A 224,427-nucleotide genomic window follows, 5' to 3' on the forward strand; every position below is an offset into this window, starting at 1 on the left:
CAAAACTGTCTGATTGAAAATGCCCCATGCGGTGCTCCCTGTACTCATAGAACGACGTGCCGTTGGGTGAGACATAGAGCGCGCGACCGCAACGTCAGCAAACTTGTTTATTATTCCCTTGTGCATAACGGAAACCGCCTGCCATCGGCAAACAGTCTGTTGGGCAAAAGCGCGATTGTGAACCGCAAAACACCTCCGGTTATGTCATTTTACGCAAGCAGGCGGAAGTTTGCCGTGAAAATGGGGGCGCGTATGCAAAACGCCCGTCAGGGGGAACCTGACGGGCGTTCTTTTCAAGGCCGTGCGAAACGGCCAGTGGCCGGTGGTTAGGCCGATTTCGCGAGGTTGCGCAGCACGTAGTGCAGAACGCCACCGTGTTCGATGTATTCAATCTCGATCGCGGTATCGATCCGGCATTTGATCATGATCTCTTTGACCGAGCCATCTGCCATTGTGATCGTGCATGGCACTTCTTGCAGCGGCTTGATGGTGTCCAGACCGCTGATCGAAACGGTTTCCTCGCCCGTCAGACCCAGGCTCTTGCGGGTGTCTCCATTGGTGAATTCGAACGGGATAACCCCCATGCCAACCAGGTTGGAGCGGTGGATACGTTCAAAGTTCTCGGCGATGACCGCCTTGACGCCCAGCAACGCCGTGCCTTTGGCCGCCCAGTCACGGGACGAACCCGCGCCGTATTGTTCACCACCGAAGATGACCAGCGGCGTGCCGTTTTCCTGATGCGCCATAGCCGCGTCAAAGATCGAGGTCTGTTCACCATCGGGGCCTTTGGTATAGCCGCCCTCAACACCGTCCAACATTTCGTTCTTGATACGGATGTTGGCGAAAGTGCCGCGCATCATGACTTCGTGGTTACCACGACGGCTGCCGTACGAGTTGAATTCACGCACAGGCACCTGACGTTCCACCAGATACTGACCCGCTGGCGTGGTTTCCTTGAAGGAACCGGCAGGCGAAATGTGGTCGGTTGTGATCATGTCACCCAGAACGGCCAGTACCTTGGCGTTGTCGATGTTGGTGATCACGCCCGGCTCTGGCGACATGCCCTGGAAGTAGGGCGGGTTCTGCACGTAGGTCGAGGTTGGCGGCCAGTCATAGGTCTTGGCGTCGGTGGTTTCCACGGACTGCCACTTTTCGTCGCCCTTGAAGACATCGGCATATTTTTCCTGGAAGGCTTCGCGGGTCACGGTCTGCTCGACCAGATCAGCGACTTCCTTGGATGTTGGCCAGATGTCTTTCAGATAGACGTCGTTGCCGTCCTTGTCCTGACCCAGCGGGCTGTTGGCCAGATCGACGTTCATGTCACCAACCAGCGCATAGGCCACAACCAAGGGAGGCGACGCCAGATAGTTGGCGCGCACGTCAGGCGAAATCCGCCCTTCGAAGTTCCGGTTACCCGACAGGATCGACGTCCCGATCAGGTCGTAGTCGTTGATCGCCTTGCTGATCGGTGCCTCGAGCGGGCCGGAGTTACCGATACAGGTGGTGCAGCCATACCCGACGAGGTTGAAGCCGATGGCGTCCAGATCCTCTTGCAGGTTTGCGGCCTCAAGATAGGCGGACACAACCTGGCTACCGGGGGCGAGCGATGTCTTGACCCAAGGCTTGCGGGTCAGACCCAAGGCGCGCGCCTTGCGTGCAACCAGACCGGCACCGATCATCACATAGGGGTTGGATGTGTTGGTGCACGATGTGATCGACGCGATCACGATGGACCCGTCATGCAGCTGGTAGTTGCCATCTTCGGTCTGGACGTAGCCACGCTTGTGGTTGCCCTCGTCGCCGGGGATGTCGCGTGGTTCGGGCTGGCCGCCCTCGCCTTCCCAACGGACTTCGGCGTTGGCTGTGGTGTCTTTACCTTCGCGCACGCCTTTGACGTATTCAGCAAATGCGGTGTGTGCCGAGGTCAGTGCGATGTAGTCTTGTGGACGCTTCGGACCCGAGATCGCAGGTACGATGGTGCCCATGTCGAGCGACAGCGTGTCGGTGTAAACCGGCGCATAATCATCGCCGCGCCACATGCCGTTTTCCTTGGCATAGGCTTCGACCAGCGCGATGCGGTCTTCATCACGGCCGGTGGTGCGCATGTAGCGCAGGGTTTCGGCGTCGATCGGGAAGAAGCCACAGGTCGCACCGTATTCGGGGGCCATGTTGGCGATTGTCGCGCGGTCCGCCAGAGGCAGGCTATCAAGGCCAGCACCGTAGAATTCAACAAATTTACTAACCACGCCTTTTTCGCGCAGCATCTCGACCACTTTCAGCACCAGATCGGTCCCGGTGGTGCCTTCCATCATGGCACCGGTCAGCTCAAAGCCGATAACCTCGGGGATCAACATCGAAATCGGCTGACCCAGCATCGCGGCTTCGGCCTCGATCCCGCCAACGCCCCAGCCCAGAACGGCCATGCCGTTTACCATTGTGGTGTGGCTGTCGGTCCCGACGAGCGTATCAGGATATGCGACTTCGACGCCGTCTTGGTCCTTGTCGGTCCAGACGGTCTGCGCCAGATATTCAAGGTTCACCTGGTGGCAGATGCCGGTCCCGGGGGGCACAACGCGGAAGTTGTTAAACGCCTTCTGGCCCCATTTCAGGAAGGTGTAGCGTTCGATGTTGCGCTCGTATTCGCGGTCAACGTTCATCTGGAACGCACGCGGGTTGCCGAATTCGTCGATCATGACCGAGTGGTCGATGACAAGATCAACAGGGTTCAGCGGATTAATCTTGTCGGCATCGCCCCCCAAGGCAACCAGCCCGTCGCGCATCGCCGCAAGGTCGACAACCGCGGGAACGCCGGTGAAATCCTGCATCAACACGCGTGCGGGACGGTAAGCGATCTCGCGCGGGTTCTGGCCGCCCTTTGCACCCCATTCGGCGAAGGCCTTGATGTCATCGACGGTGACAGTTTTGCCATCTTCGAAACGCAGCATGTTCTCCAGCACCACCTTAAGCGCGGCTGGCAAGTTGGAGAAATCACCCAGACCGGCTTCCTGCGCTGCAGGAATCGAATAATAAGCGATGGATTGGCTGCCCGAAGATAGAGTTTTGCGGGTTTTGGCGGTGTCCTGGCCAACGAAGATGGTCATGGATGGCTCCCTTTATGGGTTAAAAAAGGTCGGTGACTTGGGGCCTAAATGCCTTATTGCGCGGGTCGTTTCAACTGCAAACACGCGCTTCTGGCGCTTTTGTATACCGTTGTGTACTGGATTGAGGCATTTCATACGCAATCCCGTGACGTTACAGCGCCTCAACAAAGGTTGAGTGGTAATTACAACGGGTGCAGTCTACGAATTGAGCATCCAAACCGAAAGTACCCTGCGATGCCCCGCCTGTTTACGTCCCTGATCGCCGCTGGCCTGCTGTCCATAGCGCCCGCCTTTGCTCAGGATCGCCCCGTTGTCGTCGAACTCTATACCTCGCAAGGGTGCTCATCCTGCCCTCCGGCTGACGAGATGTTTGCCGAGCTGTCCAAACGGGACGACGTGATCGCGCTGGCGCTCCATGTGGATTATTGGGACTATATCGGCTGGCAAGACCCCTTTGGTGCGCCTGCGCACGCCAAACGACAGCGCGCCTATGCGCTGACCGGCGGGCGGACGTCGATTTACACGCCCGAGATGATCGTCAACGGCCAGTCCGATGTGGTAGGTGCCAAACCCATGAAGTTGATGGAGGCGATCAACAAGCACAAAGAAGACGCCCCGCAGGTCGACCTATCTATCGCACGCGACGGGGAAACCCTGCGCATTAACGCGCATACCGTATCGGGTGCCGCCGGACCGTTTGACGTTCATCTGCTGCGCTATCACCCGATGGCGGTCACGCAGGTCAAACGCGGCGAAAACGCGGGCCACACATTCGAGAATTATAACATCGTCGAAGGCTGGCAGACGGTTGACCAGTGGGACGGGCAAACGCCGCTATCACTCTCTGCCGCCATCACCGGCGATATGCCGGTGGTTGTGCTGGTGCAGCGCAGCAACGCGGGGCCGATCGTGGCAGCGGCGCGGATCAAGTAGTCGTTCAAAATACCTAGATGTTTAGGCATTAATTGTCGTGGATGCGCCAGCGACGATGGACCCAGAACCATTGCTCGGGATCCGCTTTGACCCGGGCGGTAAGACTGTCATTCAAAGCCTGCGTCATCGTGACAGCATCACTGTGTGGCACAGGGGCCTCCAGCACCGTTTCGAATGAGACCCCATCAGCCTGTCGTATGCCGTAGAACGGGATCAACAGCGCATTATAGCGCAGCGCCAGCTCGGCGGCAGAAAGCGCTGTATTGGCAGGTTGCCCCAAGAAATCGAGCGCCGGCGCGCCAAAGACGTGTTGATCAAACAGCAGTACCAGCTGCCCGCCCTCTTTTAGATGCCGTACGAAACCCGCCGTGCCGCGCCGGCCTTGCGGGAAGACGGGGCCGCCGAAAGCCTCCATTGTTTGGACGTAATGCGCGTTGAAATAAGGGTTCTTCATGTTGCGGTAGAGCCCGCCAATGTCATACCCCCGCGCCACAAGACAGGCGCGCATCGCTTCGTAGTTGCCATAGTGGCCCGTCACCAGAATGACCGGCTTGCCTTGCTGCGCCGCCTCTTCCAGCGCCACTACACCTGCGCCGGTCGGCGTATTCTTTGCCATACGCTTGGGGAAATCGCGCGCCGAATAGTTTTCGATAAAGCTGCGCCCCACGTTATTTAGGCACTTTGAAGCAATTTCTGCGCGCCGTTCTCGCGGCATCTGCGGCCAGATCATCGCGAGATTATCAAGCGCCCGCGCCCGATATCCCGCTACCGGCCCGATCACATACTGAACAACCCAGCCGACGAAAGCTATGCGCGCTTTATACGGCAGCACCAAAGCCAGCCGAATAAGCCCGACAATAAAGGCATTGGTCAGGTAGTGCCCTGCACGTCGGCTAAATCGAACTTTCTTGGGATATTTCGGACTGGCCATGCGCATCTGCCTGCAAGGAAAAGCGCCCCTAAGGGGCGGGGCCTGCCGTTCATACCGCGCAGGGCCCCGCGCAACAAGCGTGTTTCACCCCGCAAGCAATGCGCCTCCGGATGTAACAGCGGCTGGTTAATAGCTAAATGTCTGACCGGTTGCGATCGCTGTCCGCAAGGAGGTTTCGGCCCATGTCCCTGCCCCGCCATGCGCGCGGATTGCGCGAAGTTCGGCCAATGCTTCGGGGATATCGCCCTGCTCTACCAAAGCTTGCCCGCGATAGGACCGCGCGAGAACATTCGCAGGGTTGGTTGCCAGCGCCCGTGCATAGAATGCCATTCCGCCAGCTTGGTCGCCCATCTTGCGCGTCGTGAACCCCATGTAGGTCAAGCGACGATCGTCGTGCTCAGGCATAGCGGCAAGTACGATCTGCGCATCCGAATATGCCCCTGCATAGGCCAATTCACGAACAGTTTGATAAAGGTCATCCGGCGTCAGCCGGCTATCCTTTGCATCGATACAGGTCTTTGACTTCTTGTCATACACCTGCCCGCCTTCGCATTTCACAACGGGCTTCGGTGGAGACGTATCATTGGAGCCAGCGGCAAAGGCCGCGAAAGGAATAGCCAATGACAGGACGGACGCAAACACAACACGCATACTCAAACACTCCTGAACTAAATACACGGCTGATGTTAGACGATCCGCGCCATAGGTAAAGCATTAGGTTCAAGCTTAGCGTCACGATGTGGCGCGAGATAGGGCAGTAATACACAGTTTTTGAATTAAAAAGGCTGCACCGCCGTCAAGCGATGCAGCCTTGAATGCCTGCGCGTGTATCAGTCCTTGAAGACGCGCTTAAAGATCGTATCAACGTGCTTGGTATGGTAGCCCAGATCGAATTTTTCTTCGATCTCTTCTGCACTTAGTGCGGCCAGAACTTCTTCGTCAGCGAGCAGCTCGGTCTTGAAATCCTTGCCGTCTTCCCAGACCTTCATGGCGTTGCGCTGAACCAGCTTGTAGCTGTCTTCGCGGCTCACGCCGGCCTGCGTAAGCGCGAGCAAGACACGTTGCGACATCACAAGACCGCTAAACTTGTTCATATTTGCCAGCATGTTGTCTGGATAAATCAGCATATTGTCGATGACGCCGGTCAAACGGTGCAGCGCAAAGTCAAGAGTGATGGTGGTATCGGGCCCGATCGTACGCTCCACGCTGGAGTGGGAGATATCGCGTTCATGCCACATGGTGACGTTTTCCATCGCGGGAATCACAGCCATCCGAATTGTACGCGCCAAGCCGGTCAGGTTCTCGGTCAGCACAGGGTTTTTCTTGTGTGGCATCGCCGAAGACCCCTTCTGACCCGCCGAGAAAAACTCAGCCCCTTCCAAGACTTCGGTCCGTTGCATGTGCCGCACTTCGGTCGCAACGTTCTCGATAGAGCTGGCGATCACACCAAGGGCCGCGAAGAAGGCCGCGTGACGGTCACGGGGGATGATCTGCGTGCTCACAGGTTCGGGCGACAGGCCCAGCTTTTCGCAGACATGTTCCTCAACCCGCGGATCGATGTTCGCAAATGTCCCCACGGCGCCGGAAATCGCACCAGTCGCAATCTCGGAGCGCGCTGTTTTCAGCCGCGTCAGGTTGCGGTCCATTTCCGCGTAAAAGCGCGCGAAGGTAAGGCCCATCGTCGTGGGTTCAGCGTGAATTCCGTGGCTGCGCCCGACGCGCACGGTATTTTTATGTTCCATGGCACGACGCTTTAGCGCCGCGAGCAGCAAGCCCATGTCATCAATCAGAATATCAGCTGCACGGGTTAATTGCACGTTAAAGCAGGTATCCAAAACGTCAGAAGAGGTCATCCCCTGGTGCACGAACCGCGCCTCGTCGCTCCCCACGTGCTCTGCCAGATGTGTCAAAAACGCGATAACGTCATGTTTTGTAACGGCTTCAATCTCGTCGATCCGCGCGACGTCGAATTCGACGTCCTTGGCTTTCCAAACCGCTTCCGCATTTTCACGCGGGATCACCCCAAGGTCAGCCATGGCATCACAGGCATGCGCCTCGATCTCGTACCAGATGCGGAACTTGGTTTCGGGGGACCAGATCGCAACCATCTCGGGGCGGGAATAACGGGGAATCATGTGGTGATACCTTTGTTTTGGGGTGTTTTGATGTACGCGCGGGATAGACCGCGGGGGGGTAAAGAACAAGTCTGAACCCTTGTGCCACCAAGGCAGGGACGCATGCTGCGTCGCCCATAGGCGCCTCCGGCGTGAGTTTTTGGGGCAAAATGAAGTAGAGGCGGGTTTGTCCCATTCGGGGCTGGCGGTTTACCTTCGGACAAGCAAAGGTGTCGCAAATTGAATACATTACGCCATTAGGGAATCGCTAAGAAATGTCTGATACGTCTCGTTTAAGCCCCGCTACGATTGCTGCCCAAGCAGCGGGAGCGGTTGATGCGCAAACCGGCGGGGTGGTCCCGGCGTTGCCTATGGCGACGACATATCTGCGGGATGAAGCATACCAACCGCTGCGTGCGGACAACATATATCTGCGCGATCAGAGCGATATTGTACGCGTCGCAGAAAAAGTGCTCTCTCAACTGGAGGGGGCGAAAGAATCGCTGCTGTTCCCGTCGGGCATGGCAGCGCTTGCCGCTGTCTTCCGTACCCTCCCAAATGGCGGGCGCGTGCTGGTGCAAAGCCAGATTTACTGGGGCACAACCAAGTGGATTCGGGATTTCTGCACCCGGCGTGACATTGACCTGCGAGAGGTCGAAGCCTCTGATGTGGCGGCGTTTGCCGACGCCTGCGAGAGCTTTAGACCAACTTTGGCGCTCATCGAAACGCCATCAAACCCGTGGCTTCGCGTGGTCGATATCCAAGCTGCGGCTGATGCGGTGCATAGCGCGGGTGGGTTGCTCGTGGTGGATAGCACGGCCGCGACGCCGATTCTGCAACAGCCGCTCAAACACGGTGCCGACGTTGTGATGCATTCTGCCACAAAGGGTATTAATGGCCACTCGGATGTATTGGCCGGTGTTTTGGCGACCAATGACGTCACGGGTCGCATGTGGGAAGATATCAAAGCGGACCGACATGATGCAGGCGCGGTTATCGGCCCGTTTGAAGCATGGTTGCTGGTCCGAGGGATGCGCACCCTGCCCCTGCGCGCCAAGCAAATGTCGCGCAACGCCATGGAATTAGCAGAATTTTTGCAAAATCATCCGAAAATTGAAGAGGTTCTCTATCCGGGCCTTGCTGCACATGCGGGTCATGGATTGGCGACGCAGCAAATGTCGGGAGGATTTGGGTCGCTTTTGTCGTGCATTGTAAAGGGGGGCGGCGCAGCGGCGTTGGCGGTTGTCGGCAAGCTGGAAGTATTCCATCGCGCAACATCTTTGGGCGGGGTCGAAAGCCTTGTCGAGCATCGCCACACGATCGAACCCCACACCGGGATTCCCGAAGGGTTGCTGCGTTTATCGGTGGGGATTGAAGATATCGAAGATCTAAAACGCGACTTATGCCAAGCGCTTGATGCATAAAGATACTTCGGGGCGTTCGCGCCCCGGGACCCCTGTCTTTCGAAGATGATTTGAAGGATACAACCAGTGGTGCGGTCGGAGAGACTCGAACTCTCACGGGTGTTACCCCACAGCGACCTCAACGCTGCGCGTCTACCATTCCGCCACGACCGCACGCCATGGTTGGTGAGGGTCGTTTAGACAAACTCTTTCACAAAGTGAAGAGCAAAATTGCGCCAGATTAAGTCGTTGTTCAGATTCGTGTGATTTATCATTCAATCGGGCGGGGTGGCTTGAAAAACAGCGCGAAGACGTAAACTTAAAGGAGGATATGAATCGAGGAACAATATGACCCAAGCGCCCACAGCTCCCCCTGCCCTGCAGATCGACATCGTTTCTGACGTGATGTGCCCTTGGTGTATTGTCGGGTACCGCCAGCTAGAGCAGGCGCTAGCCGCCTTGAACATCGGCGCGTTCATCCGCTGGCACCCCTTCGAGCTTAACCCACAAATGGGCCCTGAAGGTCAGAACCTGACCGAACATATTGCCGAAAAATATGGTGCATCGCCTGAGCAATCCGCGCAAAACCGTGCGCATCTTGTTCAGCTTGGCACCGAACTTGGATTCGACTTCAATTTCGACGCCGATAGCCGCATCGTCAACAGCTTTGCCGCGCACCAACTGCTGGATTGGGCTCAAGATCAAAACCTGCAGCACCCCCTTAAACTTGCTTTATTTGAAGCACATTTTACGAAAGGACTGGATGTTTCAGACCGTGAAGTTCTTGTTGATGTCGCAGCAGACGTTGGATTGGATCGTAGTTCTGCGCAGGACGTTCTCGACAGCGGCAGCCACGTAGAACGGGTTCGCGAACGCCAATCGGTTTGGACATCGCAAGGAATTTCTGGCGTGCCTTCAATTATCTTCGCGGGAAAATACCTTGTGACTGGTGCGCAGGGTGTCGATAATTATGTGCAAATTCTCCAAAAAGTAATTCAAGAGGTAAGCGCCGCGGAATGACTGTCTCGTTTACCTCGGCTCAACGGTGCGCAGAGAATGGTTGAATGGATCACGTCCAAGGGGCTTGTCGATTACCGGGAAGCCGAAGCATGGATGGAGGAACGCGCGTCCCTTATCGCCGCGGGGAATGCCGATGAATGCGTCTGGCTTGTAGAGCATGCTCCGCTATATTCTGCCGGCACCTCAGCAAAATCAGAAGATTTGACCGACCCCACGCGTTTTCCAGTATATGAAACGCACCGCGGCGGGCAGTACACATACCATGGGCCGGGGCAGCGGGTTGTTTATGTGATGCTGGACGTCGGTAAACGCGGCCGGGACGTCAGACGTTTTGTTCAAGACCTTGAACATTGGGTGATCGCGACCCTTGCAAGCTTTACCATCAAAGGCGAGATCAAGGAGGGGCGCGTCGGCGTCTGGGTGGAACGTCCCGAGAAACCGCTCGCGACGCAGGGCGGCATTCGCGAAGATAAAATTGCGGCGATCGGTATCCGGCTTCGAAAATGGGTCAGCTTTCACGGAATCAGCATTAATGTTGATCCAAATCTTGAGCATTTTTCCGGAATCGTCCCCTGTGGGATCCAAGAACATGGCGTTACGTCTTTAGTAGACCTTGGCCTGCCAGTTACGATGGAAGACGTTGATATCGCCCTGAAAGCGCAGTTCGACACGGTTTTCCCTCCGCTGTCTTAATACGCGCCCAAAGACGGATAATGTACCTCGCCGCTCAAACGTTTCACTGCGCCTGTGCTATTTCGGCCGCTGCTTTACGGTTTCTTCATCGCTAGAGGCGTATGTCATCCAGCATGATGATCCTGATGAGCACTTCTGACACCTCCTTACCCCGTCACTACAGGGCTGTGCGCCTCCGACACAGTTTGATAAATGATCTGTCTTTTTTCGTGCCCTGCGTCAAAGGCGGCCATTGCCCATATTGGCAAGCCGCACTAGAACGAACCTTAATTCAATGCGCGCCCCCTGTCGGGGCGTGAGTTGACAACCCAATCTCAGGAGGCACCGCATGGCAGACGCAGCCATTCACGGGCAAGACCATCACGACGAGCGCGGATTTTTCACGCGCTGGTTCATGTCCACAAACCACAAAGACATCGGGCTATTGTACCTGATCGTTTCGGCCCTCGTTGGCTTCATCTCTGTATGCTTCACCATATATATGCGTTTGGAGCTTATGCACCCAGGTGTGCAATATATGTGTATGGAAGGCGCGCGGTTTATCGCTGATAGCGCAGCGACCTGTACGCCAAACGGCCACCTTTGGAACGTTCTGATCACCGCGCACGGCATCTTGATGATGTTCTTCGTGGTTATCCCCGCTTTGTTCGGTGGTTTCGGTAACTACCTGATGCCATTGCAAATTGGCGCGCCTGACATGGCGTTCCCGCGGATGAACAACCTCTCCTTCTGGCTATATGTCGGCGGCACAACGCTTGCAGTCTGCTCGGTTCTGACACCCGGCGGAAGCGGCCAGCTTGGGTCAGGTGTGGGCTGGGTTCTCTATCCGCCGCTCTCCGTTCGTGAAGGCGGCATGTCGATGGATTTCGCGATTTTCGCCGTGCACGTATCCGGCGCGTCGTCGATCCTGGGTGCGATCAACATGATCACAACATTCCTCAACATGCGCGCCCCTGGCATGACCTTGTTCAAAGTGCCGCTGTTCAGCTGGTCCATCTTTGTTACAAGCTGGTTGATCCTTCTGTCCCTGCCCGTTTTGGCCGGTGCCATCACCATGCTGTTGATGGATCGCAACTTCGGATTCGCATTCTTTGACCCAGCAGGCGGTGGTGATCCGGTTCTGTATCAGCACATTCTGTGGTTTTTTGGTCACCCCGAAGTGTATATCATTATCCTTCCAGGGTTCGGCATCATCAGCCACGTCATCGCCACTTTCAGCCGCAAGCCTATCTTCGGATATCTTCCGATGGTTTGGGCGATCATCGCGATTGGCGCATTGGGCTTCGTCGTTTGGGCGCACCACATGTACACCGTTGGTATGTCCCTGAACCAACAAGCCTACTTCATGTTGGCCACCATGGTTATCGCAGTGCCGACGGGCGTTAAGGTGTTCAGCTGGATTGCGACCATGTGGGGTGGTTCGGTTGAATTCAAAACACCTATGCTGTGGGCTTTCGGCTTCCTGTTTCTTTTCACCGTTGGTGGTGTGACAGGTATCGTTCTCTCCCAGGCAGCCGTGGACCGCTACTACCACGACACATACTATGTGGTTGCGCACTTCCACTATGTGATGAGCCTTGGTGCCGTCTTCGCGATCTTCGCCGGTATCTATTTTTACTTGCCGAAGTTCACGGGCCGCATGTATCCTGAATGGGCTGGCAAGCTGCACTTCTGGGCGATGTTCATTGGCGCGAACCTGACGTTTTTCCCACAGCACTTCCTGGGCCGTCAGGGCATGCCACGTCGCTATATCGATTACCCTGATGCTTTTGCATATTGGAACCTGTGGTCGTCGATCGGCGCGTTCCTCAGCTTTGCGTCCTTTATCTTCTTCTTCGGCGTTATGTTCTACACGTTGACACGTGGGGCCCGCAGCCCAGCTGCGAACCCTTGGAACGAATATGCGGACACTCTGGAATGGACGCTGGCAAGCCCCCCACCAGAGCATACGTTCGAAATTCTTCCCAAGCAGGAAGAATGGGACAAACAGCCTAGCCACTAAGCTAGAACAACATTGAAATGAGAGGCTCCAACGGCGGTTGGGGCCTTTTTTCGTTCTACACCGACTCTCGGTACAGTTTCATAAAGACGAATGTTTATCGGCGGTTAGCCGAAATCTTTCCGCGTCCCCCAGTAAAATAAGGGCTTCCCAAAATTGACTTAAATTAATTTCGATAAATGTTATTTTTCCTCTTGCGGCTCACCGCCGCTATGGGTATTCCACGCCCTACCAGAGGATGCGGGCGTAGCTCAGGGGTAGAGCATAACCTTGCCAAGGTTAGGGTCGGGCGTTCGAATCGCCTCGCCCGCTCCAACTGGTTCTCTGCTTACCCAGCAGGACAGCAAGGCCACCTTCGGGTGGCCTTTTGCTGTTTTGAGGCTCCGACACAATAAGACCTCGCAAAACCTTGCATAGGACCAGCGTGCTTAGATTTCCCGGGCAACCTTTCGATCTTGGTCGCGCGGCTCTGGACCTGCCGCAAACACCCTCGGAGGCATCGGCTTCGCGCAGCTCGCTTTGCCGCTACACCTATATCTTATAGGACACTATTCGACGTCAGCGGTCAGCGATGAATACGCATGGTGCCCTACAGCCGTCGCACCCAGCAGTTGCCCGAAACCGCGATGTAGTTTCCCCCGCCTCACTTTCGCACTGACATAGATCGCCTTAAGCAGATTGAGATGCCCCAAGATTGGTAGTAAGCGGTGCGCCAGTCACACCGGCTTCGTATAGTTCCAGGGCAATAGGTCGTTGATGTCAGCTTGTTTGTGCCTTGCGGCGATGGCCGTCAGTACGCCGGATAGGTAGCTATGAGGTTCGCTCCCGTTGAGCTTGCAGGACTCGATAAGGGACGCGATGCTGGCCCAGTTTTGGGCACCTGCGTCATGGCCTGCGCAGAGCGCGTTTTTACGGCTTAGGGCAATGGGGCGGATCCTGCGCTAGACGGGATTGTTGTCGAGTTCGATCCGACCATCATGAAGGAACAGGATCAGCCCGTCCCAGTATTTGGCGATGTACTTCAGAGCTTCCCCTGTCGGTGACTTGGCAGAGACGCGGGCGCGGCTTTGGGCCAGCCAAGTCCCGAAGGTTTCCATGATGGGTTTTGAGCGGTCTTGCCGTGCAGCGTATCGTTGGTCTGCAGGCAAACCGCGCAGATCTTTTCCGATGCGATAAAGTGCCTGGGTTTGAGCCAAGCCTTCCTGCGCGATCGGGGCTGCACCGGATTGGGTGACGTCATCCAATTTGCGGCGGGCATGGGCCCAACAATAAGCCAGTGTCACGTCCTGAGCTGGGCGTTTGAGCAGGCGGTTGTAGCCTGCGTAGCCATCCGCTTGCAGAGTGCCGCTGAAGCCGTTCAAGATGTTATCCGCATGCTGCCCTGACCGACCGGGCGCATAGGTAAAGCCAACGCCGGGAGGATCGTCGCGGCCCCATGCTCGGTCATCGCGGGCAAGGGCCCAGAAGTATCCAGTTTTTTGTGCATTTGCGACCTCGTGCCAGAGCTGGCACAGGGGTCTCTTCTATTACCCGTCAGGCGCATGCAAAGCATGCTGCCGAGAGGGCATGAAGAGCTTGGTGGAGCGTTTCAGATCGGCCATGAGCACCTCTTAGACCGGGATCAATTCGAACGCCAATTTGCCTACCCACACGGCCAAGTTGGAGCGATCCAGATCAATGCCTTTGCGGCTGTAGATTTGCGCCTGCCTATAGAGCGGCAAGTGGTCCGCATATTTTGAGACGAGCACATGGGCCAAGGTCGCCTCAGTCGGCATGCCGCCCGCGATGATGTGGGTGGGTGTTGGATAGTGACCTGCCCCCCGAGGCTCCCTCATTCATAGTGAGAGTTTGCGGGTTTGGATTTCATATTCTTCATCGTCATTTTGGGCAAGCGCGTCGTGTGCGGTGCCCTCAAATTGCTCAAGCGCACGGCGCGCTTCAGCAGGTGCTTGGTTTCCGAGTGATGAGTGCGGTCTGACGTTGTTGTAATCGTATCGCCAGAGAGCCAGCTTGCGGCGAGCATCATCCAAGGTGTCGAAGATCTCCTCGTTGAGCAGCTCGTCGCGCAGACTGCCGTTGAAGCTTTCGATGAAGGCATTCTGCTGCGGTTTGCCCGGATCGATATAATGCCAATCAACATCGTTATCGCCAGCCCACTTCAGGATCGCACGACTGGTGAACTCTGTGCCGTTATCACTGTTGATTGTCACCGAGAACTGACCCGGCAACTGTAGAAATTGTCATTGAGAATTGACCCATGTGCAACCTTGCCCCTGCTTGAATCAGCTGGGAGCTATTGGAGTGTTAGACATGGGATTTCTGAGGATTATTCGGAAATGGGCTCTGCGAGACAAGATGCCCATCCGCGAGATTGCGCGCCGGACAGGGGTGTCTCGCAACACGATCAAGAAGTATCTGCGGACAGGGATAGTTGAGCCCGAGTTCCAGATTTTGAACCGACCGAGCAAGTTGGACCCTTATGCTGATAAGCTGACAGGCTGGTTGCTGTCTGAGCAGCGTAAATCACGGAAGGAACGGCGAACGGCCAAGCAGATGCATGCGGATCTGGTTCAGCTCGGTTTTGATGGTTCATATGAGCGTGTCGCGGCCTTCGTGCGGAACTGGAAGGGCGAACGACAGCGTGCTCAACATACGACTGACCGTGGTGTTTTCGTGCCGTTGGTCTTTCAGCCAGGCGAGGCGTTCCAATTCGACTGGAGCGAGGACTGGGCCTATGTCGGGGGCGAACGCCTCAAGCTTCAGGTCGCCCATATCAAGCTGTCTCATAGCCGCGCATTTCTGGTCCGGGCCTATCGGCTGCAAACGCATGAGATGCTGTTCGATGCCCACTGGCATGGCTTTCGAGTGTTTGAGGGTGTTCCGGGGCGTGGCGTCTATGACAACATGAAGACAGCCGTCGACCGGATTGGCGTCGGAAAGAAGCGCGATGTAAACGCACGGTTCCTTGCGATGACCAGCCATTATGTCTTTGACCCTGAGTTCTGCAATCCCGCGGCAGGGTGGGAGAAAGGTCAGGTTGAGAAGAATGTGCGCGACGCCCGCCATCGGCTTTGGCAACTCATGCCCGCCTTTCCGAACCTCAATGCGCTGAATGAATGGCTGGAGGAGCGCTGCAAGCTTCTGTGGGCCGAGACACCGCATGGCAGATTGCCTGGCAATATTGCGGATGTCTGGGACGCCGAGAAGGCCGCGCTGATGCCACTGCCCACAATGTTTGACGGCTTTGTCGAGCAGAGCAAGCGGGTATCCCCCCACTTGTCTGATAGCATTCGACCGTAATCGCTACTCAGTGCCTGCCAGCTTTGCGAACCGCCCTGTCAGTCTCCGCATCTATCCTGAACGGCTGGTCATCGTCGCCGAAGGCCATGTGGTCTGCACGCATGAGCGCATTATTGAACGCTCACACCGTCAGCCAGGGCGCGTTATTTATGACTGGCACCATTATCTGGCGGTGGTTCAACGCAAACCCGGCGCGCTGCGCAACGGGGCGCCCTTCGTTGAGATGCCAGAAGGGTTCCGGAAGCTGCAGGATCATATGTTGCGTAGGCCAGGTGGTGACCGCGAGATGGTCGACGTTCTGTCCTTGGTGCTCCACCATGACGAACAGGCCGTGCTTTGCGCGGTGGAAATGGCGCTGGATGCGGGCGTACCAACAAAAACCCATGTCTTGAACCTACTTCACAGGCTGGTGGATGGCGCACCGATAGACCAGCCCGATGTGACCCCGCCTGCGGCCCTTTCTTTGAATAAGGAGCCCGAGGCCAATGTCGCACGATATGACGGGCTACGCACTACAGGAGGAACACGTCATGCGTCATGATCCCGCAGGCGCTGCCATCGTCATTATGATGCGCAGCCTGAAGATGCCGGGCATGGCACAGGCCGTGCAGGACCTGCATGAGCAGGGATCGCCCGCTTTCGATGCAGCGATCCCCATGTTGTCGCAGCTGCTTAAGGCCGAAATAGCTGAACGTGAGGTGCGTTCCATCGCCTACCACATGAAGGCAGCACGCTTTCCGGCATACAAAGACATCTCTGGCTTCGACTTTAGCGCCAGCGAAGTCCGTGAAGCTTTGGTCCGTCAACTTCATCGATGCGAGTTCATGGAGGCGGCTGAGAATGTAGTGCTGATCGGAGGCCCTGGAACGGGAAAATCGCATGTCGCTACCGCCCTCGGCATTCAAGCAATCGAGCATCATCGCAAGCGTGTGCGCTTCTTCTCCACGGTCGAGTTGGTCAATGCGTTGGAGCAGGAAAAGGCCCAAGGCAAGGCAGGAAAGATCGCCGAGGCGCTGGTGAAAGCCGATTTGGTGATCTTGGATGAGCTGGGATATTTGCCGTTCAGCGCTTCGGGTGGCGCGCTGCTGTTCCACCTTCTGAGTAAACTCTACGAGCGCACCAGCGTCGTTATCACAACCAACCTGAGCTTTAGCGAATGGGCCAGCGTGTTCGGTGATGCCAAGATGACCACCGCGCTCCTCGACCGCCTCACACATCGTTGCCACATTCTCGAGACCGGCAATGACAGCTATCGGTTCAAGGCCAGCTCGGCGACAGCCAAACAAAAACGAAAGGAGAAAGCGGCATTGACGCCATCATAAAGCAAAGAACATAACAACTGGGTGGGTCAAGTCTCAGTGACAATGCCGGGTCAGTTATCAGTGACAATCAACAGTCTTACGGTCGGGTCGCGGCTTTTATGCGTAACTGGCGGGTTGATCGGCAGCGGGAGCAGCAAACGACAGGGCGCGGCCTTCCAGTTTGATTGGAGCGAGGATTTTGCCGTTCTGGGTGGCGAGCGCACCAAGCTACAAGTCGCCCACATCAAGCTGTCGCACAGCCGAGTTTTTCTGGTTCGGGCCTATCTGCTGCAAACGCATGTCCCTCTCGTGACATTTCCTTTGCAAATGCACTGCCGGTCAATGGATGCTGTTCGATGCCCACTGACACGGAGTCCGTGTAATTGGCGGCATCCCGGTGCGCGGGATCTACGATAACATGCGCACTGCGGTCGAACGCGTCGCTCGCGGGAAGGAGCGACAAATCAACATGCGCTTCCTCGCGATGGCGCTCCATTATGTGTTCGAGCCTGCGTGCTGCAACCCGGCGGCGGGCTGGGAGAAGGGGCAGGTCGAGAAGAACGTGCAGGATTCTCGACACCGATTGTGGCAACCCATGCCGGACTTCGCCGATCTTGCGGCCCTGAACGACTGGCTGGAACAGCGCTGCTTTGCGCTGTGGAACGAAATCCCGCATGCAATACTGCTCGGGAGTGTTGCTGACGTCTGGACCGCAGAGCAGACCGCGCTGATGCCGCTGCCACCCGCCTTGGATGGGTTTGTCGAGCACAGCAAACGGGTCTCCCCAACGTGCCTGATTAGCTTCGAGCGCAATCGGTATAGCGTTCCGGCGTCCTTTGCGAACCGCCCGGTGAGCCTGCGGGTTTATCCGGACAGGCTGGTAGTCGCTGCCGAGGGTCAGATCCTGTGGGAGCATGTGCGGGTGATTGAGCGCAGCCATCAACTCCCACCACGGACAATCTACGGCTGGCTGCATTATCTGGCGGTCCATCAGCTCAAATCAGGGGTGCTCAGGAACGGCGGACCTTTTGCGGAATTCCCTCCGGCCTTCAAGCAGCTGCAAGACCTCATGCTGCGAAAGCCTGGTGGGGACCGGGAAATGGTCGATATCCTGGCGCTGGTTCTGCATCACGTCATGCCGGAGGCATGCTTTCAGCATGATGGACAGGCCGTGCTGGTGGCAGTGGAAATGGCCTTGGCCGAGGGTGTCGCCACAAAAACCCATATCCTGAATCTTCTGCACCGGCTGATCGACAGAAAGACGATCGGCGGGCCTAACATCGACACCCCACAAGCCCTTGTTCTGCGGAGTGAGCCAAAGGCCAATGTCGAACGCTATGATGATCTGCGGGCGCAGGCCGCCGGAGGCCGCCATGCGTCATGATCCTGCCAGCGGTGCCATCATCGTCATGCTGCGCAGCCTGAAGATGCACGGCATGGCACAGGCCGTCTCCGACCTGATGGAACAAGGCGCACCGGCATTTGACGCCGCGGTGCCTATGCTCGCCCAGTTGCTGAAGGCTGAGGTCGCAGAACGTGAGGTCCGGTCCATTGCCTATCATATGAAGGCGGCCCGCTTCCCAGCTTATAAGGACCTCTCCGGCTTCGACTTCGCCGCCGGTGAGATCAACGAGGCCACTATAAGGCAGCTTCATCGCTGTGAGTTCATGGACGGCGCGCAGAACGTTGTCCTGATCGGCGGCCCCGGCACTGGAAAAACCCATATTGCAACCGCCCTCGGCGTGCAGGCCGTCGAACATCATCGCCGCAAGGTCCGCTTCTTCTCAACAATTGAGCTCGTCAACACGCTCGAACAGGAGAAGGCCAAAGGCAAAGCTGGGCATATCGCCGAAAGCCTTGTCCGTCTTGATCTCGTGATCCTGGACGAACTTGGCTACCTACCGTTCAGCGCATCACGCGGCGCGTTACTCTTCCATCTGCTCAGCAAACTTTACGAACGCACCAGCGTCGTCCCTCTCGGGACATTGCTGCGCAATGCCCTGCCGGGCAGTGATCACCACGAACCTGAGCTTCAGCGAATGGGCCACGGTCTTTGGGGACCCCAAAATGACGTCCGCGCTCCTCGACCGCCTGACCCACCGCTGCCACATCCTTGAGACCGGCAACGACAGCTTCCGCTTCAAGGCCAGTGCAGCCGTCGCAGCGCGGAAAAAAAGGGAGGGCAATGATGTCTTGTCCCAACCCTGAAACCTGCAACATAACCTAAAGGTGGCTCACTTCTCGATGGAAAACCCGGCTCACTTCCGCGTGGAAATCTACACACTGCCGTTTTATCTCCGACAGCCCCGGCATCCGTGGGTGGCTAGTGTCCGTCGTATGCCGCCATAAGTTCCTATCTTTAAACAGGGAAAGTACGCGGCACCGGTCGCCGAAGTACCTGCCAAATGCTTCTTTTGGTCACCCCCGCGAAATGCCCCCCCAGCGAGCACGCCCGCAGCACGCGGTTATCGGGTTTAGAGCAATGATATCGTCGATCTTGCTGACAGTGTTTCGCGCTCCATCTGTTCGATAGCGCGAATGTGCCACTCCAAGCCGGTTTGCCCTTGATCAGCGGCTGCAGCGAGGTTGCTTTGCGCCAGCTTCGCCTGCTTTGATGACAGCACCAATGCCTCGGCGACCTCCGCCCGATTGGTACGAATAGCGGCGAGCTGCGCGTCATACTCATCGTCTGAAATTCCGCCAGAGGACTTGAGCTGCGTCAACGTTGCCACATCTTCTTCTTGCTGCGCCAGCATTTGGGGCAGATCGGTTGTGATATGACCCAGCTTGTCATTTGACTTACGAATACTGCGCACCAGTTCATTCGCGGAAACCAGCTCCATCCGCTGGGCAACTTTGCGCTTCCCTGCGAGATTCCCGCTAACAGCGCCAACGACCCCACCGGCCGCAGCCGCACGCAAGCACCCAGAGGCGTTGGATGCAGCAAGCACAGAAATGCCGCAGCCCACGGCGGCCCCGACAGCGGCATGCTTGATGGTGGAATCGCGCACGATATCCCGCATCAGCGCATCAAGCGCGGCGGTCTGCTCTAGCATCGCATTGTCGCTCTCGCGGCTTTCTTTGAAGCTCATCGTGCCAACCGATGTACCGAATTGGGACGTCCGGTCCGCTACCGGAGCGGTACATCCAGACGTAAGAATAGCGGTGACTAGGAAAATCGTTAAAACTGTACTTTTCATTGCATGGGTCCGTTGGGCTAGGCGTGTTTGCGATCACTAGATTAAAATTACGCCGATTTTACGGCATCTGTCATATGAAGTTTTCCTCGGCCAGTATTTTATCTATTCACCTTCGCGGCACAAACGCGCATAATTCCCGCACAGGGTGAATTTTTCGATTAGTCTTATTGTTGCCGGTTTTGTTCACTATCGTTTAGGGAGTTCGACATACGTTGCCTCGGAACCTCGAAGCAATCCTCGGAAGGAGACCAAATTGAAAATTCTAGCCGTCGACGATGATCCATTCATTCTAGAGCTCCTTCCCGCGATGTTTGAACAAGCAGATTTGAACGATCTGCATACTGCGCCATCGGGCCCCGCTGCGCTTGAAATGATCAGCGCACAGAAGGTGCCCTTTGATTGCATGCTGCTGGACGTCGACATGCCTGAAATGGACGGGATTGAGCTTTGCCGCAGAATTCGCGCCCTCCCCGGCTATGAGAATAAGCCAATCTTGATGCTGACGGCCAAGACAGACTCGATTTCGATTGAGAAAGCGTTTGCTGCCGGGGCGAATGATTACATCGCCAAGCCATTTAACCTAAAGGACATCTACAACCGGATTCGCGTTGCCGAACGCCTGCTAGTATCGTCGAAGACGATCAAACGCATCGACGCGAGCGACCTCTCAAAAGAGGGCACGTCGGTAGCGGAAGATTTCATATTGGCGGACAAGGTCTTTTTGGCGAATGTCGGCCGGCTGATCCTATCGTTCTCCCTTGGCAACTACATCACGCAGCTCGATCGTAGTGAGCTCGACAACTATCAAGTGTTCTGTGTCTCGATTGATGATGCAGAAGGTATTTTCGAAGAAACCTCCCACCAAAATTTCCTTCATCTCCTCACTACCTTGGCAGAAACTCTGACCGATCTCATCACCTGCCCCCACCTGCTGATGTCGTACGAAGGCAACGGGGCTTTCTTGTGTATTACCCGTGACCCCAACCTGCCCGAATGGGACAGGATGGAGGCGGGACTGCAGGCGAAAATGGATGCCATGGATTTGCTGCCGGACAGCGAGACGCAGCATAAAATAAGCTTGTCGGTCGGCACGCCTATTTCGCCTAACGCAAACCGAACTCAACGGGTGAAAAAGACGTTCGAGCGAGCGCTTTCGCGCGCTGAAATGCGCTATGCAACCAAATGCGCCGCCGCCTAACTCTAGTTGATCGGGAACTGCACCAGACACTGCGCCGCATGCTTGCGGTAGTCCTCTAGGGTCTGATCAATTGTGCGGCGGTCACGCATTTGGGCCATAGCCGCTTTCTTTTGCGCCCGCGTTCCGCTGACGTGTCGCTCTAGGATCAGGACGGTGACACCCAGCATGATAATCTTTTCATCATCGCCGATCATGTCAGCGCGCGACAGTGTCACGCCCGTATAGGCAATCATATTGGCGCAGCGCAACGCAGCGGCCTCTTCCCCTTCATAGGTAAGCGCATGTACCGGACCCGAAAAAACAGCTCCGCAAAGGAGTGTCGAAAACAGGAGCCTCAAAATGCTTTGAACGTCATCGTCGTAAGCGAACGTTCAATCCCTTCGATGTCCAGAAGGTTGTCGTTGATGTAAACACCAATATCTTTTCCCGAAGGAATATAAAGCTTCATCAAAAGATCGTAATCCCCGGACGTCGAATACAGTTCGGAGTGTATTTCCCGCAGCGCAACCTCTTCGGCGACGCGATAGGTACTGCCGGGCCGGCACCGGATCTGGATAAAAACGCAGGTAGACATGAGCAGGCCTTCGGCTGGTTGCGACACGCCCAAGCTGACATAAGGGGACAACAGCCGCAATCGCTGATTGGGGCCGATCGGCATCGAAACGCTTTGTCTTGGCGCGACGGCCTGCCCTGCTATAAGAGCCCGAAAGACGGAGATATTCATATGCGCCAGACCACAATCAATCGCTCGACCGCAGAGACCAAGATCAGCGTCGAAATCAACCTAGACGGGACCGGATCGTACGCCAATCACACCGGCATCGGGTTCTTCGATCACATGCTGGATCAACTGGCGCGCCATTCGCTGATCGATATGAAAATCAACGCAAAAGGCGATCTACACATTGATGACCACCATACGGTTGAGGATGTGGGCATCGCACTCGGCCAAGCGCTAAGCACCGCGTTGGGTGATAAACGTGGCATTCGCCGGTACGGCGCGTGCCTGCTACCGATGGACGATGCGTTGGTCCGCACCGCGCTTGATCTGTCGGCACGGCCGTTTTTGATCTGGAATGTGGACCTGCCGACCGCAAAAATCGGGAACTTCGATAGCGAGCTCGTGCGTGAGTTTTTCCAAGCGCTCAGCACGCACGGGGGTATCACATTGCACATCGATATGCTGCATGGCCTGAACAGCCACCACATCGCCGAGGCGGTCTTTAAATCTGTCGCCCGCGCTCTGCGCGAAGCGGTAGAAACCGACCCTCGGAAATCTTCTGATATCCCCTCGACCAAGGGTGCGCTGTAACGATGTTAACTGCGATTATCGATTACGAATCGGGCAACCTTCATTCGGCGCATAAGGCATTTGAACGGATGGCGCGTGAATGCAATGCTGGCGATGTGGTGGTCACCGCTGACGCCGATGTCGTGGCACGCGCCGACCGCCTTGTCCTGCCCGGCGATGGCGCATTCCCCTCCTGTATGGCGGCGCTGAAAGGCCAAAGCGGCATCTATGCCGCCATGGTCGAATCCGCCGTCGACAAGGGCCGCCCCTTCCTCGGGATATGTGTTGGCATGCAGTTGATGGCCTCCATGGGGCGCGAGTATGAAGACACAGCGGGCTTGGGTTGGATCAGTGGCGAAGTGACCAAGATCAAGCCTCGCGATCCCTCCCTAAAAGTACCACATATGGGATGGAACGACCTTGTCATAGACCACCCTCACCCTGTTTTCGAAGGAATAGAAAGCGGGGATCATACGTATTTTGTCCATAGTTACCATATGGATGTACACGATGAGGCCGAGCGGCTGGCGCATGTCGACTATGCTGGTGACGTCACCGCTGTTATCGGCCGTGACACCATGATCGGCATGCAATTCCACCCAGAAAAAAGCCAGACAACCGGCCTTCGTATGATTGCGAACTTCCTGAACTGGCGCCCCTGAACCGGGCACCGTCTTCTAACGAAGGCGGGTCCAGATCATTTCGTCGCAAGCATTTCCCGTGCAGGTCTGTAACCGCATTGCATTCCCGTCGACCAGCATCGTCGCCTTATGCTTCTTAGAGGCAGAAGGCTCCAGCAACGTGCCGACATAGCTCCCGTCAGGTTGCGGCTTCATATCCCAGAAGACCCGTTTACCAACCGCTGTAGAGCGCTTGTCATATCCGCGCCGGTCCTTAGCACGCTCAACGGTCCCGCAAAGCGCAGAGCCGCAAGGCTTTGCTCTCACGTGAACCACTAATCCGTTAACATCCGGCGCAGACCTCCAGACACCTTCAACGACATCAGCAAATACAGTGGTCGAAGACGCTGCAAAAATAGCAGCAAAGAAAATATATTTTGGTAAAAACATCGTATCACTCCCCCAAGCGACACATGCCTTACAGCTTTTTAGCAACGCACCAAAAAACCAAGGCGCGGGTATAGAGTACACCCGCGCCCCGATTCGCACAAATCCCACTAAAATGGGACGAAATTAGAAGAGTTACTGGACCCGTTGCCAATCCTGCTTTGAACACAGTAATCCGCCAGCGACACAGCCCGAAAGCTTCAGGCTGTTGCCCGCCACAGTCATTTTGCCGATGTAGATCTTGTTGTTGGAAGGCCGCCAAACCTTACCGGCATATTTACCGCTTCCATCGGGTTTCATGTCGATGACCAACTGTTTTCCGATGTTTTCGGACTTATACTCTCCCGACGCATTGAATGTTCGCTGAATTGTACCGCAGACGGCGCCGCCACAAGGGGTCATTTTCACATGTGCGTATGCCCCGTCGTCCGGCTGCGTTTTCCAAACGCCAACCGCGGGGTCAGCAGCCATAGCTGTCCCAGCAAAACCCATGCCAACAATGGCCGCAAAAATCGTTCTTTTCATGATATATCCTCCCGATATGCCGTCAGATTGAAGCCAATACGATGATTCAAGCAAGCTTGACGTAGGGGACACCTCTGCTGCGTTGCAAAAACCCGCGCGTCATGGCAATTGGAACCAACTCCCCCAATGCCAAGGGCAATGCTATGATCCTCTACCCTGCTATCGATCTTAAAGACGGCCAAGCCGTTCGTCTCGTGCACGGCGACATGGAAAAATCCACTGTTTTCAACGATGACCCCGCTGCTCAGGCTCGAGAGTTTGTGGATGCAGGCTGCACTTGGCTGCACCTGGTGGACCTGAACGGCGCCTTTGCGGGGACCCCGGTCAATGCCGCCCCGGTTGAAGCGATTTTGAAGTCTTGCAACGTCCCCGCCCAGTTGGGAGGCGGCATTCGCGATATGGCGACGATCGAAGCTTGGCTAGACAAGGGTCTGGCACGCGTCATTCTGGGCACTGTCGCAGTTGAAAACCCCGCTTTGGTGCGTGAAGCAGCGCGTGCTTTTCCGGGCAAGGTCGCGGTTGGCATTGACGCCAGAAATGGCCGCGTGGCGACCAAGGGATGGGCTGAGGAAACCGACGTAATGGTTACAGATCTCGCTAAATCCTTCGAAGATGCAGGTGTCGCCGCGCTGATCTACACCGATATCATGCGGGATGGGGCCATGGGCGGTCCAAACATCGACGCCACCGCCGCTTTGGCACGTGCCGTTAATATTCCTGTCATCGCCTCCGGGGGGGTCAGCTCCCTTGCAGACCTTGAGGCGCTGAAAGAAACTGGCGTGATATCCGGTGCCATTTCCGGCCGGGCGCTTTATGATGGTGCGATAGACCTCAGCGAAGCTTTGACGGCCCTCGCCTAAGTTTCCAAATGGTTTAAAATCCTCGGGTGGTTTGGAGGGCAGACAGCCCTCCAACGGTTTATTCCGCTGCCCCGTCGCGAGAAAGAAGACATGCTAAAGACCCGTATTATTCCCTGCCTCGACGTCGCCGATGGTCGCGTTGTCAAAGGCGTTAATTTTGTTGGCTTGCGCGATGCCGGTGATCCGGTTGACGCAGCCATCGCATATGACGCTGCAGGGGCAGACGAGCTTTGTTTTCTTGATATCCACGCCACCCATGAAAACCGTGGTACCATGTTCGACCTGGTCACACGCACTGCCGAACACTGCTACATCCCGCTTACCGTTGGTGGCGGTGTACGCACCGTTGCAGATGTTCGCGCGCTGCTTTTGGCTGGTGCCGACAAGGTTAGCTTTAACTCTGCCGCGGTGGCTAATCCGGACATTATTGCGCAGGCAGCAGACCAATTCGGCAGCCAGTGCATTGTCTGTGCCATCGATGCGAAAACCGTCGCTCCCGGAAAATGGGAGATTTTTACCCACGGTGGCCGCAAACCCACGGGCATAGATGCCGTCGAATTCGCAAAGACGGTTACAAAGAAAGGCGCAGGAGAGATTCTGCTTACCTCTATGGATCGTGACGGTACCAAGCAAGGGTTTAACATTCCGCTAACGCGCGCGATTTCCGACGCGGTTTCTGTGCCTGTCATCGCCTCTGGCGGTGTCGGAACGCTTGATCATCTTGTCGATGGCGTCGTTCAGGGCGGCGCTTCAGCGGTGCTCGCAGCCTCGATCTTTCACTTCGGCGAATTTACAGTCGCTCAAGCGAAACAACATATGGCCGATGCCGGTATCCCAATGAGGCTCTCATGACGCTCGACGATCTATTTGTAACAATCCAATCAAGAAAAACTGCGGATCCGGCAAGTAGTTGGACGGCGCAGCTTTTGGCAAAAGGCCCCGAGAAATGCGCCGAAAAATTCGGTGAAGAAGCGGTCGAAGCGATCATTGAGGCCGTGAAGGACGATAAAGCTGGTCTGACATCGGAAGCCGCAGATGTGCTGTACCACCTGCTTGTCATGCTCGCGTCCCGCGACGTCGCGCTGTCAGATGTACTGGATGAACTGAGCCGCCGGCAGGCGAAAAGCGGCCTCGCTGAAAAAGCCGCCCGCTAATACGGGGCTCGTTTACCACAGTAAATTTCGTGACGCCTAGTAAACTGGGATCAAATCTTGTTGGAGATTATTTCCGTTGCGAAGCATCCCATGCGCTATTCCCCGAAAAGCCGTTGATATTCAATCTTCGGGCATCTGTTTTGAATGACGGTCACCCCCTTTGCTTCCGCTTTTGCGGAAGCTTCAGGATGCTGCACCCCGATTTGCATCCAGATCGTCGCCAGATCAGGAAACACCTGTAGTGCCTCGTCAACGATTTCTGGCACAGTCACTGACCGTCTAAAAATATCGACCATGTCAACGCCACCCTCGATGTCCGACAGCTGCGACACCACCGTTGCCCCAAATAGTGTCTTCCCCGCATGCTCCGGATTTACCGGGACAATTTCGTACCCCTTGGTCTTCAAATATCGCGTGACATAATAACTTGGCCGAACCGGGTTCAGCGAAGCCCCCACGACCGCGATACGCTTCGTCTGCGTCAGAATATTTTTCAGTTGGGCATCGGTGTAAGTCATGCGTCTTACTAAACCTTTAGCGGTTCAAAAAAAAGCGCCCTCGACGATAAACGTGAGGGCGCAAAGGTATGGAACGAGGGACAGTTAGGTGATCGGCGAGAGTTCCAAACTCACCGTCATACACAGTAGGTAGGAACGATTTGCTCCATTCAAAGAGCATGTGACAAATCCGTGAAGAAACGATGAATGCGCCGGCTGTTTTCCGCCGCGTCTTGCTTCTGGCAACCTAAACTAGTCAAATATATCGTCGAGCACATCCGCGACCTCACTCGCGATTTTCGTAATCCAGGTTTTCTTTTTCTTCACTTTTCGATGCTTAGGCTTGCGAATAGCAGCTGCCGGTTGGGCATGTGGAAATTTCCGCAGCCCCGCCGCAGGCCTGCTGCAGTTATTGAGCTTTTCAGAATCGCGAGGGAGCGGAATTTGTTTCAAATCATGCAATGGTGCGCCGCATTGTGCGCAAGCCAACTCGTGCCGCCCTGCCCCCAATGTCAGCGCGGCCTTGCTGCCGCAAAAACAGCATGTCGCGATTTTTGTCGGGTAATTCATGCAATTATGCTCAGCTGTGATCCCGCGACGCATATAACGCGATTGCCGCTGCATTCGACACGTTTAGCGAACCGAACCCGCGCCCTGCGTCGATTCGGACCAACGCATCGACGGTTTCTTTGGTTTTTTCACGCAGACCTGGCCCTTCGGCCCCCAGCACAAGCGCCACCGGACGGTCGCGCTTGCCCTCCAGCGCAGATTCGACGGTCATATCGGCTTCGCCGTCCAGACCAAGAACAAGATACCCCATCGATTGAAGCTCCTTGATCGCATCGGCCAGGTTCCGGACACGCAAATACGGCTGCCGCTCCAGTGCGCCACTCGCTGTTTTCGCAAGCGCACCGGTCTCGGGCGCAGCGTGATGACGCATGCCCACAACCGCCGATGCGCCCAACACCTCTGCGGACCGCAGAATTGCACCAACGTTATGCGGGTCTGTCACCCGATCCAGCAGCAACACCCGCGGCGCTTCAGCCCCGATGCAGACATCCTTGAGCGATCCCCAGCTTAACGGTTTGACCTCTAGTACGGCTCCTTGATGCACCGACCCGGGGTCCAGCGGCGGGCGAAATTTTCGCGGATCAACGACCTCTGGTTCAATGCCGGCTTTGGCAATCGCTTCTTCCAGCTTGATCTGAGCATTCGGCGTAACCATCAGCTTAATCTTTTCACGCGCGGGATTTTCCAGCGCGTCGCGCACTGCATGAAGGCCAAACAACCAAACTGTTTGGTTCGCATCTGCCTTCTTTTCCTGCTCTTTTTGCACAACCCACTTAGGTTTTTTCATCGCCGAACCTTCTATCTTTCATCGCAAGGTAAAATTCCCTGCATTTCGCGCCGGTTTTCGCCTTGACGCCTATACTGCCCGCTTGTAATCACGCCTTCACATCCGGTGCAATGCACAGGGTGAAAGTGGGCGACAGGCCGCAAGGTGTGGCAGGGGACTGTAACTCCCTCGCGGAGACGCACGCCTGGTTCGATTCCAGGGTCGCCCACCACTTTCCCCTTTCGACTATACTAAAGTATAGCGGCACAGCCGTTTGATCCGTTGTGTTCCAATGCGAATTTGTGACACATCTTATGTGTTCTGTACGCATACGAAAAGATAGGGGTGACCCGTGTCCCATGCTTCCCGGCCGGATCAGGCTTTCAACATTGCGATCGTCGGGCAACACGGGCGGCTGGCCTATGAGGCTCTGCTATTTGCCGCATCGCTGCGCCACCACAGCCCCCATTTTTCGGGCGACCTCTATGTGATGGAGCCGCAGCCCGGCCCGCTTTGGTCGGAAGATCCACGAATCAAGAACCCCGATGTTATCAGCGCGCTCCACAACCTTGGCGCAGAGGTGATCCCGTTTGACACAAAGCACTTCGGCGAGAGCTATCCATATGGAAATAAAATCGAAATGCTCAATGCGCTTCCAAAAGCTGAGCCCTTCGTTTTCTTCGATACGGACACGTTAATCACAGGTGACCTGCCGTCGGTGCCCTTCGACTTTGACCGCCCGATGGCATCCATGCGGCGCACGAACACATGGCCTGTTCCCCAGCTCTACGGACCACAATACGCCGGTCTGTGGAAATCCCTTTACGATAAATTCAACCTAGATTTTGACAGCAGCCTCGATCTGTCTCAGCCCGACGACTATTGGCAACGGTACCTGTACTTCAACGCCGGCTTCTTTTTCTATCGTTGCCCTCACGAATTTGGTGAAAAGTTTCTGCACTATGCGCTTGCGATCCGGGATGACGCACCAGAAGAGCTGTGCGCGCAGTCATTTGACCCATGGCTTGACCAAATCGCCTTGCCGCTGGTGATTCATTCGCTTGGTGGGGGGCGCAATACATTGCCTGACGGGCTGATCGACGGATCGGTTAGCTGCCACTATCGCCTGCTGCCCCTGCTTTACGCACGCGAACCGGACCACGTCGTTGACACTTTAGAAACGATTGCAGCACCAAATAAACTGAAGAAAGTTTTAAAGGGTTCGGAGGCGATCAAGCGGATGGTGTACCAAGGCCGCGGTCGCAAGGCACGGGCCCTCTTTGATCAGGACAACTTGCCGCGCAAAGAGCAGGCCATTCGGAATCGTTTGAAATCAAACGGCTACTGGATGCGGTAGCGTCGACTTCATTTTTTCCTAGTCTATATACAACCTTCTATGCGTGACAGACGCGACCTACAGCTTGTGCGTTTACATCGGTTCACCTAACCATATTGAAGACAATTTTAGGGAGAGCAACGATGACAGATAGCCCCAACTATGGTTTTGATACCCTGCAGATACACGCAGGGGCCAAACCTGATCCGGCGACCGGTGCGCGGCAGACGCCGATCTACCAAACCACGGCCTATGTGTTTCGCGATGCGGACCACGCGGCGGCGTTGTTCAACCTGCAAGAAGTGGGGTTCATCTATTCCCGCCTGACGAACCCGACCGTTGCTGTCTTGCAGGAACGCATCGCCACGCTTGAGGGGGGCGTTGGTGCCGTGTGTTGCTCTTCCGGGCACGCGGCACAGATTATGGCATTGTTCCCGCTGATGGGGCCGGGCAAGAACATTATCGCCTCTACCCGTCTATATGGGGGCACGGTGACGCAGTTCAGCCAAACGATTAAACGTTTCGGTTGGTCTTGCAAGTTTGTCGACTTTGACGACGTTGATGCCGTGAAAGCAGCGGTTGACGACGATACCCGCGCGATCTTTGGCGAAGCCATTGCCAATCCTGGCGGCTACATCATGGACGTACGTGCCATTGCCGACGTGGCGGATGCGGCAGGCGTTCCGCTGATCATCGACAACACAACGGCGACGCCCTACCTGTGCCGCCCGATCGAACTTGGCGCGACTCTGGTGGTACATTCGACGACGAAATACCTGACCGGCAACGGCACGGTAACAGGCGGCTGTATTGTGGATTCAGGCAAGTTCGATTGGTCCGCGAATGATAAATTCCCGTCGCTGAGCCAACCGGAACCTGCTTACCACGGTCTTAACTTTCACGAGACCTTTGGCGGCTTGGCCTTTACCTTCCACGGCATCGCCATCGGTTTGCGGGATCTTGGCATGACAATGAACCCGCAGGCCGCGCATTACACCCTGATGGGGACAGAGACACTTTCGCTGCGCATGGAACGCCACGTAGAAAACGCGCAGAAAATCGCGACTTGGCTCGAGAATGATGACCGCGTTGACTATGTCACCTATGCGGGGCTGGAATCCTCGCCCTATTTCGAGCGTGCGAAAAGCGTTTGCCCCAAGGGGGCCGGCGGGTTGTTCACCTTTGCGGTGAAGGGCGGATACGACGCCTGCGTCAAATTGGTAAATGCGTTGGAGATTTTCAGCCATGTCGCAAATCTTGGCGACACCCGGTCGCTGATCATCCACTCTGCCTCCACCACGCACCGTCAGCTTAGCCCCGAGCAGCAAGAAGCCGCGGGCGCCGGCGCGAATGTTGTGCGCGTTTCCATCGGGACAGAGGATGCCGCCGACCTTATCGCCGATCTTGATCAAGCGCTGGCCAAAGCGACGGCTTAGGGTAGGCCCCATAAAAGACCCCCGCCAAAGCAACCCTTTGGCGGGGGTATGTTTACCTATTCAAATCGTCAAATGCCTCGGGGCAGCAGAGGGTTAGTCAGCCTCGGCGATTTCGAACTGCAGCGTGACCTGCGCGCTGATGTCGATCTCTCCGGTCTCGATGGGCATATCCATACTTTTCATCTGGGCACCCCGCATTTCCATCGGGCGGAAACCCTGGCTCGATTCGGACATGCTGGTGAGTTTACCAAGCTTAACGCCAGCGGCATCTGCAAGCTGCTGCGCACGCGCCATCGCATCCTTAACGGCCCCCTCTCGGGCCTTAGCCAGCGCCGCTGCATTATCTTGCAATCCGAATTGCAAGCCGTTGAAATCATTCGCGCCCTCGGCCACGACCGCATCAAGCAATTGCCCGAGTTTGCTTAAATCGCGAACCGTCACGCTGACGGTGTTACCCGCCTCATAGCCCGATACTTCCACCGGGGACGCATCTTCGCGGGGGCGATTGTCATAGACGGGCCGCAGATAAAGCCCGCTGGTCTGACGGTCGAGGCCCGCGATCTTCAATGTGTCCAATTGGTCTAGAATGCCGCGCACTTTTTCAGAAGTCTGCGCCATTGCGTCCGAAGCAGAGGCCGCCCGCTCGCTCACGCCCAAGCGGATCGTCGCGGTATCAGGGGCAAGCGATACAATGCCCTCGCCATTCACGGTGATCCCCTGAGGTGCTTGTTGCGCCAACGCCCCTGACGCAAAACCGGCACAGACGATCGCAGCAATTTTCAACATTCGCATATTCATGACCTTTTTTACTGTGATATCCCTTGGCAACATATGTGGCCTCCCGCCTAAGTTGCCGCAAGCCTCCTCTGCGCTCCGCTCTTTTCATGAGCAAACTACTGCTCTATTCTTTTGCTGTGAACGGGCGCTCTGTTTTGCAGGCGATCCCCATGGTATTGGCAATCTGCAGCCGTCCGAATGTCCCACCGTCCCAATGCCTCTAGTCAAAAGCGTTCCAATGAAGCCCAATTTTGCACTGTCTCTCTCCTTCGAAGGTATTCGCCTCCTGCACCGCGCCCCTGATGGATGGCGGCAGGTGGGTGAAGTGGCCGTCGACGCGGAGGATATGGCCGCCCAACTGGCCGCCTTGCGAAGCACCGCCACCGCGCTAGAGCCGAGCGGCCTGCGCAGTAAGCTGCTGATTCCGAGCGATCAAATCAAGTATATGACGATCGACACCGCAGGGCTTAGCGATCAGGCGCGGCGCGAACAGGCCGAGGTGGCGCTTGATGGCGCGACGCCCTACGCCGTCGAAGATCTGGTCTTTGACACTAGCCATGATGGCCCCCGCACCCATATCGCCGCCGTCGCCCGCGAAACACTAGCCGAGGCCGAAGCGTTCGCGACCGAGCATCGTTTTCACCCCGTCAGCTTTGCCGCGCAGTCCGACGATCATGATTTTACCGGCGAGGCGTTTTTTGGCCCAACAGATACCGCCCCCAAGTGGTTGGAACCGGGCGATTCTGTGGAGCGTGACAAAGGGCCATTCGTTATCCTGGGCGATGTGGAGCTGCCTCCGGAGGATACTTCGCCGCCGAAAGGCGATGCGGCTGCTGATGCGGAAAACCCCGGGAAGGCCGATGATGTGACGGCGGATGCGTCGCAGGAGGGTGACAGCACGTCGGATGCTCCGGCGGCTGATGCCGCAAAGCCGGAAGCAAAGACGGCTGATGCGCCTCAGCCTGCAAGCCAGAAACCAGCAGACGGCCCCGCGCCCAAAGCGGCAAAGCTTGACGCGCCTCGCGTTGCACCCGCGTCCCCATCGGTGACGCCCCCGCCAAGCAAGTCGTCGCCCCCCGCCAAAACGCCCGAAGTGTCAGCTGGCAAGGCACCGGCACCCGCCGTACAGAAACCAGCTGCTCCATCGGTTGAGAAAAACGCGGCAGCGACACCCAAGCCCGCGCCCGCCGTGTCCAAATCCCCGCCCGCGGCACCTGCCGCAACGAAAGGCCCCGCAGATTTTTCTAGCCGACGCAACGCACCTATCGTCACCGGCACCGCCGCGCGCGGTAGCGTGCAGCCCTTGTCGCACACGGGCGGGCCGGTCCCCGATAGCAGTTCGTTAACCGGGGCCAAGCCCGCGCAGCCCGTCAAGTCGTCGCCTTTCGGCTTTCTGAAACGCCGCAAGCCCCGCGCAACACCACCTCCGCCCAAACCAATGGCGGCAAAAGCGGCACCCATTCCCGGCAAGGCCCTTGCCACGGGTGCCAGCGAAGTCGACCAGATGACCGTTTTCGGGGCCCGCAAAGAGCAGTCCATCGGAGGCAAGCCGCGCTTTTTGGGGCTGGTCCTGACCGCAGCTTTGCTGGTGTTCCTCGCGGGCGTCGCGGCTTGGGCGTCCGTCTTCCTTGATGACGGGTTGGCGCTATCGCGTCTCTTTGGCAGCCGTGACACCACGCAGTCCGCTTCTGCCCCGCCGGAGCCGGCGGTCAAACAGCAGGTGGAAAGCCGCGAGGACCCCATCGTGCCGCAGGCCCCGCCCGAGGATACGGCCGACACCACCGTCGCCGCGCTTGATCCCACGCTCAGCGATGAGGACGGTGCAGTTTTGGACGCGATGCGCGTGCCACAGCAGTTGCAACCACGCGAGCTGACCGCGCAGGAAATCGAAGCGAAATACGCGACGACCGGCATTTGGGCCATCGCACCAAAGACACCAAAAGCGCCGTCAATGGTGACGCTGGATGATCTGTTCATGACCAGCATTGATCCCGTCAGCACCTCAAATGACGCTGTTGCACTGCCGACGCTCGCGTCCTTTGGCGGGGATACGGTCGATATCAGCTCGGCCCCTCCGGCGGCGGCGGGCACGTCGTTCACGCTGGATGATCGTGGTCTGGTTGCTCCAAGTGCGAATGGCACATTGAACGCGGATGGGGTTTTGGTTTTCGCCGGGCAACCGGCCCGTGTGCCCCCTGCGACCCTCGCCCGCCCCGGTGTGGTCGAAGAGGAAGAGGATACGGTTGTTGCCGCCCTGCTCGGCTTTCGCCCCAAGCTGCGCCCCGAGGATCTGCCCGAACAGAACGAGCGCGCCAATCTGGGCGGGGTGACCCGCAACGAGCTTGCCGCCTTCCGCCCGACCCTGCGCAGCGCCGACGTCATCAAGGCCGCCGCTGCTGCCAAGCAGGCCGAGGTTGACGCCGCAGCAGAGGCCGCCGCTGCCGCGATCAAAGCCGCATTGCCGCAAGAGCCCGTGAACAACGCGACGCAATACGCGACAGAAGTGTCCAAGCGTCCAGACACGCGCCCCGGTAACTTTTCGCGCATCGTACGCCGTGCCGAACGCGCGCAGCCTGCGCCTGTGACGGTGGCCAGCGCGCCGACAGCCGTCACCCCGCAGGTGGTACAGCCATCGGTGCCGTCGAAAGCCTCCGTATCGAAGCAGGCAACTGTGAAAAATGCGATCAAATTGCGTCAAATCAATCTGATCGGGGTGTACGGCAAACCCTCAAGCCGCCGCGCCTTGATCCGGCTGAGCAACGGGCGGTACCAAAAGGTTGCGGTCGGGGACCGTCTGGATGGTGGCCGCGTCTCCGCGATTGGCGAGGCCGAATTGCGGTATAACCGCCGCGGGCGCGATGTCGTGCTCAAGATGCCCCGCGGCTAAGCTTCTGTTCTTGTTCCGGCCGTTTAGTTCCGGTTTATACTGCCGCATTGAACGCTTCGGCTTTCTGTCATTTTGACGTCCGGCTTGCCGCGTTGCCTCGGACCTGATCTGTATCGGGTCACCCACCCTTTCCGAACTTGCCCCATTTCATAAGCGCTGTGGTGACGTTGTGTACGTAGGGTCGTTAAATATGTGCCACGGATGCTCATTGTGATTGAATTCCCACTCATTCACGCGAGGTTGACGCATGGTTTTATCATTCTATGTGAGAATACCGCATGGCATTAGATGATATCGATAAACGCCTGCTGGCGGCGCTGCAAAAGAACGCGCATCTCACGGCTCAGGAGTTGGGAGAGAAGCTGCACCTATCCCCGTCCCAAGCAGGTCGGCGGCGGCAACGGCTTGAAACCGAAGGGTATATCCAAGGCTACACGGCTCGGCTTAACCCCGAACGGTTGGGGCTGACGGTACAGGGGTTTGTGCAGGTCCATCTGGGCACCCACGGGCCCGAACATTCCGCCAGTTTTGCGCGGCTTTTGGCCACCCGCCCCGAAATCGTTGGCGCCTGGACGATGACGGGGGATGCGGATTATTTGCTGCGCGTCTATTGTGCAGACCTGCCCAGCCTGAACCGCCTCATCCATGATGTGCTGCTCCCCCATGGTGCTGTCGCAAAAGTGCATAGCCAGATCGTTATGGATCAGCTTAAACGAGACGGGCCCTTGCCCACCTGATTGACCCGTTCGGGGCCTGCCCGACACAAAGAAAGTATGCCCCCTATGGAAGGTTTCCTGTTTCAAGCCTCGATCTATCTCGCTGCGGCGGTGATTGCGGTTCCCATCGCATCGCGTCTGGGGCTGGGGTCGGTGCTGGGATATCTGGCGGCGGGGATCCTGATCGGGCCGGCCTTCGGGCTGGTCGGATCGGAAACCAAGGATTTGCAGCACTTCGCCGAATTTGGCGTGGTGATGATGCTGTTCCTCATCGGGCTAGAGCTTGAACCCCGCGCCCTATGGAACATGCGCCACCGGCTGCTGGGGCTAGGCGGGATGCAGGTCGTGCTCAGCGCTGCGGCGTTGATGGGCATCGCGATGGCCTATGACCAGCCGATGGGTGTGGCGATTGCGATCGGTCTCACGCTGTCGCTGTCATCCACCGCGATCGTGCTGCAAACCCTGTCAGAAAAGGGCTTGATGCAAACAGCGGGCGGGCGGTCCGTGTTTTCGGTGCTGCTGACGCAGGATATCGCGGTGATCCCGATCCTCGCGTTCCTGCCGCTGCTTGTGGCGCAGCTGCCCGCGCAAATGCGGCCCGACGGATCGATCTCGGTGAACCCCGAGGATGCCGCCCACGGGGCAGAGGCAGCCTCGGGGCACGGTCCTGCGGCGGCGGGTCATGGTGCCGAAACCGCGCAGGCGGCGATTTCGCTGGTGCAGGGGCTGCCGGGCTGGGCGATCACGCTGGTCACCTTGGGTGCTATTGCCGGGATCATCATCACCGGCGTGTTTTTCACCCGCCCCGTTTTCCGGTTTATCCACGCCGCCAAGCTGCGCGAGATGTATACCGCTTTGGCCCTGCTGATCGTCGTCGGGATTTCCTTTCTGATGATGCTGGTGGGCCTGTCGCCCGCACTTGGGGCCTTTCTTGCGGGCGTGGTACTGGCCAGCAGCGAATTCCGGCATGAACTGGAAACCGACCTTGAGCCGTTCAAAGGGCTGCTGCTGGGGCTGTTCTTCATCACCGTGGGGGCGGGTATCAACTTTGACCTGCTGTTCGCCGATACGATCATCATCGTCGGGATGGCGCTGCTGGTTATTCTGGTGAAGGGCCTGATCCTTTACGGGCTTGGCACCCTGTTCAAGCTGCAAGGGCGCGACCGCTGGCTTTTTGCGCTAGGTCTGGCGCAAGCGGGTGAATTCGGCTTTGTGCTGGTCAGTTTCTCGGTCGCCACGGGGGTTATGCCCAATGACGTGGCCGAGACATTGTTGCTGGTCGTTGCCCTATCGATGCTGATCACACCGCTGCTGTTCATCACCTATGACCAGATCAGCAAACGGATGGATACGAAATCCGGTCCCATCGTCGCAGACGAGATTGACGAGCAAGGCACCGTGATCATCGCGGGTGTCGGGCGGTTTGGCCAGATTGTGAACCGTCTGGTGCAGGCTAGCGGCTTTCGCACCGTTGTTCTGGACCACAACCCCGAAACCATCGCCGTCATGCGCCGCTTTGGCTTCAAGGCGTTCCTGGGCGATCCGACCCGCGCTGATATTCTGCGCAAGGCCGGTCTGCGCGATGCCAAGGTTCTGGTTGTCGCGCTGGATGATCCCAAGTCGGCCTTGCAGCTTATCGCCTATGCGCGCAAGGAACGGCCCGACCTGCATATCGTAACCCGCGCCCATGACCGGACGGATGTGTACCAACAATACCAGGCCGGCGCGAATGACATCGTGCGCGAAATGTTCGACAGCTCGCTTCGGGCGGGGCGCTATGTGTTGGAAAACCTCGGGCTCTCCGACTACGAGGCGGCAGAGGCGCAGCGGATGTTCTATTCGCACGACCGTGCGTCTGTGCGCGAGCTGGCGGCCCTGTGGCGCCCTGACATCCCACCAAGCGAGAACAAAGCCTATGTGGCGCGCGCGAAAGAGCTACAAAAGGATCTGGAAACCGCTTTCCTGAACCGGATCGACCAAGAGGATAAGACCCAAGGGTCGTAGCCCCCCTCGCCCTTCAGACACCAAAAAGCCGCGCCCGATATGATATCAGGCGCGGCTTTTCAAAATTTAACGGTTGCGATCAGGCCGCGGCGACGCGGCTTTCCAACACATCACCGACCTGCTTGGAGGCCGCCAGTTCGTCCCCACCGGCGACGGCGGCAACTTCACGGGTCAGACGCTCAAGCGCGGCTTCATACAGCTGACGCTCGGAATAGCTTTGCTCGCGCTGGTCGTCGGTGCGGTGCAGGTCGCGTACGACTTCGGCGATGGCGATCAGATCACCGGAGTTGATCTTTTGCTCATATTCCTGCGCACGGCGCGACCACATGGCGCGTTTGACCTTGGCCTTACCCTTCAGGGTTTTCATCGCATGGCTGATCACGTCAGGGCTGCTGAGCGCGCGCATGCCAATTTCTGTCGCCTTATGGGTGGGGACCCGCAGCGTCATCTTGTCTTTTTCGAACGCGATCACGAACAGCTCCAGCGAGATGCCCGCGACTTCCTGCTCTTCGACCGAGATGATCTGACCAACGCCATGCGCCGGATAAACAACGAATTCATTCGGGCGGAAATCTAGCTTCTTCGACTTGCTCATACAGTGGCTCCTTGGGCGCGGGGACGGCCCGCATGGGTAAATATGCTGTCACGACGACAAAGGCCGACCGGCCCAAAGAGCCGTCAGCCTCATTTCATAACTTCAGATGTTCTGGTTCAACCTGTGCAAAACGGTTGAGATTTGGCGCGTAGGTATCATCATTTGCGACAACGTATATCACAAAATTGCCCCCCCCGAAAGCGGGGGGCGGCACAGATTCGATCAAATACGTGTTAATCGAATAAATAAAGGGGATCAGGTGGCGTCACACGCAGCGATCACCCCATGCGCCCAAGTGCGAATCGCTTAGCCGCCTTCGCCGGGTGCTTCAGAGAAATACTTCTCAAGCTTGCCCTCTTCACCATCGCGTTCCTCTGCCTCGGGCAGCGGGTCTTTCTTGGTGATGATCACGGGCCACAGTTCGGAGTATTTGCGGTTGAATTCAACCCACTTCTCCATGTCCGGCTCTGTATCGGGGCGGATCGCGTCGGCGGGGCATTCAGGTTCGCAAACGCCGCAATCGATGCATTCATCGGGATGAATGACCAACATGTTTTCGCCCTCATAAAAACAATCCACCGGACATACTTCAACGCAGTCAGTGTATTTGCAGGCGATACAGGCATCGTTAACGATATAGGTCATAACATCATCTTTTATGGCAGGTTTAACGCAGGAGATACGTCAGCACAGCGTATCATTCAAGGTGGCGCGCCCGAGAAAGATCAAGCACGCGGCGATCACGCTTACTGGGGCGCCCTTTTCCCTCAAATGCCGGATTTTCAGGTTGTTTTTTCTCGGATCGGGGGACCGGCGGGGACAGATCGGTGTAAAGTGTGTGCGCCTCGGGGGCCGGACCACGGCGGGTGCCGATGCCCTCTATCTGGATCACCCGCACATCGTCGCCCATAGCAAAGGTCAGCACGTCGCCAACCCCAACCAGTGTCGCACGCTTTTGCGCGACGCTGCCGTTGACCCTGACGGCCCCCGCTTGCACGCGGGCGGCCGCCAGAGAACGCGTTTTATAAAACCGCGCATGCCACAGCCACTTATCAAGCCGCAGCTTTGTCGGCGCTTCGGACAATTACTTGTTGTCTTTCAGCCCCATCAGCGCAGCGGCGAATGGGTTGTCAGGGTCAATCGGCTTTTCAGCACGGGCGGGCTTGCTGCTGAACTTCTGGGCTTTGCCGCCCTTATCTCCACGCGGTGCACCCTTTTTGCCACGCGGTCCGGGCTTCCCCTTCCCTTGTGGGCGATCCCCGCCGCCGCGACGCTGGCCTTGGGCATTGCCACGGGGCGTGCGCCCCCAGGTAAAGACATAATATGTCTCAAGCTCGGCACCTGCGATATCGGCGTCAGGCGCTGTGCCTTGGGGGTTTTCCTCGGCGGGGGTGTCCGGGATGTGATCGTCCACCTCTGGTGTCTCGGCCAGTTCCTCGACCATCGGGGCGATCCCGTCATCGGGCATATCCGCGGTTGCGGGCACGATGTCATCCGCCTGAGCAGCCGCTGGATCTTCGACGATACCACCGGCTGGTTGCTCGGCCGCGACGTCCATCACGGGCGTCTCGGCGTCCGCGCCCTTGTCGGCAGCCATCGGTGCACCGTCATGGGGCACGACGGTATCAACGGCTTTCACCTTGGTGCGCTCAGCCTTTTCGGCCTTGTAGCCCAGACCTTCCATCAGCGTGGCAAATTGTTCGAGCGTCATGCCCGTGATCGACAGCATATCGGCCTTCGCCTCGAACCCGCCGCGCGAATCTTCGGAGCGCAGCATATCGGCCAGACGTTCCAGCATATCGATACGGATCGCGCGTTCACCAGCATTACGGTACCCTGCCATCGTCGCAGCGCCTTCGGGTGCGCTGGTGTCGACGGGGATGGTGACCAGACCGGGGGGCGGCGATTCAGGGAATTCGTTCAGCCCCTTGGAAATCGACCACAGCACCAGACGCAAACGTGTCGGCGCAGGCTTCAGCAACAAAGGCATAAAGATGGTGAACTGACCAAAGCGCAAACCATGCTTGCGCAGCGCGCCACGGGCGTCCTGATCCAGGGCTTTCACCTCGTCCGCCACATCAGCGCGTGGCAGAATACCAAGGTTTTCAACCATACGGAAAGCAAAGCCACGGGCCAGACCGGTGAGCGCTTCGTCCTTGGACAGGGCGAGCAGCGGCTCGAACAGGGCCGCGACCTTGCGGTCAATGAAATGCTGCAACCGGCGCTGCACTTTTTGTGCGACCTCGGGGCCTGCAACGTCATCGACGAAGACCTCGACACCGGGCTTCAGCGGATCGGAGCCCGCAACCAGTTTACCCACGGCAGAGCTGCCCCACATGAGGCCGCCCTGCTCTGTGAAATCAATCTCTGTATCAGGCGCGTTGTAGAAACGATCCGCCCGCAAATGGAACTGAGGAGCCAGCGCCTGCAACGATGCAGCTTTGATCGTTTTATCTTCGGCAACGCCTGCGCCTTTGTCTTGGCGAAAGCGGAACCCGTCCAGCTTGCCAACAAATTCGCCTTCAACGGTTACTTCACCGGTCTCGTTTACTTCGGCCACCATGGCTTCCTTCTGTCCTAGCCGGCGCAAAAGCACGGATGTGCGCCGATCTACAAATCTTTGGGTCAGACGCTCGTGCAGCGCATCCGACAGTCTGTCTTCTACGACACGCGCCTCGTGTCGCCAATGGCTTTCGTCACCTGTCCAGCCTTTGCGCTGTGTCACGTAGGTCCAAGTGCGAATAAACGCCAATCGTTTGGATAACGCATCAATGTCGCCATCGGTTCGATCTATGCGTTTAATTTGCCGCGCCAGCCAGTCGTCGGGTATAGAACCGCGCTGATGCAGGAAGTTAAAAATCTGCTCCAGCAGGCTGGCGTGCTCTGCATGGCTTATACCACGAAAGTCGGGAATCCGGCAGACATCCCACAATAGACGTACTGACGGCCCATCGGTACAGCGCGCCGCGATCTCGGCATCAACGGCGAGATTCTTGAGCGCCCGCAGATCATCGGCCTCGCGCGCTTTGAACAACCGCTCATTGTCTGGCGACGTCTCAAGCGTCTGGATCAGCCGATCAATAGACCCGAACTGCAGCGCCGGGTTGCGCCAGTTAAGCTTGTTCTGCGGTGTGAACTGGTGATCCATAATGGCCCGCGCGACACCATCATCAAGCGGAGACGCGTCGCCCGTGACACCGAATGTACCGCTCTTGAACCCGCGCCCTGCCCGACCGGCAATCTGCGCCAGTTCGTTCGGGGCCAAGGGTCGCATCCGCCGCCCGTCAAACTTGCTGAGCGCCGAGAAAGCAACGTGGTCCACGTCAAGGTTCAGCCCCATCCCGATGGCATCCGTGGCCACCAGATAGTCGACCTCGCCATTTTGATACATGGCGACCTGCGCGTTGCGTGTGCGCGGGCTGAGCGCGCCCATCACCACCGCCGCACCGCCCTTCTGACGTCGGATCAGCTCTGCAATCGCATATACATTTTCAACCGAAAACCCGACGATTGCACTTCGCGGACGCATCCTGCTTATCTTTTTCTGACCAGAATAGATCAATTCGGACATCCGCTCGCGTCGGATGAACTGCGCCTCTGGCACCAGCGCCGCGATTGAGCCGCGCATGGTGTCGGACCCCATGAAAAGCGTCTCGTGTTGACCGCGCGCACGCAAAAGACGGTCGGTAAAGACATGCCCCCTCTCAGGATCAGCACAAAGCTGGATTTCATCGACCGCAACCAGATCAGCGCCCATGCCTTCGGGCATCGCCTCGACGGTGCAGACCCAATATTGGGTGCGCGGCGGCACGATCCGTTCTTCGCCCGTGACCAGTGCCACGATGGACGGGCCACGCAGGGCAACGATGCGGTCATAGACCTCGCGCGCGAGCAAACGCAGCGGCAGCCCGATCACCCCCGTGCGATGCGCCAACATCCGTTCGATTGCATAGGTCGTCTTGCCTGTATTGGTCGGGCCTAAAACGGCCACGACCCTGCTGTCACCTGCCACCAGAAATTCCTTAGATCGTTAAAGCGTGCGCCCGATGCCGTCGCGCCGCAGCCCGTCGAGCGCCCTTTGCGCGTTATCATGGTGAGGGTTAATGCTTAACACTCGGCGATAGAGATCGGCAGCCGCCCGCAGATCGCCAAACTCCTGCAGGATCGCCCCCAGACCGAAGATGGCGTTATACTGCTGCGGGTTCAAGGCAAGCGTAGTATCCAGATCATCGATTGCAGGGCCATAGAGACCTGCGGCGAAATAGGCCTGTGCACGGGCGTGATAGCCTTCGGCAAAATCAGGGGCGTGATCCGTCAGAGCCGTCAGATGGGCGATGGCCAAGGTGGTGTCCCCCTCTGACATGGCATCGCGACCACGGGAATATAGCAAATCCATCGCGGCCGAGCCGGACCGCGCCCAAGCGCGCTGCACATCACGTTCGATTCGCGGCGCCTCTGCCGCGGGGGCATCGCGTAAATCCTGCAGCAATTCCGCCGCCGCAGGCGGCGACATTTGCGCGAAACTTATACCCCCAAGCAACACCCAGAGACCAAGTGCCGCGACGGTATGTTTGAGGTTGACGATGCGGTTGCCCATAACAAGAGTGAATGTAACAGGCTGCCGCCACAATTCCAGACGTGTCGGCACCATTTGCCAAGAAAAGGGCCTATGATGAGCGATATTGTGAACCAAGCTGTAACAGTGCTGAACGAAAAACTGGCGGGGGCCGACTTTGACGGCACAGCCAAGTTCGACATCGAAGACGAAGGCGCTGTCATGATGGATTCGACCGGCGCACGTGCCGCGGATGAAGAAGCGGATGTAACCCTTTCTGCTGACGCAGAAACTTTCCAGGCGATCCTGTCCGGCGACACCAACCCGACCGGCGCCTTCATGAGCGGCAAGCTCAAGATTGACGGCGACATGGGCATGGCGATGAAGCTGGCGTCCGTCCTCTCCTAATATGCTGGAAACCGCGCCCTTTTTCACCGACATTGCGCCGCTGCCCGAAACGGGTCAGGCGCATTGGGCCGAGACATCGGATGGTAAGAAGCTGCGCGTCGCGCATTGGCCGCTGGACGGGGCAAAGGGCACTGTGCTGCTTTTCCCCGGCCGCACCGAATACGTGGAAAAATATGCGATGACCGCAAGCGCCTTTGCGAAAAAGGGGCTGGCGGTCATGGCGGTTGATTGGCGGGGGCAAGGTCTGTCGGACCGGTTGATCCCCGACCGTAACATCGGCCATGTCGATGTCTTCTCTGACTATCAAAAAGACGTGGCGGCCATGATGCGGACAGCCCGCGCCTTGCAGCTGCCGCGCCCGTATTTCCTGCTGGCGCACTCCATGGGCGGGGCCATCGGCCTGCGCGCCTGTATGGAGGGTCTGTCGGTGCAAGCCGCGGCCTTTACCGCGCCGATGTGGGGCATCCATATCGCGCCGCATATGCGTCTGGTGGCCGCGGGGCTTTCCAACCTGATGCCGCGCATCGGTCAGGGCTACAAGCTGCCCATGGGCACGCAGGCGGCATCCTATATCTCGACCGCGCCGTTCGAGAACAACATGCTCACCACCGACCCCGAGATGTACGAGATGATGCGCACGCAACTCGCGGCCCATCCCGAACTGTCTTTGGGCGGGCCCAGCTTTATCTGGCTGCGCGAGGCTTTATCCGAGACCAAGCATCTGTCCCTGCGCGCCGCCCCCAGCCTGCCCTGCGCCACATTCCTCGGGTCTAACGAACGTATCGTGCACAAGGGCCGCATCCACGAACGTATGGAAACTTGGAAAGGCGGTAAGCTGCATATCATTGACGGCGCAGAGCACGAAGTGCTGATGGAGATCCCCACCACCCGCGACAAAGCGGTGGATGAGATGGCGGCTCTGTTTTTTGGAAACGCCAAAAAGTAGCGCGGATCGCGGGATGAACTTCCGCCTGCAACCAACTGTTATTTCGACGGTAAGCTCGGCATCGGCGAGGATTTTTTCACCCCCCCTGTTCAAACGCGCACGCCCCGCTAGCTTATGCGCATGGCCAAGCAACCTGTTCTGACATTCAACGAAAACGGCATTTATTGCCCCGCGGGTGATTTCTATATCGACCCGTGGCGGCCTGTGGACCGTGCCCTGATCACCCACGGGCATTCCGATCACGCCCGCTGGGGCATGAACCGCTACCTTGCCACCGACATCGCACTGCCCGTCATGCGCCACCGTTTGGGCGACATCACCGCTGACGGCATCGCATATGGCGAGGTGCGGCAGATCGGCGGGGCGCAGGTCTCGTTTCACCCCGCCGGCCACGTCCCCGGCTCTGCCCAGATACGCGTTGAGGTCGACGGCGAGGTCTGGGTCGCCTCGGGCGACTACAAGGTGGTCGATGACGGGCTATCCAACCCGTTCGAGCCGGTCAGATGTCATCACTTCATCACCGAAAGCACCTTTGGTCTGCCAGTGTTTCGCTGGGCCGATCAAGCTGCTGTCGCGGCAGAGATCAATGCATGGTGGGCTGGCTGCGCGGCGCAGGGCAAAACGGCGTTTCTGGGGGCTTATGCCTTGGGCAAGGCACAACGTTTGCTATCGATGCTCGACCCCGGCATCGGCCCGATCCTGACCCACACTGCGACGGAGAACACCAACCGCGCCATGCGCGATCAGGGGATCACCCTGCCCGACACGATCCTCGCCGATGCGGATCTGAACCCCAAGGATCACCGCGGCGCGATTGTACTGGCCCCACCCGGTGCCTTGGGCAGTGCGTGGTCGAAAAAGTTCGGCCCGCAGGAAACCGCCTTTGCCAGCGGATGGATGGCCGTGCGCGGCGTGCGCCGCCGTCGCGGTGGGGATCGCGGCTTTATCATCTCGGACCATGCGGATTGGGATGGGCTGCTCTCGGCGATCAAAGCGACAGAAGCCGAAAACATATATGTGACACATGGTTACACCGATGTCTTCAGCCGTTTTCTGGCCGATAGCGGGTGGCAAGCACAGGTCGTGCCGACCCAGTTCGAAGGTGAATCCTTGGATAAGGACGCAAGCGAATGAAACGGTTTGCAGCGCTGTTCAACGCCATCGACCAAAGCACCAAGACGACAGTGAAAGTCGCCGCACTCGCCGATTATTTCAGCGCGGCACCGGATGACGACCGGCTATGGACCATCGCCCTATTTTCCGGCCGCCGCCCCAAACGGGCCGTCACCACCACCAAGCTGCGCGAATGGGCCGCCGAGCGCGCGGGCATCCCCCTGTGGCTGTTCGAGGAAAGCTACAGCATCGTTGGCGATCTGGCCGAGACGATCACGCTCGTTCTGCCCCCCAACCCGACGCAGGATGATCAATCGCTTGCCGCGTGGATCGCGGCACTGCGCGAGATTTACACGCAGGATGAAGAGGCCCGCAAAGCCTTTGTGCTTGACGCATGGGCGACGCTTGGCGGGACCGAACGATTTATCTTCAACAAGCTGATCACCGGCGGGTTTCGGGTGGGCGTCAGCCAAAAGCTGATGACCCGCGCCCTGTCTCGCGCCACAGGCAAACCCGAGCCCGAACTTGCGCATCGCCTCATGGGGAACTGGCACCCCGACGACACCACATGGCACGGGCTGGTAGAGGCCGAAGATGCCTCTGCCGACGCATCGCGCCCCTATCCCTTCTATCTGGCCTATGGGCTGGAAGCCGAGCCGCAAGAGCTGGGTGATCCGCACGACTGGCGTGCCGAATGGAAATGGGACGGTATACGCGGCCAGTTGATCCTGCGCGACGGCGAATATTTCGTCTGGTCGCGCGGTGAAGAGCTGATGACCGACCGTTTCCCCGAGCTCGCCCGTGCGGTGGATTTCATGCCCGACGGCACAGTGCTGGACGGCGAGCTGTTGGTCTGGCCCGACGGACAGCCTGCGCCATCCTCCTTCAATGCGCTGCAAGCCCGCATCGGCCGCAAGACCGTGCCGAAGAAACTGCTGGCCGAAGCCCCCGTGGTGCTGCACGCCTACGACCTGCTGGAATGGCAGGGCGAAGATATTCGCTCCCGCCCCTTCGCCGAGCGCCGTGCGCTGCTGGAACAGGCCTGCGCCGCCCTGCCCGACGATGCGCCGATCCGCCTGTCGCCGCAACTAGCCTTTCCCACATGGGATGCGCTGGCCGACCAACGCGCCACCGCACGCGAAGCGCAGGCCGAAGGGGTCATGCTGAAACGTGCCGACAGCCCCTATCTGGCGGGGCGCAAGAAGGGCGATTGGTGGAAATGGAAGCTGGACCCGCTGACCATTGATGCGGTGATGATCTATGCCCAATCCGGGTCAGGACGACGTGCCAACCTGTTCACAGACTTCACTTTTGCAGTCTGGAACAGCAATGATCTGGTGCCCTTTACCAAAGCCTATAGCGGCCTGACGGATGCCGAGTTTCGCAAGATCACGGCTTGGGTGCGCAAGAATACGCTCGAACGGTTTGGTCCTGTGCGCAAGGTCACCCCGCATCATGTGTTCGAGATCGCCTTCGAAGGCATCCAGCGCAGCACGCGGCATAAATCCGGCGTCGCGTTGCGCTTTCCGCGGATGCTGCGCTGGCGGCAGGACAAGCCCCTGCAAGAAGCCAACACATTGGCCGATCTTGAAGAAATGCTGCGGATTTACGGCTAATCCGCGCCGCCATCGCCTTGCTTTGCCGCGGCCCCGTGCTTAGGTAGATTTAACGTCAAAAAGAGGTTTTTCATGTTTCAACTGCCCGTCCCCGTCCTTGATGCCAACGCCGGTTCCGGGGCCTCTGCCTTCGGCAAGCTGCCTGAATGGAATCTTGACGATCTGTACACCGGTGAAGACGCCCCCGAGCTCAAGCGCGATCTGGACTGGCTTGAAGAGGCCTGCCGCAGCTTTGCCGAAGATTACGAAGGCAAACTGGCCGAACTGGATGCGAACGAGCTGCTGGAATGTGTGCTGCGCAATGAGAAGATCAACCAGATCGCCGGGCGCATCATGTCTTACGCGGGGCTGCGCTATTACCAGCTGACCACGGATTCCGGCCGTGTGAAATTCATGTCGGACGCGCAGGAAAAAATCACCAACTTCACCACGCCGCTGGTCTTCTTCACGCTGGAACTGAACCGGCTGGAGGATGATCACCTTGCCAACCTGCTGAGCCAAAAAGCGGATCTGGCGCGGTATAAGCCGGTGTTCGACCGTATCCGCGCGATGAAAGATTACCAGCTTTCCGACGAGATGGAGAAGTTTCTGCACGATCTGAGCGTCGTCGGCGACGCATGGGAACGTCTGTTTGATGAAACCATCGCCGGGCTGGAATTCGAGGTGAACGACGAGCCGCTGAACATCGAAGGCGTGCTGAACCTGCTGACCGACCCGTCGCGTGATCTGCGCGAAGCCGCGGCGCGCGAATTGGCAGATGTGTTTCAGGCCAATATCCGTACCTTTGCCCGCGTGCACAACACCCAAGCCAAGGAGAAAGAGGTCATCGACCGCTGGCGCGGGATGCCCACACCGCAAACCGGCCGCCACCTGTCGAACCACGTCGAACCCGAGGTCGTCGAAGCGCTGCGCGATGCGGTGGTCAACGCCTACCCCAAGCTCAGCCACCGTTACTACGAACTGAAGCGCAAATGGCTGGGCCTCGACACCATGCAGGTCTGGGACCGCAACGCGCCCCTGCCGATGGAAGACCCCAAGACCGTCAGCTGGGAACAGGCCGAAAAGACCGTCATGGACGCCTATAACGCCTTCGATCCCCGTATGGGCGAGATCGCGGCCCCCTTCTTTACCGAAGGTTGGATCGATGCGGGCGTCAAACCGGGGAAAGCTCCCGGTGCATTTGCCCACCCCACCGTGACCGATGTGCACCCTTATGTGATGCTTAACTACTTGGGCAAACCGCGCGACGTGATGACACTGGCCCATGAGCTGGGCCACGGCGTGCATCAGGTGCTGGCCGCTGGTCAGGGCGAGATGTTATCGTCCACACCGCTGACCTTGGCCGAAACCGCCTCTGTCTTTGGCGAGATGCTGACCTTCCGCAAGATGCTGGACGGGGCCAAAACCAATGCCGAGCGCAAAGTGCTGCTGGCCGGCAAGGTCGAGGATATGATCAACACGGTCGTGCGCCAGATCGCTTTCTATGATTTCGAATGCAAACTGCACGACGCCCGCCGTGGTGGAGAGCTGACACCCGACGATATCAACGCGTTGTGGATGTCGGTGCAGGGCGAGAGCCTTGGGCCAGCGTTTGAGTTCATGGACGGCTACGAGACCTTCTGGGCCTATATCCCCCACTTCGTCCATTCGCCCTTCTATGTCTATGCCTACGCCTTCGGCGACGGCTTGGTAAACGCGCTGTATGCGGTCTACGAAGAAGGCGAGCCGGGTTTTGAGGACAAGTATTTCGATATGCTGAAAGCGGGCGGATCGAAGCACCACAAGGAGCTTCTGGCCCCCTTCGGACTGGATGCCTCTGACCCCGCGTTCTGGGATAAGGGCCTGTCGATGATTTCGGGCTTCATTGATGAGCTGGAAGCGATGGAGGATTGATCCTGCGGGAAGGCATAAGAGTTTAATGCCTTCGGCGAGGATTTAAGACCATTTGGAAATTGAGCGGGGCGGTGCAGATGCAGCGCCCCGTTTTGCTTTTGGCTATTTCAGCTGGCTATCTTTGCTGCCGCGACGGTTGATACCACCGCGGGCCTGCGCCAGACCGTCCCGTTCGCGCACGCAATCAATGCAGAGCTTTACGCCAGGCAAGGCTTGGCGGCGCGCCTCGGGAATCGGTTCTTCGCATTCGGCGCAATGGGTGCGGCTTTCGCCCTGCGGGGCCTTGCGCGCCTTGAGGCGGGCCAGTTCATCGTTGATCGATGCTTCGATCTGTTCACTGACAGCGCCGTCTTTCGCCCATCCTCCAGCCATGATCGTCCCCCTTGCGTGTTACGCCTTATACTTAGGGCGCACGTGCCAAGGCTCAACCCCCGGCGGCAAAGGCCATATCCGTCATGCGCTGCGTGCCGCGGCTGAATTCAAGCGGACAGGGATAGGCCTTACCCTCGGTCACTGACGCGCCAAAGTTTTCGACCTGCTGCACATAGTGGTTTACGCCGGGGAAGCGTTCGACGGTGGTGCTGTTCTGTGTGGTCTCAAGATACAGCTCGGCTTGGGAATAGACCGTCGGGTTGAACGGGCAGGTCAGACGCAGGATGCCTTTTTCGCCGTGGAGAATGACCTGCTGAAACGGGAACATGCGCATGGACACGGTTGCGGACAGGTCAAACCCGTCAAAGCGGGCCGCGACCTGCGCGAAGACATCGACATCGTTTTCATAGTCGATCTTGGCATGGGGGATCGCGATAGGTTCCTGCCCCGTAACGAAACGGGTGCAGCCGAAGGCATATGTGCCGATGTCCGGCAGCACGCCCCCACCTGCCTTGGGGTCGTTGCGGATGTTGCCGGTATCGTCGTTGAAGAACGAGAAGTTGACCGCCACGTGGCGCAGACGCCCCAAGCTGCCCGATTGCACAATCTCTCGCGCGCGTATCCATTGGGGGTGGTGGACAATCATGAAGGCTTCGGCCGCGAGCAGGCCCGCGGCATCGCGTGCGGCGATCAATTGATCATAGTCTTGCGCCTGCATCGCCATCGGCTTTTCACATAAGACATGTTTACCCGCCTTCAGCGCCTTGAGCGTCCATTCCACATGCAAATGATTGGGCAACGGGATGTAGACCGCGTCGATATCCGGATCGGCGAGCAGCGCCTCGTAGCTGCTGTGCACGGTAAGCTGCGGGGCAAAGGCCTGAAAGGGCGCGGCTTTGTCAGGATGAGATGTGGCGAGGGCAACCAGTTCGGCCCCTTTGGCCGCGTGGATGGCCGGGGCCATCTGTTCTTGTGCGAATTGGGCAGCCCCGAGGATGCCCCAGCGTAGCGTTTTCATCGTGATCCCCTGATGTTTGGTGTCGCGCGACTGTAGGGGGAGCCGCGGCAGAGCATCAAGGGGCGCATAAAAAATCCCCGCAAAGCGACGCGCTTTGCGGGGATCAATATTCAAAACCGTGGCTGGCGATCAGGCGGTGCCCATCAGACCCTTTTCACGGGCGAGATCGCGCATGCGTTTCTGCAGCTTTTCAAAGGCGCGCACCTCGATCTGGCGGATACGCTCGCGGCTGACGTCGTACTGGCTGCTCAGATCTTCGAGCGTGACCGTTTGGTCCGACAAGCGGCGTTGGGTCAGGATGTCTTTCTCGCGGTCATTCAGCACATCGAGCGCCTCTGCCAGCATCTCGCGGCGGGTTTCCAGCTCGTCACGTTCCTCATAGTCGGTGGCCTGGTCGGCGTCTTCGTCTTCCAGCCAGTCCTGCCACTGCATCGTCCCCTCGCCTTCGGAGCCGACCGTGGCGTTCAAGGACGCATCACCGCCCGACATACGGCGGTTCATGGAGATGACTTCGGTTTCAGTCACGCCCAAGTCCGTCGCAATACGTTTGACGTTATCGGGGTGCAGATCGCCTTCTTCCAGCGCGCCGATACGGTTCTTGGCCTTGCGCAGGTTGAAGAACAATTTCTTCTGCCCCGAGGTCGTGCCCAGCTTCACCAGCGACCACGACCGCAGGATATATTCTTGGATCGAAGCGCGGATCCACCACATGGCGTAGGTCGCCAGACGGAAGCCTTTTTCGGGGTCGAAGCGTTTGACCGCCTGCATCAGGCCGACGTTGGCTTCTGAAATCACCTCTGCCTGCGGCAGACCGTAGCCGCGATAGCCCATAGCGATCTTGGCCGCCAAACGCAGGTGCGATGTGACCATACGGTGCGCCGCTTTGGTGTCTTGTTCTTCGACCCACCGTTTGGCGAGCATGTATTCTTCTTCCGGCTCCAACAGGGGAAACTTGCGGATTTCCTGCATATAGCGGTTCAATCCGCCTTCCGGTGTTGGCGCTGGCAGATTTGCGTAATTAGCCATCTTTGTCCCTTTCCCCAATTTCCGGGGCCCATGTTATTTGGATTAACATAGATATGGAGAGGACCCCGCTCCGTTTCAAGTGTCCAGCCTAACGCATGGGACGGTGAATTGGGCCCAATAATCCTTAAAAAACCGTTTTACTACAGGTCGATCACACAACTGTGCACTAGTGCAAGTCGTAGCCCACGGCCCCAAGCAGGTCGGTCATGTCGCCGGGCAGCGGCGCTTCGAAGCGTACGTAGTCGCCCGTGACCGGATGATCGAACCCCAGTACCGCCGCATGCAGGGCCTGGCGCGGAAAGCTGCGCACCGCTTCGGCGGCGGTGTCAGAGACCGCGCCTTTTGCGAGCTTACGTTTGCCACCGTAGGTCGGATCGCCCACCAATGCGTGACCGGCATGGGCCATATGCACCCTGATCTGATGGGTACGGCCGGTTTCAAGCCAGCATTCCATCAGCGCCAGAACCTCTGGATTGCCAAGCCGCGCAACGGTGCGCGCACGGGTCACGGCGTGGCGGCCGCCCTGAAAGAACACGGCCTGACGCTGGCGGTCGGTGCGATGACGCGCAAGCTGCGTGGTGAGCTTGAGGATATTGCCCGGCTCGAAACTGGCCCCTTTCACCCCCCGTAGGCGCGGATCGTTGGCATCCGGCACGCCGTAGACCAAGGCCTGATAATAGCGCTCAACGGTGTGTTTCTCGAACTGTTTGGCCAGCCCGTGGTGGGCTGCGTCAGACTTGGCGACAACCAGCAGACCAGAGGTATCCTTGTCGATCCGGTGCACGATGCCTGGACGTTTCATGCCGCCCACCCCCGACAGATCATCGCCGCAATGGGCCAGCAGCGCATTGACCAACGTCCCCGACGGGCTGCCCGGCGCAGGGTGAACCACCATGCCTGCGGGCTTGTTGATCACGATCAGATCCGCGTCTTCAAAGACGACCTCCAACGGGATTTCCTCGGCGAGGATATGACTGTCTTCGGCCTCTTCCACATCGACGGTGATCTGCTGCCCCGCTTCGGCACGGCTGCGCGGATCGGTTACCACTGTTCCGTCAACCCGCACGGCACCTTGTTCCAGCAAACGCCCCAGTCGTGTGCGCGACAGGTTCGCATCCTCTGGTACATCGCGCGCAAGCGCCTTATCAAGGCGAGGTGGCGGGCTGTCCGCGATGGTAAACGTAATTTGACGGTGCGACATGACTGATCCTTCCGAGCCCCCGAACATCAAATTCCTGCGGCGGCTGGTGACGGTGCTGACCGCCACAATGATTTTCGGCCTTCTAGTCGTGATCGGGCTACTTGTCATCCGCTTCTCGAACAAGAGCCCCGATTTACCGGCCTCTATCACCCTGCCCGACGGCGAAAAAGCGGTGACCTTCACCCAAGGCCCCGACTGGTATGCTGTGGTGACGCAGGAAGATGTGATTCTGATCTTTGACCGGATGACAGGCGAGCTGCGTCAGAGCGTTACGATCGAGTAACGCGCGCAGCCTATGCGCCACAGTGTCGAGGCAAGGCGCACAAATACATCACGCCAATCAGACATATGGTCTAATTTTTTTTTTGGGGGGGGGAGTGGTACCACCTCCTGGTCTCGAACCAGGGACCTCCTGATCCACAATCAGGCGCTCTAACCAACTGAGCTAAGGCGGCACTGCGGTCGATCTAGCGTTCATGAAAAAGGAATGCAAGCACATATCCGTCGCAAACTTCGATTTGTCCTGCCGCAGGTGAGAATGGCAAAACTTGCCATTTCCAGCGCCGCAGGGTACGGGACCTGACACAGTTTCGGAGAAACCTCATGGGCATCGACACAGAACGCGACATTGAAGCCAACCTGCAAATCGGGCCAACCGATAAGGGCATGGTCCGGCTGTTCATCGAAGCGGAAGGCGGGATCGAGATCCCGATGGATTTCACCACGGATGAAGCCGTTGAAATCGCGGAAGAGATTATGGCCGCGGCCCATCGTGCGGGCAAAGCTGGCAAGAACAAGCGCTAAGGCACGTTGCCCGGTCGGGATGGGGGCCAGCCCCCGCCGCGCCTTTGCGCGGCACCCCCGGGATATTTTCCATTTGGAATATTGATGTCCCCTACCCCCACTGCGGCATGGCATGGGGGTCGCGCAACATATGCAGCCTGCGTGCGGCATGGGTGGCAAAGAGATGGGTCATCTTTTTGCGGCGCGCGGCAGCCAGTCGGGTTTCCGGTCCCATGCGCACAAGCTCTGCCCCGTAGCTGTCGCCGATGAACAGGCCAGTGTCCTCAGGCAGCAGGTCGATGTCGAAATCCGCATCCACCGCCCAAAAGAATCTGTCGGCCCATTCGAGGTACCCTTCCCATTTGCTGTCGGACATGAAATCGGCGCGGCTGGATTTGCATTCGACGATCCAGATCTCCCCCTTGGGGCCAAGCGCCATCACATCCACCCGCAGGCCGCGCGTCGGCACCAGTTCCTCAACGCTCGCAAAACCGAGTGCGGCAAGCTGGCGGGTCACACCACGGGCAATCAGCTGTCCGGGTTGCAAGGTCGGGGCGGTCATCAGGTCAGTCTGGGTCATGGGTGCAATATGAACAATTCATGAACATCAGGCAAGCGCTTGGTAATCCGCAGCGCGCAACCTATCTAGTTCAAAAGAAAACAGGGTGGGCATATGGCGCGCGACGGCGAAAACTCGACACATCAGCAGCGCGGCATCCGTTATGCCCGCGAACTCGAAGGGCATCTGGGCTGGCTTGATACATTCTCGGGCACAGCGCTTGGGGTGCTGGCGGTGGCGTCGGGCATCTACACCTATCTTGGGGTCTCGTCCTTGCTAGATGACAATGGGGCGATGTCGGCCTTTGCCGCGATTGCCTATTCCGCTGCTGTGTCCGTGGGCATCTTTGTGTTCTGGTCCTATATGCTGCGTCTGTTTCCGGCGGTTCGTAGCGCCCGCGCGCGGGTCGGGCTGTTGGGGGCCATGTCGCTGGGAAGCGTCGCGATTATCGCCATGTCGAGCTGGCTGAACGCCGCCGCCCTTGCCGGATCTGCAGCGGTGGAACAGCATCTGGCCGAGACCGTGCAGGATTACCAAGGCTCGCTAGAGCGCGCGCATGAGATCACCCTTTCCGCCCAAGGCTTGGAGCGGGACGTCGCCCGTGTGCGTCAAAGTTTCGAGGATCTGAGCGAACAGGAGGCCACGGGCGGACTGTCAGGCTTGGCCGGGCGTGGTGCCGTGTTTCGCGTGCTGCGGCAGAAATCGGCAGAGCTGTCCGGGCTGGAGGCACAAATCGCCACCCAGACCCCGCTGGTCAATGACGCCTTTGTCGAGGGCAACCAGATTCTTAGCCGGATGCGCGCGCTGACGGTCGAACCCGGTCCGGTGGAAGCGCGATCGGTCGAATTTTCCGAACAGGCCGTACGGCTTGCCGGGTTGATCACGCGCTTGCGGCAACTGTCAGTCGCCCCGCTGGTCGAACGCGCCGCGCAGGATCTATCGGCCTCTGTCGTGCTGCCCGAACTGGATGGCAGCAGTGTCGAAGTGCGGGGCAATCAGGCCTCGACCATCAGTGCCGTGCTTGAGGTGCTGGCCCAACGTGCCGCCACACTGGAGCGCGCGGCCCAAGACGTGCTGGCCATGGCCCCGCCAACGGAGACGACCTACACCCCGATTTCCAGCGCCGATGCGGTGATCAAATACGCGCGCAACTTCGTGCCCTCCTGGGCTGGCGCGATTGCCATTGATCTGTTGCCCGCCGTGCTGGTCTTCATTCTCGCCATCACCCAAGGGGCGATCCGCGAAGGCCGCGAGGGCAGCGCGATCGAGGAAACACTCACCCTTGCCGAACTGCGAGCTGCGGTGCTGGCGATGCGTGACATGGATGCGGCGATGAAGGGCACATCTATTGATGAGGACGCGCATGATGACCGCGATGACATTGCGCGCCATGATATCGTGACCGAGAACCCTGCCCTTAGCACGCCATCGAAAACCACATGAAACTGCGGCGTGATCCTTCCAAACGCCCACCCGTGGCACGGGTTCTGGGCGGTGTTCTGATCTTTCAGCTGGGGTTGGCGGGGCTGCTTTTTTGGGGCGATCTGGACGAGGGACTGCGCCTGCCCGGCTTTGGCCCGCGTTCCCCGGGGCTGACCGAGCCCACGCGCCCCGGCGACCAAACCCGCCGGTTTCAACCCGACCGCGCCCGCCCCGGTGGCCGCCCCATGCCGGACACGCCCCTGCCCGAACGGCTGACCCTGACCGTGGTCGAAGGCGGTGCCCGCGTGCTGCTGGAAGGGGGCATCATGGCGGGTGATGCCGAACGCATCGAGAAACAGATCACCGCGCTTGATCCCCAACCCGAGGGCGTGATCCTGAATTCCCCCGGTGGGTCGGTCAGCGACGCGCTGCGTCTGGGGCGGTATCTGCGGGATGCTGAGCTTACGACCGCCTTGCGCAGTGGCGATATCTGCTATTCCGCCTGCCCCTATCTACTGGCCGCAGGCACCAGTCGCGACGTGCCAGACGATGCCTCTGTCGGGGTGCACCAGCATTTCTTCGGTGAAAGCACCCTGCTCCCCGCCTTTGTCGCGGTAGAGGACATCCAGCGCGGCCAAGGCGAGGTCATGACCTATCTGGATCAGATGGGCATCGACCCGCTGGTCATGCAGCACGCGTTGGTCACGCCGCCCGATGAAATCTATCTGCTGCTGCCCGAAGAGCTGACCCGCTACCGCTTTGTCGAAAACACCGAGCCAAGCTAGAATACCCCTTGTCGCAGCCTGTGGTCGCGCCTACTTAACGGGGGTGACGGGTTCTGCCCTGTTTGTAAAAGTTACATTCCAGTGGCCTTAAGCAAATCCGAGGGAGCTGGCTCTGTTCGAGCCCTGGTTCGTTTATCTGGCGCCCACCTGTACATACAGGTCCTCGGGAATATAGAACAGAACGGCAGCGGTGGTCCCGTCACACTTTCCCGAAAATATCAGGCTTTTCGCGGGTCCCTAGCTGTCGACCAAAGAAGATGAGCTGAGCCTTTCCGACTCAGAACTCTTCCGGACGGGCTTCGCGGGCCATATGATCCAGAACGGCATTCACGAACTTCGGCTCGTCGCCCCCCTCAAAGAAGGCACGGGCCACGTCGACATATTCGTTGATCACAACCCGCGGCGGCGTTTCCTGCGCGCGCAGCTCGGCACCGGCGGCGCGGAACAAGGCACGCAAAGTCGGGTCGATCCGCGCGATGGCCCATTTAGCCACCAGCGCACGGTCGGTCATCTGGTCAATCGCCGCCTGATAGTTCACCGCTGTCTCAAGCAAGTCTGCAAAATGCCGGATGTCACCGTCGACCATTTCCTGACCGTCGTAACTCGCGCCAAAGCGGTGCTCAAGGAACTCCTTGCGCACGGTGTCAAAGCTTTGCGAGGAATGCTCCATCTGGAACAGAGCCTGCACGGCATAAAGCCGCGAAGCTGATTTCATCTTGCGTTTTTGATTGCCCGAAAGGCCGGCGGAGGATGTCATGCTGTCTTGGGTCCGTCATTGTCGCCCGCCATCAGATATTCATCCGAGCGCGGCTTGAAACCGATGTCTTTGCGAATGTCGCCCCACTTACGGCTCAGCGCGATCAGATGCAAGGCCGCAGCTGCCGCACCGCCCCCCTTGTTTTGCCCCACCGGATCGGCGCGCACGGCGGCCTGTTCGTGGTTCTCGACGGTCAGGATGCCGTTGCCGATACAGATGCCCTGCAACCCCATCAGCTGCAAGGCGCGGCTGCTGTCGTTGCACACGGTCTCGTAATGGGTCGTCTCGCCGCGGATGACACAGCCAAGCGCCACGTAGCCGTCAAAATTGCTCTTGCGGTCAGAGATACCGATTGCGGTCGGGATTTCCAGCGCGCCGGGCATTTCCACCACGTCCCATTCAGCCCCGGCGGCCTCAAGCTCTGCCTTTGCCCCCCTCAGCAAGCCCTCGGCGATGTCCGAGTAATAGGGTGAAATGACGATCAGAACCTTGACCGGCGTATCAAAGCGCGGCGTGGTCAGCGTTGTATGATTTCCAGCAGCCATTGCATTTACTCCTGCGTGATGGGGCGCGTGCCCACGATGCTAAGGTCATAGGCGTCCAGCCCCAGATAGCGCGTATCGGGGTTATCCGTCAGCAAGATCAGTTTGTGCAAGCCAAGGCTCGCCATGATCTGCGACCCAAGGCCGGTACGCTTGACGGTACGGGGGCGATCATCCTCTTCGTCCTCGAAACGCAACCGCGGGTCGGGATCGCGGAACAACAGCACCGCGCCGCGGCCTTCGTCCGCGATGATCTGCATCGCGCGTGGCAATTCGTCGGCGGGGCTTGGCCCGAGGCCGAGGATATCCTCAAGCGCGTTGATCGCATGGGTGCGGACCAGAACCGGCGCATCCGTTGTGATATCGCCCTTGGACAGGACCACATGATCGGTGCCGCTGATCTCGTCGGTGAAAATCTGCATCTTCCAATCGCCCCCATAGGCAGAGGTCACGGTGCGGCTGTCGCGCTCCACCAGCAGGTTGTCATGCTTGTGGCGATAGGCGATCAGATCGCTGATCGTGCCGATCTTCATGTCGTGCTGCTGACAGAATGCAACCAGATCCGGCAGACGGGCCATGGTGCCGTCTTCCTTCATGATCTCGCAAATCACACCGGACGGATGCAGCCCCGCAAGACGTGAGATATCGACGGCAGCCTCGGTGTGGCCCGCGCGGACCAAGACACCGCCATCGCGTGCGCGCAGCGGAAACACATGCCCCGGCGTGGCGATATCCACCGCGCCTTTATCCTCGTCGATGGCGACCTTGACGGTCAGCGCACGGTCGGCGGCGGAAATACCGGTGGTCACCCCCTCGCGCGCTTCGATCGACACGGTAAAAGCCGTCTCGTGGCGGGCAGAGTTATTCACCGCCATCATCGGCAGACCAAGCGTGTTGACCCGTTCCTCGGTCATCGGCAGACAGATCAGCCCGCGCCCGTGGGTGGCCATAAAGTTGATCGCATCCGCATCCGCGAACTGCGCGGGGATCACCAGATCGCCTTCGTTCTCGCGGTCTTCGTGATCGACCAGCACGAACATGCGACCTTGACGGGCCTCTTCGATGATCTCTTCGATGGGCGCGATGGCATCCGCCAATTCAGCCTCGACCGGTCCGGGCGTTTCAAATTGCATGGGGTCACCTCAATCGTTGTTGCAGTGGCACATACCCCACCCCACGCGCCTTTGCCAGAGCAGGGCCGCCCCCCTCCCTGCTTCATTTTGCCAAATAAACTCAATTCCGCACCGTCACCCCGCGCGACGGTCCGCGTTAAGCCCCGAAATAGCGCGCGGCCTCCACATAGCCCGCCGCCTTGCTTGCAGTGGCCCAGTCCCGTTCCAATCCGGTGTCGCCGATGATCAGCACCTGATCGCCGACCAGTTTGCGCCCGTGAACCACCTGCCCAAGATGATCGCGCATCGCGCTCCAGCTGTCGGTGAACTTGGGAGCCTCGGCCACGTGATCCAGCACGGGATTCGCCTGCGCCACCATGTCGGGCCGCAGCGGGCGATGCACCAGCACCAGCTTTTGCGCGCGCTGCACCTTGTCCAGCACCTCAGCCTCGCGCAGAGGGATATGCGGTGCCCTCGCACGGACCACCCGCAGCGCATTGGACGAGAACAGCAGCGCCAGAATATCGCGCCCCGTGGCCTGACGGATCGCGGCATAGGCCTTGTAGTCCAACCCCAGCTCGCGGGCGCGCGCCACGCGCATCTTCACCACCATCAGCGGGATCGCTGAAGGCATCGCCGCAGCGCGTGCCTTTTGCCACTGGAACGCGCGCCATTTATGGCCGCGTTCAAGGCTGGGCCCCTGATTATGTCCGATCCCAGCGATCATGACATTTCGGCCAGCCGCGCGACATAGCGGGCCAATGTGTCGATCTCTAGGTTGATGCGGTCCCCGACGGCGACATCGCCCCATGTGGTCACCTCTTTGGTGTGGGGGATAAAGTTGATGCCGAAATCGCAGCCGTCGACCTCGTTCACGGTCAGCGAGGTGCCGTTCAGCGCGACAGAGCCTTTTGGGGCAATGAAACGCGCCAGATCCTCGGGCGCGCGCAGGGTCACGCGGGTGCTGTCGCCCTCGTCGCGCAGCGCCACCACTTCGGCCACGCCATCGACATGGCCCGACACGATGTGCCCGCCCAATTCGTCCCCGACCTTCAGCGCGCGTTCAAGGTTCAGACGGCGTCCGACCTCCCAAGCGCCAAGGTTGGTCTTGTCCACGGTCTCGGCGCTGATCTGCACCTCGTACCAGTCGGCCCCCAGATCCACCACGGTCAGGCACACGCCATCACTGGCGATAGAGGCCCCCATGTCGATGCCGCTGGTATCATAGCCCGTTTCGATCCGCGCGCGCAGGTCGCCTTGCTGTTCAAGCTTGGTGATCTTTCCGATGTCCGTGATAATGCCTGTAAACATGCGCCTGCCTCTTCTATACTGGTCGCTACCGAAGTAGACCTCTGCCCGCAGCATGACAAGTCCACAGACACGCCACATTTTCGCCGGTATCCGGTGTTTGTCTGCCCGATGACCAAGATAAACCGAAAGCAACCGATGAACGCCGCAGCACCCCGTGAACGGGTCTTCCTTTTCCTGCAAGGGCCGCATGGTCCCTTCTTCAACCGTCTGGGCAAGATGCTCCGTCTGGCGGGGGCCCAGGTCTGGCGTGTGGGGTTCAACGCAGGCGATCGGGCCTTCTGGTTCCACCCCCGCAGCTATATCCCGTTTCGCGGCGCAGCTGACACGTGGAAAGACACCTTTGTTGCGCTGCTCGCCGACAAGGGTGTCACAGATATCGTGCTTTATGGCGACACCCGCCCGATCCACGCCCAAGCCGTGGCCGAGGCCAAGGCCCGCGGCCTGACCGTGCATGTCTTTGAAGAAGGCTACATGCGCCCCTATTGGGTCACCTATGAACGCGGCGGGTCCAACGGCAATTCACGGCTGATGGATATGTCCATCGAACAGATGCAGACCGCACTGGCCAATTCGGATATGGAGGCCCCCCTCCCCCCCGGTCATTGGGGTGATATGCGCCAGCACGTGTTCTATGGTGCGCTCTATCACTGGTTTGTGCTGTTCCGGAACGGCGACTACCGCAACTTCCGCGCGCATCGGAGCTTGCCGGTGACCAAGGAGTTCAAGCTGTACCTCAAGCGGCTGCTACTGATGCCCGCGCTGGCGCTGGACCGGCTGATCGCAACGCTGCGTATCCGGCTGGGCGGCTTCCCCTACCATCTGGCGCTGCTGCAGCTGGAGCATGACAGCTCGTTCCAAGAACACTCCCCCTTCGAGACAATGACCGATTTCCTGAACGTGGTGCTGGAAGGCTTCGCCAAGGGCGCGCCGCGCCACCATCATCTTGTTGTAAAGGCCCACCCGCTGGAAGACGGCCGCGCACCGCTGCGCCGTGTAGTCAAACAGGTGGCGCGGGATTTGGGTGTCGCGGATCGGGTACATTTCGTGCGCGGCGGCAAGCTGGCGCAGCTGCTCAACGATGCCCGTACGGCCGTTACCGTGAACTCCACCGCTGGCCAGCAGGTTCTGTGGCGCGGAATTCCGCTCAAGGTGTTTGGCTGCGCCGTCTATGCGAAACCCGAATTCGTCTCGGACCAGCCGCTGGCGCAATTCTTTGCCGCCGCCTCGCGCCCCGATAACAAGGCCTACAAGGATTATCGACGGTATTTGCTGGAAACCTCGCAGGTTCCGGGCGGATTTTATGCGGCACGCGCGCGCACGCAGTTGATGCGGCAAGTGGTCGATATGATGCTCGCCCCCGAAGACCCCTACGACGCGCTAGAGCTGGGAACCGCGGCACCAAGGCAACAGTTGCGGGCCGTCACCTGAGCGTTTTTCGCCCCGACAGTAGCTTTTCGATCCAATCTGCGCTAAGCCGATGATAATTACGCCGAAAAAATCGGCGAATTCGAGGCAGAACAAGAACAGGTCGAGGAGACCGGGCAGTGAAATCCGTACCCTTCCGGTGGGCGCGTCCCATCGCATTACTGGCGGCTATGGCCGTGGTATCTTCATGTGGCCTTCCGCAGGTTGGCCCGAACAAACGTCAAATCTTTGCCGGATCGGTCCAGAAGGAAGGCGACGCATTTGTTGTCGCCGTCAATGACCGCGTGACCCGCGCCACCGCCGTCGCCCCCGCGCTTGGCTTTAGCCCGGGGTTCATCAACGCCGGTCAGCTTGGGTCGGACACGATCAACCCCGGTGATACGCTGGGGCTGACGATCTGGGAAAACGTCGATGATGGCTTGCTGGCCGCCCAAGGGGCCAACGCCACCGTGCTGGAAGAAGTGCAGGTCGACGGGTCCGGGTTCATCTTTGTGCCCTACGCGGGCCGGATCAAGGCCGCTGGCAATTCCCCCGAAGCGATCCGCCGCATCATCACCAACAAACTGTCCGAACAAACCCCGGACCCGCAGGTTCAGGTGCGCCGTCTGGCCGGTGACGGGGCGACCGTGTCGCTTGTCGGCTCTGTCGGTGCGCAGGGTGTCTATGCGATTGAACGCCCCACCCGCACGCTTGCCACCATGCTGGCGCGTGCCGGAGGTGTAACAATCACCCCCCAGATCGCGCAGGTCACCGTGCTGCGTGGCAATCAGCGGGGCAAAATCTGGCTTGAAGATCTTTACAGCCACCCAGAGCTCGACATCGCCCTGCGCGGCGGGGATCGCATCCTGATCGAGGAAGACACTCGGTCCTTCGTGGCCCTTGGCGCCACCGGCGCGCAGCAGAAAGTCCCGTTCGAGACCAAGAACCTGTCGGCGCTTGAAGGCATCGCACAGGTGGGCGGGCTGAACGCGGGCACCGCTGACCCGACAGGTGTTTTCGTCTTCCGCAACGAACCCGAAGCGGTCGTGGCACAGGTTCTGGGCCGTAACGACCTCCAAGGCGCACAGCGCATGGTCTATGTGCTTGACCTGACCAAGCCCAACGGCATGTTCATGGCGCGCGATTTCGTGATCCGTGATGGAGATACGCTGTACGTTACCGAAGCCCCCTTCACCCAGTGGAGCAAGGTCATCTCCTCGATCACGGGGTCGGCCGGGTCGGTCAACAACCTGACGTCGCTTGCGTCGGGCAGCTGATCTGGACCGATGGCTTTAGGGCCTGAAATATACGACACACCCGCCGCCGGTTCCCCACGGGACCGGCGGCTTTTTGTGTTTAACGGCGGCTTCATCACCAACCGACGGGTGCGGCGCATCTTGCAGCTGTCGGGCTATAGCCTGCATCTGGGCATACCGCGCGACGGGGATGCCATCGCCGTATGGGGCAATGCAGGCACCGCGCATCGTGGGCTGGCCGTCGCATCCAAAAAGGGGCTACCCGTTGTCCGTGTCGAAGACGCGATGCTGCGGTCGCTGTTTCCCGGTCGCGCGGGTGAGCCGCCGCTGGGACTGCTGGTCGATCACAAGGGGCTGCATTTCGACCCGGCACAGCCCTCCGAGCTGGAGGACATCCTGACCAGCCACCCGCTGGATGATACGGCATTGCTGGACAGGGCACGCGGTGCCATCCACCGCATCACCGAAACCCATCTGACCAAATACAGCGGGTTCGACACCGCGCACCCCGCCCCGGATCCCGGCTATGTGCTGGTGATCGACCAGACCCTGGGTGATGCGTCGGTCGCGGCCTCGGGCGCGGACCGGTCGCGGTTCCTTGAGATGCTGGTCTTTGCCCAACAAGAGAACCCCGGCGCGCGGATCATCATCAAGACCCATCCCGAAACCGCAAAGGGCTATCGCAGCGGTCATTTCGGGCCTGAAGACGCCAACGACCGCATTACTCTGCTGACCGCCCCCATCAGCCCTTGGACCCTGTTTGAAGGGGCCGTGCGTGTCTATACCGTGTCGTCACAAATGGGGTTCGAGGCGATCTTTGCAGGTCACAAGCCCCGGGTCTTCGGGCAGCCCTTCTATGCGGGCTGGGGCCTGACCGAAGACGAATTCCCCGTGCAGCGGCGGCAACGTGCGCTGACCCGTGCGCAGCTTTTTGCGGGGGCGATGATCCTGTATCCAAAATGGTACGATCCTCACCGTGACCGCCTGTGTGATCTTGAAACCGTGATAGAAGCGATGGCCGCGCAAACCCGGGCCTGGCGCGAAGACCACCGGGGCTGGGTCGCCTCTGACATGCGCCTGTGGAAACGTCAGCCCTTGCAGCGATTCTTTGGCCGCTGGTCGCCGGTGACCTACCAGAATGATCCCGAGGCCGCCCGCGCCACGGGCAAGCCCTGGATGGTCTGGGCGTCGAAAGCGACGCAGGCGCACGCTGGTGCCTTACGGGTAGAGGACGGTTTCCTACGCTCGCGCGGATTGGGGGCCGATCTGGTGCCGCCCCTGTCGCTGGTCTGCGATGATTTAGGTATCTATTATGACCCGCGCAGCCCCAGTCGGTTGGAACAGCTGATCGCGTCGCGCGCCAAAATGCGCCCCGACCAGTCGCGCCGCGCGGCACGGTTGATTGCGGCTCTGCACGAGGCGGGGCTGAGCAAGTATAACCTTGGCGGTGGTGGCGATCTGGACGCCCTGCCCGCCGGACGGCGCATTCTGGTACCGGGTCAGGTGGAGGACGACGCCTCCATCCGTGCGGGCACCGATGCGGTATCCACTAATCTGGCGCTGCTACAAGCCGCGCGCACCGCACATCCCGACGCCGTGATCTTGTATAAGCCCCATCCCGATGTAGAGGCCGGGCTGCGCCGCGGCGCCATTGACGCAGGCGGGCTGGCAGACCGTGTGCTGACCGATGCCGACCCCATCGCCCTGCTGGCGCATGTGGATGAGGTTTGGACCATGACATCGCTGCTGGGGTTCGAGGCCCTGCTGCGCGGCGTCAAAGTGGTGACATTGGGGGCCCCTTTCTATGCCGGCTGGGGGCTGACCGAAGACCGCGGCGATATCCCGGCGCGGCGCATGACAGAGGTTAGCATCGAAGGATTGGCGCATGCCGCCCTGATCGATTATCCGCGGTACTTTGATCCGCGCAGCGGCACCGCCTGCGCGGTCGAGGTGGTGGTGGAGCGGTTGGCCTCGGGTGATCTGCCGCGGCGCGGGGTGGCGAACCGGGTGCTGGCGAAACTGCAGGGCGTGTTTGCCACGCAGGCACATTTGTGGCGGCGGCATGGGTGAGAGGTCGGGGTTCCTGCTGATCGCAGGCGGGGGCTGGCCCATGTGCAGGTCAGAGGCGGGGGCCAGCCCCCGCGCCCCCGGGATTTTATGCCATTTGGACGGGGTTAGGCGGGCGTGTTGCTGCGGGTCCAGATGTGGAGCAGGTCCGGGCCGATGCGCGAAGTTTCGGTCAGGGTGAAGCGCGGGGCCTGTGCCAGCCGTTGAAGCTGCAGCGGCGCGATGGCGGGCAAGCCGTCCGCGCCAAGGGTCAGACCCGCCGTAAACCCGACGAGTTGATCCACGAGACCCGCCTTTAGCAGCGTCGCAGCCAGTCCGCCGCCACCCTCGCAGAAGATGCGTGTCAGACCGTGGCGTCCAAGCTGCTGCAGCATGTCGTGGGCGTCGATCTGGCCCATCTTTGATGCGCAAGAGATCAGCGTCGCGCCAAGGCTTTCCCAGGTCTCGATCAGCTCTGCCGGGGCCTTGGGGCCGTGGCAAAGGATCAGGGGGATGTCATTGGCGGTTCTGGCGAGCGTGCCATTCAGGGGGATGTCCAGCCCGTTCGACACAACGATCCGTGTCGGCTGGCGCGTGGTGCCAAGGTCGCGCACAGTCAGGCTAGGGTCATCCTGCCGCGCCGTGCCACCACCCACCATGACCGCGTCATGGCGGGTGCGCATGGCATGGACCACGCGGCGGGCGGGCGGGTCTGTGATCCATTGGCTTTCGCCCGACGCGGTGGCAATACGGCCGTCAAAGCTGCTGGCGAGTTTGAGCGTCACCATCGGACGGCCTTCGTCGACACGCAGGAAAAAGCCAAGATGATCCGCGCGGGCTTCATCTTCGAGCACGCCGACGTCAACGAGAATGCCCGCCGCGCGGAGGATCGCAATGCCCTTGCCACTGACGCGAGGATCGCTGTCGGTGCAGGCGATCACCACGCGCGCAGGCTTGGCAGTAACAAGCGCATCGGCGCAGGGAGGCGTCTTGCCGGTATGGGCGCAGGGTTCGAGGGTGACATAGATTGTCGCCCCCTGCGCCGCTGGCCCTGCCTGACGCAGCGCTTCGGGTTCTGCATGGGGCCTGCCGCCCGGCTGGGTCCAGCCGCGGCCGACGATGCGGCCTTGCTGCACGATGACGCAACCCACGGCGGGATTGGGCCAGACAGTCCCCTGCCCGCGCCGGCCCAGCGACAAGGCCAGCGCCATAAAGCGCGCGTCGTCAGACATGCTTATTCGTCCGCAGGGGTATCGGGCCGCAGTTCCTGCACGAACTTGTCGAAATCATCTGCCGCCTGAAAGTTCTTGTAGACGCTGGCAAAGCGGACGTAGGCGACGGTGTCTATGCGGGCCAGTGCCTCCATCACGATCTCGCCGATCTGCTTCGACCCGACGTCGGTTTCGCCCATGCTTTCCAGACGGCGCACGATGCCGCTGATCATCTGATCGATCCGTTCGGGATCAATCGGGCGTTTCTGCATCGAGATACGGATAGAGCGTTCCAGCTTGTCGCGGTCGAAATCCTCGCGCTTGCCCGAGGTTTTGACGACAACCAGATCGCGCAGCTGCACCCGTTCATAGGTGGTAAACCGACCCCCGCAGGCGGGACAGAAGCGACGGCGGCGGATCGAGACGTGATCCTCGGCCGGGCGGCTGTCTTTAACTTGGGTGTCGATATTTCCGCAAAACGGGCAGCGCATGGCCGGTCCCCTTATCTTAAACCTGCTCAATAGGGGGTGAAACACCCCCATTCCCCAAAACTATAGGACCAACGCGAGGTTTTGGGTAGGGGCGAAATGCCCATCTATATGTTGTAGCGGGCAAAACTGCCCTGAACTTTGGCTGATACCATGCGTTACCCCTGCAAGACGACTGATCTGAAAGGAATTCACTATGACCAAGACGCTTTTCATCACCGGCGCCTCAAGCGGGATCGGTGCAGCCACCGCCCGCGCTGCTGCCAAGGCCGGCTGGAACGTCGGGCTTTTCGCCCGCAGCGAAGACAAGCTGAAAGATATCGCGCGCGAAATCGGGGGTCAGGCACTGGTACTGACCGGGGACGCCACGCAATACGACGATCAGGAACAAGCCATGAGCCGCCTTGCGCAGAAGTTCGGGCAGATTGATGCTGTCTTTGCCAATGCGGGACGGGGGACATCGCCGGGGGGCACCGAAAAGGGTGACCCGGAAGACTGGAAATCGATGATCGATCTGAACGTGATGGGCGCGCTCTATACGGCCCATGCCTCGATGCCATATCTGCGCAAGACCACGGGGCAGTATGTGGTGACCGGTTCCGCCGCAGGACGCCGCCACATCAAAGGGTCGATCTACGGCGCCACCAAGTTCTTTATCCACGGCTTTGCAGGCAACCTCGCCGATGAGATGGCGGAATGGGGCGGGCGCTGCATGGTTGTGTCCCCCGGCATGGTGGACACGGCATTCTTTGACGAAGCCAAGCCCGACAAGCTGAAACCAGAAGACGTCGCATCGGCCGTGATGCACGCGCTAAAGGCACCGGCCCATGCGGTCGTGCGCGAAATCCACCTGATGCCGGTGGACTGAGTTCAGGCGAAATGCACCGCGATGCGCCTGCTATGGGGCGCGTCGCGGTGTTCGAACAGATAAATGCCTTGCCATGTGCCCAACACCATGCGGCCTGCAACCACGGGGATGCTTAGCGTGACGGGCAGCACTGCCGCTTTGATATGCGCGGGCATGTCATCTGGTCCTTCCAGTGTATGCCGCAGGTAGGACATTGACGGGTCATCCGCAGGCGGCACCAGACGCGAGAAGTAGGCCAAGAGATCGCGCTGCACATCCGGGTCCGCGTTTTCCTGAATAAGCAGCGAAGCGGAGGTATGGCGCAGGAACAGCGTCACCAACCCGTCAGAGCGTTGCCCCGACAGCGCTCGATCCACCTGATCTGTAACCTCGTAGAGCCCCTGCCCGCCTGTCTTGACCGTAAACTCGCTGTTCATTCTGCCCGCCTTTTGCTGATGCGTCAGGCTAGCCTCAACGCCCGGGCGATTGCAAACCACCACAAAGCGTGATCCCGTGGCTGATGGTCATGGCCGACCCGGCCTTCGTCAAGGATCCGCCCAGGATCACGACCGGCGATGGGGTCAGCCCCGCGGGATCCAGTGTGAACGTGACACCGCCATCGCCGCCAAAACCACGCGCGCGCGGCTCGCTCACATAAAGCTTTTGGCTGTCCTGCGCGCCCATTTCACGCAGCGCATAATCCGCCGCGGCACACCAATGACCGCGCGCACCAAAGCCGGTGCTGCCGCTAATATGCACGCCGCCCTCGGTCGGCGTGAAGGTCAGACGGTCATTCGGCACATAGGCCTGTGCGAGGGCTGGGGTCGTAGCCAATGCGGCCAGTACAAAAGCGGTAGTCAGGGTTTTCATCGTAGTATTCCTAATATTCAAAAGTCTTTAAGCTCAAGGATGTAGTCCTTGCAGAACTGGATGGCGTGGCCCACGGGCAGGGCCTGACCCGCGTTGCGCACCGATACCGAGTAGGATTTGAATGCAGACTTCGAAAGCTCTGCATCATTCAGGGTAAAGACAACTCCCGTGCGGCCTACCCCGCTGATAGATGGCCCGCGCGGCGACTTGACGTAGATCGCAGCGGCGCTTGACGTGCCGAGCCTTTCCTCGGCATATTCGGCGGCGGCACACCACATGCCCCGGGCCCCTTCGCCATGATCCTCGATCACCTCGAAGGATGCGCCCGACAAAGGGATGACCTGCAGCTCGTTCACCGCCGTAAAGGACTGCGCGAATACGGCGAGCGGGGCGGCGGAGAGAATGGCGGCAAGGGCAAGGCGTTTCATGGCGGCTCCTGTTTGGTGCGTCTTTCACAGATAGGCTGCGCAGCGGGATTTTAAATTCACAGCTTCGAGATCGTCGTTTCAGCGCATGAAAAAAGGCGGGTGCCTGAACACCCGCCTTTCGAAACTCTCGTGATCCACCGCTTACTGATCGAGGAACGACCGCAGCTTGCGAGACCGGCTTGGGTGCTTGAGCTTGCGCAGCGCCTTCGCCTCGATCTGACGGATACGTTCGCGGGTCACGCTGAACTGTTGGCCGACTTCTTCCAGCGTGTGGTCGGTGTTCATACCGATGCCGAAGCGCATCCGCAGTACGCGTTCCTCGCGCGGGGTGAGGCTGGCCAGAACCCGTGTCGTGGTCTCCTTGAGGTTTTCCTGAATGGCGCTGTCGAGCGGCAGCACGGCATTCTTATCCTCGATGAAATCACCAAGCTGGCTGTCTTCCTCATCACCGATGGGGGTTTCAAGGCTGATCGGCTCCTTGGCGATCTTCATCACCTTGCGAACTTTCTCAAGCGGCATCTGCAGCTTCTCGGCCAGCTCTTCAGGCGTCGGCTCCCGGCCAATCTCGTGCAGCATCTGGCGGCCGGTCCGAACCAGCTTGTTGATCGTTTCGATCATGTGGACCGGGATACGGATGGTGCGCGCCTGATCCGCGATCGAACGGGTGATCGCCTGACGAATCCACCATGTCGCATAGGTCGAGAATTTATAGCCGCGACGGTATTCGAACTTGTCGACGGCCTTCATCAGACCGATGTTCCCTTCCTGAATAAGATCAAGGAACTGCAGGCCACGGTTGGTGTATTTCTTGGCGATGGAGATCACGAGACGCAGGTTCGCTTCGACCATTTCTTTCTTGGCCTGACGGGCCTCTTTCTCGCCCTTCTGAACCTGCTGCACGATGCGGCGGAATTCAGAGATATCAAGACCGACGTATTGACCAACCTGCGCCATATCGGCCCGCAGCTCGTCCACCTTGTCAGAGGACCGTTCGATGAACATCTGCCAGCCGCGACCGGACTTCTCGGCCATCCGCTCCATCCAGTTGGGGTCAAGCTCGTAGCCGCGATAGGCGTCGACGAATTCCTTGCGGTTGATGCGCGCCTGGTCGGCAAGCTTCACCATCGCAGAGTCGATCTGCATGATGCGGCGGTTGATGCCGTAAAGCTGGTCAATCAGCGCTTCGATACGGTTGTTGTGCAGGTGCAGGTCGTTGACCAAGGCCACGATCTCGGACCGGACGCGCTGGTATTCTTCCTCATCGGTCTTCGAAAAGGTGCCATCCTCGCTCAGCGTGGCCGCGATCCGGCTGTCCTGTATCTGGCTCAGCTTGACGTAGTCATCGGCAATGATGTCCAGCGCTTCCAGCACCTGTGGCTTGAGCGCGGCTTCCATCGCGGCTAGCGACATGTTGGCCTGTTCGTCGTCATCCTCGTCGTCGTCATCGTTCGAGATCGGGTTGCCATCGGCATCCACTTCGCTGGTGCTTTCGGCGGGCTTTGTCTCGGTGCCCGCGGTTGGCACAACCGGTGTCGTTTCCTCTTCGTCGCCCATCTGGGTGCCGAATGTCGCCTCAAGGTCGATGACATCGCGCAGCAAAATGTCTTCCGACAAAAGTTCGTCGCGCCAGATCGTGATCGCTTGGAAGGTCAGCGGGCTTTCACACAGCCCCGCGATCATCGTGTTGCGCCCTGCCTCGATCCGCTTGGCGATGGCAATCTCGCCCTCGCGGCTCAGCAGCTCGACGGACCCCATCTCGCGCAGATACATGCGCACAGGGTCATCCGTGCGGTCCAGCTTTTCGGACGTGCCAGAGGACAGCGCCACATCACGGTTGCTTTCCGTGGTCGCAACTTCGGTCCCGCCCTTGGCGTCTTCTTCTTCGGCTTCTTCGTCTTCGATCACGTTGATGCCCATTTCGGACAACATCGACATCACATCCTCGATCTGCTCCGAGCTGACTTGGTCAGGGGGCAGAACGGTGTTCAGCTGATCGTAGGTGATATAGCCCTTTTCACGGGCTTCGCCGATCATCTTTTTGACGGCGGCTTGGCTCATATCAAGCGAATGGCCGGCATCCTGGTCGTCAGACTTCGCGTCTTCGTTCGTGTCTTTGGCGGCCATGAAATTTCCTCCAGCGAATGGGTGCGAATCACGTGACGTGATTCGGTTGTTCGAATCATGCGGGGTTCTGGGTGATTCTTAAACCCGTTACCCTGTATTTTGTTAAACATCCCGGCGAAAAAGCCACGCCGGGTTCATTTTTTATCTTTCGCATCACCCTTCAGGATCGACCCCAGCAATGCGTCAAAAGCGCTGCGTTCGTCCCGGCTGATGTGGGCACCGTTCTCGGCAATGTCGTATTCTGCGGTATCTTCCTGCCCGCTGCGCTGTGCGCGATCGGCGTTGCGTGCCGCTTCGCCCAACCGCCATGTCAGCCCTTCATCCGCCGTGCCGGTCAGATCTTCGACCGCATCGGCAATCTCTTCGTCCAGCCCGCGCACGGCTTCCAGCTTGCCCAGTTCTTCAGCGACAGTCATGCGCGTCTTTTCCAGGTTGCCAGGGCTGCGGATGCAGGGCGTGATGGCTACGTGGCGCTGCGCCAGCATGTTTTCAAGGGTGTACTCCCCCACGGCGTCATAAATCTTTTCGCGCAACACCGCCGGGTCGTGATGCACATGGCGCAACATCAAATCGCGAATACGCCCGTGATCAGGGTCCTGACAGCGCATCGCGGCAAGCCCGTTCTCGAACTCCTCCACCAGCTGCGGACAGCCCAGCAGGGCCATCAGAATCACCGCCTCGCGCAGATGCTCGGTCGCCCCTAGCCCGGCTGCGGTCACCAGAATAGAGGATTTCGCACTCGGGGACGGCCCCTGCGGCGCGGGGGTCCATTTGCCCCCAGCGGAGGCGCGCGCGACGGGGCTAAATTCTTTCTTAGGCTTATGCGGTCGGAATAGCTGCCAGCGCAGATCCTTGATTTCCTGACCATAATGGCTGCGGATCGACGGGTCTTTGATCATCATGATCTTTTCGCGTAGCGCCTTGTCCAACCCTGCCTTACGCTCGGGGCTGTCGAAAACGCGGCCGTCGGTCTCGCGCTGCCACAGCAGACGCACCATTGGCATCGCGTTATCCAGTAACTTTTGCAACGCTGGTGCCCCGTGGGCGCGGAGCAGATCATCCGGATCCTGCCCGTCAGGCATCACGGCAAAACGCAAGGATTGCCCCGCCTCTAGCAGCGGCAGCGCCAGATCGATCAAGCGCATTGCCGCACGTTGCCCTGCCGCATCCCCGTCCAGCGTGATGATCGGCTCGGGCGAGATGCGCCACAACATCTGCAGCTGGCTCTCGGTGATCGCCGTGCCCAAAGGGGCCACCGCCGCACCAAAACCGGCCTGCACCAATGCGATCACATCCATATAGCCTTCGGCCACGATCAACGGCTTGCCTTGCCCTGCGGCTGTCCGCGCATCGCGCACATTGTAGAGGCTGCGGCCTTTGTCAAAAAGCTCCGTCTCGGGGGAGTTCAGATACTTGGCGTTGTCATTCGGGTCCATTGCCCGCCCGCCAAAGGCAATCGCACGCCCCCGCGCATCCCGGATCGGATACATGATCCGGCCCCGGAATGTATCATAAGGCCGCCCGCCCTTGGACGAAGGCTTGGCCAGCCCCGCCCCAAGGATCAACGCATCCTCGACATTCTTGGCCTTTAGGTGATCCCAAAGCCCTTGCCACTGGTCCGGCGCGAACCCGATTTCCCATTGCTCCAAAGCCTGCGGCGTCAGCCCGCGCCCGGCAAGATAGTCGCGCGCGGCCCCTGCCGCAGCGGTGCGCAGCTGCAGCCGGAAGTACTGCACCGCCAGCTCCATCACCTCGGCCAGTTGCGTGCGCTTATCCGCCTTCTCCTGCGCGCGCGGGTCTTGTTTGGGCATGGGCATCCCCGCCTCACGCGCCAGTATCTCTACCGCTTCCATAAAGCTGACATTCTCGGTCTCGCGCACGAAAGAGATCGCGTCCCCCTTGGCGTGACACCCGAAACAATAGTAGAATCCCTTGCGGTCATCGACGTGGAAGCTGGCGGATTTTTCCTGATGGAACGGGCACGGAGCCCACATATCGCCCTTGCCTTGATTGGACTTGCGCGGATCCCACATCACTTTGCGCCCCACCACCTGTGACAGGCTGGCACGGCTGCGCAGTTCATCCAAAAATCCAGGGGGCAGGCTCATACTGTTATATATTGGGTCGGCAGGGCCAAAGTCCAGCACCCAAAGCCTGTGCGGCGGGCTTCATTTTGCCAGATAAACTCCGGTGGGATCGTCCGTCAGGGCGATGGGGGCTGGTCCCCGTCTTACCGCCCCGACAGGGATTACGGCGCGATCAAACGACGCGCGCGGGCGTCACTGGCTCAAACACATCTCGTTCCAAGCGGCAGAGAGATCGTTGCTTTTGACCTCGCGCATTTTCATCTCGTAAACCCAAGGGGCGACGAGCGGGACAACCGCGTCATAGCGATCGGGCCATTCGGGGTTCTTGGAGGCAACGTGATCCGGCACGTCACGCTCTTTCACGCGGTCGATCCGCGCTTGCCGGACCGCCTGCACGACATCAGCCTGATACTGGCAATCGGTTTCAGCGCTGGTGGCGGCGAAGACAGGCGCGCTGGACGTCGCCAGTGCTGCGGCAATCATGAGTTTACCAAATTTCATCGTCACATCTCCTAAATGTTTCTTTGCAAGCCCGCCGCAATTCCACTGCCTACGCCGTTTAAAGGCTGCAGCGGACACGAGAGCGGATGCTCATTGCGCAGGAACCTAGCCAGCCCCCGTTGGAATACAAGTGATAGGGCGGTTTTCCGCAGTACGCGCCTGTGTGGTTTGGCGCGTCTTTGCCGAAAGCCGCTATCACAGCGGCTTTCGGGGAACTTTTCAGGGGCGCAGCATAGGGCCCGCGCGGGGTTAAAGTCCCTTTGCGCGGTAGCTAGCGGCGACCTTGCCGATGCTGACCAGATAGGCGGCGGTGCGCAGGTCTTCGACATCGTCGCGGCTGTGCCAGACTTCCGCCATCGACCGGTAGGCGTCGCTCATCGTGTCGTAAAGACCGGAGCGGACCAGCTCGAGCTCCCCCGCGCCGCGCAGGTATTTGTCCTTGAAGTTCGGGCTTAACTGCCAGCCGACACCGCTATCGGCGCTCAGACGTTCCAGCTCGTCCACTAGCAACTGGTGGCGGCTTTCCTCGTTGCGGCGCTGCATACGGCCAAAACGGATGTGGCTCAGGTTCTTGACCCATTCGAAATAGGACACCGTCACACCGCCGGCGTTGGCATACATGTCAGGGATGATCACCACGCCTTTTGCACGCAGGATATCATCGGCACCGGCGGTTACGGGGCCGTTGGCGGCTTCGACGATCAGCGGGGCCTTGATCTGATGCGCGTTGGTCAGATTGATCACCCCTTCCAGCGCCGCAGGGATCAGGATGTCACATTCCGCTTCCAGCAGCTTGGCACCGTCTTCTTCAAGGGGCGCATCGGGATAGCCCTTGATCGTGCCGTGCATGGAAATCCAGCGGTGCACCTCTTCCACATCAAGACCACGGTCATCGAACAACGCGCCATCACGTTCAATGATCGCGGTGATCTTGCAGCCATCCTCTTCGCTCAGGAACTTGGCGGCGTGGTAGCCCACGTTGCCCAAGCCCTGCACCACAACGCGTTTCCCGTCCAGCTCGCCGCCCAGACCGGCCTTTTCCATCCCCTTGGTGTCGCGGAAGAAAGCGTGCAGCGCATATTGCACGCCGCGGCCCGTCGCCTCGGTCCGACCGTGGATACCGCCCGCGTTGATCGGCTTGCCCGTCACACAGGCAACCCCGTTGATGTCCGTGGTGTTCATGCGTTTGTACTGATCCGCGATCCAGGCCATCTCGCGCTCGCCCGTGCCCATGTCGGGGGCGGGAACGTTTTGCGCGGGATTGATCATATCGCGCTTGATCAGCTCGTAAGCGAAACGGCGGGTGATCAGTTCCAGCTCGTGTTCATCGTAGTCGCGCGGATCAATGCACAGCCCGCCTTTGGAGCCCCCGAACGGCGCTTCGACCAGCGCGCATTTATAGGTCATCAACGCCGCCAGCGCCTCTACCTCGTTCTGGTTCACGCCAGGGCTGTAACGGATGCCGCCCTTGACCGGCTCCATGTGTTCGGAATGGACCGAGCGATAGCCGGTGAAGGTCTGGATACCACCGCGCAGGCGCACGCCGAAACGCACCGTGTAGGTCGCGTTGCATACGCGAATCTTCTCTTCCAGACCCGGCGACAGGTCCATCAGGGCCACCGCCCGGTTAAACATGATGTCGACGCTATCGCGAAAGCTCGGTTCGGTTCCGGGGTTCATTCTACGCTCCTAAATTGGCTCTGCGACCCTGATGCGGGCCGGTTCATCGCCTCGCCTTTTGAACATGGCACCTGCGTCAAGCAAAGCTGTAAATCACCATATTTCGAAGTTTTCGCACAAATTTTAATCAGTTTGAAAACTTATCGCCTAAGGCGAGCAATCACCGCACATCAGACAAGCAGTGCGCGAAGTTTCCTGACAGGGGACAGTCCGGCTGCGCCCGCGGGATCTGCCCTGAAAACGGCCTGAGTATACACTTTTTTAAACGTATTTCGCCCTATTTCGGCCAACTTCACCCCGCATATCTGCTGGCAACGCCGATCCGCCCGAAATGCGTCTGTCGCATGGGTCGCACGAATAAGGACATGGAAATGCCGGTTAACGATACAGTGAGTAAATGGGTAACCCTCCCCCTGCGCAAGCAGTTGACGCGGTTCGCCCGTGAAGACGACGGGTTGGTGACGATCCTCGCGCTTTTCATGATCATGATGATGATCGCCGTAGGAGGCATCCAACTGGATTTCATGCGCCACGAGATGGAACGCTCGCGCCTGCAAGCTGTATCCGACCGTGCTGTTCTGGCCGCTGCCGATCTGGATCAGATGCGCGACCCCAAAACGGTGGTGGAAGATTACTTTTCCAAATCGGGCATGACCGAGTTTCTGTCGAATGTCACTGTCGACGACGGTCTGAACTTTCGCACCGTGACGGTCGACGCAAGCAAAGACATGGACACCCAGTTTATTGGCCGATTTGGTTTCCCCACGCTCGAAGTGCCCGCCCATAGTCAGGCGGAAGAACGCGTTGCGAAAGTCGAAATTTCGCTCGTGCTCGATATCTCGGGGTCGATGGCCACCAATAACCGTCTGGGCGAAGTACAGGACGCCGCCGACATCTTTCTGGACACCGTGCTGAAGGACGAGAACGAAGACCTGATTTCAGTCTCCCTGGTCCCCTACTCGGAACAAGTGAACGCGGGCCCGCTGATCATGGACCGTATGAACGTGAACAGAAAGCATGACTATTCCCACTGCATTGATTTCGACAATGGTGACTTCGATTCAATCGCGATGAATAGCAGCACCCGGTATGACCAGATGCAGCACTTCCAGTGGAACTACGATGGCCGCAACAACTACCGTGACGATACGGTTTGCCCGCGCTACGATTACGAGCGTATTACCCCGTTTTCGCAAGACAAACTCACGTTGAAGAACCAGATTGATGACCTTGTACCGCGCGCTGGTACGTCGATCTTCCTTGGCATGAAATGGGCCGCAGCGATGCTTGATCCGGCGTTCCGGGACATCAACAACTCGCTGGTGAACGCCGGGCATGTCGACCGTGAATTCTACAACCGCCCCGCCAGCTATGACGATTCAGAAACGCTTAAGACTGTTATCCTTATGACAGATGGCGCGAATGATAACTCGTTCCGCATCAGCAATACGTACTACAACGAAGATAGCGAGTATGTTCACTGGAATAGGTACAACCTTTGGTGGTACCTACGCCGCGAGGTAAACTCGCGCTACTGGAGCTATTTCTATTATCAGAAGTACAACAAATCGCTGGGCAACACCTTGCTGTCGAATATCTGCGACGCTGCCAAAGCCAAGCGGATCGTGATCTGGTCCATCGGGTTCGAGGTCGATGACGAGGATGTCGACGCGATGCAGGATTGCGCCTCCTCGCCCAGCCACTTCTTCCGCGTCGAAGGCGTCGAGCTTTCCGAGGCTTTCCGCGCCATCGCCCGCCAGATCAACCAGTTGAGATTGACCCAATGATCGCCCGCATTTCACAAGCGCTGCGCCGGTTCCGCCGGGGTGAGGATGGCGCGGTTGTCCTGATCGAGTTCGTGATCCTCTTTCCGGTCATCTTCGGCATGTTCCTCGCGTCGGTCGAGGTCAGCCTTTATTCCCTGCGACAGTTCCACCTGAACCGCGGGCTGGAAACGGCAGTACGGTACATCCGGCTGAACACACGCACGACGATCACCCACGACATGATTAAAACGATGATCTGCGACAACGTGGGCTATATCGGCGACTGCAAGGATACCCTGCGCCTAGAGATGGTGCTGGTGGACCCGCGCAACTTCGCGGCGATGAACGCCTCGCCCGACTGCGTGGACACATCCCTACCCGTCAATCAGGAACGCGGCTTTACCCTTGGGGCGCAGCACCAGTTGATGCTGCTGCGGGCCTGCGTCAAGTTCGATCCGATGCTGCCGGGCAGCGCTATGGGCTTCAAGTTCGAAACTGATGGCGCGGGACAGGGCAGCATGTACGCCGTATCCTCCTTTGTGCAGGAGCCAAGCTAATGGTTATCTCTTATCTCAAACGCCGTGTATTGGCGCGTTTCCTGCGCGATCAGGACGGCAGCGCCTCGATCGAAGCGGTGATCATGATGCCCATGGTCTTCTGGGTCTATCTGGCGATGTTTACCTTCTTCCAGACCTATCAGGAATATTACACCAACCAGAAAGCGGCCTATACCATCGGCGATATGATCTCGCGCGAGACGCTGCCGATGGACACCGAATATATGGACGGCGTTCAGGATCTGCTGGACTATATGACCCGGTCCTCGGGCGAAACGACAGTGCGGATCACCTCGGCGCAATACGATCAGAAGAACAAGCGGTTCCTGCTGCATTGGTCCCGCGCCCGCGGCAGCCTGAGCGACGCGACCCAGGCCGATGTGACGGCCTGGACGGATAAAATTCCGGAGCTGGAGGATGGTGAATATATCACCGTCACCGAGACATGGACGTCATTTGCCCCGCCCTTCAACATCGGGCTGCCGGTGCAAGAGGTGAAGAACTTTGTCTTTACCCGCCCGCGCTACGCCCCTTGGGTGCTCTATTCGGACGGGGCTTAAAAGCTAACGATCACGACAAAAAGAAAAGGCCCGTGGCGATCTGCCTGCGGGCCTTTTGCTTAGGATCGTTCTGCCATCATGGCAGAGATGATCTCGGACATGAACTTGGTCTGACTGCCGGGAGTCATGCCGCCGACACCGATGCGCCGGCCAATCCGCCACCACAGGCCCGGGCGCCAGATGCGGTCACCGCCGGTGCCCGGCTTGGTGCGCAATAGAAAACCGTTGGACGGCTTGAACGCAAAAACGCCGCGATCCAGCCCGATGATGTCTTCGACCCGTGCAATCACCGTACCGTCGCTGTCGCGCAATTCGGTGGCGGTCAGCTCGATCGCGCCCGCGGTTGCGCGGCGCATCTTGTCAGCCATCCAAAGCGCCAGCCCCCCCATTGCCAGCAAGAACACCTGCCAGCCCAGACCGGGCGACGACGTGAACGCGACGTAGATCAGGAACAACCCCAATATCCCAAGCGCCGTCAGCCCAATGGCCCGCCGCCCAGAGGAGGCACGCGTGGTGGCAAGAACTTCGTTGGGATCGTTGAATTCAGGGAGCATGGGGCGCGACTTTCGTTAAGGTCGCTTTGCCTACCGCGCCGGGCGCGCATTTGGCAAGCCCGCGCCGCGCAATCCCGCACGGCAGGCCCTGACCGCTTGTGCCAGTTGCCAGCCTATTGACCGGCCTTCGGAGGCTTTGCGCCGTCGCGTTTGCCTTTTTTGCCGCGCTTGAGCATTTCCTCGACTCGGTCGGCATAAGCTGCACGCTCGGTCGCCGACATCTGAGCCAACTCGGCCAGCCACGCGTTTTGAACGGTCTGCTGAACGGTCAGTGTGGCGTCGCGTTGCAGGTCCAGCACGCGGCGTGCCTCTGCGGGGGCGAAGGGCTCTGCGCGGATGGCGGTCAGCGCCTCTTGATACAATGCGCGGCGTGCGGCACGGCTGACGGATTTATCCTCGCGCCCCTTGCGCGCATCGGCAAAAACGGCGCGGCGGCGTTCTTCGGGCAGCGCCATGACGTAGGGCGTGCCATAGTCGCGCATGTGCCGCATCGCGCCACCATGCGGCCCGTCAAAGCGATAGGCCGCCCCCGCAACCAGCCCCAACACCAGCAGGTTCACCCCCAGCGACAGCCCCAAGGCCCATCGCAGTGTCTTCGTGCTTTTGAATGCAAAGCCTGCCATTTTCTATCCCTCGTCCAAGTCCCAGCCAAACGCCGTCAGATCTGACGTATAGGTGTCCAGCGATGTCGCATCGGCTACGATGTAATCGTCGCCGCCGGTGATGATCTGCGTCGCAACATCCGGCAGGCCACTTGGTGGGGCGACCCCGATCCAGAACCCGACAGCCGTTGCCGTGATCAGCCCGCCCAAGGCAGGTGCGCCGCCGATGGCGCGCCAAAAACCACGCCAGCCCCCTATTGCGGGGGCAGGCTGTGCCGCCAGCGCATCGGCGATCATCCGGTCCATCATGCCGGCAGGCATCTGCGGCGGGGTCGCCCGCGCCTGTTCGAAATGCGCCTCTAGCGTATCTGTTTCACGTTTTGTCATCATCGTATCCCAAGGCGTCACGTCTTGCGCCCAAAAGTTTCGCCAAAGCCCTTTTGCCCCGAGCGGTCAGGCTTTCAACCGCTTCGACCCCGACATCCAGAATGGTCGCGATCTCGGGGTTCGCCAACCCGTCTATGTGGCGCAGCACCACCGCCTGCCGCTGCCGCTCGGGCAAGGTGTCCAGCGCCGCTTGCAAGGCATCCTCGCGCGCCGTGCGCTGCAGCCGTGCCTCGGCGCTTTCCGCCGGATCGGCGGGTTCCGCGATGTCCTCGAGCGGGACACCACGGCCGCGTTTGCGCAGCCGGTCGGTGCACAGGTTGGCGGTTACACGGTACAGCCAAGTTGTTACCTTCGCTTCTCCATCGCGCCAGTCCGGTGCGATCTTCCACAGGCGCATCAGCGCGTCTTGCGTCACGTCTTCAGCCTCGGCCGCGTTGCCCAGAATGCGGAAGGCGTGACCAAAGATGCGCGGTGTCAGCTGAACCGTCAACAGCCGTGCCGCCGCCGCATCCCCCTGCACATAGCGGTGCAGCAAGGCGCGTTCGGGGTCATCCGCCGTACCGGCATCAGAGGTATCCTGCATATTCATCAAGCCGGAGGTAGCCTTTGCGGGCGCGCCGTTCAAGCGCGCCCGCATGCTTGCCTTATTCCGTTGCAGCCGCGTCGCCGTCATCGGACTTGTCGTGCTTCATGTGTTTGCCGGGTTTGCCGTGCCCGTCTTTGCCGTCATGACCACCGCGCTTGCCGTGATGTTTGCCACCCATGCGGGCCTTGGCGAACTCTTCCGCGCTCAGCGAGCCGTTTTCGTCAGCGTCCAGCTTTTCGATCATCTGCTCGGGGCTGTGACGCCCGGCCATTTCTTCCATCGACAGCTTGCCGTCTTCATTGGCGTCCATGCGCTTGATCATCTTGCCGTGACGCTTGGCCATTCGGTCGCCTTTGCCCTTGCCCATGGCTTCAAGCTCGGTCGCGGAAAGCGACCCGTTGCCGTCTGTGTCCAGCTTCTCCAGCAGGCGCTGGCTGCGCTCAGCGTGGCGTGCCTTGGCTGCGGCGGCAAGTTCATCCTGTGTCAGGAAGCCGTCGCCATCGGCGTCAGCAGCCGCGAAACGTGCCGCAGCGTGGGCTTTCATTTCTTCGGCAGTGACTTCACCGTTCATATCGGTGTCCAACTGGACAAAGTGGCTTTGCTTGCCGCCCTCTGCCTTATCGGCATTCTGCGCGACCAGTGTCGTGCCGCCCAATGCGATCAAGCCGCTCAAGAGTGCGATCTGAAGATTTGCTCGTTTTGTCATCTGTTTCTTCCTTTGGTGATCTATCTAACGCCCACCGTTTTCAGCGTGGCGATACCGGTTCAAACGACAGCCGCCCGTCATTCCGTCGCAAAAAATGTGAAAAAGTTTTGGGCACCCCTGCACGGGCTTTGCGACATGGCGACGCAACTGCCCCAAGATCTCTTTATTTCGCGGCGTTTTGGCCGCATGTAGGATGGGAACAAGGAAGCCAAGATGACTGACCAGACCGTAGATATGCCTCACGTAGACACCGATGAACGCAGCATGAAGAAATCCCTGCTGCGCGGCTGGCGGCGTAAATGCCCCAACTGCGGGGCTGGACCGATGCTGAAAAGCTATCTGAAGGTTAACGATACCTGTACCGTCTGCGGCCAAGAACTGTTCCATCACCGCGCCGATGATGGTCCGGCCTATCTGACGATCCTCGTTGTCGGGCACCTGCTGGCCCCGGGGCTGCACATCGCCTTTGTGGTCTGGCGCCCCGAGCCGCTGACGTTGTTTACAATCTTTTCGGTTGGCTGCGTCGGATTGTCCCTCTACCTTCTGCCTAGAATGAAAGGGGCCATGATCGGCTTCCAATGGGCAAAGCGCATGGGCGGGTTCGGCAGCACCAGCTGACCGGCACCCCAAAAGCCCCGCTAGAAAAACAGGACATGGGGCAAGGCGATGACCATCGATAAAAGCAAAATCCGCAACGCAGCCACGGTGATCGTGATCCGCGACCGGCATACCGCACCGCGGATCCTGATGGGGCAGCGCGGGGCGACGGCGGCCTTCATGCCCAATAAATTCGTCTTTCCGGGCGGTGCTGTCGATCTGGGCGATGCGCAAGTGCCGCTGGCAAGCATGGTCGATGAAACCTGCCAGAACCGTCTGGCCGAAGACGCCGATGGCAGCCTTGCACACGCCTTGGTGGTGGCCGCGATCCGCGAGCTTTGGGAAGAGACCGGCCTGATCCTTGGCCAGAAAGGCGCATGGGAGGGCACGCCCCCAGCCGATTGGCTGACCTTTGCACAGCGCGGCTACCTGCCCCACGCGGCCCCGCTGCAATTTGTTTTCCGCGCCCTGACGCCTCCTGGCCGTCCGCGCCGCTTTGACGCGCGTTTCTTTCTAGTCGATGCCGAGGATATCGCCACCGATCTGGACAATTTCGACGACGCCTGTGACGAGCTTTCGCATCTGCAATGGGTGGCCCTGTCGGACGCGCGCAAATTCGACATGCCCTTCATCACCGAGGTGGTGCTGGCCGAAGTCGAGGCCCGCGCCCGGCAGCTTGACCCGCCCGCCTCGGTCCCGTTTTTCAAGAATAACGACGAAGAAAGCCTGTTCCTGCGTTTGCGCGGGCGCCCGATGCCAATCTAGGCGACCATCACCAGCATCAGGATCGACGCGATCAGCACCGCCATGCCAGCCGCCTCACGGGGGCTAATTTTCTCGCGGAAGATCAGGGTGGAGGCCGCAACGCTCAGGATCAGCTCTACCTGACCAAGGGCTTTGACATAGGCCGCGTTCTGCAAGGTGAAGGCGATGAACCAGCACAGCGATCCACCCATCGAGGTCAGCCCGATCCAGAGCGCGACCCGGCGCGCGCGCCAGACATCGCGGATCTGCCCCGGTTCGCGCAGCCGCAGGTACACCGCCATGATCAGCGATTGCATCGTCACCACCGCCGCGAGGGTCACGCCTGCGCGCAGCACCGGCAGATCGGTCTGCACCGCCAGCGACGCCCCGCGATAGGACACGGCTGACACCGCAAAAAGCGCGCCTGACGCGATCCCCAACCCCGCCGCGCGATTGCGCAGGTCGCGCAGGTGAAAGCCCTTGGCCTCTGCCCCGCCGGACAGCAGCAGCAACCCCACCACGCCAAGGGCAATCGCGGCGAACCCGGTGGCGCTGACGCCCTCGCCCAGAATGATCCAGCCCACCAGCACGGTCAGGATGACTTCGGTCTTCTTGAAGGTGATGCCCACGGCAAAGTTGCGCTGTTTGAACAGTAGCACCACACAGACCGTCGCGAGGATTTGCGCCGTGCCCCCGACCAACCCATGCGTCCAGAACCCCGGCCCAAGCGGCGGCAGCGGTGTCGCGCTGAGCGCCAGATAGGCCGCGAGCCCCACTAGGATGAAGGGCGCGGAATACAGAAACCGCGAGAACGTCGCCCCCGCCGCCGACAGGGTCGCGGTGGCGAGGTATTTTTGCAGCATGAACCGCCCGGTCTGAAAGACCGCGGCGGCCAGCGTCACAAGGATCCACAGGTCCGGCAGCGTGTCAGCCATGGGCGCTGACCCCGATCACCGCAGCGCGCCCACAAAGCGTGTCGACGCCGTAATTTCTGCGCGCTTGGTCATTGGGTCAGCCTTAGCAGATCCGTGTCATAGCCGTTAAAATCCAATATCTCGCGCGCCGCTGTTATCCGGTCCGCGCCGCCTGTGGCGCTGCGGTCGAGGATCCAACCAAAGTCGCCAGCGGGATTGCCGACCACCGCGGTGCGGAACCCTTCGTCGACCCAAAGCACCCAAAGCGTGCGCGTGCTGCCATCGGGGCGCGACAGCGCATAGCGCCCCTGCCCCTGCTGCTGCGCCAACCACAGCGTTCCGCCGTCGCCACAGCCGACCTGTGTGCACAGCTGGAACGCAGGGCCCTTCGTCGTCTCGACCAAGGCCACCTGCGCCACGCCGTCACCAAAGCTGTCGCGGACCAGCCACGCTCCTTTAAAGCGCGCCGCGTCATAGCGGCTGGTCGCACCGATCAGCGCGCGCGTATCGCGCAGACCTGGTGCCGTTTCAGGTGCGGGTCCGGCGCACCCGGCCAAGACCGCCAGCGACAGCAGCGCGCGCTTCATGCCGCGGCCCTTATGGTGAGGCCAAGCGGTGCCGGGGCGCTGACCTGTGCGCCCATATAGTTGATACCCGCGACCGAGCAGGTGATGAATACGTTCTTGTTCATGGTGAGTTGCATCCAAATCTACCAGTGACGGTTGCGCAACAGCGGCTCTGTATCAATAGGGCATCGGATGCGCTTTATGCGCGGCATCCAGATCGGCCATCACCTCTTTATCCAAATGCAGGTCGATCCCGCCGAGGATCACCTCGAGCTGATCCAGCGAGGTCGCGCCAAAGATCACCGAGGTCATGAAGGGCCGTTGGCGCGTGAAGGCCAAGGACATCTGCACCGGATCCAGCCCATGTTTCTGCGCGATCTGCAGATAGGCGTCCACCGCATCGAACACGCGATCCGTTTTGCGCCCGCCCAGATCCCCGTTGATCGCCATGCGCGACCCTTCGGGCAGCGCGCCATTCTGGTATTTGCCCGTCAGCAGCCCCGCCGCCAGCGGAGAATACGACAGCATCCCGATATCTTCGTTGTGGCACGTCTCGGCCACGTCGGTATCGGCGATGCGCGCCAGCAGCGAATATTCGTTCTGGACCGAAACGGCACGCGGGCCGCCCGTGCGTTCGGCGGCATTCACCCATTGGGTCAGCCCCCAAGCGCTTTCGTTGCTCAGCCCGAAGGCGCGAATGGTGCCGCGGGTCACCTCGTCTTGCAGCGCGCCAAGGCAGTCCTCCATATGGGACATCGTTTCGGCACGGTTTTGCGACGAGGGGTCATATTGCCAGTTCTTGCGGAACATGTAGCTGCCGCGATTGGGCCAGTGGAACTGGTAAAGGTCAACATAATCGGTGTTGAGCCGCTTGAGCGATCCCTCAAGTGTGCTGCGGATCGTATCGGGCGAAATCCCCGCACCGTCACGCACCGGAGCCCCCGCGCCTGAGTGTTTCGTCGCCAGCACAAAGTCATCGCGCCGTCCGGTCTTGGCGATCCACTGGCCGATGATCTCTTCTGTGCGGCCAATGGTTTCCGCCTTGATCGGGTTAACCGGATACATCTCGGCGGTGTCGATAAAATTGATCCCTGCATCAAGGGCGCGTTCAATCTGCGCATAGCCTTCCTCGGGAGTGTTTTGCGTGCCCCAAGTCATTGAGCCCAGACAGAAATCAGTCACTTCGATACCCGTGTGACCCAGCGTGTTCTTTTGCATCGGAATTCCTCGTTTAGATTTGCGCCTACCCTTTCTGTTCCGCCACGTCACCGCAAGCGCATTTTCCGGGCAGCCGTGCCGTGCAAAAGCCGAAGTGTAAAAATTTTCGCGTGACTGTCGCTTTGGCCATTGGTCTTGCCCGAAAATGGGCACAGAGTACTGCGATATGCGCCTTCTCATTTCCTTCGCCGCCCTGTTTCTTTCTATCATTCTGCTGCAGCTGTCGTCGGGCGGTGTGGGGCCGTTGGACGTGCTGTCGGGCACGCAACTGGGGTTCACAAATCAGCAGATCGGCCTTTTGGGCTCGGCGCATTTCGTCGGCTTTTTCTTAGGCTGCTGGGGCGCGCCGCGTCTGTTGGGCACCGTCGGGCACAGCCGCGCCTTTGCCGCCTTTACCGCGGCGGGGGCGATCGGGCTGCTTTCGCATATGATGGTGCTGGATCCTTATGCCTGGGCGCTCATGCGGGTCGCGTCGGGGTTCTGCGTCGCCGGATGCTATACGGTGGTCGAAGCATGGTTGCAGGCCAAGGTCACGAACGAGACACGGGGCCGTACGATGGGGGCCTACCGCGTGGTCGATACCAGCGGGTCACTGGCGGCGCAGATGATCATTGGCGTGCTCGCGCCTGCGTCCTACGTGTCCTACAATCTGCTGGCGATCCTGTGCTGTGCCGCACTGATACCGCTGGTACTGACCCGCCTGCCCCAACCCGAAACCCCCGAAAAAGGGCGGCTGCGCCCCAAGCTCGCGATTGATCGATCCCCGTTGGCCGTCGCCGCCGTGGTTGTCGCGGCGCTGTCCAGCGCGTCCTTCCGGATGGTCGGGCCGATCTATGGGCAAGAGGTCGGGCTGACCGCCGGTCAGATCGCGTGGTTCTTGTCGGCTTTCGTGCTGGGGGGCGCTTTGGCGCAATTCCCCGTCGGCTGGCTGGCCGATAAATTCGACCGCCGCTGGGTGCTGATCTGGCTGTCGGCTGCATCAATGCTTAGCTGTGCGGTCACTGTGATGTCGGCGGGCATGGGCACGCAGGCGATCTTTCTTGCCGCGACCTTCTTTGGCCTCACGACCTTTCCGATCTATTCCGTCGCGGCGTCCCACGCCCATGACTTTGCCAGCAGCTCGGAACGAGTAGAGCTTTCGGCGGCGCTGATGTTCTGGTTCGCGGTCGGGGCGATCTTTGCCCCCTACATCGCCTCGGTGCTGATCGAAGGCTTCGGCCCCGCGGCGCTGTTTACCATGATCTCGGTCGGGCATGGGGTGCTGGTGCTCTTCGGGCTGACGCGGATGCGCGCCCGCCCTACGGCTACAAAACGCACCCCCTATGTCTATGCGCCGCGCACATCCTTTACCATTGGCCGCTTGATGCGCCGCAGCCGCGAACGCGACGCCCCCTAGCCCTTGCCCCGCCGCTGCGCTAGAGACGTGCAAAAGCAGTTTCGGGGTCCAAGTCATGACGCGCCACCTTATCACCTCCGCCATTCCGTACATCAACGGGATCAAACATCTGGGCAACCTTGTGGGCAGCCAGCTGCCCGCCGATCTATACGCCCGCTATCAGCGCGGGCGCGGACACGAGGTGTTGTTTCTCTGCGCGACGGATGAACATGGCACGCCCGCTGAACTGGCTGCTGCCAAAGCAGGTAAACCGGTGGCGGAATACTGCGCCGAGATGCACGAGGTCCAGGCCCGCATCGCAGACGGGTTCGGCCTGTCCTTCGATCACTTTGGCCGGTCCTCCAGTGCGCAGAACAAGGCGCTGACCCAACACTTTGCCGCAGCTCTTTATGATCAGGGCCTGATCGAGGAAGTCGAACAGCGCCAGATCTACTCCGAGACCGACGGGCGGTTCCTGCCCGACCGCTATGTCGAAGGCACCTGCCCCAACTGCGGGTTCGAGGATGCCCGCGGCGACCAATGTGACAACTGCACCAAACAGCTAGACCCCGAAGATCTGATTAACCCGCGATCGACCGTTTCCGGTGCCACCGACCTTGAGATGCGCGCGACCAAGCATCTGTTCCTGCGTCAATCGCAGATGAAGGACAAGCTGGACGAATGGATCAACAGCAAGGCCGACTGGCCCGTGCTGACCACCTCTATCGCGAAGAAATGGCTGCACGACGGTGACGGGCTGCAGGACCGTGGTATCACGCGCGATCTGGACTGGGGTGTGCCTGTCAAACGCGGCGACGCCGATTGGCCGGGGATGGAGGGCAAGGTCTTTTATGTTTGGTTCGATGCGCCCATTGAATACATCGCCTGCGCGCAGGAATGGGTCGACGCCGGCAAAGGATCGGATTGGGAAAGCTGGTGGCGCACCGACAAAGGGGCCGACGATGTGCGCTATACCCAGTTCATGGGCAAGGACAACGTCCCGTTCCACACGCTCAGCTTCCCTGCCACGATTATGGGCTCGCAAGAGCCGTGGAAGCTGGTCGATTACATCAAATCGTTCAACTACCTCAACTATGACGGCGGCCAGTTCTCGACCTCGCGCGGGCGTGGGGTGTTCATGGATCAGGCGCTTGAAATCCTGCCGGCGGACTACTGGCGCTGGTGGCTGCTGTCCCATGCGCCCGAAACCTCGGATGCGGAATTTACGTGGGAGAATTTCCAGTCGTCCGTGAACAAGGATCTGGCGGATGTCTTGGGCAACTTTATCAGCCGCATCACCAAATTCTGCCGCTCGAAATTCAGCGAAGACGTGCCAGCGGCGGGCGAATACGGGCCTGAAGAACACGCGCTGATCGCGGACCTGACCGAACGGGTTGCTCGCTATCAAACCGCGATGGAGGCGATGGAAGTCCGCAAATCCGCCGCCGAACTGCGGGCGATCTGGGCTGCGGGTAACGAATACCTGCAAGCACAGGCTCCTTGGACGACCTTCAAGACAGACCCCGACAAAGCCGCGGCGCAGGTGCGTTTGGCGCTGAACCTGATCCCGCTTTACGCGGTCTTATCTGCGCCCTTTATCCCCACCGCTGCGGCCAGCATGCTGGACAGTATGAAGGTTGAAAACGCCGCATGGCCAGATGATGTGCCTGCCGCCTTGGCGCAACTGGCTCCCGGTCACGCCTTCGAGGTGCCAGAGGTGCTGTTCGCGAAAATCACCGACGACCAGCGCGATGAATGGGCCGAGAAATTCGCAGGCGTGCGCAGCTGATCTGCAAAGGCTCCGCCGTCTGGCAATCTGTAAAGCAACAAAGGCCAGCGCACCGCGCTGGCCTTTGGTTTAGTCCCACAAGATACCCTAATCGCGTTCAGGCCGCCAGCAGCGGCAAACGGAACGCAAACGTCGTTACCCCATCCTCACAGGCCACGTCGATCCGTCCGCTATGCGCCACAGCGATGGACGATGCGATATGCAGACCAAGGCCCAGCCCCTCCACCTTGGTTTGGTCGCCACGCTGATAGGGCTGGAACAGCTTTTCTTTCAGCCCGTCGGGGATCGGCGCACCGCGGTTGGCAACAGATATCTCTGCCTCCGCATCGGTAACAGAACCGCGCACCGCGATCTCGCTGCCCTCATCGGCATAGCGCACCGCATTGGACAACAGGTTCGACACCGCCTGCGCGACCCGCGCCGCATCACAGCTGACGGGGCGGTCAAAATTCAGATCGACAGAAATCTCGTGATCGGGCGCGGCGGCGCGCACCTCTTCGATCACGTGGTTCAACGCCTCTTCCAGCGCCGCGTCCGGCGTGGCCGAGATGCGGATCCCCCCGCCCAACCGCGATTTTGCGTGCAGCATGATATTGTCGATAAGCTCGCTCATCCGGTGGATAGAGCTCCCCATCAGCGGCAGGATTTTGCGCGCCTTGTCTGACAGCGGCTCCCTGTCAAGCTGGCGCACACCCGCGTTCAGCGCCGCGACCGAATTGCGCAGGTCGTGGCCCAAGACGGCGACGAACTCCTCTTGTACGGCGGCCATCTGGCGTTCGTGCTCTACCAGTCGCTCCTGCGCTTCCAGCCGCTCTTCCGTCTCAAGGCTGCGCCCGATGGTATCGGCGAACAGCTCGAGCATTGCGACAACGCGGGGGTTCTTCACATCACGCGGTTCTGTGTCGATGGCGCAGAGTGTGCCAAAAAAACTGCCGTTGCTACGGCGGATCGGAATAGAAGCATAACTGACGATGCCGAATTGCGCGGCAATCGGATGGTTGCGATAGACTTCATCCGTCGCGACATCGTTGAACAGCACCTTTTCCGAGGTCTCGCGCACCGACTGGCAAAAGGTCTGGTCGATCCCGATCTCATCCCCTTCGGACAAGCCAAAATTCACTTCGTCCACCGTGCGACAGGCGACCCAGCGATCGGTCGTCACCCGCGCGACAGCGGCAAAGCGCATATTCGTGGCCAGCATCACCGTTTCCAGCAACGTGCCCACAGTTTCACTGCCCGCCAGCATTTCAATATCCGACTGGAAATCATGCGCACCGGCCAGATAGGCCTGATGATCCTGAATGACCGCGCGCATATCTGTCTCGTCGTCCACCCGATATCCCCCAGTTGTTTCGCATCCGCTACCATATGCACAGCCAATAGCAACGACAATGCCATGACTATCGCCGCGTTAGGCGTTTATGCGTTAGATATAGAAACGGGCAAAAATGGTGCGGGCGGTGGGACTCGAACCCACACGGGCACAAGGCCCAACAGATTTTAAGTCTGGTATGTCTACCATTCCATCACGCCCGCAGTGCCGCGCACAATAGCTAGGTTGCGGGCGGTGTAAATGGTCTGATGCAGAGCAGCCGGCATCAAAATTACGATCGGCCTCGTGCGCGTTCGCGGCTTAGGCCATGTCCGCGAGCATGATTTCCTTGACCGCTTCCATCGCCACATAGGTAGAGGTGTTGGCGACATAGGGCAGCGTGGTCACCGTTTCGCCCAGAAAACGACGGTAGGCGGCCATGTCACGGGTGCGCACCTTAAGCAGGTAATCAAAGTTCCCTGCGATCATATGGGCCTGTTCAATTTCAGGCACACGGGACACGGCCTCGTTAAAGGCGCGCAGGGCGACCTCGCGGGTGTCTTCTAGACGGACCTCTACGAAAGCCACGTGATCCAGCCCCAAACGGATCGGGTCCAGCAGAGCGCGATAGCCCAGAATGACGCCACTTTCCTCCAGTCGCCGCAAGCGCGCCTGAGTAGGAGATTTTGATAAACCGATCCGCTTTGCAAGGTCGGTGATGCTGATGCGCCCGTCCTCGGCCAGAACCGAAAGAATCGCCGCATCGAAGCGGTCCATTTTGAAGTCGTCGTTTGTCACGCAAGAGGCCCAATAATAAAGCGGTTTACCCACCAAACTGGCCGGAATCAGGAACTAATACTACTATTCGCGCGCTATTCTACAGCAATTGTTAGTTGGAGTACCTAATGGCACGCGATTCGTCCCCTATTTTGCGCCACCAGATTGACGCAGGCACCTACACCGACCAAGACAACGTCTTGCGTGAACTGGTGCGCAATGCGCATCTGTCGCCAGAGGAACGGGTCAAGATCACGCAAGACGCGGCACAGATCGTGCGCGATATCCGTGGGCATACCTCCCCCGGTATCATGGAGGTGTTTCTGGCTGAATATGGCCTGTCCACCGACGAAGGCGTGGCGCTGATGTGCCTCGCCGAAGCGCTGCTGCGTGTGCCCGACGCCGAGACCATTGACGCCTTGATCGAGGACAAGATCGCGCCCTCTGACTGGGGCCGGCATATGGGGCACTCCACCTCGCCGCTGGTGAACGCTTCGACATGGGCCCTCATGCTGACCGGCCGCGTGCTGGACGATGACCAACCCGGCCCCGTGCGCCACCTGCGCGCAGCCATCAAACGTCTGGGCGAACCGGTGATCCGCACCGCCGTCAGCCGCGCGATGAAGGAAATGGGCCGCCAGTTTGTTCTGGGCGAAAACATCAACGCCGCGATGGAACGCGCCAAGGGCATGGAGAAGAAGGGCTATACCTACAGCTATGACATGCTGGGCGAAGCCGCGCGGACTGAAGCCGACGCCAAACGCTACCACCTGAGCTACAGCCGCGCGATCTCTGCCATCGCGACGGCCTGCGTCCACAAGGACAGCCGCAAGAACCCCGGCATCTCGGTCAAACTGTCGGCCCTGCATCCGCGCTATGAGGTAGCGCAAGAAGCCTCCGTCATGCGTGATCTGGTGCCGCGTCTGAGGGCGCTCGCCTTGCTGGCGAAATCCGCCGGCATGGGGCTGAACGTCGATGCCGAGGAAGCCGACCGTCTGGGCCTGTCGCTGGATGTGATCGAAAAGGTGCTCTCCGAACCTGCGCTGTCCGGCTGGGACGGTTTTGGCATCGTGGTGCAGGCCTATGGCCCCCGTGCTGGAGTGGTGATCGACGCGCTCTATGACATGGCGATCCGCCACGACCGCAAGCTGATGGTCCGCTTGGTGAAAGGTGCCTACTGGGACACCGAGATCAAACGCGCACAGGTCAAAGGTGTCGAAGGTTTCCCCGTCTTCACCCAAAAAGCCGCGACCGATGTGTCCTATATCGCCAACGCACGCAAACTGCTGAACATGACCGACCGGATCTATCCGCAGTTCGCCACACATAACGCACATACGGTCGCCGCCGTACTGCATATGGCCGAGGATAAAGAGAAGTTCGAATTCCAACGTCTGCACGGCATGGGCGAAACCCTGCATAACATCGTGATGGACAAGTATGGCACCCATTGTCGCGTCTACGCCCCCGTGGGCGCACATGCCGATCTGCTGGCCTATCTTGTGCGACGCCTGTTGGAAAACGGTGCGAACTCAAGCTTTGTGAACCAGATCGTCGACGAAGACGTCGCCCCCGAAGTCGTCGCTGCCGACCCCTTCGACAGCCTCGCGGAAAGCGGCTTGCACATCCCCACCGGGCCCGAGCTTTATGCCCCTGCGCGCGTGAACTCGATGGGGTTCGATCTGATGCATACGCCGACGCTGGATGTGATCGAATCTGCACGCGCGCCGTGGAAAGCCCACCGTTGGGCGGCCGTGCCCCTGTTGAACGGCGAGGCAAAGCCCAAGAAATCGGCACGCCTGATGAACCCTGCCGCCTCTGGCCGCAGCCCCGGCACCGTGCGCAACGCGTCCGAGGCCGATGTCGCCAAAGCGTTGGACAATGCCGCCGTTTGGGACGCCTCGCTAGAGGAACGCCGCGAGGTCCTGCTGCGCGCAGCCGATATGCTGGAATCGCACTACGGCGAGATTTGCGCCCTGTTGTCGCGCGAGGCCGGCAAAGGCTTGCCCGACTGCGTGGCAGAACTGCGCGAGGCGGTGGATTTCCTGCGCTATTATGCACAGCAGGCCACCAACACGCCCCCCGCGGGGATTTTCACCTGCATCTCGCCGTGGAACTTCCCGCTGGCGATTTTCTGCGGGCAGGTCAGCGCGGCACTAGCTGCGGGCAATGCGGTGCTGGCCAAGCCAGCGGAACAGACTCCGCTGATCGCCTTCCTTGCCGTGACCTTACTGCATGATGCGGGCGTGCCCCGTCACGCGTTGCAACTGCTGCCCGGCGGTGGCGAGGTCGGCGCGGCGCTGACCTCGGACAAACGGATCGACGGCGTGGCCTTCACCGGCTCGACCAACACGGCGCAGCGCATTCGGTCCGCGATGGCTGAACATTGCGACCCCGGTGCGATCCTGATCGCGGAAACGGGGGGGCTGAACGCTATGATCGTCGACAGCACCGCCCTGCCCGAACAGGCTGTGCAATCGGTTGTCGAAAGCGCGTTCCAATCGGCCGGGCAACGCTGCTCTGCCCTGCGCTGCCTCTATATCCAGGAAGACATCGCCGAAGATGTGATCGAAATGCTCGAAGGTGCGATGGACGCACTGGTCATGGGCAACCCTTGGGACATCTCGACCGACGTGGGCCCCGTGATCGACGAGACCGCGCAAAAAGGCATCGCCGAGCATATCGAAACCGCCCGCACCGAGGGCCGGATCATCGCCGAGCTGACCGCCCCCACCGTCGGCACTTTCATCGCGCCGACAATGATCCGTGTGAACGGGATCGCTGATCTGGAGCGCGAGATTTTCGGCCCCGTCCTGCACATCGCCACGTTCAAGGCGACCGAGCTCGACAAGGTGATCGACGCGATCAATGCCACTGGCTACGGACTTACCTTCGGGCTGCACACCCGCATCGATGACCGGGTGCAGCATGTCTCGGAACGGATCGAGGCGGGCAACATCTACGTCAACCGCAACCAGATCGGCGCGATCGTCGGCAGCCAGCCCTTCGGCGGCGAAGGCCTTTCGGGTACAGGTCCGAAAGCGGGCGGTCCGAACTACCTCCCCCGTTTCAGCGCGCCCGACCTCAAGGTCGTTGAGGACCAATGGGACAGCACGCAGAAAGACCTGCCCAAGCTGCCCGGCCACAGCGGGGCCTTCCTCGAAACCATCACCCTGCCGGGGCCCACGGGCGAATCCAACCGGCTCAGCACCCTGCCGCGTCCCGCGCTCTTGTGCATGGGGCCGGGCAAGGACACTGCAGCCGAGCAAGCCCGCGCGGTCACGGCCCTTGGTGGGAATGCGGTGGAGCTGTCAGGCAGCATCGACGCGACCGCTCTGACCGACGGGCCAGCCTACGGTGGTGTGCTCTGGTGGGGTGACGAGGCCACGGCGCGCAAACTGGAACAGGCCCTGTCTGAACGCGACGGGCCGATCATCCCGCTGCTGCGCGGGCTTCCCGATACCGCCCGCGTCCGCGCCGAACGCCATGTCTGCGTCGACACTACCGCCTCTGGCGGGAACGCGCAGCTGCTGGGGGCTGCCGGCTGATCCAACTCAAGGGCGGGCGTTCCGACGCCCGCCCTTGACCACGCCCGCGCAATGGCTAAGGGTCAGCTCATGTTCCCCATTCGCGATCACAACCCGTCCGGCCGCACGCCCTATGTCACCTATCTGCTGATGGCGCTGAACATCGGCGTTTTCCTGAGCTATGTCGGGCTGTTCAGCGACGACCGCGCGCTCAATATCTTCTTCTTCGACTGGGCGCTCATTCCCGGCCGCGTCACCACGGGGGATGGCTATACCGGCGTCTTCACTTCGATGTTCCTGCATGGCGGCTGGATGCACCTAGCGGGTAACATGCTGTTTCTCTACATCTTTGGCGACAATATAGAGGACGAGATGGGCCACGGCGGCTATCTGCTGTTCTATCTCGCCTGCGGGCTGCTGTCGGCGCTGGCCCATGTGATCTCTGCCCCCTATTCGCCGGTCCCGACCGTCGGGGCATCGGGCGCGATCGCGGGGGTGATGGGCGGCTATCTGTTGCTCTACCCCAAAGCCAAGGTCGACATCCTGATCATCTTTATCGTGTTCTTCCGCATTTTCCCGATCCCCGCATGGATCATGCTCGGCTTGTGGCTGGGGATGCAGTTTATCGGCGGCGTCGGGGCGGACCCAACCGTGGGCGGTGTCGCCTATTGGGCGCACGCGGGCGGGTTTATCGTGGGCATGGTGCTGACCATTCCACTGTGGCTGCGCTTGGGCGGGCCGCGCTTCTGGTCGTCCACCGACGGCCACCCGCCGCACCCGCAAGCGACCTACCCCACCTCGGCCAGCCGTATCCCGAAAGTGAAACGAAAATGACCGCCAGTACCCATAGCGCGACCTGTCACTGCGGCAGCGTCACCCTGACCGCCACCCTGCCAGAGGGGCTCTCTTCGGCCACACGCTGCACCTGTTCCTTCTGCCGGCGCCGCGCGGCACCGGCGGTGACGGCGCTCACCAGCGCGCTCAAGGTGACCAAAGGGGCCGAGCATCTGACGCTCTACACCTGGGGCACCCATACGGCGAAACATTATTTCTGCAAGATATGTGGCATCTACATGTACCACCAGCGTCGATCCGACCCCGCGCAATGCGGCGTCAATCTGGGGTGTATCGACGGGGCCGCGCCTTGGACACAGGAACCGATCCCCTACACCGACGGTATCAACCACCCGTCAGACAAATAGCCGACGGGTGCTTCCAAATGGTTTAAATCCTCGCCGAAGGCATCCAGCCCTCGGCCACAGGATCACCCGCGTGCGATTTTTGAAAATCCGCTGAACAACGCCTCATTGGCGCAGACGATCTCGCCATCGTCCAGGATGTTGCCCTCGGGGTTCAGCGGCTCGACCATGCCGCCAGCTTCGCGCACGATCAACATGCCCGCTGCCAGATCCCATTTGTTCAACCGGCGCTCCCAGTAGCCGTCATAGCGACCAGCGGCCACATAGGCCAAATCCAGCGCGGCGGAGCCCCAGCGACGCACACCGGCGCAGACCGGCAAGATGCGGCCCAGATCACGCAGGGTGTCCGGCAAATCTCCGCGACCGCCAAAGGGCAGACCGGTGGCAAAAACCGATTCAATCATCCGCGAGCGGCCCGAGACGCGCAAACGGCCTTCGTTCATCCAGGCACCGGTGCCTTTTTCGGCAAAGAACATCTCGTCCTTGGCGGGATCAAAGACGACGCCCGCGACGATCTGGCCTTTATGCTCCAGCGCGATGGAGACCGCCCAATGGGGCAGACCGTGCAAAAAGTTTGTTGTCCCGTCCAGCGGATCGACGATCCAGCGGCGTGTGGGGTCTTGCCCCTCTTCTTCGCCACCCTCTTCGGCCAGCCAGCCATAGGTCGGGCGTGCGCCCATCAGCTCGGCCTTGAGCGTCTTTTCTGCCTGAATATCGGCGCGGCTGACAAAGTCGCCGGCCCCCTTCATGGACACCTGAAGGTTCTCGACCTCACGGAAATCCTTGACCAACCCGCGTCCCGCCCGGCGGGCCGCCTTGATCATGATGTTTAGATTTGCACTGCCAACCATATTTCCGTGTCCTTTGATGGATCAGGCCGTGCGTATAAGCCCCCATGCCGCATTTGCCAAGGGGGCAGCGGCATCTGACGCAACGTGGCGCGCGCGGTTGCCTTGCTTGCCTTAGATTTCCATATAACGTGCCAGAAACATTGCTAAGGAGGAAAGCAAAATGTCCGACCAGATGAAACGAATTGTGCTTGCATCGCGCCCTGATGGGGCCCCGACCGCCGATAACTTCCGCCTTGAAGAAGGGCCCGTGCCCACCCCCGGCGACGGCGAAGTGCTGGTCCGTGTGAAATACATGTCGCTTGACCCCTATATGCGTGGCCGCATGGACGATGCGAAATCCTATGCAGCACCGGTGCCTGTCGGCGGCACGATGGAGGGCGGTTCGGTCGGGGAGGTCATCGCCTCTAACAGCCCCGACTTCAAACCCGGCGATCATGCGTTCGGGATGCTGGGCTGGGCCACACATGGCGTGCTGCCAGCGAACCAACTGCGCAAGGTCGATCCGGATCAGGTGTCTATCACCACGTCGCTTGGTGTTCTGGGCATGCCCGGATTTACCGGCTGGCAAGGTTTGATGGAATATGGTCGCCCGAAGGAGGGTGAAACACTCGTCGTCGCGGCGGCAACGGGTCCGGTCGGCTCGATGGTTGGCCAGATCGCCAAGTCGCACGGGCTGCGCGTCGTGGGCATTGCGGGCGGCGCGGACAAATGCGCCATGGCCAAGGACCACTTTGGCTTTGACGAATGCATCGACCACCGCGCCTATGACGACGCGAAATCCCTGCGCGTCGCGTTGAAAGACGCCTGCCCCAAGGGGATCGACATTTATTTTGAAAACGTCGGTGGCAAAGTGCTTGAGGCCGTGATCCCCATGATGAACCCGCATGGGCGTATCCCGATCTGCGGTATGATCGCATGGTATAACGCCGGTGGTCTAGGTGCCGGTGCCGCCGAAGAGGCGCTGACCGCGCCGAAACTCTGGCGCACGATCCTTGTGAACTTCCTCAGCGTGAACGGCTTCATCATCTCGAACCACTGGAACAACTTCCCCAATTTCCTCAAGGAAGTCGCCCCCAAGGTCGCCGACGGCACCATCGCGGTGAAAGAGGACATCACCGAGGGTCTGGAAAACGCGCCACAAGCGTTCATGGACCTGTTGACCGGTGGCAACCAAGGCAAGGCCATCGTCAAGGTTGGCTAACACCCTACCGGCGGGGGCGTGCGCGCCCCTGCCCCTTTTTGCGTGAACGCGCGCCTCCCCCGCCCCCTTGAAAAACGCCGCGTCACGTGTCATATATTTTACGACACATGACGAAAAGGAGTTCAGCCATGGGTGCGACGGCCTTTCAATCCGACAGCGGTGCAATCCCCCTGATCGACGTGGATGCGGATGACGCCGTGCGTGCGTTCCATCTGCTGGGCGGGCGCAAGGTGATCAACCAGACGGTGCGCAACTCGCTTGATGCGCATGATGTGATCGTCAAAGGCATCTCGTCCAAGGCGCTGCTGCATCTGGTCGATACCGTGTCGGTGTTGTCCTCGGGTGATGCGCTGAACAAGGCGATCGGGATGAGCCTGCGCACGCTTCAGCGCAAGAAAGCCGACAAGGGCAAGGACCGTCTGTCCCCCGAACAAAGCAGCCGCGCATGGCGCTTTGCCGAGCTGCTGGCACAGGCGACGGATGTCTTGGGCGATCAGGACGCGGCAGAAGCATGGATGCTGGCCCCTGCCATCGGCCTTGATAACCGCCGTCCGATTGACCTGCTGTCGTCGGCAGCGGGGGCGGAAGCCGTTGAAAACGCGCTCACCCGGATGGAGTACGGGGTCTACGCTTGACCCCTCTGCCCCCGCCGCTTGGGACGGGCGAGCTGCGTTTTTGGCGACTGGATCAACGGCAGCATGCGCCCACATGGCACAGCGGCGAAGGGGCTTACCGCGTCGGTGGACGCTGGAACAGCAGCGGCGTGCGGGCGGTCTATACCGCGCTCGACCCTGCCACCGCGATCCTCGAGGTTGCGGTGCACAAGGGGTTCAAGGCGCTGGACACCGCGCATCACGTGCTGACATCAGGCCGCGTGATCGACCCGAGAACGGTGCATATGGTGCAAGCCGCGGATGTCCCCAACCCGAACTGGCTGGTGCCCGGTGCCCATGGTGCGGGGCAAAAGGGATTTGGCGACGCGCTGCTGCGCGATCACCTGTTTGTGCTGATCCCGTCAACGGTATCACGGCACAGCTGGAACCTGATCTTTGACGCCCAAAAGGCAGCCGATCACTACGACGATGTGGTGCAGGAAGACTTCGCGCTCGACCCGCGGCTGCACCGCTAAGGGCAGCAGCGATCAGGCCCGCTGCAGCTTGCGCGCCTCTTCCCCTGCCAACCCCAAGAGCTTGGTCATAAACGGTTTCTCAAGATCATCCTCGCGCACGGCAGCATACAGCCTGCGCGTGATGCCATTTTCGGTGAGCGGACGCGTGACGTAATCATTGCTGTATTTCACCTCGCGCACGACCCAATCGGGCAGCACCGACACGCCTCTGTTTGACGCGACCAGCAGCAGGATCACGGCGGTCAGCTCCACCTGCCGGATCGCGAGCGGTTCGACCTTGGCGGGGATCAAGAGCTGACTGAACACATCAAGACGGGTCCGTTCCACCGGATAGGTGATCAGCGTCTCGCCCCGGAAATCCGCCGCCTCAACGAAGGGCTTCTGCGCCAAGGGATGCGTGCTGGAGGCGACAAAGACCGCCTTGTAATCAAACAGCTCGACGAATTTCACGCCCGGCAGTTCTTCGGGGTCGGAAGATACCACCAGATCGACCTCTTCGCGCAGCAAGGCAGGCAAGGCGTCAAACGCGAGACCGGGGCGGATATCGACATCCACATCGGGCCAGCTTTTGCGGAATTGTTCCAACACGGGGAACAGCCATTCGAAACAGGCGTGACATTCGATCGCGATATGCATGCGGCCTGTGCTGCCCGCGCGCAAACCCATGAATTCGGCCTGCGCTGCTTCAAGCTGCGGCAAGACCTGCTGCGCCAGCTTGAGCAATCGCAAGCCTGCGGGCGACAGTTTCAGCGGCTTGGACCGGCGCACGAAGAGCTCCACGCCGGCCTGATCCTCCAACCCCTTTACCTGATGGGACAGGGCTGATTGGGTGATGTTCATCGTCTCTGCCGCGCGGGCCAGCCCGCCTGCTTCGTGAATCGCCTGAATGGTGCGCAGGTGACGGAACTCAATATGCATATGAGGCGTTCCTCATGTTGAAAATGAAAGTTATGAGTTTGTTTCACAACCGCATCTGTGCGACAAGAGACGAAAGCTAAAAACAGGATCGTAAAAATGACCAGTCCCGCCGTTTCATTCGAAGTCTTCCCGCCCAAATCCGTGGACGCGTCGTTCCGTCTTTGGGACACGGCGCAGGCCCTGGCACCGCTGGCCCCACGTTTCTTTTCCGTGACCTATGGCGCGGGCGGGTCTACCCGTGACCTGACCCATGATTCTGCCCATGTGCTGCGCCGCACCTCTGGCCTGCCCGTTGCCGCGCATCTGACCTGTGTGGGGGCCAGCAAGGCCGAAACGCTTGAGGTCGCCGACAGCTTTGCCGAGATCGGCGTGACCGATATTGTCGCCTTGCGCGGGGATCCTGAAAACGGTGCGCCGACCTTCACGCCCCACGCTGACGGCTTTGCCGACAGTGTCGAGCTGATCGAGGCGCTGGCAAAGACCGGCAAGTTCACCCTGCGCGTCGGGGCCTACCCCGAACCGCACCCTGAATCCCACGATCAGGCGCAGAACGTCGAATGGCTGAAACGCAAATTCGACGCTGGCGCGGACGAGGCGATCACCCAGTTCTTCTTCGAGACCGAAACATTCCTGCGGTTCCGCGACGCCTGTGCGGCGGCGGGGATCACCAAGACGATCACCCCGGGCATCATGCCGGTGACAAACTGGAAATCGGCGCGCAACTTTGCCACCCGCTGTGGGGCCAGCGTGCCAGCAGCATTGGACGAAGCCTATGCCGCCGCGATCCGCGATGACCGCCACGATCTGCTGTCCACCGCGCTCTGCACCGAAATGTGCAGCGAACTGGTGTCGGAAGGTGTCGAGAACCTGCATTTCTACACGCTCAACCGGCCCGAGCTGACCCGCGCTGTCTGTCGTGCCCTTGGGGTGACGGCGCAAACATCGCTGTCCGACGTGGCGTAAAACCACCGCACAACTTGCCCTTGGGTCAAGAACAGAACAGTCTTCTCCGGCATTCAACTGCCGGAGATTTTTTATGCCACGCCTCGCCGAAACACCCGAAGATTTGCTGAGCCAGTCCGAAGCGCTCTCTCTGAGCGGGTTGGAATTCATGCAGAAGATCCTGGACGGCACCAATCCCGGCCCGCCCATTGGCGGCACCTTGGGCTATGCGCTGCATGACGTGGCCGAGGGCCGCGCGGTATTTCGCGGCACGCCCGAGTTCAACGTGACCAACCCGATGGGGACCGTGCATGGGGGCTGGTACGGCACCTTGCTCGATTCCGCGATGGCCTGCGCCGTGATGACCAAAGTCCCGCGCGGGTCGGTTTATACGACCTTGGAATACAAGATTAACATTCTGCGTTCGATCCCCTTGGGCATGCAGATCGACTGCATCGGCACGACCGATCACGTGGGTCGTTCTACCGGTGTCGCGCATGGCGAAATTCGCGGGGTCGAGGATGGCAAGCTTTATGCCACCGGTTCAACCACCTGCATCGTGATGAAGATCGCGGGCTAAACCCCTGTCTCGGGGCGGGTGATGCGCCCCGAGAAAAGCCAAGCTCACTCTGCCGCGATGGCGCTGTCGTTCAGCAAGGCCCAGACTTTATGCGGCGTGAACGGCATGTCGGCCTGACGCACGCCACGCTCCCACAGCGCATCCTGTACCGCGTTCGACACGGCCGCCAGTGCGCCCACGGTCCCCGCCTCGCCACAGCCCTTCATCCCCATCAGGTTCGCCGTGGATGGCACGGGTTCGGAGCTGAACGACACGAAGGGCACATCCGCCGCGCGCGGGATCGCGTAATCCATGAAAGAGGCCGTCAGCAGCTGGCCGTCTTCGTCATAGACCACATGCTCCTGAATAGCCTGGCCGATGCCCTGCACCACCCCGCCATGCACCTGACCTTCGGCCAGCATCGGGTTGATCAGATTGCCGAAATCATCCACCACCGTATAGCGGTCGACGGTCACAACGCCTGTTTCGGGGTCAATCACCACTTCTGACACATGCGCCCCGTTGGGATAGCTGCGCCCCGGCAAGGTCGCCCGTTCGTGGTGCACCAGTAGATCGTCGCGGCCTTTCTGGCGGGCCATCTCGGCGACCTCCAGCATGGTGGGGGTCATGTTCGACCCGTCCGCGCGGAAGCGCTCGTCGTCAAAGCTGATCTGCGCCGCAGGCACGCCCATTTCTTCAGATAGAAAGGCGGTGAAAGCTTCGGTCATCTTGGCCACCGTCGCCAGCGTTGCCGTGCTTTGCGTGGTGACAGAACGCGAGCCGCCGGTCCCGCCGCCCTGTTTGATCAGATCGCTATCGCCTTGAATAACGTGGATCAATTCAGCCGGGATCCCGGTCTGATCCGACAGGAATTGCGCATAGACGGTTTCATGCCCCTGCCCGTTCGATTGAGTGCCAACATAGATGAACACGGTGCCGTCTTCGTTGAACGCGACCTTGGCCCCCTCTGCCGGATCGCCAAGGATGCTTTCGATGTAATAGCAAAGCCCCTGCCCGCGCAGCAGCCCCTTGGCCGCATCCGCCGCCTTGCGCGCTGCAAAGCCATCATGATCCGCCTCGACGGCGACGCGGGTCAGCAAGCGGTTGAATTCGCCTACATCGTAAAGCTCGCCCGTGGCAGAGGTATAGGGAAACTGTTCGGGTTTGATAAAGTTGATCCGGCGCAGCTCCCACGGGTCGACACCCAATTCGCGCGCTGCGCGGTCCATCAGCCGCTCCAGCACATAAATCGCTTCGGGCCGGCCAGCACCGCGATAGGCGTCGGTCTGAACGGTATTGGTGTAATAGCCTTCGACCTGCAGCCATGTGGTCTGAACGTCATAAACCCCCATCAAAACCTTGCTGAACAGCAGCGCCTGAATGGGCTGGCCGAACTGGCTGTTATAGGCCCCGAGGTTGCACTTGGTGCTGACACGGTAGGCGGTGATCTTGTTGTTATCGTCAAAAGCGAATTCCGCAAGCGACGTCAGATCGCGGCCGCCATTGTCGCTGAGCATGGCTTCGGTCCGATCCGACATCCAGCGCACCGGACGCCCCAAGGCCCGTGCCGCCTGCGCAACCGAGAAGTATTCGGGATAGGCCGCGGCCTTCATGCCGAAACCACCGCCCGTATCGGGGTTGGTCACCTGTACGTGGTCGTCATCTAGCCCGAACACCCGTTTGAGGTTGCCTTTGTGCACCCAAACGCCCTGCCCGTTGTTAGAAACATGCACCTTGCCGTCGGCCCATTCAGCATAACAGCCGCGCGGCTCCATCGCGTTGACGATGATACGGTTGTCTCCGACGTTCAGGCTGACCGTTTTTGCCGCCGCATCGAATGCCTTTTGCGTGGCCTCCTCATCCCCCATGCCCCAGTCGAATGCCATATTGTCCGGCGCTTCGGGATGCAGCGTCTCGCCGCCACGCTCCAGCGTCATATGGGTGGGCAGATCGTCTACATCGAACATGATCAGCTCTGCGGCGTCACGCGCCTGGTTCATCGTCTCGGCGATCACCACCGCAACAGGTTCCCCAACGAAACGCACACGGTCCTTGGCAAGCATGGGGCGCAACGGCTTGGCCCCTTCGCTGCCATCGCGGTTCTGCAACACCGTCGCCGCCATAGAGATATCCATGCCGGCAGCTTCCAGATCCTTGATTGTCAGGACAGCGTGCACGCCCTCTGCCTCGGCCGCATCCGTGACATCCAGTGTGGTGATCACCCCATGTGCGACAGGAGATCGGAAGAAATAGGCATGCAGCGCGTCGGCAGGCGCGATGTCATCCACATAGCGCCCCTCGCCGGTCAGAAACCGCACATCCTCAACCCGTTTGACCGGTTGGCTTTTCCCGAACTTTTCCATCTGGCGGCATCCTTTGATCATCATCTTGGTGTTGCGCCCGACCTTAAGCGCCAAACCGGCGATGTCCATACGACGCGGGGCGAAAGCTGGGGCTGCTACGCCAAGTTTTCGGCCCCCCAGCCTTCCCCTTTACGCCCCGCTCGGCTAGATCATCCCAAAGCTCAAAGCGCTACGTGAATAGAAGGACGCTGATCATGGCCCTCGACAAGAATTTTGACGCCGCCCAGGCCGAAGCCCGCCTCTATGCCGCATGGGAAGAGTCCGGTGCCTTCAAGGCCGGTGCCAATGCCTCGCGCAAGGAAACCTTTTCGGTCATGATCCCGCCGCCCAACGTGACAGGATCGCTGCACATGGGCCACGCGTTCAACAATACATTGCAGGATATTCTGGTGCGTTGGCACCGGATGCGCGGCTTTGACACGCTGTGGCAACCCGGTCAGGACCACGCCGGTATCGCGACGCAGATGGTGGTGGAACGCGAGCTTGCCAAAGACGGCAAACGCCGCACCGATTTCACCCGCGAGGATTTCACTGCAAAGGTCTGGGAGCAAAAGCAGAAGTCCGGCGGCACGATCATCGGCCAGCTTAAACGTCTGGGCACCTCGCTTGATTGGTCGCGCAACGCCTTTACCATGTCCGGTGCCCCCGGAGCGCCGGCGGGCGAGGAAGGCAACTTCCACGACGCCGTGATCAAGGTCTTCGTGGATATGTACAACAAGGGCCTGATCTATCGCGGCAAGCGCTTGGTCAACTGGGACCCGCATTTCGAAACCGCGATTTCCGACCTCGAGGTCGAATCCACCGAAGTCGACGGGCACATGTGGCACTTTAAATACCCGCTGGCCGATGGCGCGACCTACACGTACGTCGAGAAAGACGAAGACGGTAACGTGACGCTTTCCGAGGAACGCGACTATATCTCTATCGCGACGACCCGCCCTGAAACGATGCTGGGCGATGGCGCGGTCGCGGTTCACACCTCCGACGAACGCTATGCGCCGATCGTTGGCAAGCTGTGCGAAATCCCCGTCGGCCCCAAGGCGCAGCGCCGCCGTATCCCGATCATCACCGACGAATACCCCGACAAGAATTTCGGCTCGGGCGCGGTCAAGATCACCGGTGCCCATGACTTCAACGACTACGGCGTCGCGAAACGCAACAACATCCCGCTCTATGCGCTGATGGACACCCGCGGTGCCATGCGCGCCGACGGCCTGCCCTATGACGCCGCCGCCGCACGCGCGGCCGCCATCGCCGAAGGCCGTGAAGACGCGCCCGCGGACGCGACAGAAATCAACCTCGTCCCCGAAGAATACCGCGGCCTCGACCGGTTCGAAGCCCGCACCAAGGTCATCGCCGACATCACCGCCGAAGGCCTGGCCGTCATGGTGCCGCCGACCGATCCACGCCTTGGCAAGCCCGTCAAAGCCCCCCTCGCCCCCGAAGAAGGCGGCGAAGAGCGGGACGAGACACTGGTCCCGTTGGTCGAGCCCAAAAAGATCATGCAGCCCTTTGGCGACCGATCCAAAGTGGTGATCGAGCCGATGTTGACCGACCAGTGGTTCGTCGAGACCTCGAAAATTGTGCAACCCGCAATCGACGCGGTGCGCAACGGAGAGGTGCAGATCCTGCCCGAACAGGACCGCAAGGTATATTTCAACTGGCTGGAAAACATCGAACCCTGGTGCATCTCGCGCCAATTGTGGTGGGGGCACCAGATCCCGGTGTGGTACGGACCGAAGAAAAAAGACGGTTCTTACGATTATCGAGAAACCGAAGCGTTCTGTGCATCCTCCGAAACTGAGGCTGTGAAGATTGCACAAAGTTTCTACGGCGATCACGTAAAGATTGGTGTGGAACCCGAAGGTGCTAGAGAGCCATACGATCCCAATTCCGCAGTAGTAGAAATTCGCCGCGACCCCGATGTGCTCGACACGTGGTTCTCCTCGGGCCTTTGGCCCATCGGCACGCTCGGCTGGCCCGAACAGACGGATGAGCTGGCGAAATACTTCCCCACTTCAGTGCTGATCACCGGCTTTGACATCATCTTTTTCTGGGTCGCCCGGATGATGATGATGCAATACGCCGTGGTCGATCAAAAGCCGTTTGATACCGTCTATGTCCACGCGCTGGTGCGCGACGAGAAGGGCAAGAAGATGTCCAAATCGCTTGGCAACGTGCTGGACCCACTGGACCTGATCGATGAATACGGCGCGGATGCGGTGCGCTTTACCCTGACGGCGATGGCCGCCATGGGGCGCGACCTGAAACTGTCGACCGCGCGCATCGCTGGTTACCGCAACTTCGGCACCAAACTGTGGAACGCCCACCGTTTCGCCGAGATGAACGGCGTGTTCGAGGACAACGTCGCGGCAGTGACCTACACCAGCCACACCCAGGTCGATCACACGCTGAACAAATGGATCATCGGCGAAACCGCCCGCGTCCGCGAAGAGGTCGACGCCGCATTGGACAACTACCGTTTCAACGACGCGGCCAATGCGCTTTATGCCTTTGTCTGGGGCAAGGTCTGCGACTGGTACGTTGAACTCTCCAAACCCCTGCTGCAAGACGATGCGCCAGAGGCCGCCGAGACTCGCCAAACGCTGAAATGGGTATTGGATCAATGCCTTGTGCTGCTCCACCCGATCATGCCCTACATCACCGAGGAACTGTGGCAAACCACGGCGACCCGTTCCAAGATGCTGGTGCATGGCGACTGGCCGACCTACAGCACCGCCGAGATGCTGGACGCTGATGCCGACCGCGAACTCAACTGGGTGATCGGCCTGATCGAATCCATTCGTTCAGCACGTCAACAGATGCATGTGCCTGCGGGGCTCAAAGTACCCATGCTTTATACCGATATGGACGACGCCGGCCAAACCGCATGGGACCGCAACGAGGCGATGATCAAACGTCTAGCGCGGGTCGAAACCCTTGAGAAGGCAGAGAGCTTCCCGAAAGGCACCGTCTCCATCGCCGCGCCGGGCGCGAGCTTTGGCCTCCCGCTTGCGGGGCTGATCGACATCGATGCGGAAAAAGCCCGTCTGCAAAAGTCGCTCGACAAGCTGGGTAAAGAAATCGGCGGCCTGAAAGGGCGTCTGAACAACCCCAAATTCGCCGCCTCCGCCCCCGCCGAGGTCGTCGCCGAAGCCCAAAGCAACCTTGATGCGCGTCAGGAAGAAGCAGACCAGCTTCAGGCCGCTCTGAACCGTTTGGCCGAGCTGGAATAATCAGCACCGCTTCCAAATGGCTTTAAATCCTCGCCGAAGGCAAAAATCTCTTTTGACGCTCCAAAAGATGCCTTCGGCGAGGATTTTTTTACCATTTGGAAACGAATACCGGTGCAAGATACGCCTGCGGTCCTCGCTGGGAAGCAAAGATCGTCCATTTGGAAGGCCCCGTCTGAGCGATCAGGCGGGGCTGACTTTTTTGCGGCGCTAGTCGTTGAAGACCGCCGGGCGTTTACCGAATTCTGCGGCGATGACTTCCATCTGGTGCGGGCGTCCCAGCAGCGCCGCCTGTTCACGGGATTCGGCGCGCAAAACCTCTGTTTCGGTTCCCGTCTCTGCCAAGGCAGTCAGGCGCTTTGCAGCCTTTATCGCGCTCGGGCTTTTGCCCGCGATGATGGTGGCAAGCGTCATCGCGGCGGCCAGCGGGTCTTCGGCGATCTGGGTGATTAGCCCCCAGCGTTCGGCTTGCTCTGCCCCGATGGGTTGCGCGGTATAGGTCATCAGTCGCAGCACGTCGCCGCGCACCAGTTTGGGCAGTAGGACCATACCGCCCATATCCGGGACGATGCCCCATTTCATCTCCATCACCGCCATTTCGGTATCAGGGGCCGCGATGCGGATATCGGCCCCGAGCGCGAGCTGCAGGCCCGCGCCGTAGGTCTTGCCATGCAGCGCTGCGATCACTGGCACGCCGACGCGGGTCCAGACCATCGCGACCTCTTGCCACTGATTGGTGGTGCCGTCGCCATGGGTGCGCGTCATCATCCGTTCCGTCGGGTCACCGCCCGCCAGCGCCCCCATATTGCCGATGTCGATCCCCGCGCAGAACGCCCGGCCCTCGCCCGAGATCACCACGGCACGCGCGTTCGATGCAGCGACCTCGTTCCCGGCGGCGATGACGGCGTCGATCATATCCTGATCAACGGCATTCATTTTATCGGCGCGGGTCAGGCGCACATGGGCGATGTGATTGTCATAGGTAACGGAAACGCGGCTCATGGGGTCCTCCTTGAATTTTCGTGAGTTTGGGCATGAAGCCCGCGTGTTGCAAAGGGAAACGCTACGGCACCCAAAACCGCGCGCGGGCATGCTGATGTCACTTGCCCGAAGCAGGGCAGATGCAGTAGCTGATCCCCATGACACAGTATCGCCTCACCCCGCTTGCCGACGCCCTGCCCTCTACCGTGCCCTTTGTCGGCCCCGAAACGCAGGAGCGCGCCATGGGCCGTGCCTTTGATGCGCGGTTGGGGGCGAACGAGAACGTCTTTGGCCCCTCTCCCCGCGCGATAGAAGCGATGGCGCAGGCCCAGCAGTGGATGTACGGCGACCCGGAAAGCCACGACCTGCGCGCGGCACTTGCGACGCATCATGGCATCTCGCCCGCCAACATCATTGTGGGCGAAGGGATCGACGGGTTGCTGGGCTATCTGGTGCGGCTCATGGTGACGGAGGGTGACGCGGTCGTGACCTCGGACGGGGCCTATCCGACATTCAATTATCACGTGGCAGGCTTTGGCGGTGTGCTGCATAAGGTGCCCTATGCCGGTGATCACGAGGATCCCGCGGCCCTATTTGCCAAAGCTGCCGAGGTAGACGCCAAGCTGGTCTATCTGGCGAACCCCGACAATCCCATGGGCAGCTGGCATGAGGGGCCCGTCATTACCCGCGCGCTAGAGGCCTTGCCGCAGGGCTGTCTGCTGGTGCTGGACGAGGCCTATATTGATTGCGCCCCCGAGGGCACCGCCCCCGATCTTGCGGCCGATGACCCGCGTCTGATCCGGATGCGGACCTTTTCAAAGGCCCATGGTCTGGCGGGGGCGCGGGTGGGCTATGCCATTGGCGCACCGGATCTGATCACGGCCTTTGGGAAAGTGCGTAACCATTTCGGGATGAACCGCGCGGCCCAGGCCGGGGCACTTGCGGCCTTGCAGGACAGCGACTGGCTGGCGAATGTGCAGGCTCGAATCGCTGAGGCGCGGGACCGGATTGCGCAGATCGCTGCGGATAACGGGTTGGTTGCCCTCCCCTCTGCCGCGAATTTCGTGGCGATCGATTGCGGGGCGGACGGCAGCTTTGCCAAGGCCGTGCTGGACGGTTTGGTGGCACGCGGCGTCTTTGTGCGCATGCCCTTCGCCGCGCCGCAGAACCGCTGTATTCGGGTCAGCTGTGGCACGCCAGAAAACCTTGATGCCTTTGCCGCGGCGTTGCCGGGTGCCCTTGAGGATGCGAAAAAAGGCTGACGTCGCGCATATCTGGCCTATGCTGGGCCATGATCCAGTTGCGAGGTGGCACCATGCGCTCTTCCGACCGCGGCCAATCGGCCCCTAACTATACCAGCGCCTGCGTTGTGATGTTCGGCGTCAATATCCTTTGGGTGTTTGTTGTCATCTGGGCGCTATGGGGCCTGCTGGCGGTGGCGCTGTCAGGCTGGGCCGTCAATGCCATGATCGATCGCATAGCCGCGCGACGGGGCTAGGCCCCGCCGATCACCTTCGCCGCCGCCTCTAGCGCGCCGGAGCCGCGTCTGATCCCGAGTGCGGACATCCCGGCCTCTATCCCGCCAAGCATCCCCATGATCATCTGTCCGTTCACGTGGCCCATGTGGCCCAGACGGAAGAACCCGTGGCTTTCGGGGCTGCCTTTGGGGGCCATGCCCAGACCGATGCCGAGGGTCAGGCCGATGTTGCCTTCGACCCAGTCGCGCAGATCTGTCGCTTGGGGGGCCTTGAGCCGCAGCGCTGTCACCGCATGGCTGCGCAAAGCGGGATCGGCGATGTTCAAGGAAAGATCGCCATCTGCACCCCATGCGTCGCAGGCCGCCCACACGGCGCGGGCCAAAGTCTCGTGACGCTGCCAGACGGCTTCCAGCCCCTCGTCGTGGATCATATCCAGCGCCGCGCGCAGGCCGTAGATATGGTGCGTTGGGGCCGTGCCGCAGTGGTACTGATAAAACTCCTCGGGGTTGGCGCGCGGGGTCCAATCCCAGAAACGGCTGACCCGTGGCATCGCATCGCGCACCGCAGCCGCGCGGTCGTTAAAGAAGACAAAGCTGACACCGGGCGGGACCATCAGCCCTTTCTGGCAGGCGGTGACCATGACATCGGCCCCCCAATTGTCCATCTCGAAGCGGTCACACGCGAAGGACGCGATACAGTCCACCATCAGCAGCGCGGGGTGATCTGCCGCATCCAGGGCCGCGCGCAGACCGGCGATGTCGTTGACCACCGAGGTCGAGGTATCCACATGCACAGCCAGCACGGCTTTGATCTCGTGGTTGGTGTCCGCCTCAAGACGATCGGCGATCTGGTCGATGTCCATTGTGGATTGCAGGCCGAAATCCATCACCTCGACATCTGCCCCGATTCCCGTGGCGGCATCGCCCCAGCCGTGACCGAAGCGCCCTGTCGCGGGCACCAGCACCTTGTCACCGGGGGCTACGACATTGCTAAGCGATGCCTCCCAGGCGGCGTGGCCGTTGCCAATATACATCGCCACCTGATGCTGCGTGCCCGCGATACGGCGCAGATCTGCCATCAACGGGGGCATCATATCGACGATCTCACCGGCATAGATATTGGGGGCCGGACGGTGCATCGCGTTCAACACAGCCTCGGGCATGACCGACGGACCGGGGATCGCGAGGTAACCGCGCCCTTGTGACAGGTTGGAAAGTTTCGACATGACACGGGGGCCCTTCAGCAGGAAAAAAATCTCTTGCAACTTATCCGCAGCCAGCGCCGCGTCAATCACACAAAGCGCGCAGGCAGCTTGCCCTGCCCCTAAGGGCTGCGTAAACCCGTAACTGTATATGCCCAAAGGAACCGGCCTTTATATGAGTGATGTGACCTATACCTCGCGCGAACTGCTGACCTGGCTTTGGCGCGACTATCTGAAAAAGCATATGTGGGTGCTGCTTGTCGCGATCATCTTCATGTCGATCGAGGCCTCGACCATGGGCGGGTTGGCAAAGCTGATGCAGCCGATGTTCGATCAGGTGTTCGTCGCTGGTGAGAAAGGCGCATTGCTGTGGGTTGGTTTGGTGCTGGTGGGCATTTTCGTCCTGCGCGCCGTGTCGGGTGTGGTGCAGAAGGTGCTGCTGACACGCATCAAGCAGAAGTCGGCGGCTGATATGCGGATCGATCTGCTGGACCGGATGATGGTGCAGGACGGGGCCTTTCACCAACAGAACCCCCCGGGTTTTCTGATCCAGCGCGTGCAATCGGATGTGAATGCCATCGGGTCGGTCTGGCAGGCGGTGATCACCGGTGCCGGTCGCGACTTGATCGGGCTGATCGTGTTGCTCGGCGTCGCGATCTCTATTGACCCGGTCTGGGCGCTGCTGGCCTGCATCGGCTTGCCGCTGATGGTCATGCCCGCAGCATTGGCGCAGCGCTTTGTGCGCGCGCGGTCGCGCGAGGCACGAGATCTGGGCGCGACCCTGTCGACACGGCTGGACGAGGTTTTCCACGGCATCGTGCAAATCAAGCTCAACGCGCTTGAGAAGTATCAGGCCAAGCAATACCGCGACCTGACCAGAACATATATCCGCACCGAGGTGCGCGCGTCTTTCGGGAACTCGGCCATTCCGGGGATGATCGACATCATCTCGGGCATCGGGTTCATGGCCGTGATCCTTTATGGCGGCAACGAAATCATCGAGGGCGACAAGACCATCGGTCAGTTCATGACCTTCTTTACCGCGATGGGGTTCACCTTTAACCCGCTGCGGCGTCTGGGGGCGATCAGCGGGTTGTGGCAAACGGCTGCTGCCGCGCTGGAACGTCTGAAAGAGCTGATGGACGAGCCGGTACACCTCACTTCGCCTGCCAACCCCACGCCTGTGCCCACCACCCCACCGCATATCGTGCTGGAGGGAGTGAGCCTGTCTTACGGTGATGCCAAGGTGCTGGACAATCTCACACTGCATGCGGCGGCAGGCGAGACGACGGCGCTTGTCGGTGCATCTGGCGCGGGGAAATCGACGATATTCAACCTGCTGACCCGTCTGATCGACCCACAAGAGGGCAGCGTCAGCATCGCGGGCGTCCCTCTGACAGAGATGGACATCCCCGCGCTGCGCGGCTTGTTCTCTGTCGTGACGCAAGAGGCGCTTTTGTTTGATGAGACCCTGCGCGAGAATATCGTATTGGGCCGCGAGAATGTATCTGACGAAGAGCTGCAGCAGGCGCTGGATGCGGCGCATGTGTCTGACTTTTTGCCCAAGCTTGAACATGGGCTTGAAACCCGCGTCGGTCCGCGCGGCTCTGCCCTGTCGGGGGGGCAGCGCCAACGTGTCGTGATTGCCCGCGCCCTGCTGCGCAACACACCGATCCTGCTGTTGGACGAAGCCACCAGCGCGCTGGACGCGCAGTCAGAAAAAGTCGTGCAGCAAGCGCTGGACCGTCTCTCTCAGGGGCGCACCACCTTGGTCATCGCCCACCGTCTGTCTACCATCCGCGGCGCGGATAAGATCGTTGTGATGGACCGTGGTCGCGTCATGGATGAAGGCAAACACGAAGACCTTTTGGCCCGTGGCGGCATCTATGCCGATCTCTATCGGCTTCAGTTCGAGGATGGAAAAACCGTCAGCGACGGGCGCAATCTAGCGGCGATGCGGCGCATGGAACGCGGCCTCAAACCTGTCGAGCCGAACCTGCTGCAACGTATCGGGCTCCGGCTGTTCGGCAACTAGGCCAACATCCGGCACGCTGATCACTTGGCATAGCCTTCGGCCAGCTTGGCCGGGGCGACCCCTGCGAAATAGCGGATCAATGTCCATAGGTTCCGCGTCCCGCGACGCAACCAGCCCTGCCGCGCGTATTTGTCGGCCGACGTCACCGCGGTGACCTCCAGCCCCAGCAGATGGCCACGCAGGGCACGCGCCAGCGCTACATCCTCCATCAGCGGCTGATCAGGATACCCGCCAACCGATTGATAAAGCGCACGTGGCAGCAGCAGCCCCTGATCCCCATAGGGAAGCCCCAACCGACTGCGCAGGTTCGCCCAAGCGGCCACCGCTTTGCCTGCCATGCCGCCTTGGTCAAATTGAAGCTGGCACCACCCCGCTTTATGCCCCCGCAGATGCGCTGTGACAGGCCCTGTCCACCCCGGTGCCAGCCGCGTATCGGCGTGTAACACCAGCAGCCAGTCGGATTGCGCTTTCGCACAGCCGCGCCGCAACTGTCCGCCCCGCGATGCCGGACCGCTGACGATCTCTGCGCCCCATGCCTCTGCCAAGGTCAGGGTCATGTCGGTTGATCCCCCGTCGCTGATGATCAGCTCGCGGATCAACCCTGCCTCCAGCCCCTCCATCAGGGCGGTCAGGCAGCCGGTCAGGGGCGCTTCGGCATTCAAGGTCGGAATGACAACAGATATAGGCGCGCGCATGGTTGCCCCTTTCAGCTTCGAACTGCGCTGCTATATGTCATGTTAACCATTGAAAGGACAAGCGATATGACCAGCCGCCGCATCCTGAGACTGTCAGGCCCCGACACCCGCGAGTTTCTGCAGGGCCTTGTGACCAACGATATCCGCAAGCTGGATCAGGCCCCGATCTATGCCGCGATCCTGACGCCCCAAGGCAAATTCATCACCGATTTCTTCCTGTCCGCCGACGGGGACAGCGTTTTGCTGGACGTGGCCGAGGCAGATGCCGACGCGCTGGTGCAACGCCTGACCATGTACAAGCTGCGGGCTGATGTCACCATAGACGCGACCGGCCTGCATCTGCACCGCGGGCTAGAGAGCGCGCCCGACAATGCCTATAGCGACCCCCGCGATGCCCGCATCGGCTGGCGCGCCTATCGCGACACACCGCAAACCGATGACACCACCGATTGGGACGCGCTGCGGGTGACCTACATGATCCCCGAAACTGGGGCAGAGCTTACCTCGGACAGCTTCATTCTCGAAATGGGGTTCGAGCGGCTGAACGGTGTGGATTTCCGCAAGGGCTGCTATGTCGGACAAGAGGTAACGGCCCGCATGAAACACAAGACCGAGCTGCGCAAAGGCTTGGCTAGGGTCGAGATCAGCGCGCCCGTAGAAACCGGCACGGACATCACCGCCGATGGCAAACCTGCCGGTACGATCTTTACCCGCACCGGCACCCATGCGCTGGCCTATCTGCGGTACGACCGCGCAAAGGCGGCGATGCAGGCGGGGGATGCCACGGTGACCATGGTGACCGACGGCTAGGGCCCCGCGGCGGCGCTGCGCAAATATGAGGCAGCCCGAGATGACAGCGTGCGCGGCCCGCCGAAAAAGTTGCATATTAGCAACAAATACCCGCGATGAGGGAGGGGTGACGCCGCCGAGCCCAGTGACCCGCCTGCCCCGCAACGCAAAAGAGCCCCGGCGTTCACCGGGGCTCTGCACTGCAGCGAAGCTATGACGTAGCGTCACACCACAACTTACGCGCGTTCGGAATATTCCATCGTTTCGGTGTTCACGATGATGTCTTCGTCCTGTCCGACGAAGGGCGGGACCATCACTTTGACGCCGTTATCAAGCACCGCTGGCTTGAAGGAATTCGCCGCTGTCTGGCCTTTGACGACCGGTTCAGTTTCGACAATTTTACAGGTTACTTTTTGTGGCAAGGACGCGTTCAGCGCCTCTTCCTCGTGATACTCGACCACGACCATCATACCGTCCTGCAAGAAGGGGCGACGTTCGCCCAGAAGCTCGGCTGAAAGCTGCACTTGCTCGTATGTTTCGGTGTCCATCAGAACCAGCATACCTGAGTCTTCATACAGGAATTGTTGGTCTTTTTGCTCTAGCCGGACCTTTTCAACCTTGTCGGCGCTGCGGAAGCGTTCGTTCAGTTTCGACCCGTTGCGCAGGTTGCGCATTTCGACCTGAGCAAAGGCACCGCCCTTGCCCGGTTTGACATGATCGACCTTGACCGCTGCCCAGAGACCACCGTTATGCTCGAGCACATTTCCTGGCCGAATTTCGTTCCCGTTAATCTTTGGCATGTATCAGCACCATAGCAATGAAGTTGAAGAGAGATTGGACCGACCTATATATATCAACGTCGACCCCCGCAAGACAGCGCACCCGATGCTGCAACTGCGAAAGCCATGCAGATAACGCATGAGTGTTATGCAATAAAGGTGTATCCGAATCGCGCTCTTTCGGTCATAAGGAACCCCACGCCTAAATGACAAGAGCAAGAATAATAGAAAGGACGACGAGATGAAAGATTTCGTTGATGGCACTGCCTTTAACAATGAACAAGGTAACCGTGCCCGCAAACTTTTCGCAGCTGTGGTACTGGCTGCATTGGACGATGCGATTGCCGATGACAAGAAATACGGTAACGGTCCAGAACAGATTGCCCGTTGGGCTCGCTCCCGCGATGGCCGCGAAGTCTTGAGCTGCGCGGGCATCGACCCCAACGAGCGTGTTGTCGAAGGTCTGATGGACTTTGTTGGCAAAGGTGTCCGTACCTCTGTCGCCCTGTCCCGCGAAGAGTCCGAGCGTCGCCACGCTGCACAACAGGCTGAAGCTGCCTGAAGACTGCCAAAAGTTTGAACAAAAAGACGCGGCCTACGGGCCGCGTTTTTTTATGGTTAAATGTGATAGTGTCGTGCGGTCTGGCATTGCGACCACCTGATGCGCAAAAGGGCAAAGCGTAGCGCCCTGCCCTTTCATACGCACGAAGATGCGCCTGCGCGTGTAGGCGTTTATTCCAGATCTTGCGACGTAAGGGCGCGGTGAATTTCACGGCGCACCAGTTTGCGGACGTTGCGGGTGATCCGTTCACCCAAGGCCCCCTGCAGCTCTGTGCGCACAATTTCAGACACCAGATCACGCAGCATCTCTTCGTCCAGATATTCATCCGGCCCGAAACCAAGCGTTGCATCATCATCCTGCGCCGCTTCGGTGGTATCGGTCACAGTCGCATCTGCTGCGGTCACGCGGGTGGCAAAGGGGCCGTCCACAACACGGTCTTGGGGTTCGGCATGCTCTTGGGGTGCATGGGGCTCGACTGCATCGTGCCAACCCATATCCTCGTCCAGCAGACCCTCTTCCGCATCGTTTGGGGCGACATCGGACACAGGCGCGCCGGTGGCGTCGAATTCAACGTCGTCTTCCCAGGCCATCGCGGGGTCTTCGCTGCCGGAATAATCGCTTTTGCCGGGCTCGTCAGGTTCCCAGTTTTCGGGAATGCGGCTGATCGCTGTTTCAAGGGCAGCGATTTTCGCGCTCAACCGGTCCGGCGTCGGTGGCACGTCATCGACCAGCTCGGATGAGCCAAGGTTGAGCATATCGGTGGAGTATGCCGCAGCACGTGGCGCACTAAAGGCCAACTTGCGCGGCGGCTCGGCCGTATCCTGCGGCTTGCCATCCCCTGCGGGCGTAGCAAACTGGGCGCGAAAGCGCGGTTCGCGGCCGGAAATAAACTTAAAATCTTCGGCAACTTGATTGCGATCCGAGGCGGACAAATCCGCCCCCTCGCCCGTCTCAACGTCGGCATCCATGTCCTGCATCGCATCCTGATAGGACGCCGACCGGGGTTGAACCGCCTCTGGTTTCGCCTCTTTCCGAGGGGCGGCCACAGGCGCGTCATTGGACACGCGCAAGGACGGCGTCAGCACCAGTTTCTCTTCAATCGCAGGTACTTCCGACGGCTTCTGCGCCGGCTTGCGATCTTCTGAGACCAGACGGCGGATCGAAGACAGAACGTCTTCGACCTCTGCGTTTGTGACGGTTTCGGACATATTTAATCACCACTCGTTCTTCGCGAATAGTCTAACCCGAAGGTTGGCTTCTCACAATGGGGGTGGTGAAAATGTCAGTCTTTTTGCAGCGCCCGCAGTACGCGATCCAACTGCTTCCCCTCTTTTGAATATTTCGTGGGGCCATCCTTAACCATATTGTAATAGGCGGAGGGATCATAGATTTGCACCGGCAGTTTCAGGTCCTGCGCGGTCAGCTGACCCGTCGCGGAAAGCACGGAATATGCCGCTACATAAAGCAAGGACTGCGCCGACACACTGGCGGAGCGGGCGTCGAGCAAGGACTGCTCGGCATCCAGAACGTCCAATGTGGTGCGCGCGCCAAGGCTGGCTTCCTCGCGGATACCGTCAAAGGCGATCTGTGCCGCGCGTACCTGACGCTGGGAGGCTTCGATCTGTGCCCGGGCAGAGGCAAGCCCCGCATAGGCATCGCTGACCGCGCGTTCCACGTCTTTAACCACCACATGCAGGTTGCCGCGCTGCGCGTCACGGTTCGCCTGGCTTTGTCGTACACCGGCAGACAAAGCACCGCCTTGGTAAATCGTTTGACCGACCTGAAAGCCGATCGACCCACTGCGTGTCGAGGCTTGGGAATCAAACGTCTCGGTTAGCCCGTATGACCCCTGCACCGAAACATTGGGCTTCAGTGCAGATTCGTTGCTGCGTACCAGCAGATCAGCAGCGGCGACCTGGTGCTGGACGGTCAGGATATCGGGGTGCTGCCGCACCGCCAGTGCTTTGGCCGTCGCGATGCTGTTGGACAGCTTCGGCAGGCTTGGTGGGGGGCTTAGGCGACCTGGCTCACGCCCCACGGCCACCTTGTAATAGGCTTTCGCGCTGATGAAATCGCCCTGCGCACCGGCAAGGTTGCTGCGTGCGGCGGCAAGTTCTGCTTCGGCCAGCGATACGTCGGTGCGGGTCACCTCGCCTACTTCGAAACGGTCACGTGCGGCGCGCAACTCCTGCGTCAGAACGCGCACGTTATTCTCGGCCAGAGAGACAAGCTGCTGCGTCTGGATCACGGTCATATAGGCATCGACAGCGCGCAGCAGAATTTGCTGTTCGGCACTGACCAGCGTTTCGCGCGTAGCTAGCACGGTTTCCTTTGCCGCCTCGATCGAATAGCGCGACGATCCAAAGTCATAGACCAGCAGCGACGCCACAAGGTTCACCGATGTCGTCAGTGAATCGGTGGAGCTTCTGAAACCCGCCGGAATAGAGGTGGTGCCCCCGCTGACCGACTGGTTGTAGGATTGCGTCAGGTTCCCCGTCCACTGCAACACGGGCTTGAGCGCGGATTTCGCGATCGCCACATCTTCATCTGCGGCGCGCAACACGGCACGGTTCTGGTCCAGCAGGCCCGAGTTGTTATAGGCCCCAACCAGCGCATCGGCCAATGTCTCTGCCTGTGTGGCCATCGGTGCCAGCAGACCCAAACCGACGCAGGACGCCGCGATCATGCTGCGGACGGACCGCATCTTGCCCGTATTCATCATATCTCACACTCCATCGGTGTCACTGCTTCTGCCGTCATCTGCAGCAGTTCTGATAGCTTAAAGCTGGAATTCTTTCGCACGGGTAAACCCGTCCAAGACAGGGGCGGCGGCGTTGAAACTTTTGCGCCAGCTGATGCCACGTTCGCTTTTGTAGCCCAAACGCACCTCGCCCAGGGGGCCGTCCATGAACAAACAAGCGATCCGCCCGCCATCCTTGAGCTGCGCCAGCAGCGCTTCGGGCACCTCATCGACGCCGCCTTGCACAATCACCACGTCATAGGGCCCATGTTTCTGCGCCCCTTCGGCCAGCGGTCCATGGTGCACGATGACATTGTCGATATCCGCGTTAATCAGGGTTTCCTGCGCTTCTTTCGCCATCTGCTCGTCATCCTCGACGGCGACGACCGCTTCGGCCATATGCGCGATCACGGCAGAGGAATAGCCGTAGCCACAGCCGATATCGAGCACCAGCTCGTCATTCTCGACCCCAAGATCGTCCAGCATTTTGGCCAGCGTCCGCGGCTCAAGCAGCACGCGTCCTTCGCCCAAGCTAATGTTTTCGCCCAGATAAGCTGCCTCGCGGCGGGCCACCGGCACAAAATCCTCGCGCGCCACCTTGAGCATCGCATCAATGATAGGGAACTTGGTAACATCCGAAGGGCGCACCTGAGTATCAACCATCATGGTGCGGCGGGCTGTGAAATCTGTCATCAGCTAAACTCTTTCGTTCAGTTATTTGTCTCGTGAGATGCCACATCACCGCCCGCCGGGCAACGGCCAGTCAGGGCAATAGGCGCAATTTTCCGTGTTTGGCAGATAATACGGCTAAAACATAGCAGATGCCATAGCCGGGGCGCACAGAGTGCGCGACGCCACCCCCAAACGAAAGCAAGAATCGAACGATCTACCCTAAAGCCCATCGGAAACGTCGCGGCGTCCAAGGGTGCCAGTTTCGAAAGCGCCCCCAGATCGGGTCAGCCGATGACAATCTGCCCGTCTATTTGCGCCACCGGCACGGGTATCAGATCGCACCCAAGGCCGTTTCCCCCGACGCCTGCGCCCGTGCCGGCGTCAAACATCGCGCCATGAGCGCTGCACATCAGCTTACTGCCATCCACCGACAGCACCTGATTTGAACGATAATCAAGAGGCAGGAACTGATGCGGACACATGTTAACGAAGGCAATGACACCGTCATTCCGTCGCACCAACAGCAGGGGAAAATCCCCTGCTGCCGTTGTAACCGTCAACACCGTGGCCCCGTTAACGTCCGCCGCCAGCGCGACGAACGTGCCTTTTTCAGGGGCAGACGACAAATCTGTCCAGATCATTCTGCAGGGGATGCCTGCAAGACACCGCGGCGGACTTGGTCTTCCTCGATGGATTCGAACAGCGCGCGGAAATTGCCTTCGCCGAACCCGTCATCCCCCTTACGTTGGATGAATTCGAAGAAAATCGGTCCGATCACAGTTTTAGAAAAAATCTGAAGCAGCACGCGGGTTTCGCCTCCGCCAACAACGCCTTCGCCATCAATCAAAATGCCGCGCTTTTGCATCTTGTCGATCGGCTCTTGGTGCCCCTTCACACGTGCGTGGCTCATTTCATAGTAGGTAGCGGGCGGCCCTGGCATAAATTCCATACCTGCGTCAGCGATGCTTTCGGTACCGCCATAGATGTCGTTAGAGGCGATCGCGATATGTTGGATGCCTTCGCCTTTATACTCGCGCAGATATTCTTCGATCTGGCTGTTGTCGTCCGCACTTTCGTTGATGGGGATACGAATTTTTCCATCTGGCGACGTCAACGCGCGGCTGGTCAGGCCAGTCTGCTTACCCTTGATGTCAAAGAACCGGATTTCTTTGAAATTGAAGGTGTCGGCGTAGAACCTGTACCACGTGTCCATATTCCCGCGAATAACGTTATGCGTCAGGTGGTCGAGGTAGAAAAAGCCGAACCCCTCGGGTCGAGGGTCCGCCTCGTCCAGCCAGTTGTAGTCTGCATCAAAGGCACTGCCAGCATCCCCATAGGTATCGATAAAATACAGGAGCGATCCGCCGATGCCGTATACAGCCGGTGCCTCGATCGCTTTGCCGTTGCCAGTGTATTCCTTAGCCCCAAGATCAACGGCGCGGCGTAGCGCATGCTGCGCGTCCACGACACGCCAGCCCATGGCGGGTGCGCAGGGGCCATGCTCTTGGACAAACTTGGCGGCATGTCCGGTTTTATCCGCGTTCAGCACATAGGTAATATCCCCTTGGCGATACAATGTGATGTCCTTGGATTTATGCTTGGCAACTGGAACGAAACCCATTTGGCGAAACAGCTTGTCCAGAACAGCTGGATCACGGTGCGCAAACTCCACGAATGAGAACCCGTCGGTCCCTGCAGGGTTCAGGTCGGAAATCGTGGCCTTCGGTGCGTCGTGCGGGAACGGTCCCATGATGCAAACTCCTCTCAATGCTATTTGAAACCATTGTGGAGCATTTGGAGTGCAAGGTGCGTGTATATTGAGCGATGGAACAGGCCACATATACATAGAAATTGCATCTAAGGACCCCAAACTATAAGAATACGTCATTTATGGTAGCAACTGCGCACACAACTGGCAGACAGCGGGGGAATTATGTCGCTTGATGGATTCGACATCGCAATTCTCAGGGCGCTCCAGCAAGACGGGGCGATGACCAACACAGCCCTGTCAGAAAAGGTGAACCTTTCCCCGTCGCAATGCTCCCGGCGGCGCGCAGCGCTTGAGGCAGCGCAGTTGATCTCGGGGTACTCTGCGCGACTGAATGCAGACCGCCTTGGTTTCGGGCTGCGCGCCATCGTACGCGTCAACTTGCGCAGCCACGGCGGCGACAACGAAAGCGGCTTCGCCAATTTTATCGCCCGCCACCCCGAGGTGCGGGCGGCCTTTTCCGTATCAGGCGATGCAGATTACATCCTTGACCTGCGCGCCCCCGATCTTGAAAGCTTTGCGCGCTTTATACACGAGCAATTGCTGCCACATGAGCTTGTTGCGCAAGTGAGGTCCGAGATCGTGCTTAGAACGCTTAAAGATGCGCCGGGGGTCGATCTTTCACAGCTTCCGTCAGCGCCGCGCTAACCCCGATCGCGCGAGCACCAACGGCAACACTGCGGAAAGGCCAACATTCGGTTCAACCGCACCCCGCATGCGACGCGAACGGCGACGAGAAAAACCATGTGATACGTGCTATGTCACGGGCCAGATTTCGGTTCCGCCTGAAGCGAGCTAAATGCTTGAAAATAGTGGAGGCGAGTAGGAGAATCGAACTCCTGTACACGGATTTGCAATCCGCGCACTACCATTGAATAAGCTACACAAATTTGTAAACCATGGCGTCATTCACTTGTGATATATCAATGACTTACCTTTAGATATGTAAACTGTTTTAACGGCTCAAACAAGCGTAAAAGCCTGCCAGATGTTCTGACACTCGTGCACCATCTCCGCTCACCCGTCAGTAAAGTTGGGTCATCAAAATCTCAATAGAGCTCTCTGGACGCAATGGCGGACTTAAAGTGCCTCGCCTCGGACAGCAGTTCTTATAAGATTTCTTGCACAACCAGTAGGAAGTGGCAGCCCGTAGGGGAATGCCACGAGCGGTAAAAAATGCCATAATACAGGGGATAATGTGGACCACGGCATGCGCGCACCATCTTAAAGAGATCAATGAGTTATGATAGAGGTGGACCACGGGATCTTTGGATGGCGGATACGTGGGGCATGATGAATTCAACGGACGCGGCACGAGGAAGCACATGTTAGGAACCTGATGGGCGGGCACAAACTGAGCTTTGGAGGGCGACGACCCGCTTCGTCGTCGCAGCTCGTCAGCATTACTGGCGGCCAGCCCAATTCCATTCTGATTGCAAAGCGGCCAGATTGATATCTTATGAGACACACTTATCCACGTTAAAAAGCAGGCAACTGCGCATGACACTGAGCGGCCAATATCATGACAAAACTGCCAGAAGTCTAACCAAAGGTTCTGCCTCAAGGTCCATCACCGGTTTGGGTTGCATCGCGAAGTGACGGAAGCGACGGTTTACCTCTGACTTCTCAATTTAACTGCGCGCCTCCGATATATCTTGCTGTAAGTATATTGATACTTTTATTAAAGTATGATTATATATAATCACTTCAACGAGATATTTTAGGGGAACTACATGAGTGACGTGATTTCAGTGCTTACTTTCAAGTCTGTCGAGACAATTTTGGCGATAGGAGGCACTCAGTCTTGGGCTCTTGATCGCAATCGCGCCGCTCGGTGTGATTACGTTGTCATTTGTCGCAACGCTAAAACTCGCAATCCCGAAGGGCCGGAAGAACACGGGACAGCATTCATGGTGGGTAAGGTTAAAGACGTTGTGCCTTCCACCGAGACCGAAGGCCGCTGGCTCATCCAAATCAGCGAGTACGCCTTGGTAGACTGGCCAGACGAATGGGAAGGCCGGAACCCTGTGGCCTATTGGAAGGACGCTGACTACGAGAATGTTGACTTCAAAACACTTGATTATCAGCCGCTCGAGAGGTTGCCTCGGGGGATCACGATATCAGAAGCGAAGGCAGGGCTCGCGCTTGGTCTAAATGTCCCGGAGTCTGCCATCGAAATCGTCATACGGTCATAGAACGGCTTGATAAGCAGCATGTGGGTTCTGGTACTGGCTCTTGGGCCGAACCAGAACCCACCGTTTCTGTCCCGCGCGTATAGCAGTCCTTGGCGCGATTGCAGCGAAACCTTGCTCCGTCCGTATAGCCGACTTCCAAATCTTATGGGCTGGGTGCACGCGCCGTCGCTTTCTTTGGTCGATAAGCGGCAACGCTTCCCTTAATGGTTCCATTTGATCCGCGTTAAGGTTTCCAGCCCATGTAGCCCATCATTTGGCGGTATAGCTTTCCGGCACCCGAGCTGCCTGGCAAATACTCTTCGCGGTTGAAGTCTTCTGCATCGATGAAAATCTGCGCAAATACCTTTTCGCAGTCTGAGCGCGTCAAAATTTGACCTGGCTCATTGCAGTAATGCAGATAAACTGGCCTCATAAACTTCATGAGAGCCGCGTAGCCCGTTGTTCTGTTTAGAACCGTGCCCGCGGGTGCGTCGTCCCATACTTGCGGCCAGCGACCTTTCACAGCATTGAAATAGTTCGTCAAGCACAAGAACATGCCGCCATCATCTTGTTCGTCATAGAACGGCTGGAAAATGTAATTCCGCCATTCACCCGGTTTTCTTCGCGAACCAAAAATACCTTTGTATCGCTTGTTCCTCTCAGCCTCCGGATCCGCCGTAATGTAATCGACGATCGGCTTAACAACCGTAGCTTGTGCGAGCGTCTGAATTTGCCCTTTGCCCGGATCGGCCTTCCCAAGACGCTTCACTTTGTCACGCAGTGGCCCATCTTCGTCTTGGTTCATAGCGAGAACTACTTCGTGCGCAAATTTCACCGGACCGCGCTCTTCGTAGTAGGATGCAAGGTCGACCACGAGGGACTGATTTACCTTAGTTTGCGCTTGGTTTACCCGAGCGAAAATCTCCGCTTTATCGGCTTCAGATGCGCCTACAAATACAGAGATATTAACATCGAACTCTTTGTCATCGTCTAAGCCTTCCAACCCCGCCACACGGTGCTGGCCGTCAATAATGAAGGCGATTTTCTCCGCCGGTATGTAATCATCGCCTCCTTTCTTTCCGTACGAGTTCAGAAGCAAATTAAAGACCTTGGATTCGTCGTCGATCTCTTGCTCATCACCTTCCTCAAATACTGCAGAGGCTTGCTCGGGTGTCATGTCAGGGTCAAAGTTCACTAAGCGTGAGCATTCGGGTGCTACCGCGATGATGACTGATGTGGGGAAAGTCGCGTAGTCCAAATTCACGTATTTCTTGATCTCATCAATGCGCTTTTTTGAGCGCTCGCGCTGGATACCGGCAATCTTGTCTTGTTTGCCGTCAACGAAGGCCCGAATCTCGGTGTAAGAGATCTTCGTGAGTGTCCGCGCATCTACCCGACCGACGTAGAACTCGCCAATAGGTTGTTCGACCTTCGAAACTGGTAGGACGATTGGTATATTGATATCGTTACGCACGCTCCGCTGCCCTTTCCTTCACGCCACCGACACGTTGATGTTCCTGTTCCCCAACCTCTTGTGCATTGGGCAGGTCGGGCGGTCTTCGCATAATAAATATAAGCCACATTAAATGAACCAGAATGTAGAACACCCAGAGCAAATTGAGCGTGCCACTCGTTAGTTTTCCAGAAACGAAACCTGGATTCCCACCGACGATGAATGCGGTTCCGATGATGGGAGCTAAGAGTATCAAGATGGTTAAGACGGACCAGAGACGGTCGCCTTTAGGTAGCCGGAGTAGCGTGCCAAAGGCTGCCCCCGCAACTGCCAAGACGGTAAGCCCAACTTGCCCACCTTCAAAGTAGCTGTGGAACGCACCTCCGACAGTCATTTGAGCGTCGTTAAGTGCCTGAACTGCTGAAATCCCCCCGATTACTCCTACCGATCCAGCGAGGGAAAGGATGACCTCGGCCATGCCCTCCTTGAAACGCTTCCAAACCTCATCGCGCGTTTCTCTCCAGTTGCTTGACACGATCCACCCAACTCCCTTCAGCCGCACGACCAACGCTGTTTGACAGAAGCCGATTAGTCAAGCGACATCCTTCGGTTGCTGCCTAAGCTTTCCCGTCTATCACCGGTTATGAACATCTTGCTGCGCGTAGCCAGGCTCGTAAGCGCTCCATTGTAGCGGCGGGGAACAAAGCGGGAAGGTAGGGTGCTTTGCCGGTTCCGCTTTAATTAGAGAGCAGTGGACATGTTTGATTGCCGGATACCAAATATTGATCTACAACTGGTAGAAACCACCATAGGGGGCGACTCAATGTCGGCGGCGAACGACCTTAGAACATTTCTGGATGGGCAGCCCCAGTTTGCGACTGTGATGGCTGATCCGCCTTGGCGTTTTCAGAACCGTACCGGTAAAATCGCGCCGGAGCACAAGCGGTTAGCTCGTTACCCGACGATGACGCTCGACGAGATTTGCGAGCTGCCGGTCGCCGAGCACGTTGCAGATCGTGCGCACTGCTACCTTTGGGTTCCGAACGCGCTCCTTCCTGAAGGCCTTCAGGTGCTGAACGCCTGGGGGTTTGATTACAAGTCTAACATCGTGTGGGAGAAAGTACGCAAAGATGGCGGGCCTGACGGACGTGGAGTGGGCTTTTACTTTCGTAACGTGACTGAGATATTACTCTTTGGGGTCCGTGGTAAAGGTGTTCGAACGCTTGCACCTGGTCGTAGCCAGGTCAACTTCATCGAAGCAGAAGAGCGGGATTGTGACGGCCCTGACAGCGACCTTCTTAAGACCCGCAAGCGCGAGCACAGCCGTAAGCCGGATGAGCAGTATGACATCATCGAGCGCTGCTCATGGGGGCCTCGCTTAGAGCTCTTTGGTCGCGGAATTCGCGATGGATGGACAGTATGGGGCAACCAAGCCGACGCAGACTACAAGCCTTCTTGGAAGACCTACGCTTACAACAGTAGCGTGACTGCGGCGGAATAGAGCTATGTCTGCTCGCCAACATCGTCCATTTGAATTCCCTTGCTCGAAATAGCCGAGGGTTCGCCGCACTGGGCACTGAGAGAGGCGTTTGTTGGGACTTTGTCGAGATTTTCTCTCCGTTCCTTTCAAGGCCCCGAAAAGCGCCTAACTTGAAACGGCGCCGAAGCCGGAGCGTTTCACAATCCTGTAAGTAGCAGCTATTCGATTATCACTGACCTCGGCAATCCGACAAGCAAAAGGGGGCACGGGTTGCCTACACCACGATGGATTCGATCTTCCAACTTTCGCCAATGGGTGGTCGCTTGGCCGAACTTGTCGGATACGAATTGACGCGCGAATGCTTCAGCAAAAGGTATCTGCCGATCCAAGTGCATAAGGACCGCCTCCCGCTGCCGCTTCGTACGGTCTTTCATGTCGAATGCTTTGACCATCTCAGCTTCGTCTAAGAATCCGTGCTTTTCTATACACCTTCTAATGATGCCGAACATATCGTCCTGTAAGCTGGAGCCACGCGTAATAAGCACTCCAACTGAAATAGCGGATTGCGAGTGCAGGCGCTGGAAATTCTCTAAGTCGCGGTCAAAAAACGGGTCTTTATTGTTCCATTCAATTTCGCACGCAATCACGCCATTGTCGGCGCGGCGAACGTGATCAATTTCGTGGGACATACCAACTGTCTCAACACCATCTACAATAAGTTGAAAGTCGAAGTTGTGCTTTGGCCAGTTCAGGCCATAGAGCTTTCTCCGCAAGCGCTGCGTAGACTTTGCTTCGCCACCCCCCGAGCCGATTAACTCTTCGGCTGGGATTGATACAGACAGCAGGGCGTCTTCGAGTTCTTTTGCAATTTGCGGAAAGTCCACCGTCAGGATAGCGCCTGCGTGGTTTCGGATGGAAATATCGAACCCTTTTGAAGTGAGTTTTTCAAACATATCCGCACTTTAGACAGTGCTCGGCTGGAGGCAAGCGAGTAAATCGCTCCACGGAAAGAATGCTGTCTATTAGTACTGACCTGCCCCCCGAAACTTCCCTCAGTTTAATGTAGAGTTTGCTCAAGCTTTGAAGGAGCAAACAAATGCGACAGAGCCGATTTACCGAAGCCCAAATAATCGGGATGATCAAAGAACAGGAAGCTGGGATGCCGACGGCAGAGGTGTGTCGTAGGCATGGCCTGAGCCCGGCGTCGTTTTACAAGCTCAAAGCCAAGTATGGCGGCATGAACGTGTCAGACACCCACCGGCTTAAATCGCTGGAAGATGAGAACGCGAAGCTGAAGCGTCTGCTGGCCGATACGATGCTCGATAACGTTGTTCTGAAGGATTTGCTGGGAAAGAGCTGACGACACCGAATGTGCGACGGGCTGTAGCACGCAAGGCGATGCGGGATCATGATATCTCGCAACGTCGTGCGTGCAGGCTGGTCGGTGTCGATCCCAAGACCGTTCGGCGCGACAAGCCGCCGGATAATCCTGAAGTTCGCGAAGAGATGAAAGCGATTGCCAGCAAACGGCGTCGGTTCGGCTATCGCCGGATTGGCGTGCTGTTGGAACGCAAAGGCATGATTATGAACCACAAGAAGCTGTATCGTCTCTACACCGAGGAAAAGCTGGGTGTCAGGCGGCGCAGAGGCCGTAAACGTGCGCGTGGATCGCGGACACCTATGCCTGTGGCTTTGCGACCAGGCGAGCGTTGGTCGTTGGATTTTGTGTCTGATACGTTCGGCGCATCTCGCAAATTCCGCATGCTGGCAGTGAATGACGACTGCTGCCGTGAGAACCTGTGCCTGATGGCCGATACCAGCATCTCAGGTGCGAGGGTGGCACGCGAGTTAGATGCGCTTGTGCGCGTTTATGGAAAGCCTGCCTGTATCGTCAGTGATAACGGCACAGAGTTCACCAGTCGTGCGATCCTGAAGTGGGCTGGCGATAACGATGTTGATTGGCATTATATCGATCCGGGCAAACCGCAGCAGAATGCCTTCATCGAAAGCTTCAACGGCAGTCTGCGCGACGAGCTGCTCAACGAGGAGATCTTCGACACCTTGAATGATGCTCGCCGCAAGCTGGCTCTCTGGCGATACGATTACAACAACGTCAGACCGCACTCATCACTCGGAAACCAAGCACCTGCTGAAGCGCGCCGTGCGCTTGAGCAATTTGAGGGCACCGCACACGACGCGCTTGCCCAAAATGACGATGAAGAATATGAAATCCAAACCCGCAAACTCTCACTATGAATGAGGGAGCCTCGGGGGGCAGGTCAAGCGAAATAAGGACATTTACAATTTGCTGAACTGCTAATCAGGTTGGCTAATTATCTCCCCTCGAACGCAATGAGCACTCATGTCTGTAACCAGAAAAAACCACTATGTCCCGCGATGGCATCAGGAGAGTTTCTTCGCTCCAGGCAAGTCCAAGCACGTCCTTCTCGACTTAAACCCACCCACATTCAAACGTGGCGATGGGACGGTGGCCAGCGGACGTTGCCTTTTCGATTCACCCACGTCACGGGCGTTCGTCGCGCACGACCTCTATTCGACATTCTTCGGGGCCGAGGTCAACGACGAGATCGAGAGAATGTTCTTTGGTGACATCGACAGGCGAGGTGCCGACGCGGTCCGGGCATTCTGCGGCAATGATCAGAGTGCTTGGCAACGCCACTTCAAGGACCTCTTTGAATTTCTGGACATTCAGAAGTTGCGGACGCCAACAGGCCTCGCATGGCTACGTAGGCAGTATCCGGAGATAGTTAGGCTCGGTGAGATATTACCGGATGTTGCCCAGAACCAATTGATGCTTGAGATGCAAAGTATTCGCATGCTCAACGCTACTATCTGGACAACCGGGGTGCGAGAAATCGTGTCAGCAAGGCGGGCCACTGCCAAGTTCATCCTGAGCGACCATCCTGTTACGGTCTTTAACCATGCCATTCCGCCCTCCGACCGTCCCAACCGACACCCAGAAGATCCCTCAATCGCTCTCAAGGGTTCCCAGACACTTTTCCCGTTAGGGCCGGATCACCTCCTTATCCTTACCAACCTCGAATACGCAAAGGATCCCGGGACGCGCCCCGATGCGAAGCGAACGTTTGCACGAAACTACCAGTCCACCATGATGTCGACGACCGAGTTTATTAGGACGCGGTACCTAACCGACGATCAGGTCGCCGAGGTGAACTTCGTAATCAAAGCGCGGGCGAACCGATATGTCGCCGGATCCTGCCGGGAGGATGTCTTCCCCGAAAGGCTTGTGTCCAAGTCTTGGTCTGACCTGCGTACTACCTTTCTTCCGCCTCCGGACGAGCTCTATCGGTTCGGTGGAAAGATGTATGCCAGGTTTGAGAACGGTGACGTCCACTATCAGGACGAGTTCGGGCGAACTGAGAAGCCACGGGGGTGGCTGCTAAAGGAGCCGCCGGAGACCAAGCCTCGGCCACGCGAATACTGTCCGTGTGGATCCGGCCATTCGTTCGGGAATTGCTGTCGAGATAAGCCGTCGCACCTGCGCATGTCGTGGACGGAGAAGAGCATCCGTGAGCGCAATATGATGTTCATGGACGCCTTGGTTCAGCTCTTCGAACTGGAGACCAAGGATTGGGACACAATCCGTCGGGAGATGACCGACGACAAGATCGCGCACATGTATCGCCTCTACGAGGCCCTGTGGCCACTCGAGACCGACCTACTGGCCCTTCTGCCCAAACCGGACGGCAAGATGCGCTCGGTCTATACTGGAGCGCTGCACCCCAAGCTGATCACGGAGTTCGCGCCCGGGGCCCCTTTGCTTTTCGGCGAGCTTATTGTGCAGAACCCTTTCTTGATCTCTCGGACGCTCCAGAAGGACAAGCGACCTACTGAGCACCCTCGTCAGTATCGCGGCGAAGCTCTCAAAGCTATAATGACCTTCTTACAACTCATGCCGCTCGTAGAGGCCGGTCTAATCACTTTGATCCCCGATCCCTGCGATTTTGATTTTCACCTCCGCGACCAGATGATGGCAATGGCTGAGGCCAGATCCCAAGGCATCAAATTCACCCCCGCCGACGACCCGAGGCTCGAGGCCGTGGTGCAAGAAGATCTACGCCGCACAAAGCTATACATGCCGAATGAGGCAATTGCTGCGGATATTTTGGAAACGGCTCAAGATGATAAGCCAATCGAGATGGATACTCTGGTTGGTATTATCGAACGTATGAAGTTCAGAGACAAGCTCGCTATTCTTCAAGATAGCCCGCTCGCCGAGGGCGGCCAGTTCGAATTCATGAAGATGGCACCCAACTTCGAAATAGCGATGTATTTGGCCCAGGCCACAGGCGCACAAATATTGACCGACAGTCCCTTCCGCTGGAAAGAGCTTCAGGCGGCGCTCGCCCGACGACATCTTTGGACGACTTCTGCCCTGACACAATTGAAGCGTGAGATTTCATCGACCCCAGTAAATTTTCCGGTAGGCCATACCGCGGTCCTACAGGTGTTCGACGATGCATCTTTCTGTAGTATGGAGCCGCTTTTTCGTGCTGGTTTCGCGTACACGGCGTCTCGGAGCCCAAGCCAATTGAAACCGAACTTTGAGACGCAGCTTGCCGCGCGTTTTCGTCGACAGCTGCAGGCTATGAATTCTTTGGTCAAAAGAGCCGCAGTCTCGACCGTAGCCGCACGCCTAACAACTGAATTTCGCCACGGCGGCTTTCAGGACAACACCATCAATAGGTTATTGCTCATGTCGAGCTCGGAGCACCACTTGCACTCCATCCCTATGGCAACGTTAATAGAGCGTTGGGATGCCGCAACCTTAACGGAGAGCAAAAACTCTTAAGCGAACTGCCGCTATTCCAGCCGTGTCGCAGAAGATGACCGCTCCCCGCCCAGAACTTTGAAAAGAACATTTTACTGCTATTAGTAATCTGTAAAATGCGAAAACGCGGTTTAGCAATAGACTAATTGCGAGCACATGATGACGCCGAAAACAGATGGCTCAAAAGTTTGTACCACTAAGTTGGACCGTCTGCTCTGTAAAGCATTTATCAGTATAACACGCCCACATACGTATCGTCTGATGCCACTACGAACCTTCGAGATTTTTTGACGTATCACCGAAGTGATTCTTCATGTCAGCGTCTCAGCAGACATGGAAATAACCAAACTTGACATCGGGCAGGTGAATCGCAGATTTAGAACAAATAGCGAACAATTAGGATTCCCATGCCAGTTTACCCAGTTGATGAACCCGTCCACATACCATTCCAATCTGTTCGAATTGTCAGCACTCCAGTCAGCGCAGGTTTTCCTTCGCCAGCTGGGGATGACCTCGAAGACGAGATCGACCCTATGGCATGGGTCGTTAGACATCCTTCATCTACATTTTGGTGGCGCGTAGAAGGGGACTGCCTGTGGGACGCTGGGATACGTGATGGTGACATCATCGCTGTGGACCGTGCAGGAAAGCGTCGCATCGGGAGAGCTGTGCTGGCTGTTGTAGATGGTGCTGTCACAGCAAAGATCCTGCGTAAGCGTGGTGACAGGTACTACCTCGCGCCTGCGAATAGTCAGGAACAGTTCCCTGACGTCGAACTAACAGAAGATAGCGAAATCTGGGGCGTCATCGCAGGTGTCGTCCGGCGCTATGACTTGGCATGAAGCGGCCTGTTGCTATCAGCGACAGCGCCAACTTCTATGTGAGCGCTGAGCGAATATTCGATCCGACCCTCAAGAACGTCCCGGTGATCGTACTATCCAACAACGATGGCTGCGCCATAGCGCGCAGCGATGAGGCCAAGGCCTTGGGGATTAAGATGGGCACTCCGCTGCATCACATCCGCGATAAGGTTGATGCCCATGGTATCCGCGTCTTCAGCTCCAACTACACCCTCTACGGCGACATCTCTCGTAGAGTGGTTGAGGTCTACGAAGACTTTACGCCAAACGTCGAGATCTATTCCATCGATGAGTGCTTCCTCGACTTTGTCGGATTCAAAGATCGCACCGCACATGCCATGGCGCTGCGTGCAGCGGTCCTTAGGCGGGTAGGCGTGCCAGTACGCATCGGCATCGCCCCAACCAAGACGCTTGCGAAGTGTGCGAACGATATCGCCAAGAAGAACCCCATCTTTGCAGGGGTCTTGGATATGATGGATGAGAGCCTTGCCCGCTGGCTGCTGCCGCGTGTGCCAGTCGGGGACATCTGGGGCGTTGGTCACAAGACCACAGACAAGTTGAAGGCCCTGGGTGTACACACGGCAGCTGATCTTCGTGATCTGCCAATCCGTCAGGCACGGGCTGTCGGCACTGTGGTACTGGAGAGGATTGTATTGGAGCTACAAGGTGAGGCCTGTCTCGCCTTTGAAGACGTAGAGCCACAGCGCAAAGGTATGGCTGTAACACGGTCAGCAGGCACTCCAATGACAGACTTCGACACGCTGTTCCAGGCGATCACCGCGCACGCATCACGGGGCGCTGAAAAGCTACGCCAGCACGGCTTGGTCGCTGGTACGCTGACTGTGTTCTTTCACACCAACAAGCACCGGCCAGATCGTCCTCAGTATACTGCATCCAGAACAACCCGCATGACCCCGATGTCGTCGGATACCTTCGACCTTATTGAAGCCGCACGACGCTGTGCGGAAGCTGGATGGCCAAAGTCGGACGCTGGAAGCTTTGGCTTCACCAAGGCTGGTGTTATGCTGAATGACCTGGTGCGGTTCGAAGATCGTCCCCAGACGCTCTTCGATCAAGCGCGTCCGAAATCACCGGCACTGATGAAAGCTCTGGATGACGTGAATGATCGGTTCGGGAAGAAGACGATGGTACTTGCCAGCGAAGGTATGAAGCAGGCGTGGCGATTGCGCGCAGATCATCGGAGCCCGCGCTACACTACGCGAATTGAGGATTTGCCGGTGGTGAGATAGGGGGAAACCGGCACAAATAAGGCGATATGTCTAAGTTTAGGTAAAGCTCTCAATTACCTAAAACCAAGCTGACGAACCCACTTTGCAATGAGCTATTTCTGCGTCGAAATTCGTTACAATGAGCTTGCACAAGGGTTAGGATCGAACGCCATTATCACCGTTGGTGTGAAGCAGATTGCCATCCGTTCCGAGCTCCCCACTCAGTCTAAGTCCTCGTCGTTGGCGGTGAAGCTCTCGTTCTGCGTCAGTGGGGTGGCCCATCTTTTCTGTAAAGGCATCAACCCAAACAGCCTCTTCGGCTTCCGTCAACTCTGTGGTGTCGATCACACCGCAAAGTGCAGCGTCGACGCGCTTATAGTCAAGTTTTCCGGATTGTTCTATTGCACGGCCAATTTTCAACCAGTGCGAAACCTGCCCGGCAATCGACCTATGATGCAACTTTGCTTCGTGTCGAACCATCTCCACTAAATCGTCAGCGAGTTTCACGGATTGTCCCATAGTGATTTCCAGTGCCCTTGTTGCGGTTGGTCGTAAATCCTCGTTTCGTCATGCGTGTGATCAGTGGGTCGATTCATCTACGAAGGTATAATGGTCGCTGATTACACTACCGATACTACATCGAATGGGCCTGCGAAAACCGTCAATTGTTGCGCTTATTTATCAGCCTATCACCAACCTGTCGGAGCTGGATGTCTCGATCCGAACGGCGTTGAGCGCTTGCATTAAGAGGTTTGGCAGGACGGTTGTCGCTCATAGATGACGCCCCGCCGCCCGTGTGATCTAAGGGCTCCAAGTTTAGGAACTCTCGGTCTTTCGGTCGGGTAACATGCTGTTCTATCCGGCGCAGAGCTGCCTGGCGTGATTCATCTTTCAAGCCCTCGAGCATCGTAAGAGTGGCTGCCCCATAGAGAATTTTACGCCGGGTTTCATCCCTGCGGGTTTGCTTGGTTTCCTGCGCTCGCAGATCGCGCAAGCGTTGGCGCTGTTGTTCCAGTTTTCCTTCGATCTTACTGATCTGCTCAGAATAATTTGGCATTCGTGTATCTCCATAGCGTTTCCGGTGCTCAGGAAATGGAACTTCGACGCCTATGTCGCTCCCCAAGATAATGAATTTATGTCGGAAGACGTTACTGGCCGGGGCCCGACGCCGATTAGGCAAGGGCGCAGTTACGCAAACTAAAGTTTGCCGCGCGCCTGCCGCGGGCTTTTTCGGAGCGAAAATTCTGGGCGAGCCCCATATCATTCTTAATGATACATCCAGCCAGTCACTGCCCATTACTTGTACTGTCGCGTTCAGACGGACGCTCCGCGGTCGCGGCTGGCGCTTACATTGCGCGAACAAGAATGACCGACCAGCGTACCGGTCTGACCTATAACTACCGTAACACCCAGGGCTTGCTGGCAGAGGGTATGACCAACTGGGCAGGTTCGCCCGAACAGCTATGGAATGCTGCAGAACGATCCGAAAAGCGAATGAATTCGCGGGTCGCTCGGGAACTTCGCCCCGCGCTGCCCGCCGAGCTGCCGCTCAACGAACAACGCAGGCTTGTCCATGGATTTGCGTGCTGGCTTAAGGATGAATTTGGCGTCGCGGTACATTGGGTTATCCACGCGCCAAACTTCCATGACAAACAGCAGGGCAAACGAATGTCTCAAGCAAGGAAATGCAGAGAGGGAGAAAAGAACTACCTTGCGGCACTTTTCGACCCCGCCAGAACCAACTTAAATTTTCACGGTCACATCCGGTTCACGACACGCCGCGTCGTAGATGGCGATTTTCTGGAGAAGACTCGCGAGCTTGATAGCAAGCAAACGGGCTCAGAATGTGTCGTGAAAATTCGTGACGAGTGGCAGCGGAGGACCAACGCTGCTTTGGCGCGTTTGGGGAGCGAAGCTCGAATTGATCTGCGATCTTACGAGACAATGTCAGCCGAAGGAGACGCGCCCGCAGGGCTACAGGCACAACATCACGCAGGGCCTAAGCGGACGGCTCGTAGCCGGGCGACGCTGGATGAAAATGTAGCTGGTGTACCAGATTTCTCTGCACAACGTGATGCTGCCCGAAACGCGAACGAGAAAAAGTGGATTTGCTGGTTGGAAATCAGGCACCTTGAGCGGGAAAGGATGCGTCTGTTGGCCGCTGCAGAGCTTGCCGAAGCCCGAGAAAGGGCTCGGAAAGAAAGAGCTCTGAAAGAGAAAAAGCGGATCGCAGAAGCGAAGAGCGCTGAGGAACAACGCAGAGCAATTGAAGCAGCTACGACTATCGATCAGGTCAGCGTAGGTGATGATATGCTGGCAGCGGCGTTGCATTGGGCCCAGAGTGGAGCAGAAGCTCCCTCAACTTCTCAAGATTCGATTAAGCGACCCCATGAGCTTGGCGATCCTGATCACTGCGGCACCTCGCAAGGCAAAGACGAGTTCGATGAAGAGATCGACCCTGAAACCTATAATCTGCCGAGTGAGGAAACTCCTTTGATTAAACGACAGCGCATCAAAAAACCAACGGCTCACGTCCGTAGCCAGCGCGTACGCGGTTGAGAGGGCAACCTGTACAACCCTTATCTAATTGAATGGGAAATTTATTCCGGCCAGCTGTCGTAACCAAGATTACCCTATAGAAGTAAAAAACGCCCTGGCCGTGAAGCCAGGGTAATATCAGCTCCGCGAGGGAGCAGATATAGTTCGAACGCTGTAGGTTAGACGCTGATAACAAACGGCTTAGGACAAGTATTTGCGCCTAAGATTTCCGATCTTAGTGAGTGGGATATCTCCCCCCACTGGTTAACACTCTCATGCGCTCCATAGCGGCTCATGCGGTATACACGGTAAGCATAAACCATCTGTCCTTCCTCCGGCAGGTCACGAACTATGAACGGCACAGCGCCCTCTCGATCGTCGGAAGGGATTCTGGCCCACCAAACTTTAGCACGGGAGATTTCTTTACCCAGTTGCTTGCATAGTGGAGAGATTTTCTTTTTTTCCGCGAGCGTCTCGTGGTTGCTCAAAGGCTTCGTTCGCAACTCAAGTTCCCGCTTAGCCAAGTAGCTGAAGAAATGTGCCTGTATATCAATGTGATCACAGCTGCTCATGCAAATATATCGGAAACTTTTAATCATCTTTACGATGTCTTCATCGCTATACTCGATCAATTCCCGTCCGAATTTCAAGCGACGTTCTACAGCGGAAGAAATCCAATTTTTTACAACATTCTCCAGAAGCTGTGATTTTGCATCCTCGAAGCTTGTAACTGAGACGCAGCAGGAAAAGTTAATGGCGTTCTTTTCGTTGGGGATCGGGCTCTGAAGAGCAACTTTCAAGCCCTCATATTGTCCGCAACTGTCGAACATGATGCTGACAGCGACAAAAACTTCGACTGAGCTTAGGGCGTTAGCCGTCCAAGCAGGAAAAGAGGTGTAAACCTTCTCCCTCAATTGAATCGCAGCGAGCTCGACGCTCGGCGGCAGATTTACAGGGAGGGCGATCGGGGATGCAAGCATGGTGTTCTCCATATGCTTTTGGGTTTCGGTTTGAAGGATTTGGGATGAACATTCGCGATCTGGAAATGATCACTTTGTTCGTCCGTCTTGCCTCCTCTCAGCAGATGGAACCGATATGCGTCCGTCGGGAGAACTTTTTTCGCAGGCCAAAAATTGACTGCAGAAAATTAAGCGCAGTCGATTTTGAACGGCATTTACCGGGGCGTAGCTCCGGTAAATGCAACATGATCACCGCACCCTATTCGACCTCCCATACGCACCCGCAGCAGCAGGCCTCTGCGCAGAAGACTACGTTCGCCTGCTACATCCTCCCAGCAGTCGTGGAAAAGCTACTCTGATGCAGTTGGACGGGAAAGAAGCGACGTTCTCCCGAACACATGACGTCAGGAACTTGCCCAACATCGTAGGTGCATGGCTGGATGTCTCCGGGTATATTGCACTCAATCGCTACTTCGGACCGAGAGCGCGTAATTCTCTTGCGGCCTTGAATGCACTGTATGTTGATCTGGATTTCCACACAGTCCCAAGCTGGCAAGGCGTCGCGCCCGAGGCTGTAGCCAAAGCTTTCCTTGCGTGCGTACATACAAAGGGTATCCCATTACCTTCTCTGTTGAACGATACTGGTCGGGGCCTGGCCGCAATTTGGTTAATCGAAGAGCTCCCTCCGCACGTCTTGCCGCGCTGGAGAAACACGATATCCGTATTGCAAGGCCTATTCAAAGAGTTTGGATCTGACCGCCGCTGCACCGACGCGGCGCGGGTATTTCGTCTGCCAGGGACGATCAATAGAAAATGCGGCCGAGAAGTCCGAGTGATCGAAGGTACTTTGCAGAGACTTCCATATGACGACCTCGCGGATTGTATATATGTCGCCGCTGGCAGACCCACCCGCGAGCAGCTTAAATCAAAGCGTCGCGCGGCCTCTTCTAAGAAACCGAGCAATTCACATAAAGCTGGAACCCTGAGAGGTTTGCCTGCGGCCCTCCGGTTTGGCCAGATACGCTACGATTTAGAGCGCCTGAGCGAACACTGGGGTGGGTTGGTGCCGGAGGGGCTGCGAAACACCTGGCTGCATCTCTATGCAACCTGTTTGACCCAGCAGCACAATGTCGCTGATCTGGAGGGTATAGTCCGAACAGTAGCCTCTTTGGCCACGCCCGGCCTGCGGGATTGCGAGGTCGATGCCATCATCAAAAGTGCGCTTAAGCGTAGAGACGCACCATATGCGTCCAACCCAAATGTGGACGGCCGGCTGAACTACTCAGGTGGCACTGTCGCAGAACTTTTGTGCGTGCCGGATTCACTGGCGCGGCAGTTGCAACTTCGCCAAGTCTACTCATCAGAAGAACGGACTCGCCGAAACAAAGAGAGATTGACTGCGCGTCGTCGTCAACATGGTGTAAAACCGCGTGATAAGTATTTGGCTGCAAACACGATCTCCGCGCAAAAGCCATGGGTTGCTCATGGCTTATCAAGAAGCACTTGGTATCGCCGGGGGTGTCCGCCTTTGCCTAAAACACAAAAGCACGACGATACCGCTGCTTCAGATGAGATAAGTCTGATCTCGCTCCCAGGGGCTTGCCACTCGGAACGACCAGAGAGACCGCCGCAGGCGGGATCTCCAACCAAAACACCCCCCCCCACCCCCACCGGAAAAACCCGAAAAAAACCGAAACCGGGCGAAACCCGGGAAAACTGGTCCCACGACGGCCTTTACCGCCAGCTAAGACAATAGATGGGAAAATTTGGATACAAGGAACCCAGCCATCTGCCTCTGTGCGCATCTTTCGACGCACAGAGGCAGATGGCCAGTTTCCATAGAGGTGATCTGCTGCAGTCGTCATGAAATCCAAATGACAGGAGCACTGCATGTTTGACCAAAGTATCTCGGACGCCGCCTATTGGCCGGACGAACTATCTCGGGGGGATATCGTCCTCTTTCGCTTTCCAGCTGTCGAGAGCGGCCTAAACGCCGCTAAGATGCGACCGTGCTTGGTCTTAGACCTTCACGGTCACGGTAACAACCGGCGCGCGACATTAGCCTATGGAACATCCGCGCAGACAGCTGCAAATCGAGGTTACGAAATTTGGGTTAAGCGTCGTTCGTCGATGGCTACCGCGGGCCTTAATCGTCCAACACGCTTTGTCGGCAGCCGCAGGATTTCTACTTTGCTGTGTCAGGACGACTTTAGGTCTGGCCCGCTTGGGTCGCCCGTGATCGGGAAGTTGGATGACTATCTGCTGAAGCGTATGCATGCCATCCGCGCACGTTTGCAAGCCGACCACGACATCGCCATGGAAACCCTTCAGGAGAAGCGTGACGAACACAAACGCTGGCTGTGTGAGGACTCTGCCTCGGCATCCCGAGAACTATCAAAATCCGCTTTGCCTCGACTCCGGGAGGGCGTGGCATGAATAAAGGTGCAAACCTCGCAGATCTGACGTTTCAAGAGCTACTCCTGCGGACGTACGCGCAGTCACGCTGGGTCGCTACTTGTATACGGGCGGACGTGTTGCCGGAACTCCCTCCATCTTCTCGGCTGGGCGCAGAGCGGCTGCTTCGCTCGATAGCGTCACGACAGATATTTAGCGGCGGGTCCGTTGTCGAAATTGAGGTCTTAATGGATCGTATCAATACACTGGTCGATAGGGAGACCGAGCTGGTCGACTGTTGGGACAACGATCCTCACAACATGTCCGGACCGGCATGTTGGACGGAGCTTCACCGTACGAAAGTCGGGGAAAATCTTAGCCGAGCGAGGAGCGCTCTGGACGAGTTAGGTAGGCAGATTTCTACTGTACTGGATCATCGCGCGATAGGGGAGTTCGAAGTCTGAAGCTGGCCATATAAAACATGCGGGGAAAATGGCCCGCATGGGCGCGTCGGTTATCGGTGCTGCTACACTTCCGACGCGCCTCAATAAAATAAAGCATTCAAAAACAAAGGGATGCAATTTTTCCAAAGTATTTATTGGATTTTCTTTACCGTCCGAAATTCATCGGACCCACTCTTCTTATTGTAAGAAAATTGGACAGAGAAACGAGCATTCCATGAACGACACCAGCATCCCCTTGGGCTTCCCAACATTTATGGTTGACGGCGCACCATTAGCGCTAATCACCGGCGAGGAACTTGCAACTGCTATGCGTTACAAACGCGTCTGTGGTGCATTTCGCGCATGGTGTCAGAAACTTGGTATCACCACCGTAGAAGGCCGTAACAACCTTTACGATCCAAAGCACGTTCGGGCCCGCTTAGATGCAGCCCAGGGGGCCCAAGAACCCGCAGTAGAACTGCAACAAAAATTAAGCCTCACCGAACAAAGGAAAGCGCGCCGTGGTAAGTAATTCGAAAAAGACCCGCATTGCTGGCGTTCATCGCGTAAAAAAGAAACTTTCGTGCGGCGGCTTGCGGACCTACCACTATGTATTCCGTGGGGGGCCGAAGTTCTGGTCCGACGTTTGCGACTATGATGAAGCTGATCCGCAGTACGTGCTGGACTACCAGGCGGCGCTGACAGGCACGCGTGTAAAGTCGAAAATAAGTGGGGAGGCAACAACGTACTACATCGATCGCTACCGCAGTTCTGCCGAATATAAGCGTTTGAAGCCACGGACACAGAGCGATTATGAAAAATATCTGAAATCTTTCGAAGAAGAATTCGGTGTCGATCCAATCAAAATGTTCGAGGAAATGGAGGCGGTCGGTCAAATTAGGGAATGGCGCTCCAAATGGTCACATTCACCTAAACAGTACGACTATGCAGGCTCTGTCATCACGACTTTTCTGACTTGGTGTGTTGAAGCGGACAGCGCAATAACTGTTCACTACCACAAGGATCAAAAGAAACTGTATAGCTCGAACCGTGCACAAATCATTTGGCTCCCATCTGAAATTGAGATGTTGCTGAATGAGGCGCGTCCTCAAGAGGTTCCGATTGTAATAGCCTTCTCCGAAGGTGGACTTGCACCACAGGATGTCGGCTTCTTAAAGCGCGAGCACGTACAAATGACGCCGAAGGGGCGGCGGCTCTACTTTCGGCGACAAAAAACCGAAAATGCTGTTAGTCTACCGGTGACAGAAGCTTTGGGGCAGCTAATCGACAGCCTCCCTGAAGACCAAGAGCTGTTGGTTACGTCCCTAACCGGTGGGCCACTTAAGGCGCTACGCGCTTCACAGGTGATCAGGGATATCAAACTCCGTCACAACGCAAAAGTTGATGCAGGTTTGCTGCCCATCCGTATTCGCGACGAGCTACGGCCATATGATATGAGAGGCACGGCTGCTACAGCACTATTGCGGGCAGGCTGTTCTCTGAACGAGATCGCAGTCACGATGGGATGGGGACTGCGTCACGCTTCCAACGTTATCGAGCGATATGCTGCCTTGGTTCCAGAAGTCACTGACGAGGTACATAAGAAACTTGTCAAAGCAAAACGCAAAGCTGCGAAATTAGAACGTAAAAAATCGAAGAAGGATAAAAAGTCATCGTGAACTTCCAAGGGCTCACGAACGATCTGGGTGGTGAAAGCCGATAAACTATCGTGTGTCCTTCAGTTCAATAACTCAAATAATGGAGGCCGCGTGGAGTAATCTGCGCGGCTTTTTCGCAGAGAATATTCCTACTTATTAGGCGGCTCGAAACAGCGCGTGTGTAAACCGACTTGTAAACTGACCATTTTTAGCGGCCGTCCATACAGGGAAAAATGCTGTAATTTCCATAAAAATATAGTGGAGGCGAGTAGGAGAATCGAACTCCTGTAGACGGATTTGCAATCCGCTGCGTAACCACTCCGCCAACTCGCCTCGGCCGCGATGACGCGGCTGGCACATGGGCCGCTGGCCCCTATGCGTTTGGCGCTTATCCCGATTTTCTCGGGAAATGTCTAGCCCAGTTTAAAGCAAAACGGCGGGAAAAATATCTCCCGCCGTGAAAGGGTCAATTAGAGGGAAATGACGGGCTTGTCGTCTTCTTCGGGCGCGTCGAGCTGCAGGTGGTGATCTTCGAGGATCAAGATGTTTTCCGCCCCCACAACCGCGCTTTTGGTTTTGTAGCCGATGACGTCCTCGATCTCCATCTCGGGGTTACGTGCCATCAGGATCGTCTCTTCGGACGAAAAGTTGGTCAGCCCGCGAGCGAACTCGTTCCCCTGCTCGTCATAGACGTGCAGCACGTCACCTTTGGAGAATTCGCCCTGGATCGACACCAGATCATCACGCTGCAAGCCGCGCTCCTTGGCGGTGATCGCGCGGACAGCCTCGTCCGTGACGACCAGCGTACCGGCAACCTGCAAACGGTTGCTTAGCCAGATCATCAGCGGCGACGCGGCCTTGGCCGACGCCAGACAACGGGTGTGGCGGCGTTCGTTGTTCAGCACCGAGGAAATCGGGCGTTCGATGATGCCGTCGGCGATGATCGTCTCGACACCGGCGTTCTGTGCCATATTGGCCGCCAGCATCTTGGTCAGCATGCCGCCGCTGCCCAATTCGCTGATGCTTTTGGTGGATTCGAGGTGTTCGGATACGTCTTCGATTTCCTCGATGAACTGGGCACCGGGTTCGGAGGGGTCACGGTCATAGAGACCTTCGACGCTGGTCAGGATGATCAGGTGATCGGCCTCGACCATCTGGGCCACCTTGGCCGAAAGACGGTCATTGTCGCCCACTTTCAGGTCGCGTGTGGCGATGGAGTCGTTCTCATTGATGATGGGCAAGATCTGGTTTTCAAACAGCCGCAGCATGGTGTTCTTGATGTTCAGGAAACGGCGGCGTTCTTCCATGTCTTCGACGGTCACCAGCATCTGCGCCACGTCGAAGTTGTATTCGTTTGCAACCTGACGGTAGGCGTTCATCAGCAATGGCTGACCACAGGCGGCCGCCGCTTGCTTGTCCAGAATACCGGCCTCTTCGGGGCGCTTCCCGATCATGTTCAGGCCAAGCGCGACCGAGCCTGACGAGGTCAGGATGATCTCGTATCCTTGATCCTGAAGGTCCCCCAAATCCGCCATGAGACCGTTCATGAATGCATAGCGCAATGTCAGCTTTTCTTCATTGGCCAACAGGCTGGATCCGATTTTAACGACGATACGTTTCTTCTTGGACACGGGGAGATTTCTCCGGTTTATTGTTAAATTTCAACGCGTCATCCCGCGCGGCACAGAATGCCGCAACGCAGAAAAACGCTGTGATTCGGGGATGTATAACATGTGGACACCAAGCATTTGCAACCGCCTAGCTGCAACGCGCGGGATTACGCCACGCTTAGGCCGTGGTTTTCAGCCCTTCTAGCGCGGTACGGGTCGCGGTGGGAATTTCGGTTGGGCGGTGGTCGTCGCGGTTCACATAGACATGCACAAAGAACCCTTCGGCAGAGGCGGTTTCCTCATCGTTCCGGAACAGACCCAGCTCCATCCGGACGGAGCTTTTGCCAAGCTGCGCCACCCGCAGCCCCGCTGTCACGCGGTCGGGGAAGGCCATCTCACCGAAATAGCGGCAACCGGTTTCCACGACGAGCCCGAAGGCGGGGCTGCTCTGCGGATCCAGCAGCCCCCGTTCGATCAGCCAGCCGTTCACGGCCGTGTCAAACAGCGCATAGTGCACGACGTTGTTCATATGCCCATAGGTGTCATTGTCGTTCCATCGCGTCTGCAAAGGATAGAAATCCGCGAAATCGGCGCGGGTGGCGGCGGGTGCGCGGGCGGCCACTACCAAGCCGCCTCGTAGATCGCCTGAGCATCGGCCTGCGTCACCTCACGCGGGTTGTTCACAAGCAGACGGGCCTGCACCATCGCGTCTTCGGCCATCTTGGGGATCGCGGACTGGGGGATATCGACATCGCGCAGGCGCGGCGGCAACCCAAGCCGCTTGGATAGATCCGTCAGCGCATCAACGAAGGCGGCAGTGCGCGCCTGACCGCCTTCGACCTCTGCCAGTTCGGGGAAGGCATCGGCAGCGATCTCGGCATAGACACTGCCGGCTTGGGGCGCGTTGAAGCGCAGCACGTGGGGCAGCACCAGCGCGTTGGACAGCCCGTGCGGGATATGGAAGGTGCCACCGATGGGATAGGCCAGCGCGTGTACCGCCGCGACGGGCGAATTTGCAAAGGCTTGCCCCGCCAGCATCGACCCCAGCAACATCGCGCCGCGGGCCTCCAGGTTGCTGCCATCCGCGACGACGGTTTCGATATTGGCCCCCAGCAGGCGCAGCGCCTCTCGGGCGAGAAGCTTGGACACAGGGTTGTTGTTGGCATTGACCGAGGCATAGGATTCGATCGCGTGCACCATTGCGTCAACGCCTGTGGCCGCAGTGGTGCACGCGGGCAGACCGACGGTCAGGGAGGCGTCCAGAATAGCCATGTCAGGCAGGATCACGGGCGAGGATACACCGCGCTTTTCCTCTGCCCCGACGGTGATGATCGACACGGGTGTGACCTCTGACCCGGTGCCAGCGGTGGTGGGGACCAACACCAGCGGCAGGCGCGGCCCCTTAGCCTGCCCTACCCCCCAAGCGGCGTCCAGATCCTCGTCAGATCCAAGCAAAAGCGCCACAAGCTTGGCCACATCCTGCGATGACCCGCCGCCAAACCCGATGACTCCGGTCGCCCCCGCGCTGCGCCCTGCCTCTACCGCGCGCATCAATGTCTCGCGCGAGGGGTCGGCCTCTACATCATCAAAAACGGTGACCTGATGACCGGCTTTCTCAAGCGCGTCGATACAAGGATCGCACAGGCCCAGTTTGCGCAAGCCGGGGTCGGTGATCAACAGGCACGCCTTGCCCAGCAACCCGCCTGCCAGCGCGGCGATACGCGCGGCGGCCCCGTTTTCGAATACGACGGATTTTGTGGTGTTGAATACAAAAGGGTTCATATGCCCGCGCCTCTCCCATAGCTGGCTGCAGCGTTCCTCCGCGCTGCGACTTGGGGGCATTAAAGGGAATTATCCCGCACGCGCATAGCCGTTATTTCGGTTTCTTTTTTCGCTCTGCGAAACTGAGGTAAGGGCTTAGCCGCCGCGCGAAAGATGTGCATAACCGCCTTGCGCACATGGCTTTTGCCACACGGCATTCAGCGCCCGCGTGGATAAGTCGGGCCCACCCGACAAATCAGACAAGCCGTCAGGTCCTTCAAGGCAAGCGGCGGACTTCGTTGGTCTGGCTGCGCAGATACTCCATCACCGCGGGGCGTACCGATTGATCCCCGCGATCCCGTGCGGCATGGATCACCTCGCGGATTTCACCCAGATCAGAGCGGTGCAACATGCTTTTGACCGGCCCGATGGACGCGGGACGCATGGACAGCGTTGTGATCCCGATGGCGGCAAAGCACAGCGCCTCAATGGGGCGGCCCGCATCCTCGCCACAGAACGACAGTGGCGTACCGGTTTCGCGACAACGGTCTACGATGTTCTCTAGGAAGGTCAGGAAACTGACGTTTAACGTGTCATAGCGGCGGCGCACCAGCTCGTTCTCGCGGTCGGCGGCAAAGAAGAACTGCTTTAGATCGTTGCCCCCGATCGACAGGAATTCGACCTCTTCGAAGAACTTCGTCGGGGCAAAGGCCAGCGACGGTGTCTCCAGCATCGCGCCCACTTCGATTTGCGACGGCAGCACATGGCCCAAACGCGCCTCGCGGGCGAGCGTCTTGTCCATCTCTGCACGGGCGGCGCGGTATTCTTCGAACTGCGCGACAAAGGGGAACATCACCGACAGGGGGCGCCCGTTCGCCGCACGGATCAACGCCTGCAATTGCATCCGCATCATGCCCGGCTTGTCCAGCCCGACACGGATTGCACGCCAGCCCAAAGCGGGGTTCGGTTCGTCGTTGGGCTTCATATAGGGCAGCACCTTGTCCGACCCGATATCCAACGTACGGAACACCACTCGTTTGCCCGACGCGGCATCCAACACACGGCTATACAGCGCGGACAGCTCCGACCGTTTCGGCATCTGGCTGCGCACAAGGAACTGCAGCTCCGTGCGGAACAGCCCCACCCCTTCGGCACCTGACCCGTCAAGCGAGGGGAGATCCGCCATGAGACCCGCATTCATATGCAGCCCGACCCGCGTGCCGCATTTGGTGATCGCCGGTTTGTCGCGGATCGACGCATAGCGTTCCTGCGCCTCGGCCTGCATCGCGATTTTGTCGCGGAAGGCAGAGGCAACGGTTTCCTCGGGGCGCAGATGCACCACGCCCTGTTCGCCGTCCACCATGATCCGGTCGCCGTTCAGCGCATCATTGGTCACGCGGCTGGCATGGACGATCAGCGGGATCGCCAGCGCCCGTGCGACAATCGCGGCATGGCTGCCAACTGACCCGCCCTCCAGCACGATACCGCGCAGAGAGCGGCCGTATTCCAACAGCTCTGCCGGTCCGATGTTGCGCGCCACCAGAATAGGATCGGTGGGCATCTCGGCCCCCGTGTTCGACCCCTGCCCTGTCAGAATGCGCAGCAAGCGGTTGCTAAGGTCATCGAGATCGGACAGACGTTCGCGCAGATAGGCGTCGGCGGCCTGCCCCATACGGGCGCGCGCCAGAGATTGCTCTTTCTCGACAGCCGCTTCGGCAGACAGGCCACGGCCGATGTCTTCCTCCATCCGGCGCAACCAGCCTTTGGAGTTGGCGAACATCCGATAGGCTTCAAGCACCTGTTGCTGGTCCTTGTCTCCCCCCGCCATCGCCATCATCTGATCCACGCTGACGCGCAAATCATCGACCGCCTCGTTCAGGCGTGCGGTTTCACTTGCAGGGTCATCCGCCACAAGCTTTGACACAACAACACGCGGCTCGTGCAGCCAGACGTGCCCCTCGGCCACGCCCTCTTGCGCCACGGTGCCGCGGATCAGAACCGCCTGACTGTGCCGCGCCGACATCGCGGCACCCTCACCGACAAAGGCCCCCAGCTCGGTCATTTCGGCCAGTACCATGGCGACCACTTCCAGCGCATAGACCTCGTCAGCCGAGAATTCCCGCGCGGCCTTGGATTGCACGACCAGAACGCCCAGCATCTCGCCCAAGCGCTGCACCGGTATACCCAGAAAGCTTGAATACAGCTCTTCGCCCGTTTCCGGCATAAAGCGGAAACCGGGGGCCTGCGGGGCATTTGGCGTGTTGATAATACGTTTGCGTTTGGCGACGCGGCCGACCAACCCCTCGCCCATCTTCATGCGCGTCTCGTGGACCGCATCGGCCTTCAGCCCTTCGGTCGCGCAAAGTTCCAGCGTGTCTTCGTCGCGGAACAGGTAGATAGAGCAGACCTCGCAGCCCATCGAAGACGCGATCAGATGCGTGATCTTGTCCAGCCGCGCCTGCCCTGCATCATCACTGGCCATAGCATCGCGTAAGCGACCCAACAGCTTGCGGCTTTCTGTCTCTATCCCATCAGCCATGTGATCATTTCCCCCCGGCGATGCCAGCTTAGATCACAGGCGTCCCAAAATTGAAACGCCTGATATCATTGACATCTATCATCTGCTCCCCGAGGCCGGAAGATGCGTTTTCCCCTGTTGCGGGAAAACGCTGTGATCTTCGCAGGTGGGGCGCCCGGGAATTAGGCGCGTTTGTCCAGCTCGAACGCGTCATGCAGCGCCTGAACGGCCAGCTCCATGTATTTGCGGTCGATCAGAACAGAGATTTTGATCTCGGAGGTGGTGATGACCTTGATGTTCACACCCTCGTTCGAGAGCACCTGGAACATCTTGGCCGCAACGCCGGTGTGGCTGCGCATGCCGATCCCCACGACCGACACTTTCGCCACATCCGTATCCGCGATCAGATCGTCGAAGTTCAGCTCACCCGATTTTTTCGCGGCATCAATCGCGGTTTCTGCGCGTTTGATCTGATCGACGGGGCAGGACCACGTCATATCGGTGCGCCCCTCTTCCGAGATGTTCTGAACGATCATATCGACGTTCACGCCACCATCGCTGAGCGCGGTAAAGATCGCGGCGGCAATGCCGGGGCGGTCCGCGACCGATACCAGCGTCATCTTTGCTTCGTCACGCGAAAACGCGATACCGGATACTACATTGCTTTCCATAATTTCCTCCTCGGCGCAGACCAGCGTTCCAGCCTCGTCTGATTGTTCCTCAAAACTGCTCAGCACGCGCAGCTTGACCTTGTACCGCATGGCCAGTTCGACCGACCGGGTTTGCAGGACCTTGGCCCCCAGCGACGCCAGTTCCAGCATCTCTTCAAAGGCGATCTTGTCGAGCTTGCGCGCCTTGGCGCTCACCCGCGGGTCGGTGGTGTAGACCCCGTCCACATCGGTGTAGATATCGCAACGCTCTGCATCAAAGGCAGCGGCAAAGGCGACGGCGGTGGTATCCGACCCGCCACGCCCCAGCGTGGTGATCCGGCCCTCGGGGGAAACGCCCTGAAAGCCCGCGACAACCGCGACGCGCATGCCTTCGCCGAATTTCGCCATGATATTTGCAGGCGGAATTTCCTCGATCCGGGCCGAGGAATGCGCCGAAGTCGTCTTGACCGGCACTTGCCAGCCTTGCCAACTGCGCGCCGGCACGTCCATTTCCTGCAAAGTCAGGGCCATCAGCCCCGCGGTCACATTCTCGCCCGAGGAGACGACAGCGTCATATTCGCGCGCGTCATATAGCGGAGAGGTTTCGTTCACCCAGCCGACCAGCTCGTTCGTCTTTCCCGACATGGCGGAAACGATGACGATCACGTCATAGCCCTTGGCTACTTCGACGCCCACGCGTTTGGCCGCGCGGCGGATACGGTCCAAGGTGGCCACCGACGTGCCACCAAACTTCATCACCAGAACAGGCATATGTCCCCCGTTGCAAAACTCCGGCGCGGTGTACGCGCAAGCGCCGCCCTTAGCAAGCCCGCAGGCCGCTGTCGTAACGCAGGGAAATTATGTGTGAACCGCAAGTTGCAAGGTGACGCGGCGGGGTATCCGCCCGCCCAAGGTCGCCTGCGACCCGCCGTCTATGACGTGGTGCGCTTGGCCCGAAACGGCAGCGGCGTCAGCGGGATACCCTCTTCGATCAAGGCGACGGCTTCGTCCAGACGCGCCTCGCCATAGATCGAGCGGTCGGGCGCATCCCCGATGTGGATGGCACGGGCTTCACGCACGAAATCATCGCCAACATATTCCGAGGAGGTTTCGACCTCTTTTCGCAGCGCCTTCAGCGCCTCTTCCAACGCGCTTTGAGGTTTCGATAGTACCGGCACTGCGGCGTCCGGCTTTTGACCACCCTCACCGCGGTTCTCGCGGCGCTCACCGGTTGTGACACGGGGGGCCATCATGCCCTTGGTCACCTTGGTCGAACCACACAGCGCGCAGGTCAGATGCCCCGCCTGCGCCAGCGCATCAAAGGCGGCGGCAGATTTGAACCAGCTTTCAAACTGGTGGTCCTGATCACATTTCAGCGAAAACTTGATCATCGCGCCCGCAGGCATCCTCTCGTCGTTAAGATATGTTAAAAATGGGGGCGCAAGCCGGTCCAGTCAAGCGGCTCAACTCCGCCCGCGCGGATCGAAGTCCCGGATCATGCGCGCCAGCTCGGGCTCTGACACCATTTTGGCGGCCTTCTTGCGCGACATCCACTTGCGCCGCCGCTGGCCGGCTTCGGGGTATTTATCGGCGGTGATCTTGACCTCTACGGGATAGAGCATGGCCACCACCGGCAACATCTCTCCGTCGTCCATTTCCTTTGTGTAGGAATAGACGCCAAGGCAGCCGCCCGTGACCCGCCCACGCACGCCCGCTTCTTCCCATGCCTCGCGTGCGGCGGCGGCACCGGGGGTTTTGGCATCCATCGGCCAGCCTTTCGGCACAATCCAGCGTTTCGCCCCCCGAGACGTGATCAGCAGCACCTGCACCTTGCCTTGGCGCACGCGGTAACACAGCGCAGCGAACTGTGTTCGCACCTCTCCCTTGCGGGCACCTTGCAGTGATATGGGCAGCTGTTTCATGCGGGGCATTCTGTCTCCGGGGTGGTGCGACAACAAAAGCCTACCCGTGCTGTGATGACAAGACCAGTCGCCCTTGCACGCCCCTACGGCATGGCGGATACTGCGGGAATGAAACGTTTTTTGCCGCTCATTTTTGCAGCGCTGCTGCCTACCCTCGCGCAGGCAGAGCAGCCTTCGGTGACGGTCTTTGCGGCCGCCAGCCTGCGCGGTGCCCTGGACGAGGTCGCGCGCGGCTATGACGGCGATGTGGCGCTGTCGTTTGGCGGGTCCGGCACGATGGCACGGCAGATCGATGCGGGTGCCCCTGCCGATGTGGTCTTGCTGGCCGCACCGGTCTGGATGACATGGCTGCGGGATCGCGGCGCGGTCCAGGCTGACGCAGTGGTTGATTTGTTGGGCAATTCTCTTGTGGTGATCGCCCCCGCAGACAGCGATATCGCCCCGGACCCCGCCGATCTGGCGGGTGCCCTTGGCGATGCGCGGTTAGCGATGGGTCAACGGGACGCCGTGCCCGCCGGTATCTATGCGCGCGAATGGCTTGAGGTTACCGGACAATGGGAAGCAATCGCCCCGCGTCTGGCAGAGACGGATAACGTGCGCAGCGCACTGGCTTTGGTCGCACGGGCAGAGACGCCCTTGGGCATTGTCTACCGCACCGATGCGTTGGCCGAACCGCAGGTCCGCATCCTCTATGATATCCCGCAGGGGACACACAGCCCGATCACCTACCCCGCCGCCGCGCTTTCTGACAGCGGCGCGGCCTTCATGGCGCATCTGCAGTCCGACGACGCCCGCGCGGTCTTTGCCCGCCACGGTTTCAAGCCGCTGCCCGAATGACCGCAGACGCCGCCGCCTGGGACGCGCTGCGTCTGTCGCTTTGGGTTGCAGTTTGGGCGACGCTGCTGGCGATCCCGCTGGCGCTTTGGGTGGCGTGGCTGCTGGCGCGGCGGGATTTCTGGGGCAAGGCGCTGCTGAATGCCGCCGTGCATCTGCCGCTGGTTTTGCCGCCCGTGGTCACGGGGTATCTGCTGCTGATGGCATTCGGGCGGAACGCGCCCTTGGGCCGCGCATTGGACGCCATCGGATTGCAACTGGCTTTCCATTGGTCCGGCGCAGTGCTGGCGGCCATCATCATGGGGTTCCCCTTGATGGTCCGCGCCATGCGGCTCGCGATAGAGGCGGTGGACCCCAAGCTTGAAGACGCCGCTGCCACGCTCGGCGCCCCCCGCGCGGCGGTTTTTGCCCGCGTCACCCTGCCCCTGATCTTGCCCGGTGTGCTGGCGGGGACCGTGATGGGCTTTGCTAAAGCCATGGGCGAATTTGGCGCCACGATCACCTTTGTCGCCAATATCCCCGGCCAGACGCAAACCCTGCCAAGCGCCATCTGGGCCGCCTTGCAGATACCCGGTGGCGAGGGTCAGGCGGTGGCAATGGTGCTCATGTCCTCGGCCATCGCGGTCAGCGCCGTGCTTCTGTCTGAACTGCTCGCCCGCCGCGTTGCCAAAAGGATCGCCGGCACATGACGCTTTCACTGTCCCTGTCGCACCGCTTTGACGGCTTCGCGCTGGACCTCGCGCTTGACGCAGGGCCAGGCATCACCGCGCTGTTTGGCCGGTCAGGGGCCGGAAAATCCACCGTGATCAATGCCGTTGGTGGCTTGCTCCACCCCGATCGCGGGCGCATCGTGATCGATGGCGAGGTGCTGCTGGACACCGAGGGCGGCATCTATGTACCCCCGCACAAGCGCCGCCTTGGCACCGTGTTTCAGGACGCGCGGCTGTTCCCGCATCTCAGCGTGGCGCAAAACCTGATGTTCGGTGCCCGCTATGCGCCGCGCGGCAGCAGTGGCCCGTCACAACGCGACGTGGTGGCGCTGCTTGGGCTAGAAACATTGCTCGACCGCGCCCCCGCCACGCTATCAGGCGGCCAAAAGCAGCGTGTCGCCTTGGGCCGCGCCTTGCTGAGCCACCCGCGCATGTTGCTGATGGATGAACCGCTCGCCAGTCTGGACGGGCCCCGCAAGCAAGAGATTTTGCCCTTTCTCGAACGGCTGCGCGACGGGCCGCTGGGGCTGCCGATCCTGTATGTCAGCCACGCGGTGGACGAGATCGCGCGGCTGGCCGATACGCTGGTACTAATCCAGAACGGAAAGGTTCAGGCGCAGGGCCCGCTGTTCGATGTCATGGCCGATCCCGCCGCCGTGCCCCTGCTTGGTGTCCGCGAGGCGGGTGCCGTGATCGAGGCGGATGTCCTTGAACATGGAAATGACGGGATCACGACCCTGCGGATCAGCGCCGGAGAGCTTGAGCTGCCCGGCGTGCACGCCGATGCCGGTGCCCGCGTGCGTCTGCGGGTGCTGGCCCAGGACGTGATCCTGTCCCTAACCCGCCCCGAGGGGCTGAGCTCGGTCAACGTGCTGCCCGTCACGGTCGAGGCGGTTCACCCCGGCGACGGTCCGGGTGCGGCCATTGCCCTGCGTGCGGGGCGTGACCGGTTGCTCAGCCGTGTGACGGCCCGCGCTGTCGCCGAGCTTGGCCTGACACCGGGCATGACCTGCTATGCGATCCTCAAGGCCACCACGGTCGCGCCGGGCAGTATCGGGCGCTAGGCGATCTTGCGCAGCCCGACCTTGGCGCGCAGCCGCTCGACCAGTTCTTCGTGGGGGACATCCGCATCAATCGCCAGCTTGCGTAGCCCGAAATGCACATGGGCCATATCTTCGTAGTAGCTGGTATAGGCATAGTTGGTCGCTGCACCGGCCACCGCCCCCAGCACCGGCACCGCCTGCGCGGCCAGCTTTTGCCCCAAGACCAGCGCCAGACGCGGGGCCACTTTGGCAATCACCGCCTGCATGGCTCGCCCGCTTAACGCGACCCGTGCCGATAGAAACGCCAGATCGGCCCCGTCATCCTCTGACAAGGGCCCCGCGGCGCTGAACACCTGCACGCAATCGAACTGCACATTCTCGGCATGGGCATCAAAGCCGTGTTCCACCGCCACCCCCTGAATAACGCGGAGCAACAAGGTCGTCGTCACCGGCAGCTCTGCCAGTGCCGTGGGCAGGCCACCTGCGCCACCAGCCGCCCCCATCGCCGCGCTGACCGCCTGGTTCAGCCAGCTTTTCTGGTCCGGCACCATCGACCGCGTCGACGTCGCCGCCTTCATCGCCTGGCCCAATGCCTTGACGGTGGCGCTTTCAAGATTGCGGCGCACAGGCGAGGGAAGCTTGTCGATCAACCCCTCGGCGCTGCCGCCGATGACGTTCAATACATTGATACCCACGCCGCCCGCGCTTTTGTAGCGCTTGGCGATCTGGTCCAGCCGTGCCTCTACGTCAATGGTGCTGGGTAGGTTGCTTTCAATCTGCATGGGTTGGGCCCTTCGCCTGTTTGGCTAGAATGTGGGCCATCCCGCCGCCGCTTTCAATGTGGCCAAGCGGTGACATCGCCCGCGATGCCTTCCCACGCGCCATCGACCAGCGCGCGGCCCAACACCCGTCCAGGGTTCGTTGGCGGCGGCATCACCACATCGGTCAGCAAGGTAAAGCCGAAGCGGTTATAGTAAGGCGCATCCCCCACCAGCATCACGCGCGACCACCCCAGCGGGGCCGCTTGCGCCAGACTGCCCTCGATCAACAAGGCACCCAAGCCTTCGCCTTGCCGCGTCGGGTGCACGGCAACGGGCCCCAACAACAGCGCGGCATGGGCACCGATACAGATCGGCCAATAGCGTATGGCCCCGGCAAGGATACCGCCCGCGTCACGTGCCACATGGTTCAGCCCCGCCACCGGCGGCACCCCGTCGCGCAGGCGATAGGACGACAACGCCTCGCGTCCCGGCGCAAAGCAGGTGTCGTACAACGCTTCGACTTCCCAGTGATCGGCAGCCGTCTCGGGGGTAATATGATACAAGGCGTGGCCCTCTGGACGGTTTTCCTGTGGCGCTGCCTTTATCATGGCGCTAGCCATAGGTGCAAACCATGAGGAGAGTTTGATGTTCTACCGCCCGCAAGATGGCCACCCCCTGCCCCATAACCCGTTCAACGCGATTGTCACACCGCGCCCGATCGGATGGATCTCAACCCGTGACGCGGACGGGAACGACAATCTGGCTCCCTATTCTTTTTTCAACGGGGTCGCCTATACGCCGCCGCAGGTGATGTTTGCCTCTACCGGGACCAAGGCCGATGTGGACGGGACCAAGGACAGCATGGCGAACATCCGCGAGACCGGTGTCTTCTGCGTGAATATTGTCGAATACGCGATGCGCGACGCGATGAACGCCTCCTCTGCGACGCTGCCTCATGGTGCGGATGAATTCGGCCACGCTGGCATCGAAAAGGCGAGCTGCGATCAGATCAACTGCGCCCGTGTGGCGACCGCCCCTGCCAGCCTGGAATGCCGCATGACCCAGATGGTCAAGATCGAGGGAGAGAATAACTTTGTCGTCTTCGGCGAGGTCGTCGGCGTCCATATGCGCGACGATTGCATCAACGACGGACGCTTCGACGTGACGACCTACCAACCGCTGTCCCGCCTGGGCTACCGCGATTATGCCCGCGTGACCGACGTGTTCGAGATCATCCGCCCCGACGATTGATCCCCCCACATCCCGAAAAGCAAAAAGCCCCCGATGCAGACTGCATCGGGGGCTTTTTCGTTTCCCTCGGTCCGGCGGATTAGTGACCGCCAAGAATGCCGGTACGAACCTGATAGTTCGCCGCGATCTCGTAGTCGGGATCATCGTCGCTATCGATCATCAGGTGCCCGGCCTTCTTCAGCAAACGGTGACAATCACGGCTGAGGTGGCGCAGCTGGATGCGCTTGCCCGCGCCTTCGTATTTCGCGGCAATCGTCTCGATCGCTTGCAGGGCGGATTGATCCACAACGCGGCTGTCCTCGAAATCGACGATCACCTCGCTGGGGTCGGCCTTGACGTTAAAGAGCTCGGCGAAACCTTCGGACGATCCAAAGAACAGCGGCCCCTGAATCTGGTAGACCTTGGCCCCTTCAGGTGTGGTGTATGTCTTGGCGTGGATGCGACGCGCATTGTTCCACGCATAGGCCAGCGCCGACACGATCACACCGACGACCACCGCGACCGCAAGGTCTTCGTAGACGGTGACGACGGTGACCAGCAGGATCACGAAGGCATCGGTCAGGGGCACTTTGCGCAGGATCCCAAAGGAGTTCCACGCGAAGGTGCCAATCACGACCATGAACATCACCCCGACCAGTGCCGCCAGCGGGATCTGTTCGATCAGCGGCGCGCCGACCAGAATGAATAGCAGCAAAAAGACCGCAGCCGCAATCCCCGCGACCCGCGTGCGCCCGCCTGATTTGACGTTGATCATCGACTGGCCGATCATCGCACAACCGCCCATACCGCCGAAGAAGCCGGTCACGGTATTGGCCACGCCCTGCGCGATACATTCCTGGCTGGCCCCGCCGCGGGTGTTGGTCAGGTCGCTGACAAGGTTCAAGGTCAGCAGCGATTCAATCAGGCCGATGGCCGCAAGGATCACCGCATAGGGCAGGATGATATACAGCGTCTCAAGCGTGAAGGGTGCCAAGGCGGTGCCGTAAAGGCCAACACCTTCGCCAAACGGCATGTGGAACATCGGAAAGCCGCCCTCGATCGAGGCCAGATCGCCGACCCGTGGCACATCCATGCCCGTCGCGATCACCAGAATGGCGATGATACCGATGCCTGCCAGCGGTGCGGGGATCAGCTTGGTGATGCGCGGCATGACCCAGATGATCGCCATCGTCGCGGCTACCAGCGCCAGCATCAGGTAAAGCGGCCCACCCGAAAGCCATTCGCCACCCGACATGCCGTGACCTGTATCAACCATCGTGCCCGGCACTTTGAACTGGCCCATCTGGGCAAGGAAGATCACGATGGCCAGACCGTTCACAAACCCCAGCATAACAGGGTGCGGCACCAGCCGCATGAACTTGCCCCATTGCATGACACCCGCGAAAATCTGGATCAGCCCCATCAGCACGACCGTGGCGAACAGGTATTCGACCCCGTGCTGCGCGACCAGTGCGACCATAACAACGGCCAAAGCCCCTGTCGCCCCCGAGATCATCCCCGGACGCCCGCCGATCAACGCGGTAATCAACCCCACCAGGAAGGCCGCATACAGGCCCACCAGCGGGTTCACCCCCGCGACAAAGGCAAAGGCAACCGCTTCGGGCACAAGGGCCAAGGCGACGGTCAGCCCCGACAACAGTTCGATGCGCAGCCGCGACGGAGAGAACCCCTCTCCCGGCATCCAGCGCAGGTCGGTCACATCAAGATTTTTGGTAAAACTACGGAACGTGGTACGCGCCATCGGGCATCCTTCGGGTCAAATCGCATCAATAAGTCGGAAAGGTCTTTGCGGCCTCCTAGCTGAAACGTGAACAAAATGGAAGCCACGCGACGGCGCGGGCCGGATTTGAGGCTTTCCCTATGGGCCAAGCTTGATACTCTGCGCACAACTCAATCCAAGGGCGACTTCATGACACAGACGAAAATTGCCGTGATCGGCGGCTCCGGCATCTATGACATAAACGGGCTGGAGGGGGCCGAATGGCTTACCGTGGAAAGCCCCTGGGGCCCGCCATCCGATGCGATCCTGACCGGCACGCTGGACGGAGTAGAGATGGCCTTTCTGCCGCGCCACGGACGCGGACATGTGCATGCGCCCTCTACCGTCCCCTACCGCGCCAATATCGATGCGCTGAAACGGCTCGGCTGCACGGATGTGATCAGCGTCTCGGCTTGCGGGTCGTTCCGCGATGAAATGGCACCGGGAGATTTCGTGATCGTGGACCAGTTCATCGACCGCACCATCGCGCGGGAGAAATCTTTCTTCGGCACCGGCTGCGTGGCCCATGTCAGCGTGGCGCACCCCACCTGTCCGCGTTTGGGCGACGCCTGCGAAACCGCCGCGCGCGACGCGGGCATCAATGTGCACCGCGGCGGCACCTACCTTGCGATGGAGGGGCCGCAGTTCAGCACATTGGCGGAATCCAAGATGTACCGCGAAAGCTGGGGCGCGGATGTGATCGGCATGACCAATATGCCCGAAGCGAAATTGGCCCGCGAGGCAGAGCTTTGCTATGCCTCGGTCGCGATGATCACGGATTACGACAGCTGGCACCCAGATCACGGCGAGGTTGACGTGACCAAGATCATCGAGACGTTGATGGGCAATGCCGACAAGGGCCGTCAGCTGGTCGCGCGCCTGCCCAAACTGCTAGGAGCCGACCGCGCCCCCTGCCCGCACGGCTGCGACCGTGCGTTGGAATATGCGATCATGACCCAGCCCGAAATGCGCGACGCGGCCCTTGTGGCCAAGCTGGATGCCGTCGCGGGGCGCGTGCTTTAGGCGCACTGCAAACGCCGTCGCAGCGCCCGTGGCGGGTGCTGTGGCAGGTGAGTTTATTTGGCAAAATGAAGCGGGGCCTTGCGGTTTTGATGTGATGTCCCGCGGGGCCGCGCTGTGGAAGATGCTTGCTGACAGGGGGCGGGTCGCTTAACGCTGTGGCGCGGTTGTTGCGCTGGTGTGGCGACCGACCAAAGCCCAACGACCGGAGCACTGCATGAAACAGGTTCAAGATTACATCCGTACCATTGTCGATTTCCCTCACGAAGGGATCATGTTTCGCGATGTGACCACGCTTTTCGCCGACCCGCGCGGGTTCCGTATGGCCATCGACCAGATGCTGCACCCCTATGCCGGTATCGACATCGACAAGGTCGTCGGGCTTGAGGCGCGCGGCTTTATTCTGGGCGGCGCGATTGCGCATCAGCTGTCCGTCGGCTTTGTGCCCATTCGCAAGAAGGGCAAGCTGCCCGGACGCACCATCTCTCAGGATTACAAGCTCGAATACGGCGAGGCGATTGTGGAGCTGCACGACGACGCGATCCAGCCCGGTGAGAAGGTCTTGGTTGTCGACGATCTACTGGCCACCGGTGGCACCGCCGAGGCGGGGATCAAGCTGATCCAGCGTTTGGGCGGCGAGATCGTGTCCTGCGCCTTTATCATCGACCTGCCGGAACTTGGCGGGCGCAAGCGGCTGGAAGCGATGGGGATGGAGGTCAACGCGCTTTGCGCCTTTGACGGCGCGTAAACAGCGTTGCAGAGACTTTATTCCGGCGCGGGGAACATCGCGCCGGGATTCATGATCCCGTTCGGGTCCAGCGCCGCCTTGATCGCGCGCAACGCAGAGAGCTTCGCCGGATCGCTATAGCGTTCGAGGTCTTTGACCTTGAGCCGCCCGATCCCGTGCTCCGCACTGACAGAGCCGCCGAGCTCGTGCACCAGATCATGGATCGCCGTCTTGATGGGCAAGCGATCCTCCAGATGATCCTCGCGGCTTCGGCCCTGCACCGGGAAAACATTGTAGTGCAGGTTGCCGTCGCCCACATGGCCGAAACAATTGATCCTGAAATCGCCCAGCGCGCCGACCTTTTCCCCCGCGCGGATAATAAATTCGGGCAGCGCGCCCAAGGGGACCGAGATATCGTGGCTGGAGATCGACCCGATCTGGCGGTTGGCGTGAGGCATCATCTCTCGGACGGCCCAGAAATCTTCGGACTGCTGCTGGCTTTGCGCGATCAGCCCGTCTGTCACCAGCTCCGCCTCGAAGGCGGTGGCAAACAGCGTCTCGAGCGCGGCCATCGGATCCAGATCACCGCTAAGGCCTAATTCGATCAGCACGCTCCATTCTGGCGGGGTGTCGAAGGGCTGGCGCAGTTCGGGCATCTTTTCGGTGAGGAAATCCAGCCCGACGCCGTTCATGATCTCGAACGCGCTGATCATCTCGCCCAACCGACTGCGCGCGAGCGACAGCAGCTTCAGCGCCGCCGCCGGAGAGTTCACGACCAGTAGCGCGGTCCCTGTCTTGGCGGGCCGCGGGAAGAGTTTGAGCGCAGCGGCGGTGATGACGCCAAGCGTGCCCTCGGCACCGACCAGCAGGTGACGCAGATCATAGCCGGTGTTGTTCTTGCGCAGCCGTGTCAGGCCGTTCCAGATCTGGCCATCGGGCAGCACGGCCTCTAGCCCCAGACAAAGATCGCGGGCGTTGCCATAGCGCAGCACGCCGGTGCCGCCCGCGTTTGTCGCGAGGTTCCCCCCAATTCGGGCAGAACCCTGTGCCGCTAGGGTCAGGGGAAACAGGCGATCCGCGGCTTCGGCGGCGTCTTGCACGTCGGACAGGATCATCCCCGCTTCGGCCACCAGTACGTTTTCGTCAGGGTAGACCGCGCGGAGTTTGTTCATGCGTTCCAGCGACAGGATCAGCGGAGCGGGGCCAGATTCTGCCACCTGGCCGCCCACAAGTCCGGTACCACCGCCATAGGGGATCACGCCGACCCGTGCTGCATTGGCATGGCGGATCAGGGTCGCGACCTCTTCGACCGTGCGTGGCAGGGCTAGCACGGCCGATTTTCCCGCATAAAGCCCGCGGGGTTCTTCCAGATAGCGGGGCTCGACCGCGCGGAAGACGTCAGGCGAAAGATCGGCACGCAGCGCGGCCTCGAATGCGGGATCGGCGGGGTTCAATGTCATGGCCTATTGATCGCGCCAAGCGGGGCGGGATGCAAGCGGCTTTGGTCCTCGCTAATGCAGGATCGGCGGCTTTGACGGGTCAGATCCGGGGGCCTCCATCCGCGGGGTTTTCTCAAGCGGGTCCATCTGGGGCAGATCAAAACGCAGCCCGACTTTCGACAGTTTTTCAACCGTCGGATCAGAGGGCGCGAAGAAGCCCACATCCATCGCCCCCGCATCGATACCCGAGAATGTCAGCGCCTCGGAGGCGGCACGAACCAGCGCGTCTTGCGCGCGCGGGATGGCCCCGACAAAGCCCAGCAGATGCCCGCGCCCGCCACCGGTGTATTCAACCCCGACCAGCCACGCCCCTGCCGCCATGCCTGTGGCGGTCGCCAGCTTGGCATCAATCGCGGCAATCAGCGTTTCGGGAAGGCCCTTGGGCGGCAGAACACGGTCAATGCGCGCCTCGACCTCTCCGGCTTCATGAGCGAGTGTGTCGCGCAGCCAAGCCACGGCGCTGTCGGGCAGCACAATCGCCGAAGGGGCAACGTCAAGGTTCACCGCCATGCCAAGCGGTTGGCCCTCCAGCATCCCCGCAATCGCGCGCCCCGACAGTGCCACATAGGGCGCGGGCTGCCCGACATAGGCCGCAAGCCGTTCGATCCGGTCAAAGACCAGCACATAGGCGTCCTCGAGCAGGACAGGGCTGACCTGATCGGCGTCCGGTTCGGCTTCGAGCAGCAGGAAAAGCTCCACATCGGCCATGCGTTCATAGAACCGCAGGCGGGCAGCGTCATCGCTATCATCGGCCATCATGGCGGCATGGGCGATGTCCAGTGGCGTCGCTTCAGTCATCCAGTACATTCCTTACAGCAGCGCGGAGCCGGGGAAGCACGTCCTCCTCGAACCACGGATTTTTCTTGAGCCAACCGGTATTGCGCCACGACGGATGAGGCAAGGCAAAGACGCCCTTCGGGTGGTTTTGCCAATCGGCGACGGCGCGGGTGACTGTGGTGAACCCGGCCAGGTGATAACGCATGGCATAGGCCCCGATCAACACGGTCAGCCGGATATCGGGCACGGTATCGAGCGCACCTGCCCGCCATGTCTTCGCACAGATCGGCGGGGGCGGCAGATCGCTGCCCTTGGCGTCATAGCCCGGAAAGCAGAAGGCCATGGGGATGATCGCCACGCGGCTACGGTCATAAAAGGTCGTCTCGTCCACGCCCAGCCAGTCGCGCAGCCGCTTGCCAGAGGCATCCCAGAACGGAGTGTTCGCCTCATGCACCTTCAACCCCGGCGCTTGCGAGGCGATCAGCAGCCGCGCGCCCGGTTGGAACCAGACAACAGGATTGGGCCGGTGCCCTGTCGCCGTGGCCGCAAAGCGGTCGGCGCAGAGGGTGCATTGGCTGAGTTCGGGGCGGATGTCGGTCATGGGGGTAGACCTAGGCGGTGGCGCTCCGGTTTCAAAGGGGGCGGTGACGGGGTGGTGCCTGACGATCATTTCGAGACATTTCGAAATGAGCTTGACGCGGCCAATCATTTCTATATTTCTAAAAACATGAAAATGAATCCCGCCTCCCCCCATGACCTCACCCTGGCCGCTGCGCGCTTTGCCGCGCTCGGGTCAGAGCAACGGTTGCAGGTCCTCCGTTTGCTGGTGCGCGCAGGCCCTGACGGGCTGACCATCGGCATGTTGGGTGATCGCGCGGGCATCACCGGGTCGACGCTGACCCATCATCTGAAACTGCTTGTGGCCGCGGGGCTGGTGCGCCAGCAGCGGCAGGGGCGTAGCACCATCTGCGCGGCGGTATCCCATGACGCGGTACAGGGTCTGTCTGAATTCCTGATGACAGAGTGTTGCGCCGACGCCGCGAAGCCCTGCCCCGATCATCCCCACGGCTAACACCACAGATAGGGAAAGCCCCCATGTCACACGGTCACCACCATCACGTCGATCCTGACAGCGGCGACGGCAAGATTGCCCTCGCGGTGGCGATCAACCTCGGCCTCACGGTCGCGCAGGTCATCGGCGGGATCGTCGCGGGCAGCCTGTCGCTGATCGCCGATGCGCTGCATAACTTCAGCGACGCCATCGCGCTGATCATCGCCTTTGCTGCGCGCAAGATTGCCCGCCGTCCGGCCAATGCAGATATGACCTTTGGCTACGGCCGGATCGAGGCGGTCGCGGCGCTGATCAACTATACCACCTTGATCGTGATCGGCCTGTATCTGGCCTATGAGGCCGTGATGCGCTTTGCCAATCCCGAACCCGTGGCGGGCTGGATCGTGGTGATCGTCGCCGGCATCGCTTTGCTGGTGGATCTGGGCACCGCCGCGTTGACCTTTCGCGCATCGAAATCCAGCGTGAACATCCGCGCCGCCTTTTTGCACAATGTGGCCGATGCCTTGGGGTCGGTTGCCGTGATCGTGGCGGGGACGCTGATGATCCTGTTCGGCTGGGCTTGGGTGGACCCATTGGCCACGCTGCTGATTGCCGGATACATTCTGTGGCAATCTGCGACCGAACTGCCGCAGGTGGCGCGGATCTTGATGCTTGCCTCGCCCGATGCGCTGCGCACCGAAGACGTGATCGCGGCGCTGCGCGACCAGCCTGGCGTTACAGACGTCCATCACGTGCACCTGTGGCTGATGGAGGAACACGGCGCTGCCTTTGACGCCCATATCGTCGCCGAGCATGCCACCGACCCAAGCGCCCTGCGCCAAGCGTTGAAATCCTACCTGAAGTCCGAGTTCGATCTGAACCACGTCACGCTGGAGCTTGAGACCCAGGAAGCCCAGTGCCGCGACGCCAAGGTGATCGGTCACTAACACCCGCACCCGTCGATCTTGCGTATAGCGTGCCCTGCAAACCATCGCCGATGGCACCACCTTCGGGCGCGTGGGGCGTTTTGGCTCCTTGTAAATTCGGCCTCAACTACGACATAATATAGTCAAAATAGAGGGCTAGACACCGCCCAAGGCTCGGGAAACAGGGCGCGACATACCCGCAACAGCACCAATCGGAGCAGGCATGCTGGAATTCGACAACGTCTCCAAGTCCTTTTGGACTGGCACGCAACACAAGGTCATTCTCGACCATGTGTCTTTTCGTGTGGATTTGGGTCATTCCCTTGGCATCCTCGCCCCGAACGGCACCGGCAAGACGACCCTCATCAATATGATGGCGGGGCTGGAAAAGCCGGACGAAGGCGAAATCCGGCGCGGCTGCAATATCAGCTTCCCGCTGGGGTTTATGGGTGGCGTCGTCAACAAGGTTTCCGCGGTAGAGAATGCCCGCTATATTGCCCGTCTCTATGGGCTGGACCCTGACTACGTCGAAAGCTTTTGTCGCTGGCTGTGCGGGTTGGGTGAATATTTTGACCAGCCTGTCGGGACATATTCGGCCGGGATGAAATCACGGTTTTCGTTTTCACTGCTGCTTGCGCTTGATTTCGACATCTATTTGATCGACGAAGGCATGCCGAGCACCACAGATGTAGAGTTCAACCGCAAGGCGGGCGAAATTCTGCAAGAACGGCTGCGCACGACGACGATCATCATCGTTTCGCACCAAGCCGAGACGTTGGAACAATTCGCGCGGTCCGCTGCTGTCTTGCTTGGCGGAAAGCTACATATCTTCGACACCTTGGAAGAGGCCAAACAGCTTTATGACTACGAAACCCAAGGCTAGAAAATTCCGCATCAAACGTGCGACCCCTGCTGCGGCCCCTAAGGGGGCTGACGCGGTTGAACGTGATGCCCCCGCGGCAGCCACGCCAAAGCCGCAGGCCCCTGACGCGCCACGCGCTGCGGCCGCATCACGCGGCGAAGCGGCGAAAGCTACAGCGCCCAGCCAAGCTGCCGCAGCCTCCGCTGCGCGCTCGACCCCGCCCTCCGACGCCCGCAGCGGCGAGGTGTCATCAGCGACCGAAGTCAGCGGAGAGCAGGACATCGACGCGATCCGCCGCGAAGGGCTGACCGGCCGCCAGCTGCGCATGGCGCGTCGGGTGGCGCAAAAACACGGGCTTGCTCCGACCTCTGACTTCGATGCGGTGCGGTTGCTGCGCGCCGAAGGGATCGACCCGTTCCAACGCTCCAACATGCTGGAACTGGTCGTACCGCAGGAACAGAAGTCCACCGGCACAGCGCTTTCGAAAAACCGGATCCAGCTTCCCCAGACGGTCCCTGCCGGGGGGCGCAACCTGCCTTCGACCGACGTTAATCCGATGGAACGCCGCATGCGCGAGATCTCGGACATCCAGCGTGACATCACCAAGCGCCGCCGTCGCAAGATGGGGCTGCTTATGGTGCGTCTGGCGTTCTTTGTCGGGCTGCCCACAATCATGGGCGGGTATTATTTCTACAACATCGCCACGCCGATGTATGCGACAGACAGCCAGTTCCTGATTATCCAGAACGAAGGCACAGGCGGGCTTGGCCCCCTTGGCGGGCTGCTGCCGACCCAATTTGCCAACTCCGCCGATAGTATCGCGACGCAAAGCTACTTGCAGTCCAAAGACGCGATGCTGCGGCTGGACCGTGATGTCGGCTTTATGAAGCATTTCTCGGACCCCGCGATCGACCCGATCCAGCGGATGAGCCCGGACGCGTCAAACGAGGAAGCGTATAAACACTATAAGGACAACGTCAAAATCGGCTACGACCCGACCGAAGGCATGATCCGGATGGAGGTGATTGCCGCCGATCCCGAGGTCGCGGCCGACTTTTCCGAACACCTGCTGGAATATGCCGAAGAACGCGTGAACGCCCTGTCGCAGCAAAAGCGCGAAGACGGCATGCGCGACGCCCGCGAAGCCTACGAGCAGACGGTCGCGAAACGCCGCGCGGCGCAGGAATCGCTGATTAAATTGCAGGTCGAAAACGGCGTCGACCCGCAGGCAGTCATCGCGTCGATCCGCGGGCAGATCACCAATTATGAAACCTTGCTGCTGGAAAAAGAGCTTGAACTTGCCGCCCTGCTCGACAACCCGCGCCCCAACCGCGCCAAGGTGGACGGTGCCCAAGGCGACGTGCGCCGGCTCAGCGCGCAATTGGACAAGCTGAACGAACGCATGAACAGCGCGACCGAGGGCACCAACTCGCTGGCACAACAAGCGGTCAGCTTGCAACTGGCGCAGGCCGATCTGGCCGCGGCAGATGCCGCCTTGCAGGCGTCCCAGACCCAGATGGAACAAGCCCGCACAGAGGCCAGCCGTCAGGTCCGCTATCTGACCGTCGCGGTGCGTCCGGTGGCGTCGCAAAGCGCCTCATACCCACGCAAGTTCGAGAACACGATTTTGACATTCCTGATCTTTGCGGGCATCTACCTCATGCTATCGCTGACCTCCTCCATTCTGAAAGAACAGGTAACAAAATGACCCAAGTCACCGTTGGAAATGTCGTCATCGGGAATGATCGCCCGCTGACGGTGATCGCAGGCCCCTGCCAGCTGGAAAGCGAAACCCATGCCCAGATGATCGCCGGCCAGATGAAAGAGGCATGCGATGCTGTCGGCGCCCAGTTCGTATTCAAGGCAAGCTATGACAAAGCCAACCGCACCTCCCTTGGTGGCAAACGCGGGCTTGGCATCGACGAAGGTCTGGCCGTGCTGCAATCGGTGGGCAAATCCATCGGCGTGCCCGTCCTGACCGACGTGCATACCGAAGCGCAATGCGCCGTCGCTGCCGAGGCGGTCGATATCCTGCAAATCCCCGCCTTCCTGTGCCGCCAGACCGATATGCTGCTGGCCGCGGGCAATACGGGCAAGGTTGTGAACGTCAAAAAGGGTCAGTTTCTGGCCCCGTGGGATATGCCCAACGTCGTCGCCAAGATCGAATCCACCGGCAACAAACGTATTTTGCTGACCGAGCGGGGCACCTCCTTTGGCTACAACACGCTGGTCGCTGACATGCGTAGCCTGCCGCAGATGGCGCAAACCGGATACCCTGTCGTGATGGACGCAACCCATTCAGTCCAGCAGCCCGGCGGGCAAGGTGGCTCCAGCGGCGGACAGCGCGAGTTCGCCCCCGTCATGGCGCGTGCAGCGGTGGCGATTGGCGTGGGCGCGGTCTTTATCGAGACCCACGAAGACCCCGATAACGCGCCGTCGGACGGGCCGAACATGATCTATCTGGATCAGATGCCTGCGCTGATTGCGTCGTTGATGAAATTCGACGCGCTGGCCAAGGAATACCCCCTCACCTTCTAAGGGGTCATCCTGCTAAGACTAGACCTTCGCGGCGTTTCCGAATGCCGCGATCAGCCCTGCGTCCTTTACCCCCGGCGCGCTTTCCACTCCGGAAGAGACATCGACCTGCCGTGCGCCGGTCATACGGGCGGCCTGAGCCACATTGTCAGGGGTCAGCCCCCCCGCCAGCATCCATGGCTTGTCCCATGTGCGATCTGCGATCAGACGCCAATCAAACGACAACCCATTACCACCGGGCAGCGCTGCCCCTTTGGGCGGCTTTGCGTCGATCAGGATCTGGTCCGCCACGGCCATATAGGCATCAATCTGTGGCAGGTCATCTGCATCGGCCACACCGACCGCCTTCATCACCGGCAGCCCATAGCGCGCCTTGACCTCGGCGACACGCTCTGGCGTTTCCTTGCCGTGTAGCTGCAGCATATCAATAGGCACAGCCGCCGTCAGCGCGTCCAGAAAGGCGTCATCCGCGTTGACCGTCAGCGCGACCTTACACAGCCCCATTGGCACCTCTATGGCCAGTTCAGCGGCTTGATCAATCGTGACGTGTCGAGGGGATTTTTCAAAGAAAACAAAACCGACATAGCGCGCACCGGCCGCAGCGGCCGCCGCAATATCCTGCGTGCTGCGCAAGCCGCAGAACTTCACGTGCAAATTTTGGGTCATTGGATGGTTCCTGCGCTAAGGGGCATAGGCCCGCTTAGCTTGCTTGATCCAGCAGCGCCAGAACCTCGTCCTGGTCCTGATACTTCTCGCCTTTCAGACGTGCGACTTCACGTTCCAGACGGCGCATCTCACGGGCCTGACGCGCGGCTTCGGCACGCTGGCCGTATTCGCGGATCCATTCCCAGACGAAACCCACCAGCAGACCGGCGATGATGCTGCCCAGAATAACAATAAACAGCGGCACCTGAATTTCAGGGTTCAACGCGAACCAGCCCGATACCTCGGTCGGTAGCAACTTCAGCGACACCATAGACCGGTTGGCCAAGGCAACCGCGATCAGTGCAATGGCGAAGATTGCGATGCAGAGGTAGCGAACATAACGCATTAGGAATTCCCGTTTAAACGATCTCTAAGCAGTTTACCGGTCTTGAAGAACGGCACGTGCTTTTCTTCTACATGAACCGTTTCCCCAGTGCGAGGGTTCCGGCCCACACGGGCGTCACGTTTTTTCACTGAAAAGGCACCAAAGCCGCGCAGCTCTACCCGATCACCGTCGGCCATCGCGCCGGTGATCTCTTCGAAGATGGTATTTACGATCCGTTCCACGTCGCGCTGATAGAGATGGGGATTGTCGTCGGCAATCTTCTGGATCAGTTCTGACCGGATCATTTAACGTCCTCCGAGGTGCGCAATTAATGTCTTATCTAGGTGGGACTATAGCAAACCAAACGCGTTCGTGAAGTCATGCAAATTTCTATTATTGCGATTAAGTGGCGGGAAGTCGCTGTTTTCCAGTCATTTTTTAGTCACATTTCACGCAACCACCCGGAATAGCGCTGACAGGTGCCCTTCCCTGCCCCTCGCCACAGATTGCGATTCGGAACGAAAAAGGGCCCCGCAGTCTGCACTGCGAGGCCCCTGATCTGTGTAATAAGCGCTAAGGCTTATTCGTCGCCTTTCAGAGCGGCACCCAGGATATCACCCAAGGATGCGCCGGAGTCAGAGGAGCCATACTGCTCGACTGCTTCTTTCTCTTCTGCGATTTCACGTGCTTTGATCGACACGCCCAGACGGTGCGCTTTCGCGTCAACGTTGGTGATGCGTACGTCAACCTTGTCACCAACCGAGAAACGCTCGGGGCGCTGTTCGGCACGGTCACGCGACAGATCGGAGCGACGGATGAAGGCTTTCATGCCTTCGTATTCGACTTCGATGCCACCGTCTTCGATGGAGGTGACGGTCACAGTCACAACGGAACCGCGCTTCACGCCGCCCACTGCTTCTGCGAACTTGTCGCCGCCCACACCTTTGATCGACAGGCTGATGCGTTCTTTTTCCACGTCAACTTCGGAAACAACGGCCTGAACCGTGTCACCTTTGCGGTAGTCCTGGATCGCTTCTTCGCCGCGCTGGTCCCAGCTCAGGTCAGAGAGGTGAACCATGCCGTCGATGTCGCCTGGCAGGCCAACAAACAGACCGAATTCGGTGATGTTTTTGACTTCGCCTTCAACTTCGGTGCCTTCTGGGTGCGTTTCAGCAAACACTTCCCATGGGTTGCGCATGGTCTGTTTCAGACCAAGGGAAACGCGACGCTTGGCACCATCGATTTCCAGAACCATGACTTCGACTTCTTGGCTGGTGGAAACGATCTTGCCGGGGTGTACGTTCTTCTTTGTCCAGGACATTTCGGAAACGTGAACCAGACCTTCAACGCCTGGCTCCAGCTCAACAAATGCACCGTAATCGGTGATGTTGGTGACGCGGCCAGTGTGCGTGGATTCCAGTGGGTACTTGGCTTGAACCAGATCCCATGGATCTTCTTGCAGCTGTTTCATACCCAAGGAGATGCGGTGCGTCTCTTTGTTGATCTTGATGACCTGAACCTTGATGGTTTCGCCGATCGACAGGATCTCGGATGGGTGGTTCACACGGCGCCATGCCATATCTGTGACGTGCAGCAGGCCGTCGACGCCGCCCAGATCAACGAAGGCACCGTATTCGGTGATGTTCTTGACCACACCGTCAACTTCCTGACCTTCGGTCAGGTTGCCGATAACTTCGGCACGCTGTTCGGCACGGGATTCTTCAAGGATTGCACGACGCGAAACAACGATGTTGCCACGACGACGGTCCATTTTCAGAACTTGGAACGGCTGCTTCAGACCCATCAGCGGGCCGGCATCGCGCACGGGGCGCACGTCAACTTGGGAACCGGGAAGGAAGGCAACTGCGCCGCCCAGATCAACGGTAAAGCCACCTTTAACGCGGCCAAAGATCGCGCCTTCAACGCGCTCTTCTGCGGCATAGGCTTTTTCCAGACGGTCCCAGGCTTCTTCGCGACGCGCCATCTCGCGCGAGATGACAGCTTCGCCACGGGAGTTTTCTACCTGACGCAGGAATACTTCGACTTCGTCGCCGACTTCCACTTTGGGTGCTTCGCCAGGCTCGGCAAATTCTTTCAGTTCAACGCGGCCTTCCATCTTGTAGCCTACGTCGATAATAGCTTGGCCCGCTTCGATCGCGATAACCTTGCCTTTGACAACAGAGCCCTCTTCGGGCGTGTCCATTTCAAAGCTTTCTTCCAAAAGTGCTTCGAAGTCTTCCATTGAGTTCATAGCCATGTAGCTTGATTTTCCTTTAGCATTTGGTTTCTGGCCGCGCGGTTGTCTCCGCCGGTCTGTGGTTAAAATTGTCATCCGCGATGGGATTCGATCCGCAAAACAAAGAGGGCCGGATGAAACCGACCCTGCCTGATATCTCGCGCCCGAAACGTGTATCCGCCCCTTAGACAGTCGCGCGTATAGCCCTGTTTCGGGGCAAAGGCAAGGGCTGGCACGGGTGATCCCCTGTTCATACAGGTTCATACAGGGCGATGTCACCAAAAAGGGCAGACCGTAGTCTGCCCTTGTCCATTCTGTCATCCGCGTAGTGGCGCGATCAGCTTTCGGTCGGGCCGCCCGCCTCTTTCCAGCCGGGGAAACCGCCGATGTTGGTGACGTTGGTATAACCCATGTCGTGCAGCGTTTTACCCGACAGCGCGGCCTGACCGCCTGCGCCGCAGATCAGGTAAATCTCCGCGTCTTTTTCGAAAATCGGGTTATACATCTCTTCCTTGTTCGGGTCGGCGCGGAATTCGATCATACCGCGCGGCACACGATGCGCGCCCTTGATGGTCCCGCTTTTGGCGATGTCGCCGGTATCGCGCACGTCGATAAAGACGCCCTTGCCTTCGGCATGTTTCGCAATCACGTCCTTGGCGTCCATCTTGGGGACAACGGCATTCGCATCGTCGAGATAGTCTTGAGCGGTCTTCATAGTCAGCACCTCTTGATTATTCCTATCGTGCCCAGCCTATCGACAGGCACGTCCCAGACCAACGTCAGGCTGCGACATTCGTTCCGCCGCGTTTAGTCACCTCTACGTGCGGCTACCAGTTCGATGGCGCGGGCGACGGCTGTTTCGATATCCATGGTCGAGGTATCCATCAGCTCTGCATCCTCGGCTGGCTTCAGCGGTGCCTCGGCGCGGGTGCTGTCGCGGGCATCGCGGGCCTGTACATCGGCCAGCACCCCTTCGACGGTGACCTCGGCCCCCTTGGCGCTAAGCTCGGCAAAGCGGCGCTGTGCACGGACCTCGGGCGTGGCGGTAATGAACAGCTTGACCGGCGCATCGGGGCAGATCACCGTACCAATGTCGCGCCCGTCCAGCACCGCGCCCCCTGCCCGCATGGCAAAGCTGCGCTGGAAATCGACCAAAGCGGCCCGCACAGCGGGGATCGCGGCCGCGCGGCTCGCGGCCTCTGCCACGGCGTTGTTGCGCAGTTGGTCATTCTCAAGATCATCGGCTTGCAGGGTCAAGGCGGCCTCTTCGGCGGTCATGCCCTCCAGCACTTTCGCCCCTACGGCGCGATAGAGCAGGCCGGTGTCCAGATGCGCAAAGCCGAAATGCGCCGCAACAGCGCGCCCGACAGTGCCCTTGCCCGCCGCAGCCGGCCCGTCAATCGCAACGGTAAAGCCCAGCATCACCCCTCCCCCCGCGTCACATCCGCGCCAAGGCGTTTCATCAGCGGCTCGAAGATCGGGAAGGACGTGGTGATCGGCGACCCGTCGTCCACACTGACAGGCGACGTCGCGGCCATGCCGAGGATCATAAAGGACATCGCGATGCGGTGGTCCAGCTGGCTGGCGCAGGTGGCCCCGCCCGGCACGTTGCCGTGCCCCCGTCCGGTGACCGCCCACCAATCGGGGCCCTCGTCTACTTCTATCCCGTTGGCGCGCAGCCCCTTGGCCATCGCGTCGATCCGGTCGCTTTCCTTGACCCGCAGCTCTTTCACGCCGCGCATCATCGTCTGGCCCTGCGCAAAGGCGGCCACGACAGAAAGCACCGGATATTCGTCGATCATCGACGCCGCACGCGCTGGCGGCACCTCGATCCCCTTAAGGTCGGGCGAGAACTTAGCGCGCAGGTCCGCGACAGGCTCGCCGCCCTCGGTGCGTTCATTCTCGTAGGTCAGATCGGCCCCCATCTCGCGCAGCGTGGTGAACAGGCCTGCCCGTGTCGGATTCAGCCCGATCCCCGGCACCAGCACGTCGGATCCTGGCACGATCAAGGCAGCACAGACCGGAAACGCAGCCGAGGACGGATCGCGCGGCACATCGACATGCTGCGCTTGCAGTTCTGGCTGGCCGGTCAGAGTGATCACACGGCCCTCGTCGGTGTCTTCCACCGTGATCTCGGCCCCGAAACCCGCCAACATCCGCTCCGTATGGTCGCGCGTGGCCTCGGCCTCGATCACGACGGTCTTGCCGGGGGCGTTCAGCCCTGCCAGCAACACGGCAGATTTCACCTGTGCGGACGGCACTGGCACGGTGTAGCGCACGGGCACAGGGTCAGCGGCCCCCACGATGGTCATGGGCAAACGCCCGCCTTTGCGGCCCACGGCTTGCGTGCCAAACAGCGCTAGCGGGTCGGTGACCCGCGCCATGGGGCGACCGTTCAGGCTGGCGTCGCCGGTGAATGTCGCGGTGATGGGGGAGGTCGCCATCGACCCCATGATCAAGCGCACCCCCGTGCCCGAGTTTCCGCAGTCGATCACCCCGTCCGGTTCTGCGAAACCGCCCACGCCCACACCGCGCACTGACCAGTTGCCACCGCCCATATTGGTCACTTCCGCGCCAAAGGCCTGCATCGCCTTGGCCGTGTCCAGCACGTCGTCGCCTTCAAGCAATCCGCTGATGGTGGTTTCGCCGATGCACATTGCGCCCAAAATCAAGGACCGGTGCGAGATCGACTTGTCCCCCGGCACCTCGGCCACGCCAGACAGCGGGCCGCAAGCGGTAGAGGTCATCGGGACGGGCGTGGCGTGGCTGGACATGGAAAACCCTCAAAAAAACTTCCTGAAAGCCCGTCTTAAACCAGCGATCCCGCCCCGTCCATCACCAGCGTTCTCGCCCGCGCGCGCCCGCTCAGGTCTTGCGGAAGGTCAGGTAGTGCGGCACGCGCCCCTCGCGCAGGGCTTTTTGTTCGTAGCGGGTGGAAATCCAGTCGCCCCACGGTTCTTTCCAGTCGCCGGGGCGTTCCGCCAGCCATTCAAACCCGTGCCGTGGCACCTGTTCAAGCGTCTGGCGCACATAGTCCTCAATGTCCGTGGCAACGCGGAAGATCGCGCCGGGCTTGAGCACCTTTGCCAGCGGCTCAAGATGTTCCGGCGTCACAAAGCGGCGCCGGTGGTGGCGCGTTTTGGGCCACGGATCAGGATACAGCAGGAAGGCGCGGTCAATCGATGCCTCTGGCAGCACGTCAAAGATATCGCGTGCATCGCCCGGATGGATCGCCACGTTATCAACACCCGCGCGGCGGATCTTGCCCAACAGCATCGCGACCCCGTTGATGTAGGGTTCGCAGCCGATGATGCCTACGTCAGGGTTTTGCGCCGCCTGATGCACCATATGCTCACCGCCGCCAAAGCCGACCTCGAGCCAGACGGGTTTGCCGCCAAACAGCGTCGGCAGGTCCAACGGCGTACGGTCGGGGTTCGCATCCCAATCGACAGGACCGGGCGACAGCGCCTCTAGATCCTCTTCGATATAGCCTTTTTGGCTTTGCTTAAGCGATTTGCCTTTAAGGCGACCGTAGAAATTGCGGCGGGGGCGTTCAGGATGTGTCATGGCGCTGGCTTTAGCCTGCGAGGGGGACGGGCGCAACATTTCGCGTAACCCCGCGCTGCAAAAGCCCACGCGCCCCATGCGCAACGGCGGTGCCCCCCTTGAGGCGCTGCAAACCCGGAACGATCACAGGGACTTTACGTTGAGCTACAGCGCTCTACCTGAGCGAGAACCGATAATAATGCAGCGGAGGACATGCGAATGCGGGAACTGGCAAGCCGACTAGGACTACGAACGGATCCTACAATCTTCTTTGTTTCCGCCCTGTGTACCGCCCTATTTGTACTGGCCCTTGTACTTGCCCCTGAACCGATCGGGGACGCCTTCGCCACAGGCCGCGCCTGGATCGTATCGCATCTGGGGTGGTTCTTTATTCTTGGCGTCAACGTCTGGCTGGGCTTTCTGATCTGGGCCGCGATGAGCCGTCACGGCCATATCCGCCTTGGCCCGCGCGACAGCCGCCCCGAGTATACAAACCTGTCGTGGTTCACCATGCTTTTCGCGGGCGGCATCGGCACCGTGCTGATGTTCTGGGGCGTGGCCGAACCGATCAGCCATTTTTCGGACCCGCCCCTGCCCGGCGTTGAACCTTTCACGGAACAGGCCGCACAAGACGCCATCTCTATCGCCACATACCACCTTGCGCTGCACACCTGGACGATCTTCGCGCTGCCCGGTCTTGCCTTTGCCTATTTCATCAACCGTTATGACCTGCCCGTACGGGTCAGTTCGGTCTTTTACCCGCTGTTAAAAGAGCGCATCCACGGCCCTTGGGGCAAGGCGATCGACATCGCGTCGATCCTCGGCACGCTGTTCGGCGTCGCGGTCTCGCTTGGGCTGGGGTCATCGCAGATCGCAGCGGGCTTGTCGGCGCTGTTTGGGTGGGACGCCGGCGTGCCGCTGCAGGTCGGCATCCTGACCGCGCTGACCGCCGTTGCCGTGGCGTCTATCGTGGCGGGGCTCGATAAGGGCGTGAAGCTGCTGTCCAACCTCAATATCGGCATGGCCGTGGCGTTGATGGTCTTTGTACTGGTGACCGGTTCGACCCTGTTCCTGCTGCGTGGCATGGTCGAGACCTTTGGCCTGTACCTAAGCAACCTGCCACGGCTCGCCTTCTGGAATGATATGCTTGCCGATACCAACCCCGCAAATGGCGATTGGGGCTGGCAAGGCAGTTGGACGGTGTTTTACTGGGCCTGGACGGTCACATGGTCACCCTTCATCGGCCTGTTCGTCGCGCGGATTTCGCGAGGGCGCACGATACGGGAGTTCGTCTTTGGCGTGCTGCTGGCCCCCTCGCTCTTCACGCTGGTCTGGTTCTCTATCTTCGGCTGGCAAGCGATGGAGATTGACGGCATCGGCACCGCCGCGCGCGCGGCTCTTGGCGCGCAAGCCGGTTCGCTGAGCGCTGCAGTGGCTGACTCTGTCCCGCTGGCCATGTTCGCGTTTTTCGAAAGCTTTCCCTTCGCCGATATCGTGCAGGGCGTTGCCGTGCTGGTGGTGGCGATCTTCTTTGCAACATCCTCGGATTCCGCGTCGCTGGTTGTCGACATGCTGTGCACCGGTTCGCCCGAACCCGGCCCCACCCGCCAGCGGGTGTTCTGGGGCGTGTCCGAAGGTCTGGTCGCGGCGATGTTGCTGATCCTTGCAGGCGATTTGGGGCTGACCGCCTTGCAACAGGTGATCACGGTCGTCGGCTTGCCGATCTTCCTGCTGGTCTTTGCGATGATCCCGTCGCTGATCAAGGGGTTCCGGACCGAAGATATCGACCACGTCTCGATCGGTAAACGCCCCGGTCTAGGAGAGCTGTAACAACCCCACCAACGCAAAAGGGCAGCCCATTGGGGCTGCCCTTTCTTGTGCAATCAAGCAGTGCTTACAGCGCGGCCTTTAGCGCATCGACCAGATCGGTCTTTTCCCAGCTAAAGCCGCCATCCGCTTCGGGCGCGCGGCCAAAGTGGCCGTAGGCCGCGGTGCGTTCAAAGATGGGGCGGTTCAACTGCAGATGCTCGCGGATGCCGCGCGGTGTTAGGTCGATGATCTGACGGATCGCCTTTTCAATCGCCGCATCCGTGACATCCGCGTCGCCACCGTAAGTATCGCAGTAGATCGACAGGGGTTTGGACACGCCGATGGCATAGCTCAGCTGAATCGTACACTTTTCGGCCAGACCGGCAGCCACGACGTTTTTCGCCAAATAGCGCGCCACATAGGCGGCAGAGCGGTCAACCTTCGTCGGGTCTTTCCCCGAGAACGCGCCGCCCCCATGAGGTGCCGCACCGCCATAGGTATCCACAATGATCTTGCGCCCGGTCAGGCCCGCGTCGCCATCAGGGCCGCCGATGACAAAGGTCCCCGTCGGGTTCACCCACCATTCGGTGTCGGGGGTGATCCAGCCTTCGGGCAGAACCTGGGTGATATAGGGTTCGACGATGTCGCGGATGTCGGCGCTGGTCTGGCCTGCGTCGGCGTGCTGCGTCGACAAGACGATAGAGGACACGCCAACGGGCTTGCCGTCTTCATAGCGCACGGAAAGCTGGCTTTTGGCGTCGGGGCGCAATGTCGGCTCTGCCCCGTCTTTGCGCACTTCGGCTAAACGGCGCAGGATCGCATGGGCATAGTGGATCGGCGCCGGCATCAGCTCTGGCGTCTCGTTGGTGGCGAAACCGAACATGATGCCCTGATCGCCCGCGCCTTCTTCCTTGTCGCCTGATGCGTCCACGCCTTGCGCGATATGCGCCGACTGCGGGTGCAGCAGGTTGGTGATCTCGCAGGTGGCGTGGTGGAATTCATCCTGCTCGTAGCCGATGTCCTTGATGCAGGCGCGGGCAATGCCGTCGATCTTGCCAAGGTATTCGTCCAGCTTGTCCTTGTTCGACAGGCCAACCTCGCCACCGATGACCACGCGGTTGGTGGTAGCAAAGGTCTCCGCCGCGACACGCGCTTCGGGTTCTTCGGTCAGAAAGGCATCAAGTACGGCGTCGGAAATCCGGTCGCAGACCTTATCCGGGTGGCCCTCGGAAACGGATTCCGAAGTGAACGTGTAGTTTTTGCGGGACATTTAGTGCTCCAATAGATTTCTTAGCCACGTCAGGAAGCCGTTGTGGCCGATTAACGGGGCTTAGCTTTGCCTGCCCCTTTGGTCAAACTTTAAGTTGCGTCGGCGGCGCAAGATAACAAGGGCTAGCCCCGCCAAAGTGATGAAAAGAAACGGCCATTCGCCCCATCTGCTATAGGGTGTCGCAGGGCGTGGAGCGGGCAGAGGGGCATCCAGAAAGCCTGCCTCGTTCAGGGCCAAACTCTTTGTGATGCGGCCCCAGGGGTCAATCATCGCCGAAACGCCCGTGTTGGCGACGCGCGCCATAGGCAAACCTTGCTCTATCGCGCGCATCCGCGCCTGAGCCAGATGCTGCAACGGCCCCTGCCCCTTGCCGAACCACGCATCATTCGTGAGCTGCATCAAGAACGCAGGCCGCGCCGGTGCGGCGTTGACGTCCCGCGCAAAGACGGCCTCGTAGCAGATCAGGGGAAGCGCCTGGCCCAAGGGCCCCAGATCCATCAGCGCAGCCCCCGGACCCGAAGAAAAACCGCTGCCAAACTGCGCCGCCATGCCGCGCAGACCGATACGGCCCAGCAGATCGCCAAAGGGGATATATTCGCCAAAGGGCACGAGGTGGTGCTTGTCATAGGTCTGCACAACCTCGGCATCCGGCCCCAGCAACACGGCAGAGTTGTAATAGGCCATGTCGTCGCGCCGCTGCACCCCCAGCACCACGGGCGTACCCGCGGCGGCTTCGCTGATATATGTCAGCGCGCCATGGGCCAGATCAAGCGGCCATGCGATGGCGGTTTCCGACCAGAGGATCAGATCAGGTGCCGCATCCCCCTGCGCAGGCGGCGCAGCGGTCAGCGCCAGCTGACGATCAAAGAATTCGGGGATTTTGACGGGGTCCCACTTGTCTTTCTGTGCCGCATTCGGCTGCACCATACGGATCATATGGTCAGTGATCGGGGCGTCGTCCCCCCCAAAGGGCACGATCAACGCCGCCACACCCAAGACCCGCGCGCCCCAGACAGCGCCATGCCGCAGCAACGGGCCCCGCGCGCGCTGTATCACCGCCACGGCCAGCGCAACAAAGGCAAGGGTCAAGCCATAGGGCCCCACCAACGCAAGCCCCTGCCCCGGCCAATGGTTGACCAAAGACTGAGAGAACATCCCCCAAGGGAAGCCGGTGAACAGATAACCGCGCAGCATTTCGGCGGCGGGCAGGACGAAGATCAGCGGCCAGACCTGTACCGACAACCGGCGGGACACGTAGAACGCCAAAGCCCAATACAAAGCCAAACCGCCCGTCAGCCCCACCACAGCAAAAGGTGCCATCCAGGCATAGCGTTCGGGGTCGACCATGAAGGGCGATACCAGCCAAGACCATCCATGCAAGAAGTAGCCAAAGCCAAAGCCCCAGCCGAGCGCTGCGGCCTGCCGGGGCGTCGCAGCAGCGCGGTAGATCAACAGAACCGCCGCAAGTGCAGCAAGCAAGACCAGCGGCAGATCATAGGGGGCCTGCCCAAAGGCCGCGACAACGCCCGCAAGCACCGCGGCCCCGAACCGCATCCAAGCGGCACTGCGCAAAGTCATCAGTGAGATCCGGCCATACGCACGCGCAAACGCTTGATCCGGCGCGGATCGGCGTCGATCACCTCGAACTCGGGGCCATCGGGATGCACGACCACTTCGCCACGCGCCGGCACCCGTCCCGACAGCATGAAGACCAACCCGCCGAGGGTGTCGATCTCTTCTTCGTCGACGTCATCGTGATCGGTCAGCGAATGGCCAATCTCGGCCTCGAAATCATCCAGAGGCGTCTTGGCCAGCGCAAGGTAGCAGCCGGGCTTTTCGACCGTCCAGTATTTGCCTTCGTCCACGTCGTGTTCGTCTTCGATCTCGCCGATGACCTGTTCGATCAGATCCTCGATCGTGACCAGCCCGTCGACCCCGCCGTATTCGTCAATCACCAGCGCCATATGACGTCGTTCGGCCTGCATCTTGGTCAGCAAGACGCCAATGGTCATGGACGGCGGCACGAACAGCAGGGGGCGGAGCAGCGCGTTAAGATCAAACTCGGCGTTTCTGCCATTAAATCCGTGGGTCAGCGCCAGATCTTTGAGGTGTGCCATGCCAACGGGCGTGTCCAGCGTGCCGTCATACACCGGCAGGCGCGTCATGCCGCTGTCCTTGAACACGCCGACCAGTTCGTCCAGCGTCGAGGTCACCGGCACGGCTGTGATATCCGCCTTGGGCACTGCCACATCATCCACCCGCATCCGGCGCAAGTTCATCATGCCGCGGGTGGACAGCCTGTCAGTCTGTGCCGCGGTGATCTCCTCCTCTTCCTCGTTGTCCGACGCGCTGAGTGCGCCCATGACCCGGGAAAAGAAGCCACCGGATTTCGGGGTGTCTTCGGTTTCTTCGGCCTCGGAGGCCGGTATGATGTCTTCCAACTGCGCGCTCTGCGCCGCCTCAGATGATCCGTCTGTGTCGCCCATCGGGTCCTGTCTTTATGTGTTTAGGCAGGCGGTTGCACTGCGTCGTCTCTATATGGGTCATCCAACCCCAATTTGCCAAGTATTTCTACTTCTAACCGTTCCATCAGGGTCGCATCCCCGTCTCGTTCGTGGTCATACCCCAGAAGGTGGAGCAGCCCGTGCACGATCAAATGGGTCACGTGATCGGCCATCGGGCGGCCTGCGGCCTCTGCCTCGGCGTGGCAGGTGTCATATGAAATCGCGATGTCGCCCAGTTCCAGCATATTGTCGAACCCCGGCGTGACCGACAGCGGAAGTTCGCCGTCGCGCGCGGCACCGCGTTCCTCGGCAGGCCAGCTGAGCACATTGGTCGGCGTGGGCTTGTCGCGAAAATCTGCATTCAACGTGGCGATATGTGCATCGTCGCAGGCCAGCACCGTCACCTCGGCGGTGTCGGCATCCAGCGACAGATGCGCCAATGTGGCGCGCATCGCGCGGGGGCATAGGGTATCAAGGTCCAGACCGGCCCAACGGGGGTCTTCCTCTATCACGTCAAGCGCCTGCATCAGCGCCCCACCGGGGGCCAGCCCCCGGCCCCCCGGAGTTTATTTGGCAAAATGAAGCAGGCGGGCATCACGCGTGGCCTGCATCTGCTTCATAGGCTTCGATGATCGCGGCCACGAGCGGGTGGCGCACCACGTCTTTCGAGGTGAAGTAGTTAAAGCTGATCTTGGGGATCGTCTTGAGCAGCCGTTCCGCGTCTTGCAAGCCCGATGGCACGCCGCGTGGCAAGTCGATCTGGGTCCGGTCACCGGTGATCACCATCCGCGAGCCTTCGCCCAGACGGGTCAGGAACATCTTCATCTGCATCGAGGTCGCGTTCTGCGCCTCGTCCAGCACAACAAAGGCGTTGGACAGGGTGCGCCCGCGCATGAAGGCCAGCGGGGCGATCTCGATCTTTTTCTCTTCGATCAGCTTGGCCAGTTGCTTGCCGGGCAAGAAATCGTTCAGCGCGTCATAAAGGGGCTGCATGTAGGGATCGACCTTGTCCTTCATGTCACCGGGCAGGTAGCCCAGCTTCTCCCCCGCCTCAACGGCAGGGCGCGACAGGATGATGCGGTCCACGTGGCCCCCGATGAACATCGACACGCCGACGGCCACCGCAAGATAGGTTTTACCCGTACCGGCAGGGCCGATGCCGAAGGCCAGTTCGTTGTCGAACAGCGATTGCACATAGGCTTTCTGCGCAGCCGTGCGGGGTTCGACGCGTTTCTTGCGGGTCTGGATTTCGACGCCGCCCAAATTCGGCATCTCGATCTGGTCGCCCGGGCGCACCCCCGTCCCAGCGGCGGAATCGCCCATGCGTAGCAAACTGGTGACATCGGCGGGCTCCACACTGCGCCCGCCTTCCAGTCGGGCGTAAAGCCCTTCGAGCACAGAGGCAGCGCGAGTGGTCGCGTCTTCCTCTCCCATCACAGACAGGTGGTTGCCCCGACGCACGATCTGGACCTCAAGCGCCGTCTCTACGGCGGTCAGGTTGGCGTCATAGGGGCCGCAGAGATCGATCAGAAGCCGGTTGTCCGGAAATTCAAGCTGCTGCGCGTGAGAAGCGGGAGGCGTCATTGTGTCACTAGATGGCAAAGCGTTTTCCTAATTGGAGGTGTCTTTGGATTAATATGGGTCCCATATTCAAACTATGTACCCCTTGGAGCCGACAAAAAAGGGCCGGAGCGTAAAACGCGCCGGCCCGATCCTATTTGCAGGAGTGGTCGCAAGATCAGTTGGGATCTCGGACGCGCGAGCCGCCTTTGAAGTCGCCCGCCGTATATGTGGGCTGGGCCACGCCGGAGCAGACCGGCTTGCCGTATTTGTCCAGTCGCTGGCTCAGGTAGCCTTCGACGCCGTCGTCGATGATCCAGTGGTCGCAGCCATTGGGATCGACCCAGATGCCGGCCTGAAGCTGGCTCAGGTGCTTTTTGTCAAAGCCACGGTCGAGGGTTTTATCGGCGGGATAGCCCCGGCCTTCGTAGTCAGCGCAGGCACCCAGTGTCAGGGCGCAGGCGGTGACCATCATAATCTTAGCTTTCATCACGTTACTGTCCCCTTAGCGAATGCAGATGATTTCGACGCGGCGGTTCTTGGCCATACCGCCCGCTGTGCCATTGGACGCCGCTGGCATCCGTTCGCCATAGCCACGGACATCCGCGATGCGGGCCCCCGATTGCTGGGCGATGCTGGCAACCGCATTGGCACGGTTCAGCGACAGCTTCATGTTATAGGCATCCGACGCGCGGCTGTCTGTGTGCCCGCTGATGATATAGGACACGGCACCCGTGGTCTTGAAGAATTCAGCCAGACGGGCGCGGCCCTGCGGGTGCACACGGTAGCTGTCGGTGTTGAAAAACTGGTCCGTATTCATCACGCCGCAGACGTTACCCCGGCGGCAGACCGGAATACCCTGACGGGTGACATGCGGTGTCATATAGCCTTCGGCACCGTCATCCATGACCCAATGTTCACACCCATCGGGGTCAACCCAGATCGTTGGAATATACTGGCCCTTGTCGCGGCCCTGTTGAGATCTTGTTTGTGCATCGGCAGCAGATGCCTGAAGCACGAATGTTGCGGCAATCATCGTGCCCGCAAACAGCCGTAGCCCCTTGGAAATTGTAATAAACACAGCCCTCGTCCTTTTCTTACTGTCCCCCAGTCGGAAGACCCACAGATACCCCAGGCACCACGGTCATCCGCTATATGTTGTGAGATTAAGAGGTAAACGCGCTTCTGTGAAGCGCGAATGCGGCCATATTTACTATATTACTGCCACACTTACGCCATTTTCCGGCCATTGCAGTCGTTTTGGTCTACAATCATTGCGGGCAAATCGCGAGCGGTGACGCCTAAATCTGACGCGCCGTCAAAGAATTGGTTTTGGCATCAACGATTCTGACACGAACAACGTCGCCAATTTCGGCTTGCGCCTCGTCGATATGCACAGAGTGGAGGTATTCGGATTTCCCCACCATCTGCCCCGCCTCGCGGCCCGATTTTTCGACAAGAACGGAAACATCACGCCCCACCATGCTGTTCTGGATCTCGCGCTGTTGGCCGGTGATCAGCCCTTGCAAGCGCTGCAGGCGTTCGTCGGCTATGGCGGGTTCCACCTGCGGGCGTTCGGCGGCGGGGGTGCCGGGACGCGTCGAGTATTTGAACGAATAGGCGTAGCCGTATTTCACCTCGCGGACGAGCTCCATCGTGGCTTCGAAATCCGCGTCGGTTTCTTCGGGGAAGCCGACGATGAAATCGCCCGACATCACGATATCGGGGCGCGCGGCGCGGATGCGTTCGATCAGCCGCAGATAGCTTTCGGCGGTGTGGCTGCGGTTCATCCGCTTGAGGATACGGTCCGAGCCGGATTGCACGGGCAGGTGCAGATAGGGCATCAGCTTGTCGATCTCGCCATGGGCGGCGATCAGCGCGTCGTCCATATCGTTGGGGTGGCTGGTGGTGTAGCGGATGCGTTCAAGCCCGTCGATCTTGGCCAACTCCTTGATCAGGCGGGCGAGCGTGTAATCCGCCCCCTCTTCCCCCACGCCGTGATAGGCGTTGACGTTCTGCCCCAGCAGGGTGACTTCGCGCACGCCGCGTTCGACCAGTTCGCGGGCCTCGGTCAGCACGCGGGTCGCGGGGCGCGACACCTCGGCACCGCGGGTATAGGGCACCACGCAGAAGGCGCAGAATTTGTCGCAGCCTTCCTGCACGGTCAAAAACGCAGAAGGCGCACGCGTCGCTTTGCCGCGGCCTTTCAGCTTTTCGAATTTATCCTCTTCTGGGAAATCCGTATCAAGCGCGGTTTTGCCAGAGCGCACGCGCGCCTCCATCGCGGGCAGGCGGTGATAGGATTGCGGTCCCACGACCAGATCAACGGCAGGCTGACGGCGCATGATCTCTGCCCCTTCGGCCTGCGCAACACAGCCTGCGACGCCAATCTTCAGATCGGGGTTCAGTTCTTTGAGCGGCTTCAGGCGGCCCAGTTCAGAATAGACTTTTTCTGCTGCCTTTTCACGGATGTGGCAGGTGTTCAGCAGGATCATATCCGCGTCGGCTGCGGTCTTTGTCTCGACGTAGTTATCGCCCAGAGACTCGGCCATACGTTCACTGTCGTAGACATTCATCTGGCAGCCGTAGGTCTTGATGAACAGCTTTTTTGGCGCGGTCATGGCAGGGTCCGTTGATGAAAGGTGCAAAAGCGCGGTCTAACAGCGCCAGCGTTCTCTTGCAATGCGTCCCGATTTGACAGATTTAGGGCACAGTACAACTAGAGCCGGGGTGTCATGCAGTACCGCAGTCTTGACCATTTTATCACTGACAGCAAAGCGGTGCTGAGCAAGGGGCCCATTGCCCTCATCATGGTCGAAGACGCGATAGAGATCGAGACGACGCTGCGCCATCACCAGCAGCTTGGCTTTGCCACCGTTGTCGCCTTTATGCCCGCAAGTTTCACGCTGGCCCGTGATGTCGCCGAAAGCAAAGGCGTGCTGCGTGTGGATTACGACATGGACCGCGAGGGCGCGCTGGAAAATGCCGTAAACGCCGTGATCGAGGCCGCACCGGGGCAATGGCTTTATACCTGCTACAACGCCGAATATCTGTTCTACCCTTTCTGCGAGACGCGCACCGTGGGGGAGTTGCTGGCCTTTCACACGGAAGAGCGCCGCGATGCGATGCTCACCTATGTCGTTGATCTTTATGCAGATGATCTAGGTGCCGCCCCGAACGCGGTGTCGCTGGACAACGCCTTTCTGGACCGGTCCGGCTATTACGCGCTGGCGCGGCCTGACGGCACGCCGGACAACCACCCCAAGGAACGGCAGCTTGATTTCTTTGGCGGGTTGCGTTGGCGGTTCGAGGAACATGTGCCCGCCGCCCGGCGCAAGATCGACCGGATCTCGCTGTTCCGCGCCAAGCCCGGAGTGCGGATGCGGGACGATCACACCTTCACGGATGAAGAATACAACACCTACGCCTGCCCGTGGCACCACAATATCACGGCGTCGATCTGTTCATTCCGCACGGCTAAGGCGCTCAAGTCCAACCCGGGCAGCAGGGACAGTATCGCCAGCTTCAAATGGCACAACTCCGCGCCGTTTGAATGGCATTCACGGCAACTGCTGGATCTGGGTTTGATGGAACCGGGGCAGTGGTTCTGAACGGACGGGACCGGTAAAAACCGTGTCCCAGACCGAAAGGCCCTAGCCTTTGCGGCGCAGGCGGATCACCACATCGACCGAGGCGATCTCGGCCCCTTCGGGGGCGTCGGGTAACTGCGCGATCACCAATTGGTCAGAGGGCGCATCGGACAGACGCGCCTCGTCCTCCCAGAAAAAGTGGGGGTGATCATGGGTGTTGGTATCGAAATAGCTTTTGGACCCGTCAACCGTGACTTCCTGCATCAGCTCCGCGTCGCAAAAGGCGCGCAGGGTGTTGTAGACCGTTGCCAGCGAAACGGCATCGCCCTGCCCCTTGGCCGCGTCAAACAGGCTTTCGGCGGTGACATGGCGGTGCTGACCGTCGCCCACCAACAGATGCGCCAGCGTCATGCGCTGCCGCGTGGGGCGCAGGCCCGCCTTGGCAAGCCACTCAGAACTGATCTGCTGTGTTGTTTGGGTCATTGGCTATAAGTACCTCTCATGCGCTATATATAAGGGGCAATGGCGATGGTTTTCAAACGGAAATCCGGAAACTCTTGCCAACGGTGCCTTTCGCCGTCGCGTAACTGCGGTGTGCCTGCGCCCTTGCGGGCCTGCGGCGCGCAATGCTAAACCTGCCGGGATTTGAAATTCAGCCTTCAGGAGCCGCGATATTATGGCCGACTACCCCACCAGCTTTGACAAAGAAGCCCTGCTCAAATGCGCCCGTGGCGAGCTTTTCGGCGAAGGCAACGCGCAGCTGCCCGCCCCGCCGATGCTGATGATGGACCGGATCACAGACGTCTCGGCTGACGGCGGTGCCCATGGCAAAGGCCACATCACGGCGGAATTCGACATCACGCCCGACCTGTGGTTCTTTGACTGCCACTTCCCCGGCAACCCGATCATGCCCGGCTGCCTTGGCCTGGATGGTCTGTGGCAGCTGACCGGCTTTAACCTTGGCTGGCGCGGCTGGCAGGGGCGCGGCTATGCGCTTGGCGTGGGCGAAGTGAAGTTGACCGGCATGGTGCGCCCTGACCGCAAGATGCTGACCTACAAGATCGACTTTACCAAAGCGATCCAGACCCGCCGCCTTACCATGGGTGTTGCCGATGGCATCGTCGAAGCCGACGGTGAAGTGATCTATCAGGTCAAGGACATGAAGGTCGCGCTAAGCGAGAGCTAAGCCCACCCGTCAGATCATCGCTCGGATCACCTTGCTGGTCTTCCAGACAGACTGATGACTTGATTTGTCGCCCCATAGGCGGCAAACGGGAAACGAACGTGCGGCCCCGCGACATGCGTGCGGGCCGCGCAGCATCAAGAGGGCACCCGCCCCACACAGATCAAGGGAGTGCAGCCCATGCGCCGCGTCGTCGTCACAGGATTGGGAATTGTCTCGTCCATCGGAAACAATGCAGAAGAAGTTCTGGCATCGCTCAAAGACGGGACCAGCGGCATCGTCGCCAGCCCCGAAATGACAGAGCACGGCTTTCGCAGCCGCGTTGCAGGGACGCTCAAGATTGATGTGGCCGACCACATCGACAAACGCGCGCTGCGCTTCATGGGCGGCGGCGCAGCTTATGCCTATATCGCCATGCAGCAGGCCATCGCGGATGCAGGCCTGAGCGAAGACCAGATCAGCAACCCGCGCACCGGCCTTGTGGCGGGCTCTGGCGGGCCGTCGACCTCGGCGTTGTTCACCGCACATAACGTCGTGCGCGACACCGGCGCGACCAAGCGGATCGGGCCGTTTGCCGTGCCGAAATGTATGTCCTCCACGGTCAGCGCGAACCTGTCGACCGCCTTCAAGATCAAGGGCATCAACTATTCCATCACCTCGGCCTGCTCTACCTCGCTGCATTGCATCGGCAACGCGGCAGAACAGATCATGCTGGGCAAGCAGGACGTGATGTTCGCGGGCGGCGGCGAAGAGCTTGACTGGACGCTGTCCTGCCTGTTCGACGCCATGGGCGCGATGAGCAGTAAATATAACGACGCCCCTGAAACCGCGAGCCGCGCCTTTGACGCCAACCGCGACGGGTTCGTGATTTCGGGCGGCGGCGGCATGCTGGTGCTCGAAGAGCTTGAGCACGCCAACGCGCGCGGTGCCACGATCTATGCCGAAGTTACCGGCTATGCGGCGACATCGGACGGTCACGACATGGTGGCCCCGTCCGGCGAGGGCGGCGAACGCGCCATGCGTCTGGCGCTGGAAACCCTGCCCGAGGGCCGCAAGGTCGGCTATATCAACGCGCATGGCACCTCCACACCTGTCGGCGACGTGGGCGAGATCGAAGCGGTCCGCCGCGTCTTTGGCCAGGGCAGCACGCCCCCCGTCAGCTCCACCAAGTCGATGACCGGCCACGCCCAAGGCGCCGCCGGCGCGCTCGAGGCGATCTTCTGCCTGCTGATGCTCAAGAATGACTTTATCGCCAAATCCATCAACGTCGTTGATCTGGACCCGAAACTGGACCCGTCCGAAATCGCCCTGGAGCGTGTGGACAATGCCGGTCTGGATTCGGTGATGACCAACTCCTTCGGGTTCGGCGGCACCAACGGATCAATGATCCTTTCCAAATTCCAAGAGTAAGGGCAGCAAATGTCAGACATGCTTAAAGGAAAACGCGGCCTAATCATGGGTGTCGCGAACGAACGCTCCATCGCTTGGGGCATTGCCAAGGCGATGGCGGAAGCCGGTGCCGAACTGGCGTTCACCTATCAGGGCGAAGCCTTTGGGAAGCGTCTTGAACCGCTGGCGCAGAGCGTCGGGTCGGACTTCATGGTCGATGTCGACGTCACCGACGACGCCTCGCTTGATGCCGCGTTTGACCAATTGGGTGCGCGTTGGCCCACGATCGACTTCGTTGTCCACGCCATTGCCTTTTCCGACAAATCCGAGCTGACAGGCCGGTTCCTGAACACCAGCCGCGCGAACTTCAAGAATTCGATGGATATCTCGGCCTATTCCTTCATCGAGATCGCCCGCCGTGCGCACCCGCTGATGGTCGAGAATGGCGGCACCCTGCTGACGCTGACCTATATGGGATCAAACCGCGTGACGCCCAACTATAACGTCATGGGTGTGGCCAAGGCCGCACTGGAAAGCGCCACGCGCTATCTGGCGAATGATCTGGGGCCCGAAGGCATCCGCGTCAACGCGATCAGCCCCGGCCCGATGAAAACGCTTGCCGGTGCCGCGATTGGCGGGGCGCGCAAGACCTATAAACACACCGACACAAATGCCCCCATGCGCGCCAATGCGACGTTGGAAGCGGTCGGCGGGACCGCGGTCTATCTGGCCTCGGATGCCGGTGCTTGCACCACGGGCGAGATTATCCGCGTGGACGGCGGGTTCCATGTGCTGGGGATGCCGCAAGCCGAGCATCTTTGACGGTACTGGCGGACCGGGGCGCTGCCACAAAGTACTATTTCCGGGGCGCTGCCACAAAGTTCTATTTCCGGGGCTCTGCCCCGGGACCCCGGGATTTTAGACCATTTGGAAATAGGGCGGCGCGTTTAGCGTAGGGGCGGGGTTTGGTAGAGCCAGACCTTCATGCCGCCATGGGCAATCGCAGGGCCTTGGGGTTTCCACGGCAGGCCCGTGGCTTTGGCCAGGGGCGGCTCGGACGTGACGAGGCCAACGCGCCAGCCTTTAAAGCGGGTCAGCAGCGTTTGGCCGAGCGTGCCATACAGCGGATAAAGCAGTTTCTTGTTGCCGATGCGCCCGCCGTAGGGCGGGTTCACCATGACAAGGCCGGGGGGGCCATCGGGCGGGGTCAGCTCGCCCGCGGCGTGGTTTTCGAAGGTCACGGCATCGGCCACCCCTGCCCGTTCGGCATTCATACGGCTCATCCGGACGGCTCCCGCGTCACGGTCAGAACCATAGAAACGCAGCGGCGTGGATGTGGTGGGGGTCTCGCGCATGGCGGCCCATTGGTCAGCGTCAAAACTGGCGAGGTCTTCGAAAGCGAAATGGCGCGAGCGCCCGGGGTTGAGGCCCATGGCAATCTCGGCCGCCTCGATCACGAAGGTCCCTGAACCGCACATGGGATCGACCACCGTCTCGGTGCCCGTGTACCCCGCCTGACGCAGCATCAGATAGGCCAGGTTTTCGCGCATCGGCGCTTTGCCCACGGCTTCCTTGTGGCCGCGCTTGTGCAGCGCATCGCCCGAGGTATCGAGGCTGATGGTCACCACATTGTCGTCGATCCGGACCTTGAGCACGAGAGCCGCCTCGGGCGAGATCGTAACCCCGAGGCTTTCGCGCAAGGCGGTTTCAATCCGCTGGGTCGCGGCACCGGCGTGATAGATTTTAGAGGCTTTCGTGGTCACCTGCACCCGAACGGGCACTTCCGCACGCAATACATCGGCCCAGGGAAACTTGCGCGCGCGTTTGTCCAGTTGCGCCAGATGGAACGCCATGAAGGACCCGATCCGCGCCAGCACGCGCGAGGCACCGCGCAGTTGCAGGTTCGCGCGCCAGACCTCGGGCCAGCCGCCCTGCACCGTGATCCCGCCGGGCGAGGCCACAGGATTGGCAAAGCCTTTCTCTGTCACCTCGGCGAGAAGCATGTCTTCCAGACCGGGAGTGGCCACAATAAATATGTCGAAGGTGTTTTGACTGTCCATAACCGCTGCTTACTGCGCGGCGCGCGAGGTTTCGAGCGGTTTCTTGGAGCAAGACAGTCCGGCGCGATCAAAAGCGCCGGACTGTATGGGCCTGGTTCAGGCGATTTTTACCAGTTCGATGTCGAACTGCAGGTCTTTGCCCGCCAGCGGGTGGTTGGCGTCAAGTGTCACAGTGGCGTCGTCAACCTCGACAACCATCACCGGCATCGCCTGGCCGTCGGGTGTTTGCATCTGCAGCTGCGTGCCGATTTCCAGCGGGATATCCGCAGGGATGCCTTCGCGTGGCACGGCCTGACGCATCTCGGGGTTCACATCGCCGTAGGCATCGGCGCTGCCGATTTTGACGACTTTCTTGTCGCCGACTTCCATGCCGGGCATCGCGGTGTCGAGACCGGGAATGATCTGGCCGGATCCGACCGTGAATTCCAAAGGCTCGCGCCCTTCCGAGCTGTCGAAGGTGCTGCCGTCAAGCAGGGTACCAGTGTAGTGAATAGCAACAGTATCGCCGGATTTAACCTGCGTCATAGAAAGCTCCGATCCATAAAGGGAAAATACAGGAGGCCGCGTATCTGCGCGGGTGCTCCGGGTTCGGCGCGCAGTGTTTCAAGCCTGCGTCCTGTCGTAAACCCCCATGAGGCCAGTTTTTCGGCCTTTTCTGTCGTCACGGGTCGTGACAGTCTTGCGAAAGAAATATTCAGGGGGGAAATCATGGCGATTACAACATGCGTGTTCGACGCATATGGCACCTTGTTCGATGTGGCCGCAGCCGCACGACAAGCGGCGTCAGAGCCGGATTTTACCGCGCTTGCGAGCAGCTGGCCGCTGGTCGCTGAACATTGGCGACAAAAGCAGCTTGGCTATTCCTGGCTGCGCGCTGTCACCGGGGCCCACACGGATTTCTGGCAGGTCACCCAAGACGGCTTGGACTGGGCTTTGGCCAAGACCGGCCACGACAACGACCCTGCCCTGCGTGAACGCCTGCTGGCGCTTTACTGGGAGCTTCAGGCCTTCCCAGAAGTGCCCAAGATGCTGAAAACGCTAAAGGAAGCGGGGTTGAACACAGCGATCCTGTCGAACGGGTCACCGGCGATGCTCGACGGTGCCGTTTCCTCCGCCAATCTGGGTGACACGCTGGATGCGGTGCTGTCGGTGGAAAGCGTCGGCGTCTTCAAACCAGATGCGAAAGTCTATGAACTGGTCGGTCAGCGCTTTGACTGCGCGACCTCCGAGGTGTTGTTCGTCTCGTCCAACGGATGGGATGCGGCGGCGGCGACAGGCTTTGGCTTTACCACCGCTTGGGTCAACCGCGCGGGCGAGCCGATGGACCGGCTGCCCTGGCAACCCGCCCATGTGCTGCAGGACCTCAACGGCATTCCAGAACTGGCAGGCGTATAATGGCTCATTTCACCACATCCGACGGGCTATCGCTCTATTTCACCGACGAAGGGGCGGGTCTGCCGATTCTCTGTCTTGCAGGATTGACGCGGACCACAGCGGATTTCGACTATGTCACCCCCCATCTGAAGGGCGTGCGTCTGATCAAGATGGACTATCGCGGGCGCGGGCAATCTGACTTCGACCCTGACTGGTCACACTATTCCCCCCCGGTTGAATGTCGTGATGCGCTGGAGCTGCTGGATCATCTTGGCATCGACAAGGCCGCCGTGCTTGGCACCTCGCGCGGGGGGCTGAATGCATTGGGGCTGGCCAAGGGGGCCAAGGATAGGTTGCTGGGCATCGCCTTTAACGACGTTGGCCCGCATATTGACCCGCAGGGGCTGGATTTCATCATGGGCTATATCGGCCGCAACCCTGCTGCCAAGACCCATGCCGAGGCCGCCGCGGCCATGCCACGTGTGTTTCCCGAATTTGACGATGTGCCCGACAGCCGCTGGTTGGAAGAAGCGCAAAAGCACTACGCCCAGACTGAAAGCGGTTTGCAGATCACGTATGACAAGCACCTGCGCGATGCAGTGGCCAAGGCGTTCTCTGCCCCCTCCCCCGATCTGTGGCCGTTCTTTGACGCGCTTGACGGGCTGCCGATTGCCTGCATCCGTGGCCTGGCATCCAATCTGCTGAGCGAGGAAACCCTGCAAGAGATGGAACGCCGCCGCCCCGATATGGTGGTCGCGCGGGTGCCGGGACGTGGGCATATTCCGTTTCTGGACGAACCAGAGGCGGTTGCGGCCTTGAACGAATGGATCGGGAAGATGCAATGAATATCGATATGATCCGCGCGGCAGCGCAGCGGCTGGAGGGGCACGTGCGGCGCACGCCTTTGCTGAACTCTCCGTTTTTGGATGACATCGCGGGGCGGCGCGTTTGGGTCAAGCCCGAATGCCTGCAACACACCGGCAGCTTCAAGTTCCGCGGCGGCTGGTCGGCGGTGTCGGCATTGCAGCCATCTGTGCGCGCCAAGGGGGTCATCGCCTTTTCCAGTGGCAACCACGCCCAAGGTGTTGCCTATGCGGCCAAGCTGCACGGGGTGCCCGCGGTGATCATCATGCCCGCCGACGCGCCCCGTCTGAAGATCGCCAACACCCGCGCGCTTGGGGCCGAAGTCGTGCTTTATGACCGCATGACCGAGGACCGTGATGCCATCGGCGCGGCTATGGCGGAGGAACGCGAATTGACGTTGATCAAGCCTTTTGACGACCCGCTGGTGATCGCCGGTCAGGGGACAACGGGGCTTGAGATCGCGCAGCAGGCCGCCGAAGCGGGGATCGCCCGTGCCGATGTGATTGTCTGCTGTGGTGGTGGGGGGCTGACCTCTGGCATCGCGCTGGCGCTGGAAGCCGAGGCACCGGGGCTGCGCGTCCGCACCGCCGAGCCCGAAGGCTTTGATGACGCCGCGCGGTCGCTTGCCGCAGGGCAGATCAAGCGCAATGCCGCGCTTGGCGGGTCGATTTGCGATGCCATCGTTACGCCGCAACCGGGCGACCTGACTTTTCCAATCCTCAAACGGTTGTGTGGCCCCGGCCTTGTCGTCACTGATGACGAGGCGTTGCAGGCGATTGGTCATGCGTTCAACCGGCTGAAACTTGTGGCAGAACCCGGCGGTGCCGTCGCCCTTGCCGCCGCGCTGTTCCGGCAAGACGAGATTGAAGGTGACGACGTAATCGTCACCATCTCGGGCGGGAATGTAGACAGTGATATTTTCTCGCGGGCGCTTGCCACGCTTGATTGACGCCCCACAGGAGGTTCTGACATGAAGATTTTCGATACCGGCGATGTGCGTCTGCATTACCGCGTGGATGGCCCGGAGGATGGTGCACCTGTGGTCTTTGCCAATTCACTGGGGACTGATCTGCGCCTGTGGGACCCGATCCTGCCGCTGCTGCCCAAGGGTCTGCGGATCATCCGTTTTGACAAACGCGGGCACGGGCTGTCGTCCTGCCCGCCTGCGCCCTATGCGATGGGGGCGCTGATTGGTGATACGGAAAAACTGCTGGATCATCTGGGCGTAAAGGGCTGCGTCTTTGTCGGGCTGTCCATTGGCGGAATGATCGCCCAAGGGCTCGCCACCAAGCGGCTGGACCTGATCCGCGCCATGGTGCTGTCCAATACCGCCGCCAAGATCGGCACCAAGGATATGTGGGCGGACCGCGTGCGCGCCGTGCAAGAAAGCGGGATCGAACCGATGGCGGATACCATCATGGAACGCTGGTTTGCCGTCCCCTTCCGCGCCACGCCCGAGCTTGAGCTTTGGCGCAATATGGTCGTACGCCAACCGGCCGAAGGCTATGCCGGTTGCTCTGCCGCGATTTCTGGGACGGATTTCTACACGCCCACGGCGGCGCTGCGCCTGCCGGTGCTGGGGATCGCGGGCTCCGAAGACGGGTCCACCCCCCCGGATCTGGTGCGCGAGACCATCGAGCTGATCCCGGGATCGAAATTCAAGATCATCCGCAAGGCCGGTCATCTGCCTTGCGTCGAACACCCGCAGGAATATGCAGCCCTGCTGACCGAGTTTTTGCAAAGCGTCGGCCATGTCTGACATCCTTTTGGTGCATGGGTCGTGCCACGGCGCGTGGTGCTGGCGTGATCTGATCCCTGCTCTGCGGAAATTGGGCCACAGCCCCCGTGCGATTGATCTGCCCAGCCACGGCGACGACACGACGCCGGTCAACGCGGTCACGCTCGACAGCTATGCCGATGCGGTGCTTGCGGCCTCTACGCCTGACACGGTGGTGGTGGGTCATTCGATGGGCGGTTTTGCCATCGGGGCAGCGGCACAGAAAGATCCAAGCGCCATGGCGCGGCTGATCTATCTATGTGCCTACGTCCCTGCGGCGGGGCTGTCGCTGGCCGAGATGCGCAAACAGGCCCCGTCGCAACCGCTGATGCCTGCTGTGCGCCTCGCCCCCGATGGCAAAAGCTTTACCCTTGATCCCGCGATGACAGAGGCGCTGTTCTATCACGACTGCCCGCCGGGTGTCGCGGGTTTTGCCGCACCGCGCCTCTGCGCGCAGGCCGTGGCCCCGACGATCAAGCCTCTGCCAGATACTGCCCGTGCGGACGCCATGCCGCGCAGCTATATTCGCTGTATGGATGACCGCACCATCCCGCCCGCCTATCAGGTCACGATGACGAAAGACTGGCCAAGCGCGGATGTTCATGAGATGGCCTGCGGGCATTCACCCTTCTTTACCGATCCCGCCGGTCTGGCGCGGATCATTGACGACATTATCCCGAGGTAACCCATGGCCGCCAGCGTCTTCGACAGCCCCCTGTTCGCACAGCTTTTCAACACCGGTGACGCAGGGCGCCTGTTTTCGGACAGCGCTGCGATCCGCGCGATGCTGCTGGTCGAAGGGGCGCTGGCCAAGGTGCAGGGCAGCCTTGGTATCATCCCCGAGATGAGCGCCGCCGCGATCCACCGCGCCTCTCTCGAGATTCAGGTCGACCCCGGGGCGATCGCCGCCTCTACCGGAGAGAACGGCGTGTCCGTGCCGGGGCTTCTGGCGCAGTTCCGTGCCGAGATGCAGGCACCGGAATTTGCCCAGCACGTGCATTGGGGCGCGACCAGTCAGGACATCATCGACACGGCGCTGATGCTGCGCCTGCGTCAGGCGCTCAAGCTGGCGGAAACCGATCTGCGCGAGATCATCGCGGCCCTTGCGGCAGGTGCCGAACAGCACCAATCCCTGCCGATGCCTGCCCGCACCTATGGCCAGCACGCCACCCCCACCAGCTGGGGCGCGGTGCTGGCGGAATGGGGCATGCCGCTGTGTGACGCGCTCGGCCAGCTTGAGGCGCTACGCGAAGGGTCGCTGTTCGTGTCCCTGTCGGGGGCGGCGGGGACGGGCTCTGCCCTTGGTCCCAAGGCTGCCGAGACCCGCGCGCAGCTGGCTCAAGCGCTTGGCCTGAGGGATCCCGGGCGCAGCTGGCATGTGGACCGTGGCCCCATGCTGCGCATCGCCGATTGGCAGGGCCGCGTGATGGCAGCGCTGGCGCATATCGCGCAAAGCACGCTGGCGCTGACCATGACCGAAACCGCCGAGCTTGCCCTTGGGGCGGCAGGCGCGTCGTCGACCATGCCGCAAAAACAGAACCCCGTGGGGCCCTCGGCGATTGTCGCCCTCGGACACCAGTTCACCGGCCAGCGCGCCACGCTACAGGCCGCCGCGGCGCACCAGCATCAACGTGATGGCGGCGCGTGGTTCGCGGAATGGATGGCCGTGCCTCAGCTGGCACTTAGCCTTGCCGCCGCGCTGAACCACACCAAGACGCTTGTCGCGGGGCTGACCCCGCATCCGGTAAAGATGCACAGCGCGCTGACAGATGGGCTGGGCCTGATCCACGCCGAAGCGCTGAGCTTTGCCCTGGCCGAGACGATGCCCCGCCCCGCGGCCCAGAAGATCACCAAACAGCTTTGTCAGGATGCGCTGGCCAAACAGGTGCCGCTGGCCGATCTGGTCCACGCGGATTACCCCGACGTGGCCGAGACCCTCTTTGACCCGTCAACCCAGATGGGACAGGCCCCCGCAGATGCAGCGGCCTTCGTGGCCCGAGCGCGCGCGCTGTAGCCACAATGATTGGCGCGGAGCGGTTACGGGGGCCAGCCCCCGGACCCCCGGGATTTAGAGCCATTTGGAAATATTTTGAGGGGTTTGGGGCACGGCCCTACGGCGGCTGATTTAGCGTCAGGTAGGACGGGGTATGAGGGGGCCGAAGCCCCCGCTGCCAGAGATTTAGAAGAACGCCTGCAGGCCGGTCTGGGCGCGGCCCAGGATCAGCGCGTGCACGTCGTGCGTGCCTTCATAGGTGTTCACAGTCTCAAGGTTCATCATGTGGCGGATCACCTGGAATTCGCCGCTGATACCGTTGCCGCCGTGCATGTCACGGGACATGCGGGCGATGTCCAGCGCCTTGCCGCAGTTGTTGCGCTTGACGATAGAGATCATTTCCGGCGCAGCGTTGGCGTTGTCCATCAGACGGCCCACTTGCAACGAGGCTTGCAGGCCAAGCGCGATTTCGGTCTGCATGTCGGCAAGTTTCTTTTGGAACAGCTGTGTCTGCGCCAGCGGCTTGTTGAACTGCTTGCGGTCCAGACCGTATTGACGCGAGGCGTGCCAGCAGAATTCAGCGGCCCCCAGTGCACCCCAGCTGATGCCATAGCGGGCGCGGTTAAGACAGCCGAACGGGCCTTTCAGACCTTCGACATGGGGCAGCAGGGCATCTTCGCCGACTTCGACGTTGTCCATCACGATCTCGCCTGTGATCGAGGCACGCAGCGACAGTTTGTTGCCGATCTTGGGTGCGGACAGACCCTTCATGCCTTTTTCAAGGATGAAGCCGCGGATCTTGCCGCCGTGCTCTTCGGACTTGGCCCAGACCACGAAGACATCCGCGATCGGCGCGTTCGAGATCCACATTTTAGAGCCGGTCAGCTTGTAGCCGTTGGCGGTTTTCACCGCACGGGTTTTCATGCCCGCAGGGTCAGAGCCTGCATCGGGTTCTGTCAGGCCAAAGCAACCGATGAATTCACCGCTGGACAGTTTGGGCAGGTACTTCATGCGCTGCTCTTCCGAGCCATACGCATAGATCGGGTACATCACGAGGCTGGATTGCACGGACATCATCGACCGGTAGCCGCTGTCCACACGTTCCACTTCGCGCGCGACCAGACCGTAAGACACATAATTACCGCCCAGACCGCCGTATTGTTCGGGCACCGTGACGCCCAACAGGCCCATGTCGCCCATCTCACGGAAGATCGCGGGGTCGGTGGTTTCATTGGCGAAAGCGTCGATCACGCGGGGCTGAAGCTTTTCCTGTGCATAGGCGCGCGCGCTTTCCTGGATCATACGTTCGTCTTCGGTCAGCTGTTCGTTCAGGCGGAACGCGTCCGCCCAATCAAAGCTGCCCATGTCGGGGGCGTCTTTGGCTTTCAATACGGGCAATTCGGTGCTCATGGTATGTCCTCCTCGGGGTTCGGATTTGAGCGCAGTATTGCAAAGCACAGCGGCAATGACTATCGCTGGTTACTCCTGAACCTATGAGTCAAAATCATATGATCGCCCCGCGTCGCTTCCTTCCGTCGGTCAACGCCCTGCTCGCATTCGAGGCAGTGGCACGCCTGGGCAGTGCCACATTGGCGGCGCAGGAACTGTCCCTGACGCAAAGCGCGATCAGCCGGCAGCTCAAGACGCTAGAGGCGCAGTTGAATGTGGTGCTGCTGGACCGTCAGGGGCGTCAGCTGGTACTGACTGAGGCGGGAAAAAGCTATGTAATTCAAGTACGTGACGTTTTGAACAGGTTGGCACAGGCATCCATCACTGCGCGTACGAACCCGATTGCGGGGGCGCTGAACCTTGCCATTCTGCCGGGGTTCGGCATGCATTGGCTGGCCCCGCGGTTGCGCGACTTTGCGCAGTCCCATCCGGAGGTGACGGTGAACCTCAGCACGCGACTGCATCCGTTTTCCTTCCAGAACAGCCCCTTTGACGCTGCAATACATTTTGGCAAGGAAGACTGGCCCGGTGTGCGCTATTTGCCGCTGATGCCCGAGACGGTGGTCCCCGTCTGCGCGCCCGAACTGCTGACTGAACCGCTGGAGGATCCCAGCCAGATCCTGCGCTATGCGCTGCTGCATCTGGACACCCGCCCGCGCGGCTGGTCGCGGTGGCTGAGCGCGCTTGGCGTCACGCAAGAACCCCCTGCCGGCATGATGTTCGACCAGTTTTCAACCATGGCGCAGGCGGCGGTGCACGGGTTGGGCGTGGCGCTGCTACCCACCTTTTCCGCCGAGCCCTATCTGCGCGACGGGCAGCTTGTGCTGGCATCGACGCAGACGACACAAAGCATCGGGAATTACTACCTCGTCTGGCCCGAGGACCGTGCCGAAACCGCGGCCTTGCAGTCGTTCAAGACGTGGCTCGACGGGCAGACGGGTCAGGTGCTTTAGCATAGGCCAAGGGTCTGAAGCATATTCGCCCTATTTCCGCCGCAATCCTGAATTAGCACACCCTTCATCAGTTTTAAGGGGGGGGGCCCCTTTTGAAAGGGAGCATGGATATGCCAATTTCACTTACCAAACTCATTTCTGCGGGCGCGACAGCGGTCACACTTGCGGCTGCCACCGCAGCGACCGCGCAAACCCATGACGTCGTGATCTTTGACGACGCCTTCTTTCCTGCCGTGATCTATGTCGACGCCGGGGACGAGCTGCGTTTTCTCAACAACGCCAGCGCCGCGCGCAACGTCAGCGCGGGTGACGGGTCGTGGTCATCCGGCACGCTGGAAACCGGCAGCAGCTTTAGCCAAATGGTAGAGGCAAACAGCCAAGTGACCTTTATCGGTACGTCGCTTGGGGAAAACCCCAAAAGCTACTCCGGCGAGATCAGCTTTGACCCCGCACCGCTGAGCGAGTGATCGGGTCCATCCCTGCGATTGTCGCAGGTGCTTGAAATAAAAACGGCGCGCCCCTGTTTCCAGCGGCGCGCCGTTTCGCGTTAATATGGCGACTTGGCTTACTTCACCGTGATGCGGCCATCGGTATAGGGCGTGTAGGCCCCGTTGGCGGCGATGAATTCAGCCGTCACATCCGCCAGATCGGGACCGTAGTCATAGGCGTTTTGCGCAGAGGTAAACGGCGCATAGCCGTCGCCGCCATTGCGCACATAATTGTTGGACACGACGCCATAGGTCTTTTCGGTATCAAGCGGCATGCCGGATACGGTGACATCGCTGATGCGGCTGCCCGGCTCGGCGCTGGTGTCCACGGTAAAGGTCATCCCCGCCACCTGCGGGAAACGACCTGCGACCTCTTCGATCTGGCTCACGCCATTTTCCAGCGCCTCTACCAGTGCCGCACCGGTGACCTGAAAGGTCGACAGCGTGTTCTGGAACGGCAGCACCGCCAGCACTTCGCCCATGGTCACCTCTCCGGCGTCGATGGAAGAGCGCAAGCCGCCGCTGTTCTGGATCGCGACCTCGATCCCCTGATCCGCCACACGGGCCAGCATCGCATCGGCGACGAGATTGCCCATCTGACATTCCTGCACGCGGCAGACCGATCGGTCGCCTTCGATCGCCTCGGAGGTTTCGGCAACGACCTTGCTGCGCAGCTCTTCTAACGGTTGGGCCAGCTCGCCGATGCGGGCGACGGTGGTTTCATCTTCGGCGACGCCTGCGTCGATCAGGATCGGATCGCCCGAGGCCTGCTTGATCTTACCCTCGTCGTCGAAGGTCACGTTCAGCTCGCCCAGATATTTACCGTAGGCATAGGCCTGCACGATCGCCGTATCCTTGACCATCGTCGGATAGGCCCCTTCGGCTTTTTCGTCGGTGTTGGACAGCAGCGTATTGGTGTGCCCGCCGACGATCACATCGACGCCTGTGGTATTCTCGGCGACCATCTGGTCGACCCCATAGCCCGAGTGGCTGAGCACGATGATCTTGTTGATACTCTGCGCGGTCATCAGATCGACCTCGCTCTGAACGGCAGCCACGGAATCGGTAAAGACGACGTTGTCTCCGGGGCTCGATAGTTCGTGAGTGTCTTCGGTGGTCAGCCCGATCAGGCCGATCTTTTCACCGCCACGCTCGATCACGACAGATTTCGCCAGCTTGTCCGCCAGCAGCGGTTCGGCAGAGACATCGGCATTCGACATCAGGATGGGGAAGTCGATCGCCTCCATGAAACCGGCAAGCACTTCGGGGCCATCGTCGAATTCGTGGTTGCCGACGGTCATGCCATCATAGCCCAGCATGTTCATCATTTCGGCTGCCATCTTGCCCTTGTAGTGGGTGTAGAACAGCGAGCCTTGAAACTGATCCCCGCCGTCGACCAGCACATAGTTGTTGGTGCGCGCCTTGGCGTCCTTGATCGCGTTGACCAGCCGCGCGGTGCCACCGAAACATTCGCCGGCGGTATTGTCCTCGGCGGAACACGGGCCATCGTATTTGCTGATCGGTTCAAACCGCGCGTGGAAATCATTGGTGTGCAGGATGGTCAGACTATAATCCGCCGCTGCCATGCCCGAGGTCAGCGCAAGCGCTGCCGTGGCTGTCAGGAATCGTTTCATGATGGGTCCCCCCTTTGGGTTGAATTATGCACCTATGGTGACCCCCAGTTTGCCCCCTTGTCAAAGACCATCTGAGCGCAAACCCGCCCTTCCCCAAGGTCACCGCCCTGCGCCGCGGCAAAGCGCACAGCCCTTGACCGTTTGCACCGACCAAGGCATCACAGCGGCTATGTTGATTTACAAAATTTTCCGCTCCGATGAATGGCAGGCCCTGCGCCGCGACGGCTCTACCGCGGGCGCGCCGGTTGATGTCGCCGATGGCTATGTGCATTTCTCGACCTCTGAACAGGCGGCTGAAACGGCTGCGAAACACTTTGCCGGTGAGGCAGACCTGTTTCTTCTGGCCGTAGAGACCGACCGCCTTGGCGATGCCCTGAAATGGGAGGTGTCGCGCGGCGGTGCCGAGTTCCCGCATCTGTACCGCATGCTCATGCTAGAGGATGTGGTTTGGGCCCAGCCCCTGCCCTTGGTGAACGGGGCGCATGATTTTCCCGCTGGCTTTAAGGAAGCTGAATGATGACAGGATATATCGACCCGGATCGCGCACAGTTCGACGCCTTCAAGGGGCTGGACCGCGACACGCCGCTGAACATGGTGAACCTTGTCAAACTGCGCGACAAGGCCGCCTACCCCGACGATCACGCGCTGGCCGCCAAGGCGCTGACAGGGGCGCAAGCCTACAAGAATTACGGCGCGGAAAGCGGTCCGGTGCTGGCGGATGTCGGCGGATCAATTCTTTGGCGCGGCCAGTTCGAGGCGACGCTGTTCGGCCCCTCGGATGAGGATTGGGATGTGATGTTCATCGCGCAATACCCCAACGCCCATGCCTTTTTGCAAATGATCTCGGACCCGCGGTACAAACAGGCGGTGGTACACCGTCAGGCCGCGGTTGTGACATCGCGCCTGATCCGCAGCGCACCGCTGCCCCTGACGGATGAATTTGCATGAAGCGTATGGCCGAGCAGCTGGGGCTGCGCGCCCTGCATCAGGTTGACCCCGAAACGGCCCACGGTCTGGCGATCACCGCACTGCGGCTTGGCTTGGCCCCTACCCCCGGTCCGGTCACATCGAAACGGCTGAAAACCTCGCTTGCCGGGATGAGGCTGCCCAACCCTGTCGGCCTTGCCGCGGGGTTTGACAAGAACGCCACCGCCGTCGCGCCGCTGTCCAACGCGGGGTTCGGCTTTATCGAGGTCGGGGCCGCCACGCCCCTGCCCCAACCCGGCAATGACAAACCCCGTCTGTTCCGCCTGACCGAGGACCGCGCGGCGATCAACCGCTTTGGCTTTAACAACGAGGGCATGCAGGCGATCTGCACGCGATTGGCGCGCCGCGGCGCGGGCGTGCCCGTGGGGCTCAACCTTGGGGCCAACAAGACCAGCACCGACCGCGCCGCCGATTTCGCCCGCGTGATGGAGCTTGCCCGCGATCACGTGGATTTCGCCACGGTCAATGTATCCTCGCCCAATACCGAAAAGCTGCGTGACCTGCAGGGCAAGGCCGCCCTCGCCGCGCTTCTGGCCGGCGTCATGGAGGTGCGCGGAGATACGCCCGTGTTCCTGAAAATCGCCCCCGATCTCACCGAGTCGGAGATCGCCGATGTGGCCGAGGTCGCCAATGACGCAGATGTGGCCGCGATCATTGCCACGAATACAACGCTGGACCGCACCGGCCTGAAGAACGCGCAGCGTGACCAGATGGGCGGACTGTCGGGCGCGCCCCTGTTCGAAAAATCCACCCGCGTGCTGGCGCGACTGTCGACGCTTACCGATATCCCGCTGGTGGGCGTCGGGGGCATCAGCTCGGCCGAGGATGCCTATGCCAAGATTTGCGCAGGTGCCTCGGCGGTGCAGCTTTATACGGCGCTCGTCTATGGCGGGCTGTCACTGGCAGCGGATATCGCCAAGGGGCTCGACAAACTGCTGAAGCAGGACGGGTTCGATACCGTGGCCGATGCCGTGGGCAGCAACCGCAGCGCTTGGCTTTGACAGGACGCCCAGGCACCGATCGGGGCGCTCTCCGCGTGACTTCACCCCGACCCTGCGCGGGCGGGGCCTATCCCGCCGCACGCTCCAACGCGGGGTAGCGCAGCGCCAGCGTGACCCCACGCGCGACAAAGGACACCAGCAGCGAAATCCACAGCCCGTGGTTGCCCAGCCACGGCACCAGCAGCGCGGCACTCGCACAGTAGATCACAAAAGATACTGCCATCATGTTGCGCATGTCCCGCGACCGCGTGGCCCCGATAAAGATCCCGTCCAGCATCCATGACGCCCACCCCAGCAGCGGGGCCGCGACCATATAGGGCAAGAACACCCGCGCCTCTGCGCGCACAAGCGGGGCCGTGGTCATGAGGTCGATGATCATGCCCCCGCCCCATGCGAAGCCCACGGTCATCACGGCACAGGCCAGCAGACCCCAGCCGCTGGTCAGCACCGCGCCGCGCCGCAGGACATCTCGCTGCTTGCCGCCCATGGCGCGCCCGACCAACGCCTCGGCCGCAAAGGCGAAACCGTCAAGCGCAAAGGCCGTGATCATCAGGAATTGCAGCAGCACCTGATTGGCGGCGAGTTTCACGTCCCCCAACCCCGATCCCAGAAACAGGAACGAGACGAACACCGCCTGCAACAGAAGCGACCGCACAAGGATGTCGCCGTTGACCTTCATCATGTTGATCCAGCGCGGACCGTCGAACACCTGCGCCCAGTCCCGCCATGCGGGCACTCTGAAAGCTGCACGGCAGAACCACAGCCCAAGTGCCGCACCCGACCATTCAGCCAGAAAGGTCGCGATGGCGACGCCCTGGATACCCCAGCCGAGCCCCAGCACGAACCACAGGTCCAGCGCGATATTCAGCCCGTTCATCCACAGTTGCACCACCAGCACGGCACGGGTGCGTTCCTGCGCGATCAGCCAGCCGGTGATCGCGTATATCGCAATTGCCGCCGGGGCGGACCAGACGCGGATCCCCATATAGGACCGGGCGAGGCTTTCGACCTCGGCGCTGGCCGGAGAGACCTGAAACGCCGCCCAGAACAGCGGTATCTGCAGCATCACCAGCGCAAAGCCCGCCAACCCGCCGATCAGCAGCCCGCGTGTCAGCAGTGCCGCGACCTCTGCCGCGTCGTTGTTGCCTGCCGCCTGCGCGGTCAGCCCGACGGTGCCCATCCGCAGAAAGCCAAACACCCAGTAGAGCGATGACAGGATGATCGCGCCGATGCCCACGGCTCCGATGGGGGCCGCCAGCCCGATCTGCCCGACCACGCCAGTATCCACCGCGCCCAAGATGGGCACGGTGGCGTTGGAGATAACAATCGGGATGGCGATGTTCAGCACGCGGCGGTGGGTCACCACCTCTTTCGCGGATAGTTTGCCTTGGGCGACGGCGCTGACTTCGCCCTTGGGAATCGCGTCAGTCACGGCGTTGGGGCATCAGGAAATGGCCCGTAGCCTGCGCGAAAAGCTTGCTGCGGTTGTCCTGCCATGCCTCGACATGCACCGAGGCATAGCGCCGCCCCGACCGGTTGATCCGCGCGCGCGCATAGGCATCGCGCGGCAGACCCGAACGCAGGTAATCGACGGTAAAGTCGATCGTCTTCGGCAGTCGTGGCAAATGCGTCGCATCCATCTTGTCGACGGCCAGCGCACCGGATTCAAGATCCTCCCACAGGTATTCCCAGCTCAGCGTGATGATCGACGTGACCTCAAGGAACGAGGCCGTGACCCCACCGTGCAGCGCCTGCAACAGCGGATTGCCGATCAGCTTGTCGGAGAAGGGCAGAACGCCGGTCAACTCGTCGCCACGGCGGTCGAACTCGATCCCCAGAAAGCTGATGTAGGGCACGCCGTCCACCAGCGCGCGCAGCGCCGCATCGCGACGCTTTTTGACGACCTGTACCGCCTCGGGTTTGCTCCGTGTGCTCATCGTTTGCCCTCCACCGTGAAACTGCCGGTGGCGGTGGCGACCGGGCTGCCGTCTTCTTCGTCCTGTGCCGTGGCGCGCACAAAGGCGACATTCCGCGTCACGTGATAACATTCCGCCCGCGCCGTGATCCGTTGACCAGGCACAGCCGCGCGCAGATATTCTATGCGCAAATCAATCGTCGCCGTCCCCCCGGGATTGCTAGGGTGGCTCATCACCGCGGCCCCGCAGCAGGTATCCATCAACGCCGACACGGCCCCGCCATGCAAGACACCTGTGCGCGGATCGCCGATCAGCCGTTCATCATAGGGCATGTCGATCACGGCGACGCCGCCATCCAGCTCTTGCAGTTCCATCCCCAGGGCACCGCTGTAAGGCAGCGCCGCGATGAACTGCTTGGCGATGCGAAGTTTGTCTGACATTTTTTACTTCCTTGGCGTTATTCTCCCCATATCAACCGAGCGGCCAAGCAAGAGCAACCCCAGTGTTGCGCTTGGAAAGTGAACCGCATAGTTTCCGAACTTGAGGAGACCAAGATGACAGACAAACGCCTGAACTTTAAAGAAATGTGTGCGGAGTTTGACGTCACGCCGCGCACGTTGCGCTATTACGAGTACATAGAATTGCTCCACCCCGAGCGTGAAGGCCGGTCGCGCAGCTATGGCGCGCGGGAAATCGCCCGCATGAAGCTGATCATGCGGGGGCGCAAGTTCGGGTATTCGCTGGAAGGCATCCGCCAGTGGCTGCTGATCTATGAAAACGAAGGCACCGAAGCGCAAATGCGCGCTTGGGTCATCAGCGCGGACCGCCAGTTGGGAGAGCTGGCAGAACAGCGCAAGCAGTTGGACGAAGCCATCGAAGAGCTGCAAAAATCGCGCGACGATACAGAGGCTGCATTGGCCAAGCGCGACTGACTGTCGTGGTGTCCTATCGCGCCAGCGCGCTTGGGGAATGGATCGCTGTTGGCTGGATCACACGGCTTTCAAACCGGATCTGGCTATTAAAGCGAAAAGTGCGGGCGGGCTTAGGCCTGCCGCGCCGCCAACCGGCGCAAAACGTCCGACAAGCGTGTCAAGTCCGCGGCTGTTACGATCAGTTCGGACAAAGAATCATGGTCCAGACGGGCCGCGAAATCATAGGCGATGTCTTCGGCCAGCTTTGCCGCGTTCTTTAGTCCCAGCGATGCAGCTGCAGCAGACAACGGCGCGTCTTGCGCGACATCCTGGGTATTCATAATCAATGAGGGATTCGGAGTTTTATTCTGCGCCACGGCCTGTCCACTTACGGTTGAGAATTCTCCACGACTATGCTGCCGCTGGGTCAAGCGCACGTCCCGTAAGTGCGCGACACATCGCGCACGCCCTGTACTACGACAGGTTATCCATTGATTGGTCGATCAACCCGAACGCCAGCCCCCGCACCGCCGCGCGGGTGCGGTCGGTCACATCCAGCTTGCCGAACAAACGCCGCATGATCGTATCGACCGTGTGTCGCGACACCCCCATGATCTGCGCGATCGAGGTGTTGCTCTTGCCGCGCGCGATCCAACGCAGCAATTCCAGTTCGCGCGGGGAAAGTCTTCGGTTCGGTGCCGCCGGACCCGCCACCAATGCGCAAAAACGCAGATGAGCGAATTGGCTGGCCATTTGCAGATCCAGAACCTCTGCATCGGTCGGGCGCGGCCTGTCGTGGTGGAAGCCGATACTGACCAAAGCATTGCGCGCTTGCGGGCCGAAGACCTGACAGACCAGACCATCGGCAAATCCGAACTCTCTGGCTTTGCGCAGGTAGGCTTTCTGCTTTTCGGTCAAGGTGATCAGCTGCGGCAGGTCGCGCCAGAAAAACGGCGTGATCTGTGACGCCGCGAAGGGCGGAAACGGGTCATCCAGATACATCCGTTCGTCGGTATACATGCGCTGAAACTCTGCAGGGATGCCGATCCCAATCGCCCCGAAACTGGAATCCCCCAAGGATTGCACATCAATGCTGTGGTAGGTCACGGTGCGGAAATCCTGCGCTTTGGCAAGGCGTTGCACCAGAAGCCATAGCGCAGAGACACTGTTCACTTCACGTAGACACTCTATAAATAATCGTGGCTCCAAATCCCCAGACATATCGCCTCCCCCCGCCGATAAACCTCGTTCCACCTCAATTACTTAGTCACATTTACTTACCTATCAACTCGGTGCCGATAAAAAATTCAGGGGCTTACGCAGATTTACTCAACGTAAAGCAAATGTTTGACGTAGCGTCCAAGTTACGTAAGCTTGTTTCTGGGTTATACCGCTCCCAGTTTAGGTGAAGTTGACCGTTCTACAGCAGTGATAGAATAGCGAGTAACTGATATGTCCAACACTACGATGACCATCCGAGAGATGTGCACCGCCTTCGATGTGACCCCGCGCACCCTGCGGTTCTACGAAGCGAAAGAACTGCTTTTCCCCGAACGTCAGGGACAAAAGCGCCTGTTTACCAAACGGGACCGTGCGCGGCTGAAACTGATCCTGCGTGGCAAGCGCTTTGGCTTCAGCCTCGAAGAAATCCGCCAGTTGCTGGACTTGTACCACATGGGCGACCAGCAACAGACCCAATTGGCGCGCACCTATGACATCGCGCGCGAACGTCTGGCCGACCTCGAAGCACAGCGCGAGGATCTGAACAACGCCATCGACGACCTGCAAAACCAGTTGAAATGGGGGGAGAAAATGATCGCCTCCATCAACAGCGCCCGCAACGCGGCAGAATAGGCCCCGCGGTCCGGCGCACCCGAACACCTGATACACCGACCTAGATATACTGACCAAACGACGGCCAGATGGCCAAGGGAGAACACCACATGCCGAGCTACACCGCCCCGATCAAGGATATGCAATTCGTCCTGCACGACGTGCTGAACGTCACCGCGTCGTCCACCCCCGGTTATGACGAGCTTGAGGCGGATTTCACCTCTGCCATTCTGGAAGAAGCAGGCAAGCTGACCTCCGAAGTCCTCGCCCCGCTGAACGCGGCGGGTGATCAAGAAGGCTGCCGTCTGGAGAACGGCGTCGTCTACACCCCCAAAGGGTTCAAGGACGCCTTTGCGAAGGTCAAGGAAGGCGGCTGGACCGGTCTGGACATGCCAGAGCAATACGGCGGCCAGAACATGCCCTATATCCTCGGCACCGCCGTGGGCGAGATGTTCTCGGCGTCCAACCAGGCGTTCACCATGTATCAAGGCCTGACCCACGGTGCGGCCTCGGCGATCCTCGCCCACGGCTCTGACGCACAAAAGGATACATATCTGCCCAACATGGTGTCCTGCGAATGGACCGGCACCATGAACCTGACAGAGCCCCACTGCGGCACCGATCTGGGCCTGATGCGCACCAAGGCAGCGCCACAGGAAGACGGCAGCTATAAGATCACCGGCCAGAAGATCTTTATCTCGTCCGGTGAACACGACATGGCCGATAACATCATCCATCTGGTGCTGGCCAAGATCGAAGGCGGCCCCGAAGGCATCAAGGGCGTATCGCTCTTCATCGTGCCCAAGTTCATGGTCAAGGAAGACGGCTCGCTTGGCGAACGCAACGCGGTGTCCGTCGGCTCCATCGAAGAGAAAATGGGCATCCACGGCAACTCTACCTGTGTGATGAACTATGACGGCGCGGTCGGCTACCTGCTGGGGGACGAACACAAAGGCATGCGCGCGATGTTCACCATGATGAACGAAGCCCGCGTGGGCGTCGGCATGCAGGGTCTGGCGCAGGCCGATGTGGCCTATCAGAACGCGCTGGCCTACGCCAAGGACCGCCTGCAAGGCCGTGCCGTCACCGGGACAGAGCACCCCGACAAGCCTGCCGATCCGCTGATCGTCCACCCCGATATCCGTCGTAGCCTGATGGAGCAGAAATCCTTTGTCGAAGGGGCGCGGGCGTTCATCCTCTGGGGGGCCAGCCTAATCGACGCGGCACACCGCGCGGATGACAAGGATGCCGACGGGCTTGTCTCGCTGATGACCCCCGTCATCAAAGGCTTCCTGACCGACATCGGCTATGACATGACGGTCAAGGCGCAGCAGGTCTATGGCGGCCACGGCTATATCGAGGAATGGGGCATGTCCCAGTTCACCCGCGACGCCCGTATCGCGATGATCTACGAAGGGGCCAATGGCGTTCAGGCGCTCGACCTCGTGGGCCGCAAACTGGCGCAGGACGGTGGCAAACACGTCATGGCCTTCTTTGATCTGGTCAAGACCTTCATCAAGGAAAACGCAGGCCAGGACGCCGAGTTCGACGCCAGCTTTATGGAGCCGCTGAAGGCTGCCAGCAAAGACCTGCAATCGGCGGGCATGTACTTCATACAGAACGGCATGAAGAACCCCAACAACGCGCTCTCGGGGTCGAATGATTTCATGCATATGTTCGGGCATGTCTGTCTGGGCCTGATGTGGGCGAAAATGGGTCTGGCCGCGAAGAAAGCGCTGAAAGATGGCACCGGCGACGCGTCCTTCTACGAGACCAAGCTGGCAACCGGCCGCTTCTACATGGCCCGCCAACTGCCCGCGACCTCGCTGCATCTCAAGCGGATCGAAACCGGCGCGGATACTGTGATGGCGCTGGACGCGGCAAACTTCTAGGTTGCACCGGGGTGGGGACATCCCCCACCCCGATGCTGACTGAAAGGACGCCCGATGCCCAAACGTTTCCGCCTGACCCGCCGCTTCCCTGTCGCCATGACCGAAGACGGCTACCGCCGCCTGAAGAAATTCGCGGCAGAGGCGGGATTGGATGAAGGCGAAGCGCTGTCGTTTCTCTTCGAGAACTTCAACAGCGTGATCGACGAAGAGAACCTGACCGCGCGACTGCGGCTGTTCAACGCGGAACTGGACGGACGAAAGAGGTAGCACACCACCACACCCCAAACGCCCTGCCGAACCCGACCCTTCGGGGAGAGTTTAAGGGGCAAAATGAAGCGCAAACACCCTGCCCTGACCTTGCGATCAGCACGACCAAAGCAGGGCTTCACTTTGCACGCGGCTCAGCTCTCCAGCCTGCCGCGCGGGGGTTGAATACGACAGGATGATTAGTAACTGATTAACGCAAACCCGCGCATCTTCATTTTGCCGGATAAACTCCACGGGGGTGTGGGGGTGTGAAACCCCCACGGGACGACGACGATCAACACACAGGACTTGAGGGAGGGTTCAGATGACCATCAAACTGCATTGCTTTGGCGAAAGCGGAAACGCCTATAAGGCGGCGCTTGCGTTGCAGCTGTCGGGGCTCGACTGGGAGCCGGTGAAAGTTGATTTCTTCGGCGGCGAAACCCGCACGCCGGATTACCGTGCGGCCATCAACAATATGGGCGAAGCGCCGGTGATGATTGATGGTGGCATTCGCCTGACCCAATCCGGCGTGATCCAGGATTACGTGTCCGAACAATCGGGCAAATTCGGCGGCGGCAATCCGGAAGAGCGCCGCGAGATCCTGCGGTGGGTATTGTGGGACAACCACAAGCTCAGCTCGAACGCCGGTATGACGCGTTTTTTGATGAACTTCCTGCCCGAAGACAAGCAGCCCAAAGAAGTCATCGGCTTTATGCAGGGGCGTTTGTCTGCGGCCTATGCCGTGCTGAACGACCATCTGAACGGCCGCGACTGGATTGTCGGTGACGGGATCACCAATGCCGACCTGAGCTGCTGCGGCTATCTGTATTACCCCGAGCCTTTCGGCTTTGTCCGCAAGGACTGGCCCCATATCGACGCGTGGCTCACGCGTCTGAGCGAAACACCGGGCTGGAAAGCCCCCTACGACCTGATGCCCGGCAGCCCTGCTGACCGCGCCTGACCCAAAGGGAGACACCACATGACCGAAGCATATATCTACGACGCCCTGCGCACCCCGCGTGGCAAGGGCCGCAAAGACGGCGCCCTGCACGAGCTGACTTCGTTGCGCCTGTCCGCGCTAACGCTCAATGCGATGAAAGAGCGGAACAATCTTGAAGGCCACGCCGTCGAGGACGTGATCTGGGGCAACGTGACCCAGGTGATGGAACAGGGCGGCTGTCTGGCGCGCTCTGCCGTGCTGGCATCCGATCTTGATGAACGCATCCCAGGCCTCGCCATCAACCGTTTCTGCGCCTCTGGCATGGAAGCCGTGAACCTTGCAGCCAACCAAGTGCGCGGCGGCGCGGGCATGGGCTATATCGCCGGTGGCGTTGAAATGATGGGCCGCGTGGCCATGGGCAGCGACGGTGCTGCGATTGCCGTTGACCCTTCGCTCGCGATGGAGCGGTATTTCGTGCCGCAGGGCATCTCGGCTGACATCATCGCGACCGAATACGGCTTTACCCGTGACGAGGCCGACAAGCTAGCGATGCAGTCGCAACAGCGTGCCAAGAAAGCCTGGGACGAAGGGCGCTTTGATAAATCCGTGATCGAGATCAAGGACCAGAACGGCCTGTCGATCCTCAGCCATGACGAATACATGCGCCCCCAGACCGACATGCAGTCGCTGGGGTCGCTGAACCCTGCGTTCCAGCAGATGGGCGAGGTCATGCCCGGCTTTGATAAGGTCGCGCTGATGAAATATCCGCACCTCGAAAAGATCAACCACATCCACCACGCGGGGAACTCCTCGGGCATCGTGGACGGTGCGGCGGCTGTCCTGATCGGGAACAAGGAATTCGGCGAGAAATACGGCCTCAAGCCGCGCGCGCGCATCCGTGCAACCGCCAAGATCGGGACCGACCCGACCATCATGCTGACCGGCCCTGTTCCCGTGACCGAAAAGATCCTTGCGGACAATGGCATGAACATCAACGACATCGATCTGTTCGAGGTTAACGAAGCCTTTGCCGCTGTCGTCATGCGCTTCATGCAGGCGTTCGACGTCGATGAAAGCAAGGTCAACGTGAACGGCGGGTCGATCGCCATGGGTCACCCCTTGGGTGCCACCGGCGCGATGATCATCGGCACGCTGCTGGACGAGCTTGAGCGTTCGGACAAGGAAGTCGGGATGGCCACGCTTTGCATCGCCTCTGGTATGGGTGCCGCCACCATCATCGAGCGCGTTTGATGGGCGACCAGCCGCATCCTTTCCACGCCGTGGCCGATCTGGCAGCGCGGCGTGGGCTGAGGGACCTTAAGCTCGCAGAAGAACGCGGGGGGCAATATGTGCGCCTGTATCAGGCTACGCCTCCGCTGTTCTTCAAGCATCGCAACGATCCAAGCGACAGCTATGACCGCGAGCGGTTCAAGGACTTCAAACGGATACTGCTAAGCGAGGATGACTGCGACAAAGGCCCGGAAGCCACCATCGCCTTGATCCGCACACTGCTTGAAAAATTCGCTGACTATACGCCTCAGCGCTCGTAACACACTCCAAATCAGGGAGAGATTTAAATGACCGATTTCACCATGAAGACAGACGCCGACGGCGTCGCCATCATCACCTGGGACGTGCCCGGAAAATCCATGAACGTCATGTCGATCGAAGGCTTGTCCGAGCTGGACAGCATCATCGACACGGTCCTGTCCGACGACGCCATCAAGGGGGCCGTGATCACCTCTGGCAAGGACGGGTCCTTTGCCGGTGGTATGGACCTGAACCTGCTCGCCAAAATGCGCGAAGATGCGGGCGATAACCCCGCGCAGGGGCTGTTTGACGGCACCATGAAAATGCATGCCCTGCTGCGCAAGATCGAACGCGCGGGCATGGACGCTAAGACCAACAAGGGTGGCAAGCCGATTGCCTCTGCCCTGCCCGGCACTGCCGCGGGCATCGGGCTTGAGCTACCGCTGGCCACGCACCGTATCTTTGTCGCCGACAACCCAAAGGCGCGTATCGGCCTGCCCGAGATCATGGTCGGTATCTTCCCCGGCGCGGGCGGCACCACCCGTCTGGCGCGCAAACTCGGCGCGATGGCCGCCTCGCCCTTCTTGCTGGAAGGCAAGATGGTTGCCCCTGCCGCCGCGAAATCTGCCGGTCTGATCGACGAAGTTGTCGCTGATCCGGTAGCCGCCGCGAAAGAATGGGTGCTGAATGCCAAGGATGCGGATATACTGAAACCCTGGGACGCCAAAGGCTACAAGATGCCCGGTGGTGCCCCCTATCACCCTGCGGGCTTCATGACCTTTGTAGGCGCCAATGCGATGGTCAACGGTAAGACCCAAGGCGCTTTCCCTGCCGCTAAGGCCCTGCTGAGCGCCGTTTACGAAGGTTCGCTTGTGCCCTTCGATACCGCGCTGAAGATCGAGGCACGCTGGTTCACCAACATCCTGCTGAACCCGTCCTCCTCTGCCATGATCCGGTCGCTGTTCCTGAACAAGGAAGCGCTGGAAAAAGGCGCGGTGCGTCCCGAAGGCGTTCCCGATCAACGCGTCAAGAAGCTGGGCGTTCTGGGGGCTGGCATGATGGGTGCGGGCATCACGCTTGTCTCCGTGCAAGCCGGGATCGAGGTCGTGCTGATCGACCAGACCCAAGAAGCCGCTGACAAGGGCAAGGCCTACTCCGCCAGCTTCTTTGACAAGGGCATCGCGCGCAAGAAATCCACCGAGGAAAAGAAAGCCGCAGCCCTTGATCTGATCACCGCGACCACCGATCTGGACGCGCTGAAAGGCTGTGACCTGATCATCGAAGCCGTCTTCGAAGACCCTGCCGTCAAGGCCGAGATGACCAAAAAGGTCGAAGCCGTGATCCCCGAGGATTGCATCTTTGCTTCCAACACCTCGACCCTGCCGATCACCGAGCTGGCCAAAGCGTCCAGCCGGGCGGATCAGTTCATCGGCATCCACTTCTTCTCGCCCGTCGAGAAAATGGCGCTGGTCGAGATCATCAAGGGGGCCGAAACTGGCGACCGTGCCGTGGCCAAATCGCTCGACTATGTGCGTCAGATCCGCAAGACGCCGATCGTGGTCAACGACGCGCGTTTCTTCTATGCCAACCGCTGCATCATCCCCTATGCCAACGAAGGCGCGCGGATGATCACCGAAGGGGCGGCACCGCAACTGGTCGATCACGCGGCACAGCTTCTGGGCTTCCCTGTGGGGCCGGTGCAGCTGACCGATGAGACCTCGATCGATCTGGGGGCCAAGATTGCCCGCGCGACCAAGGCGGCCATGGGCAATGCCTATCCTGCCAGCCAAGCGGATGATCTGATCTTCTGGATGGAAGATCTGGGCCGTCTGGGCCGCAAGGCCAACGCGGGCTTCTTTGACTATGACGAAAAGGGCAAGCGTCAGGGCTATTGGAAGGGGATGCACGACAAGTTCCCGCTGGCCGAGGAACAGCCAGACCTGCGCGATGTGCAGGACCGTCTGATGTTCGTTCAGGTGCTCGAAGCAGTACGTGCGCTGGAAGAAGGCGTGCTGGAAGATATCCGCGAAGGCGACGTGGGCGCGATCCTTGGCTGGGGCTTTGCGCCTTGGTCCGGCGGCCCGTTCAGCTGGCTCGACATCATCGGCACGCCCTATGCGGCGGAACGCTGTGACCAGTTGGAAGCGCAGTTCGGCGAGCGGTTCAAATGCCCTGACCTGCTGCGTGAAATGGCCGAGAAGAACCAGACCTTCTATGGTCGCTTCGGGCCGGACGCCAAAGCCGCCTGAGAAGGCAACACCCGATAGAGAAACGGAAACGGCCAGCAGTTCTTGCTGGCCGTTTTGCTTTGCTGGATGATGTACCGCCCGCGCGCTTAGCCGTCGAAACTGTAGCCGAAACGCGCGATATCCTCGGCGCAGGTCGTGGCGATCAGGTCGCGGGTTTGGGGGGTGTAGTAGTCCCCATAGCCCGCCGCGCGGTCAGACGCATTCGCATGCGGCAACGTCAGATCAAAGCCCAGATGGTCGAACAGCGGCTGTGCGTCCTGCGCGAAATGCTCGATCCGGATAAACAGGTTGCTTTGATCCTCGCCCGCCCCGTCGCGCAGATATGACCCATAGGGAGAGGCCAGAAGGCTGCCCTGCACGGTAGGCGTCTGCACGAAGGCGTCAAACGCCAGCGACTTGGCAAGCCCCACGGCGGGATGATCGAACCCCTGCGCGCGCAGCCAGTGGTAGTAGCTGACCATCCGGTCCCACGGGTTGCGCACCAGCGCAAAGGCGAACATCCGGGCAATTTCTTCGCGGGTGACCACGCCTTCGATATCGGCGAGGGTCGCGTGTTTCCAAAGCCGTCCCGCCGACGCGCCCCCTGCCAGACGCTTGCGCCGCTTGACCGCTTTGGGCGTGTCGCCCAGCATCAGATCCTCTTTCATCGCCCGCGCTTCCAGCGCGAGCGCGAGGGACGTGCCGCCGGTTTTGGGGATATGCACAAAGATATAATTGCGCCCGCGGCTGATGATCATGACCGCCCCGCCGCATTTGTGATTGGCCGCTTTACGCTCGTGCCCATATCCTGCCTCTGCCCTGCTTTTATCATCCTTCCCAAAACGGGGGATGCTGCGCAATAGTAACCGGGACAGGAAAATATAGAACGGGGTGCGCCACGAACACCCTTGCCCGCGAACCGCTGCGCGGCCAATGCGCTAAACCGCAGGCGGTTTCACCGGCTACCAGGCTTTAGTGCTGTCTACATCGCGCGCTGTGTGACGACCGGATCGGCGACGATCATCGCCTCTGCCTGCTCTTGCGCGCCGAGCCGTTTTTCATACCGCCAGACATCGATCTGCAACGACCCCTCGCCGGTTTCGACCTCATAGGGGATCGTGCCGGCCTGCACCCAGCCGCAGGCCTCATAGAACCGCGCGGCACGAGTGTTGCCAACCGAACAGGCCAGCCATTTCAACCCATGCCCCAGTTCTGCTTCCGTCGCCGCCATCATCTGCTGCGCCAGACCGCTGCCCTGAAAGGCTTCACCGACGTAAAACTGGTAGATCTCGTCATGGTCCACCATGAAGAACCCCGCGATCTGTCCGTCAACCCAGACCACCTGCGTATGCTTAAGGTGCACACGCATCCGCATCGTGAACTCTTCGAAACTGCGCAGGGCGGTCAAGGCGGGGGGCACGACATCGGCATGGGCCTGATGCCAACCACGATACCAGATCTCGACAAGTCTGGCGGCATCATCGGGATGTGCGGGCTTGATCTGCATGGGACGCTCCTTTCGAATTCTCCTATGCTGTCTTAAGTCCACCCATTGCTCAACCCGTGTCAGGTGGTAAACTATCCAAAACAGTTAGGCACTATACTTCAGGATATGACAGCCCTTTCCAAATACGCCCGGTTGGAAGCAACCGGACTATGGCGTTCGGCCCCCGATGCCCAACGTCGCGAGGTCATCGTGTCGATCGGCGATGCGACACTGGTGATTTCCGACCTCAAGGATCAGGCGCTGACCCATTGGTCACTGGCGGCTTTGGCGCGGTCAAACCCCGGCACCCGCCCCGCGATTTTCCACCCCGACGGCGACCCCAGTGAAACGCTGGAAATCCCCGACAGCGAGGGAGAGATGATCGACGCCATCGAAACCCTGCGCCGCGTGGTCGAACGCCGTCGCCCCCGCCCGGGGCGGCTGCGATTTGCCGGGGTGCTGACCTCGGCGCTGGTGGTGGCGGCGGTGGCGCTGTTCTGGCTGCCGGGCGCGCTGCAAGATCACACGCTGCGGGTGGTGCCCAAGGTCAAACGCGCCTCCATCGGGGCGGCGCTGCTGAAAAAGATCGAACGGGTGTCCGGCCCCGCCTGTACCAACGCCCGCGGGCGCACGGCGCTGGCAAAGCTCGGCGCGCGGCTGTCGTCTGATCCGATGGCGGTGCTGCCCGCCATGACCCGTCCCAGCCTGCACCTGCCCGGCGGGCTGATCGTGCTGAACAAGACCCTGTTCGAGGATTACGAGTCCCCCGATATCGCGGGCGGCTATATTCTGGCGGAACAAGCGAAACGCGCCGTCACAGACCCGCTTGAACATATGCTCGCCACCATCGGCATCCGCGAAAACTTCCGCCTGCTGACCACCGGCGATGTGTCGGATGCGGCCCTAACACGCTACGCCGAACATCTGATGGCCGAACCCGCGCCGGAACCGCCCGTTGACGCCCTGCTTGCCCGTTTCGAAAAACAGCGCCTGCACAGCACGCCTTACGCGCAAGCCCGCGACATCACCGGAGAGACGGTGCTGCCCCTGATCGAAGGCGATCCGATGAACGGCAAGGAAACCGACCCGCTGCTGAATGATGCCGACTGGCTACGGCTGCAAAATATCTGCGGCGGCTAAGGCAGAGATCCAGGCACCGGCCTTCAACGCAAAAGGCCAGCCGGATCGCCCCGACTGGCCTTTTATCTGCACTGTCCTGCGGATGCGTCAGCGGATGTAGGCATCGCCGTAACCGGCACCACGCAACTTACCCAAAGCCGCCGGAGCCGCGGACGCGCCAAAGGGCCCCGCCTGCACCGTCAGATAGGTCTTGCCGCCGCGGGTGGACTTGCCGATGCGCGCGCCCATACCCATCCGCGCGATACGTTGTGCCGCACGCTGCGCGTTTGCGCTGTCCCCATAGACGCCGATCTGCACATAGGCCTTGCCTGCGGCACGCGGGGTCGCTGGGGCTGTGGCGACTGGCTTGGGGGTCGAACGGCTAGAGTAAACCGGCTTGCGCGCGGCAGGTGCTGCGTTCTTGTTGCGTACGATACGCTTGACCAGCTGGCCGTTGCGCTTGGCAAAACTCACCTCGCCCAACTCGCGGCGCTGCTGCTCGACCGAGGTATAGGGGTAGACCAGCGGCAAACGCGCGGTCACGTCCTGCCCTGTGCTTTGGTTCACCAGACGGCGCGGCACGGTGTTGGTCCAGATCAACAGCATCTGGGACCGCCCCTCAAGGTTCTGTTCAGCCCGCTTGGGGTTCAGACGGTCGTCTTCCCACACGGGACGATATCCTTTGGGCACAGAGACGTTGGCATAGGTGTTCTGGCGGTTAATCGCGACATGTTTCGGCACGATCCGCGTATGCGCATGCGCCGGTGCGGGTGTCGCAGTGGCTGCGACGCTGCCTGTGGTTGCCCCATAGGACGGCGCAGATGCCACGGCTCCGGCCTGCGCGGTGGAGCGCAGGATCGGCGCGGTTTGCGGGCCGCAACGCACGGCGAGCCCCTTGGTCCGCGACCCGGAATATTGCTGGCTGATGGCAGAGCGTCCGGCACAGGTGGTCGGCACCTGCGCCACCGGCGCTTGCGCGCGCGGTGCGGCTGGCACGTCGACCGAGCGTGGCACCGGCTGGCGAACTGGCTTGGGTGGTTTCTGGCGCACAACGACCGGCTTGGCCTTGCGCTGCGGCAGGGGGCGTGCCGCAACCGTAGGCTGTTTGGCCGCGGCGGGCGCGTTGTTCACGGTGATCTGCACCGGCGCGTCAGCACCACCGGCAGGCGCGCTGGCCGCTGTCTGCACATTGGTCGGCTTGAAGCCGCAGACACCCTGACGCTTGCGCGACACGCGCGGCACCCAGGTCACATTGCCGTCGATACCGGCCCGAATAAACACACAGCCTTTGCTGTCGACATATTGCTTGCCCTTATACGAGGCCGACGGGAATTCCGCCGGTTGATCGCGAAAGCTTTGCGCTTGGGCAATTCCTGCCCCAAACGTCGTCATCAATGCCGCAACTGCCACAATACTAGTAAATTTCATCTGCGCCCCCACACAATGTAGTACATAAACCATGCGCGATCCCGCTTTCAGAGTAAAGCACCCTGATCACCGGATCGCCCATTTTGCGCCTTACTTGGTCCCGAACATCCGGTCACCGGCGTCACCAAGCCCGGGAATGATATATCCCTGCTCGTTCAGCTTCTCGTCGACCGCCGCGGTGACGATCGGCACATCGGGATGCGCCTCTTTCATACGGGCCACCCCCTCGGGGGCTGCCAGCAGACACAGGAAGCGGATATTGGTCGCACCGGCTTTCTTCAGCATGTCGATCGCTGCCACGGATGAATTACCGGTGGCGAGCATCGGGTCCACGGCAATTACCAGACGGTCGTCCATACCCTCCGGCACCTTGAAATAGTATTCCACCGGCTGCAAAGTTTCCTCGTCACGATACAGGCCAACAAAGCCCACCCGTGCCGACGGGATCAGCTCAAGCACGCCGTCCATCAATCCATTGCCCGCCCGCAGGATAGAGATCAGCGCCAGCTTCTTGCCGTCCAGCGTGGGTGCATCCATCGGCTGCATCGGCGTGTCGATCCGCTTGGTCGTCATCGGCAGGCCGCGGGTCACCTCATAGGCCAAAAGCTGGCTGATCTCGCGCAGCAACTGGCGGAACGCCGCGGTCGATGTGGATTTATCCCGCATGATTGTCAGCTTGTGCTGCACCAGCGGATGATTAACGACGGTCAGGTGTTCAACGATATCGGACATCGGGGCGCTCTCCATATTACTTGGCTGAACTCATGCCCCGAAAAGCCTTGCCCCGCAACCATAGCATCTTCACCAGCTTCATTTTGCCAGTAAACTCCGGGGGAATCGCGGCCCTGCCGCGATGGGGGCTGGCCCCCACCCGACCGATACGCCGTCGAACAGAGTTTAGTCGGACACCGCGACCCCTAGATGCCGCGCCACCAACCCAGCGACATCGCGAAAACCGATCTGCCCCAAGCTGCCAGCACCCTGCCCTGCCACCAGAACCGGTGCCCGTTCGCGGGTGTGGTCGGTGCCCACCCATGTCGGGTCGTTCCCGTGATCTGCGGTCAGCACCAGCAGATCCCCCTCCCGCAGTTGCCCCAGCAGCTTACCAATCTCGGCATCAAACCACTCAAGCGCGCGGGCATAGCCCGACACATCGCGCCGGTGCCCATAAAGACTGTCAAACTCCACAAAGTTCGCAAACGTCAGGCTGCCGTCTTCGGCGCTCTCGACCAGATCACCAAGATGGTCCATCAACGTCTCGTCCGACCCTTTGCGCACCTCGTCAAAACCGGTCATCGAAAAAATGTCACCGATCTTTCCAACGGCATAGACACGGGCACCACTGTCCTGCACCCAGTTGCTTAGCACCGGCGCGGGTGGCGTGATCGCGAAATCGCGACGGCTGGTGGTGCGGGTAAAGCCGCTTTGCGCATCCCCAATGAAAGGACGCGCGATCACCCGCCCGACTTTCATCTCATGCGCGATCGGGGCCATCTTTTCGCATAGGTCCAACAGCCGTTGCAGGCCGAAACTCTCTTCATGCGCGGCGATCTGCAACACGCTGTCAGCCGAGGTATAGCAGATCGGGAAACCGGTCTTGATATGCTGCGCGCCGAACTCCTCGATAATGGCGGTGCCGGGGGCGTGGCAATTCCCCAAAATCTCGTCCGTGCCGGCAAAGGCGGCAAGCTGCGCAACAAGCGCGGGCGGAAAGGATCTCGACACATCGGGGAAGTAATGCCACTCCCACGGGACCGGCAAACCGGCCAATTCCCAATGGCCCGAGGGCGTATCCTTGCCGCGCGAGATTTCTGTCGCCGCGCCCCATGTGCCGCTGACGGCGCCATCAAGGGTTGCGATATGCAGCCCGCTGGCCAGTTCGATCGCAGGGCCAAGCCCCAGCGACGCCATATGCGGCACGTTCAAAGGGCCGCTGCGCCCGTCTTCTGCACGGCCCTCCGCACAGGCCTGCGCAATATGGCCAAGGGTATTCGCGCCGGTGTCCGGCACACGCCCGTTAAAGAAGGTGTCCGCATCAGGGGCACCGCCGATACCGACTGAATCCATCACAACCAGAAAAGCACGCGCCATCAACCGACCCTCTCTACAATCAAATCCGGCACGGCGACCGGTTTCGGGCCGATGGTGATCGCACCGCGCACCGCCTGTGCGGCCCGCTCTGCGTCACCGGCGCGGGCGGCATGGACCACCGCCAGTGGCCCCTTAGACGATACTTTTGCTCCCAGGCGGACGACATCCGAAATCCCCACGGCCGGGTTGATCTGGTCCGTCTCGACCGCGCGCCCGCCACCCAAAGCGACGACCGCAAGGCCCAACGCCTCCCCATCAATCGCGGTCACATATCCGGTTTTCGGTGCGGGGACCTCTGCGATGATCGTCGCCTCGGGCAGGAACCGCGTCCAGTTTTCGACAAACTTCGCAGGCCCGCCCATGGCCGCGATCATCACGCCAAAGCGTTCCGCCGCGCGGCCCGACCGGATCGCCTGCACGATCATATCCGCCCCGACCTGCACATCGCCCGCCAGCCCTGCATTGGCCAGCAACACCCCCCCAAGAGCCGCACAGACTGAGACAATAGGCCCCTTGTTGTGCCCCGTCAGCACGCGCATCACCTCGGCCACTTCCAGTGCGTTGCCAAGGCTGGGCACCAGGGGCTGGCTCATATCGCTGATCACCGCCGTCGTACGGCATCCACTCGCATTCGCAGTCTTGGTCAACGCCGTCGCCAGCGCCTGCGCCTGCGCCAGATCTTTCATGAAGGCACCGCTGCCGACCTTGACGTCCAACACCAGACCATCCAGCCCCGCCGCCAGCTTCTTCGACAGGATCGACGCGGTGATCAGATCAAGGCTGTCCACGGTCGAAGACACATCGCGCACCGCATAAAGCCGCTTGTCCGCGGGGGCGATACCGTCGGTAGCACTGACAATCGCACAGCCTGCCTCGGCCACTACGGCGCGAAACTGCGCCTCGTCCAAGGTGGTATTCACCCCCGGAATGGCCTCAAGCTTGTCCAGAGTCCCGCCTGTATGCCCCAGCCCACGCCCCGAGATCATCGGCACATAGGCTCCGCAGGCGGCCAAGGCAGGGGCCAGCACAAGGCTGACGCAATCGCCCACACCGCCGGTAGAATGCTTATCCAGCACCGGCCCGTTCAGATCCCAGTCGAACACCCGCCCGCTGTCGCGCATGGCGAGCGTCAGGGCCACGCGGCCCACATCGCTCAGCCCGACCTGACAGACCCCCATCGCAAAGGCCCCCGCCTGCGCATCACTGACCCGCCCGTCGGCAAGGGCCATCGCGAACCAGACAAGCTCTTCTCGGTTCAGCGACCGCCGGTGCCGCAGTTTGGACAGGATCGCGCGGGCATCCATGGCTTAGCCCTCCATATGCGCGCGGCCAAACGCACCGGGCAACAGCTCGGCCATCGTCATCACCTCTTCAACGCCCGACAGGGTCGCCATCGTCACCCGCGCGTCCCCCTGACCGAATTCCGCCAGTTTCTGACGGCAGCCGCCACAGGGCGTGACGGGCGTGGGGCTGCCCGCAATCACATAGGCCTCGACAAAAGCCGTCTCGCCCGCCGCGATCATGGCGGCGATGGCACCGGCTTCGGCACAGGTGCCTTCCGGGTAGGCGACGTTTTCCACGTTGCAGCCGACAAACACCGCACCCGAGGCCGTGCGCAACGCGGCCCCCACCTTGAAGTTGGAATAGGGCGCATAGGCATTTTCCTGCACGGCGCTGGCGTGCTGTCGCAAATCACTGGTCATAATTCCCCCAAGTTTCACAAAACTATAAAAACCTTTCGCCAAAGTTGCGATGCCAAAAGCGGAAAAATGCCATGCTTCATTTTGCCAGACAAACTCCGGGGGAATCGTGGCCTGTCACGATGGGGGCTGGCCCCCTTCCCGCCCCACAATCTGCGCCGCATGGGCGGTGACACGCCCCGCTCCAAAAGTCGTGTTGGCGCGGCTGGCAAAATAGTTTAACGCTAAACTACTCTCTTAAAGGACCGCCAAAACATGACCGATGCGCCCAATCTGCGCCAAGCCGCACTTGACTATCACGCTTTCCCCAAGCCCGGAAAACTCGAAGTACGCGCAACCAAACCACTGGCGAACGGCCGCGATCTGGCGCGCGCCTATTCCCCCGGCGTGGCCGAAGCCTGTCTTGAAATCAAGGCCGACCCGACCACTGCCGCGCATTACACCACCCGCGCGAACCTTGTGGGTGTGGTGACCAATGGCACGGCGGTTCTGGGGCTTGGCAACATCGGCGCGCTGGCCTCCAAACCGGTGATGGAGGGCAAGGCCGTCCTGTTCAAGAAATTCGCCAATATCGATTGCTTCGACATCGAGCTGGACCAGAATGACCCTGAAAAGCTCGCTGAACTGGTCTGCGCGCTAGAGCCGACCTTCGGCGCGATCAACCTCGAAGACATCAAGGCCCCCGACTGCTTTACCGTCGAACGCATCTGCCGCGAGCGGATGAACATTCCGGTTTTCCACGATGACCAGCACGGCACCGCGATTGTCGTCGGGGCCGCCGTGAAGAACGCGCTTTTCGTGGCGGGCAAGAAGTTCGAGGACATCAAGATCGTATCCACAGGCGGCGGTGCGGCGGGCATTGCTTGTCTGAACATGCTGCTGAAACTCGGCGTGAAGCGCGAGAACATCTGGCTTTGTGACATTCACGGTCTGGTCTACGAGGGCCGCGAGATCGACATGAACCCGATCAAATCGGAATACGCGCAAAAATCCGACCTGCGTGATCTCGCCGATGTGATACATGACGCCGATCTGTTCCTCGGCCTCTCTGGTCCCGGCGTCCTGAGCCCCGAAATGGTGCAGAAAATGGCACCGAAGCCGATCATCTTTGCGCTGGCCAACCCCACCCCGGAAATCATGCCCGATCTGGCCCGCGCGGTGGCCCCTGATGCGATTATCGCAACAGGACGGTCGGATTTTCCCAATCAGGTCAACAACGTATTGTGCTTTCCCTTTATCTTCCGCGGTGCGCTGGATGTGGGGGCAACCACGATCAATGACGAGATGAAGATCGCCTGTATCGACGGGATCGCCGCGCTTGCCCGTGCCACCACCTCGGCCGAGGCTGCCGCCGCCTATCAGGGCGAACAGCTGACCTTCGGCCCCGACTACCTGATCCCCAAACCTTTTGACCCGCGCCTGATCGGTGTCGTCTCTACCGCCGTCGCGAAAGCCGCGATGGACACCGGCGTCGCCACCCGCCCGATCGAGGATCTGGCCGCCTATCGCCACAAGCTGGACAGCTCGGTCTTTAAATCCTCTATGCTGATGCGCCCCGTGTTCGAGGCCGCGCGCGTGGCCCCGCGCCGGATCGTCTTTGCCGAAGGCGAAGACGAACGCGTGCTGCGCGCCGCTCAAGCGATGGTGGAGGAAACCAAGGAACGCCCGATCCTGATCGGCCGTCCCGAGGTGATCGAACGGCGCATCGAAAAGGCTGGTCTGACAATCAAGCTGGGCGAGACGGTGGATCTGGTGAACCCCGAAAACGACCCGCGCTACCGCGACTATTGGGAGACCTATCACAACCTGATGGCCCGCCGCGGCGTGTCGCCCGATATCGCGCGCGCCATCATGCGCACCAATACCACCGCCATCGGCGCGGTGATGGTGCACCGAGAAGAGGCCGACAGCCTGATCTGCGGCACCTTCGGGGAATTCCGCTGGCATATGAATTATATCGAACAGGTTCTCGGTCGCGACGGGCGGCGCCCCCATGGGGCCCTGTCGCTGATGATCCTGGAAGATGGGCCCTTGTTTATCGCGGATACGCAGGTGCATCTGCACCCCACCCCCGAACAGATCGCCGAAATCGCCATCGGCGCTGCACGTCACGTGCAACGTTTCGGCATCGAACCCAAGATCGCCCTGTGTTCGCAAAGCCAGTTCGGCAATCAGGGCGAAGGGTCGGGCAAACGTCTGCGCGCGGCGCTGCGGCTGCTGGATGCGGGCAACCATGATTTCTGCTATGAGGGCGAGATGAACATCGACGCCGCGCTCGACCCCGAGCTGCGCAGCCGTCTGCTGCCCTCGAACCGGATGGAAGGTGCTGCGAATGTGCTTGTCTTTGCCCATGCGGATGCGGCATCGGGCGTGCGCAATATTCTGAAGATGAAGGGAGGCGGGCTTGAGGTCGGGCCGATCCTGATGGGGATGGGCAACCGTGCTCATATCGTCTCTCCGTCGATCACCGCGCGCGGGCTGCTGAACGTCGGTGCGATCGCCGGTACGCCGGTCGCCGAATACGGCTGACGCCCCGCGTGAAAACGCCGCCCTTATGCGGGGCGGCGCGTGGACCGGAACCGGCCGGAATTACTTGGCCGGTTTGGCGCCCTTGGCCGCAAAGGGTGCCTTGATGTCAGACACGCTGCTTGGCATCGGCTTGGCAGGCCGTGCGTCTGCTTTGGCCTTTTTCTTCTTATTGGCGAGCTTATCACCCATTGTTCTGAACCTTTGTTCAAAGACGAAGGGCGGCGACATGCCGTCCCTATCCACGATGCTGCGCCCCTTTGCGCGATTGATCTGATCCAAATTCGACGCGGTAGGTCATATTCGACACGCGCTGTGCGAAATTCTGTGCGCTATCGGAAATAGGCCGAAACGCGCTTGTAAATTTTGACACCGCGCGCGGGGGAGCGGCTGTAAATTCTATTGCCGGATGGCCGCGATATAGGCGCAAGGTCTTGCTCTTTCCTGCAGCCGTGGCCTACCAAATGGTATTCGCGTTCACGGGAGGGAGCCGCATATGGGATATCACGACATTTACAAAAGCTGTCAGGACAACCCCGAAGCCTACTGGCTAGAGCAGTCCAAAGCCATCGATTGGGAGGAAGAGCCCCGTCAGGCGTTGTTCGACAAGGGCAATGATCTGTACGAATGGTTCGCCGACGCCAAAGTAAATGCGTGCTATAACGCCGTTGACCGCCATGTGGAAAACGGCCGTGCCGATCAAGTGGCGATCATCCATGACAGCCCGATCACCGGCACCCAGACCAAGATCACCTTTGCCGAGCTGCAAACCCGCGTCGCCGCTGTCGCCGGTGCGCTACAGGCCAATGGCGTGGGCAAAGGCGACCGCGTGATCATCTATATGCCGATGGTCCCCGAAGCGCTTGAGGCGATGCTCGCCTGCGCACGGATCGGGGCGGTACATTCGGTCGTGTTCGGCGGCTTTGCCTCGAACGAACTAGCCGTGCGGATCAACGACTGCACCCCCAAAGCGATCATCGCCGCTTCCTGCGGGTTGGAACCAGCGCGCGTCGTGGCCTATAAGCCGCTGCTTGACGGGGCCATTGAACAGGCCGACCACAAACCCGATTTCTGCCTGATCCTGCAACGCGAACAGGCCCCCTGCGATCTGACACCGGGGCGCGATCTGGATTGGCACGAAGCGCAAAAAGGCACCACCCCCGCGCCCTGCGTCGCGGTGGAGGGCAACCACCCTGCCTACATTCTTTACACCTCGGGCACGACCGGCGCGCCCAAGGGCGTGGTGCGCCAAACCGCGGGGCATCTGGTGGCGCTGAACTGGACGATGAAGAACATCTACAACGTCGATCCGGGCGATGTCTTCTGGGCTGCCTCCGATGTGGGCTGGGTCGTGGGGCACAGCTATATCTGCTATGGCCCACTGGTGCATGGCAACACCACCGTTGTGTTCGAAGGCAAGCCCGTGGGCACACCCGACGCGGGCACCTTCTGGCGCGTCATTTCCGAACACAATGTCCGCAGCTTCTTTACCGCCCCCACCGCGATCCGCGCCGTCAAACGCGAAGATCCCAAGGGCGAGGAGATTGGCAAATACGACATTTCCTGCTTGCGCGCGCTGTATCTCGCGGGCGAGCGCGCCGACCCCGACACCGTGATCTGGGCGCAGGAAAAGCTGGGCAAACCCGTCTATGACCATTGGTGGCAGACCGAAACCGGCTATACCATCGTCGGCAACCCCGCCGGACTGGAGGCGCTGCCGGTCAAGGTCGGCTCCCCCACGGTGCCGATGCCGGGCTATGACGTGCAGATCCTGAACGAGGCGGGTGAACCGCAACCCGCGGGCACGTTGGGGTCTATCGCGATCAAACTGCCCCTGCCCCCCGGCACGCTGCCCACCCTTTGGAATGCCGAAGATCGCTTCCGCAAAAGTTACCTCACGACCTATCCCGGATACTACGAAACCGGCGATGCGGGAAAGATCGACGAGGATGGATATCTTTATATCATGGCGCGCACCGATGACGTGATCAACGTCGCCGGTCACCGCTTGTCCACCGGCGCGATGGAGGAGGTTCTGGCTGACCACCCCGATGTGGCTGAATGTGCTGTGATCGGCGTCAGCGATCCGCTGAAGGGCCAAGCCCCGATGGGGTTTGTGTGCCTGTCAAAAGGGGTCGACCGCCCCCATGCCGAGATTGCAGCCGAATGCCAGCAACGGGTGCGTGACCAGATCGGGCCAGTGGCAGCCTATAAGATGACGCTGGTGGTGGATCGCTTGCCCAAGACGCGTTCAGGCAAAATCCTGCGGGCGACAATGGTCAAACTGGCGGATGCAGAGCCGTTCAAATTGCCCGCTACGATCGACGATCCGGCCATTCTGGACGAGATAAAGTCGGCGCTGCAAACCATCGGCTACGCCAAGGACGCCTGATAGATCCGGCACCCCAGAACGCGAAAAAGGCGGCTATAACAGCCGCCTTTTCTATTCAATATCTAGGCCAGTTAGTGTTTGGCCACGAAGCTGTCTACCTGACGCTCCGCCTCGTCTTTGGCAACGCCGTAGCGCGCTTGGATCTTGCCGACCAGCTGATCGCGTTCGCCGGCGGCTTCTGTCAGGTCATCGTCGGTCAGATCACCCCATTCTTCTTTGACCTTACCGGTCATCTGGCTCCAGTTACCTTTGATTGTATCCCAATTCATGTCAGGTCTCCTTTTGCTAAAATTCCAAACGATGAAAGCACCTGAACGGCCTCTCATGCGTCTCGGAATATCAACGCGCCAAAGGCACCGCGGTTCCGTCTGAAACGCGGATTAGTTGAACTGCTCGCTGATCAGCCGTTCTTCCAGACCGTGGCCCGGATCGAACAGGATACGGTGCTTGATCAACGGGTCCGAGGTGATCTCGACCGCGACGACATCGCGGTAGGAATTCCCGTCGGCGTCGGCCATCACAGGGCGTTTGGCGGGCTCTAGCACATCAAAGCGTACGGTCACCGTTTTCGGCAGCAAGGCCCCGCGCCAGCGCCGTGGCCGAAACGCCGCCATCGCCGTCAGCGCCAGCACGTCCGCGCCAATCGGCAGGATCGGGCCGTGCGCGGAGTAATTATAGGCGGTGGACCCGGCAGGCGTCGCCACCAGTGCGCCATCGCAGACCAGCTCCTCCATCCGCACGCGCCCGTCGACGCTGATCCGCAGCTTGGCGGCCTGCGGCCCTTCGCGCAGCAAGGCGACCTCGTTCAAGGCCAGCGCCTTGGAGGTCTCGCCATTCGCATGGGTGGCGACCATCACCAGCGGGTTGATCACCGCCTCTTCTGCTGCGCGAAGACGATCCACCAGATCCTCTTCGGCATAGGCGTTCATCAAGAACCCGATGGTGCCACGGTTCATGCCATAGACCGGCGTCGACAGCTCTTGCGAGTCGTGCAGCGCCTGCAGCATGAACCCGTCCCCCCCAAGGGCGACGATAACCTCTGCCTCCTCGCGCGTGACATTGCCGTATCGTGCGCTCAGCGCCGTCAACGCATCCTGTGCAACATCAGAGCGGCTGGCAATAAAAGCGATCTTCATGGGCGGATGTTTCCAATGAGGGATATTCACAGTCAAAAGAACCACATATCGCGCCGACCTACCAGCTTTGCCGCATATGACGGTGCGACCGGCGCATTACGACCTTCACCCCCGTGCCGGATTAAGCTAGATAGCCCGCAACCCGCACACGTAGTCAAAGGAACCACGCCCATGTCCGGTTTTTTCACCACCCCCCTGTCCGAAGCCGATCCCGAAATCTTTGGGTCCATCACAGACGAGCTGGGCCGCCAGCGTAACGAGATCGAACTGATCGCCTCCGAAAACATCGTGTCTGCGGCTGTCATGGCGGCGCAGGGGTCGGTGATGACCAACAAATATGCCGAAGGCTACCCGGGCCGTCGCTATTATGGCGGGTGTGATTTTGTCGATGTGGCGGAAAACCTGGCGATCGAACGCGCGTGCAAACTGTTCAACTGCGACTTCGCCAACGTGCAACCGAATTCGGGCAGCCAGGCCAACCAGGGCGTGTTCACCGCGCTGCTGCAACCCGGTGACACCATTCTGGGCATGAGCCTCGACGCGGGCGGCCACCTGACCCACGGGGCCAAGCCGAACCAATCCGGCAAATGGTTCAACGCCATCCAGTACGGTGTGCGCAAACAAGACAACCAGCTAGACTATGACCAGGTCGAAGCGCTCGCGAAAGAGCACCAGCCCAAGCTGATCATCGCCGGTGGTTCCGCCATCCCGCGCCAGATCGACTTCAAGCGCATGCGCGAGATTGCCGATATGGTCGGTGCCTACCTGCAAGTAGACATGGCCCACTTTGCCGGTCTGGTCGCTGCGGGCGAACACCCCTCCCCCTTCCCCCATGCGCATGTAGCGACAACCACCACACATAAAACCCTGCGCGGTCCGCGCGGCGGCATGATCCTGACCAACGACGAAGCGCTGGCGAAAAAGTTCAACTCGGCCATCTTCCCCGGTATTCAAGGTGGCCCGCTGATGCATGTGATCGCGGCCAAGGCCGTGGCCTTTGGTGAGGCGCTCAAGCCCGAGTTCAAGACCTACATCCAACAGGTCATCAAGAACGCCCAAGCACTCAGCGACCAGCTGATCAAAGGCGGGCTCGACACGATCACGCACGGCACCGACACCCACCTGCTGCTGGTCGACCTGCGCCCCAAAGGCGTCAAAGGGAACGACACCGAAAAAGCACTGGGTCGCGCGCATATCACCTGTAACAAGAACGGCGTGCCGTTCGATCCTGAAAAGCCTATGGTCACCTCCGGCATCCGTTTGGGATCGCCGGCGGCAACAACACGCGGGTTTGGCGAGGATGAATTCCGTCAGATCGCCGACTGGATCATCGAGGTTGTCGACGGGCTGGCTGCCAATGGTGCCGATGGCAACGCCGAGGTCGAAGCCAAGGTCAAAGCCGAAGTCGAAGCGCTCTGCGCCCGCTTCCCGATCTATCCCAACCTCTAAAGCCCCAACCTTCAAAGCGA

General features: G+C 59.8%; 219 protein-coding genes, 6 tRNA genes, 1 other RNA gene, 5 pseudogenes and 1 riboswitch (1 of these 232 only partly in view). Of the genes and pseudogenes, 109 read left to right on the forward strand and 122 right to left on the reverse strand.

What is annotated here, in order from left to right; translation table 11 throughout:
* Positions 1–28 carry the start of an autotransporter assembly complex protein TamA gene (locus GLP43_RS12545; RefSeq protein ID WP_237279575.1) on the reverse strand. 1,796 nt of this gene lie to the left of the window's left edge, so 28 of the gene's 1,824 nt are visible here — the first part of the coding sequence; its start codon is at positions 26–28; its stop codon lies off the left edge, out of view.
* Positions 29–326: 298 nt separating this feature from the next.
* Positions 327–3,101, reverse strand: a complete 2,775-nt coding sequence (acnA, locus tag GLP43_RS12550) for an aconitate hydratase AcnA (RefSeq protein ID WP_237279576.1) — start codon at positions 3,099–3,101, stop codon at positions 327–329.
* A 234-nt stretch (positions 3,102–3,335) separates the two neighbouring features.
* Between acnA and GLP43_RS12555 the strand changes: the two genes are divergently transcribed.
* On the forward strand, positions 3,336–4,034 hold the full coding sequence (locus tag GLP43_RS12555) for a DUF1223 domain-containing protein (RefSeq protein ID WP_237279577.1): 699 nt from the start codon (positions 3,336–3,338) through the stop codon (positions 4,032–4,034).
* Positions 4,035–4,062: 28 nt separating this feature from the next.
* Here the strand turns inward: GLP43_RS12555 and GLP43_RS12560 are convergent, their stop codons facing one another.
* From GLP43_RS12560 to purB, 3 genes are all read right to left on the reverse strand, one after another.
* The gene (locus tag GLP43_RS12560; RefSeq protein ID WP_237279578.1) at positions 4,063–4,965 is read right to left on the reverse strand and encodes a lysophospholipid acyltransferase family protein; all 903 of its coding nucleotides are present in this window, start codon (positions 4,963–4,965) and stop codon (positions 4,063–4,065) included.
* Between the two features lie 126 nt (positions 4,966–5,091).
* Positions 5,092–5,616, reverse strand: coding sequence for a tetratricopeptide repeat protein (locus GLP43_RS12565; protein ID WP_237279579.1), 525 nt, complete (start codon positions 5,614–5,616; stop codon positions 5,092–5,094).
* A gap of 179 nt (positions 5,617–5,795) precedes the next feature.
* On the reverse strand, positions 5,796–7,100 hold the full coding sequence (gene purB / locus GLP43_RS12570) for an adenylosuccinate lyase (protein WP_237279580.1): 1,305 nt from the start codon (positions 7,098–7,100) through the stop codon (positions 5,796–5,798).
* Positions 7,101–7,354: 254 nt separating this feature from the next.
* Here purB and GLP43_RS12575 point away from each other — a divergent pair, with 254 nt between their 5' ends.
* Positions 7,355–8,503 (forward strand): trans-sulfuration enzyme family protein, encoded by a 1,149-nt coding sequence (locus GLP43_RS12575; RefSeq protein ID WP_237279581.1) that lies wholly within the window; start codon positions 7,355–7,357, stop codon positions 8,501–8,503.
* 67 nt (positions 8,504–8,570) lie between these two features.
* Here GLP43_RS12575 and GLP43_RS12580 read toward each other — a convergent pair.
* Positions 8,571–8,656, reverse strand: a tRNA-Leu gene (locus GLP43_RS12580).
* Positions 8,657–8,830: 174 nt separating this feature from the next.
* Between GLP43_RS12580 and GLP43_RS12585 the strand changes: the two genes are divergently transcribed.
* The 4 genes from GLP43_RS12585 (at position 8,831) to GLP43_RS12600 (ending at position 12,509) form a co-directional block, all read left to right on the forward strand.
* Positions 8,831–9,502: a DsbA family oxidoreductase gene (locus tag GLP43_RS12585; RefSeq protein WP_237279582.1), complete on the forward strand. Its 672-nt coding sequence runs from the start codon at positions 8,831–8,833 to the stop codon at positions 9,500–9,502.
* A 36-nt stretch (positions 9,503–9,538) separates the two neighbouring features.
* The gene (lipB, locus tag GLP43_RS12590) at positions 9,539–10,195 is read left to right on the forward strand and encodes a lipoyl(octanoyl) transferase LipB (protein ID WP_237279583.1); all 657 of its coding nucleotides are present in this window, start codon (positions 9,539–9,541) and stop codon (positions 10,193–10,195) included.
* 328 nt (positions 10,196–10,523) lie between these two features.
* A complete protein-coding gene (ctaD, locus tag GLP43_RS12595) occupies positions 10,524–12,197 on the forward strand; it encodes a cytochrome c oxidase subunit I (RefSeq protein ID WP_005854284.1) in 1,674 nt (557 codons plus the stop codon).
* Between the two features lie 237 nt (positions 12,198–12,434).
* Positions 12,435–12,509: transfer RNA gene (locus GLP43_RS12600), tRNA-Gly, on the forward strand.
* Between the two features lie 401 nt (positions 12,510–12,910).
* Here the strand turns inward: GLP43_RS12600 and GLP43_RS16370 are convergent.
* The 3 genes and pseudogenes from GLP43_RS16370 to GLP43_RS12610 all read right to left on the reverse strand — a co-directional run.
* Complete coding sequence (locus tag GLP43_RS16370; RefSeq protein WP_443069481.1) at positions 12,911–13,129, reverse strand: transposase domain-containing protein; 219 nt, start codon at positions 13,127–13,129, stop codon at positions 12,911–12,913.
* Between the two features lie 6 nt (positions 13,130–13,135).
* Positions 13,136–14,029, reverse strand: a pseudogene (gene tnpC, locus GLP43_RS12605) (IS66 family transposase).
* A pseudogene (locus GLP43_RS12610) lies at positions 14,030–14,398 on the reverse strand (integrase core domain-containing protein); the annotation flags it as partial.
* Positions 14,399–14,504: 106 nt separating this feature from the next.
* On the opposite strand from GLP43_RS12610, the pseudogene istA (GLP43_RS12615) reads away from it, so the two are divergent.
* From istA (GLP43_RS12615) to istB (GLP43_RS12630), 4 genes and pseudogenes are all read left to right on the forward strand, one after another.
* Positions 14,505–16,035: pseudogene (istA, locus tag GLP43_RS12615) on the forward strand (IS21 family transposase).
* Positions 16,025–16,816, forward strand: a complete 792-nt coding sequence (istB, locus tag GLP43_RS12620) for an IS21-like element helper ATPase IstB (RefSeq protein WP_237278124.1) — start codon at positions 16,025–16,027, stop codon at positions 16,814–16,816. The pseudogene istA (GLP43_RS12615) and the gene istB (GLP43_RS12620) overlap by 11 nt, the downstream one beginning before the upstream one ends.
* A gap of 74 nt (positions 16,817–16,890) precedes the next feature.
* Positions 16,891–18,179 (forward strand): annotated as a pseudogene (gene istA, locus GLP43_RS12625) (IS21 family transposase); the annotation flags it as partial.
* Positions 18,169–19,003 (forward strand): annotated as a pseudogene (gene istB, locus GLP43_RS12630) (IS21-like element helper ATPase IstB). The pseudogenes istA (GLP43_RS12625) and istB (GLP43_RS12630), both read left to right, overlap by 11 nt.
* 266 nt (positions 19,004–19,269) lie before the next feature.
* Here the strand turns inward: istB (GLP43_RS12630) and GLP43_RS12635 are convergent.
* The gene (locus tag GLP43_RS12635; protein ID WP_237279584.1) at positions 19,270–19,887 is read right to left on the reverse strand and encodes a hypothetical protein; all 618 of its coding nucleotides are present in this window, start codon (positions 19,885–19,887) and stop codon (positions 19,270–19,272) included.
* Between the two features lie 361 nt (positions 19,888–20,248).
* Between GLP43_RS12635 and GLP43_RS12640 the strand changes: the two genes are divergently transcribed.
* Positions 20,249–21,193, forward strand: a complete 945-nt coding sequence (locus GLP43_RS12640; protein WP_237279585.1) for a response regulator — start codon at positions 20,249–20,251, stop codon at positions 21,191–21,193.
* Between the two features lie 2 nt (positions 21,194–21,195).
* Here GLP43_RS12640 and GLP43_RS12645 read toward each other — a convergent pair whose 3' ends face one another.
* Together GLP43_RS12645 and GLP43_RS12650 are read right to left on the reverse strand one after the other, a co-directional pair.
* Positions 21,196–21,426 (reverse strand): hypothetical protein, encoded by a 231-nt coding sequence (locus GLP43_RS12645; RefSeq protein WP_237279586.1) that lies wholly within the window; start codon positions 21,424–21,426, stop codon positions 21,196–21,198.
* A gap of 101 nt (positions 21,427–21,527) precedes the next feature.
* Positions 21,528–21,767, reverse strand: coding sequence for an Lrp/AsnC ligand binding domain-containing protein (locus tag GLP43_RS12650; protein ID WP_005854294.1), 240 nt, complete (start codon positions 21,765–21,767; stop codon positions 21,528–21,530).
* A gap of 150 nt (positions 21,768–21,917) precedes the next feature.
* Between GLP43_RS12650 and hisB the strand changes: the two genes are divergently transcribed.
* Together hisB and hisH are read left to right on the forward strand one after the other, a co-directional pair.
* On the forward strand, positions 21,918–22,505 hold the full coding sequence (gene hisB / locus GLP43_RS12655) for an imidazoleglycerol-phosphate dehydratase HisB (protein WP_237279587.1): 588 nt from the start codon (positions 21,918–21,920) through the stop codon (positions 22,503–22,505).
* Between the two features lie 2 nt (positions 22,506–22,507).
* Positions 22,508–23,146 (forward strand): imidazole glycerol phosphate synthase subunit HisH, encoded by a 639-nt coding sequence (gene hisH, locus GLP43_RS12660; RefSeq protein WP_237279588.1) that lies wholly within the window; start codon positions 22,508–22,510, stop codon positions 23,144–23,146.
* Between the two features lie 15 nt (positions 23,147–23,161).
* On the opposite strand, the gene GLP43_RS12665 is transcribed toward hisH, so the two are convergent.
* A complete protein-coding gene (locus tag GLP43_RS12665) occupies positions 23,162–23,554 on the reverse strand; it encodes a DUF2147 domain-containing protein (RefSeq protein WP_237279589.1) in 393 nt (130 codons plus the stop codon).
* A 132-nt stretch (positions 23,555–23,686) separates the two neighbouring features.
* Entirely contained in the window at positions 23,687–24,076 is a 390-nt protein-coding gene (locus GLP43_RS12670; RefSeq protein WP_237279590.1) for a DUF2147 domain-containing protein, read from the reverse strand.
* Between the two features lie 143 nt (positions 24,077–24,219).
* Here GLP43_RS12670 and hisA point away from each other — a divergent pair, with 143 nt between their 5' ends.
* From hisA to GLP43_RS12685, 3 genes are all read left to right on the forward strand, one after another.
* The gene (gene hisA / locus GLP43_RS12675) at positions 24,220–24,936 is read left to right on the forward strand and encodes a 1-(5-phosphoribosyl)-5-[(5-phosphoribosylamino)methylideneamino]imidazole-4-carboxamide isomerase (protein WP_237279591.1); all 717 of its coding nucleotides are present in this window, start codon (positions 24,220–24,222) and stop codon (positions 24,934–24,936) included.
* Between the two features lie 90 nt (positions 24,937–25,026).
* Positions 25,027–25,788 (forward strand): imidazole glycerol phosphate synthase subunit HisF, encoded by a 762-nt coding sequence (gene hisF, locus GLP43_RS12680; protein WP_074634551.1) that lies wholly within the window; start codon positions 25,027–25,029, stop codon positions 25,786–25,788.
* A complete protein-coding gene (locus GLP43_RS12685; RefSeq protein WP_237279592.1) occupies positions 25,785–26,090 on the forward strand; it encodes a phosphoribosyl-ATP diphosphatase in 306 nt (101 codons plus the stop codon). Before hisF ends, GLP43_RS12685 begins: the two co-directional genes overlap by 4 nt.
* A 95-nt stretch (positions 26,091–26,185) precedes the next feature.
* On the opposite strand, the gene GLP43_RS12690 is transcribed toward GLP43_RS12685, so the two are convergent.
* The 3 genes from GLP43_RS12690 to rlmB form a co-directional block, all read right to left on the reverse strand.
* The gene (locus tag GLP43_RS12690) at positions 26,186–26,608 is read right to left on the reverse strand and encodes a CoA-binding protein (RefSeq protein ID WP_237279593.1); all 423 of its coding nucleotides are present in this window, start codon (positions 26,606–26,608) and stop codon (positions 26,186–26,188) included.
* A gap of 231 nt (positions 26,609–26,839) precedes the next feature.
* Entirely contained in the window at positions 26,840–27,157 is a 318-nt protein-coding gene (locus GLP43_RS12695) for a hypothetical protein (RefSeq protein ID WP_237279594.1), read from the reverse strand.
* 10 nt (positions 27,158–27,167) lie between these two features.
* On the reverse strand, positions 27,168–27,944 hold the full coding sequence (gene rlmB / locus GLP43_RS12700) for a 23S rRNA (guanosine(2251)-2'-O)-methyltransferase RlmB (RefSeq protein ID WP_237279595.1): 777 nt from the start codon (positions 27,942–27,944) through the stop codon (positions 27,168–27,170).
* A 127-nt stretch (positions 27,945–28,071) separates the two neighbouring features.
* Here rlmB and GLP43_RS12705 point away from each other — a divergent pair.
* From GLP43_RS12705 to GLP43_RS12715, 3 genes are all read left to right on the forward strand, one after another.
* Positions 28,072–28,155: transfer RNA gene (locus GLP43_RS12705), tRNA-Tyr, on the forward strand.
* Positions 28,156–28,275: 120 nt separating this feature from the next.
* Complete coding sequence (locus GLP43_RS12710) at positions 28,276–29,280, forward strand: hypothetical protein (protein WP_237279596.1); 1,005 nt, start codon at positions 28,276–28,278, stop codon at positions 29,278–29,280.
* Positions 29,281–29,402: 122 nt separating this feature from the next.
* A complete protein-coding gene (locus GLP43_RS12715) occupies positions 29,403–30,695 on the forward strand; it encodes an O-acetylhomoserine aminocarboxypropyltransferase/cysteine synthase family protein (protein WP_005854311.1) in 1,293 nt (430 codons plus the stop codon).
* A gap of 93 nt (positions 30,696–30,788) precedes the next feature.
* Here GLP43_RS12715 and GLP43_RS12720 read toward each other — a convergent pair whose 3' ends face one another.
* Complete coding sequence (locus GLP43_RS12720; protein WP_237279597.1) at positions 30,789–31,481, reverse strand: SIMPL domain-containing protein; 693 nt, start codon at positions 31,479–31,481, stop codon at positions 30,789–30,791.
* Between the two features lie 229 nt (positions 31,482–31,710).
* Here GLP43_RS12720 and GLP43_RS12725 point away from each other — a divergent pair, with 229 nt between their 5' ends.
* The 3 genes from GLP43_RS12725 (at position 31,711) to GLP43_RS12735 (ending at position 37,079) form a co-directional block, all read left to right on the forward strand.
* Positions 31,711–34,359 carry a hypothetical protein gene (locus GLP43_RS12725; RefSeq protein WP_237279598.1) on the forward strand — a complete coding sequence of 883 codons (2,649 nt, stop codon included), beginning with the start codon at positions 31,711–31,713 and terminating at the stop codon, positions 34,357–34,359.
* A 278-nt stretch (positions 34,360–34,637) separates the two neighbouring features.
* The gene (locus GLP43_RS12730) at positions 34,638–35,096 is read left to right on the forward strand and encodes an Lrp/AsnC family transcriptional regulator (protein WP_237279599.1); all 459 of its coding nucleotides are present in this window, start codon (positions 34,638–34,640) and stop codon (positions 35,094–35,096) included.
* Between the two features lie 45 nt (positions 35,097–35,141).
* On the forward strand, positions 35,142–37,079 hold the full coding sequence (locus GLP43_RS12735) for a cation:proton antiporter domain-containing protein (RefSeq protein ID WP_005854327.1): 1,938 nt from the start codon (positions 35,142–35,144) through the stop codon (positions 37,077–37,079).
* A 79-nt stretch (positions 37,080–37,158) separates the two neighbouring features.
* Here GLP43_RS12735 and GLP43_RS12740 read toward each other — a convergent pair whose 3' ends face one another.
* The 5 genes from GLP43_RS12740 to GLP43_RS12760 form a co-directional block, all read right to left on the reverse strand.
* Positions 37,159–37,674, reverse strand: coding sequence for a CarD family transcriptional regulator (locus GLP43_RS12740; protein ID WP_009825020.1), 516 nt, complete (start codon positions 37,672–37,674; stop codon positions 37,159–37,161).
* Positions 37,675–37,980: 306 nt separating this feature from the next.
* Positions 37,981–38,319: a ferredoxin FdxA gene (gene fdxA, locus GLP43_RS12745; RefSeq protein WP_005849180.1), complete on the reverse strand. Its 339-nt coding sequence runs from the start codon at positions 38,317–38,319 to the stop codon at positions 37,981–37,983.
* 52 nt (positions 38,320–38,371) lie between these two features.
* Positions 38,372–38,758 carry an RNA-binding S4 domain-containing protein gene (locus GLP43_RS12750; RefSeq protein ID WP_237279600.1) on the reverse strand — a complete coding sequence of 129 codons (387 nt, stop codon included), beginning with the start codon at positions 38,756–38,758 and terminating at the stop codon, positions 38,372–38,374.
* Positions 38,759–41,686: a helicase-related protein gene (locus GLP43_RS12755; protein WP_237279601.1), complete on the reverse strand. Its 2,928-nt coding sequence runs from the start codon at positions 41,684–41,686 to the stop codon at positions 38,759–38,761. It lies immediately after the preceding gene.
* A gap of 18 nt (positions 41,687–41,704) precedes the next feature.
* Positions 41,705–42,271, reverse strand: coding sequence for a tetratricopeptide repeat protein (locus GLP43_RS12760; protein ID WP_237279602.1), 567 nt, complete (start codon positions 42,269–42,271; stop codon positions 41,705–41,707).
* 75 nt (positions 42,272–42,346) lie between these two features.
* Between GLP43_RS12760 and GLP43_RS12765 the strand changes: the two genes are divergently transcribed.
* From GLP43_RS12765 to GLP43_RS12785, 5 genes are all read left to right on the forward strand, one after another.
* Entirely contained in the window at positions 42,347–42,637 is a 291-nt protein-coding gene (locus tag GLP43_RS12765; RefSeq protein WP_237279971.1) for an SCP2 sterol-binding domain-containing protein, read from the forward strand.
* 1 nt (position 42,638) lies between these two features.
* Positions 42,639–43,583 (forward strand): alpha/beta fold hydrolase, encoded by a 945-nt coding sequence (locus GLP43_RS12770; protein ID WP_237279603.1) that lies wholly within the window; start codon positions 42,639–42,641, stop codon positions 43,581–43,583.
* 114 nt (positions 43,584–43,697) lie between these two features.
* Entirely contained in the window at positions 43,698–44,717 is a 1,020-nt protein-coding gene (locus tag GLP43_RS12775; RefSeq protein ID WP_237279604.1) for a ligase-associated DNA damage response exonuclease, read from the forward strand.
* Positions 44,714–46,312, forward strand: coding sequence for an ATP-dependent DNA ligase (locus GLP43_RS12780; RefSeq protein WP_237279605.1), 1,599 nt, complete (start codon positions 44,714–44,716; stop codon positions 46,310–46,312). Before GLP43_RS12775 ends, GLP43_RS12780 begins: the two co-directional genes overlap by 4 nt.
* A 72-nt stretch (positions 46,313–46,384) precedes the next feature.
* Positions 46,385–48,205 (forward strand): M3 family oligoendopeptidase, encoded by a 1,821-nt coding sequence (locus GLP43_RS12785; protein WP_237279606.1) that lies wholly within the window; start codon positions 46,385–46,387, stop codon positions 48,203–48,205.
* Between the two features lie 102 nt (positions 48,206–48,307).
* On the opposite strand, the gene GLP43_RS12790 is transcribed toward GLP43_RS12785, so the two are convergent.
* The 4 genes from GLP43_RS12790 to GLP43_RS12805 all read right to left on the reverse strand — a co-directional run bounded on the left by GLP43_RS12790 (position 48,308) and on the right by GLP43_RS12805 (position 51,822).
* Positions 48,308–48,577, reverse strand: a complete 270-nt coding sequence (locus GLP43_RS12790) for a DksA/TraR family C4-type zinc finger protein (protein WP_005849195.1) — start codon at positions 48,575–48,577, stop codon at positions 48,308–48,310.
* Positions 48,578–48,629: 52 nt separating this feature from the next.
* Entirely contained in the window at positions 48,630–49,595 is a 966-nt protein-coding gene (locus GLP43_RS12795; protein WP_237279607.1) for a Gfo/Idh/MocA family protein, read from the reverse strand.
* 129 nt (positions 49,596–49,724) lie between these two features.
* Positions 49,725–50,621 (reverse strand): RNA polymerase sigma factor RpoH, encoded by an 897-nt coding sequence (gene rpoH, locus GLP43_RS12800; RefSeq protein WP_237279608.1) that lies wholly within the window; start codon positions 50,619–50,621, stop codon positions 49,725–49,727.
* Positions 50,622–50,787: 166 nt separating this feature from the next.
* Positions 50,788–51,822: an RluA family pseudouridine synthase gene (locus tag GLP43_RS12805; RefSeq protein WP_237279609.1), complete on the reverse strand. Its 1,035-nt coding sequence runs from the start codon at positions 51,820–51,822 to the stop codon at positions 50,788–50,790.
* On the opposite strand from GLP43_RS12805, the gene GLP43_RS12810 reads away from it, so the two are divergent.
* Positions 51,821–52,105 (forward strand): DUF6476 family protein, encoded by a 285-nt coding sequence (locus GLP43_RS12810; protein WP_132997378.1) that lies wholly within the window; start codon positions 51,821–51,823, stop codon positions 52,103–52,105. The genes GLP43_RS12805 and GLP43_RS12810 overlap by 2 nt on opposite strands.
* A gap of 95 nt (positions 52,106–52,200) precedes the next feature.
* Here the strand turns inward: GLP43_RS12810 and GLP43_RS12815 are convergent.
* A tRNA-His gene (locus tag GLP43_RS12815) sits at positions 52,201–52,277 on the reverse strand.
* A 148-nt stretch (positions 52,278–52,425) separates the two neighbouring features.
* Here GLP43_RS12815 and GLP43_RS12820 point away from each other — a divergent pair.
* Complete coding sequence (locus GLP43_RS12820) at positions 52,426–52,626, forward strand: DUF6324 family protein (RefSeq protein WP_005849205.1); 201 nt, start codon at positions 52,426–52,428, stop codon at positions 52,624–52,626.
* 91 nt (positions 52,627–52,717) lie between these two features.
* On the opposite strand, the gene GLP43_RS12825 is transcribed toward GLP43_RS12820, so the two are convergent.
* Complete coding sequence (locus GLP43_RS12825) at positions 52,718–53,185, reverse strand: MmcB family DNA repair protein (protein ID WP_237279610.1); 468 nt, start codon at positions 53,183–53,185, stop codon at positions 52,718–52,720.
* A 93-nt stretch (positions 53,186–53,278) separates the two neighbouring features.
* On the opposite strand from GLP43_RS12825, the gene GLP43_RS12830 reads away from it, so the two are divergent.
* The 3 genes from GLP43_RS12830 to ssrS all read left to right on the forward strand — a co-directional run bounded on the left by GLP43_RS12830 (position 53,279) and on the right by ssrS (position 55,572).
* On the forward strand, positions 53,279–54,607 hold the full coding sequence (locus GLP43_RS12830) for a hypothetical protein (protein WP_237279611.1): 1,329 nt from the start codon (positions 53,279–53,281) through the stop codon (positions 54,605–54,607).
* Positions 54,604–55,371 (forward strand): hypothetical protein, encoded by a 768-nt coding sequence (locus GLP43_RS12835; protein WP_237279612.1) that lies wholly within the window; start codon positions 54,604–54,606, stop codon positions 55,369–55,371. The genes GLP43_RS12830 and GLP43_RS12835 overlap by 4 nt, the downstream gene beginning before the upstream one ends.
* Before the next feature lie 47 nt (positions 55,372–55,418).
* Positions 55,419–55,572, forward strand: a non-coding RNA gene (ssrS, locus tag GLP43_RS16375) — 6S RNA.
* Positions 55,573–55,648: 76 nt separating this feature from the next.
* Here ssrS and nusB read toward each other — a convergent pair.
* The 5 genes from nusB to GLP43_RS12860 form a co-directional block, all read right to left on the reverse strand.
* Positions 55,649–56,128, reverse strand: a complete 480-nt coding sequence (gene nusB / locus GLP43_RS12840) for a transcription antitermination factor NusB (RefSeq protein ID WP_237279613.1) — start codon at positions 56,126–56,128, stop codon at positions 55,649–55,651.
* Positions 56,125–56,673 (reverse strand): 6,7-dimethyl-8-ribityllumazine synthase, encoded by a 549-nt coding sequence (locus tag GLP43_RS12845; RefSeq protein ID WP_237279614.1) that lies wholly within the window; start codon positions 56,671–56,673, stop codon positions 56,125–56,127. The genes nusB and GLP43_RS12845 overlap by 4 nt, the downstream gene beginning before the upstream one ends.
* 5 nt (positions 56,674–56,678) lie before the next feature.
* Positions 56,679–57,803, reverse strand: coding sequence for a 3,4-dihydroxy-2-butanone-4-phosphate synthase (gene ribB, locus GLP43_RS12850; RefSeq protein ID WP_005849217.1), 1,125 nt, complete (start codon positions 57,801–57,803; stop codon positions 56,679–56,681).
* A gap of 136 nt (positions 57,804–57,939) precedes the next feature.
* The gene (locus tag GLP43_RS12855) at positions 57,940–58,509 is read right to left on the reverse strand and encodes a hypothetical protein (protein ID WP_237279615.1); all 570 of its coding nucleotides are present in this window, start codon (positions 58,507–58,509) and stop codon (positions 57,940–57,942) included.
* Entirely contained in the window at positions 58,506–59,093 is a 588-nt protein-coding gene (locus GLP43_RS12860) for a riboflavin synthase (protein ID WP_037944614.1), read from the reverse strand. The genes GLP43_RS12855 and GLP43_RS12860 overlap by 4 nt, the downstream gene beginning before the upstream one ends.
* A 135-nt stretch (positions 59,094–59,228) precedes the next feature.
* Between GLP43_RS12860 and GLP43_RS12865 the strand changes: the two genes are divergently transcribed.
* The 3 genes from GLP43_RS12865 to GLP43_RS12875 all read left to right on the forward strand — a co-directional run bounded on the left by GLP43_RS12865 (position 59,229) and on the right by GLP43_RS12875 (position 63,823).
* On the forward strand, positions 59,229–60,521 hold the full coding sequence (locus tag GLP43_RS12865; RefSeq protein ID WP_237279972.1) for a capsule biosynthesis protein: 1,293 nt from the start codon (positions 59,229–59,231) through the stop codon (positions 60,519–60,521).
* A 167-nt stretch (positions 60,522–60,688) separates the two neighbouring features.
* Positions 60,689–61,774: a polysaccharide biosynthesis/export family protein gene (locus GLP43_RS12870; protein WP_237279973.1), complete on the forward strand. Its 1,086-nt coding sequence runs from the start codon at positions 60,689–60,691 to the stop codon at positions 61,772–61,774.
* A 9-nt stretch (positions 61,775–61,783) separates the two neighbouring features.
* Positions 61,784–63,823: a capsular polysaccharide biosynthesis protein gene (locus GLP43_RS12875; RefSeq protein ID WP_237279616.1), complete on the forward strand. Its 2,040-nt coding sequence runs from the start codon at positions 61,784–61,786 to the stop codon at positions 63,821–63,823.
* 104 nt (positions 63,824–63,927) lie between these two features.
* Here GLP43_RS12875 and ribD read toward each other — a convergent pair whose 3' ends face one another.
* Entirely contained in the window at positions 63,928–65,031 is a 1,104-nt protein-coding gene (ribD, locus tag GLP43_RS12880; RefSeq protein ID WP_237279617.1) for a bifunctional diaminohydroxyphosphoribosylaminopyrimidine deaminase/5-amino-6-(5-phosphoribosylamino)uracil reductase RibD, read from the reverse strand.
* 2 nt (positions 65,032–65,033) lie between these two features.
* Complete coding sequence (gene nrdR, locus GLP43_RS12885) at positions 65,034–65,501, reverse strand: transcriptional regulator NrdR (RefSeq protein WP_005849229.1); 468 nt, start codon at positions 65,499–65,501, stop codon at positions 65,034–65,036.
* A gap of 193 nt (positions 65,502–65,694) precedes the next feature.
* Here nrdR and GLP43_RS12890 point away from each other — a divergent pair, with 193 nt between their 5' ends.
* On the forward strand, positions 65,695–66,366 hold the full coding sequence (locus GLP43_RS12890; protein ID WP_237279618.1) for an SDR family oxidoreductase: 672 nt from the start codon (positions 65,695–65,697) through the stop codon (positions 66,364–66,366).
* Between the two features lie 2 nt (positions 66,367–66,368).
* Here the strand turns inward: GLP43_RS12890 and GLP43_RS12895 are convergent, their stop codons facing one another.
* The 7 genes from GLP43_RS12895 to GLP43_RS12925 all read right to left on the reverse strand — a co-directional run bounded on the left by GLP43_RS12895 (position 66,369) and on the right by GLP43_RS12925 (position 74,035).
* Positions 66,369–66,782 (reverse strand): secondary thiamine-phosphate synthase enzyme YjbQ, encoded by a 414-nt coding sequence (locus GLP43_RS12895; RefSeq protein WP_237279619.1) that lies wholly within the window; start codon positions 66,780–66,782, stop codon positions 66,369–66,371.
* Between the two features lie 34 nt (positions 66,783–66,816).
* A complete protein-coding gene (locus GLP43_RS12900; protein ID WP_237279620.1) occupies positions 66,817–67,215 on the reverse strand; it encodes a hypothetical protein in 399 nt (132 codons plus the stop codon).
* Between the two features lie 17 nt (positions 67,216–67,232).
* Positions 67,233–67,643, reverse strand: a complete 411-nt coding sequence (locus GLP43_RS12905) for a hypothetical protein (RefSeq protein WP_237279621.1) — start codon at positions 67,641–67,643, stop codon at positions 67,233–67,235.
* Between the two features lie 141 nt (positions 67,644–67,784).
* The gene (gene rpoD / locus GLP43_RS12910) at positions 67,785–69,767 is read right to left on the reverse strand and encodes an RNA polymerase sigma factor RpoD (protein ID WP_237279622.1); all 1,983 of its coding nucleotides are present in this window, start codon (positions 69,765–69,767) and stop codon (positions 67,785–67,787) included.
* 134 nt (positions 69,768–69,901) lie between these two features.
* Complete coding sequence (dnaG, locus tag GLP43_RS12915) at positions 69,902–71,875, reverse strand: DNA primase (protein ID WP_237279623.1); 1,974 nt, start codon at positions 71,873–71,875, stop codon at positions 69,902–69,904.
* A gap of 171 nt (positions 71,876–72,046) precedes the next feature.
* Complete coding sequence (locus tag GLP43_RS12920) at positions 72,047–72,355, reverse strand: hypothetical protein (protein ID WP_237279624.1); 309 nt, start codon at positions 72,353–72,355, stop codon at positions 72,047–72,049.
* A gap of 249 nt (positions 72,356–72,604) precedes the next feature.
* The gene (locus GLP43_RS12925; RefSeq protein ID WP_237279625.1) at positions 72,605–74,035 is read right to left on the reverse strand and encodes a Glu/Leu/Phe/Val family dehydrogenase; all 1,431 of its coding nucleotides are present in this window, start codon (positions 74,033–74,035) and stop codon (positions 72,605–72,607) included.
* 371 nt (positions 74,036–74,406) lie between these two features.
* On the opposite strand from GLP43_RS12925, the gene GLP43_RS12930 reads away from it, so the two are divergent.
* From GLP43_RS12930 to GLP43_RS12940, 3 genes are read left to right on the forward strand one after another with little or no spacing between them, the layout of a single operon-like run.
* Entirely contained in the window at positions 74,407–75,822 is a 1,416-nt protein-coding gene (locus GLP43_RS12930; protein WP_237279626.1) for a TadE/TadG family type IV pilus assembly protein, read from the forward strand.
* Positions 75,819–76,358 (forward strand): TadE/TadG family type IV pilus assembly protein, encoded by a 540-nt coding sequence (locus GLP43_RS12935; protein WP_237279627.1) that lies wholly within the window; start codon positions 75,819–75,821, stop codon positions 76,356–76,358. Before GLP43_RS12930 ends, GLP43_RS12935 begins: the two co-directional genes overlap by 4 nt.
* The gene (locus tag GLP43_RS12940; RefSeq protein WP_237279628.1) at positions 76,358–76,918 is read left to right on the forward strand and encodes a TadE/TadG family type IV pilus assembly protein; all 561 of its coding nucleotides are present in this window, start codon (positions 76,358–76,360) and stop codon (positions 76,916–76,918) included. The genes GLP43_RS12935 and GLP43_RS12940 overlap by 1 nt, the downstream gene beginning before the upstream one ends.
* Positions 76,919–76,977: 59 nt before the next feature.
* Here GLP43_RS12940 and GLP43_RS12945 read toward each other — a convergent pair whose 3' ends face one another.
* From GLP43_RS12945 to GLP43_RS12965, 5 genes are all read right to left on the reverse strand, one after another.
* A complete protein-coding gene (locus GLP43_RS12945; protein ID WP_005849249.1) occupies positions 76,978–77,472 on the reverse strand; it encodes a hypothetical protein in 495 nt (164 codons plus the stop codon).
* Between the two features lie 113 nt (positions 77,473–77,585).
* A complete protein-coding gene (locus tag GLP43_RS12950) occupies positions 77,586–78,095 on the reverse strand; it encodes a periplasmic heavy metal sensor (RefSeq protein ID WP_237279629.1) in 510 nt (169 codons plus the stop codon).
* A gap of 3 nt (positions 78,096–78,098) precedes the next feature.
* Entirely contained in the window at positions 78,099–78,461 is a 363-nt protein-coding gene (locus GLP43_RS12955; RefSeq protein WP_237279630.1) for a hypothetical protein, read from the reverse strand.
* Positions 78,448–79,134, reverse strand: a complete 687-nt coding sequence (locus GLP43_RS12960) for an RNA polymerase sigma factor (RefSeq protein WP_237279631.1) — start codon at positions 79,132–79,134, stop codon at positions 78,448–78,450. The genes GLP43_RS12955 and GLP43_RS12960 overlap by 14 nt, the downstream gene beginning before the upstream one ends.
* Positions 79,106–79,753 carry an EF-hand domain-containing protein gene (locus GLP43_RS12965; RefSeq protein WP_237279632.1) on the reverse strand — a complete coding sequence of 216 codons (648 nt, stop codon included), beginning with the start codon at positions 79,751–79,753 and terminating at the stop codon, positions 79,106–79,108. Before GLP43_RS12965 ends, GLP43_RS12960 begins: the two co-directional genes overlap by 29 nt.
* Positions 79,754–79,966: 213 nt before the next feature.
* Here GLP43_RS12965 and GLP43_RS12970 point away from each other — a divergent pair, with 213 nt between their 5' ends.
* Together GLP43_RS12970 and GLP43_RS12975 are read left to right on the forward strand one after the other, a co-directional pair.
* Positions 79,967–80,371 (forward strand): DUF983 domain-containing protein, encoded by a 405-nt coding sequence (locus GLP43_RS12970; RefSeq protein ID WP_237279633.1) that lies wholly within the window; start codon positions 79,967–79,969, stop codon positions 80,369–80,371.
* A gap of 48 nt (positions 80,372–80,419) precedes the next feature.
* Positions 80,420–81,115 (forward strand): NUDIX hydrolase, encoded by a 696-nt coding sequence (locus GLP43_RS12975; protein ID WP_237279634.1) that lies wholly within the window; start codon positions 80,420–80,422, stop codon positions 81,113–81,115.
* On the opposite strand, the gene GLP43_RS12980 is transcribed toward GLP43_RS12975, so the two are convergent.
* The 3 genes from GLP43_RS12980 to GLP43_RS12990 form a co-directional block, all read right to left on the reverse strand.
* Positions 81,112–82,029 carry a DMT family transporter gene (locus GLP43_RS12980; RefSeq protein ID WP_237279635.1) on the reverse strand — a complete coding sequence of 306 codons (918 nt, stop codon included), beginning with the start codon at positions 82,027–82,029 and terminating at the stop codon, positions 81,112–81,114. The two genes, GLP43_RS12975 and GLP43_RS12980, sit on opposite strands and share 4 nt — an antisense overlap.
* 68 nt (positions 82,030–82,097) lie before the next feature.
* Positions 82,098–82,595 (reverse strand): lipocalin family protein, encoded by a 498-nt coding sequence (locus GLP43_RS12985; protein WP_237279636.1) that lies wholly within the window; start codon positions 82,593–82,595, stop codon positions 82,098–82,100.
* Between the two features lie 156 nt (positions 82,596–82,751).
* Positions 82,752–83,792, reverse strand: a complete 1,041-nt coding sequence (locus tag GLP43_RS12990) for an aldo/keto reductase (protein ID WP_237279637.1) — start codon at positions 83,790–83,792, stop codon at positions 82,752–82,754.
* 166 nt (positions 83,793–83,958) lie between these two features.
* Between GLP43_RS12990 and GLP43_RS12995 the strand changes: the two genes are divergently transcribed.
* A complete protein-coding gene (locus GLP43_RS12995) occupies positions 83,959–85,188 on the forward strand; it encodes an MFS transporter (protein WP_237279638.1) in 1,230 nt (409 codons plus the stop codon).
* 55 nt (positions 85,189–85,243) lie between these two features.
* Positions 85,244–86,956: a methionine--tRNA ligase gene (metG, locus tag GLP43_RS13000; RefSeq protein ID WP_237279639.1), complete on the forward strand. Its 1,713-nt coding sequence runs from the start codon at positions 85,244–85,246 to the stop codon at positions 86,954–86,956.
* 97 nt (positions 86,957–87,053) lie between these two features.
* Here the strand turns inward: metG and GLP43_RS13005 are convergent, their stop codons facing one another.
* From GLP43_RS13005 to GLP43_RS13015, 3 genes are all read right to left on the reverse strand, one after another.
* Positions 87,054–88,289 (reverse strand): GAF domain-containing sensor histidine kinase, encoded by a 1,236-nt coding sequence (locus tag GLP43_RS13005; protein ID WP_237279640.1) that lies wholly within the window; start codon positions 88,287–88,289, stop codon positions 87,054–87,056.
* A 116-nt stretch (positions 88,290–88,405) separates the two neighbouring features.
* Positions 88,406–88,492: transfer RNA gene (locus GLP43_RS13010), tRNA-Leu, on the reverse strand.
* Between the two features lie 97 nt (positions 88,493–88,589).
* Positions 88,590–89,045: an Lrp/AsnC family transcriptional regulator gene (locus tag GLP43_RS13015; RefSeq protein WP_237279974.1), complete on the reverse strand. Its 456-nt coding sequence runs from the start codon at positions 89,043–89,045 to the stop codon at positions 88,590–88,592.
* Positions 89,046–89,173: 128 nt separating this feature from the next.
* Between GLP43_RS13015 and putA the strand changes: the two genes are divergently transcribed.
* From putA to GLP43_RS13030, 3 genes are all read left to right on the forward strand, one after another.
* Entirely contained in the window at positions 89,174–92,593 is a 3,420-nt protein-coding gene (gene putA / locus GLP43_RS13020) for a bifunctional proline dehydrogenase/L-glutamate gamma-semialdehyde dehydrogenase PutA (RefSeq protein ID WP_237279641.1), read from the forward strand.
* Between the two features lie 69 nt (positions 92,594–92,662).
* Entirely contained in the window at positions 92,663–93,406 is a 744-nt protein-coding gene (locus GLP43_RS13025; RefSeq protein WP_237279642.1) for a rhomboid family intramembrane serine protease, read from the forward strand.
* Entirely contained in the window at positions 93,403–93,774 is a 372-nt protein-coding gene (locus GLP43_RS13030; protein ID WP_009825079.1) for a GFA family protein, read from the forward strand. The genes GLP43_RS13025 and GLP43_RS13030 overlap by 4 nt, the downstream gene beginning before the upstream one ends.
* A 62-nt stretch (positions 93,775–93,836) precedes the next feature.
* Here the strand turns inward: GLP43_RS13030 and GLP43_RS13035 are convergent, their stop codons facing one another.
* Entirely contained in the window at positions 93,837–94,622 is a 786-nt protein-coding gene (locus GLP43_RS13035; RefSeq protein ID WP_005849287.1) for an inositol monophosphatase family protein, read from the reverse strand.
* A 160-nt stretch (positions 94,623–94,782) separates the two neighbouring features.
* Between GLP43_RS13035 and GLP43_RS13040 the strand changes: the two genes are divergently transcribed.
* The 3 genes from GLP43_RS13040 to GLP43_RS13050 all read left to right on the forward strand — a co-directional run bounded on the left by GLP43_RS13040 (position 94,783) and on the right by GLP43_RS13050 (position 96,952).
* The gene (locus GLP43_RS13040) at positions 94,783–95,823 is read left to right on the forward strand and encodes an NADP-dependent oxidoreductase (protein WP_237279643.1); all 1,041 of its coding nucleotides are present in this window, start codon (positions 94,783–94,785) and stop codon (positions 95,821–95,823) included.
* Between the two features lie 128 nt (positions 95,824–95,951).
* The gene (gene parS / locus GLP43_RS13045) at positions 95,952–96,458 is read left to right on the forward strand and encodes a type II RES/Xre toxin-antitoxin system antitoxin (RefSeq protein ID WP_237279644.1); all 507 of its coding nucleotides are present in this window, start codon (positions 95,952–95,954) and stop codon (positions 96,456–96,458) included.
* Complete coding sequence (locus tag GLP43_RS13050; protein WP_237279645.1) at positions 96,455–96,952, forward strand: RES family NAD+ phosphorylase; 498 nt, start codon at positions 96,455–96,457, stop codon at positions 96,950–96,952. Before parS ends, GLP43_RS13050 begins: the two co-directional genes overlap by 4 nt.
* Before the next feature lie 12 nt (positions 96,953–96,964).
* Here the strand turns inward: GLP43_RS13050 and GLP43_RS13055 are convergent, their stop codons facing one another.
* Positions 96,965–97,870: a LysR family transcriptional regulator gene (locus tag GLP43_RS13055; protein ID WP_037963802.1), complete on the reverse strand. Its 906-nt coding sequence runs from the start codon at positions 97,868–97,870 to the stop codon at positions 96,965–96,967.
* A gap of 96 nt (positions 97,871–97,966) precedes the next feature.
* On the opposite strand from GLP43_RS13055, the gene metF reads away from it, so the two are divergent.
* Both metF and GLP43_RS13065 read left to right on the forward strand, forming a co-directional pair.
* Positions 97,967–98,833 carry a methylenetetrahydrofolate reductase [NAD(P)H] gene (gene metF / locus GLP43_RS13060; RefSeq protein WP_005849299.1) on the forward strand — a complete coding sequence of 289 codons (867 nt, stop codon included), beginning with the start codon at positions 97,967–97,969 and terminating at the stop codon, positions 98,831–98,833.
* 73 nt (positions 98,834–98,906) lie between these two features.
* The gene (locus tag GLP43_RS13065) at positions 98,907–99,392 is read left to right on the forward strand and encodes a PaaI family thioesterase (RefSeq protein ID WP_237279646.1); all 486 of its coding nucleotides are present in this window, start codon (positions 98,907–98,909) and stop codon (positions 99,390–99,392) included.
* A gap of 44 nt (positions 99,393–99,436) precedes the next feature.
* Here the strand turns inward: GLP43_RS13065 and GLP43_RS13070 are convergent, their stop codons facing one another.
* Positions 99,437–101,734: a xanthine dehydrogenase family protein molybdopterin-binding subunit gene (locus GLP43_RS13070; RefSeq protein ID WP_237279647.1), complete on the reverse strand. Its 2,298-nt coding sequence runs from the start codon at positions 101,732–101,734 to the stop codon at positions 99,437–99,439.
* 194 nt (positions 101,735–101,928) lie between these two features.
* Here GLP43_RS13070 and GLP43_RS13075 point away from each other — a divergent pair, with 194 nt between their 5' ends.
* Positions 101,929–104,970: a valine--tRNA ligase gene (locus GLP43_RS13075; protein ID WP_237279648.1), complete on the forward strand. Its 3,042-nt coding sequence runs from the start codon at positions 101,929–101,931 to the stop codon at positions 104,968–104,970.
* Between the two features lie 207 nt (positions 104,971–105,177).
* On the opposite strand, the gene GLP43_RS13080 is transcribed toward GLP43_RS13075, so the two are convergent.
* Positions 105,178–105,969, reverse strand: a complete 792-nt coding sequence (locus GLP43_RS13080) for a crotonase/enoyl-CoA hydratase family protein (protein WP_237279649.1) — start codon at positions 105,967–105,969, stop codon at positions 105,178–105,180.
* Positions 105,970–106,106: 137 nt separating this feature from the next.
* Between GLP43_RS13080 and GLP43_RS13085 the strand changes: the two genes are divergently transcribed.
* Both GLP43_RS13085 and GLP43_RS13090 read left to right on the forward strand, forming a co-directional pair.
* The gene (locus tag GLP43_RS13085; RefSeq protein WP_237279650.1) at positions 106,107–107,210 is read left to right on the forward strand and encodes a pyridoxal phosphate-dependent aminotransferase; all 1,104 of its coding nucleotides are present in this window, start codon (positions 106,107–106,109) and stop codon (positions 107,208–107,210) included.
* Between the two features lie 29 nt (positions 107,211–107,239).
* On the forward strand, positions 107,240–107,446 hold the full coding sequence (locus GLP43_RS13090) for a hypothetical protein (RefSeq protein ID WP_237279651.1): 207 nt from the start codon (positions 107,240–107,242) through the stop codon (positions 107,444–107,446).
* On the opposite strand, the gene GLP43_RS13095 is transcribed toward GLP43_RS13090, so the two are convergent.
* Positions 107,443–108,651, reverse strand: coding sequence for a pyridoxal-phosphate-dependent aminotransferase family protein (locus GLP43_RS13095; protein ID WP_237279652.1), 1,209 nt, complete (start codon positions 108,649–108,651; stop codon positions 107,443–107,445). The two genes, GLP43_RS13090 and GLP43_RS13095, sit on opposite strands and share 4 nt — an antisense overlap.
* Positions 108,652–108,802: 151 nt before the next feature.
* Here GLP43_RS13095 and GLP43_RS13100 point away from each other — a divergent pair, with 151 nt between their 5' ends.
* Positions 108,803–110,662, forward strand: coding sequence for an ABC transporter ATP-binding protein (locus tag GLP43_RS13100; protein ID WP_237279653.1), 1,860 nt, complete (start codon positions 108,803–108,805; stop codon positions 110,660–110,662).
* A 20-nt stretch (positions 110,663–110,682) separates the two neighbouring features.
* Here GLP43_RS13100 and GLP43_RS13105 read toward each other — a convergent pair whose 3' ends face one another.
* Positions 110,683–111,357 (reverse strand): TIGR04283 family arsenosugar biosynthesis glycosyltransferase, encoded by a 675-nt coding sequence (locus GLP43_RS13105; RefSeq protein ID WP_237279654.1) that lies wholly within the window; start codon positions 111,355–111,357, stop codon positions 110,683–110,685.
* 66 nt (positions 111,358–111,423) lie between these two features.
* Between GLP43_RS13105 and ygfZ the strand changes: the two genes are divergently transcribed.
* Positions 111,424–112,167 carry a CAF17-like 4Fe-4S cluster assembly/insertion protein YgfZ gene (gene ygfZ / locus GLP43_RS13110; protein ID WP_237279655.1) on the forward strand — a complete coding sequence of 248 codons (744 nt, stop codon included), beginning with the start codon at positions 111,424–111,426 and terminating at the stop codon, positions 112,165–112,167.
* 215 nt (positions 112,168–112,382) lie between these two features.
* Here ygfZ and efp read toward each other — a convergent pair whose 3' ends face one another.
* On the reverse strand, positions 112,383–112,946 hold the full coding sequence (efp, locus tag GLP43_RS13115; protein WP_237279656.1) for an elongation factor P: 564 nt from the start codon (positions 112,944–112,946) through the stop codon (positions 112,383–112,385).
* Positions 112,947–113,166: 220 nt separating this feature from the next.
* On the opposite strand from efp, the gene GLP43_RS13120 reads away from it, so the two are divergent.
* Complete coding sequence (locus GLP43_RS13120; RefSeq protein ID WP_005849321.1) at positions 113,167–113,487, forward strand: DUF6280 family protein; 321 nt, start codon at positions 113,167–113,169, stop codon at positions 113,485–113,487.
* Between the two features lie 170 nt (positions 113,488–113,657).
* Here the strand turns inward: GLP43_RS13120 and GLP43_RS13125 are convergent, their stop codons facing one another.
* The 5 genes from GLP43_RS13125 to hppD form a co-directional block, all read right to left on the reverse strand.
* On the reverse strand, positions 113,658–114,695 hold the full coding sequence (locus GLP43_RS13125) for a hypothetical protein (RefSeq protein WP_237279657.1): 1,038 nt from the start codon (positions 114,693–114,695) through the stop codon (positions 113,658–113,660).
* Positions 114,696–114,769: 74 nt separating this feature from the next.
* On the reverse strand, positions 114,770–116,209 hold the full coding sequence (locus GLP43_RS13130; RefSeq protein ID WP_237279658.1) for a TolC family outer membrane protein: 1,440 nt from the start codon (positions 116,207–116,209) through the stop codon (positions 114,770–114,772).
* A gap of 57 nt (positions 116,210–116,266) precedes the next feature.
* Positions 116,267–116,920 carry a protein-L-isoaspartate O-methyltransferase family protein gene (locus GLP43_RS13135; RefSeq protein WP_237279659.1) on the reverse strand — a complete coding sequence of 218 codons (654 nt, stop codon included), beginning with the start codon at positions 116,918–116,920 and terminating at the stop codon, positions 116,267–116,269.
* Between the two features lie 263 nt (positions 116,921–117,183).
* On the reverse strand, positions 117,184–117,540 hold the full coding sequence (locus GLP43_RS13140; RefSeq protein WP_237279660.1) for a Rieske (2Fe-2S) protein: 357 nt from the start codon (positions 117,538–117,540) through the stop codon (positions 117,184–117,186).
* Positions 117,537–118,649, reverse strand: a complete 1,113-nt coding sequence (gene hppD, locus GLP43_RS13145; protein WP_237279661.1) for a 4-hydroxyphenylpyruvate dioxygenase — start codon at positions 118,647–118,649, stop codon at positions 117,537–117,539. Before hppD ends, GLP43_RS13140 begins: the two co-directional genes overlap by 4 nt.
* Positions 118,650–118,832: 183 nt before the next feature.
* Here hppD and GLP43_RS13150 point away from each other — a divergent pair, with 183 nt between their 5' ends.
* Positions 118,833–119,315 (forward strand): Lrp/AsnC family transcriptional regulator, encoded by a 483-nt coding sequence (locus GLP43_RS13150; protein ID WP_272903198.1) that lies wholly within the window; start codon positions 118,833–118,835, stop codon positions 119,313–119,315.
* Positions 119,316–120,400: 1,085 nt separating this feature from the next.
* Positions 120,401–120,862, forward strand: coding sequence for a hypothetical protein (locus tag GLP43_RS13155; protein ID WP_237279663.1), 462 nt, complete (start codon positions 120,401–120,403; stop codon positions 120,860–120,862).
* A gap of 223 nt (positions 120,863–121,085) precedes the next feature.
* Here the strand turns inward: GLP43_RS13155 and GLP43_RS13160 are convergent, their stop codons facing one another.
* Both GLP43_RS13160 and GLP43_RS13165 read right to left on the reverse strand, forming a co-directional pair.
* The gene (locus GLP43_RS13160; RefSeq protein WP_237279664.1) at positions 121,086–122,315 is read right to left on the reverse strand and encodes a DGQHR domain-containing protein; all 1,230 of its coding nucleotides are present in this window, start codon (positions 122,313–122,315) and stop codon (positions 121,086–121,088) included.
* Positions 122,308–122,772, reverse strand: coding sequence for a hypothetical protein (locus GLP43_RS13165; protein ID WP_237279665.1), 465 nt, complete (start codon positions 122,770–122,772; stop codon positions 122,308–122,310). The genes GLP43_RS13160 and GLP43_RS13165 overlap by 8 nt, the downstream gene beginning before the upstream one ends.
* A gap of 345 nt (positions 122,773–123,117) precedes the next feature.
* Between GLP43_RS13165 and GLP43_RS13170 the strand changes: the two genes are divergently transcribed.
* A complete protein-coding gene (locus tag GLP43_RS13170; protein ID WP_237279975.1) occupies positions 123,118–123,795 on the forward strand; it encodes an MT-A70 family methyltransferase in 678 nt (225 codons plus the stop codon).
* Between the two features lie 197 nt (positions 123,796–123,992).
* On the opposite strand, the gene GLP43_RS13175 is transcribed toward GLP43_RS13170, so the two are convergent.
* On the reverse strand, positions 123,993–124,727 hold the full coding sequence (locus tag GLP43_RS13175) for a BglII/BstYI family type II restriction endonuclease (protein ID WP_237279666.1): 735 nt from the start codon (positions 124,725–124,727) through the stop codon (positions 123,993–123,995).
* Positions 124,728–124,870: 143 nt separating this feature from the next.
* On the opposite strand from GLP43_RS13175, the gene GLP43_RS13180 reads away from it, so the two are divergent.
* From GLP43_RS13180 to GLP43_RS13195, 4 genes are all read left to right on the forward strand, one after another.
* A protein-coding gene (locus GLP43_RS13180) for an IS3 family transposase (protein WP_237279667.1) occupies positions 124,871–126,030 on the forward strand; the annotation gives its coding sequence in 2 pieces (ribosomal slippage) (positions 124,871–125,120 and positions 125,120–126,030; 1,161 coding nt in all).
* 106 nt (positions 126,031–126,136) lie between these two features.
* Positions 126,137–128,608, forward strand: coding sequence for a DUF4238 domain-containing protein (locus GLP43_RS13185; protein ID WP_237279668.1), 2,472 nt, complete (start codon positions 126,137–126,139; stop codon positions 128,606–128,608).
* Positions 128,609–128,994: 386 nt separating this feature from the next.
* On the forward strand, positions 128,995–129,429 hold the full coding sequence (locus GLP43_RS13190; protein ID WP_272903199.1) for a LexA family protein: 435 nt from the start codon (positions 128,995–128,997) through the stop codon (positions 129,427–129,429).
* Positions 129,426–130,697: a Y-family DNA polymerase gene (locus tag GLP43_RS13195; protein WP_237279669.1), complete on the forward strand. Its 1,272-nt coding sequence runs from the start codon at positions 129,426–129,428 to the stop codon at positions 130,695–130,697. Before GLP43_RS13190 ends, GLP43_RS13195 begins: the two co-directional genes overlap by 4 nt.
* A gap of 135 nt (positions 130,698–130,832) precedes the next feature.
* Here the strand turns inward: GLP43_RS13195 and GLP43_RS13200 are convergent, their stop codons facing one another.
* Together GLP43_RS13200 and GLP43_RS13205 are read right to left on the reverse strand one after the other, a co-directional pair.
* On the reverse strand, positions 130,833–131,183 hold the full coding sequence (locus GLP43_RS13200) for a ParD-like family protein (RefSeq protein ID WP_237279670.1): 351 nt from the start codon (positions 131,181–131,183) through the stop codon (positions 130,833–130,835).
* Between the two features lie 154 nt (positions 131,184–131,337).
* A complete protein-coding gene (locus GLP43_RS13205) occupies positions 131,338–131,733 on the reverse strand; it encodes a hypothetical protein (RefSeq protein WP_237279671.1) in 396 nt (131 codons plus the stop codon).
* A gap of 212 nt (positions 131,734–131,945) precedes the next feature.
* Here GLP43_RS13205 and GLP43_RS13210 point away from each other — a divergent pair, with 212 nt between their 5' ends.
* Positions 131,946–133,235, forward strand: coding sequence for a MobA/MobL family protein (locus GLP43_RS13210; protein ID WP_272903201.1), 1,290 nt, complete (start codon positions 131,946–131,948; stop codon positions 133,233–133,235).
* Between the two features lie 158 nt (positions 133,236–133,393).
* Here GLP43_RS13210 and GLP43_RS13215 read toward each other — a convergent pair whose 3' ends face one another.
* Positions 133,394–134,194, reverse strand: coding sequence for a hypothetical protein (locus GLP43_RS13215; RefSeq protein ID WP_237279673.1), 801 nt, complete (start codon positions 134,192–134,194; stop codon positions 133,394–133,396).
* 44 nt (positions 134,195–134,238) lie between these two features.
* On the opposite strand from GLP43_RS13215, the gene GLP43_RS13220 reads away from it, so the two are divergent.
* The 5 genes from GLP43_RS13220 to GLP43_RS13240 all read left to right on the forward strand — a co-directional run bounded on the left by GLP43_RS13220 (position 134,239) and on the right by GLP43_RS13240 (position 138,689).
* Positions 134,239–134,532: a hypothetical protein gene (locus tag GLP43_RS13220; protein WP_237279674.1), complete on the forward strand. Its 294-nt coding sequence runs from the start codon at positions 134,239–134,241 to the stop codon at positions 134,530–134,532.
* The gene (locus tag GLP43_RS13225; protein ID WP_237279675.1) at positions 134,532–135,929 is read left to right on the forward strand and encodes a DNA-primase RepB domain-containing protein; all 1,398 of its coding nucleotides are present in this window, start codon (positions 134,532–134,534) and stop codon (positions 135,927–135,929) included. Before GLP43_RS13220 ends, GLP43_RS13225 begins: the two co-directional genes overlap by 1 nt.
* Positions 135,930–136,063: 134 nt before the next feature.
* Entirely contained in the window at positions 136,064–136,609 is a 546-nt protein-coding gene (locus GLP43_RS13230) for a hypothetical protein (protein WP_237279676.1), read from the forward strand.
* Positions 136,610–137,059: 450 nt separating this feature from the next.
* Positions 137,060–137,542, forward strand: coding sequence for a hypothetical protein (locus GLP43_RS13235; protein ID WP_237279677.1), 483 nt, complete (start codon positions 137,060–137,062; stop codon positions 137,540–137,542).
* The gene (locus GLP43_RS13240; RefSeq protein ID WP_237279678.1) at positions 137,532–138,689 is read left to right on the forward strand and encodes a tyrosine-type recombinase/integrase; all 1,158 of its coding nucleotides are present in this window, start codon (positions 137,532–137,534) and stop codon (positions 138,687–138,689) included. Before GLP43_RS13235 ends, GLP43_RS13240 begins: the two co-directional genes overlap by 11 nt.
* Before the next feature lie 238 nt (positions 138,690–138,927).
* On the opposite strand, the gene GLP43_RS13245 is transcribed toward GLP43_RS13240, so the two are convergent.
* From GLP43_RS13245 to GLP43_RS13280, 8 genes are all read right to left on the reverse strand, one after another.
* Positions 138,928–139,001, reverse strand: a tRNA-Cys gene (locus GLP43_RS13245).
* 137 nt (positions 139,002–139,138) lie between these two features.
* Positions 139,139–140,299, reverse strand: coding sequence for a glutamate 5-kinase (proB, locus tag GLP43_RS13250; RefSeq protein ID WP_005849359.1), 1,161 nt, complete (start codon positions 140,297–140,299; stop codon positions 139,139–139,141).
* A 157-nt stretch (positions 140,300–140,456) separates the two neighbouring features.
* A complete protein-coding gene (locus tag GLP43_RS13255) occupies positions 140,457–140,900 on the reverse strand; it encodes an acyl-CoA thioesterase (RefSeq protein WP_237279679.1) in 444 nt (147 codons plus the stop codon).
* The gene (locus tag GLP43_RS13260) at positions 140,900–142,060 is read right to left on the reverse strand and encodes an iron-containing alcohol dehydrogenase (RefSeq protein ID WP_237279680.1); all 1,161 of its coding nucleotides are present in this window, start codon (positions 142,058–142,060) and stop codon (positions 140,900–140,902) included. The genes GLP43_RS13255 and GLP43_RS13260 overlap by 1 nt, the downstream gene beginning before the upstream one ends.
* A 256-nt stretch (positions 142,061–142,316) precedes the next feature.
* Positions 142,317–144,578 (reverse strand): phosphoenolpyruvate--protein phosphotransferase, encoded by a 2,262-nt coding sequence (gene ptsP / locus GLP43_RS13265; protein WP_005849365.1) that lies wholly within the window; start codon positions 144,576–144,578, stop codon positions 142,317–142,319.
* A gap of 161 nt (positions 144,579–144,739) precedes the next feature.
* On the reverse strand, positions 144,740–145,978 hold the full coding sequence (locus GLP43_RS13270; protein WP_237279681.1) for an aspartate kinase: 1,239 nt from the start codon (positions 145,976–145,978) through the stop codon (positions 144,740–144,742).
* Between the two features lie 161 nt (positions 145,979–146,139).
* The gene (locus GLP43_RS13275) at positions 146,140–146,598 is read right to left on the reverse strand and encodes a DUF1178 family protein (protein ID WP_237279682.1); all 459 of its coding nucleotides are present in this window, start codon (positions 146,596–146,598) and stop codon (positions 146,140–146,142) included.
* 72 nt (positions 146,599–146,670) lie between these two features.
* A complete protein-coding gene (locus tag GLP43_RS13280) occupies positions 146,671–147,129 on the reverse strand; it encodes an NUDIX hydrolase (protein ID WP_005849371.1) in 459 nt (152 codons plus the stop codon).
* A 108-nt stretch (positions 147,130–147,237) separates the two neighbouring features.
* Here GLP43_RS13280 and modA point away from each other — a divergent pair, with 108 nt between their 5' ends.
* The 3 genes from modA to modC are packed head-to-tail and all read left to right on the forward strand — an operon-like array spanning position 147,238 to position 149,737.
* Positions 147,238–147,966 (forward strand): molybdate ABC transporter substrate-binding protein, encoded by a 729-nt coding sequence (modA, locus tag GLP43_RS13285; protein WP_237279683.1) that lies wholly within the window; start codon positions 147,238–147,240, stop codon positions 147,964–147,966.
* A complete protein-coding gene (modB, locus tag GLP43_RS13290; RefSeq protein WP_074634645.1) occupies positions 147,963–148,652 on the forward strand; it encodes a molybdate ABC transporter permease subunit in 690 nt (229 codons plus the stop codon). The genes modA and modB overlap by 4 nt, the downstream gene beginning before the upstream one ends.
* Entirely contained in the window at positions 148,649–149,737 is a 1,089-nt protein-coding gene (modC, locus tag GLP43_RS13295; protein WP_237279684.1) for a molybdenum ABC transporter ATP-binding protein, read from the forward strand. Before modB ends, modC begins: the two co-directional genes overlap by 4 nt.
* On the opposite strand, the gene GLP43_RS13300 is transcribed toward modC, so the two are convergent.
* Both GLP43_RS13300 and GLP43_RS13305 read right to left on the reverse strand, forming a co-directional pair.
* A complete protein-coding gene (locus tag GLP43_RS13300) occupies positions 149,734–150,498 on the reverse strand; it encodes an EcsC family protein (protein WP_005849379.1) in 765 nt (254 codons plus the stop codon). The genes modC and GLP43_RS13300 overlap by 4 nt on opposite strands.
* 53 nt (positions 150,499–150,551) lie before the next feature.
* Positions 150,552–151,085: a GNAT family N-acetyltransferase gene (locus tag GLP43_RS13305; RefSeq protein ID WP_237279685.1), complete on the reverse strand. Its 534-nt coding sequence runs from the start codon at positions 151,083–151,085 to the stop codon at positions 150,552–150,554.
* Between the two features lie 37 nt (positions 151,086–151,122).
* Between GLP43_RS13305 and GLP43_RS13310 the strand changes: the two genes are divergently transcribed.
* Positions 151,123–151,728 (forward strand): flavin reductase family protein, encoded by a 606-nt coding sequence (locus GLP43_RS13310; protein ID WP_237279686.1) that lies wholly within the window; start codon positions 151,123–151,125, stop codon positions 151,726–151,728.
* Positions 151,729–151,807: 79 nt separating this feature from the next.
* Here the strand turns inward: GLP43_RS13310 and GLP43_RS13315 are convergent, their stop codons facing one another.
* Entirely contained in the window at positions 151,808–153,469 is a 1,662-nt protein-coding gene (locus GLP43_RS13315) for a SulP family inorganic anion transporter (protein ID WP_237279687.1), read from the reverse strand.
* Positions 153,470–153,637: 168 nt separating this feature from the next.
* Here GLP43_RS13315 and GLP43_RS13320 point away from each other — a divergent pair, with 168 nt between their 5' ends.
* Positions 153,638–154,510 (forward strand): S-methyl-5'-thioadenosine phosphorylase, encoded by an 873-nt coding sequence (locus GLP43_RS13320; RefSeq protein ID WP_009825108.1) that lies wholly within the window; start codon positions 153,638–153,640, stop codon positions 154,508–154,510.
* A 214-nt stretch (positions 154,511–154,724) separates the two neighbouring features.
* The gene (locus GLP43_RS13325) at positions 154,725–155,255 is read left to right on the forward strand and encodes an adenine phosphoribosyltransferase (RefSeq protein ID WP_074634648.1); all 531 of its coding nucleotides are present in this window, start codon (positions 154,725–154,727) and stop codon (positions 155,253–155,255) included.
* A 17-nt stretch (positions 155,256–155,272) separates the two neighbouring features.
* On the opposite strand, the gene GLP43_RS13330 is transcribed toward GLP43_RS13325, so the two are convergent.
* From GLP43_RS13330 to GLP43_RS13340, 3 genes are read right to left on the reverse strand one after another with little or no spacing between them, the layout of a single operon-like run.
* Positions 155,273–156,694 (reverse strand): FAD-binding oxidoreductase, encoded by a 1,422-nt coding sequence (locus tag GLP43_RS13330; protein ID WP_237279688.1) that lies wholly within the window; start codon positions 156,692–156,694, stop codon positions 155,273–155,275.
* 51 nt (positions 156,695–156,745) lie between these two features.
* Complete coding sequence (locus GLP43_RS13335; protein ID WP_237279689.1) at positions 156,746–157,531, reverse strand: SseB family protein; 786 nt, start codon at positions 157,529–157,531, stop codon at positions 156,746–156,748.
* The gene (locus GLP43_RS13340; RefSeq protein WP_237279690.1) at positions 157,524–158,111 is read right to left on the reverse strand and encodes a uracil-DNA glycosylase family protein; all 588 of its coding nucleotides are present in this window, start codon (positions 158,109–158,111) and stop codon (positions 157,524–157,526) included. The genes GLP43_RS13335 and GLP43_RS13340 overlap by 8 nt, the downstream gene beginning before the upstream one ends.
* A gap of 126 nt (positions 158,112–158,237) precedes the next feature.
* Between GLP43_RS13340 and GLP43_RS13345 the strand changes: the two genes are divergently transcribed.
* From GLP43_RS13345 to kdsA, 5 genes are all read left to right on the forward strand, one after another.
* On the forward strand, positions 158,238–158,582 hold the full coding sequence (locus tag GLP43_RS13345) for an ArsR/SmtB family transcription factor (protein ID WP_237279691.1): 345 nt from the start codon (positions 158,238–158,240) through the stop codon (positions 158,580–158,582).
* 23 nt (positions 158,583–158,605) lie between these two features.
* The gene (locus GLP43_RS13350; RefSeq protein WP_237279692.1) at positions 158,606–159,508 is read left to right on the forward strand and encodes a cation diffusion facilitator family transporter; all 903 of its coding nucleotides are present in this window, start codon (positions 158,606–158,608) and stop codon (positions 159,506–159,508) included.
* Positions 159,509–159,710: 202 nt separating this feature from the next.
* Positions 159,711–160,370, forward strand: coding sequence for an ABC transporter ATP-binding protein (locus GLP43_RS13355; protein ID WP_005849402.1), 660 nt, complete (start codon positions 159,711–159,713; stop codon positions 160,368–160,370).
* Positions 160,348–162,057, forward strand: a complete 1,710-nt coding sequence (locus tag GLP43_RS13360) for a capsule biosynthesis protein (RefSeq protein WP_237279693.1) — start codon at positions 160,348–160,350, stop codon at positions 162,055–162,057. Before GLP43_RS13355 ends, GLP43_RS13360 begins: the two co-directional genes overlap by 23 nt.
* Positions 162,054–162,887 (forward strand): 3-deoxy-8-phosphooctulonate synthase, encoded by an 834-nt coding sequence (kdsA, locus tag GLP43_RS13365; RefSeq protein WP_237279694.1) that lies wholly within the window; start codon positions 162,054–162,056, stop codon positions 162,885–162,887. The genes GLP43_RS13360 and kdsA overlap by 4 nt, the downstream gene beginning before the upstream one ends.
* Before the next feature lie 18 nt (positions 162,888–162,905).
* On the opposite strand, the gene GLP43_RS13370 is transcribed toward kdsA, so the two are convergent.
* From GLP43_RS13370 to trmB, 8 genes are all read right to left on the reverse strand, one after another.
* Positions 162,906–163,550 carry a phosphoribosylanthranilate isomerase gene (locus tag GLP43_RS13370; protein WP_037966242.1) on the reverse strand — a complete coding sequence of 215 codons (645 nt, stop codon included), beginning with the start codon at positions 163,548–163,550 and terminating at the stop codon, positions 162,906–162,908.
* 34 nt (positions 163,551–163,584) lie between these two features.
* Positions 163,585–163,935, reverse strand: a complete 351-nt coding sequence (locus tag GLP43_RS13375; protein ID WP_009825117.1) for a LapA family protein — start codon at positions 163,933–163,935, stop codon at positions 163,585–163,587.
* A complete protein-coding gene (gene ihfB, locus GLP43_RS13380) occupies positions 163,935–164,219 on the reverse strand; it encodes an integration host factor subunit beta (protein WP_237279695.1) in 285 nt (94 codons plus the stop codon). The genes GLP43_RS13375 and ihfB overlap by 1 nt, the downstream gene beginning before the upstream one ends.
* A 275-nt stretch (positions 164,220–164,494) precedes the next feature.
* A complete protein-coding gene (rpsA, locus tag GLP43_RS13385) occupies positions 164,495–166,171 on the reverse strand; it encodes a 30S ribosomal protein S1 (RefSeq protein WP_235183804.1) in 1,677 nt (558 codons plus the stop codon).
* 316 nt (positions 166,172–166,487) lie between these two features.
* The gene (locus GLP43_RS13390; protein WP_237279696.1) at positions 166,488–166,865 is read right to left on the reverse strand and encodes a rhodanese-like domain-containing protein; all 378 of its coding nucleotides are present in this window, start codon (positions 166,863–166,865) and stop codon (positions 166,488–166,490) included.
* A gap of 92 nt (positions 166,866–166,957) precedes the next feature.
* Positions 166,958–167,572, reverse strand: a complete 615-nt coding sequence (locus tag GLP43_RS13395) for a (d)CMP kinase (RefSeq protein WP_237279697.1) — start codon at positions 167,570–167,572, stop codon at positions 166,958–166,960.
* Positions 167,572–168,924, reverse strand: coding sequence for a 3-phosphoshikimate 1-carboxyvinyltransferase (gene aroA, locus GLP43_RS13400; RefSeq protein WP_237279698.1), 1,353 nt, complete (start codon positions 168,922–168,924; stop codon positions 167,572–167,574). Before aroA ends, GLP43_RS13395 begins: the two co-directional genes overlap by 1 nt.
* A gap of 91 nt (positions 168,925–169,015) precedes the next feature.
* The gene (gene trmB / locus GLP43_RS13405; RefSeq protein ID WP_443069470.1) at positions 169,016–169,756 is read right to left on the reverse strand and encodes a tRNA (guanosine(46)-N7)-methyltransferase TrmB; all 741 of its coding nucleotides are present in this window, start codon (positions 169,754–169,756) and stop codon (positions 169,016–169,018) included.
* A gap of 159 nt (positions 169,757–169,915) precedes the next feature.
* Here trmB and GLP43_RS13410 point away from each other — a divergent pair, with 159 nt between their 5' ends.
* Positions 169,916–171,526 (forward strand): BCCT family transporter, encoded by a 1,611-nt coding sequence (locus GLP43_RS13410; RefSeq protein WP_237279699.1) that lies wholly within the window; start codon positions 169,916–169,918, stop codon positions 171,524–171,526.
* Positions 171,527–171,590: 64 nt separating this feature from the next.
* On the opposite strand, the gene metK is transcribed toward GLP43_RS13410, so the two are convergent.
* The 8 genes from metK to miaB all read right to left on the reverse strand — a co-directional run bounded on the left by metK (position 171,591) and on the right by miaB (position 179,460).
* Positions 171,591–172,775 (reverse strand): methionine adenosyltransferase, encoded by a 1,185-nt coding sequence (gene metK / locus GLP43_RS13415; protein WP_237279700.1) that lies wholly within the window; start codon positions 172,773–172,775, stop codon positions 171,591–171,593.
* A gap of 4 nt (positions 172,776–172,779) precedes the next feature.
* Positions 172,780–172,827: riboswitch (SAM-SAH riboswitch) on the reverse strand.
* Between the two features lie 8 nt (positions 172,828–172,835).
* The gene (lnt, locus tag GLP43_RS13420; RefSeq protein ID WP_237279701.1) at positions 172,836–174,353 is read right to left on the reverse strand and encodes an apolipoprotein N-acyltransferase; all 1,518 of its coding nucleotides are present in this window, start codon (positions 174,351–174,353) and stop codon (positions 172,836–172,838) included.
* Positions 174,353–175,261: a hemolysin family protein gene (locus GLP43_RS13425; protein ID WP_237279702.1), complete on the reverse strand. Its 909-nt coding sequence runs from the start codon at positions 175,259–175,261 to the stop codon at positions 174,353–174,355. Before GLP43_RS13425 ends, lnt begins: the two co-directional genes overlap by 1 nt.
* A 20-nt stretch (positions 175,262–175,281) precedes the next feature.
* Entirely contained in the window at positions 175,282–175,806 is a 525-nt protein-coding gene (gene ybeY / locus GLP43_RS13430) for an rRNA maturation RNase YbeY (RefSeq protein WP_237279703.1), read from the reverse strand.
* 67 nt (positions 175,807–175,873) lie between these two features.
* Positions 175,874–176,863: a PhoH family protein gene (locus tag GLP43_RS13435; RefSeq protein WP_009825126.1), complete on the reverse strand. Its 990-nt coding sequence runs from the start codon at positions 176,861–176,863 to the stop codon at positions 175,874–175,876.
* 154 nt (positions 176,864–177,017) lie between these two features.
* The gene (locus GLP43_RS13440; RefSeq protein WP_237279704.1) at positions 177,018–177,329 is read right to left on the reverse strand and encodes a hypothetical protein; all 312 of its coding nucleotides are present in this window, start codon (positions 177,327–177,329) and stop codon (positions 177,018–177,020) included.
* A gap of 15 nt (positions 177,330–177,344) precedes the next feature.
* On the reverse strand, positions 177,345–177,920 hold the full coding sequence (locus GLP43_RS13445; RefSeq protein WP_237279705.1) for an OmpA family protein: 576 nt from the start codon (positions 177,918–177,920) through the stop codon (positions 177,345–177,347).
* Positions 177,921–178,140: 220 nt separating this feature from the next.
* A complete protein-coding gene (gene miaB, locus GLP43_RS13450; protein WP_237279706.1) occupies positions 178,141–179,460 on the reverse strand; it encodes a tRNA (N6-isopentenyl adenosine(37)-C2)-methylthiotransferase MiaB in 1,320 nt (439 codons plus the stop codon).
* A gap of 114 nt (positions 179,461–179,574) precedes the next feature.
* Between miaB and GLP43_RS13455 the strand changes: the two genes are divergently transcribed.
* Positions 179,575–180,450 carry a glycosyltransferase family 2 protein gene (locus tag GLP43_RS13455; protein WP_237279707.1) on the forward strand — a complete coding sequence of 292 codons (876 nt, stop codon included), beginning with the start codon at positions 179,575–179,577 and terminating at the stop codon, positions 180,448–180,450.
* A 42-nt stretch (positions 180,451–180,492) separates the two neighbouring features.
* Here the strand turns inward: GLP43_RS13455 and irrA are convergent, their stop codons facing one another.
* Positions 180,493–180,912 (reverse strand): iron response transcriptional regulator IrrA, encoded by a 420-nt coding sequence (gene irrA / locus GLP43_RS13460; RefSeq protein ID WP_237279708.1) that lies wholly within the window; start codon positions 180,910–180,912, stop codon positions 180,493–180,495.
* Positions 180,913–181,105: 193 nt separating this feature from the next.
* Between irrA and fabA the strand changes: the two genes are divergently transcribed.
* From fabA to GLP43_RS13475, 3 genes are all read left to right on the forward strand, one after another.
* A complete protein-coding gene (gene fabA / locus GLP43_RS13465) occupies positions 181,106–181,615 on the forward strand; it encodes a bifunctional 3-hydroxydecanoyl-ACP dehydratase/trans-2-decenoyl-ACP isomerase (protein ID WP_005849435.1) in 510 nt (169 codons plus the stop codon).
* 177 nt (positions 181,616–181,792) lie between these two features.
* A complete protein-coding gene (gene fabB, locus GLP43_RS13470; RefSeq protein WP_237279709.1) occupies positions 181,793–183,022 on the forward strand; it encodes a beta-ketoacyl-ACP synthase I in 1,230 nt (409 codons plus the stop codon).
* Between the two features lie 9 nt (positions 183,023–183,031).
* On the forward strand, positions 183,032–183,823 hold the full coding sequence (locus tag GLP43_RS13475; protein WP_237279710.1) for an enoyl-ACP reductase FabI: 792 nt from the start codon (positions 183,032–183,034) through the stop codon (positions 183,821–183,823).
* A gap of 125 nt (positions 183,824–183,948) precedes the next feature.
* Here the strand turns inward: GLP43_RS13475 and GLP43_RS13480 are convergent, their stop codons facing one another.
* Positions 183,949–185,061: a THUMP domain-containing class I SAM-dependent RNA methyltransferase gene (locus GLP43_RS13480; RefSeq protein ID WP_237279711.1), complete on the reverse strand. Its 1,113-nt coding sequence runs from the start codon at positions 185,059–185,061 to the stop codon at positions 183,949–183,951.
* A gap of 96 nt (positions 185,062–185,157) precedes the next feature.
* The gene (locus GLP43_RS13485; protein WP_237279712.1) at positions 185,158–185,586 is read right to left on the reverse strand and encodes an FKBP-type peptidyl-prolyl cis-trans isomerase; all 429 of its coding nucleotides are present in this window, start codon (positions 185,584–185,586) and stop codon (positions 185,158–185,160) included.
* A 183-nt stretch (positions 185,587–185,769) separates the two neighbouring features.
* Here GLP43_RS13485 and GLP43_RS13490 point away from each other — a divergent pair, with 183 nt between their 5' ends.
* From GLP43_RS13490 to GLP43_RS13515, 6 genes are read left to right on the forward strand one after another with little or no spacing between them, the layout of a single operon-like run.
* Entirely contained in the window at positions 185,770–186,456 is a 687-nt protein-coding gene (locus GLP43_RS13490; RefSeq protein ID WP_237279713.1) for a haloacid dehalogenase type II, read from the forward strand.
* A complete protein-coding gene (locus tag GLP43_RS13495) occupies positions 186,456–187,280 on the forward strand; it encodes an alpha/beta fold hydrolase (RefSeq protein ID WP_237279714.1) in 825 nt (274 codons plus the stop codon). The genes GLP43_RS13490 and GLP43_RS13495 overlap by 1 nt, the downstream gene beginning before the upstream one ends.
* Positions 187,277–188,248, forward strand: a complete 972-nt coding sequence (locus GLP43_RS13500) for a threonine ammonia-lyase (RefSeq protein ID WP_237279715.1) — start codon at positions 187,277–187,279, stop codon at positions 188,246–188,248. Before GLP43_RS13495 ends, GLP43_RS13500 begins: the two co-directional genes overlap by 4 nt.
* A 21-nt stretch (positions 188,249–188,269) precedes the next feature.
* Positions 188,270–189,058: a 3-oxoadipate enol-lactonase gene (gene pcaD / locus GLP43_RS13505; RefSeq protein WP_237279716.1), complete on the forward strand. Its 789-nt coding sequence runs from the start codon at positions 188,270–188,272 to the stop codon at positions 189,056–189,058.
* Complete coding sequence (locus tag GLP43_RS13510; RefSeq protein WP_237279717.1) at positions 189,051–189,761, forward strand: alpha/beta fold hydrolase; 711 nt, start codon at positions 189,051–189,053, stop codon at positions 189,759–189,761. The genes pcaD and GLP43_RS13510 overlap by 8 nt, the downstream gene beginning before the upstream one ends.
* A 3-nt stretch (positions 189,762–189,764) precedes the next feature.
* Positions 189,765–191,090, forward strand: a complete 1,326-nt coding sequence (locus tag GLP43_RS13515; protein WP_237279718.1) for a lyase family protein — start codon at positions 189,765–189,767, stop codon at positions 191,088–191,090.
* Between the two features lie 165 nt (positions 191,091–191,255).
* Here the strand turns inward: GLP43_RS13515 and GLP43_RS13520 are convergent, their stop codons facing one another.
* Positions 191,256–192,479 carry an acyl-CoA dehydrogenase gene (locus tag GLP43_RS13520; protein WP_005849449.1) on the reverse strand — a complete coding sequence of 408 codons (1,224 nt, stop codon included), beginning with the start codon at positions 192,477–192,479 and terminating at the stop codon, positions 191,256–191,258.
* 98 nt (positions 192,480–192,577) lie between these two features.
* Between GLP43_RS13520 and GLP43_RS13525 the strand changes: the two genes are divergently transcribed.
* Both GLP43_RS13525 and GLP43_RS13530 read left to right on the forward strand, forming a co-directional pair.
* Positions 192,578–193,471, forward strand: a complete 894-nt coding sequence (locus tag GLP43_RS13525) for a LysR substrate-binding domain-containing protein (protein ID WP_237279719.1) — start codon at positions 192,578–192,580, stop codon at positions 193,469–193,471.
* A gap of 110 nt (positions 193,472–193,581) precedes the next feature.
* Positions 193,582–193,938 (forward strand): hypothetical protein, encoded by a 357-nt coding sequence (locus GLP43_RS13530; protein WP_237279720.1) that lies wholly within the window; start codon positions 193,582–193,584, stop codon positions 193,936–193,938.
* Positions 193,939–194,036: 98 nt separating this feature from the next.
* On the opposite strand, the gene GLP43_RS13535 is transcribed toward GLP43_RS13530, so the two are convergent.
* Positions 194,037–195,593 (reverse strand): bifunctional metallophosphatase/5'-nucleotidase, encoded by a 1,557-nt coding sequence (locus GLP43_RS13535; RefSeq protein WP_237279721.1) that lies wholly within the window; start codon positions 195,591–195,593, stop codon positions 194,037–194,039.
* A gap of 169 nt (positions 195,594–195,762) precedes the next feature.
* Between GLP43_RS13535 and GLP43_RS13540 the strand changes: the two genes are divergently transcribed.
* From GLP43_RS13540 to GLP43_RS13550, 3 genes are read left to right on the forward strand one after another with little or no spacing between them, the layout of a single operon-like run.
* The gene (locus GLP43_RS13540; RefSeq protein WP_237279722.1) at positions 195,763–196,110 is read left to right on the forward strand and encodes a DUF952 domain-containing protein; all 348 of its coding nucleotides are present in this window, start codon (positions 195,763–195,765) and stop codon (positions 196,108–196,110) included.
* On the forward strand, positions 196,110–196,541 hold the full coding sequence (locus tag GLP43_RS13545) for a DUF1330 domain-containing protein (protein WP_237279976.1): 432 nt from the start codon (positions 196,110–196,112) through the stop codon (positions 196,539–196,541). Before GLP43_RS13540 ends, GLP43_RS13545 begins: the two co-directional genes overlap by 1 nt.
* Complete coding sequence (locus GLP43_RS13550; protein WP_237279723.1) at positions 196,538–197,581, forward strand: quinone-dependent dihydroorotate dehydrogenase; 1,044 nt, start codon at positions 196,538–196,540, stop codon at positions 197,579–197,581. The genes GLP43_RS13545 and GLP43_RS13550 overlap by 4 nt, the downstream gene beginning before the upstream one ends.
* A 67-nt stretch (positions 197,582–197,648) precedes the next feature.
* On the opposite strand, the gene GLP43_RS13555 is transcribed toward GLP43_RS13550, so the two are convergent.
* Genes GLP43_RS13555 through GLP43_RS13565 form a run of 3 tightly spaced genes read right to left on the reverse strand, consistent with a single transcriptional unit; the run spans position 197,649 to position 199,937 of the window.
* Entirely contained in the window at positions 197,649–199,013 is a 1,365-nt protein-coding gene (locus tag GLP43_RS13555) for an MATE family efflux transporter (protein WP_237279724.1), read from the reverse strand.
* On the reverse strand, positions 199,006–199,518 hold the full coding sequence (locus tag GLP43_RS13560) for a PaaI family thioesterase (RefSeq protein ID WP_064217103.1): 513 nt from the start codon (positions 199,516–199,518) through the stop codon (positions 199,006–199,008). The genes GLP43_RS13555 and GLP43_RS13560 overlap by 8 nt, the downstream gene beginning before the upstream one ends.
* Positions 199,515–199,937, reverse strand: a complete 423-nt coding sequence (locus GLP43_RS13565; protein WP_005849458.1) for a PaaI family thioesterase — start codon at positions 199,935–199,937, stop codon at positions 199,515–199,517. The genes GLP43_RS13560 and GLP43_RS13565 overlap by 4 nt, the downstream gene beginning before the upstream one ends.
* Before the next feature lie 114 nt (positions 199,938–200,051).
* Here GLP43_RS13565 and GLP43_RS13570 point away from each other — a divergent pair, with 114 nt between their 5' ends.
* Positions 200,052–200,429: a MerR family transcriptional regulator gene (locus GLP43_RS13570; RefSeq protein WP_184581603.1), complete on the forward strand. Its 378-nt coding sequence runs from the start codon at positions 200,052–200,054 to the stop codon at positions 200,427–200,429.
* A 110-nt stretch (positions 200,430–200,539) separates the two neighbouring features.
* On the opposite strand, the gene GLP43_RS13575 is transcribed toward GLP43_RS13570, so the two are convergent.
* Positions 200,540–200,839: a hypothetical protein gene (locus GLP43_RS13575; protein ID WP_237279725.1), complete on the reverse strand. Its 300-nt coding sequence runs from the start codon at positions 200,837–200,839 to the stop codon at positions 200,540–200,542.
* Between the two features lie 43 nt (positions 200,840–200,882).
* On the reverse strand, positions 200,883–201,581 hold the full coding sequence (locus GLP43_RS13580) for a helix-turn-helix transcriptional regulator (protein WP_237279726.1): 699 nt from the start codon (positions 201,579–201,581) through the stop codon (positions 200,883–200,885).
* Positions 201,582–201,860: 279 nt separating this feature from the next.
* Here GLP43_RS13580 and GLP43_RS13585 point away from each other — a divergent pair, with 279 nt between their 5' ends.
* The 7 genes from GLP43_RS13585 (at position 201,861) to GLP43_RS13615 (ending at position 209,101) form a co-directional block, all read left to right on the forward strand.
* On the forward strand, positions 201,861–202,262 hold the full coding sequence (locus GLP43_RS13585; protein ID WP_037944722.1) for a MerR family transcriptional regulator: 402 nt from the start codon (positions 201,861–201,863) through the stop codon (positions 202,260–202,262).
* An 89-nt stretch (positions 202,263–202,351) separates the two neighbouring features.
* Positions 202,352–204,133 (forward strand): acyl-CoA dehydrogenase C-terminal domain-containing protein, encoded by a 1,782-nt coding sequence (locus GLP43_RS13590; protein ID WP_237279727.1) that lies wholly within the window; start codon positions 202,352–202,354, stop codon positions 204,131–204,133.
* 54 nt (positions 204,134–204,187) lie between these two features.
* A complete protein-coding gene (locus GLP43_RS13595; protein WP_005849464.1) occupies positions 204,188–204,400 on the forward strand; it encodes a hypothetical protein in 213 nt (70 codons plus the stop codon).
* 304 nt (positions 204,401–204,704) lie between these two features.
* Complete coding sequence (locus tag GLP43_RS13600) at positions 204,705–205,343, forward strand: glutathione S-transferase family protein (protein ID WP_237279728.1); 639 nt, start codon at positions 204,705–204,707, stop codon at positions 205,341–205,343.
* A gap of 18 nt (positions 205,344–205,361) precedes the next feature.
* Complete coding sequence (locus GLP43_RS13605) at positions 205,362–206,573, forward strand: acetyl-CoA C-acetyltransferase (RefSeq protein WP_005849466.1); 1,212 nt, start codon at positions 205,362–205,364, stop codon at positions 206,571–206,573.
* Entirely contained in the window at positions 206,573–206,872 is a 300-nt protein-coding gene (locus tag GLP43_RS13610) for an acetyl-CoA acetyltransferase (protein WP_237279729.1), read from the forward strand. The genes GLP43_RS13605 and GLP43_RS13610 overlap by 1 nt, the downstream gene beginning before the upstream one ends.
* Positions 206,873–206,899: 27 nt before the next feature.
* Positions 206,900–209,101: a 3-hydroxyacyl-CoA dehydrogenase NAD-binding domain-containing protein gene (locus tag GLP43_RS13615; RefSeq protein ID WP_237279730.1), complete on the forward strand. Its 2,202-nt coding sequence runs from the start codon at positions 206,900–206,902 to the stop codon at positions 209,099–209,101.
* Between the two features lie 86 nt (positions 209,102–209,187).
* On the opposite strand, the gene GLP43_RS13620 is transcribed toward GLP43_RS13615, so the two are convergent.
* Both GLP43_RS13620 and GLP43_RS13625 read right to left on the reverse strand, forming a co-directional pair.
* A complete protein-coding gene (locus tag GLP43_RS13620) occupies positions 209,188–209,838 on the reverse strand; it encodes a sulfotransferase family 2 domain-containing protein (protein ID WP_237279731.1) in 651 nt (216 codons plus the stop codon).
* Between the two features lie 224 nt (positions 209,839–210,062).
* Entirely contained in the window at positions 210,063–210,587 is a 525-nt protein-coding gene (locus GLP43_RS13625) for a GNAT family N-acetyltransferase (RefSeq protein ID WP_237279732.1), read from the reverse strand.
* A gap of 105 nt (positions 210,588–210,692) precedes the next feature.
* Here GLP43_RS13625 and GLP43_RS13630 point away from each other — a divergent pair, with 105 nt between their 5' ends.
* Positions 210,693–211,706, forward strand: coding sequence for a hypothetical protein (locus GLP43_RS13630; RefSeq protein WP_237279733.1), 1,014 nt, complete (start codon positions 210,693–210,695; stop codon positions 211,704–211,706).
* A gap of 87 nt (positions 211,707–211,793) precedes the next feature.
* Here GLP43_RS13630 and GLP43_RS13635 read toward each other — a convergent pair whose 3' ends face one another.
* From GLP43_RS13635 to GLP43_RS13655, 5 genes are all read right to left on the reverse strand, one after another.
* Complete coding sequence (locus GLP43_RS13635; RefSeq protein WP_237279734.1) at positions 211,794–213,113, reverse strand: SPOR domain-containing protein; 1,320 nt, start codon at positions 213,111–213,113, stop codon at positions 211,794–211,796.
* A gap of 90 nt (positions 213,114–213,203) precedes the next feature.
* Positions 213,204–213,845: a uracil phosphoribosyltransferase gene (gene upp / locus GLP43_RS13640; protein ID WP_005849474.1), complete on the reverse strand. Its 642-nt coding sequence runs from the start codon at positions 213,843–213,845 to the stop codon at positions 213,204–213,206.
* A 165-nt stretch (positions 213,846–214,010) separates the two neighbouring features.
* A complete protein-coding gene (locus GLP43_RS13645) occupies positions 214,011–215,204 on the reverse strand; it encodes a phosphopentomutase (protein WP_237279735.1) in 1,194 nt (397 codons plus the stop codon).
* Positions 215,204–216,508, reverse strand: a complete 1,305-nt coding sequence (locus GLP43_RS13650; protein ID WP_237279736.1) for a thymidine phosphorylase — start codon at positions 216,506–216,508, stop codon at positions 215,204–215,206. The genes GLP43_RS13645 and GLP43_RS13650 overlap by 1 nt, the downstream gene beginning before the upstream one ends.
* A 3-nt stretch (positions 216,509–216,511) precedes the next feature.
* Positions 216,512–216,907 (reverse strand): cytidine deaminase, encoded by a 396-nt coding sequence (locus tag GLP43_RS13655; RefSeq protein WP_005849478.1) that lies wholly within the window; start codon positions 216,905–216,907, stop codon positions 216,512–216,514.
* A gap of 252 nt (positions 216,908–217,159) precedes the next feature.
* Between GLP43_RS13655 and GLP43_RS13660 the strand changes: the two genes are divergently transcribed.
* Entirely contained in the window at positions 217,160–219,433 is a 2,274-nt protein-coding gene (locus GLP43_RS13660; protein ID WP_237279737.1) for an NADP-dependent malic enzyme, read from the forward strand.
* Between the two features lie 60 nt (positions 219,434–219,493).
* Here the strand turns inward: GLP43_RS13660 and GLP43_RS13665 are convergent, their stop codons facing one another.
* Positions 219,494–219,622, reverse strand: coding sequence for a malic enzyme (locus GLP43_RS13665; RefSeq protein WP_074634685.1), 129 nt, complete (start codon positions 219,620–219,622; stop codon positions 219,494–219,496).
* A gap of 304 nt (positions 219,623–219,926) precedes the next feature.
* On the opposite strand from GLP43_RS13665, the gene GLP43_RS13670 reads away from it, so the two are divergent.
* Entirely contained in the window at positions 219,927–221,822 is a 1,896-nt protein-coding gene (locus tag GLP43_RS13670; RefSeq protein ID WP_237279738.1) for a propionyl-CoA synthetase, read from the forward strand.
* Positions 221,823–221,893: 71 nt separating this feature from the next.
* Here GLP43_RS13670 and GLP43_RS13675 read toward each other — a convergent pair whose 3' ends face one another.
* Positions 221,894–222,091, reverse strand: a complete 198-nt coding sequence (locus tag GLP43_RS13675) for a CsbD family protein (RefSeq protein WP_005849485.1) — start codon at positions 222,089–222,091, stop codon at positions 221,894–221,896.
* A gap of 111 nt (positions 222,092–222,202) precedes the next feature.
* Positions 222,203–222,958 carry an NAD kinase gene (locus tag GLP43_RS13680; protein WP_005849487.1) on the reverse strand — a complete coding sequence of 252 codons (756 nt, stop codon included), beginning with the start codon at positions 222,956–222,958 and terminating at the stop codon, positions 222,203–222,205.
* Between the two features lie 171 nt (positions 222,959–223,129).
* Here GLP43_RS13680 and glyA point away from each other — a divergent pair, with 171 nt between their 5' ends.
* Positions 223,130–224,407: a serine hydroxymethyltransferase gene (gene glyA / locus GLP43_RS13685; RefSeq protein WP_005849489.1), complete on the forward strand. Its 1,278-nt coding sequence runs from the start codon at positions 223,130–223,132 to the stop codon at positions 224,405–224,407.
* Positions 224,408–224,427: the final 20 nt, after the last annotated feature.

The sequence above is a fragment of the Sulfitobacter sp. M39 genome (assembly GCF_021735935.1).
In the GTDB taxonomy this organism is placed as follows: Bacteria; Pseudomonadota; Alphaproteobacteria; order Rhodobacterales; family Rhodobacteraceae; genus Sulfitobacter.

What these genes read in the sequence shown, in the direction of transcription:
- GLP43_RS12730 (WP_237279599.1), top strand. Translation starts at nt 34,638, where the DNA reads ATGGCATTAGATGATATCGATAAACGCCTGCTGGCGGCGCTGCAAAAG.
- GLP43_RS12735 (WP_005854327.1), top strand. Translation starts at nt 35,142, where the DNA reads ATGGAAGGTTTCCTGTTTCAAGCCTCGATCTATCTCGCTGCGGCGGTG.
- GLP43_RS13135 (WP_237279659.1), bottom strand. Translation starts at nt 116,920, where the DNA reads ATGACAGATTTCACAGCCCGCCGCACCATGATGGTTGATACTCAGGTG.
- GLP43_RS13345 (WP_237279691.1), top strand. Translation starts at nt 158,238, where the DNA reads ATGAAAATGAATCCCGCCTCCCCCCATGACCTCACCCTGGCCGCTGCG.
- GLP43_RS12560 (WP_237279578.1), bottom strand. Translation starts at nt 4,965, where the DNA reads ATGGCCAGTCCGAAATATCCCAAGAAAGTTCGATTTAGCCGACGTGCA.
- GLP43_RS13355 (WP_005849402.1), top strand. Translation starts at nt 159,711, where the DNA reads ATGCTGGAATTCGACAACGTCTCCAAGTCCTTTTGGACTGGCACGCAA.
- ribD (WP_237279617.1), bottom strand. Translation starts at nt 65,031, where the DNA reads ATGTCTGACGACGCGCGCTTTATGGCGCTGGCCTTGTCGCTGGGCCGG.
- GLP43_RS12670 (WP_237279590.1), bottom strand. Translation starts at nt 24,076, where the DNA reads ATGAAAAGAACGATTTTTGCGGCCATTGTTGGCATGGGTTTTGCTGGG.
- GLP43_RS13455 (WP_237279707.1), top strand. Translation starts at nt 179,575, where the DNA reads ATGCAGTACCGCAGTCTTGACCATTTTATCACTGACAGCAAAGCGGTG.
- GLP43_RS12825 (WP_237279610.1), bottom strand. Translation starts at nt 53,185, where the DNA reads ATGACCCAGACTGACCTGATGACCGCCCCGACCTTGCAACCCGGACAG.
- GLP43_RS13325 (WP_074634648.1), top strand. Translation starts at nt 154,725, where the DNA reads ATGAAACAGGTTCAAGATTACATCCGTACCATTGTCGATTTCCCTCAC.
- GLP43_RS12555 (WP_237279577.1), top strand. Translation starts at nt 3,336, where the DNA reads ATGCCCCGCCTGTTTACGTCCCTGATCGCCGCTGGCCTGCTGTCCATA.
- GLP43_RS13310 (WP_237279686.1), top strand. Translation starts at nt 151,123, where the DNA reads ATGTTCTACCGCCCGCAAGATGGCCACCCCCTGCCCCATAACCCGTTC.
- GLP43_RS13080 (WP_237279649.1), bottom strand. Translation starts at nt 105,969, where the DNA reads ATGAGCCGCGTTTCCGTTACCTATGACAATCACATCGCCCATGTGCGC.
- GLP43_RS13270 (WP_237279681.1), bottom strand. Translation starts at nt 145,978, where the DNA reads ATGCCTGTTCTGGTGATGAAGTTTGGTGGCACGTCGGTGGCCACCTTG.
- GLP43_RS13035 (WP_005849287.1), bottom strand. Translation starts at nt 94,622, where the DNA reads ATGGTTGGCAGTGCAAATCTAAACATCATGATCAAGGCGGCCCGCCGG.
- GLP43_RS13680 (WP_005849487.1), bottom strand. Translation starts at nt 222,958, where the DNA reads ATGAAGATCGCTTTTATTGCCAGCCGCTCTGATGTTGCACAGGATGCG.
- lipB (WP_237279583.1), top strand. Translation starts at nt 9,539, where the DNA reads ATGGTTGAATGGATCACGTCCAAGGGGCTTGTCGATTACCGGGAAGCC.
- GLP43_RS13500 (WP_237279715.1), top strand. Translation starts at nt 187,277, where the DNA reads ATGAATATCGATATGATCCGCGCGGCAGCGCAGCGGCTGGAGGGGCAC.
- GLP43_RS12975 (WP_237279634.1), top strand. Translation starts at nt 80,420, where the DNA reads ATGACCATCGATAAAAGCAAAATCCGCAACGCAGCCACGGTGATCGTG.
- GLP43_RS12860 (WP_037944614.1), bottom strand. Translation starts at nt 59,093, where the DNA reads ATGTTTACAGGCATTATCACGGACATCGGAAAGATCACCAAGCTTGAA.
- GLP43_RS13120 (WP_005849321.1), top strand. Translation starts at nt 113,167, where the DNA reads ATGAAAGATTTCGTTGATGGCACTGCCTTTAACAATGAACAAGGTAAC.
- GLP43_RS13280 (WP_005849371.1), bottom strand. Translation starts at nt 147,129, where the DNA reads ATGAAACAGCTGCCCATATCACTGCAAGGTGCCCGCAAGGGAGAGGTG.
- GLP43_RS13210 (WP_272903201.1), top strand. Translation starts at nt 131,946, where the DNA reads ATGATACATCCAGCCAGTCACTGCCCATTACTTGTACTGTCGCGTTCA.
- GLP43_RS13515 (WP_237279718.1), top strand. Translation starts at nt 189,765, where the DNA reads ATGGCCGCCAGCGTCTTCGACAGCCCCCTGTTCGCACAGCTTTTCAAC.
- GLP43_RS13225 (WP_237279675.1), top strand. Translation starts at nt 134,532, where the DNA reads ATGCAGTTGGACGGGAAAGAAGCGACGTTCTCCCGAACACATGACGTC.
- GLP43_RS13260 (WP_237279680.1), bottom strand. Translation starts at nt 142,060, where the DNA reads ATGAACCCTTTTGTATTCAACACCACAAAATCCGTCGTATTCGAAAAC.
- GLP43_RS12765 (WP_237279971.1), top strand. Translation starts at nt 42,347, where the DNA reads ATGAGCGATATTGTGAACCAAGCTGTAACAGTGCTGAACGAAAAACTG.
- GLP43_RS13040 (WP_237279643.1), top strand. Translation starts at nt 94,783, where the DNA reads ATGTCCGACCAGATGAAACGAATTGTGCTTGCATCGCGCCCTGATGGG.
- GLP43_RS13190 (WP_272903199.1), top strand. Translation starts at nt 128,995, where the DNA reads ATGCCAGTTTACCCAGTTGATGAACCCGTCCACATACCATTCCAATCT.
- GLP43_RS12775 (WP_237279604.1), top strand. Translation starts at nt 43,698, where the DNA reads ATGCGCATGGCCAAGCAACCTGTTCTGACATTCAACGAAAACGGCATT.
- GLP43_RS13485 (WP_237279712.1), bottom strand. Translation starts at nt 185,586, where the DNA reads ATGACGCAGGTTAAATCCGGCGATACTGTTGCTATTCACTACACTGGT.
- GLP43_RS13205 (WP_237279671.1), bottom strand. Translation starts at nt 131,733, where the DNA reads ATGCCAAATTATTCTGAGCAGATCAGTAAGATCGAAGGAAAACTGGAA.
- GLP43_RS13195 (WP_237279669.1), top strand. Translation starts at nt 129,426, where the DNA reads ATGAAGCGGCCTGTTGCTATCAGCGACAGCGCCAACTTCTATGTGAGC.
- aroA (WP_237279698.1), bottom strand. Translation starts at nt 168,924, where the DNA reads ATGTCCAGCCACGCCACGCCCGTCCCGATGACCTCTACCGCTTGCGGC.
- istB (WP_237278124.1), top strand. Translation starts at nt 16,025, where the DNA reads ATGCGTCATGATCCCGCAGGCGCTGCCATCGTCATTATGATGCGCAGC.
- miaB (WP_237279706.1), bottom strand. Translation starts at nt 179,460, where the DNA reads ATGACCGCGCCAAAAAAGCTGTTCATCAAGACCTACGGCTGCCAGATG.
- GLP43_RS13590 (WP_237279727.1), top strand. Translation starts at nt 202,352, where the DNA reads ATGCCGAGCTACACCGCCCCGATCAAGGATATGCAATTCGTCCTGCAC.
- GLP43_RS13480 (WP_237279711.1), bottom strand. Translation starts at nt 185,061, where the DNA reads ATGGACAGTCAAAACACCTTCGACATATTTATTGTGGCCACTCCCGGT.
- GLP43_RS13635 (WP_237279734.1), bottom strand. Translation starts at nt 213,113, where the DNA reads ATGAAATTTACTAGTATTGTGGCAGTTGCGGCATTGATGACGACGTTT.
- GLP43_RS13340 (WP_237279690.1), bottom strand. Translation starts at nt 158,111, where the DNA reads ATGACCGACATCCGCCCCGAACTCAGCCAATGCACCCTCTGCGCCGAC.
- irrA (WP_237279708.1), bottom strand. Translation starts at nt 180,912, where the DNA reads ATGACCCAAACAACACAGCAGATCAGTTCTGAGTGGCTTGCCAAGGCG.
- modA (WP_237279683.1), top strand. Translation starts at nt 147,238, where the DNA reads ATGAAACGTTTTTTGCCGCTCATTTTTGCAGCGCTGCTGCCTACCCTC.
- GLP43_RS12805 (WP_237279609.1), bottom strand. Translation starts at nt 51,822, where the DNA reads ATGTCGCACCGTCAAATTACGTTTACCATCGCGGACAGCCCGCCACCT.
- GLP43_RS13435 (WP_009825126.1), bottom strand. Translation starts at nt 176,863, where the DNA reads ATGACGCCTCCCGCTTCTCACGCGCAGCAGCTTGAATTTCCGGACAAC.
- GLP43_RS13140 (WP_237279660.1), bottom strand. Translation starts at nt 117,540, where the DNA reads ATGATCTGGACAGATTTGTCGTCTGCCCCTGAAAAAGGCACGTTCGTC.
- kdsA (WP_237279694.1), top strand. Translation starts at nt 162,054, where the DNA reads ATGACCCAAGTCACCGTTGGAAATGTCGTCATCGGGAATGATCGCCCG.
- rlmB (WP_237279595.1), bottom strand. Translation starts at nt 27,944, where the DNA reads ATGAAAAAACCTAAGTGGGTTGTGCAAAAAGAGCAGGAAAAGAAGGCA.
- fabB (WP_237279709.1), top strand. Translation starts at nt 181,793, where the DNA reads ATGCGCCGCGTCGTCGTCACAGGATTGGGAATTGTCTCGTCCATCGGA.
- GLP43_RS13030 (WP_009825079.1), top strand. Translation starts at nt 93,403, where the DNA reads ATGACCGCCAGTACCCATAGCGCGACCTGTCACTGCGGCAGCGTCACC.
- GLP43_RS13165 (WP_237279665.1), bottom strand. Translation starts at nt 122,772, where the DNA reads ATGGCCGAGGTCATCCTTTCCCTCGCTGGATCGGTAGGAGTAATCGGG.
- GLP43_RS13025 (WP_237279642.1), top strand. Translation starts at nt 92,663, where the DNA reads ATGTTCCCCATTCGCGATCACAACCCGTCCGGCCGCACGCCCTATGTC.
- ctaD (WP_005854284.1), top strand. Translation starts at nt 10,524, where the DNA reads ATGGCAGACGCAGCCATTCACGGGCAAGACCATCACGACGAGCGCGGA.
- GLP43_RS12900 (WP_237279620.1), bottom strand. Translation starts at nt 67,215, where the DNA reads ATGAAAACCCTGACTACCGCTTTTGTACTGGCCGCATTGGCTACGACC.
- GLP43_RS12785 (WP_237279606.1), top strand. Translation starts at nt 46,385, where the DNA reads ATGTTTCAACTGCCCGTCCCCGTCCTTGATGCCAACGCCGGTTCCGGG.
- lnt (WP_237279701.1), bottom strand. Translation starts at nt 174,353, where the DNA reads ATGACTTTGCGCAGTGCCGCTTGGATGCGGTTCGGGGCCGCGGTGCTT.
- GLP43_RS13475 (WP_237279710.1), top strand. Translation starts at nt 183,032, where the DNA reads ATGTCAGACATGCTTAAAGGAAAACGCGGCCTAATCATGGGTGTCGCG.
- GLP43_RS13100 (WP_237279653.1), top strand. Translation starts at nt 108,803, where the DNA reads ATGAGTGATGTGACCTATACCTCGCGCGAACTGCTGACCTGGCTTTGG.
- GLP43_RS13360 (WP_237279693.1), top strand. Translation starts at nt 160,348, where the DNA reads ATGACTACGAAACCCAAGGCTAGAAAATTCCGCATCAAACGTGCGACC.
- GLP43_RS12665 (WP_237279589.1), bottom strand. Translation starts at nt 23,554, where the DNA reads ATGTTTTTACCAAAATATATTTTCTTTGCTGCTATTTTTGCAGCGTCT.
- GLP43_RS13215 (WP_237279673.1), bottom strand. Translation starts at nt 134,194, where the DNA reads ATGCTTGCATCCCCGATCGCCCTCCCTGTAAATCTGCCGCCGAGCGTC.
- hisA (WP_237279591.1), top strand. Translation starts at nt 24,220, where the DNA reads ATGATCCTCTACCCTGCTATCGATCTTAAAGACGGCCAAGCCGTTCGT.
- GLP43_RS13615 (WP_237279730.1), top strand. Translation starts at nt 206,900, where the DNA reads ATGACCGATTTCACCATGAAGACAGACGCCGACGGCGTCGCCATCATC.
- GLP43_RS12565 (WP_237279579.1), bottom strand. Translation starts at nt 5,616, where the DNA reads ATGCGTGTTGTGTTTGCGTCCGTCCTGTCATTGGCTATTCCTTTCGCG.
- GLP43_RS13390 (WP_237279696.1), bottom strand. Translation starts at nt 166,865, where the DNA reads ATGAAGACCGCTCAAGACTATCTCGACGATGCGAATGCCGTTGTCCCC.
- GLP43_RS13370 (WP_037966242.1), bottom strand. Translation starts at nt 163,550, where the DNA reads ATGACCCAAAATTTGCACGTGAAGTTCTGCGGCTTGCGCAGCACGCAG.
- GLP43_RS12835 (WP_237279612.1), top strand. Translation starts at nt 54,604, where the DNA reads ATGAAACTGCGGCGTGATCCTTCCAAACGCCCACCCGTGGCACGGGTT.
- GLP43_RS12770 (WP_237279603.1), top strand. Translation starts at nt 42,639, where the DNA reads ATGCTGGAAACCGCGCCCTTTTTCACCGACATTGCGCCGCTGCCCGAA.
- GLP43_RS13600 (WP_237279728.1), top strand. Translation starts at nt 204,705, where the DNA reads ATGACCATCAAACTGCATTGCTTTGGCGAAAGCGGAAACGCCTATAAG.
- GLP43_RS12875 (WP_237279616.1), top strand. Translation starts at nt 61,784, where the DNA reads ATGGCTTTAGGGCCTGAAATATACGACACACCCGCCGCCGGTTCCCCA.
- fabA (WP_005849435.1), top strand. Translation starts at nt 181,106, where the DNA reads ATGGCCGACTACCCCACCAGCTTTGACAAAGAAGCCCTGCTCAAATGC.
- GLP43_RS13655 (WP_005849478.1), bottom strand. Translation starts at nt 216,907, where the DNA reads ATGACCAGTGATTTGCGACAGCACGCCAGCGCCGTGCAGGAAAATGCC.
- GLP43_RS13585 (WP_037944722.1), top strand. Translation starts at nt 201,861, where the DNA reads ATGTCCAACACTACGATGACCATCCGAGAGATGTGCACCGCCTTCGAT.
- GLP43_RS12585 (WP_237279582.1), top strand. Translation starts at nt 8,831, where the DNA reads ATGACCCAAGCGCCCACAGCTCCCCCTGCCCTGCAGATCGACATCGTT.
- GLP43_RS13440 (WP_237279704.1), bottom strand. Translation starts at nt 177,329, where the DNA reads ATGAAAGCTAAGATTATGATGGTCACCGCCTGCGCCCTGACACTGGGT.
- GLP43_RS13540 (WP_237279722.1), top strand. Translation starts at nt 195,763, where the DNA reads ATGTTGATTTACAAAATTTTCCGCTCCGATGAATGGCAGGCCCTGCGC.
- GLP43_RS13660 (WP_237279737.1), top strand. Translation starts at nt 217,160, where the DNA reads ATGACCGATGCGCCCAATCTGCGCCAAGCCGCACTTGACTATCACGCT.
- GLP43_RS12790 (WP_005849195.1), bottom strand. Translation starts at nt 48,577, where the DNA reads ATGGCTGGAGGATGGGCGAAAGACGGCGCTGTCAGTGAACAGATCGAA.
- GLP43_RS12760 (WP_237279602.1), bottom strand. Translation starts at nt 42,271, where the DNA reads ATGGGCAACCGCATCGTCAACCTCAAACATACCGTCGCGGCACTTGGT.
- GLP43_RS12845 (WP_237279614.1), bottom strand. Translation starts at nt 56,673, where the DNA reads ATGGCTGCTGGAAATCATACAACGCTGACCACGCCGCGCTTTGATACG.
- GLP43_RS13055 (WP_037963802.1), bottom strand. Translation starts at nt 97,870, where the DNA reads ATGCATATTGAGTTCCGTCACCTGCGCACCATTCAGGCGATTCACGAA.
- GLP43_RS13610 (WP_237279729.1), top strand. Translation starts at nt 206,573, where the DNA reads ATGGGCGACCAGCCGCATCCTTTCCACGCCGTGGCCGATCTGGCAGCG.
- GLP43_RS13330 (WP_237279688.1), bottom strand. Translation starts at nt 156,694, where the DNA reads ATGACATTGAACCCCGCCGATCCCGCATTCGAGGCCGCGCTGCGTGCC.
- nusB (WP_237279613.1), bottom strand. Translation starts at nt 56,128, where the DNA reads ATGACATCCTCCGCCGGCCTTTCGGGCAATCAAAAACGCAAGATGAAA.
- ptsP (WP_005849365.1), bottom strand. Translation starts at nt 144,578, where the DNA reads ATGGCTGATGGGATAGAGACAGAAAGCCGCAAGCTGTTGGGTCGCTTA.
- dnaG (WP_237279623.1), bottom strand. Translation starts at nt 71,875, where the DNA reads ATGAGCCTGCCCCCTGGATTTTTGGATGAACTGCGCAGCCGTGCCAGC.
- GLP43_RS13625 (WP_237279732.1), bottom strand. Translation starts at nt 210,587, where the DNA reads ATGCAGATCAAGCCCGCACATCCCGATGATGCCGCCAGACTTGTCGAG.
- metF (WP_005849299.1), top strand. Translation starts at nt 97,967, where the DNA reads ATGACCAGTCCCGCCGTTTCATTCGAAGTCTTCCCGCCCAAATCCGTG.
- hisB (WP_237279587.1), top strand. Translation starts at nt 21,918, where the DNA reads ATGCGCCAGACCACAATCAATCGCTCGACCGCAGAGACCAAGATCAGC.
- GLP43_RS13065 (WP_237279646.1), top strand. Translation starts at nt 98,907, where the DNA reads ATGCCACGCCTCGCCGAAACACCCGAAGATTTGCTGAGCCAGTCCGAA.
- metK (WP_237279700.1), bottom strand. Translation starts at nt 172,775, where the DNA reads ATGTCCCGCAAAAACTACACGTTCACTTCGGAATCCGTTTCCGAGGGC.
- GLP43_RS13545 (WP_237279976.1), top strand. Translation starts at nt 196,110, where the DNA reads ATGACAGGATATATCGACCCGGATCGCGCACAGTTCGACGCCTTCAAG.
- GLP43_RS12715 (WP_005854311.1), top strand. Translation starts at nt 29,403, where the DNA reads ATGACAGATAGCCCCAACTATGGTTTTGATACCCTGCAGATACACGCA.
- GLP43_RS13530 (WP_237279720.1), top strand. Translation starts at nt 193,582, where the DNA reads ATGCCAATTTCACTTACCAAACTCATTTCTGCGGGCGCGACAGCGGTC.
- GLP43_RS12685 (WP_237279592.1), top strand. Translation starts at nt 25,785, where the DNA reads ATGACGCTCGACGATCTATTTGTAACAATCCAATCAAGAAAAACTGCG.
- GLP43_RS13410 (WP_237279699.1), top strand. Translation starts at nt 169,916, where the DNA reads ATGCGGGAACTGGCAAGCCGACTAGGACTACGAACGGATCCTACAATC.
- GLP43_RS13275 (WP_237279682.1), bottom strand. Translation starts at nt 146,598, where the DNA reads ATGATCAAGTTTTCGCTGAAATGTGATCAGGACCACCAGTTTGAAAGC.
- GLP43_RS13570 (WP_184581603.1), top strand. Translation starts at nt 200,052, where the DNA reads ATGACAGACAAACGCCTGAACTTTAAAGAAATGTGTGCGGAGTTTGAC.
- GLP43_RS13550 (WP_237279723.1), top strand. Translation starts at nt 196,538, where the DNA reads ATGAAGCGTATGGCCGAGCAGCTGGGGCTGCGCGCCCTGCATCAGGTT.
- modC (WP_237279684.1), top strand. Translation starts at nt 148,649, where the DNA reads ATGACGCTTTCACTGTCCCTGTCGCACCGCTTTGACGGCTTCGCGCTG.
- GLP43_RS13630 (WP_237279733.1), top strand. Translation starts at nt 210,693, where the DNA reads ATGACAGCCCTTTCCAAATACGCCCGGTTGGAAGCAACCGGACTATGG.
- acnA (WP_237279576.1), bottom strand. Translation starts at nt 3,101, where the DNA reads ATGACCATCTTCGTTGGCCAGGACACCGCCAAAACCCGCAAAACTCTA.
- GLP43_RS13090 (WP_237279651.1), top strand. Translation starts at nt 107,240, where the DNA reads ATGATCCAGTTGCGAGGTGGCACCATGCGCTCTTCCGACCGCGGCCAA.
- GLP43_RS12925 (WP_237279625.1), bottom strand. Translation starts at nt 74,035, where the DNA reads ATGAACCCCGGAACCGAACCGAGCTTTCGCGATAGCGTCGACATCATG.
- GLP43_RS13105 (WP_237279654.1), bottom strand. Translation starts at nt 111,357, where the DNA reads ATGCGCGCGCCTATATCTGTTGTCATTCCGACCTTGAATGCCGAAGCG.
- GLP43_RS13495 (WP_237279714.1), top strand. Translation starts at nt 186,456, where the DNA reads ATGGCTCATTTCACCACATCCGACGGGCTATCGCTCTATTTCACCGAC.
- metG (WP_237279639.1), top strand. Translation starts at nt 85,244, where the DNA reads ATGACGCGCCACCTTATCACCTCCGCCATTCCGTACATCAACGGGATC.
- GLP43_RS13315 (WP_237279687.1), bottom strand. Translation starts at nt 153,469, where the DNA reads ATGGCGCGTACCACGTTCCGTAGTTTTACCAAAAATCTTGATGTGACC.
- GLP43_RS13170 (WP_237279975.1), top strand. Translation starts at nt 123,118, where the DNA reads ATGTCGGCGGCGAACGACCTTAGAACATTTCTGGATGGGCAGCCCCAG.
- GLP43_RS12920 (WP_237279624.1), bottom strand. Translation starts at nt 72,355, where the DNA reads ATGAAATTTGGTAAACTCATGATTGCCGCAGCACTGGCGACGTCCAGC.
- putA (WP_237279641.1), top strand. Translation starts at nt 89,174, where the DNA reads ATGGCACGCGATTCGTCCCCTATTTTGCGCCACCAGATTGACGCAGGC.
- rpsA (WP_235183804.1), bottom strand. Translation starts at nt 166,171, where the DNA reads ATGGCTATGAACTCAATGGAAGACTTCGAAGCACTTTTGGAAGAAAGC.
- GLP43_RS13425 (WP_237279702.1), bottom strand. Translation starts at nt 175,261, where the DNA reads ATGGGCGACACAGACGGATCATCTGAGGCGGCGCAGAGCGCGCAGTTG.
- GLP43_RS12695 (WP_237279594.1), bottom strand. Translation starts at nt 27,157, where the DNA reads ATGAATTACCCGACAAAAATCGCGACATGCTGTTTTTGCGGCAGCAAG.
- GLP43_RS12865 (WP_237279972.1), top strand. Translation starts at nt 59,229, where the DNA reads ATGAACGCCGCAGCACCCCGTGAACGGGTCTTCCTTTTCCTGCAAGGG.
- GLP43_RS12820 (WP_005849205.1), top strand. Translation starts at nt 52,426, where the DNA reads ATGGGCATCGACACAGAACGCGACATTGAAGCCAACCTGCAAATCGGG.
- GLP43_RS13175 (WP_237279666.1), bottom strand. Translation starts at nt 124,727, where the DNA reads ATGTTTGAAAAACTCACTTCAAAAGGGTTCGATATTTCCATCCGAAAC.
- GLP43_RS13155 (WP_237279663.1), top strand. Translation starts at nt 120,401, where the DNA reads ATGAGTGACGTGATTTCAGTGCTTACTTTCAAGTCTGTCGAGACAATT.
- GLP43_RS13130 (WP_237279658.1), bottom strand. Translation starts at nt 116,209, where the DNA reads ATGATGAATACGGGCAAGATGCGGTCCGTCCGCAGCATGATCGCGGCG.
- GLP43_RS12955 (WP_237279630.1), bottom strand. Translation starts at nt 78,461, where the DNA reads ATGACAAAACGTGAAACAGATACGCTAGAGGCGCATTTCGAACAGGCG.
- GLP43_RS12895 (WP_237279619.1), bottom strand. Translation starts at nt 66,782, where the DNA reads ATGAACAGCGAGTTTACGGTCAAGACAGGCGGGCAGGGGCTCTACGAG.
- GLP43_RS12795 (WP_237279607.1), bottom strand. Translation starts at nt 49,595, where the DNA reads ATGAAAACGCTACGCTGGGGCATCCTCGGGGCTGCCCAATTCGCACAA.
- fdxA (WP_005849180.1), bottom strand. Translation starts at nt 38,319, where the DNA reads ATGACCTATATCGTTAACGATGCCTGTATCGCCTGCAAATACACTGAC.
- GLP43_RS13350 (WP_237279692.1), top strand. Translation starts at nt 158,606, where the DNA reads ATGTCACACGGTCACCACCATCACGTCGATCCTGACAGCGGCGACGGC.
- GLP43_RS13560 (WP_064217103.1), bottom strand. Translation starts at nt 199,518, where the DNA reads ATGAGCACACGGAGCAAACCCGAGGCGGTACAGGTCGTCAAAAAGCGT.
- GLP43_RS13320 (WP_009825108.1), top strand. Translation starts at nt 153,638, where the DNA reads ATGACACAGACGAAAATTGCCGTGATCGGCGGCTCCGGCATCTATGAC.
- GLP43_RS12740 (WP_009825020.1), bottom strand. Translation starts at nt 37,674, where the DNA reads ATGAGCAAGTCGAAGAAGCTAGATTTCCGCCCGAATGAATTCGTTGTT.
- GLP43_RS12940 (WP_237279628.1), top strand. Translation starts at nt 76,358, where the DNA reads ATGGTTATCTCTTATCTCAAACGCCGTGTATTGGCGCGTTTCCTGCGC.
- GLP43_RS13650 (WP_237279736.1), bottom strand. Translation starts at nt 216,508, where the DNA reads ATGGATGCCCGCGCGATCCTGTCCAAACTGCGGCACCGGCGGTCGCTG.
- GLP43_RS13490 (WP_237279713.1), top strand. Translation starts at nt 185,770, where the DNA reads ATGGCGATTACAACATGCGTGTTCGACGCATATGGCACCTTGTTCGAT.
- hisF (WP_074634551.1), top strand. Translation starts at nt 25,027, where the DNA reads ATGCTAAAGACCCGTATTATTCCCTGCCTCGACGTCGCCGATGGTCGC.
- GLP43_RS12945 (WP_005849249.1), bottom strand. Translation starts at nt 77,472, where the DNA reads ATGCTCCCTGAATTCAACGATCCCAACGAAGTTCTTGCCACCACGCGT.
- GLP43_RS13665 (WP_074634685.1), bottom strand. Translation starts at nt 219,622, where the DNA reads ATGGGTGATAAGCTCGCCAATAAGAAGAAAAAGGCCAAAGCAGACGCA.
- GLP43_RS13335 (WP_237279689.1), bottom strand. Translation starts at nt 157,531, where the DNA reads ATGACTGAAGCGACGCCACTGGACATCGCCCATGCCGCCATGATGGCC.
- GLP43_RS12725 (WP_237279598.1), top strand. Translation starts at nt 31,711, where the DNA reads ATGAAGCCCAATTTTGCACTGTCTCTCTCCTTCGAAGGTATTCGCCTC.
- GLP43_RS12720 (WP_237279597.1), bottom strand. Translation starts at nt 31,481, where the DNA reads ATGTTGAAAATTGCTGCGATCGTCTGTGCCGGTTTTGCGTCAGGGGCG.
- GLP43_RS12780 (WP_237279605.1), top strand. Translation starts at nt 44,714, where the DNA reads ATGAAACGGTTTGCAGCGCTGTTCAACGCCATCGACCAAAGCACCAAG.
- GLP43_RS12575 (WP_237279581.1), top strand. Translation starts at nt 7,355, where the DNA reads ATGTCTGATACGTCTCGTTTAAGCCCCGCTACGATTGCTGCCCAAGCA.
- GLP43_RS13125 (WP_237279657.1), bottom strand. Translation starts at nt 114,695, where the DNA reads ATGTCCGAAACCGTCACAAACGCAGAGGTCGAAGACGTTCTGTCTTCG.
- hisH (WP_237279588.1), top strand. Translation starts at nt 22,508, where the DNA reads ATGTTAACTGCGATTATCGATTACGAATCGGGCAACCTTCATTCGGCG.
- GLP43_RS13300 (WP_005849379.1), bottom strand. Translation starts at nt 150,498, where the DNA reads ATGCAGATTGAAAGCAACCTACCCAGCACCATTGACGTAGAGGCACGG.
- GLP43_RS13095 (WP_237279652.1), bottom strand. Translation starts at nt 108,651, where the DNA reads ATGTCGAAACTTTCCAACCTGTCACAAGGGCGCGGTTACCTCGCGATC.
- GLP43_RS12970 (WP_237279633.1), top strand. Translation starts at nt 79,967, where the DNA reads ATGACTGACCAGACCGTAGATATGCCTCACGTAGACACCGATGAACGC.
- GLP43_RS12985 (WP_237279636.1), bottom strand. Translation starts at nt 82,595, where the DNA reads ATGAAGCGCGCGCTGCTGTCGCTGGCGGTCTTGGCCGGGTGCGCCGGA.
- GLP43_RS12810 (WP_132997378.1), top strand. Translation starts at nt 51,821, where the DNA reads ATGACTGATCCTTCCGAGCCCCCGAACATCAAATTCCTGCGGCGGCTG.
- GLP43_RS12870 (WP_237279973.1), top strand. Translation starts at nt 60,689, where the DNA reads ATGGCCGTGGTATCTTCATGTGGCCTTCCGCAGGTTGGCCCGAACAAA.
- GLP43_RS13675 (WP_005849485.1), bottom strand. Translation starts at nt 222,091, where the DNA reads ATGAATTGGGATACAATCAAAGGTAACTGGAGCCAGATGACCGGTAAG.
- GLP43_RS12950 (WP_237279629.1), bottom strand. Translation starts at nt 78,095, where the DNA reads ATGGCAGGCTTTGCATTCAAAAGCACGAAGACACTGCGATGGGCCTTG.
- GLP43_RS13535 (WP_237279721.1), bottom strand. Translation starts at nt 195,593, where the DNA reads ATGAAACGATTCCTGACAGCCACGGCAGCGCTTGCGCTGACCTCGGGC.
- rpoD (WP_237279622.1), bottom strand. Translation starts at nt 69,767, where the DNA reads ATGGCCGCCAAAGACACGAACGAAGACGCGAAGTCTGACGACCAGGAT.
- GLP43_RS13230 (WP_237279676.1), top strand. Translation starts at nt 136,064, where the DNA reads ATGTTTGACCAAAGTATCTCGGACGCCGCCTATTGGCCGGACGAACTA.
- upp (WP_005849474.1), bottom strand. Translation starts at nt 213,845, where the DNA reads ATGTCCGATATCGTTGAACACCTGACCGTCGTTAATCATCCGCTGGTG.
- GLP43_RS13395 (WP_237279697.1), bottom strand. Translation starts at nt 167,572, where the DNA reads ATGCTGGGCTTTACCGTTGCGATTGACGGGCCGGCTGCGGCGGGCAAG.
- parS (WP_237279644.1), top strand. Translation starts at nt 95,952, where the DNA reads ATGGGTGCGACGGCCTTTCAATCCGACAGCGGTGCAATCCCCCTGATC.
- modB (WP_074634645.1), top strand. Translation starts at nt 147,963, where the DNA reads ATGACCGCAGACGCCGCCGCCTGGGACGCGCTGCGTCTGTCGCTTTGG.
- GLP43_RS13510 (WP_237279717.1), top strand. Translation starts at nt 189,051, where the DNA reads ATGTCTGACATCCTTTTGGTGCATGGGTCGTGCCACGGCGCGTGGTGC.
- GLP43_RS13235 (WP_237279677.1), top strand. Translation starts at nt 137,060, where the DNA reads ATGGCCCGCATGGGCGCGTCGGTTATCGGTGCTGCTACACTTCCGACG.
- ygfZ (WP_237279655.1), top strand. Translation starts at nt 111,424, where the DNA reads ATGACCAGCCGCCGCATCCTGAGACTGTCAGGCCCCGACACCCGCGAG.
- efp (WP_237279656.1), bottom strand. Translation starts at nt 112,946, where the DNA reads ATGCCAAAGATTAACGGGAACGAAATTCGGCCAGGAAATGTGCTCGAG.
- GLP43_RS12635 (WP_237279584.1), bottom strand. Translation starts at nt 19,887, where the DNA reads ATGAGCTTCAAAGAAAGCCGCGAGAGCGACAATGCGATGCTAGAGCAG.
- GLP43_RS13085 (WP_237279650.1), top strand. Translation starts at nt 106,107, where the DNA reads ATGACACAGTATCGCCTCACCCCGCTTGCCGACGCCCTGCCCTCTACC.
- pcaD (WP_237279716.1), top strand. Translation starts at nt 188,270, where the DNA reads ATGAAGATTTTCGATACCGGCGATGTGCGTCTGCATTACCGCGTGGAT.
- GLP43_RS13605 (WP_005849466.1), top strand. Translation starts at nt 205,362, where the DNA reads ATGACCGAAGCATATATCTACGACGCCCTGCGCACCCCGCGTGGCAAG.
- GLP43_RS12960 (WP_237279631.1), bottom strand. Translation starts at nt 79,134, where the DNA reads ATGACGGCGACGCGGCTGCAACGGAATAAGGCAAGCATGCGGGCGCGC.
- glyA (WP_005849489.1), top strand. Translation starts at nt 223,130, where the DNA reads ATGTCCGGTTTTTTCACCACCCCCCTGTCCGAAGCCGATCCCGAAATC.
- GLP43_RS12990 (WP_237279637.1), bottom strand. Translation starts at nt 83,792, where the DNA reads ATGCAAAAGAACACGCTGGGTCACACGGGTATCGAAGTGACTGATTTC.
- GLP43_RS12890 (WP_237279618.1), top strand. Translation starts at nt 65,695, where the DNA reads ATGACCAAGACGCTTTTCATCACCGGCGCCTCAAGCGGGATCGGTGCA.
- ihfB (WP_237279695.1), bottom strand. Translation starts at nt 164,219, where the DNA reads ATGATCCGGTCAGAACTGATCCAGAAGATTGCCGACGACAATCCCCAT.
- GLP43_RS12855 (WP_237279615.1), bottom strand. Translation starts at nt 58,509, where the DNA reads ATGATCGCTGGGATCGGACATAATCAGGGGCCCAGCCTTGAACGCGGC.
- GLP43_RS13185 (WP_237279668.1), top strand. Translation starts at nt 126,137, where the DNA reads ATGTCTGTAACCAGAAAAAACCACTATGTCCCGCGATGGCATCAGGAG.
- GLP43_RS12935 (WP_237279627.1), top strand. Translation starts at nt 75,819, where the DNA reads ATGATCGCCCGCATTTCACAAGCGCTGCGCCGGTTCCGCCGGGGTGAG.
- GLP43_RS12905 (WP_237279621.1), bottom strand. Translation starts at nt 67,643, where the DNA reads ATGAAACGCCTTGCCCTTGCCGCCATTCTCTCCGCCGCCCCGCTCGCC.
- GLP43_RS13565 (WP_005849458.1), bottom strand. Translation starts at nt 199,937, where the DNA reads ATGTCAGACAAACTTCGCATCGCCAAGCAGTTCATCGCGGCGCTGCCT.
- trmB (WP_443069470.1), bottom strand. Translation starts at nt 169,756, where the DNA reads ATGTTGCGCCCGTCCCCCTCGCAGGCTAAAGCCAGCGCCATGACACAT.
- GLP43_RS13520 (WP_005849449.1), bottom strand. Translation starts at nt 192,479, where the DNA reads ATGAGCACCGAATTGCCCGTATTGAAAGCCAAAGACGCCCCCGACATG.
- GLP43_RS13670 (WP_237279738.1), top strand. Translation starts at nt 219,927, where the DNA reads ATGGGATATCACGACATTTACAAAAGCTGTCAGGACAACCCCGAAGCC.
- GLP43_RS12995 (WP_237279638.1), top strand. Translation starts at nt 83,959, where the DNA reads ATGCGCCTTCTCATTTCCTTCGCCGCCCTGTTTCTTTCTATCATTCTG.
- GLP43_RS13375 (WP_009825117.1), bottom strand. Translation starts at nt 163,935, where the DNA reads ATGCGTTATGTTCGCTACCTCTGCATCGCAATCTTCGCCATTGCACTG.
- GLP43_RS13220 (WP_237279674.1), top strand. Translation starts at nt 134,239, where the DNA reads ATGAACATTCGCGATCTGGAAATGATCACTTTGTTCGTCCGTCTTGCC.
- ybeY (WP_237279703.1), bottom strand. Translation starts at nt 175,806, where the DNA reads ATGCAGGCGCTTGACGTGATAGAGGAAGACCCCCGTTGGGCCGGTCTG.
- GLP43_RS13595 (WP_005849464.1), top strand. Translation starts at nt 204,188, where the DNA reads ATGCCCAAACGTTTCCGCCTGACCCGCCGCTTCCCTGTCGCCATGACC.
- nrdR (WP_005849229.1), bottom strand. Translation starts at nt 65,501, where the DNA reads ATGCGCTGCCCGTTTTGCGGAAATATCGACACCCAAGTTAAAGACAGC.
- rpoH (WP_237279608.1), bottom strand. Translation starts at nt 50,621, where the DNA reads ATGGCTAATTACGCAAATCTGCCAGCGCCAACACCGGAAGGCGGATTG.
- GLP43_RS13070 (WP_237279647.1), bottom strand. Translation starts at nt 101,734, where the DNA reads ATGGAAAAGTTCGGGAAAAGCCAACCGGTCAAACGGGTTGAGGATGTG.
- GLP43_RS12830 (WP_237279611.1), top strand. Translation starts at nt 53,279, where the DNA reads ATGGCGCGCGACGGCGAAAACTCGACACATCAGCAGCGCGGCATCCGT.
- ribB (WP_005849217.1), bottom strand. Translation starts at nt 57,803, where the DNA reads ATGCAATTTGAAACGCCCGGACCGGTCGAGGCTGAATTGGCGGATGCC.
- GLP43_RS13525 (WP_237279719.1), top strand. Translation starts at nt 192,578, where the DNA reads ATGATCGCCCCGCGTCGCTTCCTTCCGTCGGTCAACGCCCTGCTCGCA.
- GLP43_RS12690 (WP_237279593.1), bottom strand. Translation starts at nt 26,608, where the DNA reads ATGACTTACACCGATGCCCAACTGAAAAATATTCTGACGCAGACGAAG.
- GLP43_RS13150 (WP_272903198.1), top strand. Translation starts at nt 118,833, where the DNA reads ATGTCGCTTGATGGATTCGACATCGCAATTCTCAGGGCGCTCCAGCAA.
- GLP43_RS13075 (WP_237279648.1), top strand. Translation starts at nt 101,929, where the DNA reads ATGGCCCTCGACAAGAATTTTGACGCCGCCCAGGCCGAAGCCCGCCTC.
- GLP43_RS12980 (WP_237279635.1), bottom strand. Translation starts at nt 82,029, where the DNA reads ATGGCTGACACGCTGCCGGACCTGTGGATCCTTGTGACGCTGGCCGCC.
- GLP43_RS12965 (WP_237279632.1), bottom strand. Translation starts at nt 79,753, where the DNA reads ATGACAAAACGAGCAAATCTTCAGATCGCACTCTTGAGCGGCTTGATC.
- GLP43_RS13015 (WP_237279974.1), bottom strand. Translation starts at nt 89,045, where the DNA reads ATGGACCGCTTCGATGCGGCGATTCTTTCGGTTCTGGCCGAGGACGGG.
- GLP43_RS13305 (WP_237279685.1), bottom strand. Translation starts at nt 151,085, where the DNA reads ATGATAAAGGCAGCGCCACAGGAAAACCGTCCAGAGGGCCACGCCTTG.
- GLP43_RS13645 (WP_237279735.1), bottom strand. Translation starts at nt 215,204, where the DNA reads ATGGCGCGTGCTTTTCTGGTTGTGATGGATTCAGTCGGTATCGGCGGT.
- GLP43_RS12645 (WP_237279586.1), bottom strand. Translation starts at nt 21,426, where the DNA reads ATGATTGCCTATACGGGCGTGACACTGTCGCGCGCTGACATGATCGGC.
- GLP43_RS13620 (WP_237279731.1), bottom strand. Translation starts at nt 209,838, where the DNA reads ATGATCATCAGCCGCGGGCGCAATTATATCTTTGTGCATATCCCCAAA.
- hppD (WP_237279661.1), bottom strand. Translation starts at nt 118,649, where the DNA reads ATGGGACCGTTCCCGCACGACGCACCGAAGGCCACGATTTCCGACCTG.
- purB (WP_237279580.1), bottom strand. Translation starts at nt 7,100, where the DNA reads ATGATTCCCCGTTATTCCCGCCCCGAGATGGTTGCGATCTGGTCCCCC.
- GLP43_RS12650 (WP_005854294.1), bottom strand. Translation starts at nt 21,767, where the DNA reads ATGTCTACCTGCGTTTTTATCCAGATCCGGTGCCGGCCCGGCAGTACC.
- GLP43_RS12930 (WP_237279626.1), top strand. Translation starts at nt 74,407, where the DNA reads ATGCCGGTTAACGATACAGTGAGTAAATGGGTAACCCTCCCCCTGCGC.